Origin of the sequence: Salmonirosea aquatica, from assembly GCF_009296315.1 — a bacterium.
Taxonomy (GTDB): Bacteria; Bacteroidota; Bacteroidia; order Cytophagales; family Spirosomataceae; genus Salmonirosea; species Salmonirosea aquatica.
In genome coordinates this window covers 5954699-6185384 of sequence record NZ_WHLY01000002.1, presented here as the reverse complement: position 1 = coordinate 6185384, position 230686 = coordinate 5954699, and the positions used below count along the sequence as shown (strand labels likewise).

General features: G+C 50.0%; 211 protein-coding genes, 2 tRNA genes and 6 pseudogenes (1 of these 219 only partly in view). 87 read left to right on the top strand and 132 right to left on the bottom strand.

The genetic code is table 11. From position 1 onward, the window contains the following. Positions 1–22: 22 nt before the first annotated feature. Positions 23–952 (bottom strand): hypothetical protein, encoded by a 930-nt coding sequence (locus GBK04_RS26900; RefSeq protein WP_152765124.1) that lies wholly within the window; start codon positions 950–952, stop codon positions 23–25. A gap of 227 nt (positions 953–1179) precedes the next feature. Here GBK04_RS26900 and GBK04_RS26895 point away from each other — a divergent pair, with 227 nt between their 5' ends. Both GBK04_RS26895 and GBK04_RS26890 read left to right on the top strand, forming a co-directional pair. Then, positions 1180–2208, top strand: a complete 1029-nt coding sequence (locus GBK04_RS26895) for a sensor histidine kinase (RefSeq protein WP_152765122.1) — start codon at positions 1180–1182, stop codon at positions 2206–2208. A gap of 156 nt (positions 2209–2364) precedes the next feature. Continuing rightward, positions 2365–2733, top strand: coding sequence for a hypothetical protein (locus tag GBK04_RS26890; protein WP_152765121.1), 369 nt, complete (start codon positions 2365–2367; stop codon positions 2731–2733). Positions 2734–2914: 181 nt separating this feature from the next. Here the strand turns inward: GBK04_RS26890 and GBK04_RS26885 are convergent, their stop codons facing one another. After that, the gene (locus GBK04_RS26885; protein WP_152765119.1) at positions 2915–3967 is read right to left on the bottom strand and encodes a sensor histidine kinase; all 1053 of its coding nucleotides are present in this window, start codon (positions 3965–3967) and stop codon (positions 2915–2917) included. Positions 3968–4187: 220 nt separating this feature from the next. Between GBK04_RS26885 and GBK04_RS26880 the strand changes: the two genes are divergently transcribed. Then, positions 4188–4388, top strand: a complete 201-nt coding sequence (locus GBK04_RS26880) for a hypothetical protein (RefSeq protein ID WP_373331389.1) — start codon at positions 4188–4190, stop codon at positions 4386–4388. Positions 4389–4585: 197 nt separating this feature from the next. Further along, complete coding sequence (locus tag GBK04_RS26875; protein ID WP_152765117.1) at positions 4586–4960, top strand: T9SS type A sorting domain-containing protein; 375 nt, start codon at positions 4586–4588, stop codon at positions 4958–4960. An 85-nt stretch (positions 4961–5045) separates the two neighbouring features. Here the strand turns inward: GBK04_RS26875 and GBK04_RS26870 are convergent, their stop codons facing one another. The 20 genes from GBK04_RS26870 to GBK04_RS26775 all read right to left on the bottom strand — a co-directional run bounded on the left by GBK04_RS26870 (position 5046) and on the right by GBK04_RS26775 (position 28617). Beyond that, positions 5046–5831: a MerR family transcriptional regulator gene (locus GBK04_RS26870; protein ID WP_152765115.1), complete on the bottom strand. Its 786-nt coding sequence runs from the start codon at positions 5829–5831 to the stop codon at positions 5046–5048. 183 nt (positions 5832–6014) lie between these two features. Beyond that, entirely contained in the window at positions 6015–7355 is a 1341-nt protein-coding gene (locus GBK04_RS26865; RefSeq protein WP_152765113.1) for a glycosyltransferase, read from the bottom strand. 163 nt (positions 7356–7518) lie between these two features. Further along, complete coding sequence (locus GBK04_RS26860; protein ID WP_373331388.1) at positions 7519–8574, bottom strand: sensor histidine kinase; 1056 nt, start codon at positions 8572–8574, stop codon at positions 7519–7521. Between the two features lie 59 nt (positions 8575–8633). After that, entirely contained in the window at positions 8634–9782 is a 1149-nt protein-coding gene (locus tag GBK04_RS26855) for an FAD-dependent monooxygenase (protein ID WP_152765111.1), read from the bottom strand. A 128-nt stretch (positions 9783–9910) separates the two neighbouring features. Then, positions 9911–10960 (bottom strand): methyltransferase, encoded by a 1050-nt coding sequence (locus tag GBK04_RS26850; protein ID WP_152765109.1) that lies wholly within the window; start codon positions 10958–10960, stop codon positions 9911–9913. Between the two features lie 266 nt (positions 10961–11226). Further along, complete coding sequence (locus tag GBK04_RS26845) at positions 11227–11943, bottom strand: ACT domain-containing protein (protein ID WP_152765107.1); 717 nt, start codon at positions 11941–11943, stop codon at positions 11227–11229. Positions 11944–12081: 138 nt separating this feature from the next. Further along, a complete protein-coding gene (locus GBK04_RS26840) occupies positions 12082–13209 on the bottom strand; it encodes an NHL repeat-containing protein (protein WP_152765105.1) in 1128 nt (375 codons plus the stop codon). Between the two features lie 119 nt (positions 13210–13328). After that, positions 13329–13916: a cupin domain-containing protein gene (locus GBK04_RS26835; RefSeq protein WP_373331387.1), complete on the bottom strand. Its 588-nt coding sequence runs from the start codon at positions 13914–13916 to the stop codon at positions 13329–13331. Between the two features lie 173 nt (positions 13917–14089). After that, positions 14090–15607 carry a PKD domain-containing protein gene (locus tag GBK04_RS26830; RefSeq protein WP_373331386.1) on the bottom strand — a complete coding sequence of 506 codons (1518 nt, stop codon included), beginning with the start codon at positions 15605–15607 and terminating at the stop codon, positions 14090–14092. A 160-nt stretch (positions 15608–15767) separates the two neighbouring features. Continuing rightward, entirely contained in the window at positions 15768–16766 is a 999-nt protein-coding gene (locus GBK04_RS26825; RefSeq protein WP_152765103.1) for an alpha/beta fold hydrolase, read from the bottom strand. Beyond that, positions 16763–17323 (bottom strand): hypothetical protein, encoded by a 561-nt coding sequence (locus GBK04_RS26820; RefSeq protein ID WP_152765101.1) that lies wholly within the window; start codon positions 17321–17323, stop codon positions 16763–16765. The genes GBK04_RS26825 and GBK04_RS26820 overlap by 4 nt, the downstream gene beginning before the upstream one ends. After that, complete coding sequence (locus tag GBK04_RS26815; protein WP_152765099.1) at positions 17317–17850, bottom strand: hypothetical protein; 534 nt, start codon at positions 17848–17850, stop codon at positions 17317–17319. Before GBK04_RS26815 ends, GBK04_RS26820 begins: the two co-directional genes overlap by 7 nt. 54 nt (positions 17851–17904) lie before the next feature. Continuing rightward, positions 17905–19185, bottom strand: coding sequence for a hypothetical protein (locus GBK04_RS26810; RefSeq protein ID WP_152765097.1), 1281 nt, complete (start codon positions 19183–19185; stop codon positions 17905–17907). 236 nt (positions 19186–19421) lie between these two features. Beyond that, the gene (locus GBK04_RS26805) at positions 19422–20168 is read right to left on the bottom strand and encodes a hypothetical protein (RefSeq protein WP_152765095.1); all 747 of its coding nucleotides are present in this window, start codon (positions 20166–20168) and stop codon (positions 19422–19424) included. Further along, positions 20165–21145 carry a c-type cytochrome gene (locus GBK04_RS26800; RefSeq protein WP_152765093.1) on the bottom strand — a complete coding sequence of 327 codons (981 nt, stop codon included), beginning with the start codon at positions 21143–21145 and terminating at the stop codon, positions 20165–20167. The genes GBK04_RS26805 and GBK04_RS26800 overlap by 4 nt, the downstream gene beginning before the upstream one ends. A gap of 237 nt (positions 21146–21382) precedes the next feature. Continuing rightward, positions 21383–21763 carry a T9SS type A sorting domain-containing protein gene (locus tag GBK04_RS26795; RefSeq protein WP_152765091.1) on the bottom strand — a complete coding sequence of 127 codons (381 nt, stop codon included), beginning with the start codon at positions 21761–21763 and terminating at the stop codon, positions 21383–21385. A gap of 208 nt (positions 21764–21971) precedes the next feature. Next, entirely contained in the window at positions 21972–24461 is a 2490-nt protein-coding gene (locus GBK04_RS26790) for a TonB-dependent receptor domain-containing protein (RefSeq protein WP_152765089.1), read from the bottom strand. A gap of 114 nt (positions 24462–24575) precedes the next feature. Then, positions 24576–25229, bottom strand: a complete 654-nt coding sequence (locus GBK04_RS26785) for a response regulator transcription factor (protein WP_152765087.1) — start codon at positions 25227–25229, stop codon at positions 24576–24578. Between the two features lie 31 nt (positions 25230–25260). Next, a complete protein-coding gene (locus GBK04_RS26780) occupies positions 25261–28293 on the bottom strand; it encodes a ligand-binding sensor domain-containing protein (RefSeq protein WP_152765085.1) in 3033 nt (1010 codons plus the stop codon). Between the two features lie 144 nt (positions 28294–28437). Then, entirely contained in the window at positions 28438–28617 is a 180-nt protein-coding gene (locus GBK04_RS26775; protein WP_152765083.1) for a hypothetical protein, read from the bottom strand. 123 nt (positions 28618–28740) lie between these two features. On the opposite strand from GBK04_RS26775, the gene GBK04_RS26770 reads away from it, so the two are divergent. Next, complete coding sequence (locus tag GBK04_RS26770) at positions 28741–29589, top strand: Cif family virulence factor (protein ID WP_152765081.1); 849 nt, start codon at positions 28741–28743, stop codon at positions 29587–29589. A gap of 51 nt (positions 29590–29640) precedes the next feature. Here GBK04_RS26770 and GBK04_RS26765 read toward each other — a convergent pair whose 3' ends face one another. The 4 genes from GBK04_RS26765 to GBK04_RS26750 all read right to left on the bottom strand — a co-directional run bounded on the left by GBK04_RS26765 (position 29641) and on the right by GBK04_RS26750 (position 33441). Further along, complete coding sequence (locus tag GBK04_RS26765) at positions 29641–30618, bottom strand: c-type cytochrome (RefSeq protein WP_152765079.1); 978 nt, start codon at positions 30616–30618, stop codon at positions 29641–29643. Positions 30619–30735: 117 nt separating this feature from the next. Further along, a complete protein-coding gene (locus tag GBK04_RS26760) occupies positions 30736–32043 on the bottom strand; it encodes a hypothetical protein (RefSeq protein WP_152765077.1) in 1308 nt (435 codons plus the stop codon). Beyond that, positions 32040–32600, bottom strand: a complete 561-nt coding sequence (locus GBK04_RS26755; protein WP_152765075.1) for a hypothetical protein — start codon at positions 32598–32600, stop codon at positions 32040–32042. Before GBK04_RS26755 ends, GBK04_RS26760 begins: the two co-directional genes overlap by 4 nt. Positions 32601–32649: 49 nt before the next feature. Then, entirely contained in the window at positions 32650–33441 is a 792-nt protein-coding gene (locus tag GBK04_RS26750) for a carboxypeptidase-like regulatory domain-containing protein (RefSeq protein WP_152765073.1), read from the bottom strand. A gap of 175 nt (positions 33442–33616) precedes the next feature. Here GBK04_RS26750 and GBK04_RS26745 point away from each other — a divergent pair, with 175 nt between their 5' ends. Then, positions 33617–34747: a sensor histidine kinase gene (locus GBK04_RS26745; RefSeq protein ID WP_373331385.1), complete on the top strand. Its 1131-nt coding sequence runs from the start codon at positions 33617–33619 to the stop codon at positions 34745–34747. A gap of 49 nt (positions 34748–34796) precedes the next feature. Here GBK04_RS26745 and GBK04_RS26740 read toward each other — a convergent pair whose 3' ends face one another. From GBK04_RS26740 to GBK04_RS26720, 5 genes are all read right to left on the bottom strand, one after another. Beyond that, on the bottom strand, positions 34797–35567 hold the full coding sequence (locus GBK04_RS26740) for a carboxypeptidase-like regulatory domain-containing protein (protein ID WP_152765072.1): 771 nt from the start codon (positions 35565–35567) through the stop codon (positions 34797–34799). Between the two features lie 149 nt (positions 35568–35716). Then, complete coding sequence (locus tag GBK04_RS26735) at positions 35717–36493, bottom strand: LytR/AlgR family response regulator transcription factor (protein WP_152765070.1); 777 nt, start codon at positions 36491–36493, stop codon at positions 35717–35719. A gap of 101 nt (positions 36494–36594) precedes the next feature. Further along, positions 36595–37716 carry a sensor histidine kinase gene (locus GBK04_RS26730; RefSeq protein WP_152765068.1) on the bottom strand — a complete coding sequence of 374 codons (1122 nt, stop codon included), beginning with the start codon at positions 37714–37716 and terminating at the stop codon, positions 36595–36597. Continuing rightward, positions 37713–38777, bottom strand: a complete 1065-nt coding sequence (locus GBK04_RS26725) for a sensor histidine kinase (protein WP_152765066.1) — start codon at positions 38775–38777, stop codon at positions 37713–37715. The genes GBK04_RS26730 and GBK04_RS26725 overlap by 4 nt, the downstream gene beginning before the upstream one ends. Positions 38778–38956: 179 nt before the next feature. Continuing rightward, positions 38957–39649, bottom strand: a complete 693-nt coding sequence (locus GBK04_RS26720; protein ID WP_152765064.1) for an outer membrane beta-barrel protein — start codon at positions 39647–39649, stop codon at positions 38957–38959. A gap of 346 nt (positions 39650–39995) precedes the next feature. Between GBK04_RS26720 and GBK04_RS26715 the strand changes: the two genes are divergently transcribed. The 8 genes from GBK04_RS26715 (at position 39996) to GBK04_RS26680 (ending at position 49160) form a co-directional block, all read left to right on the top strand. Then, the gene (locus GBK04_RS26715; RefSeq protein ID WP_152765062.1) at positions 39996–40430 is read left to right on the top strand and encodes a hypothetical protein; all 435 of its coding nucleotides are present in this window, start codon (positions 39996–39998) and stop codon (positions 40428–40430) included. A gap of 77 nt (positions 40431–40507) precedes the next feature. Beyond that, a complete protein-coding gene (locus tag GBK04_RS26710; protein WP_152765060.1) occupies positions 40508–40807 on the top strand; it encodes a hypothetical protein in 300 nt (99 codons plus the stop codon). Between the two features lie 173 nt (positions 40808–40980). After that, the gene (gene folP, locus GBK04_RS26705; RefSeq protein WP_152765058.1) at positions 40981–41832 is read left to right on the top strand and encodes a dihydropteroate synthase; all 852 of its coding nucleotides are present in this window, start codon (positions 40981–40983) and stop codon (positions 41830–41832) included. 38 nt (positions 41833–41870) lie between these two features. Further along, positions 41871–42668 (top strand): diadenylate cyclase CdaA, encoded by a 798-nt coding sequence (cdaA, locus tag GBK04_RS26700; protein ID WP_152765056.1) that lies wholly within the window; start codon positions 41871–41873, stop codon positions 42666–42668. Positions 42669–42794: 126 nt separating this feature from the next. After that, a complete protein-coding gene (gene rpsT / locus GBK04_RS26695) occupies positions 42795–43055 on the top strand; it encodes a 30S ribosomal protein S20 (RefSeq protein ID WP_152765054.1) in 261 nt (86 codons plus the stop codon). 200 nt (positions 43056–43255) lie between these two features. Then, positions 43256–45940 carry a S9 family peptidase gene (locus GBK04_RS26690; protein WP_373331384.1) on the top strand — a complete coding sequence of 895 codons (2685 nt, stop codon included), beginning with the start codon at positions 43256–43258 and terminating at the stop codon, positions 45938–45940. A gap of 148 nt (positions 45941–46088) precedes the next feature. Beyond that, the gene (locus GBK04_RS26685) at positions 46089–47363 is read left to right on the top strand and encodes a beta-propeller fold lactonase family protein (RefSeq protein WP_152765049.1); all 1275 of its coding nucleotides are present in this window, start codon (positions 46089–46091) and stop codon (positions 47361–47363) included. Between the two features lie 168 nt (positions 47364–47531). After that, positions 47532–49160: an ABC-F family ATP-binding cassette domain-containing protein gene (locus GBK04_RS26680; protein ID WP_152765047.1), complete on the top strand. Its 1629-nt coding sequence runs from the start codon at positions 47532–47534 to the stop codon at positions 49158–49160. A 60-nt stretch (positions 49161–49220) separates the two neighbouring features. Here GBK04_RS26680 and GBK04_RS26675 read toward each other — a convergent pair whose 3' ends face one another. The 3 genes from GBK04_RS26675 to GBK04_RS26665 form a co-directional block, all read right to left on the bottom strand. Further along, positions 49221–50651: a T9SS type B sorting domain-containing protein gene (locus GBK04_RS26675; RefSeq protein WP_152765045.1), complete on the bottom strand. Its 1431-nt coding sequence runs from the start codon at positions 50649–50651 to the stop codon at positions 49221–49223. Between the two features lie 100 nt (positions 50652–50751). After that, positions 50752–51381, bottom strand: a complete 630-nt coding sequence (locus GBK04_RS26670) for a gluconate 2-dehydrogenase subunit 3 family protein (protein WP_152765044.1) — start codon at positions 51379–51381, stop codon at positions 50752–50754. 11 nt (positions 51382–51392) lie between these two features. Further along, on the bottom strand, positions 51393–53138 hold the full coding sequence (locus GBK04_RS26665) for a GMC family oxidoreductase (RefSeq protein ID WP_152765042.1): 1746 nt from the start codon (positions 53136–53138) through the stop codon (positions 51393–51395). Positions 53139–53342: 204 nt separating this feature from the next. On the opposite strand from GBK04_RS26665, the gene GBK04_RS26660 reads away from it, so the two are divergent. Beyond that, complete coding sequence (locus GBK04_RS26660) at positions 53343–54299, top strand: L-threonylcarbamoyladenylate synthase (protein ID WP_152765040.1); 957 nt, start codon at positions 53343–53345, stop codon at positions 54297–54299. Between the two features lie 27 nt (positions 54300–54326). Next, complete coding sequence (locus GBK04_RS26655) at positions 54327–55148, top strand: sterol desaturase family protein (RefSeq protein ID WP_152765038.1); 822 nt, start codon at positions 54327–54329, stop codon at positions 55146–55148. Here the strand turns inward: GBK04_RS26655 and GBK04_RS26650 are convergent. Beyond that, positions 55116–56546, bottom strand: a complete 1431-nt coding sequence (locus tag GBK04_RS26650; RefSeq protein WP_152765036.1) for an ATP-dependent DNA helicase — start codon at positions 56544–56546, stop codon at positions 55116–55118. The genes GBK04_RS26655 and GBK04_RS26650 overlap by 33 nt on opposite strands. A gap of 132 nt (positions 56547–56678) precedes the next feature. On the opposite strand from GBK04_RS26650, the gene GBK04_RS26645 reads away from it, so the two are divergent. Genes GBK04_RS26645 through coaD form a run of 4 tightly spaced genes read left to right on the top strand, consistent with a single transcriptional unit; the run spans position 56679 to position 59064 of the window. Next, positions 56679–57116: a CBS domain-containing protein gene (locus GBK04_RS26645; protein ID WP_152765034.1), complete on the top strand. Its 438-nt coding sequence runs from the start codon at positions 56679–56681 to the stop codon at positions 57114–57116. Between the two features lie 59 nt (positions 57117–57175). Then, entirely contained in the window at positions 57176–57664 is a 489-nt protein-coding gene (locus GBK04_RS26640) for an NUDIX domain-containing protein (protein WP_373331383.1), read from the top strand. A gap of 8 nt (positions 57665–57672) precedes the next feature. Further along, complete coding sequence (locus GBK04_RS26635; protein WP_152765032.1) at positions 57673–58578, top strand: DUF3822 family protein; 906 nt, start codon at positions 57673–57675, stop codon at positions 58576–58578. A 24-nt stretch (positions 58579–58602) separates the two neighbouring features. Then, positions 58603–59064 carry a pantetheine-phosphate adenylyltransferase gene (coaD, locus tag GBK04_RS26630; RefSeq protein ID WP_152765030.1) on the top strand — a complete coding sequence of 154 codons (462 nt, stop codon included), beginning with the start codon at positions 58603–58605 and terminating at the stop codon, positions 59062–59064. On the opposite strand, the gene GBK04_RS26625 is transcribed toward coaD, so the two are convergent. The 3 genes from GBK04_RS26625 to GBK04_RS26615 all read right to left on the bottom strand — a co-directional run bounded on the left by GBK04_RS26625 (position 59061) and on the right by GBK04_RS26615 (position 60575). Then, positions 59061–59474 carry a DUF983 domain-containing protein gene (locus tag GBK04_RS26625; protein WP_152765028.1) on the bottom strand — a complete coding sequence of 138 codons (414 nt, stop codon included), beginning with the start codon at positions 59472–59474 and terminating at the stop codon, positions 59061–59063. The genes coaD and GBK04_RS26625 overlap by 4 nt on opposite strands. A 26-nt stretch (positions 59475–59500) precedes the next feature. Beyond that, the gene (trxA, locus tag GBK04_RS26620; protein WP_152765027.1) at positions 59501–59800 is read right to left on the bottom strand and encodes a thioredoxin; all 300 of its coding nucleotides are present in this window, start codon (positions 59798–59800) and stop codon (positions 59501–59503) included. A gap of 85 nt (positions 59801–59885) precedes the next feature. Continuing rightward, positions 59886–60575 carry an NUDIX hydrolase gene (locus tag GBK04_RS26615; RefSeq protein WP_152765025.1) on the bottom strand — a complete coding sequence of 230 codons (690 nt, stop codon included), beginning with the start codon at positions 60573–60575 and terminating at the stop codon, positions 59886–59888. 99 nt (positions 60576–60674) lie between these two features. Here GBK04_RS26615 and GBK04_RS26610 point away from each other — a divergent pair, with 99 nt between their 5' ends. The 3 genes from GBK04_RS26610 (at position 60675) to ppk1 (ending at position 64833) form a co-directional block, all read left to right on the top strand. Beyond that, positions 60675–61976 carry a hemolysin family protein gene (locus GBK04_RS26610; protein WP_152765023.1) on the top strand — a complete coding sequence of 434 codons (1302 nt, stop codon included), beginning with the start codon at positions 60675–60677 and terminating at the stop codon, positions 61974–61976. Beyond that, positions 61976–62623, top strand: a complete 648-nt coding sequence (gene pyrE / locus GBK04_RS26605) for an orotate phosphoribosyltransferase (RefSeq protein ID WP_152765021.1) — start codon at positions 61976–61978, stop codon at positions 62621–62623. Before GBK04_RS26610 ends, pyrE begins: the two co-directional genes overlap by 1 nt. Before the next feature lie 77 nt (positions 62624–62700). Then, on the top strand, positions 62701–64833 hold the full coding sequence (ppk1, locus tag GBK04_RS26600) for a polyphosphate kinase 1 (protein ID WP_152765019.1): 2133 nt from the start codon (positions 62701–62703) through the stop codon (positions 64831–64833). Positions 64834–64872: 39 nt separating this feature from the next. Here the strand turns inward: ppk1 and GBK04_RS26595 are convergent, their stop codons facing one another. Then, entirely contained in the window at positions 64873–65799 is a 927-nt protein-coding gene (locus GBK04_RS26595) for an ROK family protein (RefSeq protein WP_152765017.1), read from the bottom strand. 645 nt (positions 65800–66444) lie between these two features. Here GBK04_RS26595 and GBK04_RS26590 point away from each other — a divergent pair. After that, a complete protein-coding gene (locus tag GBK04_RS26590) occupies positions 66445–67038 on the top strand; it encodes a TetR/AcrR family transcriptional regulator (protein WP_152765015.1) in 594 nt (197 codons plus the stop codon). Between the two features lie 46 nt (positions 67039–67084). Here GBK04_RS26590 and epsC read toward each other — a convergent pair whose 3' ends face one another. Continuing rightward, positions 67085–67909: a serine O-acetyltransferase EpsC gene (gene epsC / locus GBK04_RS26585; protein WP_152765013.1), complete on the bottom strand. Its 825-nt coding sequence runs from the start codon at positions 67907–67909 to the stop codon at positions 67085–67087. 407 nt (positions 67910–68316) lie between these two features. Here epsC and GBK04_RS26580 point away from each other — a divergent pair, with 407 nt between their 5' ends. Further along, on the top strand, positions 68317–69021 hold the full coding sequence (locus tag GBK04_RS26580; RefSeq protein WP_373331382.1) for an alpha/beta fold hydrolase: 705 nt from the start codon (positions 68317–68319) through the stop codon (positions 69019–69021). Positions 69022–69095: 74 nt separating this feature from the next. On the opposite strand, the gene GBK04_RS26575 is transcribed toward GBK04_RS26580, so the two are convergent. From GBK04_RS26575 to GBK04_RS26540, 9 genes are all read right to left on the bottom strand, one after another. Beyond that, positions 69096–71366, bottom strand: a complete 2271-nt coding sequence (locus GBK04_RS26575) for an NADP-dependent malic enzyme (protein WP_152765010.1) — start codon at positions 71364–71366, stop codon at positions 69096–69098. Positions 71367–71472: 106 nt separating this feature from the next. Further along, positions 71473–72681, bottom strand: coding sequence for an MraY family glycosyltransferase (locus GBK04_RS26570; RefSeq protein WP_152765008.1), 1209 nt, complete (start codon positions 72679–72681; stop codon positions 71473–71475). Between the two features lie 174 nt (positions 72682–72855). Then, a complete protein-coding gene (locus tag GBK04_RS26565) occupies positions 72856–73602 on the bottom strand; it encodes a glycosyltransferase family 2 protein (protein WP_373331381.1) in 747 nt (248 codons plus the stop codon). After that, entirely contained in the window at positions 73592–74164 is a 573-nt protein-coding gene (locus GBK04_RS26560) for a WcaF family extracellular polysaccharide biosynthesis acetyltransferase (protein ID WP_152765004.1), read from the bottom strand. Before GBK04_RS26560 ends, GBK04_RS26565 begins: the two co-directional genes overlap by 11 nt. Continuing rightward, on the bottom strand, positions 74121–75047 hold the full coding sequence (locus GBK04_RS26555; RefSeq protein WP_152765001.1) for a glycosyltransferase family 2 protein: 927 nt from the start codon (positions 75045–75047) through the stop codon (positions 74121–74123). The genes GBK04_RS26560 and GBK04_RS26555 overlap by 44 nt, the downstream gene beginning before the upstream one ends. Before the next feature lie 58 nt (positions 75048–75105). Beyond that, entirely contained in the window at positions 75106–76008 is a 903-nt protein-coding gene (locus tag GBK04_RS26550; protein WP_373331489.1) for a glycosyltransferase, read from the bottom strand. Between the two features lie 80 nt (positions 76009–76088). Next, entirely contained in the window at positions 76089–76253 is a 165-nt protein-coding gene (locus tag GBK04_RS31205; protein ID WP_373331380.1) for a hypothetical protein, read from the bottom strand. A gap of 12 nt (positions 76254–76265) precedes the next feature. After that, positions 76266–77414, bottom strand: coding sequence for a glycosyltransferase family 4 protein (locus tag GBK04_RS26545; protein ID WP_152764999.1), 1149 nt, complete (start codon positions 77412–77414; stop codon positions 76266–76268). Then, a complete protein-coding gene (locus GBK04_RS26540; RefSeq protein WP_152764998.1) occupies positions 77414–78373 on the bottom strand; it encodes a hypothetical protein in 960 nt (319 codons plus the stop codon). Before GBK04_RS26540 ends, GBK04_RS26545 begins: the two co-directional genes overlap by 1 nt. An 85-nt stretch (positions 78374–78458) precedes the next feature. Here GBK04_RS26540 and GBK04_RS26535 point away from each other — a divergent pair, with 85 nt between their 5' ends. Together GBK04_RS26535 and GBK04_RS26530 are read left to right on the top strand one after the other, a co-directional pair. Then, a complete protein-coding gene (locus GBK04_RS26535) occupies positions 78459–79424 on the top strand; it encodes a hypothetical protein (RefSeq protein ID WP_373331379.1) in 966 nt (321 codons plus the stop codon). Between the two features lie 32 nt (positions 79425–79456). Next, positions 79457–80155, top strand: coding sequence for a hypothetical protein (locus tag GBK04_RS26530; RefSeq protein WP_152764995.1), 699 nt, complete (start codon positions 79457–79459; stop codon positions 80153–80155). A gap of 20 nt (positions 80156–80175) precedes the next feature. On the opposite strand, the gene GBK04_RS26525 is transcribed toward GBK04_RS26530, so the two are convergent. From GBK04_RS26525 to GBK04_RS26460, 14 genes are read right to left on the bottom strand one after another with little or no spacing between them, the layout of a single operon-like run. After that, on the bottom strand, positions 80176–81501 hold the full coding sequence (locus GBK04_RS26525) for a hypothetical protein (protein WP_152764994.1): 1326 nt from the start codon (positions 81499–81501) through the stop codon (positions 80176–80178). Further along, positions 81498–82385, bottom strand: coding sequence for a glycosyltransferase family 2 protein (locus tag GBK04_RS26520; RefSeq protein WP_152764993.1), 888 nt, complete (start codon positions 82383–82385; stop codon positions 81498–81500). Before GBK04_RS26520 ends, GBK04_RS26525 begins: the two co-directional genes overlap by 4 nt. Before the next feature lie 10 nt (positions 82386–82395). Continuing rightward, positions 82396–83367, bottom strand: a complete 972-nt coding sequence (locus GBK04_RS26515; RefSeq protein ID WP_152764992.1) for a hypothetical protein — start codon at positions 83365–83367, stop codon at positions 82396–82398. Positions 83368–83370: 3 nt separating this feature from the next. Then, the gene (locus GBK04_RS26510) at positions 83371–84120 is read right to left on the bottom strand and encodes a DUF5672 family protein (RefSeq protein ID WP_152764991.1); all 750 of its coding nucleotides are present in this window, start codon (positions 84118–84120) and stop codon (positions 83371–83373) included. Beyond that, positions 84120–85103 (bottom strand): glycosyltransferase family protein, encoded by a 984-nt coding sequence (locus tag GBK04_RS26505; RefSeq protein ID WP_152764990.1) that lies wholly within the window; start codon positions 85101–85103, stop codon positions 84120–84122. The genes GBK04_RS26510 and GBK04_RS26505 overlap by 1 nt, the downstream gene beginning before the upstream one ends. Next, positions 85100–86326 carry a glycosyltransferase family 4 protein gene (locus GBK04_RS26500; RefSeq protein ID WP_152764989.1) on the bottom strand — a complete coding sequence of 409 codons (1227 nt, stop codon included), beginning with the start codon at positions 86324–86326 and terminating at the stop codon, positions 85100–85102. Before GBK04_RS26500 ends, GBK04_RS26505 begins: the two co-directional genes overlap by 4 nt. Positions 86327–86370: 44 nt before the next feature. Then, positions 86371–87030, bottom strand: coding sequence for an acetyltransferase (locus tag GBK04_RS26495; RefSeq protein WP_152764988.1), 660 nt, complete (start codon positions 87028–87030; stop codon positions 86371–86373). A 2-nt stretch (positions 87031–87032) separates the two neighbouring features. Then, complete coding sequence (locus GBK04_RS26490; RefSeq protein ID WP_152764986.1) at positions 87033–87731, bottom strand: WbqC family protein; 699 nt, start codon at positions 87729–87731, stop codon at positions 87033–87035. A gap of 13 nt (positions 87732–87744) precedes the next feature. Continuing rightward, the gene (locus GBK04_RS26485; protein WP_152764985.1) at positions 87745–89775 is read right to left on the bottom strand and encodes an ArnT family glycosyltransferase; all 2031 of its coding nucleotides are present in this window, start codon (positions 89773–89775) and stop codon (positions 87745–87747) included. A gap of 10 nt (positions 89776–89785) precedes the next feature. Beyond that, on the bottom strand, positions 89786–90862 hold the full coding sequence (locus GBK04_RS26480; RefSeq protein ID WP_152764982.1) for a DegT/DnrJ/EryC1/StrS family aminotransferase: 1077 nt from the start codon (positions 90860–90862) through the stop codon (positions 89786–89788). Beyond that, on the bottom strand, positions 90855–92120 hold the full coding sequence (locus GBK04_RS26475; protein ID WP_152764980.1) for an ABC transporter ATP-binding protein: 1266 nt from the start codon (positions 92118–92120) through the stop codon (positions 90855–90857). Before GBK04_RS26475 ends, GBK04_RS26480 begins: the two co-directional genes overlap by 8 nt. A gap of 17 nt (positions 92121–92137) precedes the next feature. After that, entirely contained in the window at positions 92138–92971 is an 834-nt protein-coding gene (locus GBK04_RS26470; protein ID WP_152764978.1) for an ABC transporter permease, read from the bottom strand. A 9-nt stretch (positions 92972–92980) separates the two neighbouring features. Next, on the bottom strand, positions 92981–94060 hold the full coding sequence (locus tag GBK04_RS26465; RefSeq protein ID WP_152764976.1) for a GumC domain-containing protein: 1080 nt from the start codon (positions 94058–94060) through the stop codon (positions 92981–92983). A 15-nt stretch (positions 94061–94075) separates the two neighbouring features. Next, positions 94076–96577 (bottom strand): SLBB domain-containing protein, encoded by a 2502-nt coding sequence (locus tag GBK04_RS26460; RefSeq protein WP_152764974.1) that lies wholly within the window; start codon positions 96575–96577, stop codon positions 94076–94078. Between the two features lie 257 nt (positions 96578–96834). Here GBK04_RS26460 and GBK04_RS26455 point away from each other — a divergent pair, with 257 nt between their 5' ends. After that, complete coding sequence (locus GBK04_RS26455) at positions 96835–98703, top strand: DNA topoisomerase IV subunit B (RefSeq protein WP_152764972.1); 1869 nt, start codon at positions 96835–96837, stop codon at positions 98701–98703. Between the two features lie 74 nt (positions 98704–98777). After that, positions 98778–99851 (top strand): prephenate dehydratase, encoded by a 1074-nt coding sequence (gene pheA / locus GBK04_RS26450; RefSeq protein WP_152764969.1) that lies wholly within the window; start codon positions 98778–98780, stop codon positions 99849–99851. A gap of 24 nt (positions 99852–99875) precedes the next feature. Here pheA and GBK04_RS26445 read toward each other — a convergent pair whose 3' ends face one another. The 8 genes from GBK04_RS26445 to GBK04_RS26410 all read right to left on the bottom strand — a co-directional run bounded on the left by GBK04_RS26445 (position 99876) and on the right by GBK04_RS26410 (position 106026). After that, positions 99876–100808, bottom strand: coding sequence for a bifunctional riboflavin kinase/FAD synthetase (locus GBK04_RS26445; RefSeq protein ID WP_152764967.1), 933 nt, complete (start codon positions 100806–100808; stop codon positions 99876–99878). After that, a complete protein-coding gene (truB, locus tag GBK04_RS26440; protein ID WP_152764965.1) occupies positions 100808–101515 on the bottom strand; it encodes a tRNA pseudouridine(55) synthase TruB in 708 nt (235 codons plus the stop codon). The genes GBK04_RS26445 and truB overlap by 1 nt, the downstream gene beginning before the upstream one ends. 2 nt (positions 101516–101517) lie before the next feature. Beyond that, positions 101518–102297 carry an undecaprenyl-diphosphate phosphatase gene (locus GBK04_RS26435; protein ID WP_152764963.1) on the bottom strand — a complete coding sequence of 260 codons (780 nt, stop codon included), beginning with the start codon at positions 102295–102297 and terminating at the stop codon, positions 101518–101520. Then, positions 102294–102509: a DUF3098 domain-containing protein gene (locus tag GBK04_RS26430; protein ID WP_152764962.1), complete on the bottom strand. Its 216-nt coding sequence runs from the start codon at positions 102507–102509 to the stop codon at positions 102294–102296. The genes GBK04_RS26435 and GBK04_RS26430 overlap by 4 nt, the downstream gene beginning before the upstream one ends. A gap of 42 nt (positions 102510–102551) precedes the next feature. Then, the gene (locus tag GBK04_RS26425) at positions 102552–103430 is read right to left on the bottom strand and encodes a cell division protein FtsX (protein WP_152764960.1); all 879 of its coding nucleotides are present in this window, start codon (positions 103428–103430) and stop codon (positions 102552–102554) included. A 114-nt stretch (positions 103431–103544) separates the two neighbouring features. Beyond that, entirely contained in the window at positions 103545–104144 is a 600-nt protein-coding gene (locus GBK04_RS26420) for a bifunctional nuclease domain-containing protein (protein ID WP_373331378.1), read from the bottom strand. Between the two features lie 148 nt (positions 104145–104292). Beyond that, the gene (locus GBK04_RS26415) at positions 104293–105258 is read right to left on the bottom strand and encodes an electron transfer flavoprotein subunit alpha/FixB family protein (protein ID WP_152764958.1); all 966 of its coding nucleotides are present in this window, start codon (positions 105256–105258) and stop codon (positions 104293–104295) included. 30 nt (positions 105259–105288) lie between these two features. Next, positions 105289–106026, bottom strand: coding sequence for an electron transfer flavoprotein subunit beta/FixA family protein (locus GBK04_RS26410; protein WP_152764956.1), 738 nt, complete (start codon positions 106024–106026; stop codon positions 105289–105291). A gap of 101 nt (positions 106027–106127) precedes the next feature. Here GBK04_RS26410 and GBK04_RS26405 point away from each other — a divergent pair, with 101 nt between their 5' ends. The 3 genes from GBK04_RS26405 (at position 106128) to GBK04_RS26395 (ending at position 107974) form a co-directional block, all read left to right on the top strand. After that, the gene (locus GBK04_RS26405; protein ID WP_152764954.1) at positions 106128–106457 is read left to right on the top strand and encodes a tetratricopeptide repeat protein; all 330 of its coding nucleotides are present in this window, start codon (positions 106128–106130) and stop codon (positions 106455–106457) included. Positions 106458–106512: 55 nt separating this feature from the next. Beyond that, positions 106513–107415, top strand: a complete 903-nt coding sequence (locus GBK04_RS26400) for a YihY/virulence factor BrkB family protein (RefSeq protein WP_152764952.1) — start codon at positions 106513–106515, stop codon at positions 107413–107415. Between the two features lie 175 nt (positions 107416–107590). Continuing rightward, complete coding sequence (locus tag GBK04_RS26395) at positions 107591–107974, top strand: hypothetical protein (RefSeq protein ID WP_373331377.1); 384 nt, start codon at positions 107591–107593, stop codon at positions 107972–107974. Between the two features lie 110 nt (positions 107975–108084). On the opposite strand, the gene GBK04_RS26390 is transcribed toward GBK04_RS26395, so the two are convergent. Continuing rightward, a complete protein-coding gene (locus tag GBK04_RS26390) occupies positions 108085–108906 on the bottom strand; it encodes a purine-nucleoside phosphorylase (protein WP_152764950.1) in 822 nt (273 codons plus the stop codon). After that, positions 108887–110167, bottom strand: a complete 1281-nt coding sequence (locus GBK04_RS26385; protein WP_152764948.1) for a BaiN/RdsA family NAD(P)/FAD-dependent oxidoreductase — start codon at positions 110165–110167, stop codon at positions 108887–108889. Before GBK04_RS26385 ends, GBK04_RS26390 begins: the two co-directional genes overlap by 20 nt. Positions 110168–110336: 169 nt before the next feature. On the opposite strand from GBK04_RS26385, the gene GBK04_RS26380 reads away from it, so the two are divergent. Further along, positions 110337–111347: a DNA/RNA non-specific endonuclease gene (locus tag GBK04_RS26380; protein WP_373331376.1), complete on the top strand. Its 1011-nt coding sequence runs from the start codon at positions 110337–110339 to the stop codon at positions 111345–111347. A 50-nt stretch (positions 111348–111397) separates the two neighbouring features. Here GBK04_RS26380 and GBK04_RS26375 read toward each other — a convergent pair whose 3' ends face one another. Continuing rightward, the gene (locus GBK04_RS26375; RefSeq protein WP_152766394.1) at positions 111398–112660 is read right to left on the bottom strand and encodes an asparagine synthetase B; all 1263 of its coding nucleotides are present in this window, start codon (positions 112658–112660) and stop codon (positions 111398–111400) included. 107 nt (positions 112661–112767) lie between these two features. On the opposite strand from GBK04_RS26375, the pseudogene GBK04_RS26370 reads away from it, so the two are divergent. Together GBK04_RS26370 and GBK04_RS26365 are read left to right on the top strand one after the other, a co-directional pair. Beyond that, positions 112768–114011, top strand: a pseudogene (locus GBK04_RS26370) (ABC transporter permease). A 75-nt stretch (positions 114012–114086) separates the two neighbouring features. Beyond that, positions 114087–114170, top strand: a tRNA-Leu gene (locus GBK04_RS26365). Between the two features lie 165 nt (positions 114171–114335). On the opposite strand, the gene GBK04_RS31200 is transcribed toward GBK04_RS26365, so the two are convergent. The 7 genes from GBK04_RS31200 to GBK04_RS26340 form a co-directional block, all read right to left on the bottom strand. Continuing rightward, a complete protein-coding gene (locus GBK04_RS31200; RefSeq protein ID WP_373331488.1) occupies positions 114336–115169 on the bottom strand; it encodes a sulfatase-like hydrolase/transferase in 834 nt (277 codons plus the stop codon). A 32-nt stretch (positions 115170–115201) separates the two neighbouring features. Next, the gene (locus tag GBK04_RS31195; RefSeq protein WP_373331375.1) at positions 115202–115828 is read right to left on the bottom strand and encodes a sulfatase-like hydrolase/transferase; all 627 of its coding nucleotides are present in this window, start codon (positions 115826–115828) and stop codon (positions 115202–115204) included. A 45-nt stretch (positions 115829–115873) separates the two neighbouring features. Next, entirely contained in the window at positions 115874–116374 is a 501-nt protein-coding gene (locus tag GBK04_RS31190) for a RagB/SusD family nutrient uptake outer membrane protein (RefSeq protein ID WP_373331374.1), read from the bottom strand. Further along, a complete protein-coding gene (locus tag GBK04_RS26355) occupies positions 116365–117327 on the bottom strand; it encodes a RagB/SusD family nutrient uptake outer membrane protein (RefSeq protein ID WP_373331373.1) in 963 nt (320 codons plus the stop codon). The genes GBK04_RS31190 and GBK04_RS26355 overlap by 10 nt, the downstream gene beginning before the upstream one ends. A 19-nt stretch (positions 117328–117346) precedes the next feature. Beyond that, the gene (locus GBK04_RS26350) at positions 117347–120730 is read right to left on the bottom strand and encodes a SusC/RagA family TonB-linked outer membrane protein (RefSeq protein ID WP_152764943.1); all 3384 of its coding nucleotides are present in this window, start codon (positions 120728–120730) and stop codon (positions 117347–117349) included. Positions 120731–120930: 200 nt separating this feature from the next. Continuing rightward, the gene (locus GBK04_RS26345) at positions 120931–122007 is read right to left on the bottom strand and encodes a FecR family protein (protein WP_152764941.1); all 1077 of its coding nucleotides are present in this window, start codon (positions 122005–122007) and stop codon (positions 120931–120933) included. 23 nt (positions 122008–122030) lie between these two features. Then, positions 122031–122660, bottom strand: coding sequence for an RNA polymerase sigma factor (locus GBK04_RS26340; protein WP_152764939.1), 630 nt, complete (start codon positions 122658–122660; stop codon positions 122031–122033). A 137-nt stretch (positions 122661–122797) separates the two neighbouring features. On the opposite strand from GBK04_RS26340, the gene GBK04_RS26335 reads away from it, so the two are divergent. Continuing rightward, positions 122798–123772 (top strand): ABC transporter ATP-binding protein, encoded by a 975-nt coding sequence (locus tag GBK04_RS26335; protein WP_152764937.1) that lies wholly within the window; start codon positions 122798–122800, stop codon positions 123770–123772. Between the two features lie 42 nt (positions 123773–123814). On the opposite strand, the gene GBK04_RS26330 is transcribed toward GBK04_RS26335, so the two are convergent. From GBK04_RS26330 to GBK04_RS26310, 5 genes and pseudogenes are all read right to left on the bottom strand, one after another. After that, positions 123815–124441, bottom strand: a complete 627-nt coding sequence (locus GBK04_RS26330; protein WP_373331372.1) for a SanA/YdcF family protein — start codon at positions 124439–124441, stop codon at positions 123815–123817. Positions 124442–124465: 24 nt separating this feature from the next. Then, positions 124466–127125 (bottom strand): annotated as a pseudogene (locus tag GBK04_RS26325) (DNA gyrase/topoisomerase IV subunit A). A gap of 125 nt (positions 127126–127250) precedes the next feature. Beyond that, a complete protein-coding gene (locus GBK04_RS26320; protein ID WP_152764935.1) occupies positions 127251–127880 on the bottom strand; it encodes an NUDIX hydrolase in 630 nt (209 codons plus the stop codon). A gap of 75 nt (positions 127881–127955) precedes the next feature. Further along, the gene (locus tag GBK04_RS26315; RefSeq protein ID WP_152764933.1) at positions 127956–129530 is read right to left on the bottom strand and encodes an NAD(P)/FAD-dependent oxidoreductase; all 1575 of its coding nucleotides are present in this window, start codon (positions 129528–129530) and stop codon (positions 127956–127958) included. A gap of 49 nt (positions 129531–129579) precedes the next feature. After that, the gene (locus GBK04_RS26310; protein ID WP_152764931.1) at positions 129580–129921 is read right to left on the bottom strand and encodes a DoxX family protein; all 342 of its coding nucleotides are present in this window, start codon (positions 129919–129921) and stop codon (positions 129580–129582) included. A 69-nt stretch (positions 129922–129990) separates the two neighbouring features. On the opposite strand from GBK04_RS26310, the gene GBK04_RS26305 reads away from it, so the two are divergent. Beyond that, entirely contained in the window at positions 129991–131148 is a 1158-nt protein-coding gene (locus tag GBK04_RS26305; protein WP_152764929.1) for an acyl-CoA dehydrogenase family protein, read from the top strand. A 102-nt stretch (positions 131149–131250) separates the two neighbouring features. Beyond that, positions 131251–132168, top strand: a complete 918-nt coding sequence (locus tag GBK04_RS26300; protein WP_152764927.1) for a sterol desaturase family protein — start codon at positions 131251–131253, stop codon at positions 132166–132168. Here the strand turns inward: GBK04_RS26300 and GBK04_RS26295 are convergent. Both GBK04_RS26295 and GBK04_RS26290 read right to left on the bottom strand, forming a co-directional pair. Beyond that, positions 132151–133650: a helix-turn-helix domain-containing protein gene (locus tag GBK04_RS26295; RefSeq protein WP_373331371.1), complete on the bottom strand. Its 1500-nt coding sequence runs from the start codon at positions 133648–133650 to the stop codon at positions 132151–132153. The genes GBK04_RS26300 and GBK04_RS26295 overlap by 18 nt on opposite strands. 115 nt (positions 133651–133765) lie before the next feature. Continuing rightward, positions 133766–134290 carry a collagen-like triple helix repeat-containing protein gene (locus GBK04_RS26290; RefSeq protein WP_152764923.1) on the bottom strand — a complete coding sequence of 175 codons (525 nt, stop codon included), beginning with the start codon at positions 134288–134290 and terminating at the stop codon, positions 133766–133768. Between the two features lie 280 nt (positions 134291–134570). Here GBK04_RS26290 and GBK04_RS26285 point away from each other — a divergent pair, with 280 nt between their 5' ends. Together GBK04_RS26285 and GBK04_RS26280 are read left to right on the top strand one after the other, a co-directional pair. Next, entirely contained in the window at positions 134571–134780 is a 210-nt protein-coding gene (locus GBK04_RS26285) for a hypothetical protein (protein WP_152764921.1), read from the top strand. Positions 134781–134956: 176 nt separating this feature from the next. Further along, positions 134957–136336: a hypothetical protein gene (locus tag GBK04_RS26280; RefSeq protein WP_152764919.1), complete on the top strand. Its 1380-nt coding sequence runs from the start codon at positions 134957–134959 to the stop codon at positions 136334–136336. 194 nt (positions 136337–136530) lie between these two features. Here GBK04_RS26280 and GBK04_RS26275 read toward each other — a convergent pair whose 3' ends face one another. Continuing rightward, positions 136531–136917, bottom strand: a complete 387-nt coding sequence (locus tag GBK04_RS26275; RefSeq protein ID WP_152764917.1) for a hypothetical protein — start codon at positions 136915–136917, stop codon at positions 136531–136533. A 763-nt stretch (positions 136918–137680) separates the two neighbouring features. Here GBK04_RS26275 and GBK04_RS26270 point away from each other — a divergent pair. From GBK04_RS26270 to GBK04_RS26225, 11 genes and pseudogenes are all read left to right on the top strand, one after another. Next, positions 137681–138796 (top strand): annotated as a pseudogene (locus GBK04_RS26270) (IS3 family transposase); the annotation flags it as partial. 920 nt (positions 138797–139716) lie between these two features. After that, positions 139717–143211 (top strand): nSTAND1 domain-containing NTPase, encoded by a 3495-nt coding sequence (locus GBK04_RS26265; RefSeq protein WP_152764915.1) that lies wholly within the window; start codon positions 139717–139719, stop codon positions 143209–143211. A gap of 80 nt (positions 143212–143291) precedes the next feature. Next, positions 143292–144005 (top strand): hypothetical protein, encoded by a 714-nt coding sequence (locus tag GBK04_RS26260; protein WP_152764913.1) that lies wholly within the window; start codon positions 143292–143294, stop codon positions 144003–144005. A 22-nt stretch (positions 144006–144027) separates the two neighbouring features. Beyond that, positions 144028–146604, top strand: coding sequence for a DUF7379 domain-containing protein (locus GBK04_RS26255; protein WP_373331369.1), 2577 nt, complete (start codon positions 144028–144030; stop codon positions 146602–146604). Next, positions 146601–149480: a CHAT domain-containing protein gene (locus GBK04_RS26250; RefSeq protein ID WP_152764909.1), complete on the top strand. Its 2880-nt coding sequence runs from the start codon at positions 146601–146603 to the stop codon at positions 149478–149480. The genes GBK04_RS26255 and GBK04_RS26250 overlap by 4 nt, the downstream gene beginning before the upstream one ends. A gap of 69 nt (positions 149481–149549) precedes the next feature. After that, positions 149550–150734 carry a TIR domain-containing protein gene (locus GBK04_RS26245; RefSeq protein WP_152764907.1) on the top strand — a complete coding sequence of 395 codons (1185 nt, stop codon included), beginning with the start codon at positions 149550–149552 and terminating at the stop codon, positions 150732–150734. Between the two features lie 53 nt (positions 150735–150787). Beyond that, the gene (locus GBK04_RS26240) at positions 150788–151354 is read left to right on the top strand and encodes a hypothetical protein (protein WP_152764905.1); all 567 of its coding nucleotides are present in this window, start codon (positions 150788–150790) and stop codon (positions 151352–151354) included. A gap of 399 nt (positions 151355–151753) precedes the next feature. Beyond that, positions 151754–152149: a TIR domain-containing protein gene (locus GBK04_RS26235; RefSeq protein ID WP_152764903.1), complete on the top strand. Its 396-nt coding sequence runs from the start codon at positions 151754–151756 to the stop codon at positions 152147–152149. Continuing rightward, the gene (locus GBK04_RS26230) at positions 152146–153534 is read left to right on the top strand and encodes a TRAFs-binding domain-containing protein (RefSeq protein ID WP_373331368.1); all 1389 of its coding nucleotides are present in this window, start codon (positions 152146–152148) and stop codon (positions 153532–153534) included. Before GBK04_RS26235 ends, GBK04_RS26230 begins: the two co-directional genes overlap by 4 nt. Positions 153535–153847: 313 nt before the next feature. Further along, on the top strand, positions 153848–153994 hold the full coding sequence (locus GBK04_RS31185; protein WP_373331367.1) for a hypothetical protein: 147 nt from the start codon (positions 153848–153850) through the stop codon (positions 153992–153994). A gap of 137 nt (positions 153995–154131) precedes the next feature. Continuing rightward, on the top strand, positions 154132–154803 hold the full coding sequence (locus tag GBK04_RS26225; RefSeq protein WP_152764901.1) for a toll/interleukin-1 receptor domain-containing protein: 672 nt from the start codon (positions 154132–154134) through the stop codon (positions 154801–154803). 261 nt (positions 154804–155064) lie between these two features. On the opposite strand, the gene GBK04_RS26220 is transcribed toward GBK04_RS26225, so the two are convergent. Both GBK04_RS26220 and GBK04_RS26215 read right to left on the bottom strand, forming a co-directional pair. Beyond that, complete coding sequence (locus GBK04_RS26220; RefSeq protein WP_152764899.1) at positions 155065–155352, bottom strand: HigA family addiction module antitoxin; 288 nt, start codon at positions 155350–155352, stop codon at positions 155065–155067. 50 nt (positions 155353–155402) lie between these two features. After that, the gene (locus tag GBK04_RS26215; RefSeq protein ID WP_152764897.1) at positions 155403–155681 is read right to left on the bottom strand and encodes a type II toxin-antitoxin system RelE/ParE family toxin; all 279 of its coding nucleotides are present in this window, start codon (positions 155679–155681) and stop codon (positions 155403–155405) included. A gap of 117 nt (positions 155682–155798) precedes the next feature. Here GBK04_RS26215 and GBK04_RS26210 point away from each other — a divergent pair, with 117 nt between their 5' ends. The 8 genes from GBK04_RS26210 (at position 155799) to GBK04_RS26175 (ending at position 160866) form a co-directional block, all read left to right on the top strand. Next, positions 155799–156239 (top strand): S24 family peptidase, encoded by a 441-nt coding sequence (locus tag GBK04_RS26210; RefSeq protein ID WP_152764895.1) that lies wholly within the window; start codon positions 155799–155801, stop codon positions 156237–156239. Positions 156240–156646: 407 nt separating this feature from the next. Then, the gene (locus tag GBK04_RS26200; RefSeq protein ID WP_152764891.1) at positions 156647–157186 is read left to right on the top strand and encodes a plasmid pRiA4b ORF-3 family protein; all 540 of its coding nucleotides are present in this window, start codon (positions 156647–156649) and stop codon (positions 157184–157186) included. A 142-nt stretch (positions 157187–157328) separates the two neighbouring features. Next, complete coding sequence (locus GBK04_RS31180) at positions 157329–157478, top strand: hypothetical protein (RefSeq protein ID WP_373331366.1); 150 nt, start codon at positions 157329–157331, stop codon at positions 157476–157478. Between the two features lie 258 nt (positions 157479–157736). Beyond that, positions 157737–158261, top strand: coding sequence for a hypothetical protein (locus tag GBK04_RS26195; RefSeq protein WP_152766663.1), 525 nt, complete (start codon positions 157737–157739; stop codon positions 158259–158261). Next, complete coding sequence (locus GBK04_RS26190; RefSeq protein WP_152764888.1) at positions 158209–158739, top strand: hypothetical protein; 531 nt, start codon at positions 158209–158211, stop codon at positions 158737–158739. Before GBK04_RS26195 ends, GBK04_RS26190 begins: the two co-directional genes overlap by 53 nt. A 169-nt stretch (positions 158740–158908) precedes the next feature. Next, the gene (locus GBK04_RS26185) at positions 158909–159208 is read left to right on the top strand and encodes a hypothetical protein (RefSeq protein ID WP_152764887.1); all 300 of its coding nucleotides are present in this window, start codon (positions 158909–158911) and stop codon (positions 159206–159208) included. Positions 159209–159213: 5 nt separating this feature from the next. After that, positions 159214–159483, top strand: a complete 270-nt coding sequence (locus GBK04_RS26180) for a hypothetical protein (protein WP_152764885.1) — start codon at positions 159214–159216, stop codon at positions 159481–159483. Between the two features lie 483 nt (positions 159484–159966). Further along, positions 159967–160866, top strand: a complete 900-nt coding sequence (locus GBK04_RS26175) for a toll/interleukin-1 receptor domain-containing protein (RefSeq protein WP_152764883.1) — start codon at positions 159967–159969, stop codon at positions 160864–160866. A gap of 75 nt (positions 160867–160941) precedes the next feature. Here GBK04_RS26175 and GBK04_RS31175 read toward each other — a convergent pair whose 3' ends face one another. Then, positions 160942–161076, bottom strand: coding sequence for a hypothetical protein (locus tag GBK04_RS31175; protein WP_373331365.1), 135 nt, complete (start codon positions 161074–161076; stop codon positions 160942–160944). 69 nt (positions 161077–161145) lie between these two features. On the opposite strand from GBK04_RS31175, the gene GBK04_RS26170 reads away from it, so the two are divergent. Beyond that, positions 161146–161346: a hypothetical protein gene (locus tag GBK04_RS26170; protein ID WP_152764881.1), complete on the top strand. Its 201-nt coding sequence runs from the start codon at positions 161146–161148 to the stop codon at positions 161344–161346. Positions 161347–161375: 29 nt separating this feature from the next. On the opposite strand, the gene GBK04_RS26165 is transcribed toward GBK04_RS26170, so the two are convergent. From GBK04_RS26165 to GBK04_RS26155, 3 genes are all read right to left on the bottom strand, one after another. Then, a complete protein-coding gene (locus tag GBK04_RS26165; RefSeq protein ID WP_152764879.1) occupies positions 161376–162467 on the bottom strand; it encodes an acyltransferase family protein in 1092 nt (363 codons plus the stop codon). Between the two features lie 100 nt (positions 162468–162567). Further along, positions 162568–162966: a hypothetical protein gene (locus tag GBK04_RS26160; protein WP_152764877.1), complete on the bottom strand. Its 399-nt coding sequence runs from the start codon at positions 162964–162966 to the stop codon at positions 162568–162570. An 832-nt stretch (positions 162967–163798) separates the two neighbouring features. After that, positions 163799–164035 carry a hypothetical protein gene (locus GBK04_RS26155; protein WP_152764876.1) on the bottom strand — a complete coding sequence of 79 codons (237 nt, stop codon included), beginning with the start codon at positions 164033–164035 and terminating at the stop codon, positions 163799–163801. Positions 164036–164427: 392 nt separating this feature from the next. Here GBK04_RS26155 and GBK04_RS26150 point away from each other — a divergent pair, with 392 nt between their 5' ends. Then, entirely contained in the window at positions 164428–165081 is a 654-nt protein-coding gene (locus GBK04_RS26150; protein ID WP_152764874.1) for a flavin reductase family protein, read from the top strand. 338 nt (positions 165082–165419) lie between these two features. Continuing rightward, positions 165420–165656 carry a hypothetical protein gene (locus tag GBK04_RS26145; RefSeq protein WP_152764872.1) on the top strand — a complete coding sequence of 79 codons (237 nt, stop codon included), beginning with the start codon at positions 165420–165422 and terminating at the stop codon, positions 165654–165656. Positions 165657–165824: 168 nt separating this feature from the next. On the opposite strand, the gene GBK04_RS26140 is transcribed toward GBK04_RS26145, so the two are convergent. Next, positions 165825–169214, bottom strand: a complete 3390-nt coding sequence (locus GBK04_RS26140; protein WP_373331364.1) for a T9SS type A sorting domain-containing protein — start codon at positions 169212–169214, stop codon at positions 165825–165827. Here GBK04_RS26140 and GBK04_RS31170 point away from each other — a divergent pair. After that, positions 169161–169721, top strand: a complete 561-nt coding sequence (locus GBK04_RS31170; RefSeq protein WP_373331363.1) for a hypothetical protein — start codon at positions 169161–169163, stop codon at positions 169719–169721. The genes GBK04_RS26140 and GBK04_RS31170 overlap by 54 nt on opposite strands. Before the next feature lie 152 nt (positions 169722–169873). Here GBK04_RS31170 and GBK04_RS26125 read toward each other — a convergent pair whose 3' ends face one another. After that, entirely contained in the window at positions 169874–170368 is a 495-nt protein-coding gene (locus GBK04_RS26125; protein WP_152764866.1) for a hypothetical protein, read from the bottom strand. Positions 170369–170561: 193 nt separating this feature from the next. After that, entirely contained in the window at positions 170562–170900 is a 339-nt protein-coding gene (locus GBK04_RS26120) for a hypothetical protein (protein ID WP_152764864.1), read from the bottom strand. A gap of 802 nt (positions 170901–171702) precedes the next feature. Between GBK04_RS26120 and GBK04_RS26115 the strand changes: the two genes are divergently transcribed. Beyond that, positions 171703–172539 (top strand): site-specific integrase, encoded by an 837-nt coding sequence (locus GBK04_RS26115; protein WP_152764862.1) that lies wholly within the window; start codon positions 171703–171705, stop codon positions 172537–172539. A gap of 691 nt (positions 172540–173230) precedes the next feature. Next, positions 173231–174526 (top strand): amidohydrolase family protein, encoded by a 1296-nt coding sequence (locus GBK04_RS26110; protein ID WP_152764860.1) that lies wholly within the window; start codon positions 173231–173233, stop codon positions 174524–174526. A gap of 320 nt (positions 174527–174846) precedes the next feature. Here the strand turns inward: GBK04_RS26110 and GBK04_RS26105 are convergent, their stop codons facing one another. Beyond that, the gene (locus tag GBK04_RS26105; protein WP_152764858.1) at positions 174847–175125 is read right to left on the bottom strand and encodes a hypothetical protein; all 279 of its coding nucleotides are present in this window, start codon (positions 175123–175125) and stop codon (positions 174847–174849) included. 70 nt (positions 175126–175195) lie between these two features. On the opposite strand from GBK04_RS26105, the gene GBK04_RS26100 reads away from it, so the two are divergent. From GBK04_RS26100 to GBK04_RS26080, 5 genes are all read left to right on the top strand, one after another. Beyond that, positions 175196–175759, top strand: a complete 564-nt coding sequence (locus GBK04_RS26100) for a carboxymuconolactone decarboxylase family protein (protein WP_152764856.1) — start codon at positions 175196–175198, stop codon at positions 175757–175759. A 300-nt stretch (positions 175760–176059) separates the two neighbouring features. After that, positions 176060–178144, top strand: a complete 2085-nt coding sequence (locus GBK04_RS26095; RefSeq protein ID WP_152764854.1) for a sigma-54 interaction domain-containing protein — start codon at positions 176060–176062, stop codon at positions 178142–178144. A gap of 184 nt (positions 178145–178328) precedes the next feature. Continuing rightward, entirely contained in the window at positions 178329–179069 is a 741-nt protein-coding gene (locus GBK04_RS26090; RefSeq protein ID WP_152764852.1) for an SDR family oxidoreductase, read from the top strand. Between the two features lie 42 nt (positions 179070–179111). Continuing rightward, positions 179112–179867, top strand: coding sequence for an SDR family oxidoreductase (locus GBK04_RS26085; RefSeq protein ID WP_152764850.1), 756 nt, complete (start codon positions 179112–179114; stop codon positions 179865–179867). 80 nt (positions 179868–179947) lie between these two features. After that, positions 179948–180568, top strand: a complete 621-nt coding sequence (locus GBK04_RS26080; protein ID WP_152764848.1) for a hypothetical protein — start codon at positions 179948–179950, stop codon at positions 180566–180568. A 38-nt stretch (positions 180569–180606) separates the two neighbouring features. On the opposite strand, the pseudogene GBK04_RS26075 reads toward GBK04_RS26080, so the two are convergent. Then, positions 180607–181092 (bottom strand): annotated as a pseudogene (locus GBK04_RS26075) (NAD(P)-dependent oxidoreductase); the annotation flags it as partial. A gap of 12 nt (positions 181093–181104) precedes the next feature. Continuing rightward, complete coding sequence (locus GBK04_RS31165; RefSeq protein ID WP_373331362.1) at positions 181105–181239, bottom strand: NAD(P)-dependent oxidoreductase; 135 nt, start codon at positions 181237–181239, stop codon at positions 181105–181107. A gap of 116 nt (positions 181240–181355) precedes the next feature. Here GBK04_RS31165 and GBK04_RS26070 point away from each other — a divergent pair, with 116 nt between their 5' ends. After that, positions 181356–181706 (top strand): winged helix-turn-helix transcriptional regulator, encoded by a 351-nt coding sequence (locus tag GBK04_RS26070; protein ID WP_152764844.1) that lies wholly within the window; start codon positions 181356–181358, stop codon positions 181704–181706. 41 nt (positions 181707–181747) lie between these two features. On the opposite strand, the gene GBK04_RS26065 is transcribed toward GBK04_RS26070, so the two are convergent. The 7 genes from GBK04_RS26065 to GBK04_RS26035 all read right to left on the bottom strand — a co-directional run bounded on the left by GBK04_RS26065 (position 181748) and on the right by GBK04_RS26035 (position 188581). Next, positions 181748–182536: a helix-turn-helix domain-containing protein gene (locus tag GBK04_RS26065; RefSeq protein ID WP_373331361.1), complete on the bottom strand. Its 789-nt coding sequence runs from the start codon at positions 182534–182536 to the stop codon at positions 181748–181750. A 32-nt stretch (positions 182537–182568) separates the two neighbouring features. Further along, positions 182569–183525, bottom strand: a complete 957-nt coding sequence (locus tag GBK04_RS26060) for an SDR family oxidoreductase (RefSeq protein ID WP_152764840.1) — start codon at positions 183523–183525, stop codon at positions 182569–182571. 12 nt (positions 183526–183537) lie between these two features. Further along, positions 183538–184449 carry an oxidoreductase gene (locus GBK04_RS26055; protein ID WP_152764838.1) on the bottom strand — a complete coding sequence of 304 codons (912 nt, stop codon included), beginning with the start codon at positions 184447–184449 and terminating at the stop codon, positions 183538–183540. 289 nt (positions 184450–184738) lie between these two features. Then, complete coding sequence (locus GBK04_RS26050; RefSeq protein ID WP_152764836.1) at positions 184739–185464, bottom strand: DUF3784 domain-containing protein; 726 nt, start codon at positions 185462–185464, stop codon at positions 184739–184741. Positions 185465–185591: 127 nt separating this feature from the next. Beyond that, positions 185592–186071, bottom strand: coding sequence for a recombinase family protein (locus tag GBK04_RS26045; RefSeq protein WP_152764834.1), 480 nt, complete (start codon positions 186069–186071; stop codon positions 185592–185594). Positions 186072–186884: 813 nt separating this feature from the next. Next, entirely contained in the window at positions 186885–187856 is a 972-nt protein-coding gene (locus GBK04_RS26040) for a nucleotidyl transferase AbiEii/AbiGii toxin family protein (protein WP_152764832.1), read from the bottom strand. Beyond that, positions 187853–188581, bottom strand: coding sequence for a DUF6088 family protein (locus GBK04_RS26035; protein ID WP_373331360.1), 729 nt, complete (start codon positions 188579–188581; stop codon positions 187853–187855). Before GBK04_RS26035 ends, GBK04_RS26040 begins: the two co-directional genes overlap by 4 nt. A 579-nt stretch (positions 188582–189160) precedes the next feature. Between GBK04_RS26035 and GBK04_RS26030 the strand changes: the two genes are divergently transcribed. The 4 genes from GBK04_RS26030 to GBK04_RS31160 all read left to right on the top strand — a co-directional run bounded on the left by GBK04_RS26030 (position 189161) and on the right by GBK04_RS31160 (position 193627). After that, the gene (locus GBK04_RS26030; RefSeq protein WP_152764828.1) at positions 189161–191563 is read left to right on the top strand and encodes an ABC transporter permease; all 2403 of its coding nucleotides are present in this window, start codon (positions 189161–189163) and stop codon (positions 191561–191563) included. A gap of 616 nt (positions 191564–192179) precedes the next feature. After that, positions 192180–192344, top strand: a complete 165-nt coding sequence (locus GBK04_RS26020; RefSeq protein ID WP_152764826.1) for a type II toxin-antitoxin system prevent-host-death family antitoxin — start codon at positions 192180–192182, stop codon at positions 192342–192344. A gap of 186 nt (positions 192345–192530) precedes the next feature. Further along, entirely contained in the window at positions 192531–193406 is an 876-nt protein-coding gene (locus tag GBK04_RS26015; RefSeq protein WP_373331359.1) for a serine hydrolase domain-containing protein, read from the top strand. 41 nt (positions 193407–193447) lie between these two features. Continuing rightward, complete coding sequence (locus GBK04_RS31160; protein WP_373331358.1) at positions 193448–193627, top strand: hypothetical protein; 180 nt, start codon at positions 193448–193450, stop codon at positions 193625–193627. A gap of 453 nt (positions 193628–194080) precedes the next feature. Here the strand turns inward: GBK04_RS31160 and GBK04_RS26010 are convergent, their stop codons facing one another. From GBK04_RS26010 to GBK04_RS25990, 6 genes and pseudogenes are all read right to left on the bottom strand, one after another. Then, the gene (locus GBK04_RS26010) at positions 194081–194536 is read right to left on the bottom strand and encodes a ferritin-like domain-containing protein (protein ID WP_152764824.1); all 456 of its coding nucleotides are present in this window, start codon (positions 194534–194536) and stop codon (positions 194081–194083) included. Positions 194537–194755: 219 nt separating this feature from the next. After that, entirely contained in the window at positions 194756–195784 is a 1029-nt protein-coding gene (locus GBK04_RS26005; protein ID WP_152764822.1) for an alkaline phosphatase D family protein, read from the bottom strand. Positions 195785–196371: 587 nt separating this feature from the next. After that, positions 196372–197562: a n-acyl-d-glucosamine 2-epimerase gene (locus GBK04_RS26000; protein ID WP_152764820.1), complete on the bottom strand. Its 1191-nt coding sequence runs from the start codon at positions 197560–197562 to the stop codon at positions 196372–196374. 17 nt (positions 197563–197579) lie between these two features. Continuing rightward, positions 197580–198062 (bottom strand): annotated as a pseudogene (locus GBK04_RS31155) (sialidase family protein); the annotation flags it as partial. A gap of 20 nt (positions 198063–198082) precedes the next feature. Then, complete coding sequence (locus GBK04_RS31150; protein ID WP_373331357.1) at positions 198083–198793, bottom strand: sialidase family protein; 711 nt, start codon at positions 198791–198793, stop codon at positions 198083–198085. A 71-nt stretch (positions 198794–198864) separates the two neighbouring features. Continuing rightward, positions 198865–199572 (bottom strand): FadR/GntR family transcriptional regulator, encoded by a 708-nt coding sequence (locus GBK04_RS25990; RefSeq protein WP_152764818.1) that lies wholly within the window; start codon positions 199570–199572, stop codon positions 198865–198867. Positions 199573–199743: 171 nt separating this feature from the next. On the opposite strand from GBK04_RS25990, the gene GBK04_RS25985 reads away from it, so the two are divergent. The 7 genes and pseudogenes from GBK04_RS25985 to GBK04_RS25960 all read left to right on the top strand — a co-directional run bounded on the left by GBK04_RS25985 (position 199744) and on the right by GBK04_RS25960 (position 211989). After that, positions 199744–202629 carry a SusC/RagA family TonB-linked outer membrane protein gene (locus tag GBK04_RS25985; protein WP_373331356.1) on the top strand — a complete coding sequence of 962 codons (2886 nt, stop codon included), beginning with the start codon at positions 199744–199746 and terminating at the stop codon, positions 202627–202629. Next, positions 202629–203045, top strand: coding sequence for a hypothetical protein (locus GBK04_RS31145; protein ID WP_373331355.1), 417 nt, complete (start codon positions 202629–202631; stop codon positions 203043–203045). Before GBK04_RS25985 ends, GBK04_RS31145 begins: the two co-directional genes overlap by 1 nt. A 107-nt stretch (positions 203046–203152) precedes the next feature. Continuing rightward, a complete protein-coding gene (locus GBK04_RS25980; protein ID WP_152764816.1) occupies positions 203153–204697 on the top strand; it encodes a RagB/SusD family nutrient uptake outer membrane protein in 1545 nt (514 codons plus the stop codon). 31 nt (positions 204698–204728) lie between these two features. Next, positions 204729–207454: pseudogene (locus tag GBK04_RS25975) on the top strand (sodium:solute symporter family protein). After that, positions 207451–209436, top strand: a complete 1986-nt coding sequence (locus GBK04_RS25970) for a family 20 glycosylhydrolase (protein ID WP_152764815.1) — start codon at positions 207451–207453, stop codon at positions 209434–209436. Before GBK04_RS25975 ends, GBK04_RS25970 begins: the two are co-directional and overlap by 4 nt. 8 nt (positions 209437–209444) lie before the next feature. Next, positions 209445–211052: a sialate O-acetylesterase gene (locus GBK04_RS25965; RefSeq protein ID WP_373331354.1), complete on the top strand. Its 1608-nt coding sequence runs from the start codon at positions 209445–209447 to the stop codon at positions 211050–211052. 4 nt (positions 211053–211056) lie between these two features. Next, the gene (locus GBK04_RS25960; protein ID WP_152764811.1) at positions 211057–211989 is read left to right on the top strand and encodes a dihydrodipicolinate synthase family protein; all 933 of its coding nucleotides are present in this window, start codon (positions 211057–211059) and stop codon (positions 211987–211989) included. A gap of 108 nt (positions 211990–212097) precedes the next feature. Here GBK04_RS25960 and GBK04_RS31140 read toward each other — a convergent pair whose 3' ends face one another. From GBK04_RS31140 to GBK04_RS25950, 3 genes are all read right to left on the bottom strand, one after another. Then, positions 212098–212271, bottom strand: a complete 174-nt coding sequence (locus tag GBK04_RS31140) for a hypothetical protein (protein ID WP_373331353.1) — start codon at positions 212269–212271, stop codon at positions 212098–212100. A 137-nt stretch (positions 212272–212408) separates the two neighbouring features. Next, on the bottom strand, positions 212409–212882 hold the full coding sequence (locus GBK04_RS25955) for an RES family NAD+ phosphorylase (RefSeq protein ID WP_152764809.1): 474 nt from the start codon (positions 212880–212882) through the stop codon (positions 212409–212411). Further along, entirely contained in the window at positions 212879–213454 is a 576-nt protein-coding gene (locus GBK04_RS25950) for an antitoxin Xre-like helix-turn-helix domain-containing protein (protein ID WP_373331352.1), read from the bottom strand. Before GBK04_RS25950 ends, GBK04_RS25955 begins: the two co-directional genes overlap by 4 nt. Before the next feature lie 603 nt (positions 213455–214057). Here GBK04_RS25950 and GBK04_RS25945 point away from each other — a divergent pair. Further along, positions 214058–214483: a site-specific integrase gene (locus tag GBK04_RS25945; RefSeq protein ID WP_152764807.1), complete on the top strand. Its 426-nt coding sequence runs from the start codon at positions 214058–214060 to the stop codon at positions 214481–214483. Positions 214484–214562: 79 nt separating this feature from the next. Here GBK04_RS25945 and GBK04_RS25940 read toward each other — a convergent pair whose 3' ends face one another. Next, a complete protein-coding gene (locus tag GBK04_RS25940; protein ID WP_373330942.1) occupies positions 214563–215291 on the bottom strand; it encodes an IS5 family transposase in 729 nt (242 codons plus the stop codon). Between GBK04_RS25940 and GBK04_RS25935 the strand changes: the two genes are divergently transcribed. Beyond that, positions 215275–215886, top strand: coding sequence for a site-specific integrase (locus tag GBK04_RS25935; RefSeq protein ID WP_373331351.1), 612 nt, complete (start codon positions 215275–215277; stop codon positions 215884–215886). The genes GBK04_RS25940 and GBK04_RS25935 overlap by 17 nt on opposite strands. Positions 215887–216345: 459 nt before the next feature. Here the strand turns inward: GBK04_RS25935 and GBK04_RS25930 are convergent, their stop codons facing one another. From GBK04_RS25930 to GBK04_RS25885, 12 genes are all read right to left on the bottom strand, one after another. Next, entirely contained in the window at positions 216346–216747 is a 402-nt protein-coding gene (locus GBK04_RS25930; protein WP_152764806.1) for a hypothetical protein, read from the bottom strand. Between the two features lie 21 nt (positions 216748–216768). Next, entirely contained in the window at positions 216769–217179 is a 411-nt protein-coding gene (locus GBK04_RS25925; protein WP_152764804.1) for a hypothetical protein, read from the bottom strand. 438 nt (positions 217180–217617) lie between these two features. Further along, positions 217618–218559 carry a phage integrase SAM-like domain-containing protein gene (locus GBK04_RS25920; RefSeq protein WP_152764802.1) on the bottom strand — a complete coding sequence of 314 codons (942 nt, stop codon included), beginning with the start codon at positions 218557–218559 and terminating at the stop codon, positions 217618–217620. 30 nt (positions 218560–218589) lie between these two features. Beyond that, a complete protein-coding gene (locus tag GBK04_RS31135; protein ID WP_373331350.1) occupies positions 218590–218745 on the bottom strand; it encodes a hypothetical protein in 156 nt (51 codons plus the stop codon). Between the two features lie 271 nt (positions 218746–219016). After that, a tRNA-Ser gene (locus GBK04_RS25915) sits at positions 219017–219103 on the bottom strand. Between the two features lie 39 nt (positions 219104–219142). Beyond that, the gene (locus GBK04_RS25910) at positions 219143–220222 is read right to left on the bottom strand and encodes an asparaginase (RefSeq protein ID WP_152764801.1); all 1080 of its coding nucleotides are present in this window, start codon (positions 220220–220222) and stop codon (positions 219143–219145) included. A gap of 6 nt (positions 220223–220228) precedes the next feature. Beyond that, positions 220229–221017: a TatD family hydrolase gene (locus GBK04_RS25905; RefSeq protein WP_152766388.1), complete on the bottom strand. Its 789-nt coding sequence runs from the start codon at positions 221015–221017 to the stop codon at positions 220229–220231. Positions 221018–221068: 51 nt separating this feature from the next. After that, positions 221069–222073 carry a glycosyltransferase gene (locus GBK04_RS25900; RefSeq protein ID WP_152764799.1) on the bottom strand — a complete coding sequence of 335 codons (1005 nt, stop codon included), beginning with the start codon at positions 222071–222073 and terminating at the stop codon, positions 221069–221071. A 9-nt stretch (positions 222074–222082) separates the two neighbouring features. Continuing rightward, positions 222083–222706, bottom strand: coding sequence for a polysaccharide deacetylase family protein (locus GBK04_RS25895; protein ID WP_373331349.1), 624 nt, complete (start codon positions 222704–222706; stop codon positions 222083–222085). A gap of 61 nt (positions 222707–222767) precedes the next feature. Then, on the bottom strand, positions 222768–223163 hold the full coding sequence (locus tag GBK04_RS31130; protein WP_373331348.1) for a glycosyltransferase family 2 protein: 396 nt from the start codon (positions 223161–223163) through the stop codon (positions 222768–222770). Beyond that, a complete protein-coding gene (locus GBK04_RS25890; protein WP_373331347.1) occupies positions 223160–223906 on the bottom strand; it encodes a glycosyltransferase in 747 nt (248 codons plus the stop codon). The genes GBK04_RS31130 and GBK04_RS25890 overlap by 4 nt, the downstream gene beginning before the upstream one ends. After that, positions 223899–224837 (bottom strand): lysylphosphatidylglycerol synthase domain-containing protein, encoded by a 939-nt coding sequence (locus GBK04_RS25885; protein WP_373331346.1) that lies wholly within the window; start codon positions 224835–224837, stop codon positions 223899–223901. Before GBK04_RS25885 ends, GBK04_RS25890 begins: the two co-directional genes overlap by 8 nt. Positions 224838–224898: 61 nt before the next feature. Between GBK04_RS25885 and ruvC the strand changes: the two genes are divergently transcribed. Beyond that, the gene (ruvC, locus tag GBK04_RS25880; RefSeq protein WP_373331345.1) at positions 224899–225486 is read left to right on the top strand and encodes a crossover junction endodeoxyribonuclease RuvC; all 588 of its coding nucleotides are present in this window, start codon (positions 224899–224901) and stop codon (positions 225484–225486) included. An 8-nt stretch (positions 225487–225494) separates the two neighbouring features. Here the strand turns inward: ruvC and GBK04_RS25875 are convergent, their stop codons facing one another. Together GBK04_RS25875 and GBK04_RS25870 are read right to left on the bottom strand one after the other, a co-directional pair. Further along, the gene (locus tag GBK04_RS25875) at positions 225495–227504 is read right to left on the bottom strand and encodes a thioredoxin domain-containing protein (protein ID WP_152764795.1); all 2010 of its coding nucleotides are present in this window, start codon (positions 227502–227504) and stop codon (positions 225495–225497) included. A 61-nt stretch (positions 227505–227565) separates the two neighbouring features. Then, on the bottom strand, positions 227566–229230 hold the full coding sequence (locus tag GBK04_RS25870) for a T9SS type A sorting domain-containing protein (protein ID WP_373331344.1): 1665 nt from the start codon (positions 229228–229230) through the stop codon (positions 227566–227568). 88 nt (positions 229231–229318) lie between these two features. Between GBK04_RS25870 and GBK04_RS25865 the strand changes: the two genes are divergently transcribed. Next, entirely contained in the window at positions 229319–229771 is a 453-nt protein-coding gene (locus tag GBK04_RS25865) for a hypothetical protein (protein ID WP_152764791.1), read from the top strand. A gap of 141 nt (positions 229772–229912) precedes the next feature. Continuing rightward, positions 229913–230686 carry the 5' portion of a 3-keto-disaccharide hydrolase gene (locus GBK04_RS25860; protein WP_152764789.1) on the top strand. It continues 15 nt past the right edge of the window, so only the first 774 of its 789 coding nucleotides appear in the window; it begins with the start codon at positions 229913–229915; its stop codon lies beyond the right edge, outside the window.

The following is a 230686-nucleotide window of genomic DNA, read 5'->3' as shown; positions in this document are numbered from 1 at the left end:
GGGGTACCTTGACATATTTCACTTAGTTCAATTCGCTGAGCCAGCCGCGGGCCAGGTCACGGGCTATCAACACGGGTTCGCGACCCAACCGGTAGAGTTGCTTCCACTCTGCCGACTGAAGGCGGTAATCAGCCCGCACAAACTCGGTTTTGTGGCCTTGTAGTATAGTTTCTGCATTAAAGTCTACGGATTCAGCCAGCGTGATAAATGCTGAAAGCCTTTTTTTTATGGCCAGGTTAGGGTCAGCATTGGCTCGGTACATCGCCAGGCGGTGTTGGTAGTCCTCCACTTTTTCCCGGACCTGTACCCGGCGTTCTTCCTCGGCTTCCCTACCTTGCCCCATTTGTTGAGTCAGCGAACGTTTCATGAAAGCGAGGTAGCGGGTTTTGAACTCGGAAGGATTGGCCGTAGCGAGCGGCTGAATGTCCCTCAGTACCAGGATGTCGCGCGTCAGAGCCGCTTTAGTCGGAGCATCCGCCTCACGCATTTGCTGCTGAATGGTCGCCATTTGCTGGGGAAGCATGAGCGACAGCATTTGGGGAGTCATGGTGGAAAATGTTGCCAAGACCTGGGCCAATTGCGCTTCCTGGGCGACTCTGAGCTCATCGGAAGATACCTCTACGGGCGGCATATTTCCCGCGTCGACGTGATACTTACTTCTCATCCAACGATCATAGCGGGTACGGAAGTCATCAGATTGCACGTAAGCCCTGGACACGGTGTACAGGGCCCGAACCGAAGCTACCCGCATACTGGCCGATAATTGCCGGGCGATCTTCCGGCTTTCGGAGGGTAGGCCCAGAACGGGACGCTCAGCGGTCAGTTGATTAAAAACCTGTTCGCCCACTTGTTCTGAACTGAGCTTGAGATCGGTGAGTACATCACCCGGACGGAAGGCGAGCGCACAGGCAAGTAGAGTTACGAGAATAATTTTACCAAATACATTTTTCATGGCTGATAGAATATTTTAAGGTTGTTAACTGGAGCTGGGAATTGCTTGCTACAAAGGTGGATACGGGCAAAAAGAGTTTCAAGGGTAAGGCAGATGAAACGGTAAAAGCCCCTGATGAAGTGAGATAGGTCGGGCTCGGGGAAAAGAAGTAGGGTAGGGCAAAAATGTGTTTTGCGTTCAATAGTCAAATACGTATTTTTGACTAAGATTCCCAGCACCTGCGCATAATGAAACTACCGTCCTATTCCAAGCATGACAAGCTTTTGCAGATTGTCGTTCTTCCTATCGTGATTGGTAGTGTCAACTGGATTCTGATCGGCGAAGCGTACTGGCAACACGCCAACACGTTTTGGCTGGCAACGCTCCTTACGTTAGCCGTTTCGTTTGAGAACTGGCTGGTCAATAATTACATTTCTCTCAAACTCGATCAGCGGTTCCCTGGCCTCGAGTATTATATGCGTCGTGCGGCCTGGCGGTACATTCTGTGCACCATCAGTTCGTGTCTGCATTACCTGGTACTTTTTGCGATTTACCGTTACCTACCCCTTCCCCACTTCGTGGCTGACCCAATTCGACTGGGTTTTACCCTTTTATTTATCGTGCTGATTGTCCTGGTCGTAGTGTTCGTGTATGAGGGCATTCACAACTTCAACCATTGGGCAGAGTCGCGTCAGGAAGTAGATACCCTCAGTAAAGCCCAGCTTCAGGCGCAGTTGGATGCCTTACGGCAGCAAGTGAACCCCCATTTTTTATTTAACAGCCTCAATTCGCTGATTTCTTTGATATCGGAAGATCCGCGACAGGCCGAAATCTTTGCGGAAGAACTCAGTACAGTCTACCGCTACCTGCTGCGGTCTAATGAAGGTCCACTGACACCGCTGATTAACGAACTGGAATTTATCCGATCGTATTATCAACTTCTCAAAACCCGATACGGGGATGCCCTACGGCTGGAAATAAATATCGTTCCGGAGGCTGAAGTACGGCAACTTCCTCCTTTGACGCTACAGCTACTGATCGAGAATGCCGTCAAACACAACATCATTCTGCCCGACCAACCGCTTACCATTTCACTGATGAGCGATGCGCACCATCGTTTGATCATCAGCAATAACCTTCAACGTAAGCCCAGTCGCGCCCTTTCCAATGGCGTGGGACTCAGTAACATTCTGACTAAGTACGAAATGCTTGGCCAACCCGCGCCTAGCGTGGAGGACGATGGGCAGGAGTTTCGGGTCGTGCTATCGCTGGTCTGAGAATCAACTCATTCCGAACTTTTTACGGTTTATAGGTCAATAGAGGCGGTTCGGAAAAAGAGCGTTTCCAAACCTGTGCCGTATCCATCAACTTTGTCCCATCGAATCGCCGAATGTCTCGGCGGGCTTTACCAAAAAACATAAACATCTATTAGCATGAAAACTTTAATGACCTTCGCCCTTGCCTGCGCCCTCGGCCTGGCTCCCAACGCTGACGCCAAGATTCCCTCGGCAGAAAATTCTCCCTACGTCGTCACCAAAAACATGGCCATGTGGATGGGTGACAACGGAAAACTCAAAGTATCCTTCAACCGTCAGGAAGGCCGGGCGACCATTGAGTTGCGCAACGGAAGGAGTACCCTTTACCAGGAAGTGATCGCTCTGCACGGCGGTGCTATGCAGAGCTTCGACCTGTCGCGCCTTCCTTCCGGCACCTACGAAATCCGCGTGATTATCGGTCAGCAGGTGACGAGCAAGACCGTCGAGATCGGATACGTAAAAGAACACACTTTCAAGTTGAACTAATAAGTACTAGCTTCTCGTACGTTACCAGTCGCTCCCGATTCGATTTGAGTCGGGAGCGATTGGTTTTATGTATGTCCAAGCATTTTACCAACTCCTTCCATTAGCCGCTTATCTAATAGCCAAATGCGTCCTCGCCTGTTACAATTGTCTAGGTGAACTATTGAAAATCAGGCGGTTAAACTTAGGTTGAGTGGAGTGAAGGAGGGACGGGTGTGGGCGCAATCAGCGGAATGCCAACCCGGACGATATGTTCGTTCTGCTGTACCAATACGGCCACCTGGCTAAGTAGTCGGTACTTCGCAATAATATTTTGTAGACCCGGTTGGCCCGTGTCCCCGGCCACTGCCTTCGGCTGCCGGTTGCTTTCAACATAAACCATCTGATCCCGTGCATAAAGCTGGATAAGGAGTGGGCTGCCTGCGTCGATGATGTTTTGGCTGATGATCTGCTCGAACAGCATCTGCAAGGTCAGAGGTGAAATCAGATGGTCCTCATAGTCCGGGGCAATGTCTTTTTGCAGTGAAATTCCTTCGCCATAGCGGGTTTTAAGGAGATAAAAATACGCGTCGATAAAGGTCAGTTCATCGGCCAGCGGACACAGATTGCGGTTTTGTTGCTGCAACAGATAGCGATATACGGACGAGAATTCGTCCAGGAATCGTTCGGCCTGCCGGGCATCGCTGTCAATCAGCGCCGACAGCGAGTTGAGGTTATTGAACAGGAAATGAGGATTGATATGGCTTTTAAGTGTATCGAGCTGACTTTGCAGGCTGGCTTTTTTCAACTCCTGAGCCTCGGTGTAAGACACTTTCCAACGCTCGTATAGGTAGATGCCTTCGAACACCGCGGCTATCTGTACGGTACCTACCACCGATACCAGTGCATTGAAAAAGTAAGCCTTGAACGCGAACGTATCTTTATCATGCCATAAGCCAACCAATTGATAGACTACTGTTTGGGCGATTCGGATGAGCGTCGAGAAAATTACAAACCAAACCAGTTGCAGCAGTACCCGTTTCCAGGTCTGCGCTAGTTCGGGGAACTGTCGCCGGGAGAGCAGAATGCCGATGCGATTGGTTTCCCAGACCACGATGGTGCCGAGCACAAAAAACAGCGGTATCCGCCAATCGTTGGGATAAGGTACGTTGGTGTACCCATACATCATGCCCTGACCCAGCAACGCCAGTATCGGAACTCCCAGTAGCCGCATCCAGCGGTCATTTAACCGTTGCATAGTCTGAGCCAAAACTTTTAGGAAAGGAAAGCGTTAAATTAGCAAATTGGCCGCCAGACACAGCAAACGACCCCGACGAAACGTATTGGTTGGCCTACGAACCGGAAAAAGACGGGGGCGAAACGGGAGCCGAGGGATTCGTCAGTGTAAGGTACGAAAGACGTGCCAATCCTACCCGGAAACAGAGCGAGGTAATGGGTATTAAATTGATTTTTCTACCATGTATGCCGTCAAACACAACATCATTCTGCCCGACCAACCGCTTATCATTTCACTGGCCAGTGATGCCCGGCATCGCTTGATTGTCAGCAATAACCTTCAACGCAAGCCCATCCGCGCCCTTTCCAACGGCGTGGGAATCAGCAACGTTCTGACCAAGTACGAGATGCTGGGGAAACCTGAACCTTGCGTGAAACGATAGTCAGGAATTTCGGGTCGTACTTCCGCTGATTTAGAAACCGGCTCACTCAGAACTTCTTACGCTTCATCCGGAATTATCTACATTCCACCCCCTGGGTAATTTCGGGGTAGTACCGAATCCACCAACTTTGTTACACTAAATCGCTCGAATGGATTGGCGGTCTTTGTAAACTACATGTATTAAAACCATCTATTAGCATGAAAACTCTAATCACTTTCGCCCTTGCCTGCGCCCTCGGCCTGGCTCCCGACACTGACGCTAAACCTTTGGCGGCAGGTACCGAAACCTCGACCTATGTAGTGTCGGGTAAAATGGCCCTCTGGCTGACCCAGGATGGGAAACTCAAGCTTGCGTTCGATCGCCAGGAAGGCAATGCGAACATCGAGATTCGGACCCAATCGCAGAAATTGTACCACAATGTGATCGGCCTTAAAAACGGGGCACAGCAAACACTCGACCTCACCGAACTCGGCACGGGTACCTATGAAGTACGCGTAAAGATCGGCAAGCAGGTCACGACCAAGACAGTCGTAATCGGCCAGGTTAATGAACGGGTCTTTCGGCTGAGTTAGTCCGTCATACCCAAAAAGCCAAAAGCCCGGACTCATTCTGAGTCCGGGCTTTTGGCTTTTTGAAATACTACGGATTGGCTGTGCGTTACATAGAAGCCTTTTTCAACTGGGTGTTGGCAAAATGCCGCATAGCTTTCTGCATAAAAAGGGCGTACCCGGGCTGGGGAACACCGTTGACCAACGTGAATCTCTCGTCATTGACGTACAATTCTCCTAATCCTGCGTAGGCTTCCGCCTGTTTGTCCGGTAGATTTGAAGTACCCCAAAACATTCGGATGTTGGCGTAGTGGCGAGCAATCACCCGTTGCACGGCATCACTCTCCGGGTTTTCATTTTGCATGGTGAAAAGCTCGGAAGCAATCTGACCCTGTTCCTTTTTGAGTTTTTCCAAATCTTCCTTAGTCATTTTCATTAACGCTCTTTCCGATTGGTCAACGGCATCTTGGCCGTATTCGTCGATCGCTTCCTGGCGGTAGGTAATTCCTACTTCTTTGGGCAACCCCTCGTAAAGTTGTTCTGGATTTGTCATAATTTCTCCTTTTTTTAAGTTTTGGATGGTTCTGTCGATCGTAACCAATAGGCTGGCGATTCGTTTTTGCCGGTTTTCCAGGGCTGACCTGTGATTTTCCAAGGCCCAGATCAGACTGAAACCCGGATCATCCAGTATTTCACGAACCTGCCGGAGCGAAAATCCGAGTTCCCGGTAGAAAAGAATTTGCTGCAAACGGAGTAGTCGTGCTTCATCATAATACCGATAGCCGGCTTCGGTACGGTGCGATGGCTTCAACAACCCAATAGAATCGTAGTGATGAAGTGTGCGCACACTCACCCCTGAAATTTTGGATACTTTCTTCACGCTAAAACTTTTCATTGCCGTATGGTTTTGAATCCGACGCTGCAAAGAAAGGCTATGACGTAAGGGAAGAGTCAAGCGTTTTTTTAAATATTTGACAAAAATTATTTCAAGGTCTTTTATTTCAAGAATTTATAAACACAAAAAACCGCCACCAGATGTAAAGTAACCTGGTGGCGGTTTGATGGACACTGCTTTACCTTAATCTGTTACTGAAAGCGATCCAGAGTTCGTGAACACTAGTTCAATGGACTTTTCGAACAGTTCCTGAATGTGCTGCGTGGCTAGTTCATTGGCCCGATACGCATCAAATTCCCTGCTAAGTTTTCGCAAATTCTGCCGGTAGGTAATGTCTGATAGCACCCGCTCCACGGCCCGGTGAATCTGGTTGGCTTTGGGGGTTTCGGTTTTCAGATTCACGCCTACCCCACAATAACCGACGCGGGCCGCAATCTCGTTCTTACCCTCATGTACACCCGCCGCCACGATGGGTAGGTTATGCTTTAGCCCCAGCATGACGCCGCCATAGCCGCCGTTGGTGACATATACATGAGCATAGGGCATCACGGAGTTGAAATCAATGAAATCTTCAATGATAAAATGTTCCTGCGGAAAGCGGTCGCGTAATTCCTGCGTTTGTGAACCACCCGTTGTGGCGATTACCAGAGTATCGGGGTCATTCTGAAAAGCTTTGAGGGTAGGGACAAGAATTTTTTCAATATCCTTCTCCACTGTCCCCTGGGTCACCAGTATCACCCGCCGTGCGTCCAACGCTTTGCCGGCATACTCGAAAGATGGTTTTCGGTCTCGTTGGTAAGGTAGCATAGCGCCGACAAAACGGACGTTGGGGCTAATACGCTCACGTGGAAATTCGAAAGAAGGTACCCCACTCTGCAAATAAAGGTCGGCTGAGCGGACGGCATAGTCAAAAAGGAAACCTTTGACGGCGGGAAGGCCATGTTGACGTCGTATCTGGTTGTGCAGATCGTTGCAGGGTTTGAACATAACGTCTTGTACCAGGTAGCGCAACATATGCTGGGCCTGACGTTCGAACCAACCCGAGGCGGGAATTTTTCCCAGTCCGGAGGGAGGCAGGTTTCTATCCGACTCGGCCAGGGGTATCACTCCCACGGCTACGGATTTGATCGGAAGCAACTCCCTGATCAGGGAACCTCCCATGAACGCGACATCATGGACGATCAGGTCGTACGGCCATTCATTATAAATCATAGTCAGGTCTTCAACAAATTCGGGCCCACGCAGCAGAAACACCTGATTGATGTCAAAGCGCAGCCGTGCCACGGTACCCTGTATGTTTTTTCGCTCCGGGAAAAGAACGTCGAGGTTTTCCTGATTGACTGTTTGCGCTTTCACGAACGGATAGTGATGCAGACCAAGTCGGGTTACTTTCTGCCCGTAATGACCGCCGACGTACCAGCGAACTTCATGTCCCAGGTCGCTAAGGTGTTTAGCCAGGGAAGTCAGGGGACTAAAATGCCCATCCATAGGCATAGTGGCAAATAAAATGCGTTGTTTTTTCATGGCTTATTGGTTTGTAAAAAATGGTTTCGAATGAATGAATGACCGTCTTGGTAGGTGTAAAATTGGAATTAGGTAGGCAGGGATTCAAGGGTAGGTTTCCTGAAACGGAAAAAGCCGCTGATGAAGCGGCTTATAGGGATTGGAGAAACGGGTAGGGTCCCTGTTAGGAACGGGCCGGGATCAGAGGCAGGCTGACCACAAACATTCCATCGCATTCCTGAAAATGGGGCAGCGGTTGTCCCAATAGCTGGTACTTGGTCAGGATATTACTTAGTCCGACGCCGTTGGATGCTACGCGTGTCCGTTTTCTTTGCAGGGTGTTTTTGATGAAAAGCTGATTTGCTCCGTCGGTGGATATTTCAATTGTCAGGGGAAGCTCAGGAAGCACAATATTATGCTTGACGGCATTCTCCACCAAAAGTTGAAGCGTTAGCGGAGGCAGCAAATTTGCCCGCGCACCTTCGTCTACGGAAACGATTAGTTCAAGCCCGCTGGCATGACGGGTTTTCAGCAAGTGAAAATACGAATGAATGAAATCGAGTTCCGTATCCAGGTCGGTCAGGTTTTGGTCGGGTCCCTCGGCGCGGTTGGCCCGCAACACGTATCTATAGACCGAACTCAACTCCTCCACAAACAGTCCGGCCTGTTGAGGATCGTCTTCGATTAAAGCGAGTAGCGAGTTGAGGCTGTTGAACAAAAAATGCGGATTCACCTGGTGTTTCAGGATGTCCAATTGCCTTTGCATGTGCAATTGCCGGATTTCGTACTCCCGCCGGACACTGTCTTTCCATTGCCCGTAGGAATAAAAAGATTCTGTGATACCGATGGAAACCAAATTGGATGTCCAGCCGATGAGTATCGTCCAACGGAATATCACGGGGTCATAGCGGTACCCTGGTAGGTTGAACCAATCGTAAAACGCGAAAACAAGAAAGGCCACCCCCAGCGTGGCGGTCATGTAAAAGATCAGGCAATAGACTACCCGGCGTAGCGCCTGGTCAAGCGCTCCAAACCGGTAACGCATGTACTTCATCCAGGCATCCATCAGCCAGGCGGACACTACATACAACGCAGTCATTCCGAGGGTCGCCGGTATGAACACGTCGGTTCTCTCAAAATACGTACTTCCCAAAATGAGGTAGTTGGCCAGGAATATGACTGGCGAACTAACCAGCATTACGATCAGATCGTAGCGGTCAAGGGCAAAGAATTTTTTCACGTACCTACATTAAAAGCATAAAATTAGTAGGTGGAAAGGCAATCTGCGAGGAAAAATTATTAAAAATCAACCGAATAGAGCATCTCAAGTTGCCGCTCATTTGCAGATGCAGGCATATGGCGGAAAAGGTAGTTTCGCATCGTAGCCAGCAGCGGATTACTCCACTGTGCCACTTGCCCGATCCGCCGTGAGTTATTGGTAATGGTGCGAGTACGCGTCAATCGGCGTTTTTCAAATTCCCGGAAGGCCTCTTCCACCGAATCATTTTTCGCCAGGGTATCGGCAAGTACCACTGCATCCTCGATGGCCTGGCAAGCTCCCTGCCCCATGTTAGGGGTAGTGGCGTGGGCGGCATCACCAAGCAGCAAAGTACGGCCAAAGGCAAAACTGGAAAGCGGTTTCAAATCGATGATGTCATTCCAGAGTAGGTTTTCGTCTGGGGTTTGGCTCAATAAACCAGGAATTGGAGCGTGGTATTCTCCGAAAAGTTCGGCCAGCCTGGCAGATGTCATCCGTCGCATCAATGGGCTTTGGGCGGGCGCATTCACGCAGGCAAACCAGTACACGCGATTCTCAGTAAGCGGTACGATGCCGACACGCCCACGGCGCCCCCAGGTTTCGGTGGCTTCGGTCAGGGCGAGGTCGGGCCGGTATACCACCGCCCGCCAGCAACTATAACCCGCGTAGCGCGGTACCGAGCCGGGTACCAGTTGCTGACGAATGGGCGAGTGAATGCCATCTGCTACCAGGAGATAGTCGGAACGATGGGTAGTGCCATCGTCGAAAAAGACAGTGACTCCTCCGGGGAGCTCCTCGATTCGTATGGCCTTCTTGCAAATCGACACCTGAGAGGTAGGTAGTTGGTTCAGTAGTACCTCATGCAATTCGGCCCGGTGAATGGCAAAGTTGTCGATGCCGTAGCGTTCGCTGACCGCCCGACTGTCGGTGCGGCTCACTGTTTTTCCACCCTCGTCCAGAATGGAAAATGTATCGATCTGCCTCCCCTTTTGGATCACGTTATCGGCGATACCGAGGCGTTTGAAGGCTTGCATGGCGTTGGCCGCCAGAGCCAGGCCCGCCCCAAGCGGACGGAGCCGGGGCGATGCTTCAAAAACATGGGTTGACAAGCCGATCCGGCTGAGGGCAATGGCGGCGGTGAGCCCGGCAATGCCACCACCGATGATGGTAAAGGAAGGGTTATTTTTCATGCTGATAGTACGGTTTAGATAACCAGAATGCCCTCTGACTTTCCTGGCATTGATCAGGGAACATTTTGGTGAAAAATGAACTAGAAAGATCCAAAAGATCGAAGCTTTTAGAAAAAAAAATACCGGAATTATTTATAGGCAATCACCGCGCTGGTCGGACCCGCGAGGGGTACTTTGGTGGTCGAATGAAAGCCCGCTTCGGTAGCCCATTCGTTGAAATCAGCATACGTGTAGTCGAATCCACCTTCCGTTTCGATGAGCATATTCAGCGACATCAGCAGTCCAAAAGTATTTTCCCGCCGCTGATCGTCGATAATATTTTCGATTACCACCAGTGCTCCATTTTCAGGCAGGGCCTCATAGGCTTTACGAATCAGCATTTTCTTGGTCTCCAGATTCCAGTCGTGCAGGATATTGCCCATGGTAATCACCTCGGCGGCAGGGAAGGGCTGGGTCAGAAAATCGAGTGCGCCGATTTGTATTTTCCCGGTCAGCCCAGCCTGCTCTACGTTACGGGCGGCAATGGGTGCCACGGGCGGCAAATCGAGTGACAGGCACTGGAGGTGCGGATGGCTCTGGACTAAGCAAATAGAAAGTGTAGCGTTGGCACCACCAATGTCGCAAAGCGAACGGTAAGCCCCGAAGTTGAAGGCATTGGCCAGGGCCATGAAGTTGCCAACCTGGGCACCCGCCATCCCGTTCAGGAATTGTTCCAGCACGTCAGACTGAGCATAAATTGCTTCAAATCCAGACTTACCCGTCTGTTTGATCTCGTTCTGGGGCTGACCCGTACGCAGGCCTTCTTCCAGATTACCCCAGAAGCCATACATCCGGTCGTTGGCCATTTCAAGTATACCGCCTACATATGCTGGAGAAGTCCGAACTAGAAAAATACTGGTTTCGAGCGTATTGCAGTACTTTTCCTCCCAATCTTTGCCGTTTCTATGCAGCAAGCCAAGCGAAACCAAGGCATCAAAGAAGTCGGCGCTACTGCGCGGATGTAGTCCCAGGCTTTGCTGAAGTTCTTCCCGGCTCAGCGAGTCTTCTCCCAGCTTGGTAAAAAGATCCATTTTAACGGCAGTTAGCAGCGTTTTCGATGCCCAGAATCCCATTCCGATTTTCATGATGTGGTCGGGAGAGATGACCTTTTTAGGAGCAATTTCAAGGGTTGTTTCCATTGTTTTTGTGGCTTTTGGCCAATTAGAGTTAAAAAAGTAATGAAAAATTTGCCTATTTACAGGCGGAATGTTTTTGTTGATTCAAAGGTAGTTATCGTTGTTTCAGGCAGCAGGGGTTAGCCCGATGAAACGGAAAAAGCTGCTGATGAAGAGTATTTTGCATTGAAAACCGGTAGTGTGAAAGTGTTAGTGATGAAAGGCCGGGCAAGAAGGCCTTTTTGGCCTTGGTAGCTACCGAAGAACGATAATTAAAATATACAGCGATGTCATTTCACGTTAGGTAGCTGATCGAGGTAAACCTGGGTAGATGGTTGTACCTTTCCGTATTTTTCGACGTCATTTACGGCAACGCTCACAAAAGCCAATTGCTGTCGTTCGGCGTCAGTCGGTTCGGTTGAAAAGTCCTCTTCGTTAATTTTTTTGGTAGCCAGAAATTGCGCCAGCGCTTTGATGCCCGGATGATTGCTCACAATTGGCTGATGCTCGTAGGTATCGCCGGATCGACTGCTGCTACGGTCGACATTTATGCAGTAGGCGTGCAGCCAGATGGTTTCGACGGAGCGGGCCGGTACCAAGACCGTGACCATTTTTATGATGATCCCATTCTGGGGAATATCCTGATAAACTTCATTTCTCTCAGCCACCCAAATCAACCCAGGGGGTAACTCAATCCGCACCGAATAGGCATTCGAGTTGCTGAAAGCCAGGCAAAACCCGACGCCATCTCCCGCGCCTTTCATTTTTTTGTGTTCTTTAGCTTCGCTCCAGCATTCGTCATCGGTGCGGGGCTTCTGCACGAGTATGATGCCCGTTGGGAAGGCAAAAGAGGTACCCTCCGGACGACTTTTGGATGTGCCGAATCCAGGAGCCGACGACTCGGGTGGTGTACCTTCGGTGTCGGGATCGGGCGGAATGTTTTGCTGGTCATGGCTGGTGCAGGCCAGCAAGCTGGTAAACAGGAGGAAATATATGATTCGGTGCATACTGGTTTTTGATTTTAGAAGCAAAGGTGAAATCCTGTGTGCGCAAGGCTGCTTTTGTCGGTAAGTACCTGCCATGAGAATTTACCGAGAGCTTTTTATTGAATAGGTGACCAGTCTATTGTGAATGAGCAGGTTTTTCTACTCCCAGGTGATGGTGTGTTTGCGGATGCAGTGGTTATACTTGTCCAGCGTAAAGATTTCGCCCTTGCTATTGACCGCCAGACTGGCGGTTGTATGGCTGGTACCTGGACTTGTGTCGGCATAATCGCTCGACTGAACGCGGCCCAGGCTATGTACATAGTCATCGGGTGTGACCATCAGCAGGCGTTTACCCGTATCGACCACTATAATCATTCGCTTGTTGGCAGGATCGTATTGTACGCGATAGGGTTCATAGACCCCACTTTTGCTACGGGGCTGGTCGGCGGTGTAGCCGGTAGACAGACCCATATAGGTCGATACGGTACCGTCTGGCGTGACCCTCCGAACACTATGGGTACCCCAGTCAGGCACGTACAGATTACCGGAATCGTCGAAGGTAAGGTCTTCCAGGCTACAGAACTCGGCTGCACTTCCTGTTCCATCCACCAACTTGCAGTTCGACGTATTCTCCAACGGTTTGCCCGCCAACGTCGAGACCATTCCGGTGCTGAGGTCAACCTTACGGATGCAATGGTTCAGCCCGTCACCGATGTAAAGCATACCAGCTTTATCCATCCCGATACTCCAGGGACTATTGAATTTAGCTTTGGCCAGCGGCCCGTCGCGGTAGCCGAAGGAATAGCCACCGTCCGGGTCGGGACCTCCGCTCAGGCGTGTAACTACCCCAGTGCTGCTGATGCGAAAAATGCCATTCTGCACACCAAGAGCGTCTCCACACTCAATGGCATAGAGCGTAACGCCATCGCGGGGATCCACGCAGATATCGGTAATGGAGCCGAGGCCTCTGGCGAATGTGGTAACGTTCCCCGCCGGATCTACTTTGCGAATGACACTGCCGCCATAATAGCTGATGCGCTGGTCGATGACGTAGAGGTTGTCGTACTTATCGAAGGTCATCTGGGCAGGGTACTCAAACTTCGCAGCAGTGCCTTTGCCATCGACGAATCCTTTTTTAGTGTCCGACCCCGCAATGGTCGTGATGGTTACGTACGGAACTTTACCGGCTGAGCCGTCACTGCCAGGAGGTGTAGCAGCATTGGGGTCCGGGGTGGTACAGGCGAGTGATGTGGTTAAAAACAGAAGTAGTAAGAGTGTCTTTTTCATGGATTTGTTGTTTCGTTGAATCAAAGGTATTTGACCCTAAACCGAGGATGAATCACGAATGGGCTGAAACGGAAAAAGCCGCTGATGAAGCGGCTTTTTGATGCAAAGCGTACCGAATGCTAATGCATCACTTCTGCCTTACTGGGAGAATGCACCGGTTCCGGAGCGCCTTCAAAATGTTTGTACTTTCCCAAGAGCCGTCCGATCTGGTAGGTCATTGGAATAATGACTTGACGAACGAATCGGGGAATCCCCATCATGTCGAATTCGTCTGAATAGCGCGTCAGCAAGTAAGCTGCATCGAACGTTTCCGGCTGTGCCTTTCCCGATTTGTTTTGAGCGGCATAGATAGCCGTAAGGTAAAACACGACCGAGTGAGCCGGATTGATCCAGCCCTTGCAATGGAGCGTTTCTGCGCCAGCGTTCCAAAAGCGGTGCGGTATACCTCGCCTGAACAGGACAGTTTCACCTTCTCCGGCAAACTGTTCCGGTTCCCCCTGGATTTGATATCCGATCCTGCCGTTGACTACGGTCAGACATTCGTCCTGCAGCCAGTGTACATGCATAGGTGGGCCACTGCCCGGTGCTACAAAATTTTCTACGATCAACCGGTCGCCCTCTGCCTCGTGGAGGACTTCCAGGAAAGTTAGTTTTTCTCCAATGCAATTCTCAATTGTGTGGGGGTAGGTGATTTTCATATTTTCCATTGTTTTGGTGGTTTATTTTCGTTGATATAAAGGTAGTTATGGTTATTTTAAGAAGTATGGGCTAGGCCGACGAAACGGAAAAAGCCGCTCATGAAGCGGCTTTTTCCTGTCAGGATGGATACGTAGGATATATGGTCGGTGCAGAGACGGCCAGTCCGATGGCCGTACCCCATTTACTTCTCGACGAGCACGTTGTCTTGTGCATTTGATTCGAAGGTATTGGCAGTGGTCAGGTCGGCATTGGCCGAGGAGCCGTAACCTACCATAACCCCGTAGCCGCCGCTACCGCTGATCTGCGTGTTCTTGATGGTCATGGTAGCTTTGGTACCCCAGATCGCAATGTTGGCTTTCTTCGCCGATACAATGATGTTGCCGCCCGCGTTGCGTACCTCGGCGTTTTCCAGGATCGTCTTGGGGTCGGCCGAGTAGCAGATGATGCCGCGCCAGTAAGCCGCCGAGCCGTCGGCGCTGGTGAAAATCACCTTGTCCTTGGTAGTACCTTTGGCGGAAAGGTACCCGCTGGTATTGATGCGAATCACCGCGTCGCGGTTCATTTCCAGGATTACGCCGGGATTGAGTTTCCAACCCGTGTTGACAGTCAATTCGCCGTTGATGCGGTAGGGGGCTTTGTCGGCGAAGCCCGCCCAAGTAATCTCCGTGCCGTTTTTAAGATTGGAAGACGTCACCTCTACCACATTGCGGCCGTTGTTACCTTTGAAGGTCGAGAAATAGTCCAGCTTTTCGACATTCGCAGCGTCGAGCAGAATGCCCGCTTCGGTGTTGTTACGGAAGCCATTCTCGGCGAACTCGCGCAGGATACCACCCTCGTAGACATAGATACCGTAGCCATCATTGTCGGTGAATGCGGTGTTTTTGATTGCCATCTGCGCTTTACTTCCCCCGGAGAAAAACAGGGCCGCTTTGGTCGTACTATACATGGGGCGGCTGCCCGCGTGGCTCACTTCGGCGTATTCCATTACATTGGCGTTACTGCCCGAGTATAGCGCGATACCTACCCAATAGCCCTTGGTTTTCTGCACGCCCACAAATTTAATTTTATTAGTAGCTTCTCCCTTGGCGATCAGCAAACCGCCGTTGTCGTTCACGTTCATGCGGACATCACGCTCGAAGGCAATCACCACGCCGGGATTGATGGTCAGCTCGTGGTTCACGTCGATGTTCTTGGTGACGATGTAGTCGGGCAGGTCGGGGTTGGAAATGCGGTCTACGAGGGTAGTTTTGACCGTGATATTGGCGCTGATAGCCAGGGGTTCGGCTACCGAAGCGGTCACAAGTACCTTGTCGGTGGCTTTGCCATTGGGGCTAGTTGCGGTCAATTCCAGTTCGTACTCGCCTACTTCGTCGGGCTTGAAGGTTGGCTTTGCTGATGTGGCGTCGGAAAGCGTAACGGTACTTTTGGCTGGTTTGCGGAGCAGCGCCCATTGGTACGTAAGGGGCTTGCTCTCGCTGTCGGTCGAGCCCGATCCATCGAGCGTAACCAGCTGTCCTACCTGCACCGTTTGATCGGCACCAGCCTTGGCGGTTACTGCCCCGGAGGGAACGGGATCATCATCTTTCTTACAGCTGGTGAGGAAAAACAGGCCTGCGAGCAGGATCAGCAACCAGCGGCTGGCGGCTGCAGTCAGGAATTGGATACTGAGGTTTTGGGGAGTTTGTTTTTTTGTTTTCATGGCTAAAATAAATTGGTTCGGGATTGACCCGTAGTTTATAGATTGGTTTTAACTTTTTCCAAAAGTATGGGCTTGCATCCGGCGGGTAAGGAGCAAGTTGGGTGAAGCGTTAGAAAGGATATTTGAACTGGGCCAAATCCTGTCTTGACTGTGCGGCTACCTAGCGCACGAAATCCAGCACCGCCCTAGTGAACTTATCGGTTTCGGTAATGAATGGCTCATGCCAGGATTCGGCGAAACGTACTTCGGTCACGGGGGCATTGGTCAGCATTTTCTTGGTCGCCTCACCGACTTCCACAGGTACCACGCCATCCTTTACGCCCCAAAACAGACCGACCGGAATACGGATGTCCTTCAAAAAGGGGCCTTTTTCAAACCGCCGACTCTCGACGTTTCCGTAGTAGCTGTATGCTTTTCCGTGCGTAAATTGGGCCAAAGCCGTATTGGGGGAGTTGAAGGCATAGTTGATCAGGTACTTGCCATCGTCGTAGAGCGATACCGGATTTCCGCCCAGCTTGTACATCCAGCGGTAGATGGGCTCCCACTCAATGGTAGCGGCATTTTCGGGCGTAACCGGATGTGCCTGTAGGTAGGTTTCGGCTTCGGTGTTGCCCTGCTTTTGGGCTTCGCGCAACGCCCATTCCCGCACGGCGGCCAGCCAGTTGGCAAAGGAAAACATGCCGTTGACGACCATCAGCCCCGCCACTTCCTGCTGGTGGGTGCCCGAAGTCAGGTACTGCCACGAAAGCTCCACGCCAAAGCTGTGGGCCAACAGGTATATTTTTGCGCCGGGGTACTGCTTTTTCAAAAGCTTGATGGCGTACCCCATATCCTCGCTGAACTGAGCGTAGCGGAGGGTACCTTCATCCACTTTGCCCGAAGAAGTCCCGGCTACCCGCTGATCCCAGTAGGCTACCATTGCTTCGGTTTCCAGCCCTTTGAGGTGGTAGCGGTAACACATGGCGCAGTCACCCGGCCCACCGTGGACATACAGGATGATTTTGTCAGATGCCCGGTTTCCCTTTACCCAGATGGGCATATCGGCTCCTTTGTTCCGCAGAAAAAGGGTACTTTCCTCGAAGGGTTGCGGGTCGCGGTCGCCGCAGGCCAGCAACATCAGTAAAAGGACGAAAGAGAGTAGTTTAGAGAACGTTTTCATAGCTTTTTTAAAGGTAAAATCAGACCTGCTTCCAAACTGAATCGCATGAGGGCTGAGGTATTGTAAGGCCGTTGCTGCATCACGTTCAGGCGGGTGTACCACGCCAGGGGTACCTGCCGCCGCACCGACAAATCTTTTCCTACCCCTACAAAAACCGTCGGGAGAAAGGCGTTTCCACCCGCCAGACGCACCCGTTGCAGCTCGCCGGACTCGTCGGGGGAGTAAGTAGTTCCTTCCAGAAAATAATGGAAGTATGCAGGGGCCAGCCCAGCCTCGAAGATTCCTCCGCGCCGGCTCGTGCGGCGGTAGGTTAGTTCAGGGAAAAACACGAGTCCAACGTGGTTCTGGGGATGACGGTACACGGCCAGGGCGGGTGCCACTAGTAGCTGCCTGCGGGCCCGGTTGCGTTCTTTTACGAAACTGCGGAGCGACCATTCACGCGCCACCTTCAAGCCGTAGTGGGTGACGGTCTCGCCATAGTATCCTACCCGCAGCGATTGCGCCGGAGCTTTGAAAAAAGTGACCAGCAACAGGACGAAAGTAAGGTACTTTACCATGAGGTAGGCAGAAAAGTACTGATGTTGGAATCGCTCTGATTGAACTTTACCACCAGGTTAGGCTTGCCGTTGGTACCTTTTGTGATTTCGTAGTAGTATGTCTGTACTTTCATTTCTGAAGGCTCCATTTTCCGGTCAAAATTGCGGTTGGGAGCGCAGGAGTAGAAGCCCCGGTACTTTCCATCGGTGGGAGTAAGCGTAAATGAGCCGCTCGTTTCGTTGAATTCTACCCGACCTTTTTCATAGGTGAAGGCTTCAGTACGGCAACTGGAATAATCCCGGGCTGAGGAAACAAAGTACTTCTCGTAGGTACCATTCTGCTTGAAATCGAAGACGACGGCCAGCTCGAAAGGCTTGCCTTGATACGCGCCGTCGTACGACCAGAAGTCGCTCATGGCAAAGCTGCCGTACATCCACTTGCCTACGGCCTCGGGGGCCGTATGACCGCCGGGACCAGCGTCGACATTTTTTTCACAAGCTGTGCTGAGAAGCGCTACACTCAGTAGCGCGAAGAGGATTTTTTTCATGGCTAAAAAAGAGTTATTAAGTTGAAAAGTAAGTAATTGAATAAAATCTGGAATCTATTGTTGACCGATACGTTTCATCCGGAAAACGCCTTTGATGTTGGCCGTACCGATCACATTTGGGGGCGTGGAAGGCCTGACCCATCCGGCGGGTTGCACCGTGAAAGTCCCTACCACCCAGGCTAAATTCGAATTGTCTACTTTCAATGAACCGCCGCTAACCTGTACATTCTTAGTTCCATACAGATGCTGGTAGATCATTGGTCCCTGCAATAGATTGAAGGCTACGTCGGTACTTTTCGTCCAGCGAAACACGCCTTCGGGAGCTCCTTTCCACGATACTGAGGCCGATTCGGCCCCATTTTTTCCCGTCACCACATTCTGGGTACTGTTGAGGTTGGCCCCGCCGGGGTAGGTTTGCCATGCGCCACCGTCTATCTGCACGGAAATACCTTCGGGAGCTACGAAGACATTAGAAACCAGTCGGAGATCACGATACACTCTGCCGTCGATGGTCACTGTTTTATTCAATAAAACACTGACGGCTACGGGGTTCCTGGCCGGGATATGATTGGGAGCCTGATAGGTATTAATGTTGCTGCTCTTCGTGTTTTTCAGCGATCCTTCTGCTGCCACCTGCCAGGAATCAATGTATTTTTCATCGAGCAGGACGGGAATGGGTATTATCAGATCATCCGTGTTATCCGAGGGTGTATCGATATGTCCCCACACTTTAAGATTAACCTGACCACCCGGATCAAGGATGATGCTCCCAGGTTGGTCGTGAGTCAACTTTACATTTTGGAAAAGGCTCCAGTCGCTGAAATGCGTCGTGCTAATGGTCACGTTATGGGCGGTTGTATCGATACTTTTCAGGGAGGGCGATTGCCAGCTTCCTTTCTCGTTTTGGTAGGCTACCCGCAAGAATTCCGGTGCCGATCCCTTCACGTCCTGTTCATCGTATTGGAAAGTAAGCGTAGCAGGCTTGGCGAAAGTGAGGCCGTGGGGCGTAAGCCGGAACGCTTGTCCCGTACCCGAGGGGCATTGGTTGGTCAGCGGCTGCACCGAAATGGTTTTGGTTTCGGTCAATGCCCCGGCGGGAATCGAAATCCTGATTCGCTGGTCGGCCGACTGGATGGAGCCACCCGCCGGACCGATGGTGGCAGTAAGGGGGGTACCTTCGGGGGTACCTACCGGCGTAACGGCTCCGGTGGCTGGGGCTGACGGGGGACCCGAATTGTCGTCGGACGTGGGAGCGACGGAACCTTTGTCAGGATCGCACGCCAGGCACAGGACGGCGAGGGCCGAGCAAAGGAAAAGCTGGAGTTTGTTTTTCATGGCTACTAGATTTTTTGGTTTGATGGTTCAAAATTGGTAGGCCGTCCGCTTTTAGCCAGCGGAGAAATTTTTGAAACGGTACAATCAGCTTGTGAAGCGTAGCGATCCCGCCAACAATTCGGCAATGCATCATTGGTCTGCCACCTCACATTATGGTTCGGTCCAAAACCCGCAAAGCCGCTTCATCAGCGGCTTTGCGGGTTTTGGTAGAATGGATATAATTGGGTAGGATAGAATCAGATGGCCAACTCGGTTCGATGCGTCATAGAGACAGAATGGCGAGACGAAAGCCAGAGCACGACACCTAGCCAAATAGCCCAAATGGGAGCTAGGATCAAGTACCCATTTAGTCCTACTTCAGCGATGGTTTTCAAACCTAACACCTCGCCCAATCCATCGAGTATTGAAAACATTCCCAGCAGCAGAGTGGCCCAGCGGAAAGTCCGCCCAAACTGGGTCAGAAAAAAGCCTGTAAACAACAACCATGCCCCCGCCAATAGGACTTCCAATGTGTTCCAGAGCGCACCGTACACGATTTCAACCACCGCTTTGTAGATCAACTGGACCGTGGCCTTTCCATCGGCAGAAGCAGCGGTGTACTCAGCCAGGAATGTGGGCGTCAGAACGGCCAGTATGATTGCGCCGATGGCTCCGATCAATACATAACTGGTAGCGCAGAATGTTATAAGGGGTGCCCATGGAGTTTGGGCCTTCAGCCATTGGTGCAGCCAGAAAATGACGGGAAGTAACAGCAGGTAGTAGCCCATCAGGTCGGCCAGCATCGACCAGCGTAGCAGTGAGGAGCTGACATTCGGGATGCTCAGAACCTGCACTGGGTCAGCGAAAGCATCCGGGTGATCGGCCAGGGCAATGCCTGAAAGTACCAGGCAAAGCAGAGCCAGTAAGCCGGATACTATCGTTAGAAACCCCACCTGACGGGTGTACCCTGTCGAAGGATTCATTTGTTCGTTTATCGCTTTCATTTTTTTGCAATCTCGAGCTCCGTCGATTTCTGCTTGATATCGTTCTTGATTTTCGGTACCGTTTTCAGATACTCATAGATTGCTCCAACTTCCTGGTCCGATAGAGCAAGCTTGGGAGTCATGGGGTACCTCAGAATGCTGCCGTCGGGCCGGACGCCCATTTTTACGGCCTTGATAAACTGCTCTTTGGAATACTTCCGGGCAATACCCGTTTCTTCGTCGAAGGTAAGGTTCGCCGTAACGACGGGTTTGCCACCTTCTCCTGTCATCTCTATGCCACCCCCATAGTACCCCTTGGTGCGTTCGGTATGTACCTTGTTCTGGTCAACTAAGTCGCCGGAGTGGCAGCTGAAGCAGTCGCCTACGGCATCGGCTGTGTATTTGCCCAAGGCTATGGGATCGGTGCTATCGGGAGGAGCAATCATGTGCTGCGGGTAGGGCAGAGGCTTCATTACCGTATGGGTCAGTAGCTTGGATACAATGCTGAGATCCGATGACTGGGGTTCTTCTGGGACTGCCTGTACGGGAAAGCGATCGGAGCGTAGCCAGGCTACTACTGATTTCAAATCCTCATCCGAAACATTGGGATACTGGGGCATTACGGGCGCATAGGAGCCATCGCGCCGGATACCTGTCCGCAGGAAGTAGATTAACTCCCCATCCGTCCAATTTCCGATCCCTTTTACCTTGTCCTGCGTAATGTTTTTGGAATACAGTTTTCCGAAAATGGCCGGTACTTCACCAAGATACTTGCCCGTCAGTTGATTCTTGTTGTTAGCATGGCATTCCATGCACTGGATGTTGGCGATCACCTCCCCACGGGCCACGCGGGCCGGGGTGATCTCAACCGAAATCTCGGGTATGTTGGGCTTGTCGTAGGTAGGTACCCCTGTGATGGCCACGTAGGCACAGAACAAGCCGATCAGCAAAACGACGCTACCGAGGAAGATTCCAAAAAACTTCAAAACTTTTTTCATGATTTTGTTATTTAAAATGGCTATTAGATTCGGAAGGCCTAGTTTTTACTAAGCCCGATACAAAAGTGGGAAACAGAGCCAGCGCATTCAATGGCTGGACGGATGAAGCGGAAGGAAACGGTAATGGAGTGAATATTTTGCGCTCTGACCCACCCTGCAAAACAGAAAGCAGACCCGTGCCCTAAACCCCGCAATGTGGGTCGTTGGTACATAAGGGCCTGCTTTCGGGTGAGGTACCTAGCTCAATCGGTAAGATTGCTCGGTATGCTGACGGATCACCAGGGTTTTGTCCGTGACCTGTTTTCCAACCGTCACGCGAATCAGGTAGCTTCCATTTTCCAACTCAGAAAGATTGAGGTTTTGATGCGCCCCTTTCCGCAAGTCAATGTGGTTGCGGTAAAGGGTACGTGGGCCGTGCAAAACCTCCACAACGGCATTTCCTTCCATGCGGCCAAACCTGAGTCGCAGTTTGTGATCCGAGCCCAGGTACATGGCCATGTGATCGGTAACGACGTAGCCGGATATCTCGGCCGACGGGTTTTCTGAGTTGAAACAGGGGTGGTCGGGAGCCGCCAGGCCCAGGGCACCGGCCAGGGCAAAAATGATTATAGTTTTCATGCTAATAGATGGAATTGGTAAAAAATTGGTAAAGTCCCCGCTTTGTTGGAGCGAAGTGGGGGATTAAAAATAGAGCGCGGCAAGAAAAAGCAGAAAGGAGATATTCCAAAGCGATACTTTCTATATCCGAATGCCCTTTTTCTTTACGCCAAATTCCGAACAGGTACCTGTTAGGTACCCTATCGCACTACTTATTTTTCATGGGTAGCTATATGCGCCCCTGCTCGTCCTCAACGCCGGTACGGCGTTGCCGGGCGGCTTTCAGGTTGCGGTTGCCAAAGTTGTAGGTGAACGTCAGCCGGGCCACACGGCTCTCGAAGCGCGAAACAAATGACAGATTGGTGTTTCCGTAATTAGTAGTTCCGGCATTGCGCATCGTGTAAAACAAGTCGCTGACATTGAGCCGCAGGGAGGCCGTTTTTTTCATAAGATTTTTTTGCAAGCCTACACTTACCTGCCCCTGGCTGCGGAAAAACATCTGGCCGTACACGCTGGGTGAATTGTAGAAGGCCGAGATTTCCGCCGAAAATCCATGAGGAAGCAGGAAACTCTGGTTCAGGTTGGCATTGGCCGAAAACTGGCGGTAGTTCAGCGGCAGACCCGCATATTGGGCATCGTAAGCATTCCAGAACACATCCACGCTGGGGCGCAGCGTCCACCACTTGACGGGCTGCCAGGGTAGGCTGAGGTTCAGATTGACATTATGGAAAGTAGCCACGTTGACCGTCGTCACCCGGACCTGCTCGCCGATTTGATCATTGACGCCGATCATGGCGTCGGTAGTGTGGTTGTAGCTCAGGCTGATGCTGGTTTCGCCCTTATAGCTGTACCCAACCTGAAAGGCATTGGTGTACTGGGGGCGTAAAAACGGATTCCCTTCGCGGTAGGTATAGGCATCCATCACGTAAATAAACGGGTTGAGCGACTGGTAGCCGGGGCGGTCGATCCGGCGGCTGTACGACGCCCGCCACTGGTGTGACTTGCTGGCGTTGTAGGTCACAAACGCGCTCGGAAATAGATTGAGATAGCGACGATCTACCACTTTTTGCAAAGTCAGCGAATTGCCCACCGAGTAGGTTTGCTCAGCCCGCAGTCCGGCCTGCAGATCCCATTTGCCCCGCTCGCGGCTGGCGTTGAGGTAGGCCGCCGCGATGGTTTCGTCGTACAGAAAGTGGTTGCTACGCTGAGGATCGGGTACATAACTACCGGATTCGGCTCGGGTCTCGAATTGCAGGTCGTTGTCCGAACTGACGTACGACACCTTGGCTCCGGCTTCCAGCTTGGTCCCTTTGCCCAGCGGATGAACATAGTCGGCCTTGGCGGCGCGGATCGTGACGGTCGAGAGTGGAATGTTGCGTTGTAGCAGGGCGGGTCGGATTTCTTCATTCCCCGGCCCGAAGTACCTCGTATCCATATTATCTTCAATCTGAATACCTACTTGAGCTATATCGAAATCCGCCACGATTTCCCGGCCCAGCGTATCGAAAGTATGCTTCAGGTTGGCGTTGGCCGACAGGCGCTGCATATCGCGCGTGGAAGCATTGATCATGGTGACCGTCTGTGTGAGCTGGTCCTGAGCATTATACACCAGGTTGCGGTTGTCGATCCGGGCAGTGTTACCACTCAACATACCATTGACCATCAGTCCTACGGTGGTGTGTTTACCCAAAGCATAATCACCTCCGACCTTAAATGTATGGCTCTGGCTGGTATTGGGCCGATCACCGAGGTTGCGTACCCGCGTCAGGGAGTCGCCCTCACCAAAATATCGCCGGGCGTCCACGTTTCCGAAGCTTTTGCGGTAGTCGTAGTTGTAGTTGGTAAACAGACTTAGTTTACCCGATCGGTGGTTGAGCGAAAAGCCGGGGGAGGACTTAGGGTACCTTCCGTAACCACTGCTGATGGTCAGGCTGCCGTTGGTACCATCAGTGCGGGCTCCGCGTTTGAGCCGGATATTAATGATGCCCGCGTTGCCCGCCGCGTCGTAGCGAGCCGAAGGGTTGGTAATGAGTTCGATGGCCTCGATGCTGTTCGAGGGGGTGTTTCGCAATAAATTAATGACTTCCTGCGCCGAAAGGTAGGTCGGCTTATCGTCGATCATCACTAGGGTACCTTCGCGGCCTTTCAGCACGATGCGCTCATTCTGATTGTCCACAAGCACGCCGGGCGCACGCTCCAGCACTTCCAGCGCATTGCTGCCGCTGGCTACAATACTATTCTCTACATTGATGACCGTCTTGTCGGGTAGTTGCTCAATGAAAGGCTTCTGGGCGGCAATCTTCACTTCTCCCAAAGTCTGGCTTGCTTCACGGGAAACCAATGGAAATACCCGGGCCGTGAGCTGGCCTTCCTTAATTGTGAAAGGTGCCGAAACAACGCGGGTGTACCCGATCATCGTACCCGCCACGGTATAAGTACCGGGCTGAACTCCCTCAAAAAAGTACTGTCCGGTGGTATCGGTGACGGCCCCTTTGGCCATTGTCGAGTCAGGCCGCAGCAGCAGTACGGTGGCAAAGCCGAGCGGCTGGCCGCTGGCGTCGAAAAGTTGGCCCGACACGGTGGCGCGGGCGAGCGACTGGGCGTACATGGCCCCCGAAAATAAACACATGCTTCCCGCTATGATGGCAATCCAGCATAGTTGGGTGAACGATGGAAAATTGGCGGCGTCCATAGTACGAGGAGTTTTTTTATTTTTCATGGCTAACAGAAGTGAAAATTGACTTGGCAAAGTTGGCAGAAAGCCCAGCGCCCGTCAATCGCACGAAAATGTGATTTGCCAGAAAAATAATCGCATGGAAATGCCGCGATCAGCTTACACCAGTCCCTCGCGCATGGCTTTCAGGATGGCCTCGGTTTTGGAGTTGACCTGTAGCTTATCGTAAATGTGGCGGATGTGAGAGCGGACGGTATCGATACTGATGTGCAGGTCGTCGGCGATAAGCTTGTAGCTGTACCCGTTCACCAGTCCTTTCACGATGTCCAGTTCACGCGCCGAAAGGCGGTAATCTTCCCGCTCGGGCTGAGGTACCACTTTTTGCTGCGACTGGAAAAATTGCAGCACGCGCCGGGCAATGTTGGCCGTCATGGGCGAACCGCCCCGGTGAATATCAAAAATGGCCGAGACGATTTCCGAAGGCGGCGTATGCTTGAGCAGATAACCACTGGCCCCATTGCGGATAGCCTGAAAGATCTTCTCATCGTTGTCGAAAACTGTCAGCATAAGTACTTGAGTATCCGGTGAAGCAGCCTTCACAATCGGTACCGCGTCGATGCCGCTCAGGCCGGGCAGGTCGATGTCCATCAGTACCACATCGGGCCGAAGGGTTTGTAATTCCTGGCTCAGGTGCGAACAGTCGCCGAATGCTCCGAGCATTTCCAGGCCCGGTGTGGCCTGCAGCAGGAAGGTAATGCCTTCGCGCAAGTCCCGGTTATCTTCGTAGTAGGTAATTTTGATTGATTCCTGCATGATTATAAGGCTAAGAGCCATAAACTTACGATCAAACCTTCATCCGCAAACTGACTTCCGTACCCTGTCCGGGCTCAGAAGTCAAACTGAATTGTCCCCGGATTTCGGCCGCGCGCTTGCGGAGGTTGGGCAGCCCGTTGCCGGGCCCGGTAGTGGCAATATCAAAGCCGCAGCCATTGTCCTGGATCAGCAGCCGCAGTTCGCGGCCTACGGTCGCCAGTTTGATTTCGATTCGCGAGGCGTTGGCGTATTTGATGGCGTTGTTGATGGTTTCCTTGAAAATCAGGTAGATATTCCGGCGTTGTTCCACGTTCAGTCGCAGGTCGGTAAAGGATTCGCCCACCTGCATCTGAAAATCAACGCCTTTGGCCTCGGCCATCCGCAGCCCAAACTCACGCATCCGGGTAGCCAGGTCAGCCAGGCTATCGTCTTTCGACTGGATCGTCCAGATGATGTCCTGCATGGATTCCGAGAGAGCGGTAGCACTACTGCTGATGCGCTGCAGCACAGGTACCGTTTCGGGCCGCACGTCGGCGATCTGCTGCTGGGCCACATCGCTGAAAATGCGGATACTACTGAGCGTGGAGCCCATGTCGTCGTGCAGGTCGGTGGCGATGCGGTTGCGGATACTTTCCAGATGTTGACGCTGGCGCTCGCGGTAGCGGTACACGGCGTAAAGCAACAGTACCCCCACCAGCACGGCCAACAGCCGAAACCACCAGGTTTGCCAGAAAGCGGGAATTACCCTGAAATACAGTGAGGTACCTGTTTCGTTCCAGAGGCCGTCATTGTTGGCGGCTTTTACCCGGAATGTGTAATGGCCAGGTGCCAGGTTGGTGTAAGTAGCCGTGGCGTCGTTGCTGTACACCCAGTCGGTATTGAAGCCGTCGAGCTTGTAGGCATAGTGGCTCTTTTTGGGCTGACTAAAAGTAAGGGCCGCAAAATCAATGTTCAGCGTGGTTTCACCCGGTTGCAGATCAAGCGGCGTAGCCAGGCTCCGGGCTTGGTTGTCGATGCGCAGGCCGGTGATCGTGACGGGGGGCGGAATCGGGTTGGGACGCAGATTGTCTGGCTGCACATAATTAAATCCGCCCCGAAAGCCGATAAAAAGCTCGCCCTGCGGATCAAGCGTCAGTTCCGTAGGATGAAAAATTCCTTCTTCCAGCAGACCACTGTCCTTACCGTAGTAGGTGAAAGTCTGGCTGTGGGGGTTCAGTTCGTGCAGTTGATCGTCGGAAACCATCCAGATATGCCCCCTCCGGTCTTCTTGAATACCAAATACGTGTTCGGCGCGCAGGCCATTGGCCAGGGTATAGGTACGGGAAATACGTCCCGTGCGGTCGGCAACGGCCACGTAGCCAATGCCCGACATCCAGATCTGATCCTGGCTGTCGAGCGAAAAAGTACTGTGCAGGCGGTCGGTCGGTTCTATCGGTGCACCATGGAGCTTAACAGGACGGGTGGTACCCCGCACCGGATCCAGACAGAATAACCCCGCTCCGGTCAGTACCCATACTTGCCCCTGGCTGTCCTGCTGAATCCGCCGGATAAAGCCCAGTTCGGTCGAAATGGCTAAAGGCCACGGCTCGATTCGATCCCGCTTCGGTTCGTAACGATACAAGCCATTCAGGTTGGAACCCAGCCAGATGCGGCCCTGCCTGTCCCGGAAAGTGACGGTAATGGATTGTTTATGACGGGTAGTTTCGGGCAGAAAACTGTCCAGGAATTCCCGCTTTCCGGTCAGCGGATCGTAGCGGCCTACCCCGCGCTGCAAGCCTACCCATACACGGCCTCTCCCGTCCTGTATCACATTGTGGGCGTCGGCCTTCCCTTTTTCGGAGCCAAAAGTAATGGGTACGAATTCGTCCGAAGTCCGTTTCCAGCACAATAGTCCCGCTCCGCGCACGGCCAGCCAGTACTGTTCCGGTTGCCGGATGTCGGGGCGTACCATGGCTACGAATTTGGTTTGGCCTTCGTTGATGGTTTGCGGTAATAGTTTCCGGCGAAACTTGATAGCATTCGGGTCAATTTTCTCCAGTCCCCGGTCGGTGCCGATCCACATGATTCCTGTTTCAGAATCGCGGTAAAAAGCCATGGCTGCCCCGCCGTTGTGGCTCATTTGGTCGTAGGGATTCTGCTCAAAAACAAAATATTCCCTTGTGGTGGGTACGTAGGCCGCCAGGCCGTTGTCCGCATCCCAGAGCCACCAAAAAGGTACCTTTCCCGCCAGCGTGTCGGCCTGCAACGCATAAATCGGTTTTGAGGGTAGCGCCGAGTCGGCCACGAAGTGATTGTTGGAGTCATCATAGCGCCATAACCCCCGGTTACTCGACGATAGTAAGGCGCTCGATCCGGTTTGCTTAAAATTGCCGAACTGCACCGTAGAATCGGCCTGTCCGTTACGCCAGGCAAAATAGCGCGTAAAACGACCCGAGCGGAAGTCGTGGCGGTAGATTTTTCCGGCATGATTGATCCAAAGCCGCCCCGCGTGGTCGAGGTACGGGTCTGCATACGCATTGTCAGATACCGCCGGTAATACGAACGCCTTTAATCGAAGGGTGTGGGGGTCGATGCGATAGAGTCGGAACTTGGAAGAAAACCAGCCATAACCTGTCCGGTCAAAATGGACGGGTGAGGTATAGTCGTTGTCGGCCTGTCCGTCCCGTTGAGTCGGGAGTGGAATGAGCTTGAACTCTTCCCGTATGGGGTCGAAGCGGTGCAAGCCCTTATTGGTTGCCACCCACAAAAAACCCTTTGTATCTTCGGTCAGCCCCGCGTTGACAACGTAGTTTCCCCGTAAACTGTTATCATTGGGCTGGCGGCGGTAATTTTTGAAATGCTGGCCGTCAAAGCGGCTCAGACCGTTGCTGGTTCCTACCCAAAGAAAACCGCGCCGGTCTTTCAGAATAGCCAGAATGAGGTCGCCCACCAGGCCCTGGTCGGTCGTGAAATGCTCGAATGAAGGCTCGGGCCGCTGGGCTATACTCTCCATCCCCACTAGTAGCCAGAGTAGGGTGAATGTGAAAATTGACGAGCCGCGTTTCCAGGTTTTTGCGTTTTTCATTACTCAAAGATACAGCCAATGCCGTTGCTTCAGCAAGCCCCTGGAATCGCATGAAGATGTTAATTTGGGGACGCCGTGCAACGCGGCTGACAGGGCTAGCACTTAGATTTTTACCCAAGTACTCAATACAGTCAAGCTTACCTGTTAAAAGGGAAAGCCGACCCGTACCCTAAGCCCCGTGATGTGGATCGTTGGTACCTGCGGGTCTGCTTTGGGAAGAGGTACCTGGCTCAATCGGTACGATTGTTCGGTAGGTTGACGGATCACCAGGGTTTTGTCCGTGACCTGTGACGGGAAAGCGGGATGGGAATTTGATCCATTCAAACAAGAAGTATTTCCAACGGAATTCCAGTCGTTTGGACAAAGGCCGGGTGCATTCGGATAATTTGAATCGCAAAAAATGAGCTACCCAGCTTGATTTGAGAAAAAACGCAACTCAACTACACTATGATTCAGCTTTACCAAACATTTTTCTTCCTGAGTTATTTTATCTTATCCAACCACTCAATTACCGTCCAGGACGACTACGAGGCCCTGGTAGCCGCCGAACGAGGTTTTGCCCTACAGGCCGAAAACGAGGGTATCCGGCGAGCCTTCCTGAGTAATCTGGATAGGCATTCGGTGGTATTTGTGAACAATACTTTTGTGAGTGGAACGCAGGTCTATGCACAACAACCCGACGGACCAGGGTACCTTAGCTGGCGGCCTGCCTATGCCGAAATCTCCGCCTCGGGCGAATTTGGATATACGACCGGGCCCTTCGAGTTCCGCCGAAGTAAAAAAGACGGAGTCCCTATTTCTTGCGGACAGTATACCAGTGTCTGGCACAAAACGGATCTGGGCCAGTGGAAAGTGCTGATCGACTTTGGCTGTGAACACGACCAACCCGGCACTCCTGCACCTACCATGATAAACCCCGAATGGTTCGGACTGAAAGATACAGTCGCCGTTGATACGGCACAGGCGAGCCAGGAACTGCTGCTGACCGAGGGTACCTTTTCTCGACTGGTTCGGCAAAGTGGTTTGAGCCACGCCTACCGGGACCTTTTACCTACCTCCGATTCGGTGCGAATACTTCGGAACGGCAGTCTGCCTTTGATGGGCAAGGGAGTAAATGGTATTCTTGAATCGGAAACACAGACCGTAACGTATCAGCCCATTCGGGCAGTCACGTCCCGTGCCGGAGACTTAGGGTACACCTATGGCTTTGCGGTAGTTGGCGAAAAACGGATGGGATACCTTCGGATCTGGCGAAAAAGGGGAGGGGCCTGGCAACTGGCACAGGAAGTTAGATAAGGTGTAAAGTATCAAGGAATTTTCTTTCTGCCCAAAGATAACAGGGTTCGATCAGGATGATTTGCTTGCCCGAGAGTCATGGCTGCTTTTTTCTTTGGGCTGAAAAAGTACCACCCGCTTCCGAACGGACTTTACGGTGCGCAGGTAGTCGTAAATCGCTCCCAAATCGGCTTCGGTCATCCCGGCGTAGAGCGTCCACGGCATCACAGTATTGAAGCCATCACCCACCACGGGTGCCGCAAAATGGGTCGGGTCATATGCTTTGAAGCGGTCCACAAAATCAGCCTTCGTCCAACGGCCAATGCCTGTGAGTGAATCAGGTGTAATGTTGGCCGACCGCAGGGTACCCCCGAACATACTTACCGGCATGCCCCCGGCGAAGGGGGACTTCTTGATAAGTTTCCCAAAAGTACGGTTCGTATGACAATCGGCGCAGCCCGCCATCCGGGTCAGGTACTGGCCGTAAGGTACCCCCAACGAAGCTTCCGAATCGGAAAGCAAGTTAGCCCGGTGGGGCATCAGGCGCATGCCCAGCCGTACGGGTGCGGGGATTCGGTTATTTGGGATGTCGTTCGCCAGGGGCGGCAGGGTACGTAGGTAGGCAATGATGGCCGCCGCATCGGACTGTCTCATGGTGTGGTAGTTGGGATAAGGCATTAGTGGGAACAACGGCTTGCCCGACTTTGTAACGCCGGCCGTGATGGCTGTGAGCAATTCCTGATCCGTCCAATCTTTCAGAGCGGCAGGGGTTAAATTACGCCCGTACACGCGGCCCGGTAACCCGTAGTTTTTCCCATATTCCTGCCCGCCCGCCCCCAGGGTACCCGGCACAATCGGTCCAGTGAGCCGGGTCCAGTCGCGCTGGGAATGGCAGTCCATGCAGGCTGCCACATGATTGGCCAGGTACTCTCCGTGGGCCACGAGGGCAGGGGTACCCTGGACCTGAAAGGTTTCCAACCGCTTTCCATTGGGTTGGCTGACTTTCGGACGAACGCAGTTGACCAGGCCAATCAAAATCAGCAACAGCATCAGCAGAAGAGCTGGCAGTTTTGTATAGTTTATAGGTAGGAAAAACATAATACTTTACCGTAAGCAGGTAGTTTCATCATTGATATAAAAATACGGAACTCGACCTCACATTTCCAATTAATTGCCATAGTCGAATAGTGTAGTCTGGGGCATTACGATGACGGTATCGTAACCCACAAAATTCTGCCAGACAGCATCATTTCGCAGATTCGGTTGCTGGCGGGCGGCCTCCCGTAACGCTGCGTGATTAATCCACACAGGTAGGTTGTTTTGGCGCTGGCTCTGCTGCGCCAGCGCGGCCGATACGTCCGTTAGTTCGTCCAAAATAAGGTAGCGATCAGGCGTAAAACCAGGTACGTCCTTTTTGAACAAATCCACTAACTGGACAAAACTTTCCGTTGCCCTTGTGTAGGCTTCAGGCTGATAGTAGTTTGCTGGAATGGCGTAGGCGAAGTTCGTCACCCGGATGGCGTAGACATTGCCTTTCGTCGGCCCAAACTCATGCGCCAGCCGCCAGCCTTCCCAGCGCAGGGTACCTTCGCCGGGATTCGGATCGTAGATTTTGGTGTGGTCGGCTCCACCCCAGAGTATGGTTTTGTCCGCTTTCAATTTTTTGCCGAAAAAAGCATCGTCCGTCAGGTTCTGAAAAATTCGCTCCGCCCGTATCTGAGCAAAAGCCTCGTATCCCGACTCCTGCATGGCCCGGTTGGCGGCCAGAGAAGCCTTGGTGTTGATCCATACGTTGTTCACAAAAGCCCGGTTCAAAAAGGGTGCATCGGGTACCTTAAAATCCGCCGGAGCGGCTCTCAATACTGAATCCATGAAAGCCTGAATCTGGGGCGTGAGATCCTGGGCCTGAGTAAGCATGGGCCACAGGCGCTGCTCGCCCAATGCCTTGAAATACGGATCGAACACATATTTCAGGCAGTATCCTAATCCTTGTTCGATATCCGAGCAGGCGACGGTGATTTTTTTGTTGGGATGCTCCACGTTCCATGCCCGCAATGTCCGCAACAGTCGCCAACTTTCCTTAGCCTTCATGATGGGCTTAATGGCGGGCACGTACTGTTGGGCAGCGACACTATCCGCATTGAGATAGGCATTGATATAGGCCGTGGCACTGTAAGGTACCTCCAGCACCAGCAGCGGATAGTAGTCGCGGGTATTGGCGTAAAGCACAAGATCAGTCAGCAATTGGTGGATTTCGTGCATCCAGTGACTTTCTCCCAGAAGGAGTACTTTATGGCTGAATAATTCCTGGTCCATCTTGCCGAATTCATACGTTCCATCGGAGTAAAGCAGTGCCTGAGCCGGTAAGTTCAGCGGAGAAAACAGGGAAGGCGCGGGCAAAAAACGCAGATCGGCAGGAGATTGCGCCCAGGAGACCGACGAAAACAGGAGTACCAAACAAAAGACTTTTCTCATGGGGTAGGAAGAATGGAATCAGATTTGTTGCTCGTCAGCACAACCAGAGCTAACAGCGTCCAAGCCAGGGCGGTATGGACATTGGTCAGGTGAAAGCCAAGGGGTACATTACTCCAAACCAGCATGGTAAAGGGTAGCCATAGGCCGCACGCCAGCGGTACGTAGCGTTTCCAGCCCTGCAAGCGCTTGGCCCGGATCACCGCGATGCCTACCCCGATCATCACCAGATTACTGAGGGGCCAGAACAAATCGAGCGCATGATAAAGAAGGGTACCATGATCGGGCAGAATGATTTCGTAAAAATTATAGATATTGGCCAGTACCAACGTGACCAGAATCGTAGGCAAAATGATTCGCCCCAGACGGTCGGTACCCGCCGCGCCAATTTGCTTCAGACCGATTATACTGCATAGCCAGCCCGTAACGTACAACAAATCGAAAAAACCGCTGAGTGGGGTTGTGGTGTACCCACCCGACGCCGAGACATTGAGGTAGGTGTTGAGGCAAAGGAACGGGGCGCCCAGCAGGGCCAGGGTTCCAAGTATTTTGTTGTTCATGGTCTTTTGGGAAGGGGTGATGGGATAAGTTTGGGGTGCCTTAGCGTGGCTACCGGTTCGTGTAGCCGATGCCCAGCATATTGGCGCGGGTGGCCGATTCCCGTCCTACAAAGTCAACGGTCACGGACGATGCGTACTCGCTGCCCTCGAACGCGTCGCTCACTTGCAGCTTTTCACCCGTAGGCTTGTACACAGCCGTTATGGCATAGCGTCCGATGGGTACGTCCCGGAGGAATGAATCATACCGTTTTTTCATACGAAGGGTCAAAGTTTTGCCAGTAGAGCCGTCGATTAGCGGACCGACGGGCGTGAAGGTGAACTCAATATTTTCGTTGTCGTCCAAATCTGTGACATTCGGGTCGCGGAATAGCTCGACGGTGCCGCCGTAGTATAAGTCCAGGCTCAGATCCGGGACGTGTCCGGTGAGTTTCCACTGAAAGTTGCGGACGGGTTTCTCGTTTTCCGAAAATGAATCGGGATTTTCGGGATGGAGGCTGATCTTGTAAATCCGGTCGTTGTACTGTTTCAGAAGGTACCCCTTCGCCACCCACTGGCCCAGGTCTTTGACCAACAGGATCTGGTAAGTACCGTTGGCCGTCGTGCTTACTTCGGCGCCCCGGCCTTTGAAGACGGTGTTGTCGGTATAAACCGTAGCGCGGGACAGGGGATTTCCCTGCGGATCGGTGACGGTTCCGACCAGGTACCCCGCCTTGCCGCTATCAGAAGGCGCATCGCCAGGGCCTGGGTCGGCGGCATCACTTTCGCAAGCGTTCAGCAGGAGGGTACCTGTCAGAAAAAATGGGATAATCAGCAAGTAACGAAGTTTACGCAATGTGTTCATGGCTTGGTTTGAATGATTGGTTTGGAAAATATGTGCAGGTGTGTGGCTGTCTTGATTTCAAAAGTACCGCTGCTCCCTAGGGTAGCGAAACAGACTCTTGCGTGAAATGCGGGTTCGGATGTTCGGGCTGTGATAAATCGCGGATAGACAGTACAAAAATCGTTGGTGTTTTTCTGTGAATCCATTAGTTTTGAAAATGGATTTTACCCGCTTACATACCGTGTTTCAGCTTTTTACCTCGTATATAGAAAGGCACCGTCCGGCATTTCTGTCGCAGCGGGAGTGGTGGTTTCATTTGCTGTCCATGCCGGTGATTTATCCCATTGGGGGGTACATTTTCATGGGTGAGCGTTTCTTTACGGATGCGCCTACGTTTGCCATCGGCATGGCGACGGGCATTGTGCTGCACTGGATGTCGGTATTTAGCTACACATGGGTCGTTAAGCGGGTGATCCGGCAATTTCCCGGGGAGCACCAGGCCACACAGCGGTTGTTGGTCATGTTTCTGGGTGTGAGCCTGTTGATGATCGCCACTGCCTACTTCGACCTGTGGGTGTTCAGCGTCATTCCGGGCACGGGCGTGAGCTTTTCGCCCCAGATACTGCAAGCTTTGCTACTCTTCGGCATTGTATTTAGCATCGTACTGTGCATAATTCTGGGACTTTTCCATAGCTATGGCCAGTGGCAGGAGCGCCAAACGGAAAACGAGCAACTTAAGCGTCAAGCTTTGCAGCAACAGTACGACGCCCTGAAGAGCCAGATCAATCCGCACTTTTTATTCAATAGCCTCAGTTCGATTTCCGGCCTCATTGGCGATCATCCAGATCTGGCTGAGCGTTTTGTTGACGACCTGGCCAAAGTGTATCGGTACATGCTCCAAACGGGCGCACGTACCCTGGTACCACTGTCCGAAGAATTGACGTTTCTTGACACCTACGCCGGGTTGTTGCGGGTCCGGTACGGAAGCTGTCTGCGCATCGAATTGCCTGAGGTACGCGAAAACCTGACAGGACAGGTACCCCCACTGAGTTTACAGGTACTAGTAGATAACGCCCTGAAATACAATAAAATGTCCGTTGAAAGTCCCCTCATGATTCGTCTGGAATTGGTAGGGGATGCCGCCGTGCGGGTGACCAATGTACTTCAGCGTAAGGTGCGCGTTGTGGATACCACCCAGCCGGGCCTCACCAGCCTGACTGCTCAGTACGAACAGTTCAATCACGCACCAATCCGGGTCGAAGAAGTCGACGGAACGTTCAGTGTTACACTGCCGTTGTTGCAATCTGCTTCTCCATCCATCGCGTAAAATTCTGCTTATTGCATTCGGCGGTCGGTTTCTGCGTGCTCGATAAGCTTTAGAGCGTATCGACATAAATCATTAGCTCATACCGGGTGTCGCCTTCAAAGTCAGCTTCGTGAAAAAGCCCTACGGCCGAAGTGGCGTAATTCTGATTCGTCCCGGCCACCATGACCCCGAGTGCTTGCCCCGTTGCCTTGTCGCGGGCGGTGATTCGGTACTGACCCACCGGGATATCACGAATCCGGTAGTCATTCAGGGGCATTTTCGTTACGATTTTCTGACCAGCGCTTCCATCCACCAGGGGCCCGTCGGGTTCGAGCATAAGTTCGAGATTTTCCCACACTACGCGGTCTACCTGGTGGTGTACTTCCAGGGTACCCCCCAGCGGCGTGGCACTGGCATCGTCATCCGCCGTGCGTTTTCCTTTAAGCCGGAATGTGAAATTACGAATGGCACCCTCATAAGCCGAGAATACCCGAGTATCGTCCTGGTAGAGTGCCATTTTGTAATTCTTGTTATGATACCGAAATGTAACGGTACCTTCCACGCTGTACGACCCGGCGGCTACCCCTGTGGGTACCTGAATGCGGTAATTTCCTTTGGCATCGGTGTGCCCCGTCGAGGTTTTGTTATAAAAATCGGTACTGCTGGCCACTATTTCGGCGTTGGCTACGGGCTGGCCCTGCTCGTTCAGGACGCGCCCACTGACGATCCCCGCATGGGGCTTTCCGGCATCGGGTACAATGGCATCACTCGGTTCGGACTGGGTGCAGGCCGCCGTATTCCATAGCAGGGCGGCCAGAAAAAATAAACGATGTGGTTTCATGAAAATAGAGGTTTGATTGTTTGTTCTGACAAAATTGTTCAAAGCTCCTTCTCTGTAAAACCAGGGTTTGCTTAGGTTGGGGTTTTTCGATGGCTGATTGAAAAAAACCAGTGCTGAATTGAAAGACAGGGTACCTTACCTACTACAGCCTATTTCCCCATCCACTTCTTGAAATCCGATACTTTTTCCCGACTGACCAGCGCTTCGCGGTCGAACGAGGGACGCAGGCTGAGGGCCAGGCGATTGCCGAAGTAGGGCTGCATCTGCTCGACGGACCGGTGTGTGACCAGGGCGGCGCGGTTGATCCGAAAGAAATGTATCGGGTCGAGTTCATTGGATAGCTCGTCGAGGGTGTAGTCCACCAGAAATTTCTGATTGGTGTGGGTTACGAAAAAGCTGTACCGCTCTTCGGTGAAGAAATAGGCGATTTCGCCCGTCTCGACGGAAAGCAGGCGCTGCCCCTGCCGCACCAGAAAACGCTTGCGGTAGTCTTTGGGTTGTTGCTGTACCTGCAGATCACGCAGGATTTTGTCCAGATTGAAGGCAACGCTATTAGCAGCAGGCTGACTGGTCCGTAAGTCGGCAAATTTTTTCAAGCTGCGCCGCAGGTCTTCTTTCTGAATAGGTTTCAGCAGGTAGTCGATGCTATTGACCTTGAATGCCTGAAGTGCGTATTCGTCGTAGGAGGTAGTAAAAATGACCGTACTCCGCACGTCCACCCGTTCAAAAATTTCAAAGCTCTGTCCATCGGAAAGCTCGATATCCATAAAAATCAGATCGGGCGTGGGATGATCCGTGAGCCAGTCCACCGAATCTTCGATGCTGCCCGTGACACCCTGCACCTCGAGGCTCGGGTCTACTTCGGCTAGTAATTTGCGAAACTTACGTACCGCCAGTTCTTCGTCTTCAACAATCAATACGTTCATGTAAAAAAGAAGGATGTATGTGCAAAAAGTGAATTACTGAATTTTAGTAAAATTTGAGCTTAAGGTACCCCCCTTAGATAAATCAGGGAAGTACATATGCTTTAAGGCTTCGCCACCTGGTGCAATAGGGGTAGAAGCAGGGTGAAATGCTCACTGGTTTCTTCAATGGTAATGGTACTGTTGGAGTCGGTGGACGCATCCCAATGCCGCTGCGCCAGAAGTTGGTATTTGGCTTTGATATTGCTCAGGCCTACTTGGTTGCTAAGTACCCGGCTGGCTTTGCGCTGTAAATTATTTCGCACCAGCAGGTACCCTCCGGGGGCCGATTTTATTTCAATTCTCAGCGGTTTGCTGGCGTGGGTAATGTTATGCTTCACGGCGTTCTCGACCAGCATCTGTAAAGTCAGAGGCGGGAGCAGACTGTCCCGATCCGCCGCCTCGATGGCCACCTCGAGTTCGATTCCGGCACCGTAGCGGGTCTTGAGCAGGTGAAAATAGGAATGGATGAAGTCCAGCTCGGTATCCAGGGTCGTCAGTTCGCCGTCCTGGGCGGTAGTACTGCGGTTGGTTTGTAAAAGGTAGCGGTACACCTTGGCCAGTTCATCCACAAACTCCTCGGCCCGCTCGGGCTCGTCGGCGATCAGCGATGAAAGGGAGTTGAGCGTATTGAACAGAAAGTGCGGGTTCACCTGGTTTTTCAGACTCTCGTACTGGCTTTGCAGATTGGCCTTCTTGAGTTGCTCTTTTTCAAGCATGTTCTCCCGCCATTTGGTTAGGGAATATATACTCTCGAACACCCCAACCGATACGATATTGGCCACCACATTGAATAGGAAAATACGGAATAAGACCCCCGGCTGGGCTTCATAGCCGAACCAGTGGAAGTAGGAATAGCCTCCCAAAGCTCCCAGAATGAAAATAGGGGTCACGACCATAAAAACCGCCAGCAACAACAGGAGCCGCCTGACGGTCTGATGCAGGCCAGGGTACCGGTCAACCACTTTGCGGGTCAAGCTATCGAGTACCAGTTGGCAGGCCACGGCCAGACTGGCATTGAGCAGGGTAGCCCCCACAAAAATACGCCAGTCGCTAAAATAGGACGACCTCAGCAGCAGGTAGGTAATCAACGGAATGAACCAGGGCAAGACCACCAGGAGCTGCCAGCGGAACTGTCGGGTGGTTTGGAGCCAGGGCCGAATCAGGGGTAGGTGGAGCGTACTCATACAAGGACAGAAATACCTTCCGCCAGGAGCGGAAGCGTGATAGAAAATTCAGTGCCAGTATCGGCTACCTCCACGGCCGGTACCGGCAAGGTAGCGTAGCGGGCGAGCAGGGCCACCAATTCGTCGGTTCCGGTATGGAGTCGCAGCGGGCGGGGCTGGCGGTTGTAGCTCACACGCAGGGTACCTGTGGAGGTAGTTGCCATGCGGATAGTAAGCGGTTTCTGCACACTGACGACGTTATGGCGTACGGCGTAGTCAAGTAGCAGTTGTAACGAAAGCAAAGGCAAGGTAGCTGATCCCTGGTTGGCGTTGATTTCGATATGTACTGAAATGCCGGATTGGTAACGTGTTTTGAGCAAATAGATGTAAGAGTTGACAAATGCAATCTCGGCGTTCAGGGGCGTCAGGGATTGGTTTGAGGTACTGAGCCGATAGCGGTATACTTTGGCGAGATGATCCACAAACAGACCCGCTTGCTGCTGATTCTGCCCGATGAGGGCCGAGAGCGAGGTAAGCGAATTGAACAGAAAGTGAGGGTCGATCTGCTGTTTGAGGGCATCGAAATCGTGCTGTAAGGCGGCCCGCTTCAGCTGCTCGGTCTCGATCTGGTTTTCCTGCCAGCGGCTGTATGTGTACTGAATCCCCAACACAAAGCAAAGCAAGAGATCGAAAATTGCCCCCAGAATGACGATGGCCCGGACCGTACCCCACGAAAAAGGGCGTTCGAAGATCGGGAAAAGACCGTAGGCCCACACATCAAATACCGCCAGGCCGATGGTAAGCGTGGTGACCGCCAGGAGCGCCACTCCGTTGCGTTGCCATACCTGCTGTACGTCGGGAAATTGACGGATGATCATTTTAACCACCAGCGTGAGCAGTATTAGAGAAAAAGCATACAACACGGCTACCAGCAGGGTACCCCACAGAAAAACCGCCGGATCGGTAAAATAGCGTTCGTGCAAAAAAAAGTAATTCCCCGCCGGAAAGAGGATGGGCATCATCAGGCCATGGTACCAGAGTTCAGTACGGGTAAACAGCGGGTTGGGCAATCGAACGTTCATCTCAATCGGTTGCTCACGATTTGGCGACCTGGCATCCGGAGGCTCAGCGTGATTCACAGCATTAAATGTAACGTTTCTGCCGGGTACCTGCTGTGCCAGAGTTACTCAAATTGCGAGATTGACTGTATGAATTGAGCAAAAAAACGCATGAATTGTAAAACTAGGGTACCTATCTGCACTCAGAAACCGAAACCCACGGTGAGCTGCCAGAGCGATGAACGAGGTGAAACGCTGGCGGGCGTGGTGGGTTCAGCCGTAGTAGAAGCGGATTTGCCCAGTCCTCCTTCACGCCGCAAATCAAGCTGCATCCCAGAAAAAGATAAGCCAATGCCCGCCTGATAGCCAAATTGGGCCTGTTGAATTGACTGACGCACGGACTGGCTGGTGTATTCTTTCAAAGCTCCTTTCAGATCGCCATCGAGTACCCGCAGTGAAGCCATCGGACCGGCGTTCAGGCGCAGTGGACCAAGCTTTATCCCCAAAAGCAGAGGTAGGTCGATGGAACCTACTCTGGTATCGAACGAGCGGGTTTCGAGTCCTTGGCGGATGAGGTCCATCTTGCCGCCTTTCACTGAAAAGAGTACTTCCGGTTGGATATACATTTTCCGGCCGATGCGGGCGTAGGCTCCACCCACGAGCCCCGTCGTGTGCGCATCATTTTGCTGGAAAAAATCATACACAACATTCCCTCCCGACATCACGGGCAGTCCATCGGAGCCTAACCTGGGGGTCTGATACGACAGATCGTCAAGCTGCGAGAAGTTAGCTCCTACTTTCAAACCCCAGGTGAATTTTTTGGCGGTTGTTTGCGCCATGCTGCGCGCAGAAAAAAGTACAAGGATCGACAGAAAAAAAAACTGATTTGCTTTCATGGCTTACTCATTGATTTGGTTCGCCACAAAATTGGGGGTACCTTCTTGTATTCCTGTCTTCAGTCGCTTCGGTTGACTGATTTGCTTTTCCAACTGTTATTTCCTGTTGCTGAATTGATTTTCGAAAACTGACTAGCAGGTGGTTTTGGATAAGCACGCCGCGCATTGACCCCTGAGAGTGCGGATTCATCCCTTAAAAAGCACAGTTCAAACATTAGTTATTCCGATTGGTGAATCGGGCCATTCCTGAATCATGCTCCAGCCGCCAACTTTGCATCACCGGACGAACAAACTCCGGCTTTCAAAAAACTTATCCAATCCTTTTTTACCAAAAACACAAGTAGCCATGAAAAGCACCCTGTACATTCGCCGCATCAGCCTGTTGATGCTCCTGATTGCCGCCTCATTGTCGTCCTGCAAAAAAGACAAGGACCCCGTGGCCCCCGACGCCGCCACAACCGTGGCCGGAAACTACACCTACTCCGAACTTACTTTCAACGGACAGACGCTGCCCGCTAGTCAAACCAACCTGAAGGGCAGCATCAGCCTCACCCGCCAGACGGCCACGCAGGTGACGATCGATGTCAATTTGCGGAGTAAAAGCGATAATTCGGAATTCATCGTCGAAAACGTCGATGGGGTCGAAGTAGCTGACTTGGGAAGCGGCACCTACGGACTACGGTATGAGTCTGAAGAATTTGCCCAGGTAAAAGGTAACAAGGTAATCCTCAAAGGCGTGGACGAAGACGGCGTGAACTTCACGATTACAGCTTCAAAATGAGGCTACTACAAAAGCTTTCGGCCTGACACACTAAAAATCAATTTTTAAAAATCGTATCTTTTATACTATAAATAGCCATGAAATCATTCAGAAAATTTACCTTGATGGCTCTTGCTGTCCTGAGCCTAGCAGGTTCTCTCACGAGTTGCGCCACGGTGTTTGGCGGTAAAGTAGCCGAAAGCCAGAAGCGCCGTCCCGCTCCCGGCGAACCACGACGGGAAATTAAAGTAGGGGTTTTGATCGCCGACATCCTGTTGTTTCCGCTGGTGAGTCTGCCCGTCGATTTTGCGACCGGCGCCATCTACAAGCCTAAGGCAACTACTCCCACCGCCCAACCCGCCGCGTCCAGTACGGAGGTTGTAAAATCAAAAAAATAAGTGTGTAAAAGATTCAGAAACCAGCTTGCATTCTGAACGGAACGCCATCAAAGTAGTAAAGGTTAGGTTGGTAGTTAGAATCCCCGGTGTCCATCTGCCGGGGATTTTTTAGTTTTGTCGAAGAAGGTACCCCGGGGACTCCGATGTCCCCACGAAGCAACCCTATCAATCGAATGCTCCCAAGCAACCCAAAGACCCTGAATCTGGGCGGCAAAGTACTGGATCTGTCCACGCCTGCCGTGATGGGAATCCTGAATATCACCCCGGATTCTTTTTATGAGACGAGTCGATTTCGGCCTGACTCAGACGAAATTGTAGATCAGGCAGGCCAGATGCTGAACGACGGGGCCGCGATTATTGACATTGGTGGCTATTCTACCCGCCCCGGCGCGACCGAACTCAGTGAAACTGAAGAATGGGATAGGGTAGGCCCGGTGATCGAAAAACTGGTGCGTCATTTTCCGGATATCTGCATCTCCATCGATACTTTCCGTTCGCGCATAGCCCGGCAGGCGGTGCGGGCGGGGGCTATGCTGATCAACGATGTATCGGGTGGCAACCTCGATGAACAGATGTTCTCCACAGTCGCCGAGATGGGGGTACCCTACGTACTCATGCACATGCGGGGTACCCCGCAGACCATGACCAAGCTGACCCACTATGAGCATCTGGTGACCGATGTGCTGAAAGAATTGCAAGCCAAGCTAATACGATTGAGATCTCTTGGCATCGCTGATGTGGTAGTTGACCCAGGCTTTGGATTTGCCAAAACCGTGGGGCAGAATTTCGAACTTCTGAACGCACTGAATGTTTTCCACAGCCTCGATGCTCCCCTGCTGGTGGGCCTTTCGCGGAAATCGCTCATTTGGCGCACTTTGGGGATTACCGCGACCGAGGCGCTCAATGGTACCACCGTGCTCAATACATTGGCTTTGGAAAAAGGGGCTGCCCTGTTGCGGGTGCACGATGTAAAAGAGGCTACCCAAACGATCAAACTCTGGCAAAGGACTAGGGGAGTAACCTAGAAAAATGGTAATTTCGCCCCAAAAGCTCACGACCCTTTATGCGAATAGGATTCCTGGTCATTAGTTGGACCGACGTGCTCGACATCCTGCTGGTTTCATTCCTGCTGTACCAGATCTACGTCCTGGTCAAGGGAAGTATCGCCAGCCGGGTATTTCTGGGGTACCTGTTCGTGTATGTCTTTTACCTGATTGTCAAGGGACTCCGCCTGGAATTGCTTACGGCCATTCTCCAGTATTTTATGGGGGTGGGGGCCATTGCGCTCATTGTTATCTTCCAGCAGGAAATCCGCCGTTTTCTGCTTATCATCGGAAAATCGACGGCCTTTACCAACAATCGGTTTTTTAATACATTTCTGGGTTCCACGGAGCCGGGCCTGGAATCCGGTAATTTGAAAGCCATCGTGGAGGCGAGCCGTTCCATTGCCTCTGATTTCAACGGAGCGCTGATTGTGATAAAAAAGAAGGATGACCTCGAAAAGTACATCCAGACGGGCGCTCCCCTGGACGCGCTGATTTCCAAACCTTTACTAGTTTCGGTATTCAACCAGTACAGTGCTCTGAACGACGGGGCGGTAATCATTGCTGATGGGCGAGTCAGTGCCTCGCGCTGCATACTACCCGTGGCCGATGGCCGGGAGGTACCTTCCTCGGTGGGATTCCGGCACCGCGCTGCCATGGGCATCAGCGAAGCTACCGATGCGGCCGTAGTCGTCATATCCGAACAGACCGGGCGCATTTCGCTCGCCATCGAGGGTGAACTGTTCAGTAATATACCCGCTTCGGAGCTCGAAATGCGTCTGGCTGAATACCTGAACTCCGATAAGCAACGAGTGTAAGTACCCTGCTACCCAACGGATGCTGACCCGATTGACTAAAATTAATCGGGGAATAGTTGTCGTAGTTATGATTATTTTATACTTTTGCAGACCTTTTCAGGATTAGAAAAACATTATCAGTATCCAATGGCAAATCATAAATCAGCATTAAAGAGAATTCGTGCCAACGAAACCAAGCGTTTGAGAAACCGCTACCAGCACAAAACTACGCGTACCTACATCCGCAAATTGCGCAGCACCACCGATCAGGCCGCTGCGGTTGCCGTTTACAAGACCGTATCATCCATGTTGGATCGTTTAGCCAAGAAAAACGTCATTCATAAGAACAAAGCCAACAATCAGAAATCGAAATTGGCCAAATACGTGAAATCGCTGGCTGCTGCCTAAGAATTTTACTGCAAAATTTTGGAACCCCACTGACGGAAGTTAGTGGGGTTTTTTTATTTTTAGCTTCCAACCAACCCATGAGAGGCCTAATGAGACACATTTTTATAACTTTTTGCATTTTATTAATAAGCCTGCCTCCCGCATGCTCGCAAACTACCAAGCGACCCCTGACGGCGCAGGATTATGATGCATGGAAAAGCGTGCAAAAAACCATTTTGTCGAACGACGGACAATGGGTAGCCTACGAAATCAACCCGCAGGAAGGCGATGGAGAACTTGTGGTGGAAGCACCCGCTACCGGGCGCCGACTGAATTTTTCCCGTGGCTACGGAGCACAATTTTCGGCAGATGGTACGTATCTGATTGCCAAAATCAAACCCGCCCTGGAAGCGATGCGGGTAGCCAAAAAGCAGAAGTTGAAACCCGACAAAATGCCCAAAGATAGTTTGATCGTGGTGAAACTTGCCGATGGACAGCAGCGATCATACGCCAATGTGGCTTCCTTCAAAGTAGGAGAGGATGGCGGCAATTGGCTCGCTTTCCTTACGAAAAAGGAAGAGGCAAAAAAAGATACCACCCAAAAAGCCGCCAAGCCGAAAAAGCCGAAAAAGCTGAAAGGCGACCTGCTCACCGTTCAGAATATGGATGGGACCGAGACATTCCTGTTCGAAAATGTAGGCGACTACGCGATTTCGGACCAGGGGAATCGGATCCTGTTGGCCCGCGAATGGCTACGGGACACTACCATCGTCCGTGGGGTCTATGCCTTTACGGTCCGCACCAAAGCAACTGAAGCACTGGATTCTAGCTCGGTGGTAGAGGTCTATACCAATTTGACCCTCGATAAGCCGGGAGGGCAGGGCGCCTGGATGAGTTCACTGGATAGTGCCAAGGCCGAGGTCAAAAGCTTTTCTCTTTTTCTGCGAGACTTTTCTAAAAAGAACAATGTACTGGTAGCCGATTCGACCACCAAGGCGCTGCCTACGTACTACACGCCATCCGAATACAGGAAACCTCGGTTTTCGGATGACGGAAGTCGCTTGTATTTTGGGGCGGCTCCGTTGGCAAACCCTTCCTTAAAGGATACCACAATGCTTGATGACGAGCTTTCGCGGGTAGATGTATGGACCTGGAACGATAAGCGGCTACAGCCCATGCAGGATAAGCAACGGAAGGAAATGCTGGAAAAAAACTATTGGGCGGTATATGAGGTGAATTCCAAAAAGGTGATCCAACTGGGTAGCGAGATCCTGGATGATGTGGATATAAACTTCAAATTGAATAACACCTACCTGCTGGCGAAATCAAACACTACCTACCAGAAAATGAGTTCGTGGGAGCCAGGACATACGGATCTGTACGTAATCAACGCCCTTACGGGCCAGAATTCCCTGGTCGCGCAGGACGTACTGGGTAGGTCGGAAATGTCGCCGACGGGGAAATATGTGGTGTGGTTCGATGAACGTGATACTCTGTGGAAGGCCTATGACCGTAAAATGACCACGCTGCGAAACCTGACCAAAGAACTCAACGTGGCTTTCTACGACGAAGAACACGATACACCCGACACGCCCAACTCCTATGGACTGGCCGGCTGGACACCGGATGACCGGTACCTTTTGGTATACGACCGCTATGATCTCTGGCGGCTGGACCCGACCGGACAGGATAAGCCCTTGAACGTGACCAACGGCTACGGACGCCGGGAAAAAGTGCAGCTGAGGTACCTGAAGGTACTTGAGGATGCTGATTTCATTGATCCTTCGGCCAGCAATCTGTTGCATGGGCTTTGGGAAAAAGACAAGGAGACAGGAATTCTGAGCTGGAAATCGGGCGCTGACCCAACCGTCATCATAAAGGAAGCCTACAGCTACTTACCCAATTCGGTAGCGAAGGCCAAAAAAGCAGAGGTGTACGTATTTCAAAAAGGTAATTATGCCCATCCCAATGAGCTCTACTACGTAAAAGACTGGAAACAGCCTCAGAAACTGACCAACCTGGCTGCACAAACCGATGGAATCCTGTGGGGTACCTCAGAACTGGTTTCGTGGGTTTCCAGTCAGGGAGTCACGTTGGAAGGTTTACTCTTCAAGCCTGAAAACTTTGACCCGAATAAAAAGTACCCCATGCTGGTGTACTACTACGAGCGAAACGCCAGTTCGCTGCATGCCTTCCGGGCACCGGCACCCAGCCGCTCTACGATTAACATTCCCTACTGTGTTTCCAACGGGTACCTGGTGTTTGTGCCCGATATCGTATACGGCGGGGGTACCCCAGGCAAAAATGCCTACGACTGTATTGTATCGGGCGTGCTCGATCTAGTGGATCGGGGCTTTGTCGATCGGAAAAACATCGGGATTCAGGGCCAGAGCTGGGGAGGCTACCAAACCGCCTACCTGATTACCCAAACCAACCTGTTCAAAGCCGCCATGGCGGGTGCCATCGTGGCCAACATGACCAGCGCCTACGGAGGAATCCGCTGGGGTACCGGGCTAAGCCGGATGTTTCAGTATGAGAAAACCCAAAGCCGGATTGGGGGTACCCTTTGGGAGAAACCCCTATACTACATCGAAAACTCACCGCTCTTCTATGCCGATCGGGTGGAAACTCCGGTGCTGTTGATGCACAACGACGCCGATGGGTCGGTACCCTGGTACCAGGGCATCGAATTTTTTACCGCGTTGCGCCGCCTGAACAAGCCCGTTTGGATGCTGGTCTACAACGATGAAGACCATAATCTGACCAAGCGGCCCAATATGAAAGACCTCAGTATCAGAATGTACCAGTTTTTTGACCACTACCTCAAAAATGCGCCGATGCCTTCCTGGATGAGCGAGGGTAGAACCGTGATCGAGAAACAACGGTGGGATATGAAGTACGATTAACTTTGGCTTTAAAATGAAAAATTGCTAAATTGCAGATAAGAATGTAAACCTTGTGGTCGTTTTTTCGGTCACAAGGTTTCTTTTGGATAGGTTATTACAAAAAAAACTTAACTGAGTACCATTAATCACTAAAACCTTTTACCCTAGAATGAAAAAATTATTTCTGTTTGCCGGACTGGCCACCTTGGGAGCATTTTCTGCCCACGCCCAGACGCCTTCCGTAACGTTTAATGCCCGAGGGATGGTCGCTATTTCCGATGCCGATATGGCGGCTTCCGCCCTGGTGGATGGCAAACTTCTTCGTGACAACACCATTAAAGACAAACTGACTTCCATTAAGTTTCCCCTGGTTCGGGGCGGGAGTAGCGTGGGTGAAATCAGCGTACCGAACTCCACTTTGACCTATACCAAAAGTATGGCGGTTCCCAAAACCGGCGGCCTGGCGTTTGTGCTGGATACCCGCAGTGCCCCCGCCGAAACTGTGAACGAATACCCTGACGTAGTATCAGGATTTCCTGACGGACAGCGACTGTATGTGGTGGACATTGTGAATTTTGCCAATCCAAAGGTGAAGTTTCAATTCCCGGTTGGTAAAAACCCCACCTCGATCGACGTGTACAAGAACGAGTTGATGATCTCCACGAGTGTTCCTGGCAAAGAGCTGGTGTTTTATGAAACGGACGACACGGGTAAACCTACCCGTGCGCTCTACCTGCCCTCTACTCTGGACAGCACCAATCGCATTATTGACCTCACCTGGCATCCTACGGGCAATTACCTGGCGGTCACGCTGGAATCGACCAAAGAACTGGCATTGTACAAAATCATCCGGGAAGGTGGCAAGCTCAAAAACATCGAAATGGTGGGCAAGCCTTTCAAGGTAGGTGACACCCCTACATCGGGCAAGTTCTCGGAGGATGGCAAATACTATTATGTGATGGATACTAAAGGAGCCATGGGCAAAGCTACTGCCAATGGTGACCTGCATGTCGTTGAGTTTTCGCTGGACGGCTCGGGTGAGCATAAAGTCACGGCAACGACTCCCGTGGGTACCAATCCCGGTGCATTCGCCATCAGTCCCGACGGCAGCATGGTAGTGGCCGTCAATGCGGGCAATAGCGCTCAACCCTGGGACAAGGAAGGTGCTGACAAAGGAAGTTCATTGAGCCTGTACACTCTGGCCGGAGGTACCCTCACCAAAGTGGCGGATTATCCCTTCCCCGGAATTCTCCCACAAAGTGTTGCCTTTGATAAGGATGGTTCCAATCTCGCCGTGGCGGTCTATGAGTACCTGGATTACGGACGTCGCACGGGCGGCATCGAGTTCTGGACGGTGACGAAGGGGGCAACTCCATCCCTGACGAAGCAAATGGGTAGAATCAGTGTCGAGCGCGGTGCTCACACGATTCGCGTAGTTCCCTGATTTGTGCAACTTATTTCTAGTTTGAAAAAAGGCCAACTGAGTTGGCCTTTTTTGTGTACATGCTTTTCCTAACCGATCAGCGAGTTGAGAATCAGGGACCAACCGCTTAATTCTCACCAAATTATTTTGTAAATTTGCGTCTCGAAACACAAAAAAATTCAATTTAAGATGCTTACAGTTCAGAACGTATCCCTGCGGTACGGAAAAAGAATATTATTTGACGAAGTAAATATCAAATTTGTTCCTGGCAACTGCTATGGCGTGATTGGCGCCAACGGGGCGGGAAAGTCCACCTTTTTGAAAATCTTATCGGGTGAAATCGAACCCCAGACGGGCAGTGTGAGTTTGAACCCGGGTGAGCGTTTGGCTTTTCTGAGCCAGGATCAATTTGCCTTCGATGATTACACGGTCATGGATACGGTCATTCTGGGCCACAAGCGGTTGTATGAGGTCATGAAGGAACGTGATGCCGTGTATGCCAAGGAGGACTTTACGGATGCCGATGGTGAAAAGGCCGCCGAATTGGAAGCCGAGTTTGCCGACCTGAATGGCTGGGAGGCCGAAGCCGAAGCGGCCCAGTTGCTGAGCGGGTTGTCGCTGCCGGAGGATTTGCATTTTACGATGATGAAGGACCTCAACGGCAACGACAAAGTGCGGGTACTTTTGGCCCAGGCGCTTTTCGGCAATCCCGACGTGCTGCTTCTTGACGAGCCTACCAACAACCTGGATGTGGATACGGTGATGTGGCTGGAGAACTTCCTGGCCAATTTCAAAAACACCGTGATTGTGGTATCCCACGACCGCCACTTCCTCGATCAGGTAACGACCCACGTGGTGGATATTGATTTCAGCAAAATCCAGCTGTATACCGGAAATTATACCTTCTGGTACGAATCCAGCCAGCTTGCCCTGAAACAGCGGCAGGATGCCAACAAGAAGGCAGAGGATAAGCGGAAGGAACTGGAAGAATTTATCCGCCGGTTCAGTGCCAATGCTTCCAAGTCGAAACAAGCAACCTCCCGGCAGAAACTGCTGGAAAAAATTACCATCGACGACATCAAGCCTTCATCACGCAAGTACCCCTACATCGCTTTCAAACCCGAACGGGAGGTAGGTGATCAGATTCTGCGGGTCGAAGGATTATCAAAGCGGGCCGAGGACGGAACACCCCTTTTTGAAGGCGTTAGCTTTGCGGTGAACCGTGACGATAAAATTGCGTTCGTTGGGGGTAATATGCAGGCCATCAGCACGTTGTTCGATATTTTAATGGGCGAAGCTAAGGCGGATTCAGGTACCTTTAGCTGGGGAGTTACCATTACCAAAACCTATTTCCCCAAAGATCCCACCGAATTTTTCGATGTCGACCTGAACCTCGTGGACTGGTTGCGGCAATATTCGGTCGAGAAAGACGAAAGTTTTATTCGTGGTTTTCTAGGACGCATGCTGTTCAGCGGCGAGGAATCGCTGAAAAAAGCGGGGGTACTATCAGGAGGTGAGAAAGTACGGTGTATGTTGTCGAAAATGATGCTTTCGGCTTCTAATGTGCTGATTATGGACGATCCGACCAACCACCTCGATCTGGAATCCATTACCGCCCTGAACAATGGCCTGATTGATTTCAATGGGAACGTCCTGTTTTATTCGCACGATCACCAGTTCATTCAGACGGTCGCTAACCGGATTATTGAAGTTGGTCCAAAAGGTATGCTGGACAAGCTGATGACCTACGATGAGTACATTCAGGATAGCTACATCAAAGCCCAACGGGAAGCCCTATACGAAGGGGTACTTGCCTGATTTTGGTGAGGGTTAAATCGCTAATCCTAAGAAACGCCTCCCATTTTTGGGAGGCGTTTCTTATTTTAATACCAGCACGGAACCTCGTCGCGTGTGCCGTTGCCCCAAGCCGGAACTCTCTACGGTAAGGCTGTAGAGGTAGGTGCCCGGAGCAACCCAGTGGTCCTGGAATTTTCCGTCCCAGGAACTATGCTGCTCGGTGGAGTGGAAAAGTACTGTACCCCAGGGACTGAATATAGATAGCTCGAAGAAAGTAAAGGCATCCCCCTTGATCTCAAAAAAATCATTCATTCCATCGCCATTGGGTGAAAAAGCATCAGGAACAAAAAGCGATAGGGTAGGTCCGCAAAGAGCAGCCGGCGAGCGGCGACAAAGCACCTGGGATGAAAACAAGTACCCAGGGCTGGCAATAGTAAGTTGATAGCAATGGTCCCGACCGCAACTCAAATCTGGATCAATCAGGTCACCCATGGCTCCCAATGCGCTGATATCCTGCCAGTACACCGCATCCTTTAGAATAGTGACCTTAGCCTGTGGGGGTACCTCGAGGGTACGCCAGGATAAGGTATGGGCTTGATCTGAGCTTGTGATTTGTAGGGTGGCCGAGCATACTGCATCGGACTGCTGACTTACCACCAGGCAGGTGTCGGTGGGTTGCAGCCGGAAACACAGCAGGCTTAGTGAGTCCATAGGTACCTGGAGGGTTTCCTGTATCTGCGTTACGATGCGTCCCGTGCTTTCCCAAATTCCCATTTCCCGCTTTTTTAGCAAAACCAGTTCACTTTTGGAGGGATTATCAATCACTAATTCGGTGGTGGATGCATCCGGGGGGGTGAAGGATTTGATGGAAGGCGGCGGCAGGTTCTGAGCGGGATCGAATACGAGCAGCTGGTCCCGGCTCCGGCATAGACCCGGATTTACGGTACCCCAGACCGTAATCGTATGCGGCGGAGGGGTATCATAGGTGTGGTTAGCGGACTTGGCATAGGTGGAAATCTCCTGAACGTTTCCATCGCCCCACGCAATCCAGTGTGAATCATACCGGGGGAGACTCTCGAAAATTAATTTGACCCGGGCGTCCCCGCAAGGTACCATACGAACAGCGGGTGGCAGAGTGTCGTACACATACACGTCGGGACAGGCAATCAGCTGACGGCCGTCTTTTTCTGAAAATTGCACAATGGTGTACTTCCCCGGACGAGTGTAGGTATGCAGTGTATCGGTTTTCAGGCTATCGGCACTGATCGGACCGCCGCGGTAATCAAATAGGGTACGTACATGGGTCGATCCAGGCAGGGTATTGGCTACATTGACAGTATAAGGTAGGCAGGTGCTACCTACCTGCTTCACCGAGTAAGAGCCCGTGCCGTATTCTGATACATTGGGAATGGTATTGGGACATTGGGCCTGGACAACCGTGGTCCAAATGCAGTTCCAACCAATCAATACGCTCAAACCGACAAACCTATACAACGCCTGGCGCCCTTTCATACGGAATAATACTGGGTATTTTACAAAAGAAGCAAAAAAGCGAGGACTTTAAGGCCCTCGCTTTCAGATTATTTTCCAATGCTTACACGATGATCCGGCCCTAGCTAAAGCCGTACTTTTTTAATACATCGGCGGGCACACCATCCCAAACATTAGGACGATTTCCCATGTAACCTATATCTTTAATTCCCATTTCGCTGGAAAAAAAGCCGGTCGCTGTAAAATTGCGCATGGTATTGAAAAAAGCCACTCCCTGACTCATTTCGGGTTTGGCGAGTTCGGGATAAGCGATGTCGTCTACGATTTTTAGTCGTTGATCAGCTGTGATGGCCGTGAAAATCTTCCCAAATCGCTTCCGCGATTCCTGATCCAGCCAGGCCAATCCACCCCGGAAGGGAGTCTGCCAGTTGGGCTGGTCTTTGACCATGAACTCAATGAATTGAGGTACCCCCGACTGGGAGGCGCTTCCCGAGTTCTTATCGGCCGGAATGATGATATCAGACAATACCGCCAGGGTAGCCAGTTCGGCGTCGGTGAAGTACTTTTCCTTCATCAGCCGGGCATCGTAGGCGGCCTCTTCTTCCGTGCGGCCAAAACCGACGACTTTAGGGTCTTCGGCGGCCATGGCCAGTTCCATTTCGCGCCGTTCGGCGAGAAGTTCCTGGGGATTGACGGCAGCAATGCCGAAAGAACTTAAGGTGATCGCTTTGAGCGTGTCTCTGCGTTTCATAAGATGGGATGTTAAAGATTTTTTTGCTTGACCTGATCGATGATGTAATCCGAGGCGCGCCACGAGAGAGCCAAAATGGTCCAGGTAGGGTTCTTGTCGGCCTGGGAAACAAAAGCTCCTCCATCCACCACGAACACATTTTTGGCATCATGGGCCTGCGAATATTTGTTCAGGGCCGAGGTTTTTGGGTCGTTACCCATCCGCACGGTACCTACCTCGTGGATGATCCGTCCGGGTGCGGCCAATCCATAATTGCTATCAGCACCAGGTTTGGTACCATTCGGGATACCGCCCAGGGCATGAATGATTTCTTCAAAGGTATCCTGCATGTGCTTGGCTTGCTTGATCTCATAATCCGACCACTTGTAGTTGAATCGCAGTACGGGGATACCGAATTTATCAACTGCCCTGGGGTCGATCTCGCAATAATTATCTTCCGAAGCAACGGCCTCACCGCGGCCCGACATGCCAATATTGGCACCATAAAAACGGCGGTAATCGTCTTTCAGGGAAGCCCCATAGCCACCGGCCGGTTTCATTTTGCCGTCGGGTCCGGGATATTTTCCATTGGTATTTTCCATTCCCCAGCCAAAGCCGTACCCTGGCATACCCATACCTCCGCCGTACTCGATATGGTACCCCCGTGGGAAATCCAGTTTTTTGTTATCGAGCCACCAGGGCGAGTAAATGTGCGCGCCACCTACGCCGTCTTCATTATACCGTTTACGATCCATAAGGCTAGGCATAAAAGCACTGCGGGAAGCTCCGGTTGAATCGTGCAGATATTTTCCAACCACTCCACTGGAATTAGCCAGGCCATTCTGAAAACGATTCGATTTGGAATTCAAAAGCAAACGTGCGGATTCGCAGGCACTGGCGGCCAACACGACAATTTTGGCCTTGATGGTATGTTCGGTCAGTTTTTGCCGGTCTACGTAGGATACTCCGGTGGCCAGGCCAGTACCCGGATCGGTAAGTACCTCACGGGCCATTGCGTCGGTAATCAGGGTGACATTGCCGGTTTTAACGGCAGGAATTACCAGTACCGATGAGGCCGAAAAGTCAGCATAGGCCTGACATCCCCGGTTGCACTGGCTGCAATAGAAACAGGAGCCACGCTCGTCGTTGACGGGTTTTGTGAGAATAGAAAGCCGGGAGGGAATGACAGGTACCCCGACACTCGTACCTGCTTTCTTAATCATATGCTCGTGAAGACGTAGTTTGGGAGCAGGCAGGAAAATGCTATCGGGGTCGTTGGGTAGATTTGCTTTTTCGCCAAAGACGCCAATGAGTTTGTCCACCTTATCGTAATAAGGGCTTACGGTATTATAGTCAATCGGCCAGTCTTCGCCAAGACCATCAATGCTTTTACGGCGAAAATCGTTGGGGCCAAATCGTAGGGAAATCCGCCCCCAGTGGTTGGTGCGGCCGCCCAGCATCCGGGACCTGAACCAGTCGAATTCGGTACCCCGGTTGCGGGTGTACGGTTCTCCTGCAATTTCCCATCCACCCCAGGCCGCATCGAAATCGCCAAAGTTACGGAACTGGGTACTAGCACCTCGGCGAGGCGACTCGTAGGGCCATTTGAGCTGAGTGATATACTTTGGATCGGCTGGATCAAAGTACCCTCCTGCTTCCAAAAGGGCTACCTTAGCACCCGCTTTGGCCAGCTGGTAAGCGGCCATGCCACCGCCCGCACCCGATCCGATAATGCATACATCGAATTCGGTAGGTGCTTTTTTGATTTGAAAACTCATAAGCTTGAGAGTTGAATACTGGATTTGTTGTGATCAACGAATATAAGGCAGGCCCGGGAGTTTCCTACTAATGCAGGCGGGATTAAATAAAATAAATTAAGAAATCATCCGGGATAGGAAGTGAAAATGACCTACGTACCCGGCACTTGCGGATTACATGTCGGTTCCAACGTGTACCTTTGTAAAAAAATCTTTAAGAGACGCATGAGCTTGATCGGTAGGAACGTTCAAAAAGCGGCGGAATTGCTTCGTCGAGGGCAGTTGGTAGCAATTCCAACCGAAACGGTCTATGGGTTGGGAGCCAATGCACTGGATAACAGAGCAGTGCTTTCCATTTTTGAAACTAAAAATCGCCCTACTTTTGATCCCCTCATCGTGCATGCCGATTCACTGGAATCTTTGGCGCCCTACATTCTCAACCTACCCTGGCAAGCCCGGAGTCTGGCCGAGGCATTCTGGCCCGGACCACTCACCCTGGTACTACCCAAAGGTCCGTTAATTGCTGATCTGGTGACGTCAGGTCTTCCTTCGGTAGCCGTCCGTGTTCCAAATCATCCTCTGACCCTGGAATTATTAAAAGTGCTAGGCTTCCCTTTGGCGGCACCAAGCGCCAATCCATTTGGGTACATCAGTCCGACTACCGCCACCCACGTGGCTGCACAACTAGGCAAAGCCATTCCCTATATTCTGGATGGCGGAGAATGTCAGGTGGGTATTGAATCAACCATTGTGAGTTTTGAGGGTGGTAAACCTACCGTTTTACGGTTGGGGGGACTACCCCTAGAAGCGATCGAATCGGTGGTGGGGGAGGTTTCTACCACCCTGCATTCCAGTTCAAATCCCCAGGCGCCGGGTATGCTCAAAAGTCACTATGCACCACGCAAGCCCCTCTATCTGGGGTCGCGTGAGCAGGTACTTGCCCAGCTGGCTTTTCCTGACAGGGGAGGGCTATTCTTCCAGGATTCCCCTGAGTTGGACGGACTTTCCAACAGCCTGGTGCTTTCGCCAAGCGGCGATCTTCGGGAGGCGGCTCACCATCTTTTTGGGTACCTCAGACAGTTGGATGCATTGCCGATCCGATCGATCTGGGCCGAGAAATTACCGGAGCGGGATTTGGGCCGGGCCATCAACGACCGACTGTTTAGGGCATCGGTTCGCTAACTGGAGGTACTAGTTTTATTTGATTTTATGGAAACGATTGACTTCACCGACCTACCTACCTTCTTGCTCACCAGTCTGTTCATTTTTCTGGGAATTTTCGGACGCTACGTCGGTACAGCCCTGCTGTTTGATGTTTTGGTAAACCGTTTTTTTAAGGAGCATTTTGTAAGCCGCGAGGTACAGCTTCGTCCCCGGCGAGCCCGACAAAACTGGGTGGAAATCGGCTGGTCGCTGATCACATCGCTGCTTTTTGCGCTGGCAGGTACCTTACTGCTGGTGGCCTGGCAAAAAGGCTACACCCGGGTGTACCTGGACTGGAATGCCTATCCCAGGCTTTGGTTTTTTGTGAGTATTGGACTGATGCTATTCCTCCACGAAACGTATTATTACTGGCTCCACCGCTGGATGCACAAGCCTGGAATCTACAAGGCGATCCACAAGGTACATCACGATAGCATAACGACATCGGCCTGGACTTCCTTTTCATTTCATCCGCTTGAGAGTGTGTTACAGGCGGCTTTTATACCCCTGATGACTTTCATCGTGCCCCTGCACATATACGCCCTGGCGGCCATCCTGACGTTGATGACCATTACCAGTGCCATTAACCACCTCAATACTGAACTCTATCCCCGCGATTTCAATCGCCATTGGCTTGGCCGCTGGTGGATCGGGGCCACGCACCACAGCCTGCACCACGCCCAGTTTCGCTATAACTACGGCCTGTATTTTACCTTCTGGGACCAGTGGATGCGCACCGAAAGCCCCGACTACATGGCGCTGTTCGATAAAAAAACGCAGGTACCTGTGGCCAAATCAGCCGAAGAAATGGGGGTGAAAATTCATTAGGAATACTTCATCAGTAGCCCGGGTAATAGCGGTGTAAAGCCACCGGATGAATTCACTGTTGACCTGGTCCTCAGGTAGGTACCCTTGGTCGATAAAGACTGCACTCCACTGGCCGCCCTGGGACTTGTGGCAGGTAAGTGCGTAGGCGAATTTGATTTGTAGGGCATTCAGGTAAGGGTCCTTCCGCAGAGCCTCCGTCCGTTCTTTTTTGGATTTAATGAAAAAATAATCCTCCATCACGCTTTCGTAAAGGCGCTTGTTTTCATCCTGTGTGAGCGACGGCGCCGAAGAGTGCAGGGTATCCAGCATAATTTTTGCCTCGAATTCGGGTTGGTCTTCGTAATCGGTGAGACGCAGGACGGCGTCGGCAAACCGGAGCCCGTGGATTTCCTCGGTTCGTTTCAGTTTTAGGAGTTCCACAAAATCGCCATTGGCAATAAAGTTTACGGGCGAATCCTCATCCAGGACGGTGTAGTTGTTACGAACTACCATAAGCCGGTCGCCGGCATCGAGTTCATCTTCACTGAAATTGATCGTCCGCCGGATATATTGATTGTACTGCACAGCCGCCTTGTTAGATCGGGTAATGATAATCGTATTTTCGACCCCGTGTTTATCATAGGCATAGCGCAGTCCGTCCTCCAATTTTTCCCCGGTCATCCGGAAAATATCCGGGAAGGTACGGGTGTTAATTTGAATGGCCGGTGTTTGGTCACTCAGTTGTTTTCGTAGTTCGGTGGCGTTAGAGAGGATTCCCGACTGTTCATCCTGGCGCATGACTTCCGTCAGCTCTTCGTCCATTACCGATATCTGGTACTTCTTCTCGAGGTATTCCTTGTCCAGCGCCGGACTGATTTCCCTTCCGACGGGAGGAAGCTGTGCCGTATCGCCGACCAACAGAAGTTTGTTGCCCGGATTCTCGTAGACGTACTCGATCAGGTCCGCGAGCAGGCTTCGATTGCCAAAGTCGGCTTCGTCGCTAATCATGGAGGCTTCGTCGACAATAAATAAGGTCTCCTCATGATAATTGCTCTGGCGCTCAAATACAAAGGCACCCGAGTAGGCATCGGAGGTCTGCTTGTAGATTTTCTTGTGGATAGTAAGGGCTACTTTTTTGGAGTAAGTGGCCATGACTTTGGCAGCTCGCCCGGTTGGAGCCAATAGCACCGATTTGTAGCCATACTTACGAATCACTTTAATCAATGTGCTGATTAGGGTGGTCTTTCCCGTTCCGGCGTAGCCTTTCAGGACGAATGCATCCCGGTATCGTTCAAGTCCTTCTTCTTCTACCAGGAAGTCATTCATTTTTTCAAAAAAACGGGCCTGACTTTCGGTGGGTTTAAAGGGAAAACGCTTCGTCAACCCGATGGAAGGTAACGGTTGATCAAGATTGGGCATTAGTATTCGGTCGTCTAGCGGAATAAAAAAATGGAATATTATTGTAAATTAACGGCTTAATGCCGATAAACTGGATTTAGTTAATTCTAAACCCTATCTTGGAATAAAAATAACTCCTAAACCCTGCCACGTATGCAAGTACATCAAATCCTTTCAGGAAAAGAAATTGACACCATCTGGTCAGTAGCGCCGGATGACACGGTATTTGAGGCCCTTGAAATTATGGAACAAAAAAATATCGGTGCCGTGCTGGTCCTTGAAGCCGGGGAATTGGTCGGTATATTTTCGGAGCGTGACTACGCCCGGAAGGGTATTTTGCGGGGACGGGCCTCACGGGACACACTGATCAAGGATGTGATGACCAGTAAGGTCATTACCGTTGAAACGGAGCAAAAGCTACAGGAATGTATGGAAATTATGTCGGAAAGGCATATTCGCCACCTGCCTGTGACCAAAGCCGGGAAGCTGGTGGGAATCATCTCGATTAATGATATCGTGAATGCCATTATCCGAGAGCAGCGTGTGCATATTAAATCGCTGGAAAGCTACATTTCGGGCAGTCCTTACTGAGGTTGCCGGGACTATCTACGCGGGTTTCCTATATTTGCAGTCCAAAAACAGCTACACTTGTGGACAAAGCCCGAGAAGAAGTACTCCGACTTTATGGAAATCGCCTAAGGACCCGCGTATGCGGGATATGCGTCATGGACGACCGACTATTGATGGTCAGGCACCGGGGAATCGGAGTTACCGATACCTTCTGGTGCCCGCCGGGTGGGGGTATTCAATTTGCAGAGACGGCGCATACGGCATTGGAGCGGGAGTTTCTGGAAGAAACCGGCCTGCATATCAAAGCAGGTAGCCTCTTATTTGTTAATGAGTTCATGCATCCTCCACTGCATGCCATGGAACTGTTTTTTACCACTCAAATCGTAGGGGGAGAAGTCAAGGTGGGCATCGATCCCGAAATGTCCGAGCACAATCAGATCATCACGGAAGTGCAGCTCATGTCGATGGAGCAGATCAAGGCTTATCCTGCTGATGAAGTGCACCGGATGTTTCAATACTGCGAGACGCTGGACGATGTTTTTTTATTGAATGGCTACTTGCATACCTGAATAGGCCTATGAATCTGTCAAATCCGGCCCTGAGCGAAAGCCAATTGAGCCCAACCGTAAAAGTATCGCAAGAAGATTTCGATGCGTCGCGTATCGCGCAATGTACCCTGTGCATTGAGATTGATGAAACGCGGTTTCGATTTTGTTTTGTCGAGGAAAAGCCGAGGCGTTACATATGGCTGGAAGATTATGCTTTCGATACGTTCTTAAACGAGGAGGGGTACCTTGAGAAACTCAAAGCCCTGGTGTCGGACCATCCCTACCTTCCTTCCGATCAGTGGAAAGATATCCGTGTGGCAGTTAATACGAATGCTTTTACTTTAATTCCGACTCCTCTGTTTAGAAAAGAATACACGGCCGATTACCTTCAGCTGGCTACGGGGGTACCTGTCTATTCTGACAGCCGGGTACTCTACCACCATCTGACTGCAGTGGATGCCTATACACTGTTTTCCATGCCGGGGACGTGGTCAGATTGGCTGCTGGGTCAGTACCCGCTGCAAACGATCGAGTTTTACCATTTTACCTGCCCGCTTATTATCGGAGCAATTGCGAGTCAGGCCGAATATGACTTCAAGCGCCTGGTAACAATTCATTTCGAAGCAAGCCACTTCATTCTGATTTATACCGACGGCCGTGCCCTTAAATTCTGTAATCGTTTTACGTATCAGAATCCGATGGAAATGAGCTATCTGGTGCTGTTCAGCCTGAATCAATTGCAGATACTCCCCGATGAGGTGAAGGTACTGCTCTATGGGGAGGTGACCCCTTATTCAGAACTTTATACTGAGTTGGCCCGGTTTATCCCGAAATTACATTTTGGACAAAATCCCCGGTTGATGCAGTACATCGACGAGTTTGAAGATATACCCGAGCATCGCTACTTTGGACTTCTAAATACCCTGATGGTATAATCCTTACCCAACCGACCCTTCCAGATGAAGCGAATAGCCTTGTTTCCGGGTTCATTTGACCCCTTTACCAAAGGCCACCAGGATATTGTTCTGCGTGGTCTAAACCTGTTCGACGAAGTGGTGATCGGCATCGGAAACAATGCCAATAAGCAGCGGTATTTCCCCCTCAACCGAATGAAGTACCTTATCGAAGATTGTTTTCAGTATGAGAAGAACGTGAAGGTGATCACGTATGATGACCTCACCGCGCGGATCGCCCGCGAGTTGGGAGCTCGATTTTTGTTAAGAGGGCTGCGCAACACCACGGACTTCGAATATGAAAACGGTATTTCCCAAGTCAACCGCTACGTATATGAAGAAATTGAAACCGTGTTCCTGATCACATCGCCGCATTTCGCTCCCATCAGCTCCAGCATTATTCGTGACCTGCACCGCTATGGCCAGAATGTTGATGAATTTCTTCCTTATTCATTGACGGAAGCTTAGGACGGTTCGGAAGCCAATTTCTGGTGCCGGGCAAGTTTGGCTTTTTCAGGGTCGTATTTGACAAAAATGTTAAGCCAGATGATGCGGGCAGTTCGGAAAAGTATGGGTAAAAGTACAATGATCGCCAGGATCAGACCAGCGAGTACGTATTCAATGTCAAGCCCAAAAATAATTACGAACCCGACGAAGGCGGTTACCACCAAAGCTACTGATAAGGCATAGCTGATGTACATGGCCCCGATGTAGAAGCCGGGTTCACGCTGGAAGGACTCTCCACAGTAACTGCAAACGGGATTGATCTTATCAAATTGCTTCAGATCGTACGGATTGGCAGTTTTAAAAAACGGGCCTTCCTGGCATCGTGGACAGGTGTTGGTCGCTATGCTGTACAATTTTGTTCCTTTAAACATGGGAGGGGTGTCAATATAAAAAAGAATTAATTAACGAATTTTTCCAGCACACTGCTTAGCTGCTTGGCGTCCACATAGCCCGACTGCCGCCACTTGATCTGGCCGGCCTGAAAAAGTATAAGGGTAGGTACCCCCTGAATTTTGTATTGCGCTGCCGCCTTGGGGTTTTTGTCGACATCCACTTTTAGAATTCGGGCCTTGCCTTCCATGGTGCGGGCCACATTCTCCAATACAGGCTTCATCTTTTTACACGGACCACACCATTCGGCGAAAAAGTCGACTAGTACGGGTTGCTCTGATTTTATGATTTCTTTGAAGTTTGCCATGGTAATTTGTTTTTTTTCTTTAACTGAATAACAAAGTTATGCCAGCAAAGATGCCCGGAATTCTACGGATTAAGTGTGACATTTGTCACATCGAGCGGGCTTGGGTTTGCATTCGGTGCAGACGATCGGCCACGTACCTTATCGAGCTGAACGAATTGATAAGTACCTGTTGCACCTGCGGATAAGCCATCCATTCCAATTTCTCGATATCCTCCTCGGTTTGTGGGGCCATGTTGCTGTCATTCACACATTCGAGTACATACCATTTTGTCCGTTTCAGAATTCGACTGTTTTGGAAAGTATAGGTATGCCAGGTGGTACATATTTTGGCTTTGATGCGGGCTTTGACGCCGGTTTCTTCCTCAATTTCGCGCACCGCCGCTTTCCTCGAGCGTTCATCCCGATCCAGTTTTCCTTTGGGGAAATCCCAGGCTTTTCGTCGGTACATGACAAGCCATTGGTTGTTTTTCAGCACTACGCCCCCCGCCGCTTTGATGACTTTGTACATGCTTTTTATTTTGGCGGTAATCTCTTTGGGAGTAGTACTGACCAATGTCAGGGAAAGCAGGTCCTCGGGATGATTATCCAGCAATTCGATGATCTGCGCGGCCAGGGAGGGCGTAACATTAAGCAGCACGACATGGCCCGAAAACCGGATCTCTCTAAGCCTGGATAGCCTTAAATCGAGAACAGAATCATATTGGTCGGTTTCGGCCGAATCGAAATCACTCAGTCGGATGATCTTGACCGGACGATCATTTAAAAATAGAATCATGGGCAGCAGGATGGTGTATTTGCCAAAATTAAGTAAAGACTTTATCTAAGTGGGCAGGTATTATTGATAAATTTGTGCCACCAATCAACAAGAACCTACTTGGAACTCCTCATAATTCTGTTATTAGTGCTGCTCAACGGCGTTTTCTCCATGTCAGAAATAGCACTGGTTTCATCCCGTAAGTCGCGTTTGGAGGCCTTTGCCCGTAACGGCGACAAACAAGCCAAGGCAGCCCTCGAGCTGGCTAACTCCCCCAATCGTTTTTTATCTACTGTCCAAATCGGTATTACCCTCATTGGCATATTAACCGGGGTATACAGTGGCGACAAGATCACCAGCGATTTGGAGGCAATGCTGGGAACACTCCCGTTCATCAGTCCGTACAAGCACAGTCTGGCGGTAGGCCTTGTAGTACTTCTCATCACATTCCTGTCTCTGGTTCTGGGAGAATTAGTACCCAAGCGGATCGGTCTATCCAATCCCGAAGGCATTGCGAAGTTTGTGGCCAAGCCCATGAATGTGCTTTCGCGGATCACGTCGCCTTTTATAGCCTTGCTCAGCCTTGCCAGTGATTTGCTCATCAGGATACTGAACATCAAACCCAATGAAAGTTCCGTGACGGAAGAAGAGATCAAAAGTTTGATTCAGGAAGGTACCACGGGCGGAGTTTTTGAGGAAATCGAGCAGGAAATCGTTCATAATGTGTTCCAACTGGGCGACCGTCGTGTTACTTCCCTGATGACGAACCGGCAGGAAATCGTATGGCTGGACATCGAAGATTCGGTGGAGGAAAACAAAGCCAAGGTATTTGAAACCAAGCATGCGGTGTATCCCCTCTGTCGGGCCACGGTGGACAATGTGCTGGGACTGATCTATATCAAAGATCTGATTGGAGAGGATGTGGACGAGCGAATGGCATCACTTCAGGCTTTGAAACGAGAACCGGTCTATTTGCCAGAAAGCAACCGCGCCTACCAAGCACTGGAAAAATTTAAGGAACACCGGGTGTTTTTTGGTATCATCGTGGATGAATACGGTGGTCTGATGGGCGTGGTGACGATGCATGATATCATGGATGCGCTGGTAGGGGATATCTCGGAAGAAGATGAGCACGAAACCGAAATTATCAAACGCGATGACGGGACCTACCTGATTGATGCGCAGCTACCCTTTGACGATTTTATACATTATTTCGATGTAAATGTTCATGAATCGGAACGGAAGGAATTGGTAGGTTTCAATACTCTTGGGGGCTTTGCCCTCCATATTTTAGAGGATATTCCCGAAACGGGCGAAATCTTTAGGTGGAAACATTTTGATTTCGAGATCATTGACATGGACAAAAGCCGGATTGATAAAATCCTGGTAAAAAAGCATGAAACAACCGAACCCAAAGACTGATGCACTACTCTTCACCTGAAACCACTGCCCGACGCGTTGCTACTCTTTTGCTGGAAGCAAAAGCCATCAAATTGAGTCCTCAGAAACCATTTCAGTGGAGTTCGGGCTGGCTTTCGCCCATTTATTGTGACAATCGGATTGCCCTTTCCTACCCGACAGCCCGTACTTTCATCAAGAATGAGTTGGCACAACTCGTGCGCGAGCATTTTGCTTCGGCCGAAGCCATAGCCGGGGTAGCCACTGCGGGCATCGCTCAGGGAGCGCTCGTCGCGGACCTCCTGGAACTGCCTTTTGCATATGTACGCCCCGAACCCAAGAAGCATGGTATGGGAAACCAAATAGAAGGAAGGCTGGAAAGTGGACAGAAAGTGGTGTTGGTAGAAGATCTGATTTCTACCGGGGGGAGCTCGCTGAAAGTAGCGGAAGCTTTGCGAAGTGCAAATATTGACGTGGTAGGGATGGTGGCCATTTTTTCGTATGGTTTTGAGGTAGCGGATACGAATTTTGCTGAAAAGCAGGTCGAACTTGCCACATTGAGCAATTACTCTTATCTGATCGAGGAAGCACTCGGTCAGGGACAAATTGGCCCCCACGAAGTAGCTACCTTAACTGACTGGCGAAAATCTCCGGAAACCTGGGGTCGGTAAAAGCTTCCGGGAAGGCTATTGCCGATCCCTGATTTTGTGGCTACCTTGGGCATCCAATTCCTGACCCCGCCTCTGGTATGATCGATGTATCCCATCCTTTTTTTGACAATAACCTTAGCTGGCTTTCCTACAATTACCGATTGCTGCAGGAGGCTACGGATGAAACGGTCCCGGTTAAAGAGCGGCTCTGTTTTCTAGCCCGGTATACGCATCAGATCGATGAATTTTTCCGGGTACGGATACCGATGCTTACCGCCATGCGGGAAGTGAGCGGGGATATTTTGGAAAAACTGAATCTTTACCCCGAGCCGCTCGTAGAACATATACTCGAAACTGTCGAGAATCAGCTTACCAATTTTGATGATCTGCTGGCCAGTCAGCTCATTCCTGCATTGCGCGAGGCGGGGGTTCATCTCTACTTCAAAGAACCAATCAAGCCTGAACACCGGGAATTTGTCAGAAAGTACTTTCTTGATAAAGTATTCCGGCACATTCAGCCCGTGTTCCTGGATGGGCGCCGCAACTCCAAGCTGACATTTTTTCAGCCAAACCAGCTCTACTTTATCCTGCGGCTGATTCGGCGGGGCGAATCCGGTGAGATCGCCTATGCCTATGTCAATATTCCGGTGCAGCAGGTAGGCCGTTTTGTGGAACTACCCGAGCTATACGGTATAAAGTATGTGACATTTCTGGATAAAATCGTACGATTTAACCTCGCGGTACTTTTTCCGGGATTTGAGGTGATGGACTGCTTTGGAATTTCATCTGAGCAACAAACCGAGTTGGCGCTCGATGATGAATACCCTTTGTCACTAGTGCAACGCATTGGCCGACAGCTGGAGAAAAAGAATTTCATACAGTCCCATCAGTATTTCTGCGAGATGGGTATGCCGCTCGAAATGCGCGAATATCTTTCGGTACGGCTGGGAATACTGATGTCGGAGTTTCACGAGCGGGGTAGGTACCTGCGTTACCAGGATTTTGAGTCATTCCCGACGGTGCAAAAAAAAATGGAATACCCGCCACATCGGCCGATCGGGCATGTGGAGTTGATCGAAGGGGATTCCATTTTTGAGGCCCTCAACCGGGGCGACCAGCTTTTACACCTGCCTTACCATTCCATCGACCCCGTAGTCCGGTTTTTCAATGAAGCCGCTGTCGATCCTTTTGTGCGGGAAATTTACGTGTCACTTTATAAAATCAGTGCGAATTCGTTCCTGGTCAATTCGCTGATCAGTGCTGCCCGAAACGGCAAACGCGTGACGACTTTTGTCGAACTGAACGCTAAGCTCGATATACAGGAGAATTTACAATGGGCACGAAAAATGAAAGAAGCAGGCGTGCGCATCATTTTTAGTTTGCCTGGGCTGAAAGTTCATGCCAAAATAGCGCTGATCAAAAGAAAAGGTAAGAAGGGATGGGATAGATATGCCTACTTGGGAACGGGAGGTTTTCACCGTTTGACCTCTCGTGAGATTGTGGATCACGCGCTTTTAACCAGTCAGCGCGAACTCACGAATGATCTGGAACTCCTGTTTGGGTACCTGATCACGCGAGAAGAACCCAAAAAATACAAGTACCTTCCATTCAATTATTTAATGGCTTCTCAGTTCAATATGAATAAAAAACTCATTGAATTGATCGATCGTGAGATCAGCCATTGTAAGGCAGGTATGAAAGGGCTGATTCTGATAAAAATCAATCAATTGCAGGACCAATCCCTGATTACCAAACTGTATCAGGCAGGACGGGTAGGGGTGGAGGTGAAAATAATTGTGGGCGACAGCTGCTGCCTGATACCTGATTTGCCCACGATCAGTGATAATATTACGGTGATTCGGCTGGTAGATCGATATATCGAAAATTCCCGTATTTTTTATTTTCAAAACCGTGGGAAGTCTGAAGTGTTTTTGTCGTCGGGCGATTGGACTTACCGCAATTTTCATCGGCGTATCGATGTTTGCTATCCAATTCTGGACGATTATTTAAGATCACAACTTATTCAGGTACTTAAAAATTACCTGGCTGACAACCAGAAAGCCGTCCGGTTGGATACCTACCAGAATAATATCAAGATTCCGGAGAATGGCCCCAAAATGCGCGCTCAGGAAGCAAACTACCGCTTGACCGAGCGAATTGAACACCGTACCCCCACCTTATTTGCCATTTCAGAAACTCCCAAACCTGAATTAAAAACAAATGAAGAATGATTTCCAGTACGCGGGCACAAATGTGTACAAATGCCTGGGCTAGTTAAAGGTTAGCATGGCGGCTCCAAAAACACCAGCTGAGTCGCCAAGCTTAGGGCGAAGAATCGGGGTGTGAAAACCGGTATTAAATACATACCGGCTTGCTCTCGCAGGACCCTGTTGGTATAGTAAATCGATATTACCCACTCCGCCACCAATTACGATGGCATCAGGGTCCAGTACATTCACAAGCGTGGTGATAGCCTGACCGAATTTGTCAAGCATCCGTTCTACCGTTGCCACGGCATGCGGATCGGTTCCCTGATGATAGCGCTCCAAAATGACAGGGAGCGTACGGAATACACCACTCTGATCCTGATAGTACTGTTGCAAAGCTGGCCCGGAAAGTACCTGTTCGACGCATCCTGACTTGCCACAATAGCAAGGATAGCCATTTTCTTCCAATATGTTATGTCCCCATTCACCCCCGATGCCCTGAAGACCATTGAGCACAAACGCCTGTCCATCGTTGCCCCGGATCACGACTCCACCCCCGACCCCCGTGCCCATGATGACCCCGAATACAAGGCGATAATCGGGTACCACATCTTGTACAATTCCCATTTGGGCTTCGGCCAGGGCAAAGCAGTTCGCATCGTTTGCCAAGACTACAGGTACCCCTAGCGCTTTCTCCAGATCGGTTGGCAGAGGTTTGCCATTCAGACAGGTGGTATTGCAGTTTTTCATCAACCCCGTTTGCGGATCAACCGTACCGGGGGTACCTATCCCCACCGCAATGGGTACATAACCGGTATGATCGCGCATGTGAGCGACCAATTCTGTGATTCGACTGAGGATATGGTCGTAGCCCCGGGCTGACTCTGTGTCGATCCGGTGACGGTATATGACCGATTCGGGGGAAGGTTTCGAAAGAATAACGCCTTCGATTTTGGTGCCTCCTAAATCAATTCCCCAGTAGGTGCGCATGGTCCAGTAAGTTAATTTAAAGTAAAAGAGGGTTGAAATTCACTGACTATAAAGGTAAAATATTCGCGTACCCTTGTGTCCACAAACATACCTAATAAATCGTAAACCGTGCAAATCCATGGAATGGTAAAGGAAGAATGGAAATAGATTAGTTAAGTCCGGAAATAAGAGATTCCTTAGGTTACAAAGATTCTGGAATGTAGGATTTGTGCTGTGGGTGAATATTTGTCTCATTCCTGGGTACCTAATGAAAGATTGGGCTGTACTTTCAATCCATCAATTTGCTGACCCGACTGATCAGCTTTTATCCTGCATCATCTTGGACTTCCAAAATATAGGCTGGGAACTAAAATTGGATAGAATTTAACCCGATTCTTAACAAAAAAGGTACCTGTAGGCTCCTAGGGTGAGATACCTTGCCCGTAGGGCAGGTCTTCAAAATTTCAAATATTTATTTGAAATTTTGAAGACCTTGAAAACTAAGTAGATAGATAATTTGATAGGGATTTTTATGCCGTCAGGAACTAAAATAATAGGCCTCATACCTCCTTTTTGTTTTTCTAACACTGTTTGGAAAGCATGTAAAATTACTTACATTTGGTAGGAGGAATGCACTTTATTCATAAAACCAACAACTGAGTCCGTATGGGAATAGTAGAAAGACGAGAACGACTCAAAAAACAAGTTCGCCAGGATATTATCAAAACAGCCCGCGAAATTGCCAAAGAAGAAGGATGGCAGGCGGTATCCATTCGGAAAATCGCCGATGTCATTGAATATAGCCCTCCCATTTTGTATGAATACTTTGATAGTAAAGACAAGTTACTGGAAGTAATCAGATCCGGGGGATTCGCCACATTGAAAGATGAATTTGATCGTATAAAGAATCTGTACCGTAATCCGGAAAAGCAATTAGTTGAAGTTGCCCAAAGTACCTGGAACTTTTCAGTAGAACAACCCGAAGTCTTCCAATTAATGTTCAACCTTGAAGGGGCTTATTGCCAATCGAAACAGGTTTACGGACAGGAAATGAGTATTCGGGGAAATGCGGTATGGGAGATGATAGCTGCACTGCGCCCTAAAGCGGCGGACATGGTTTCGAAAACCTACTACGAATGGTGGTGTCTGACCTATGGATTTATATCCATTACCATGATTACCCAGCCTCGTCTTGAGGTGGCGAAAGCCGAACCTATTTATATGGAAGGGGTAAGGCGCTTTATCCGAAGTGTGATGTGACCAGGACCAACTGCTTATATGCTGGTCAGGTACCCTTTTCTCGAAATTAGGCCATTTGTTGTTTGATCTCGACCTTGCTCTGGTGATAAACCTGCGAGTAGGCAGGTACACTATGCGTGACCCAGGCATTGCCCCCAATCACTGAACCTTCGCCAATTCGGGTATTCCCCCCTAAAATGGTGGCATTGGCATAAATCACCACTCGGTCCTCAATAGTGGGATGCCGCTTGACCGAAGCCAATGACTTGGCAACATGCGATGCCCCGAGCGTTACACCCTGATAGATCATAACGTGGTCTCCAATGTGAGCAGTTTCACCAATCACAACACCCGTACCATGATCGATGAAAAAAGAATGACCAATGACGGCATTCGGGTGAATATCGATCCCGGTAGCCCCGTGCGCATATTCTGTGATCATTCGGGGAAGCAGAGGTACCTTACATTGAGCCAGCAAATGAGCGATTCGGTAAGCACAAATGGCCATGAAGCCCGGGTAAACGGCAATAACTTCTTCGATACCAACCGCAGCCGGATCGTTCTCTGCGATGGCTTTTGCATCGGAAAGGAATAATTCGAATATTCCGGGAAGTTGTGTAAAAAAATCCTCAGTCACTTGTTTTCTTGTAGAAGGAAGCTTATCTTCCAAAGGGATGAGGAGGTTGTCGAGCTGAACTTGTATTTCATCAAAGCGGGCAGATTGATTTTCCATTTTACCAAAATCTGGACAATCCTGACTGAGTGGGAAAAGAAAGTCCAGTAGGTTATGTAAGAAACGCCCTGTTTCATGCCTACACGGCAAACGGAAGCGATATGTATTATTTTGTTCCGAAATTCTCTGAAGGAAAGTAGTCTTTTGCTCGTGATTCATACAACAAGTCGTGTTCAGAATGATATGTCAAATGTAGGGCCTATTTTGCACTAACACTTTTTTTATATAAAAGATTGTGCGCATTAAAGAAGTTAGTGGCCAAGAGCTGGAATAGTTATTGCACTAATTTAAGTATTGACGGGATAATTCATTTGGCTCTCGCTTTGGCCTTAATCCGGCTTCCCTTCAAAACTTATCTGACTTTATACTTTTGATTAACAATGCCTAAATCCATACTATACATAATTTGCAGCATGTTTTTATTGACATCCTGCTTTTCAAAATACCGCACCACAGCACGGGAGGTACGCAAACATTATGCCCATCTTCCCAAGCCCACACTACAATGCATTAAGAACGATACCCTGTGTATTCAAGTTGCAAGTACTGGTTCCGACACCTTGCCGATGCTCCTGCTTATCCATGGGGCTCCAGGCGCCTGGTGGGGGTACATGAATATGTTGGATGATACCGTCCTGCAAAAAAAATTCCATATCGTATCCGTAGACCGCTTGGGGTATGGTAATTCATGGCTCAAACGCAGAAGGCCAATTAGCTCTATCGAAACCCAAGCCAGGTGCTTACTCAGTGTGTTTGAACTGAACCATTCTTCGGAGCCAGCCATAGTACTGGGCCGTTCGTATGGGGCCCCAATCGCCGCTGCCATGGCAGCTATGCAGCCCGAGGCTGTAAAACAACTGATCATGATTTCGCCAGTCATTGACCCGGAGAAGGAGAAATTCTATTGGTTCTCTAAATACGGCCGAAATCGGTTGATTCAGCTTTTCCTACCCAGAGAGTTCAATACGGCCACGGCCGAAAAATATAAGCATTCAGAGGAATTACGTAAAATGTTACCCATTTGGGAGAAGCTTACGATGCCCGTAGTCGTGATCCAGGGAGGGAACGATTGGATTGGCGATCCGGTCAATATAGAATTTGCAAAAAGTAAAATACCCAGTCTTCGATCTCAGTACATTACTATACCCAAAGCGGGCCATATGTTGACATTTTCGCACCTCGATATGATCAGACAGATTATTCTGACCACCAATAAGCACCGGCAGAAAAACATTTCCATTGACTTAGCTGCGGGTGGGGTTGCCCGATAGATGGGTACCCAACAAACAGAAGTGCCGGCAAAGAATGCCGGCACTTCTGTTTGTTGGGTATTTGCCTGCCAAGGTTAACCTTTCATTTGGGCTTCTACCACGGCAATGGCCACCATATTCACAATTTCCCTTACCGAACTTCCCAATTGAAGTACGTGTACAGGTTTTTTCAGGCCAAGCAGAATTGGCCCAATCGTTTCGAGTTGAGCAGCTTCCTTTAACAGGTTATAGGCAATATTGCTGGCGGAAAGATTGGGGAAAATAAGTGTATTGGCGCCTCCATCGATCAAATCACTGAACGGGTGGTTCTTTTTGAGTAGCTCAGTATCAAAAGCCAGGTGCGCCTGTAGCTCTCCATCCACAATCATGTCAGGATGTTTTTTCTTCAGTATCGATACAGCAGTACTCATCTTATCGGCATCTTTCCCCTGGGCACTACCAAAATTAGAATAAGTGACCATAGCAATGCGAGGTTTAATATTAAATCGCTCAATTGCCTGTGCAGTCAGCTCCGTAATTTCCACTAGTTCTTCTACGGTAGGGTCTAAATTTACGGTAGTGTCTGAAAAAAAGAGTGGTCCTCGGGGAGTGAGCAGTATATACATCCCCGCTACACGATCCACTCCCTCCTCTTTACCAATTACGTGTAATGCAGGACGAATGGTATCGGGGTAGTTGCGGGTAAGGCCTGAAATGAAAGCGTCGGCTTCTCCGTTTTCCACCATCATGGCCCCATAATAGTTGCGATAATAAATTGTGCGTCGGGCCTCAGTAGGAGTCATGCCCTTTCTCTGGCGTTTCTTATAGAGCATTTCGGCATATTGATCCACCGTGGCTTCATTTTCAACTGCCCGGGGATCAACCACCCGCACATCTCCCAGATCTAGCTTATGTTCCTCAATCAGACCATGTATGGTTTTCAAATCACCCAAAAGGATCGGAATGGCAATTCCTTCATCTCTGACCTGCTGAGCGGCTTTAAGTACCTGAATATTTTCAGCATCGGCAAATACCACCCGTTTGCGGTCGGTTTTGGCCTTGTTGAGGATCACGCGTGACAGGCGTTCATACCTACCTAGGCGGCTTGCCAACTGCTGCTCATAAGCTTCCCAGTCGGTAATAGGGTAGCGGGCTACCCCTGTATCCATGGCGGCCTTAGCAACGGCCGGCGCAACTGACGTAAGAAGACGAGGATCAACCGGTTTTGGAATAATGTAGGTACGGCTGAAGGTCAGGTTTGCTTCGTTATATGCCAGATTGACAATGTCAGGAACTGACTTCTTTGCCAGGTCAGCCAGGGCATGCACCGCCGCCAGCTTCATGGCTTCGTTTATTTCCGTTGCCCGTACATCAAGGGCGCCTCGAAAAATATAGGGAAAGCCCAGTACATTATTGACTTGATTGGGGTAATCCGAGCGTCCGGTCGCCATAATAATATCCTGACGGGCATCAACCGCATCGGGGTACGAAATTTCGGGGTCTGGATTAGCCATGGCAAATACGATAGGGTCGTTTGCCATCGAACGTACCATGTCTTTAGAAACAACGTTGGCTACTGAAAGACCTAGAAACACATCAGCGCCTACCATGGCGCTTTCGAGAGAATCGTACTTGCGGATAGAAGCGAATTGCTGTTTCATTTCATCCAGATCGTCGCGGCTGGTATTGATATGCCCGGTGCGATCGAACATGGCGATATTGGAAAGAGAGGCCCCTAAAGAAACGTACAGTTTGGTACAGGAAATGGCGGAAGCACCCGCACCGGAAACCACTATTTTTACTTCTTCGATTTTCTTTCCAACCAATTCCAGGGCGTTAAGCAGCGCAGCACCACTGATGATGGCGGTACCATGCTGATCATCGTGCATGACCGGAATATTCAATTCTTTTTTAAGCCGGGTTTCGATTTCAAAACATTCCGGAGATTTAATGTCTTCCAGGTTTACACCGCCAAAAGTTGGCTCCATAATCCGGACGGTATTTACAAACTCATCGACGTCTTTGGTATTCAGCTCGATATCAAAAACGTCGATATCGGCATAAATTTTAAAGAGAAGTCCTTTCCCTTCCATTACGGGTTTAGAGGCTTCAGGGCCAATGTCACCCAAACCAAGTACCGCCGTACCATTACTGATCACCGCCACTAGATTTCCTTTGGCGGTATAGGCATACACATTTTCGACGTTTGCCGCAATTTCCAGACAAGGATCGGCCACTCCCGGCGAGTAGGCCAGCGAAAGGTCACGCTGCGTATTGGTTTCTTTGGTGGGAATTACCTGAATTTTGCCGGGGCGTCCTTTGGCATGGTAATGGAGCGAGTCTTCTTTTCTGATTTTTTGGTTCATAGAGCATAGGAGATGGTACTTCCCCACGAAGGTACGAACAAACTAAACAGTAAATAAAAACCGGGCAGGATCGAAAAGAGGTATGTGAAAGCTGTTACCTCATATATTAGAGGTCTTCAAGGAATTTCTTAGTCCAAGATTGGGAGTCATGTGACAATGCGGCCTCCTTGCGAAGGCCTTTACGCTTTTTTACAAAATTCGCCCTCTTTTTCAGAAAATATGCAGCAATCAAATAAAGTACGAACATGCATACATAAATTGTCAGAGAAGTGGTGTTGGATACACCGCCGTGGAAAGCGAAAAAAAGCGAGGTGTTTATGATCGTAACCGACCAGAGAATCAAAGAAACACCCAAATGACTGAAGCCATTATCGAGCAGGATGTGGTGTACATGGTTCCGATCGGCTACAAAAGGAGATTTTCCATTGAGTATCCGCACGATGAACACTCGCAGGGTATCGAAAATCGGGACAATGAGTACAATCATTACAATGATTGGGGCATTGAAAAAAGCATTGGGATCATTTCGGAAACTTACGTTCAAACGCAGAAACTCAATCGTGAAAAAAGACAGCAGGAACCCGGCAATCAGCGAACCTGTATCACCCATGAATATCTTGCTGGTTTTAGAAAAATTGAACCGCAGAAAGCCCAATAATGCACCTGAGAGTGAGAAAGCAAGGCAGGCAAATGTAAAATGTTGGTTCAGCAGAAACCAAAACCCAAACCACATGCACGCTATGAGACTTATTCCACCGGCAAGTCCATCGATACCATCAATGAGGTTGATGGCGTTGATTAAAGAAATAAAGATGAAAAGCGTCAGTGGGATGCTCCAGATATCTGAAATATAATACCACCCGAAAATCCCGTAGAGATAATCCACCTTGAAGTCTCCCATGACCACGAGAGTGAGGGTAGCTATAATTTGGATAATCAGCTTCTTGGCCGAATCGAGGGCCAGAATATCGTCTTTTAGTCCCAGGAAGAATAGGATGGTCAGACCTACCATGGAAAGACTGGTGAGGTTTGAATCAGTAGCTTCCTGGGAGTGCGGCCAGAGAAAAAAGGCAATAAGCGTGGCGGCAAACAAGGCTATCCCCCCCAAAGTGGGAGTGTCGGTATCGTGCGAACTTCTGAAACCCGGTTTTGCGGTCAGGTTCAGAAGATTGGACAAGTTGATAATAATGGGAATAGAGATGATGGATAAAAAACAAGCCACCAGTAATGAAAGCGCACACTGATACACTTCCCGATCGGCAAGTCCTTTAAAGTACCCGCCCGCAACTATTTCGTTCAGTACAGTTTGTTCCATAACACTAGTGGAAGATGGTCACTAATCTGAATTACGAATAATTCAATCAACTCACTCATAAAGGGTTCTGTACTCAAATATGAAATTTTTATTTGGAAGAACCTTCACTCATTACGTTAACGGATCGTAAAACTTAGTAAATGGTTGGAATTGTGTGGTTATTTGGGAGGCAAGTTAAGGAAAAAATTGTAAAATTTTGCGAATAGGCTTTAACAGTACCGTAATTACATAGGGTTTTAGTCCATTAACTTTCCAGGCTTTCTGGTCATTCCTATTGGCAATCAGCCTGTTTTTGAAGGTTGAATTGCTGGCTCCTCCTACCCGCATTCGCACAAGTGTTTTTTGGATATAACTCAGTTTTACTTCATTTTTATGAATCATGCGAAGCATCAATTCATAGTCCGCCGCAGAACCCATGTCAAGGCGAAAATCTCCATATTTCTGGTAGCAATTCCTTTTTAAAAAAAATGTTGGATGGGGTGGCATCCAACCCCACAAAAAATCGCCCGGGGCGTAAGCACCTGCTTTCCAGGTTCGCGTGACTTTTTCAGGGTCATTGGCCGCTACATACAAAAGATCACCATACACGGCATCTGCGTGGTTTTCGACAATTCTGCGAGCTACCTCGGCCAGTACATCGGACGAAGCATAGACGTCATCGGCGTTCAATAATCCAACCACTTCTCCTGTAGCAATTTTAATGCCTTTATTCATCGCATCATAAATGCCCTTATCAGGTTCTGATAATACGGTATGAATTCTTTCTCCATAATTCTTGATAATTTCAAGTGTGGAATCCTTCGAATTTCCGTCGATTATAATATACTCCACGTCCGGATGGGTCTGGGCCAACACCGATTCTATTGTATCACGAATGGTCCTTTCTCCGTTATAAACAACCGTAATTATACTAATTTTCACAGTCGAATTCCCGGTTTCTGATCCATTGGGCAGGATTCCCCCCATAAATTGTATACGCATCAAGATTTTTTGAAGCCACTGAATTGACCGCAAGTACGGCATGAGATTGGCAAATTACACCCGGGCCAACAATAGCCCTAGCACCAATCCAAACTCCGGCTTCCAAAATAATGGGAGAGACACTCAGGTCAAAGCGGGTACTTTTGTAGTTATGATTGCCGGTAAGGAGTAGTGCTCCCTGCGATAGACAACAGTTAGGGCCGATGTTAACCTGAGCAAGATTATCAATCCACACGTTTTCTCCGATCCAGGTGTTTTCGCCAATGCTTAAAAACCAGGGGTACTTAATATTGACCTTAGGTTTAATCATAACATTCTTACCTATTTTTGCCCCAAAAGCCCGTAATAGCATTCGCTTAAATCCCACGGGTAGAGGTAGGTAGGTATGAATGAAAAGACGGCCCAATAAGAACCAGGCATACCGCCTGACCAACCCACCAGGCTTATACCAGGAATTGTCATACGCTGACAGGTCGGTTTGGGGACCCGAGGTTTTTTCCATACGTTTTCAGGAAATGATCCATAATGTCTTTTTTGTCAGTACCCACTGTTTGGTACAATTCGTACAGTTTCGCATCCACCAGGAAACGGTACCAAAAGCCCTGTAAGGTGTGCCATATCAAACCTTTGGTACCGTCAAGAAATCCCAGTTTTATAAAATAGCGATAAATGAAATATATAAAGGGTCTGGTGAAAAGGGGCAGGCTGGCATATCTGATCTTTAAATAGCGGGTACGCTGCTCCTGGGTACCCCAGAACGAGGGCGTAACGGTTTCTTTATCATCGAAGTTGTAGGTAATATTCAGCAAGTCAATGACTTCCCGAATTGCGTAATTATTATGCTTTTGGGTCCACCAGGTCAGATTATTTAGATTATGATCCACTATATCGTAGGTTAGCCGACTGATAGTACCTCCTTTTACCTTAATGTGTTCGTCCATCCAAAGTTCCTCGCAGAAGCCCTGTCCGTGCCGCCAAAGCCGTAATAACCAGATGGGGTAGTATCCGCCATTCTTGATCCACTTATTTAAAAAAAATACCCGGCGTTTGAGGTACAGCCCCGCTATCCCGGTAGCCATACCCGGCAGAACTTCGTTTATTTCAGTGGCCAGCTCAGGGGTAATATATTCGTCAGCATCCAGGCGCATAACCCAGGCCGTGGAGAAGGGATTATGCGAAATTCCATAATTGAGCTGAAAGGCATAGGACACCCAGGGGTTTTGCACTACTTCGGCTCCCAATCCACGGGCCAGCGCTACGGTATTGTCGGTAGAATAGGAGTCTATGATAAATATCTTATCTGTAACCATTTTGACACTGCGCAGGCATCGCTCGATGTGCAGGGCTTCATTGTGGGTAAGTATGATAACAGATAAGTCAGTCATGTTACAAAGGCAGCGTAGGTCCGCAAAAGTAAGCAAAATGGTCACAGGCTTTACGTCCTTAGGTTTTTAGTACCGAACCGTAAGCCTCAAGCATTTGCCGGGCAACTTCGTGAATTTCGAAATTTTCCTTCAACATGCGAAAGGCGTTTTGTTTAGTGCGCTTACGCAAGATTTCATCCTGCAACATCGAAACCAGCCCGGCAAGCACATCTTTCGTGTTCAACCCAGCCAGATATGCGGCCGCGTACCTTTCAATATAATCACCAAAACCAACCCGGCTAGAGACCAACGTAGGTACCCCCGCGGCCATCGCCTCAAGCACCGCGATTGAAAATCCTTCCGAGTAGGAAGGAAGTACGAAAAGATCCGCATCAGCCAGGGCGGATTTTTTTACTTCATCCGTGAGCAGACCTACCAAAAGAATACGGGACTTCAATTCGTGTGCCTCAATGAAAGCCTCTGTTTCTTCCTGGTAGCCATCGTCTGGCCCCGCCAACACAAGTACGGCGTCAGGATATTGTGAGTAGTATTCTGCAAAAGCAGGCAGGAGCAGGTCAAGCCCTTTTTTGATATTCAGGCGCCCCATAAAAAGCACCATGTTGATTTCTTCCGTAATACCGTGCTCCTTACGAAAAAAACCTTTCTTCGGGAGGTGAGCAAATTCTTCCATCCGCATGCCATTGGGAATTATGACCAGATTTTTAGGCTCAAATCCCAGGTATCGGGCAACGTCCTCCTGCTCATCCAGATTATTCACCTGCACCAAGTCGGCCTTGGCTAATACTTTTTTCTGGTACAGGAAGCTGACAATTTGCTTTTTCCATTGGTGGTGCCGGATGGCCCATCGGTCCAGTAAGCCGTGGATGGTGATCACCTTGGGTACCTGGTTGGCAATCATAAAAGGAGCAAGGCTTCCAAAATGCCAGATGCCGTGAATATGGATAATGTCATACTCCTGAATATGCTTTTTCAGGTAGGAGTACAGATCAAGCGAAAACTCACGGTATATATAACTGATGGGGGTAGTGCGGCGGCAGGGAATCAGAATGGCACCCGGGGTACCTCATACATTTTTTCTCCGGGCGTCATCGGGCTCAGGATAGTAACGCTATGCCCACGCTTGAGGGCTTCGGTCGTATGATCGTAGATAATCCGGGCCGGGCCGCCGATCGCCCAGGTGTACGCACATATATTCAGGATTCGCATTGTGTCATCAACTTATTGAACCAAAACCCGGTATTGCTGCACCATTTCACGGGCTACATTTCCGGGAGAGAAGGGTGCGATTATTTTTTTAGAAGAGGTACCATGCCGCTCGATCGCTCCGGGATTGTCCCGATAATATTGCAAAGCCCTGACCAAACCTACCTTATCCGTGGGATCAAAGACAAATCCATTTTGATTGGGACTAACCAAATCCTCCGCGCACCCGCACTTCTCGGAAACGATTACGGGCATACCACAAACCAGTGCTTCGTTTACCACGAGCCCCCAGGGTTCGGAAAGACTGGGCAATACCAATACGCTGGCTTGGGCCAGGTAATCAGGTACCTCAGCCCAGGGTATCCCCCCTGTGAACTGTACCTGGGATAGTCCGTTTCGAACGGCGTATTCGCGAAACACTTCGAGTAGGGGACCGTCACCAACCACAATCAGTCCCCAATTCGGACTTTTGTCCGACTGGATGCAATCCTGGTAGGCCTCCAAAAGCATTTTTACATTTTTTTCGGGCGCCAGGCGGCCTACGTAGATAAAATTTCGATTCCCTGACTCGGTTTTTTTTGAACGTTGGTTTGCATTTTCAAAGCGCGCCTGAACCCGATCATTGTCCACTACCGCGCCACGGCGCACTGCTATTTTGCTCTCAGGTACCCCAAGCGCCCGCAAATAAGATACGGTTGACTGCCCAAAACAAAAGAATGCGTCGGTACATTTAAAAATCATTTTCTTTAAGAATTCCTTGGCTGTAGAGCGTGTCCGGTCGGCCATGGAAGATTCGCTGGAGATCACGACTTTGAGCCCCCTTGTTTTTGCATAAAACAAGAGCAGTACCTGTGCCCAATCGTAATACCCGGTAATATTCAGCACATCGGGTCGAAACGAATGGAACACCCGGAAAAGTCCCTGGATCCGTTCCGAAAGGGTAACGGTATCCAGGCTTCTTTCGAAAAGTACCCGATAGGGATAGGCAAAATCAGGTTCTGACCCCTGAGCCACCATGCTTGCCCGGGTAGACTCATAAAGGGCGATTTGGGCCACCAGGAATTCGCTATCCGGGTACTTCGAACGAAGCTCACGGTGGATTTCCTCAAAAAGGATCGATTTGTAATGTGCCCACAATTGGTTATGAATCACCAAAATCCTCATTAGGGCTGTCGTGAGGTTAGATATTCGAGGAAAATGGGATACAGCTTATTGGTCAGGAATAGCTGGCCTTCCGAATTGTAATGGATCGTATCGTGCTTACGATAGTAGGCAGTCGAAATTCCCAAATCCAATTCCTTAATCAGCCTGATACTATCGCGTTGCGCAAACTGAATGATTTGCCTACCCTCGCCATCGTAGTTTCCAAACTCTACCTCCGAAATTTCGGGATGCAGGAGAATGAAAAAAGGAATCCCTGCCTGCTTGGCCATCGTAGCCAACTCTCCGAAGCCCGGATTGAAGCCTACTCCGTTCTTATGGATGGTGGTTGGTCCCTGGGCGGGCGCGGCGCGGGGAGCAAACGATGCATGGCTTTCAAGGTGTTCTCTAAGAAAGATAGGGTAGATGTACTTGACCCAAAGTTCTTGCAGCGCCCAGTCGTACTGCTTATCGGGAAGGTTGAGGTCTTTACCTACTACGTCGGCATGGGTCATGATATCGTGGACATCGTGGCTACTGGCCACAAGACAGATCAGATCAGCGTTAAAGAGGCCGAACTTTTTCAGGTAAGCCGCCACATTGTCGGGGCCCCAGGAACCTGCCGCAATATTCAAAACCCGTACCCGGCGGTTTAGGGTTCGGAACAGGCGTTTTTCCAGCAACGTAGAGGCCAGACTGTCATTGTCGGTAAGGCTGCCGCCCAAGACTACGGAGTCGCCTACCAGCAAAATAACGGTCGTATCCGTAGGTAGGATGGGATCGTTGCGCATCGAGAATTCGTTGGTCTGGATTCGGTTCCCAAAGCGATACACCTCCTGGTTGGGGGCGTAGATATACTCGAAGTCCGGATCAGAAATATAGAGGGGAGCGTTAAGAAAACCGTATTTGTAGCGCAGAAAGACTTCCGCTGCCCCGAGTATCAAAACAAGGAAAATAAAAATCTTCAAAAAGGTTTTCAGCATGAATCTTTCCTAAATTTGTAGGTCAAAGGTCTGCAAATTTAAAATTACTTTCCATTAAGACTTCACTTTTCCCAAAATGACTGTTTTGAAAAGTGCCAAATCGTCGCCCAACAGCGCCTTTTTGGTACTCACACTGATTTGGGTTTATACCTTTTACGTCAGTATTTTAACTCCCCCCTTTTTTGGCTACTTCACTGTCGATGAAAATTTTATTGCCGATTCGGGCATTTTCCTGTGGTACGGAAATACACCCCGCTGCCTCGACTGGCCTGCTACTCCCAGCCTGTTAACTTTCTTTTTGATGTTTGGACTGGCGGTAGCTGGAAGCATCGTGACGAACCGCGGTCAAATCCACGGATTATTGGATGTCTTCGAACAGTTTGATTTGCAAGCGTACCAATATTTTACAAACCGTGAAAGCTTCCTGGTGGTCGGCCGTACCGTACAACTGCTGGAAGTAGGCATCGTACTCGTGATACTGATACGATTTCTTTACCGACAGAACCACACTTTACTAACCGAGTTAAGTAGGCCTGCCCTGACTTTTATTATCATAACTTCCTACGTTGTTTGGTTCAATGCACCCGTACTTCGGCCAGAGGCCCTGTCGGGCAGCCTGTTTTTTTATATTTTGGCCAGGTTGCTTTTTACCGATCGACTGAGCAACCAGCAGATTTATTGGCTTGCGGTGCTCTTCGGGATAGTGCTGGCCGAGCGGCTTCTTTTTGTATTTGTGGTACCCATGTTGCTTGGAGGGGTATTCTATCGGTCCGAGAGAAACCACTGGAGGATGATCTTTCGATTTATTCTGCTCACACTGGCGGTCTTCGTCGTATGTTGCCCATTCATACTTACAGACCCGCTCGTGGTTCTTAAATCGTTTATTGGGGGAATCATGGCCAAGATGAACGACAAACCCATGGCCACACTGTTCAATTATGAGTTTATTGGTCTGTACCTTCAAAATCCGGTTAATTATCTGGTCCTTTTTCTGAGTGTTCTGGGGGATGGGTATTGCTTAGGCAGAGGTCAGGGTTTTATTATATCCTGATCGGCAACTGGATCTTTTTTCTTTTCCTGGTCTTGCGATCGGCTAAGATTTATGACACCCACGTTTTACCTGCCGGTATTATTACACTTTTTACAGTAGGCCTGGGCGTAGCATTTCTGGCCGAAAAGGCAGGTAACCGTCGTGACTGGGTGGTAGCGGGATTGTCCTTTGTGGTGATAATTTCCAATTTGTATGAGTACGTACAATTCCAGAGACGTAGCCATACGCCCTCCACGATCGAGTCCGCTTACTATTGGATCCAAACTCTTCCGGCAAATTCTCGCCTGTTGGTGCACCCTGCTTTGCAATTCTACCTTCCCAAGACGAAAGAGAATCTAGAAAAGGCTTTGGCTATTAATCAGGACCCGAAGCTTATGATTCGAAAGCTCAATTTTCTGTTGGGAAACAAGAGCGGTCCTACCACCGCGGATGGGGTACCGCTGGTGACCCGGTCGTTTGCATTCGAAGATGAGCGCCTCAACGAAATTCAATACCAGTTATTGATCAAATATAATGACCGAACGGCCACAAAGAAATTCAACTATGATGTGTATCTGGACGATGTAGTGCTTGCAAGCCACAGCGTAAAAACGGAGGATGCTTTAGCCGACTTCCGAGCCGGATTGTACGACTACCTGGTTACCGAAATTCGCCTGGATGATCGGCAACCCATCAAGACCTTTGCAAATAATCTGCACGAGCCCATTTATTGCTACAAATCCGAAAAATAAATCGAACTGAGGGGGTACCTTTAAGCCAGTTGGGCCATGGGTTCAGGCCTAACTTCTTTTTCAGCATCCAGGTATTTGATGCCCAGAAAGCGGATCATCACGGCATAAGGAAACCAGAAGGATACGTCATAAGGACGGCCATTTGAAATGAGCAGAACCAGAAAGTAAACGAAGAAGTAGGCAAGGAATAGGGTCAGCGGATTGGTAGGTTTGCGTAGTTCCCTGACAGTGCACATGAATAGGTGGTAGTTGAAGCCGAAGAAGAAAATAAAGCCAAAAATGCCGTGGTTAATGATTGACTCAAGAATGGGAACATCCATAAAAACGTTCTTATAGCCGGCCCCAATGATAAGCAGAGCCGGATTACCAAAGGAATTCATAAAGTATGTGATGCTTGTTACTCGTCCCATGGCTGAGGCATCCACAACAGCAGTACTGGAAACCTTTACGCCGGAAGCCGTGAAAATCACATCCATGAGCTTGGTTTGAAAACCGAACCAATAACCGTACAGTAGACTGTAAAGATCACTATATCGGCTTAGAAAAACATTAAGTCCCACGATCAGGAGCGCCAGAATAACAATATTCCTTACCCGGAAAATACTCCGACCGATTTTTGCTATATTGGAAAATCGGGCATTGAAAAATAGAAAAAAGCAGACCATTAGCCCGATGGCCAGCAGGCTCGATTTTACCTGAGCCAGGATTATTACGGCAAGACTAAAAATGATGGATACAATCAGGAAAAGCTTGATTAGTAGATGGTTATACCGCCAAGCTAAAACAGCACCGGTCAGCATACAGACCAGGCCATTCCGGGCGGCAATATGAGGATTTCCTCCTTCCTGAGCCCCGGCATTCTCAAACGTCACCGCCGCCCGCATCCCTATTTTCCAGTTCGGATCGGTAAGCAGGGAGTAAATCAGCGTGAGGTTGGAGAAAAAAGCAAACAGAAATAGGATAGGTACCAGCGTGTCTTTTACTTCATTGGGTACATGAATGAGTAAAAAGAGGAAAGCAAAAGTAAACGCGAAATTCCCGATTTCAACGAACCAGTCGAAGCCCGAGTTGTTGAAAACAAAGAAATGGTAAAGTGCAATTGCCAGGAAAAGCACCGCGTACTTAAGTAGCGTGAAATTAGGTTTGTAGAGGCGGGTAAAAAGATGCGTTGGGAACATGAGAATCAGCGCCAATCCGAAAAAATAGGCGGTAAATACATTAGAGGCAGGTCCGATGTGCAGGGTATCCCGGATAAAAAATACCAGAGGAAATCCATTAAACATCATAGCGATACCCGCCGAGTAACGCAGGAAGTGGAATAGCCTAATTAGGGATTTGGTACTCATGTCTTTCGTAAACTCTTTCTGTGGGCGATGTAATTCCAATCGTTTTGACCGAACAAATACGCCAATTTTCGTAGTCGGCAGTAAAGGTACTGCATTTTCTCAGGCAAAAAGGAAGTATTGTATTTTCCGAAGGCGATTTGTATTTGCTCGTGTTCCTGTCGACCTATCTGCGCGATGGTTGAAGATTTGGCTTCGTCATGAATCCGTAGGGCACCGGCCAATCCGTTTATTCGTTTAGCCCGCACGCCCGATTGGGTAGTAAAGCGGGTTATGAATTCATAATCAAAGGCAAATCGATACTCTGGGTCAAATGAGCCATACTGATCAAGCAGGCTTTTTTTGAAAAACAAAGACTGGTTATGAATCTGCATCCCTTCAATCAGTTGGCAAGTCAGGCTATAGGGTAAGGTCTTAAGTAGTTCCGTGACCCGGTCGTCGGGGGTTATCATAAATAGGTCTCCATATAACAAATCTACGTTCGCGCTCCGACGTGCCTCAATGCCAAAACGATCAAATGTACCGGGGAAATATACATCATCAGAATTCTGAAACCCGATCCAGTCGCCAGTGGCTTTAATAAAACCCTTATTCAGGGCATCTACCTGGCCTTTATCGGGTTCACTCACCCAATAGGCCAGGTATTTTTCATATTTCTTGATTACGTCCAGACTTTCATCCGTCGAACCGCCGTCGATGATGATATACTCCAGATTGGGGTACTGCTGGTTCAGTACACTAAGGATGGTCCGTTCAAGGTATTTTCCCTGATTAAAAGAAGGTGTTATTATCGATAGTTTCGGGTAGGTACTGTCCTGCTTAACCAAACCAGCAGGTTTCTGTAAGAAGGACTGTAGTTCGGAGGCGTACGTTTCCAGTGATTTCATGGGCAATAGCTCAATTATGGGTAAGATCGTACGTTTCAATTCGGTTTACCAGGGTTTCCAGCAGGCCAATCACTTGTTTCCTTTGCTTCCGAAAAGGTTTGATGATCGATGCCCGTCCGTACGGATTGCTTCCCGATTCGAATGAATGTACCTTTTGCGCAATGACCCTTTCTTGGTAGAGACGGCAGATTTCTTGCCAAGGCGCCTTCCTAGAAATCAGGTTTGCATGATCAGTCCAGATAGGATGGTAGACTTCGATCCCTGCAAAATCTATGGAGATCAGCGAATGCTGCTTTACCCAAAAGGTACCTTCCTTATCCTGCTCAAGGTTTTGATCAACTTGGGCATGAAGGCCAAAATGCCAACTAGGGCGACGCACCGCCTGCACGTTACTGTACAGCAGGGGTAGGTAATTCATCCATAACTGATCCATGCACATGCCCTCGCACAGGTTGAAATAGGCACGATCCATTGTACGTTCGCACCACCAATCCAGCAATTTATTTTCCTGACCATCTGGATGTAGAACCCAGCTTCCGGCATGGTACATTCCGATGTTCAAAATAGCCTTGTCATCCAGGTGGCTGCCGGGGACTATTGGATGCAGACGGTGTGGCGTGATTTGCAGGAAGTACTTTGAATTAAGAACCGATTCCAGCGAATCCAGCACCCAGATCGAGGGAGCCAGGTACATCAATCGGGTACAACGGGGATAAATCTCGAGTATTTTCCGGGCAAAAAAAGGTTTGCAGGCAGCGTTTAATTCAAAATCGTAGTACCGAAGACACATGGCTTTCGCATCAGGTACCTCTAGCTCATGGAATCGAATCACGCGCACCCATTCAGGTAAATTAACTAACGGAGCTTCATCCATCCAGCCGATTACAAATAAATAGTCGGGATTATGAAGAAGTAACGATTCGCCCAGAGTCAGGGCTTGGCGGAGTTGGTGTCGATTGCAAACGGTAAAGACAATTTTCATGGTTTAGTAACGATCCCAAAGGGGGAAATCATCGAAGTCAGTGATACTGAAAGGTATTAGATTTGGCGCAGGTACCCTATTGAATGAGGCCTGATTTTGGGCAAAATGACGGCGGGCCAGCGCATTGGGCGTTATGAGTTCAGGGCGCCACCGATTGACAAAATATTCCCAAAATAACGAATCATTCTGCGGATCCGGGTAATCCGTCAGAAAACGATTCATAGAACGTTTTTTTCGCCTCACCAGCTTCTGAAATGATTTTACCCGCCGTAAAGATATCCCCGCGCTCCGTTCAAAAGTTTGCCTTTCGTAGGATTGTGGAGCAAGATGAGCCGTAGGGCTAAATCGCCGTACCATCGACCGAACCGGAGAAACCTTCTCATCGAATGTAGGGAACGCCTGAATTAAATCATATCCCTGGCGACACCAGTAGGCCAGTTCATTTTTGGTAACCACAGTGTTCAATTCCAGAATCAAAAGGTACCTGCTCCAGCTAAACTGTTCGTACAAATTTTCGCCAAGCAACAGCTTCGTGTACCCGGTGCGGTTGGCAAGGTACCTCGGGTCGAAAGAAACAGAATCGGCCGTGGGACAAATGGACCGGACTTCATCCGACAGTGTGAGGGAATCACTTTTTAGAAAGGTAATCGGAAAGTCACCCAAGTGCCTCTGACATGTTTGAAGCGAATAGGTTTCGAGAGGAGTAAGGGGCAATCCGAAAAGCGGGACAAGGACGGTGACTAATTCGGTCATTAGTGGGAATCGATGAGCCGCATCAAAGTACGGAGGGGGGTTGTCAGTCCTTTACGGATTCGGCTATACTTATAAATTTTTTCGGGCTTGATGTACACGCAGGTAAAATTTCGGTAGTAGGAATTGCCGTGGGCCATTAGCCGTTCACGGTACAGTTCGAAAAGCTCGGTCAAGTCGGGTCGTTGGTGGAAGTCATAACGGTTCTGGTACTTGGAAACTACGTCCGGTCGGGCGGGATCATAACCACTGAAATGGAAAAACTGGAGCGGATACCCCTCATTTACCATGAAGGTACCCTTCTGCTTTGTGAACGTGCGTTCATGTAGATTCCAATAAGCCGCATTGTAGCCAGGATTGCTTTCAATACAAGTATTTTCCACAAAAAGAGGTAGGAAATTCATCCAGTTCTGATCCACGAACAAACCGTCACACAGGGCTATGAGGCATTCGTAGCGTAGTTTTTCGGCCCACCAGGCCAGGAACTTCCGGGTAGATTCGCTTCTTCGGAACCCACAGAAACCCAGGTTATACAAGCCCGTGTTGAGATGATCCAGCTCACTGGGTTTTTTCGTATCGGCAATGGGTACGGTAAGGTGGGGAGTCAGAACCGCCTCGTGGGTATCGAGGGTAGCAAGCAGAGCGGTCAGAGGCTGGAAAACGATGATGTCGGGATCCAGGTACAAGATTTTGTCCGCCCCGGGATATGTTTCATAAAAATACTGAAAATAGAAAGGCTTGACCGCGGTGTTGAGTTCGGTGATATTGTATCGCTCGCACAAATCATCGAAAGCCTCGATGCCGATGGTATGAACTTCTACCAGCGTGCAATCGGGCTCGTAACCAGGTGCAAACGTTATATTTTCCAACCGATCCACCAACCCCACGAAATAGGTGATATCTGGATTAGTCCTGCGCAGAGACTCGCCCAAAGTACGGGCTTGCGCCAGGTAATTGATGGAACAGATTGTGAAAGCGATGGTCATGCCAGAGGTACGTTTTCGGAAACCGGAACAGGCATGAGATCATGGATAATCGTCAGGATTTTTTGAATACTTTGTTCGGTGTTATGACGCTCAAGTACCTTGTGGTGAGCAGCTTTGCCCTTTTTTTTACGTAACACCGGATCATTGATCAGGGTAATGATAGCTTGGGAGGCGGCAGCAACATCAAGATACCCCACGACCTCACCGGCATCCTGCTCGACCAGTTCAGGCGCACCACCCGCTTTCTCAAAACAGATGATCGGTTTCTGAAGTAGAGCTGCTTCCAGAACAACCAACGGGTAGGGGTCTTCCCGCGAACTCAATAAAAAAAGGTCGAACCGATTCATAATATTCAACGCTTCCGGCGTAGGGGGGATTAGAATGATTTGCCGGGAAAGGCCGAAACGTTCGATGTCGAACTTTATTTGTTCGTAGAAGGCATGCATAGGACCGGCACCTACCCACACAAAGTAGATGGGACGCGTCGGCATGGTTTCGATCACCTGGCGGGCAATGAGATTAAAAATATCGTTTCCTTTGCGCCATTCGGCATTCCCGCAGCCCCCGATTATAATAGCATCGGCCTCGGTAGGAAGGGCAGGGTGAGTGTAGTGTGGATCCAGGGAAGCAAGGTTATTCAGTATTTCCCCTGAATTGATTAACGTAAATGTACTCACGCGGGACGTAGGATACCCATAGTCACGTATGTAGAAATCAGCCACGGCCTTCGAGACGGCAATCAGGTGATCGCACTTTTGGAGCAGGAACCGAAGGGACTCGGGTGCCGTGTAGGTAGCCACGGACATTTCGAGTTCGTGGGCAAAAAGGACTACCGGAAGCGCATGCAGGAAAACGAGGTTCTGCTGGTAAAAAGCGGCATTGGCCACTGAATTGACAAATACCAGCCCAATATTCAGCTGCGACAATTCGGTTTCAAGACGGAGGTGTACCTTTGCATTGGTGCCAGCCGAGGGAAGGCGAAGAAAAGGTATCTTCTCAACCCCTTTTTTGATTTTACTCAGCAACGGAGATGATGGAGGGGATTCGAGGAGGGTACAGGAGGTAACCGCTTTGAAGTCCTCCACCAGATCGCCCCCATCGCAGAGCAGCAAATGGGAGGAAATGCCCTGAGCCTTTAACAGCTTGATGAGTTGGAGTAGCAACAGCTGGCTGCCCGCCCGGTTGGCGTCGTGGGAAATAAATAAAACCCGCTTAGAGTGCATCAATCGTTTTTTGCTAAGAAACCTCCCGACAAAGGTAGGTATGTTCAATAAGCTTCAAAACTTTTCTTGCCTGGAACCTTCTTGGCCGGGTTTCCGATGTAGATACCCCATTCCTCGGTTTCTTTGGTAATCGCCGAAGCCATTCCCACCAGGGTACCCTGGGCGATGCGGGTGTAATCGCGGATGGTGGCGTTGACACCGAAAAACGAATACGACTCTACCTGGCAGTGGCCTGACAGTACCACGTGGGAGGTAAAGAAAACATGATCGTGAATCTGTCCGTGGTGACCGATGTGGTTGCCACTCCAGAGTACGACATTGTTGCCGATGGTGGTGAAGGGCTGAATAGTATTGTCTTCCAAAATGAAACAGTTCTCCCCGATCAATCCCCGATTCAAGAGCGTGGCTTTTGAACTGATATATGAAATGAATGAATACCCTTTGGCTTTGGCTTCCTGATACACTTTCTCACGGTTTCGGTTCATATTACGAGCCGTCAGTGGGGCAAAAAAAGCATATTCCTGGGGAGGAAACAGAGTTTCCACATCTTCGAAGGCCACCAGGGGTAAACCGCGGAACGACTCTTCTTTCAGATATTCCCGGTTTACGGTAAAAGCCACGACCTCATGCTCCGAATCATGTTCCAGATAAAAATGAGCTAATTCTGCCGTATCTAAAACTCCAAAAAGTACCACTTTTGCCATAATCAAACGAGTTCAAAGTCAAGTAAAAGCTCCTGAGTGTTGGTCATGTCATTGAACATCAACACGTCCAGGATGGACAGCCAAGGTACGAAAGCATTTTTAAATTGCGGGTAGGGGTGAGGATTGCTTTTAATAAAATTCAGTTGGATCCCCTGTGCTTCAAAATGCGCTCGACCGTATAACTCCTGTCCTCCAATGGGATTGATATACTGGGTTGCACCCTCTTTATTACAAATGTCCAGAATGCGCGCCTGTCCTTTAAGCGACGAGTTTTCATAGATGCGAGACGATCTCACGAGTTCGGTTTCGATGCCCATGTACCCCTTCAGAATTAGCAACGACCGATAAACCAGGTCAGCAATATCCGTGGCTTCAAGATGTAGTATTTCTTCAAAGATGGGGAAAACGGTCGGGAAGTAGGGCGCTTTCTGGTAGGCCTGCTGTACGGTTTTGATAAGCTTTTTCCGCCAGGAGGCCTCGCCCGTCATCTTTACTTCATGGATTAGTTTATTCTGACTGGCGTTGTCCAGGGGTACAGTGAACAAATGTGGTTTTCCACCAAGCAAAATACTATTACGGTTCACCCAACCCCGATTGATAAAATTCACATCGTCGTACAATACGAATTTGTCCACCGTATTCAGCAATTGAAAATAGCCGATGTAGGGTAGAAAATAAGGCTGCATGATCGCAACAGTCATCTCGTGAAGAAGGTTATTTTAGTTTTCGCAGGTAGTAATCTTCCCCTTTTACCATAAGGCCTTGCATGGTAGTATCGGTACCAAGGCGCAGGTCGCCGGGCTGGGGATTCAGTACGCTGCGATCAAAAAATAGATAATCGGCCTCGGGAGGTATAGGTTGCAACCCCTTCTCGAACGGATTTATGGAAATAAGCCGCCGGCTAAGGTTCTTCCCATACAGGGGGTACTCGAAATCGTCATTGATGGTCCCTAGTGCCACTGTAGCGTCTTGGGGTACGATAGAATCGAACCGTTGGTAGGCTGGGTAAGTGTCAGGGCGGGCAAAAGTTTGAAATTTAATCCGATCGGCGGTGAAGGCCGATTCGTATCCGTAGGCCGGCAAGGGTAGGGCACGGATGTTCAGATAAACCGACATGATGGCTGATACACAACCCAGCAGCACGACCATTCCCACATACATTTTCCAGACCCAGCGGCGGGGTTTGAGAATAGATAGCCGGTGGTTGGAAAACAGCATGAGTAAGAACAGGGAGCCCAGTAGACCCGTTTCGATAAAATACCGGCCCTTGAAAGTATCATACGGAGCCGAATAAGCGATTGCAATAAAATGGAGGCTAATGGCTGCCGCAAGAAACCAATGCGGACGGGATCGGAAAATGCGCAACAGGGTAAGGAGAACCAGCGGTAATACCATCGCAAATCCGAAAATACCCCAATACGGATTGGCATTGTATGATTCAAAGCGCCCCTGAAAAGTAAAAGGTACTATGGAGAAATCGGTTTCTTCGTCAAGCCTCATGTGAAGCTTATCTTCCATGAACACGAGGGGCTTACGAATCCATTGATTCAAATCATAGCCCCATTGGGCGTTTCTCAGGCCATCCAGATTAAAAAAATCGTAGCTATACCGGACCAGATTGCGGCTACCCTGTTCGGCCAGATTCCTTAACCCACCCGCCCTTTCGACCGACTGATGTCGTAACGCTGTCGGAGGACCAATGGGATGCCCGAAGACCTGAATATTTTTCACATAACCGGTGGGTAGGGTGTAAATCAGAATCGCCAGGATGATAGCGATACCCAGTCGAAGCATCCGTTCCAGAGTGATTCGGAAAGAGGAAGCAATGAAAACTGTGTACAGCATGATGACGAAAACCGAAGGCAAAAGCAGGACGAAAGTCACCTTATGACCAAGTACAATGCCAAAGACAAGCCCCGAAAGATATAGGTATTTATTGAGCCGGGTGGCATGGTAAGTATACAGGAAATAGAGCAGACAACTCAAATAGGCAGTCAGAACGATGTCTGTTTCGGTGGTGATGGCCTGCATTAGGAAATCCAGAAACAGGCTAAAGGCCAGGGCGCAGAAAAAACTTGCCGACAAATTGCGGCCGATCCGTTGCGAAATTCCAAAAACGGCAACCAGAGTGATCCAGTAGGCGCTATGATGAATAAGTTTGAAAGCATTCTCGGTTTTCCCGAAAATCAGGTAGCTGTAAATCTGGATGGCCGTAACACTCTTGGGGTAGGTGTCCATATTCCAGTTGGTACCCCCGAAATGCTCCATAGTACCTCGCTGAATGTATCGTATGGCCCGGTTCAGATGTCCCGTCATGCTATCCCATTCATTGGGTACCGTGAATAGTACCAACAGCAGATTGGTGATACCGATGATCAGCAGGGTACCCATCATCAAGCTGAAAAGAACTTTGAGATAAGGGGAAAGTTCCAGAAACCATTCACGAAAGGTACCTGCTCTGTTTTGGAGTAACTTCCGCACTGAGAAGGGGGAAGCAGAAGGAACCAAACGGCGCCATATCAAGAAATGAGCCCCGAGTATCAGGAAAGTACCCACTATCCAGGCCAGTGCGCTGGCGGTCAAATCCAGTGCTGAAAGAATAAAGCCCGTGGGTATGACGCTACCGACAAAAAGGACGAACGTACACAGAATCCACTCGACCAGAGAGGGCTGGCTAATGACCTTCGCGACCAGGCCCACCGCCGCAATGAATGCAAAAAAGAAGAATCCAAACATTAGCTCCATGACGTAAAGGTCATAGGTTTTTATTAATGATTTGGCTGATACGTTCTATTTCTTTGGATTCGAGGCCTACATAAAGGGGCAGACTCAACACGCGCAGAGCAATATCTTCTGAAACCGGGCAGGAATAAGTGCGAGGCATAAAAGGTAGGGTGTTAAGGGAAGGATAAAAATAACGGCGGGGAGCAATTTCATTTTGCAGTAAAGCCGCCTGAACCCGGCGCATGGTAGCTTCCGACTCAAATACTACGGGGTAGTAGGCGTAGTTGTATTCAATGGTGGGGTTGATATAGGGCTTCCGCAGGCGTTCCCAGTCCAGTATTGCATCATAGACGTCGAATACCTCTTTCCGGGCCGCAATAATGGCGGGTACCTGTGGTAAATTACATAGCCCCATAGCAGCATGGAATTCCGAGTTTTTGCCGTTAATGCCGGCAAACTTGTACTCTTCATCACCCCGATGGCCAAATGCCCGCAACAGCTGCAACTTTTCGTGCAGTTCTGGATGATTGGATATTATCGCACCACCCTCTATGGTATGAAAAACCTTAGTAGCATGAAAACTACAGGTACTTAAATCACCGTAAGAGAGAAGGGATCGACCGTTGAGCGTTACACCAAAACCATGGGCGCTATCATATATAACCCGGAGTGAATATTGACGAGCAATCTTTTCGATTTCTTCCACCGCGCAGGGATTCCCGTATACGTGAGTGGCCATGATGGCTTCCGTATCCGGAGTAATGGCTGCCTCGATTAGATCAGGATTGATATTGAAGGTATCGGGATCAATGTCCACAAACACAGGAGTACAGTTCTCCCACAAAATAGAATTGGTAGTGGCGCAATAGGAAAAAGGCGTTGTGATAACTTCCTTTTTGATTTCCAGTGCCTTAAGGGCAATCTGTAGAACAATGGTACCATTGCCACAGAAGTACAGCTGATCCACTCCCAAGTAGGCTTTTAACTGTTCTTCTAGTGTCTGTAGAAGTGGGCCGTTGTTGGTAAGCTGGACATTATCCCATATTTGGTGGATATAGCGGATATATTCTTCCCGGTCAGGAAGAAATGCTTTTGTTACGTTAATCATTCACTACGGATTCGGTTTGGCACAAGGTGAAATTTAACTGGGGGCGGATATAACCCGGCCACTTGCCATACCATGTGACGTTCTCGCGGTAGTCCTCAATATCGAAAGAAAGGGCCTCCTCCATATTGTATATGACGCTACTTGTATCCTTAACCACCATGATGGAAATCATGTATGAACCATCATTGAGGAAATGACCTGGAATTTCGAGTGTTCCAACCATAATACCCTTTCCGTAGGGTTGCGAGGGGGTACCTACATTAAAAATGCACTCGCCCGTATATGAATACAAGTGAAGACTCAGGTTGAGTTGGGCATCCTCCACCATATTCCAGAATTCAAACTGCACCTGCATAGGGGTCCTGACGTCGATGTGAGTCAGGTTATTTAGATATTCGGGGACAAGTCGGAAACTTTTGACACGGATCTCATCATTTCCTGGGGCTGAGTTGGGATTTTCCCACGAACGTTCCAATTGTTTCTGAGAAACGCGACTCAGGTAGGTAGTTACAATGTGGGAAGTTTCACCCTGATCGATCAAACGTCCCTTTTCGAAATAAAATGATTTGTTGCAAAGTGCCTGAATCGCCGTGAGGTTATGACTGACAAAAAGCAAGGTACGTCCGCTTTCCGATACGTCACGCATCTTGCCCAGGCACTTCTTCTGGAACTCAGCGTCACCTACGGCCAAAACCTCATCGATGATCATGATTTCAGGCTCGAGGTGAGCGGCGATGGCAAAACCCAGGCGTACATACATCCCTGAAGAATAGCGCTTCACGGGTGTATCAAGGAATTTCTCCACTCCGGCGAAATCCACGATGGCATCGAATGATTTCTTGATTTCACCTTTATCCATACCCAGAATTGCTCCATTCAGAAAAATATTCTCTCGACCAGTCAACTCAGGATGAAAACCGGTACCTACCTCTAGCAGGCTAGCCACCCGGCCGTTGATGCTTACCTGGCCGGTAGTAGGATCGGTAATACGGCTCAGGATTTTAAGAAGGGTGGATTTGCCAGCCCCGTTATGGCCCACAATGCCAATGCGATCGCCCTGGTCGATGGTAAAGCTCACATCTTTTAAGGCCCAGAATTCCTCCTTTTCTTTTTCCTGAGGGAATTTTTCTTTCTTTTTCCGGGAAAACAAACCGTCCATGGTGTCGGATACCACATCGCGCAGTGTGGACGATTTCCGAATGCCCTGGTGATTGATTATATATTTCTTACTTATATTTTCGGCTGATATTACATGCATGGGCAGGTACTCTGCTATCAGATATGATCTACGAATGTATTTTCCTTCTTACGAAAGTACAGAACAGACAGGAACAAAGCTATTGATGAAACAATTAATGTAGAATAAAGACTTTGGGGATCAAAGTAGGAATTATCACCCAATAGACACCATTTGAAGCCGTCGATAATGCCAACTACGGGGTTCATAATGTAATATTTATATAATGTAGGGTGATCCTGCAGCACAAGTCGGGTACTGTAGGCAATCGGACAGATGTACATGCCGATTTGAACGATGAACGGAATAAGCTGACCTATATCCCGAAAACGTACATTGACTACCGCAAAAAATAGTCCAAATCCCAAGGAACAAAGAAAAGTAAGGATTACGAATAAGGGCAGAAACACGATATTGATACTCGGTGGCTGACCATAGTATACACTGAGCCCCATAAAGAGAACCAGGGAGATCAGAAAGTCAATAAATCCTACCGATACCGCACTGAGAGGCATAAGAAGTCTAGGAAAATAGACCTTCGATACCAAATTGGAATTCAGAACAATACTGTTGCTGATCTGCGTAAAAGAACCGGCAAAAAAAGTCCAGATGGTGAGCGCACCCAAAATCATGTGGGGGTACTTGATGCCGGGATCAGGCGGTAGTTTAGCGATCAAGCTAAATACGACAGCCATAATGATCATCGTCATCATGGGACGTATTACGCTCCACGCTATTCCAAGCAACGTTTGTTTGTAGCGGACCGAAATGTCGCGTTTGGATAAAATCCACAGCAACTGCCGATTCATCCACAGATCGCGCCAGTAATCTTTTTCTGATCCTCCCGCTTTGATTGTAATCCTGTGTGCCATTGAAAATATTTATACGCGGGTATCCTCCATGATCGTAGAATAAACACCCTTAAAATATACAAATACAAAAGCAAGCGCCAGGCCAATTAACAAACCAATTTGCGCTCTTTTTGCATCGTCGGCTTTGCGGTCAATGGGCTTTTTCACGGGTTCGATTATCGTAAAAAGGGGTGCCTCGCGCACGAGAGAAACCTTCATAGCTTCGACGTTTCGCATGGCCTCAACATAAAGCTGTTGAACAAACTCGGAACTTCTTTGGAGCTTATTGACCTGGACTTTTCCCATGGGATCGGTAATAATGGAACTGTAGTCCACCTGACGTGCCAACCGATTTTCAGTCCCTCCCAGTATTCTCGAAAGCGAATCAGCCCGGTTCTTAAGCAGAGTGAGGGTTTTACGGGTTTTGGAGGTCAGGTTTTCGGTGTATACTTCTTCCACAGTTTCCAGTAGGGTATTAGCCCAAAGCTCGGCCAACAAGGGGTCTTCCATACCTACCTGAATCATAATAAAAGAAGATTTGCGATCAGGTTGGTACACATCCGTTGCTATCCTCATGCCATCCACCACATCGTTCAGGGCCATTTGCTCCTGAGGGGTGAATTTTTCTGGGTCTTTTTTGGTAAAATGGAATTTCTGATATTTGGGTACGTTTTCCCATTCGCGTTCCAGTATTCCACTTGAATCAATATAAAAATTGGCAAGAAGCATTTTTTTATTATTGACCTCGACTTCTTTCATCAAGGCCCTTTGCACAACTGGTCGGGATTCAACGAAATGGAAAAAGTTCTCACCTGTAAAAATGTTAGCATCAGGGGTACTGTTAAGACCCAATAAACCAGCAACATCGCCAAATCCCTGTGGGGAGGAGCTACCACCAGCACCCAAATTGAACAGAATGGTAGCCTGGAATTGATCGGGCTTCTTTAGATATATGTCAAGTGCATAACCTATCCCATAGCCGATGAGGGAGAAGAGTACAATTAGCTTCCAGTTTCTAAAAATGGCGTCTTTGGCGGACGCCATTTTTAGTATCACCACCTTAGGTGAAATCTGATCTTCGGGCAGGTTTTCATTTACTATCTGTGCCATAATGGAGATGGATTATTACCGGATTGTGCGGAATGCCAATACGGATAGAATAAGGGTGAACAACGTAGAAGTAATCGAAATACCCTGTTGCAAAATCTGCTGGGTAGTAAGTTCATTTCCAACTTTCGAAGGTACGTATATTTCCGAACCCGGCTCTACCTTTGGGTATACGTTGAATACCAGGAACTTCCTAGTGCGATCAACCGAGCCATTGGGATATTTAACAAAAGAACTTCGTTTAAGGGATTGCCGTGTGAATCCTCCTGATTGCGAAATAAAATCAAGAAAAGACATTGATTCATCATACTTCACGGTAGTAGGATACAAAAGCTCCCCTTTTACCTGAACCGTTTCGAGCCGCTTGGGTACGCGCAAAATATCACCTTGCTGAACGATGATATTGTCGTTGGAATTCGGGTTTTTCAAAATTTTGTCCAACCGAATGTTAATGTATTCCTGCCGCACACCGGCTTCCGCGTTTGTCGTAACGGCTCCCTTTTTAAGGTCGTTTTGAATTTGGTTCAGGGCCGTAGCGGTTTGCTGGGTCTCAAAATCTGAAACCGGAGTTCTACGGATTAGGGTGGCTCCCTTTACATAGGCCAAGTTGGTGAGCCCACCCGAGCGGTCAATAAGGTCCGTAATTTTCTCATTTTTACTTTCGATCCCATATTCTCCGGGATTAAGAAATTCACCATCTAGTGTGATGAACTGCTGCTCCTGATAATTTGGGGATTTACGGACAATGATTTCATCAAAAGGCATCAACGGAAATCCGCTATCTTTTCCGTTTAAACTCAGATCCCGATTGACATCAAAGCGAAACGTTTGGGAAATACTTGCGTCCGAGGCCTGGGGATCAGAGTTGCGTACCCGACGCACCACTTCAACCTGGGAGGCCTTGGCCGATTCCTTGAAACCACCCGCCATCAATATGACGTCTTCAAGAGTCATATTAGTCATGTAGGCGAAATTTCCTCCGTTATCTCCAATTTTAGGATTATTCACTTCTCCCTGAATATGTACTGAAGATTGCTCAGCAAGGTCGAACCGGGATGGAATGGTGACTTTATCAAGACGGGTAAGGAGCAAATCTTCTGCGGTACCATTGATGATATCCGCCAGATTCAAGGGGATGTTTTCTACCGACTGGTCAGCCCGAGTGCGCGAAACATAGATACGTCCCGTAAAAGCATCTTCCCGTAGTCCCTGCGCGTGCTCAATCAGAACTTTCAGTGAGGGATTATTATCGATGGAATATTCGCCGGGTCGCATGACTGCACCTTCAATCGTAACAATATTTTCAAACCGGTCCAGAACTGTTTCAACCTCAATTTCATCCCCGGTTTCCAAAACGAACTTGTCAAACTGATCGCTGTAAACATCTAATATGCGGCGTTCACGCGGCGTTATCCGATAGACTTTTACTTGACCCCGATACGCAATGTCTGTGAATCCTCCGGCGTAGCCGATGATATCGCTAAGCACTTCACCTTCCTTGGGTTCATACAGACCCGGTCTTTTGACATTACCGATGAGCTCAACACGCTTTTTGTAATAACCTACCGTAATTCGGTCATTATCCTGTACCCGGATTGCGCCTTCCAGAGTACCAGAGGTAAGGAAAGGATAAATGTCAAAAGTGGAAACCACTTTATTATTCCGGATTACTTTGACTTCCCGAAAGGTACCTATTTCGTTGGGGCCGCCTGACTGGTACAGCGCGTCGAAGGCTGATGAGAGCGAGGTGAGCGAATAACTACCCGGGTTGATAACCTCACCAGTCACGAAAACATTTACTTCACGCGTCTGGCTAAGAGTAAGGGTAAGTTTGGTAGGGGCCGAATTCCCCCCCGAACCTAGTAGACTGGGAATGTATTTGGAATAACGGCTCAGCAGGATTTTCTGAGCTTCTTCGATGGACTTGCCTCCCACATTCACATTGCCGACCCGTATCAATGAGATAAAGCCGTCTCGGTTTACGATCAAATCCTGCGTCGGCAATTCGGCATAGCCGTTAATATAAAGTGTTAAGGCGTCACCTGGACCTATGGTATAGTCAGAGGGTGTGGCTATACTTTTCCCGGAAATAGGCTCGTACTGTTTATTGGCGAATACATCAAAGCCAAATATTTTATCGCGAAGCTCCTGTTTCTTCTGGTCAACGACCGAAGCTGCATTTTTTTCGTTTTCTGTTTTTTCCTGGTCAGCGGCTTTCAAAGCTGCCTCGGCTTGAGACTTGGCATCCTGGGGATTTACATCCGTCTGAGCATTAGCGGTCGTTTGAGGCGTATTGGCGGACGTTTGGGGTGCATTGGGATTCGTGGGAGTATTCGTATTACTTTGACTAGAGGCGTTTCCAGGCCTACTGGTAGTGCTGGCCCCTGTGCCCGATGTGGAAGGAGCACCGGTAGGAGCAGGAGTAGTTACTTGGGAAAAAACGGGTGAAAGAGCAATGCAGAAAACCACAAGTGCGAGCAGAAGGTTTTTCTGATAAATTGCAGGACTATTCAGGATCATTAGTTGGCTGGCTATGAATTGTTCGTTGGGAATGTTGACGTTTTATCGAAACGAAACGTTAAGAAATAAAGAAGTGTGTCTTTTAAAAGTGCAAATCTTGTTCAAATATTTGAAAGGGCAAAGTAAAGCAGATTTTTCCTATTTTTAAAGAATTCCTATTTATCGGAAATTTACAGCTGCATTTCCATAAGGTAACGTTATTTGAATTATCATACGTATCTGTTCTTATTTTATTAATATCATAACTTAGTAGTGCAATGGCAGAAACTAATCCAGTACAATATGATGAAAGCAGTATCCGATCACTTGACTGGAAAGAACATATCCGGCTAAGACCGGGGATGTATATCGGGAAACTAGGGGATGGAGCATCCGTGGACGACGGAATATACGTGCTGGTGAAGGAAATAGTCGATAACTCTATCGATGAGCACATGATGGGAAACGGTAAAACCATCGAAATAAAAATTTCCGAACACAGGGTTGAAGTGCGGGACTATGGACGGGGCATACCCCTGGGGAAAGTGATAGATTGCGTCTCCAAGATCAATACGGGAGGAAAATACGATTCCGGGGCCTTTCAGAAGTCCGTGGGTCTAAACGGTGTGGGTACCAAAGCCGTCAATGCACTTTCTAATTATTTCAGGGTCCAGTCGTTTCGGGATGGAAAGACCAAATGGGCCGAATTTGAACAAGGGGAACTGACAAATGAATCGGGCGAAGAACCATCGAGCCAACGAAACGGGACATTCATAGCTTTCGAGCCTGACAACCTTATCTTTAAAAACTTCAAATATATTCCGCAGTATCTGGATTCCATGATTCGGAACTACTGCTACCTGAATGCAGGCCTTACGATCAACTTCAATGGGCAGAAATATTTCTCCCAGAATGGCTTGCTGGACCTTTTACGTGACAAAACGGACGAAGATTCGCTTCGATATCCGATTATCCATTTGAAAGGAGAGGATATTGAGTTGGCCATGACCCACAATAACCAGTACGGTGAAGAATATTATTCGTTTGTAAACGGCCAGTACACTACGCAGGGAGGTACCCACCTGACGGCATTTCGGGAATCGATTGTAAAGGTTATACGTGAACACTTTAACAAGGAATACGCCACCGAAGATGTGCGAAGTTCCATTGTGGCCGCCATTGCAATTCGGGTACAAGAGCCCATTTTTGAGTCCCAAACGAAGACTAAGCTTGGCTCAAACACGCTTTCACCTGATCCGAACAGCCAGTCGGTACGCTCGTTTATGAACGATTTCGTCAAGGAGCGCATTGACAATTACCTGCACATGCATCCCGAAACCAGGGATGCCATTAAGAAAAGGATCGAACAGTCCGAGAAGGAGCGAAAGGAATTGGCAGGAATTAAGAAACTCGCCAACGAGCGGGCCAAAAAAGCAAACCTCCACAATAAGAAGCTTCGCGATTGCCGTCAGCACCTGACCGATGCCAAATTGGAAGAACGATTCAATACCACACTTTTCATAACAGAGGGTGACTCCGCCAGTGGATCCATTACAAAATCACGTAACGTGCAGACCCAGGCGGTGTTCAGTCTGCGGGGTAAGCCACTCAATTGCTTTGGGCTTACCAAAAAAATCGTGTATGAAAATGAGGAGTTTAACCTTCTTCAGCATGCTCTCGATATTGAAAATGGGATCGAAAACCTGCGCTTCAACCGGATCGTGATTGCTACGGATGCGGATGTGGACGGTATGCACATCCGATTGCTAATTATGACATTTTTTCTGCAATTTTTCCCGGATTTGGTACGGAATGGCCATCTTTACATTTTGGAAACCCCCCTTTTCCGGGTTCGTAATAAAAAAGAAACCGTGTATTGCTACTCGGAAGAAGAAAAGCAGCAGGCCGTGCAACGCCTGGGCAACAAACCTGAAATAACGCGTTTTAAGGGCTTGGGTGAGATCTCGCCGGAAGAGTTTGGTACCTTTATTGGCGAGGAGATGCATCTTGAACCCATAATCCTGCAAAAAGAAACCTCTATCCAGAAGTTATTGACCTACTTCATGGGGAAAAACTCGCCGGATCGTCAGAAATTTATCATTGATAATTTGAAAGTGGAAAAAAATATTGAAGAATTAGCAGCTTAAATTAATTCCGAAAGAACCGGGGTAGCTTAGTGCCCGCTCCCCGGTTCTTTCATTCATTCTACGCATACCCTCTCTTGGATTTATCAGAACTCAGACAACGGATTGATGCCCTGGATGACCAACTCCTGCTTTTACTCAATGAGCGCATGGAGCATGTCAAAGCCGTAGGCGAGGTAAAACGAGCCCAAAAAGCAATCATATATCGCCCCGAGCGCGAGAAACAGATACTGGATCGGCTCACCAGACAAAATAATGGCTTGCTGTCGCGGTCGGCCATTGAGGCCATTTTTTTGGAAATATTTGCCGTGTCGCGCAATCTTGAATTGCCCGAACGCATTGCCTACCTCGGACCAGAGGGTAGCTTTACCCATCAGGCGGCAGAAAGCCGTTTTGGTGGTATGAGCGAATATCTGGTGCTCCCTACCATACATTCAATTTTTGACAGTGTGGAAACAGGGCGTGCGCGCTTTGGCGTAGTACCGATCGAGAATAATCAGGAAGGTATGGTGGGTGAGACGGTAGATTTACTCCGTGAAAAAGAGCTCCATATTGCTGCCGAAGCCTACCTTTCCATACATTTTGCCTTCGCTTCCCAATTTGATTCATTGACCCAAATCCGTCGAATCTATTCTAAGGATATCGCTTTCCGGCAGTGTAGCAAGTTTTTGAGAGAGTACTTCGAAGATAATCGCATTGAACTAATCCCTGTGGAATCGACGTCAAAAGCCGCCAAACTGGCTTTCAACGAGCCCGACTCGGCGGCGATCTGCTCGCATATTGCCGCAAGGCTTTACGGAGTGCCGGTGCTATTCGACAACATTGGTGACAGTGACCAGAACCGAACCCGGTTTTTGATCATCTCTAAGAACTTCACCAATCAGAAAAGTCAGGCGGATAAGACCACAATCATTGCCAACCTACCCAATACCCATAAACCAGGGGTACTTTTCGATTTTTTAAAGGATTTCTATGATCGGGGAATTAATCTGACCAAAATAGAAAGCCGCCCTCTTCGCCAGGGATCATCGTTTCGTTACTGGTTTCTGGTTGAATTCGAGGGACACTACGAGGATGAGGCGATCCGGGAAATTCTGGCCAAGTACGGTAATAATCTCAAAGTGCTGGGAAGCTATGTGCGGACCGCCTAGCCCGACAGGACAGGTATGAAGACACTAATGAACTGGTAAATATTGAAGTGCAGATTCCTTATCCAGGTGTAGTTGTTGTACCAGAGCTTGGATACTTTCAAATTTCAATTCGGGTCGGAGGTAGTGCCTGATCTGGATTTCTAGATGTTCACCGTAGATATCCTCTTTGAAGTTGAAGAGGTGTACTTCAATGGTACGCGTACTGCCATCTACGGTAGGCCTTACACCAATGTTCAGCATACCGCTGAGCAGTTGTTCTCCCTTCCGGACATGCACGGCGTACACCCCGTTGGCCGGTATCAATTTATAGGTTTCCCGCACCTCGATGTTTGCCGTAGGGTACCCCAGGGTGCGACCCAGTTGCTGGCCTTTCACCACGGTACCTGAAAAGGCATAAGGCCTTCCTAACAACTCATTTGCCGTGGATACTTCACCCCGCGAAAGGGCATTTCTAATACGAGTGGAGCTTACAGCCAGAGCGTCAATGTCCTGTCGGGGGATTTCCTCAACTTCAAAACCATAGGACGGAGCCTTTTCCTGTAAATATTCAAAACTTCCTTCTCGATTCCGGCCAAAGCGATGGTCGTAGCCTATCACGAATTTCTTAGTACCGATGCGATCTACCAGAACCTGTTGAATGAATTCTTCGGAAGAGAGTTCAGAAAATGCCCTTGTGAAAGGAGTAATGATAAGATGGTCGATCCCCAGCTGACTGAACAATGCGACTTTCTCCTCGATAGTAGATAGAAGTTGCAAGTTCTGGCTGTCGTTTGAAACGATCATTCGAGGATGTGGCCAAAAGGTGAGCACTACGGATTCACCCTGAAGTTGGATACTTAGCTCCCGCAAACGGCTCAGAATCTTTTGGTGCCCCCGATGGACCCCATCGAAGGTACCGCTCGTAACGACGGCGTAAAGACGTTTTTGAAATGATTCGAGACTATGGTAAACGTTCATCAATCGTTGGTAAGATTCAATTCAGTCCGTTTGTCATTGATATATCGCTCCATCGGTACTGAATCAGAAACCGAAAAATCACCAATTCGGGTTCGCCGTAAAGCTGATAAATAGGCACCACTTTCCAGTATTTGTCCAAAATCACGTACCAGGCTGCGGATGTAGGTACCTTTGCTGCATACAATCCGGAAATGAACAGTAGGGAAGTCTTGGGAATCTATTTCAAAGGTATGGACTGTAACTTCCCGCGGTTTGATTTCGACGGTCTCGCCCCGCCTGGCCTTTTTATAGAGTCGTTCACCATTCAAACGCACGGCCGAGTAAATGGGAGGAAGCTGCTGAAGCGTACCCGAGAGTTGCAGAGCCGTTCTTTCCAGGGCTTCCTGGGTTATATGATCGACTGGAAAATCCCTATCGAATTCAGTTTCCAGATCCACAGATGGGGTCGTCTTTCCTAATACCAGGGTACCCTCGTACTCTTTTTCCTGAGCCTGGTAGGAATCGATTTGTTTGGTCTTTTTTCCGGTACACAAAATAAGCAATCCGGTAGCCAGAGGATCGAGGGTACCTGCATGCCCTATTTTTTTGAATTTACAGGCCCACTTCAATTTTTTCACTACATCGAATGAAGTCCAGGTTAATGGCTTGTCGATTAGAATCAACTCGCCTTCATCGGGTGCATGATCAGGCTGGGGTACCTCACTCATTTTCAAACAATATCCAGTTCATAGCCCATTGCCAATAGAGCCAGCAATATGATACCCAGTATGATACGGTAGTAACCAAATACCTTGAAGCCGTAGCGGGTAAGAAAATTAATAAAAAAACGGATAGCCAGCATGGCCACTATAAAGGCGATGGCATTTCCAAAGAGAAGGATTTTGATGTCGGCTGCCTGAATGCTTTCATACGTCTTCAGGAACTTGTAGCCGGCCGCTGCAGCCATGGTAGGTACTGCCAGAAAAAACGAAAATTCGGCAGACTGCCGACGGGTAAGTCCCTGAAACATTCCCCCAATAATAGTGGCAGCCGAACGAGATACCCCCGGAATCATGGCGATACATTGGTAGAACCCAATTTTTAGTGCTTCAGGATAGGTAATTTCCCGATCTTTAGGATGTTCCTGAGCAATGCGGTCGATGAATACCAGAATAATCCCCCCCACCAGTAGGGAAATGGCAACGACCACCACATTTTCGAGCAGGGCATCGATGTAATCATTTAATAAAAATCCAATGACCGCTGCGGGTAGGAAAGCAACAAAAAGCTTGTAGTAAAAATCGGTGGTTTGAAGAAATCGCCGGGTGTAGAGTACCAGCACGGATATTATGGCTCCGAACTGGATATTGACCGTGTACATTTTCGTGAACTCATCATGGCTGATTCCCATAAAGGAAGAGGCAATGATCATGTGGCCCGTGGAGGAAACCGGCAGAAACTCAGTGATTCCCTCGATAATCGCAAGAAGAAGCGCTTGCCAAATGGTCATGAATGGGAGGGTTTGCGCAGAATGGCCCAAAACTCAACCACAAAGCCAGCCACCGTAACCAGTGGCCCAACGGTAAGGCCCAGAACTCCAAAACCGAATTCAGCGGTATCCAGGCTCATAATGATAAAGCCCAGCAGGATAACTCCCAGGCCAATAAGCATCAGTCGGTAGTTGGGAGCGTGAAAAGGAAGATGGTTTTTATTGGCGTCCATAGAAGGCTTGAGAAAAAGTTATGAAAAAATAAGTTTAGGCGGTCAGTAAAGATCGTCAAGCGACATTTTGAGATATCGGGAAAGTGACTGGGTAGTACTAACGATCCCAATTAGGATACCCAAAATCAACAGCAAAGCGAGCAAAAAAACCAATTTCTGAGGTTCCTGAAGTTGTGAAAGTCCCTCAACGTTACGTATGGCCACTTGCTGTAAAATAACCAGAAAGAAACCGGCGATCAAAGCACTGATCAATCCCTGCGTAATGCCCCGCATCAGGAAGGGTCTCTGAATGAAGCCATTGGTAGCTCCCACCAGTTGCATGCTGCGTATCAGAAAACGCTGTGAATAAATGGCAAGTTTTATGGTATTGTTGATGAGCAACACGATGATCACCAGCATGATGAGGGCGAAAGAGGCCAGTACGATGTATAGTTTGGTAATATTCTTATTTATGGCATCGGCCAGGTTTTCCTGATACACTACTTCGTAGACTCCGGGCAGCTGTTCCAAATCTGACTTGATCGCTTTTAACTTGGCTTCTTCAAAGTAGTCTTCCTGAACTTTCACCCGATAGCTGTTCCGCAAGGGATTTTCGCCCAGAAAAGCCGTAAAATCCTCTTTGGTACCTTCCATAAATTCTTCGGCGGCTTGTTCTTTCGACACATAAAGAATCGAAAGGCTATCACCGGCAGTCTGCACGTAAGGTTTTTGCTGAAGTTTGACCAAAAGTGAGTCCTGGCCGGCTGAGGTGGTACCTTTGTCAATAAATACTCGAACCTCGATATTCTGGCGTATGATCGACACCAGCTTTTTGGACTGGACCACCAGGATTCCACAAAAGCCGATCAGAAAAAGGGCAGCCGTCAGGCTGATTACAATCATAGTGTTGGGGTAGCTCCCGATCTTTTTCTTTTGGGCCATGTATACAATTCAAAGTACTTATAAGATGCAATAATAGGCATTAATAGCCAATTCTGAGGGGTAGGTAGAGTGACTTAACGATTTTTAACTAAAACCTACCGAACGGGAGGGTACCTAATTTCTTTTTTCGAGCTCGTCCCTAATCTTTGCCGCTTTTTCGTATTCCTCTTTGGTAAGTGCTTCGTCCAGCATTTTTTGCAATTCGTCATTACCCATTTCCCGCAGTTGCTCGCTGAACGATCCCCGGGTGCGCAAGGGTTCGCGAACGCGTTCCTGGTCGCCTTCGTCAAAGTCTTCGGTGAGGTCGCTTGACACGATACCCGCCTCCGATAAAATAGATTCATAGGTATAAATAGGAGCACCGAACCGTATGCCGATCGCAATGGCATCGGAAGGGCGCGAGTCGATTTCTACCTGCCGCATATCGTCACCACACACGATTTTGGCATAGAATATTCCTTCACTGAGTTCCGAAATGATGATTTCTTTCAAAGAGTAGTTGAGCGAGTCGGCAAAAGACTTGAACAAGTCATGGGTCATAGGACGATTCGGAACAATGTTTTCAATTTGTACGGCAATAGCCTGGGCTTCAAAAACACCGATGATGATGGGAAGCCGACGGTTGCCCATTTCCTCTCCCAAAATGAGGGCAAAGGAGCCGGACTGGGCTTGGCTGGGAGAAAGTCCCAAAATTTCTAATTTTATCTTTTTCACTGGATACGCTACCTGTTACAGTTGAGATACGGCTGGTTTAGTTGGATTTGATCAAAATTTATTTTCCTGCGAAGAGAAATAAAAACGCAAAAATAGAAAACCCGTCGGGCATTAAAAAATGCCCGACGGGTCAAACCAGCTCTTTTGTTTATTTGGATGCCTCTACAGCTTGAGTCAGACGAGGTAAAATATCAAAAACATCCCCCACAATTCCGTAATCCGCCGCTTTAAAGAAAGGGGCTTCGGGGTCTTTGTTTATCACCACGATGCACTTGGAGCCATTGACGCCCGCTAAATGCTGAATGGCTCCCGAAATACCACAGGCAATATAAAGGTTGGGAGCAACCTTGATGCCCGTTTGGCCAATGTGTTCATGGTGGGGGCGCCAGTCCAGATCGGAAACCGGTTTGGAGCATCCCGTAGCGGCTCCCAGCGCATGGGCAAGTTCGAGGAGGGGATCCCAGTTTTCAGGTCCTTTCATTCCACGTCCTCCCGATACAATAATGTCGGCTTCATTAAGGGAAAGCTCGGAGGAAGCTTTTTCCGTATTCGTAACTGTAGCGGCAAAATCAGAATCGCGCAGGGTAGGAGCAAAGGATTCTACCAAAGCTATTTGGTCGGTTTCAACTACTTCCAGGGCATTTTTCTTTATGGCAAGAATCTTTATATCAGATTTTATGTCGACTATGGCAAAGGCTTTTCCGGTGTAAATACTGCGCTCCACCTTAAATCCATTGGAGAGATCAGGCAAGCTGGTGACTCCTGAAACCACGCTGGCTTTGAGTTTGGCTGCTGCGCGAGCAGCAACGGCGTCGCCCAGCCCCGATTTGGCCATTACGATTACAGTACTTCCTTCCTGTTGGACAGCCTGCACAAGTGTATCCGCATAGGCTAGGCTATTTTCATGACTAAGTTTGGATTCCGTGACATGGAGAACCTTTTGTGCTCCGAAATGTCCGGCTACCTGTAAGTTTATCTCGTCGGCGTTGCCAATGGCTAAAACCGTAGCTCCGGTATTTAACGATTCGGCAACTTTGCCGCCATAGTATATGGCTTCCTGGGAGGTTTTCTTGATCGATCCCTGATCCAGTTCTACAAAAATCAATACGGACATATTTTCAACGGATATTATAATACAAAATCATTAAAGTACTTTAGCCTCTGTTTTCAGCAGCGTAATAAGCTGCTCTGCCTCATCAGCAGGAATCATTTTACAGGCTCCCTTAGGGGCAGGTTGAATATATTTTTCAAGAGTGACCATTGTGTCCACATCGACGGGCTCTACGACCGTGAGTGGCTTGGTTCGGGCGGTCATTATTCCCCGCATATTGGGAATTTTCCATTCAGCAATGGGCTCTTGGCAACCCAAAACCAAGGGGAGGCTGGCCACTAGGTGTTCTTTTCCTCCGTCAATTTCGCGGGCAAATTCTGCTTTACCTTCCGTTACATCCAGTTGCATTACGGGGGAGTAAGAAGGAATTCCCAGCATTTCTCCTACCAGTCCATGTACCACGCCACTGTTGAAGTCAAGTGATTCACGGCCCATGAGAATTAAATCATACTTATTTTGGCTAGCAATGTGGGCGATCTGCGATGCTACAAAATAAGAGTCTGTGGGCTCTGCATTAACCCGAATGGCCTCGTCGGCCCCAATGGCCAGTGCCTTTCTAATTTGAGGTTCACTGTCGCTTTCGCCCACATTAAGTACCGTAAGGCTACCCCCGCTAGCTTCCCTCAGCTCAACACCTCGGGCCAAGGCGTAGTCGTCGTAGGGGCCGATGATGTATTGCACACCATTTTTATTGAACCTGGTATCGTTATCTGTAAAGGATATTTTGGCCGTAGTATCGGGCACATTGGTAATACACACGAGTATCTTCATAGGGTACTAAAAGGATAAAGGAAAATAACTTTTCTGCTTCTAGGCTTGTTGTTGCGAATATACGGAATTAAAATAATAGTATGCAAGCATAATATTTTTGGATGAAAACAACCCTGCTGGAAAAATTGTTGGTTTTTTACGAGGAGGATCCAAGAGACCCTTTCAATCTGTACGCTCTTGCCCTCGAGTATCAAAAACATGATGCCAGCGTGGCCTCCGAGCATTTTGAGCGTTTGTTAAGCGATTTCCCTGATTATCTGCCTACCTACTATCACGCGGCACAATTTTTTATCCTTATTGGAGAGATCGACAAAGCACGCATAATATTCGAAAAGGGGATACAAATCGCTGCCGAACAGAAAAACACCAAGGCACAGCAGGAGTTACTACGGGCATATCGGGCTTTCGAAGACGATCAATTGGATGAATAAGTATCTAATCCGTCTTGCCGCACCACATTTTTCTATTTTGATTTAATCATGAACCATGAAAATTTCTGAATATTTTACCATTCTCAAAACGGCCGCCACTGATTTCATGAACGATCAGGGTATGAAATTAAGTGCGGCTCTATCTTACTATACCATTTTTTCCCTAGCTCCCATGCTACTGGTTATGATTACGGTGCTAAGCGTCTTTTTTGGAAGAGACGCCATCCAGGGCCAGGTATTCGAACAAATCAGTGGGTTGGTAGGTAACGAAGCGGCCACCCAGCTGCAGGATATCCTCAAAAACGCGGAGCTATCCAACAAATCGGGCGTAGCGGCAGCGATTGGGGTAGGTACCTTGTTAATCGGAGCGACCGGAGTATTTGCCGAAATCCAGAGCTCTATCAATTATATCTGGTCTATCGAAGCCCGGCCTGAAAAAGGATGGCTTAAATACCTCAAAACCAGGTTGATTTCGTTCTCGCTGATTTTAACATTGGGATTTCTGCTCATCGTTACGCTTGGGGTGAATGCATTGGTGGATCTGCTCAGTGCCCGTCTTGAAAAATATTTTTCCGAGGCTTCAATCATATTCTTCTACATATTGAATACGGCCATAGCACTGGGTATTATTACACTTTTGTTTGCTGTGATTTTCAAGGTACTTCCCGATGGAAAAATTCGCTGGAAGGAGTGCTTTGTGGGAGCAGGATTCACCGCGGTACTATTTGCGCTGGGTAAGTTTCTAATCAGTTTCTACATCGGGCAGTCTGACTTGGGCGCCACTTATGGAGCTTCTGCTTCCATCATTATTCTGCTTTCGTGGGTCTACTATTCTTCAATCATACTGTATTTTGGTGCTGAGTTCACCAAGGTTTATGCCAATTCCGATGGTACCCATATCATGCCTTCTCCACATGCTGTAAAAATCATAAAAATGGTGGCTGAAAAGGAAAAATAAGCAATTGGTTGTTGACCGGAAGTAGAGAAAAAAGGCTAATAAATTGGAATTCAGAGATATTCTTCGTAAATTGCAGAATATCTGAATAATTTGATCTGATATTTCAGGACGGATCAACTTTCAACTCATTCATTTCCTCCGATTCAAATCATCATTTAACCACTTTCCTGCAAGAATGGAAGGTACAAATATTCGCGTGTTTATGGAAAAAGACGGATTCATTGAAAATGTTGTCAAGTGGGCTCAATCTCACGGATTTAAAGAAATTAGGGCTAACATCGAAGGCTACGAAACTCCCAAATCCTATGAGCGTACCCAAGACAATCAAGTGTTTACACCCGATGTTACGGGGGTGAATATGTTTAATAAGCACTATTTGGAAGTATCCATGAAAACCGACAAGTTGATGAAGGATATTTCCAAGTGGAAACTGCTAAGCGAGCTAGCCAGCATGAAAGGTGGCAAACTTTACTTGATGGCTCCGCGTGGTCATGTACGGTACACCCGTGATATCGTGAGCCAGCATAATATTCCCGCTGAAGTAGTCAAAATCAGCTGAGGTACCCTATACTATCCAACCTATATCTGACAGGTAGAGAAAATTTCTCTACCTGTCTTTTTTGCGTTGAGTGTATTCAATCCTCTCACCAACACCAGCCCAAGGATTCCCTACAACCGGGCGATCATTTCCCGGATCAGGAGGGTCATGTTTGGCTCAGCGGCTTCGGCAGCCTGAATAATCTTAGCAATGTCCGTTTTCTCGAGGGTTTCGGGAATTCCCAAATCAGTGATTACTGATAGCCCAAAACAGCGTAGGTTCATCTGGCGGGCGGCAATGATCTCAGGTACAGTACTCATGCCTACCGCATCGGCTCCCAGCATCCGGAGTAATCGGTATTCAGCCCGTGTCTCGAGGTGAGGGCCCGGTACGCTTACATATACTCCGGCATGAGCTTTGATTTCCTGTTCCCGGGCGATACCAAGGGCCATGGCCACGAGGGCCGGATCGTAGGGATCGCACATGTCGGGAAAACGATCTCCCAACTCGTCGATATTCTTACCAATCAGGGGATTGTTGGGTAAAAAAAGACTAATGTGATCCCTGATGATCATCAGGTCACTGAGTTTGTAAAGGGAGTTCAGCCCGCCAGCGGCATTGGATACCAGAAGAGTATGTACCCCCAATACTTTCATAACCCTCACTGGAAAAACGACTTGTGGCATGCTATACCCCTCATAGTAGTGGAATCTTCCCTGCATGCAAATCACTTTTTTTCCGGAGAGCGTACCGAAAAACAATTTCCCGGAATGGAACTCAACGGTGGCAACTGGAAAGTGGGGGATGTCGGAATAATCTATCGCATATTCCACCTCGATGTCACCAACCAGTGAACCCAAACCCGTTCCCAGAATGATGCCGATTTCGGGTTTGAAACCCTGGGTAGCCTGGGAAAGGTAGGTGGCGGTTTCTTCAATCTGTTGTAGAGTCATCTGTCGAGTTTCGCGTAAGAATGGGGTCTTGGGATGTGCCTATCATTTTTCCTGCAATATAGCCCGTAGTCCAGGCATTCTGAAAATTAAATCCTCCCGTTATTCCATCTACATCCAGAATTTCCCCGGCAAAATAAAGTCCAGGTACCCTTACGCTTTCCAATGTCATAGGATTTACCTCTGACAGACTCACTCCTCCTGCCGTAACGAATTCTTCTTTGTAAGTACTTTTTCCCTGAATGTTGAACTGACTATTGGTCAACAAATCGACCAATCTATTGATACCTTTATTCGAGACATCGAGCCAACGGAGCGTTGGCTCGATGTCCGCTTTCTCTAGCAGGGCTTTCCACAGACGGTGCGGGACTCCGAAGCGGGCCTGGGTAGCTGCCATTTGTTTCGGTGAGGTACCCTTTTGGGCCAGAAGTTCCTGACGTATCTCCTGTTGCGTGAGCGCAGGCAACCAGTTGATGCGAAGTACAAAGTCGTAATTCCTGGCAGCAAGTTCGCGCGCGCCCCAGGCCGAAAGTTTCAGAACTGCCGGTCCGCTGAAACCCCAATGTGTGATGAGCAAGGGGCCACGCCATTCTAATGGGGTACCCATGATTTTCAATGCGGTATCCTGCATTGAAACGCCCGACAAAGGTTTTAAATAATTTTGGGGCACATTGAATGTAAACAAAGAAGGAAGAGGTGTTTCGATCCGGTGCCCGTGCTCCGCTACCCAGTCAAATCCTTTGCGTTGGGGGTGTCCCCCGGTAGCGATCAGCAAACGATCGGCGGTTATTGTCTCTCCGTTTTGGAGAAGTAGATTGAACGTATTTTCCGTTTCTTCCTGAAAAGAATATGTGAATGATTGAACTCCTGTGCTGGTGCGAACCTGAATATGGTGTGTAGCGGCTTGAGCGAGGAGGCAAGTGATGATTGTTTCCGATGAATTGCTTTCGGGAAACATACGACCATCGGACTCTACTTTAAGAGGTACCCCTTTGGATTCGAACCAGAAAATCGTGGATCGAACGTCAAAAAGCGGTAGAAGTTTTCGAAGTAGTGATTCGCCCCGCGGATACTGGGATGCCAGGGCGCGATGATCGTAACAGGCATGGGTGACATTGCAACGTCCACCGCCCGAAATCCGGACTTTATTGAGTACCGTCCGGTTCTTTTCAAGAATTGTTATTTGGGCCTCGGGATTGGTTTGTGCTGCCGTAACGGCCGCCATGAAACCAGCCGCCCCTCCACCAATGATTACTAAGCGCATGGATTGATAACTTACTGCCATTCGCGACAAAGATAGACTACCCAGGCTTAGGCCGGGCGGTCTTCGTGGTAAATTGCATTACATTTGTAGGTGAATTTGTCCCTAATTTCATTCAACCCCTATACTCAATATCAGTAGGATGGCCAGCTACAAGCGTCGTGGTTTTCGAATGCCGAACAATACCCTTTTACTACTTATCCTGTTTTTCACAGTAGGCTTGTTCTTGCATTATGGAGGGAAATCGCAACCGGTGGTAAAGTTTTGGGAAACGATTAAGTCGGCTTTCACCACCGATGAGCATTCTCCTGAAAATCCCTACAAGGTACCTGAACCCTCGAGCAAAACTACTTTACCGGATACCCTGGCCGTAGATCGGCAGATACCTGCATCACCAAGTGCATCTGCTCAAAAGCCGACCCCTGGGATCAAGGAAAAATCTAAAACTCAGGAGCTACCTGTCTCGGACGCGGAATTGAACCGGATTGTTAACCAACGCGATTTTTTTCTCCCAGCCATTAGTTCCAACGATCAATTGGTAAGGCGGGTAGGGTATACTCTTCGGTATGTAGAACAATACGAGCAAGCCGCCTGGGTGGCCTATGTCTTGCAGGCCGATCAGATTCAGGGGGGAGAGGAGCGTGACAACCAATTCATGCCCGATCCGGTGGTTCAAAGTGGTACTGCGGTCACAGCTGACTACACCCGCAGTGGGTACGACCGTGGCCATCTGGCTCCTGCCGCCGATTTTAAAAATTCCTATCAGGTAATGAAGGAAACCTTTTATATGAGCAATATTAGTCCACAGGAACCGCAATTCAACCGGGGAATCTGGCTGGAACTAGAAAAAATGGTGCGTGTCTGGGCCGTTAAATATCAGCGGATCTATGTAGTGACGGGTCCGGTTCTCAAACCGGGACTCCCAACCATTGGGCGTCTGAATAAGGTTTCCGTACCACAACAATTTTATAAAGTGATTCTCTATGTAAATCCTCCCTACGTGAAAGGAATTGGATTTTTACTCAATAACGAGCCCTCCAAAGCCCCTTTGAGCAGCTTCGTAGTACCCATAGATTCTATCGAAAAAATAACTGGAATCGACTTTTTTCCAAGGCTTCCCGACTCGATCGAACGGAATGTAGAGTCCAAAAGCAATGCGCGCGAGTGGTACCGGCTTGAATAATGTGGAGGGTACCCTGCCTTTATTTTATAGAATATAAGAAGCTTGGGCTATTAGGTTTTTAGTTTTTTCTTCTTGGCGGCCGGGAACAGAATGTTGTTCAAGATAAGGCGGTACCCTGCTGAGTTGGGGTGCAGATTAAGATCGGTAGGTTCTTCGCCAATGCGATGTTGGTAGTCTTCGGGGTCATGGCCTCCGTAAAATGTAAAGAATCCCTTTCCGTAGGTACCATGAATGTAGCGAGCTTCTCCGGCTTGTTTGGTTTCGGCCATAATCACCACATCGGGCTTGATGTACTGATTTTTGAAGGCGGTAGTTTGCCCCAAAAAACCTTTGATCAAAGTCTGGTGGTTCTGCGTCAACATCGTTGGGATGGGATCCCATTTGGCTGAAAACTGGAAGAGCGTAAAATAGTCGTTATCTTCACTCATTTCACGCTCCTGCGGTTGGTTATCGATGGTCGAGAATTCGATGATATAAGGATCGGTGTAGGTTTTGAAATCCTTAAATGCAAAAGTGTTCTCGAAATTGAGCTTGTTATTGGCGGCTGGGTCCGCCGGATCACCATCATAGGGTGTCTCCACAATGTCAACTCCTGCAGCCGCAATGGCCAGATCGAATGTGTCGGTAGCGTTGCACATCGCGAACATAAATCCACCGCCTGCAACGAATTCCTGGATTTTTTTCACAACGGCCAGCTTCATTAGCGAAACTTTAGAAAAATTAAATTTTTCGGCAATCTGCTCTGCTTCCCGTTTTTGCTCGCGGTACCAGGGGTAATCTTTAAAGGTGTAAAATTTGCCGTATTGGCCCGTAAAATCCTCGTGGTGGAGGTGCAGCCAATCGTACTCGGGCAATTTGCCTTTCAGTACTTCCTCATCAAACACCACGTCGTAAGGAATTTCGGCATAGGTAAGTACCATGGTAACGGCATCGTCCCAGGGTTGTTTCGACTTGGGCGAGTATACCGCAATGCGGGGGGCTTTTTGAAGTTTAACGGCGTCCATGTTGGCGTCGGGCGCAGAAATTTCGCTCAAAATCTGACTGGCCTGACCTTCTGAAATCACGTCAAAACTAACGCCACGGATAGTCATTTCGGTAGCAAATTTCTGGGTGTAGGTCACCATAAAACTACCTCCGCGGTAGTTGAGCAGCCAGTCAAGTTCAGTATTATAGGCTTTTAAAATCCAGAAGGCAACTCCATACGCTTTCAAATGGTTTTTTTGGGTAGCATCCATCGGAATCAGCAACCGATTGGCCATGGAATGGGCAGATATGCCTAAAAAAATGATAAGCGGAACAAACAGCCGTACCATCGGTTTGAATCTTTGTCGCATCCTGTGCAGCTTTACCTTATTAAACTTTTTGATATCTTCCATAACGAAATTTATACAAATATTGTGCAAAATGCACGGTTTGGCCCATGAATATACGAGAAAACATTAGTGAGAGTCTGCGCTCTATTCAATCCAACATGCTTAGGACAGTACTGACAGCACTGATCATCGCCATCGGTATTACTTCTCTGGTAGGAATCCTGACGGCCATTGATGGGATTCAGAGTTCGGTCAACAGTAGTTTTGCCGATCTGGGGGCTAATACATTCAGCGTTTCCAATTACTCTCAGGATCAGAGGCGGTCTGGTGGACGGCGAAGGAAGCAGTTTGAAGATATCAATTACCATGAAGCAACGCAGTTTGCTAACCATTTCCGACAGGATTTCGATGCCAATGTTTCCCTGGCTACCAATGTAGGCGGGGCCGTCCAGGTCAAGTACCTTTCAAAGAAAACAAATCCCAATGTGCGCATTATTGGGGCAGACCAGGACTATCTTGCCATCAAAGGGTATTCAGTCAGTAAGGGAAGAAATTTCAATAAATCGGACTTAGAGAATTCATTGAACGTAGCGATCGTAGGCCAGGAGGTAGTCAACAGTTTATTTGATCGCGAGGAGCCTTTGAATAAAGAAATCAGTTTTATGGGTGGACAATTTAAGATTATTGCAGTCCTTGCAAAAAAGGGATCGCTTGGTGGGGGTACCGACGCCGATCGACTCATCATTGTTCCCTTGGAAACGGGAAGAGCGCTGGCCGCTAACCGAGCCTTGACCTTTGAGATCACTGCCTCAGCCCCCAAATCCAACGACGGCGAGTACATTATTGAGGAGGCCCGCGGCCTCATGCGAAGAGTAAGAGGTGATCAATTGGGAAAACAGGATTCGTTTGAAATTCAGCGTGCCGATGCCTTGGCCAAAGATTTTGAAAATATTACTGGTTATCTCCGTATGGGTGGTTTCGGGATCGGAATTATTACTTTGTTAGGAGCGTCTATCGCGTTGATGAACATCATGATGGTTTCAGTTACCGAACGCACGCGCGAAATTGGCATCAGGAAATCATTGGGGGCTACCCCCGGGTAATCCGACTCCAGTTCCTGATCGAAGCCATCGTTATCTGTATTTTAGGTGGTTTGGCGGGATTGCTGCTGGGCATTGGGATTGGCAATATCATTTCTACCTCCATAAGCACCGATAGTCAATTCATTGTCCCGTGGTTTTGGATGTTCCTGGGAATTCTGGTATGTGTTTTTGTAGGGGTTATTTCCGGAATTTATCCCGCCATTAAGGCCTCTCGATTGGACCCCATCGAGGCACTTCGGTACGAATAACAAAATAATTTCTCAAAGGATATTGGGAAATAGCCCAATCTGGCTAATTTTGCAATCCCAAAGCAGAAACAAGATGCCCGGATGGCGGAATTGGTAGACGCGTTGGTCTCAAACACCAATGAGGTTACACTCGTGCCGGTTCGACTCCGGCTCCGGGTACTGGGACGAATCCCCAAGCAATTTGCTTGGGGATTTTTTGTGTCGTGATGAGGATTGTTGCTTCAATGCAACAGGTAAAGGCGAATAGAATCCGTTTAGAATACTGTCAGTTTACAACCTCGCGCGTACTTTTAAACCTTAATATTTGAAAAGAATTAAGGTACTTCATTTACCCGCTTTGGCCGCCATAGGATTACGACTGGGCATTTGAGCGTCTACTTCCTGACGCCATTTTTTTAGCATTTCATGCAGTACTCGAGTTTTTTCAGGATTTTTAGCCGCCAGGTTAATGTGTTCGCCAATGTCGTTTTTAAGGTTGTAAAGCTCTAAACCACGCTCTTTCTCAAACCATTCGATCAGTTTCCAGTCGCCATCCCGTACGGCCGAACCCGGAGACCCACCCTGATTGCCGTAGTGGGGATAATGCCAATAAATCGGACCTCGCTTCATGGTTTTTCCTTTCAGGAGGGGTACCATGCTCATGCCATCGACGTGTTGCTTGGGCAAAGTGGGCAATCCGGCCATTTCCAAAAGTGAAGGGTAAAAATCAGTACTAATGACCGGCATATCGCTTCTCGATCCTGATTTTGTCACGCCCGGCCAGTAGACTACCATGGGTTCACGAATGCCTCCTTCATATAGCCACCCTTTACCAGCCCGAAGGGGTAGGTTGGTGGTAGGCTGGCCTTCTGCTGTTGATAATCCGCCGTTATCCGACATGAATATGACGATTGTATTTCGGTCCAGCCCATTTTTTTTCAGGGATGTCAGCACTTTACCCACCGCACGATCCATGTTTTCCACCAGGGCCGCGTAGACGGGTAAACTCTGGTTCAGCCGGACTTTGCTTTCCCCTTCCTTTCCATATTGGTCATTCAGCCCCATCCGTTTCCTTTTTTCGGTGTATTTGTCCACCAGTTCCTTCGGTGCCCCTAGTGGATTATGTACCGCATAAAAAGATAGGTAGGCCAAGAAGGGTTCGGATTTGTGTTGCTCGATGTAAGAAACTGTTTCGTCGGCCAGGCGTAGGGTTAGATTTTCACCCGGGGGCCATCGGTAAGCCGGGGATTGTCATAAGGGGTAAAGTAGTGGTTGCCACGTGGTGAGCCAGCCCAATAGCCTCCTTTATTGATATCGAATCCCTGCTGTTCCGGCCAGAATTCCGGAGATTCGCCCAAGTGCCACTTTCCGGCGAAAAAGGTACCGTATCCGTTGTTTTTCAGAGCTTCGGCCAGGGTTGTTTCGGTTAAGGGGAGATTCTCAAGGTACTCTGCCGGCAAAAGCGGTTTATCCCTGGTCCAATGCTTGCTGACTGTAGTTGGTTGAGGGGCTCCGAACCAATCCGTCGTATTCAGGCGCGCGGGGTACTTGCCCGTCATGATGCTGGCTCGGGTCGGCGAGCATACCGGACAAGCCGCATAGGCATTGGTGAATTTCATGCCTTTTTGGGTCAGCGCATCGATATTGGGCGTTTCGTAAAAAGTACTACCAAAGGCCCCGATATCTGTCCAACCCAGATCATCCACCAGAATGAATAGAATGTTGGGTTTGGCAGGGGGCACCCGGGATTTATCATTGGAAAATCCCAGAACCCCCACGACACAACAAGCCAAAACGAAACCAAAAACACCTGCTTTTTTATCAACTAGTAAACCCATGCATATTGAATTTAAGACTATTTTTTCCCAAGATACTGTAGAAGTTTAGTACCCCTCGTTTTGCTTGAGGTTAGGGTTAGCTTCAATTTCGGACTGGGGTAGGGGGTAGAGGACATGAAAAGGTTGGGCATTCTTACCACGGGCTACGGCATTACTGATGAAGGTACCCATCCGAATCATATCTTCACGTCGTTTGCCCTCGGTGAAAAATTCCCAGCCCCGCTCTTTCAACAAATGGTCCCGAAGTTGTTCTTTGGTAGAAAAGTCCGCCAGCGAGAGAGCTGGAACGGCGGCCCGGGTACGTACCTGATTGATGAGGTCAATGGATTCCTGGGTCGGACCTGACAGTTCATTCAAAGCCTCGGCACGACTTAAAAGAATATCGGCATAGCGGATCTCGGGAATATCATTGCCATTGTTCTGAGAAATCGCATTGGGATCGGGTGTGTACTTAAAGCTTCGGGCGTTGTCGAGGGGTTTGCCATTGGCATCTTCCAGTAATTTCTGTTTGACACCTTTGGTGTCGGTATACTCGGTCACGAACATCCGCAGGCGACGGTCAGCGGGGTCGAAAGTCTTATAAAAACTTGTATATGTTCTGAACTGCGCTCCGTAATTGATCCAATTGCTCTGAATGGGGTAATTGGGGGGAAAGCGTGAGGCATGTATAGATTGCCCGGCCCCTGAGCCAAACAGGGATAGATGTAAATGAACTCATCGTTTATCTCATTCTGGACGGCAAACAGATTTTCAATCTCGGGATACAGCTTGTATTTTTTCAAATCCATAAGTTCTTTGGCTGCATCGGCCGCTTTCTGCCACTGTTTGGTGTTGAGATAAAACTTAGTCAGCACGGCCAGGGCGGTACCTTTGTCGGCTTTGCCCCGCAAGTCTTGCGTCACGGGAAGGTTTTGAGCGGACTGGGTCAATTCGCTGGCCACGAAGGCGATGAAATCTTCGTTGGTAGGTCGGGCCGGCTGGAGGTCGTCCGTACTGGTGGTCAAAACCAAGGGTACAGGACCGAAATAGCGATGTAGATGGGCAAATGCTTCGGCCCGGATGAACTGACCTTCCGCCTTGTACTGCGCCAGCTTGGCTGGAGGTATGGAAGTGATCTGGTCGATGTTTTCCAACAACACATTCGCATCACGTACCGCCGTGTACATCTGCACCCAGATTGAGCGTAAAAAGGCAGAAGAGGCATCCCATTGAAAATTAATAAAGGGTAGAGCGTCTTTCTCAAACTGCCCGCCACTTTCCAGCGTCATGTCGGTCGGAAATTCGGACAGAGTCCACTGATCTTCGCGCATGCCGTTGTTTACTTGAAGACGGCTGTACGCTCCATAGAGTACCTTTTTGATACCGTCTTCATTCTTGAGGAAATCCTGTGGAGAATACTGGGTGTATACTTCCTCGGCCAAAAATTCCTGACAACCCGTTGGAATCAAACAAATGGCTATCAACGCCAGTGATAAAATCTTATGTTGTATTTTTTTCATAATAAAGTCTTTTTAAGAATTAAAAGCCCACATTGATCCCAAAACGAACCGTGCGATTGAGCGGATAACTGTTGTAGCTAGCCCGTTCGACGCCGTTACCCGAGGCATTGGCATCGGGATCGAAGCCCAGAAATTTGGTAATAGTGAGCAGGTTGTCTGCTGCCACATACACCGAAGCGGAGCGTACTTTTTTGCCCGCCAGGGGAATGGCGTACGAGAGTGAAGCTGTTTTGAGACGAATAAAGGAAGCATCACTGATGGTAAGGGAATTGACCGCCAGCGCCCCCCCGTAGGTACTGGGGTTTACGCCCGAGGGGTACCTTGCTCCCGGATTTTCGGGCGTCCAGCGATCGAGGTAATGTTCTGCGATCCGGTTTCGTTCAAAATTGATCGGGTAAAGCGATTCCACAATATTATTGTCCAGCGAGCTCACACCCTGTACCGCAGTAAACAGAACATTCAAATCGAATCCTTTGTAGGAGAAACCATTAGTCAGCCCCACGATGAGCTTGGGAAATGGACTGCCCAAAATCACCCGGTCGTCCGGACTGATTTTCCCATCGCCATTCTGATCCACAAAGCGGGGATGTCCGGGCTGGGCGTTAGGTTGGGCCGAAGCGGCAACCTCTTCTTTCGACTGCAGGATACCATCGATCGCATAGCCATAGTACGACCGCATGGACGAGCCCTCCTGCACCAGGGCGTAATTGCTGGTAAAGCCCACCCCGCCCGTCAGAATCTGCGAGATGAAGTCAGGCAGGTCAACCACGGTGTTCTTCAGGGTCGAGAGGGTAAGGTTAGTATTCCATTTGAAATCACCCACCAGGTTTCGGCTCTCCAGCATCAGATCGAGGCCTTTGTTTTGTACTTCGCCAAAATTCACGAGGATGTTCTGAAATCCCGAAGTTGTGGGCAGGGGTTTGTTGAAAAGTTGATCACGGGTAGTCTTGCTGTAGTATTCCAGCGAGCCACTGAGCCGCCCCTTGATCAAGCCAAAATCAACTCCGATGTCAAATTCTTCGGTGGTTTCCCAACGGAGATCGGGGTTGGGAATCCGGGCGGGTTCTACCCCCTGCACTAGTCCGCCTCCCAGCACTGCCTTGCCACCCGCGATGAAAGTCTGTAAAGTCTGAAAGTTGCCAATGGCCTGGTTGCCGCTCTGCCCGTAGCTCAGCCGTAGTTTCAGATCGCTAAAAACGTTATTCTGCTGCATGAAAGGTTCTTCCGAAATCCGCCATCCCAACGCAAAGGAGGGGAAAACAGCGTACTTGTTTTTGTCCGAAAAGCGGGAGGTACCATCCGTCCGAATGGAGGCGGTCAATAGGTACTTGTCTTTCAAAGTATAGTTGACCCGTCCCAGGTAGGAGTTAAGCTGGTTCGATAAGCGACCGCTGCTGACGTTGTCGCCCCGATCACCGTCGCCACTTTGGAGGAGGTTTGTAAGGCTGGCATCGGATAGGAAGCCGATGGATGAGGCGCCGAGATCGTTGCTATCGTATCGTTCCAGGGTAGCTCCACCCAGAATGGAAAGCTGATGGATGCCGTTGAAGGTATGGTTGTACGTGGTAAACAATTCAGAAATCCAGTGCGTATCTTCCCCAGTGCCCACACTTCCGATCCCACCCGAAGACAAACCCTTTTGTGTAATGGTACTATTATAATTGTCGTTGCGCTCATTGGCGATATCGCCACCCAGGCGTAGGGTTGTCGTCCAGCCTTTCAGGATTTCATAATCAGCAGACAGGGTACCGAAGGTTCGGTTCACGACCTTTTTTTGATCTACCCCGTATAGCAATGCTAGCGGATTTTCAAGTGAAATTACGGGATTGAACGGGTAGTTGCCCGAAGCGTCTTTCCCGGCGGCAATTGTAGGGTCGAATTGAAGGGCAGTATTGATCGGCCCGGCGTTTTCGTTGCCTGAATTTGTCGTGAGGATATTGTCCGTCAACGTCCGGTTGGTATTCAGGTTCAGGGTGACCTTAAACTTGTCGGAAGGCGAAACTTGGTAATTAAGCCGCACATTATACTTTTTTAAGCCCGACCTCAGTACTACTCCGTCCTGATCCAGATAATTGATACCCAGGTAGTAATTGCTATTGTCTGAGCCGCCCGAAAATGATAGCTGATGGTTTTGGGCCAATGCCGTGCGGAATATCTGATCCTGCCAATCGGTGCCGTTGCCAATGGCACTAATCTGATCCGGGGTAAATTTGGGCGCACCGCCCTGATCGGCGGACAGATCGTTCAGGACTTTGATGTACTGTGGGGTAGTCAGATACTCCATGCGTTTGGCTACGGTCTGTACACCCAGGTAGGCACTGTAATTGACCTGAGGTTTTCCCTTGGTACCTTTCTTGGTAGTGATAAGCACCACCCCATTGGCCGCGCGTGAGCCGTAAATGGCGGCCGCGGACGCATCTTTCAGAATCTGAATAGAGGCAATATCCTCAGGGCTTATGGAAGTGGTCGTAGCACCAGGCAGACCGTCGATCACGATGAGAGGCTCGTTGCTACTATTGATGGAACCCGCTCCCCGGATACGAATCGCAATGCCACCCCCCGGCGCCGAACTGGACTGGCTGATTTGAACCCCTGATGCTTTGCCATTCAGCAGTTGCAGGGCGGAGTTGTTGACACCCTGGGTAAAATCTTTTTCACTAACGGAGGCCACCGAACCGGTCAGATCGCTTTTGCGCTGGGAACCATAGCCTACCACGACGACTTCTTCCAGCGATTTGGTGTCCGTGGCGAGTGTTACATCGATCGTCGATTGATTGGAAACCGGGATTTCCTGCGAAAGGTACCCTACAAAGGAGAAGATTAGCGTAACGGGCCCGCCATTCGGAGCTTGTTCAGGCACCGACAGACTATAGGTACCCTGCTCGTTGGTGACCGTACCGCGCTGGGTACCCTTTACGACAATGCTCACGCCCGGTAAGCGTTCTCCGGTTTCATCACTCACTTTTCCGGTAATGGTTCGGTCAATCAAATCGAGTTGTTCGAGATTTCTATCGATGCCTACTCCCGTCATTCGTTCGGTGGGCGAATTGCTAAGAACAATTTTTTTTCCTACCAGCCGGTAGTGCAGGTTCAGGGGTTCAAATAAGGTAGTGAGTACTTCACCAAGGGGTTTTTCCGTAGCATTGACAGAAGTGATCCGGTCAGCCCGGGTAGCCCGGGGGCTATACATGAAGCTGGCTTCGGCCTGGGATTCGATGCTGGAAAGAATCGTTTTCAGGGATTTGTTTTCCAGACGCAAACTGATTTTCTTTTCGAGAATCTCCTGACCGGAAACACTCGTTGCATACGATACGCTTACAAAAAGGCCTGCCAACAAAAGTTGTGCGATGGATAGTCTCATGAATGTGATAAACCGGCCTTGCGGTTCTAAAGGTTTTTCCATAGTTTTGATAGGCTGCCTGGCAGCAGTTTTTGGGTTAATACGTGACGCGTGTTAGACAAAAATTAATCACTTCTGACCAGTCTGGCCATGCAGTGTACCGGGCAAAGCAGGTCGGGCGTGTTCGCAGCACGGCCGGCCTTTTTTATTGAATTCAGAGTTCTGTTTGTTGCTAAAAATCCTTTAAGGGTACCCATTGGCCGTTAGTGGCAACCCCGGCTATCCACCACGATCTGACCGTCCACGATCTCATAGCGGGCTTGTATGGTTTCACAAATCAGCGTCAACTTCTCAAAAAGGGGCTCGTTGGTCATGCGGGCGGTCAGGTTGCAATGCTTTAATTGCTGTTCATCGAAAATGATTTTTACTCCATAAGCGTCCTCAAGCTCGCTAAGTACCTGGGGGATTGGAGCCTCGTTGTACACGAAATTTCGAAACTGCATAGGTTCGTGCAGCTTAACGGGGTTTTCAACAATTGTTTTCACCAATTTCCGGTCGGCTTTTACATAAACCGCCTGCTGATTAGGCATGAGTATGATATTTTCGGAGAGGGTACTTACTGGAGTCGACTTATTTTTGAATACCGTTACCTTGCCGGTTTTTACCGAAACCGAAACATCCTTTTCCTGCGTAAAATCCCTGATTTCAAAGCTGGTACCCAGTACCCGAGTCACCAGATTCTCAGTGTATACCAGGAAAGGTTTTTGCGGATCTTTGGCCACCTCGAAAAGTGCCTCCCCTGTGAGGTAAACCACCCGGGAAGTTTTATCGAAATCCTCGGCAATGCGGAGGGTACTGTTGGCTTTCAGGGTGATTTTTGATCCATCATGCAAGGTTATGTTCTGGATCTGGGCTTCCGAATTCGCTGTGGAAGTGATTTTAAGGGTATCTGATTCGTGGGGTTGGGCGGTGGTAATGACGTCAGTAGCCGACCTATTCCACCTGCTTGCTATCCAGAATGTGAAACCCAGCCCGACCAGCAGACAGGCTGCTACTCGAAACCACACCCGGCCGTACAAAGGAACGGGAGACCCAGATTCTGTAAAAAGCATGATGGCCTCTACCGACTGCTTTACTTCATCCGCATCGACTGGAACATCCTCACATTGAAAGGCCAGTACCAGCGCTTTGGCTTCCTCGATGATCTCCCGCTGTTCGGGATGAGCAACGTACCAGGCGGTCCAGAAATGATCCGTGGTAGGCAGGGAATCCAAAACCCATTTTCGGAAATACAAATCCTGAAAAAAATCATCTACCTTATAATTTAAGTAGTTTTTCATGAAAATAGCATGTTCGGGATGATTCAGGAGAAGAAGGTACAGGTAGTCAGAAGGGCAAGGAACCAGTTTTTCCGTAGTAGCTTCATTCCTTCGTACATCAGATTCACCACCGAGTGGTAGTTTATTCCCAGCGAATCAGCGATTTCATCGTAATCCATCTCCTGATAAAAACGCAAATAGATTACCTCCCGCTGTCGTTTGGTGAGTTTCTCCAGACTATTTTTAAGCCGCAAAAGCGATTCGTGCTGTACCTCATTATTGATCAGGTACGCCTCTATCGTGAACTGGACCTCAAACGTGTAGTCTTCCGTAACTTCCCCGGCTTCCCTGAACCAACGTAGTTTATGGGATTCTTTCAGGACTTTCCGGCGGAACGAAACCAGGAGGTAGGATTTAAGGTTCCGGATTTCCTCCAGCTGCTCCCTTCGGTTCCACAAATCCACAAACAAATCATGCAGGCAATCTTTTACAAACTCTTTGTCATTGCAAATCCTAATTCCGTATTTGAGCAGTAATGTATAGTGGCTTTCCAGAATGTGTTCAAACGCGGTACGGTCACCTTTTCGGAAGCTTTGCCACAGCGTTGTGTCATCCCACACTCGGCTGGGTACAGTGGAAACGGTACTTCGGACTACCCCGCTCGATTTGCCCATTATACTCAAAGCGCTTGATTGGTATTAAAAACTTAGATAGCTGGATCGTATACCCAAAGGAGACGCTTCTTGGCAGTATATCCTGAAAAAAAATCACATTTATTATAAAATTGCTCTACCTTCTCCCCAAAAGCCGCATGTCTCTACTCCAACTGTCAGCCATATCCAAGCAATTTGATGATAAAATGGTGCTTACAGACCTTTCCCTGACCGTCCAGCCGGGCGAATGGGTAGGGATTGTTGGAGAGAGCGGATCGGGGAAAAGTACCCTTCTGAAAATCATCGGTCGTTTTATCGACGCGGACCAGGGCTCGGTCAATCTCAAAGGTACCCCTTTGCAGCCCGTTCGGGATCAACTAATCAAAGGCCACAAAGCCATAAAATTGGTACAGCAGGACTACGAGCTGTTTCCCAATCAGACTGCGCGCGAAAACATTTCGTATGCCTTGCGTTTCTACGAACGGGACTATCGGGAACGAAAAGTCGATGAATTGGTTGAATTGACCCGACTTTCGGTCGTTCAGCACCAAAAGGCCAAGTTGCTGTCGGGTGGTGAAAAGCAGCGCACTGCGCTGGCGCAGGCCGTGGCCGAGGTACCTGAGTTGCTGCTACTCGACGAACCTTTTGCCCACTTGGATTTGCGTAATAAACAAAACCTGGCCGAAGCCATTGAGGACTTGAAAAGCTCACACCAATTGACCTGCCTCTTCGTCACCCACGATGCCGGGGAGGCGCTGGCCTGGGCGGATCGGTTGATTATATTAAAAGAAGGAAAAATCGTTCAGGAAGGTACCCCCAGGGAAATTTACGAACAACCCGTCAGTGTGTACGTGGCAGAGCTTACGGGACAAGTCAATCTGATTCCGGGCTCTATTCCGGGGAAATGGCAGATGATTCGGCCGAATTTTCTAAGGTTGGTCACAGAGGAAGGAAAAGCCCGATGGAAGGCTGCAATCACAAAAATCCATTTTAAAGGGGGGCATTATGAGTATGTATGTAAAACTACGGAGGGACAAAATTTAATTTTTTACCGAAACCGGAGGGATAAAAAGGTTGGTGACGAAGTACTCCTCAACCATGCCATGAAATATCTGAGAGATATGCCCCGCTAATACAGGATGAACGACTAAACTGCTGTTTATTAGGAATACCACCTACCGCATTTTGTTGTGGGGCAGGGTAGGTGGTCGATAAAAGTGTACATCAAGTACTGCCTTAGGCCGCGCCAGGTATTCCCGCACCAGCGTACGGACTGAGTAGCCCGCTGGCACATCCTGCGCCGCAAAGGCTACGGCATTAATGCCCTCATTTTTGGCAATGTAAAGGGCCCGGGCATTCTGAAAATCCTGGGAGACTATCGTGATGTTGTCCTCATTGAAAATTCCCTTACACCGAATTACCGAATCGAAGGTACGGTACCCGGCATAGTCCAGTTGCATGGCGCTGCGAGGTACCCCTAAAGCCATGATTGCCTTCTGCATATCCAGGGGCTCGTTGTAATATTTTGAGTCGTTATTGCCACTCAAAATCAGGTACTTGACTTTTCCTTCATTAAATAGCCGAGCCGCAGCCTCCATACGGTACTTGAAAAACAGGTTCTCCTTGCCATCGGAGGTGGCTTTGCTGGTACCCAGTACGAGACCTACCTCATTGGTGGGCAGTTTTTTAACTGAGAAATAGCTCTGCGAACGGGTGGTCATAACCACCCACATATTGCAGAGAAGCACGAACACGATACTTCCGAAGGATACACCGACAAATATTTTTACAAGGCGTTTCACGAGGAGGGTACTTTACAGCTACTTCTATTCAAATAATCCCAATTGATTCTTTTTAGCTTCGGCCAAATCTATTTGACGGACATTAGGAATCAATTCGGCTTCGGTTGATTCAGTATCCGGTTCAATTTCTAGTTCGGATGATTGCTCGGCCAATTCGGATTCTTCGTCAGTGGGAGCTTCTTCCGTTGGCAGCGGATCGAGCCAATGCACCTCCTTTACCCGATCGGCCGTTAGTTTGTTGCCAAGCGCTTTCCAACCCCGGACGTCCACGGCCTCTTCGGCGACGATTTCTTCGGCCTCTACGGGTGATTTTGGCGTTTTCTGTACAGACAGCAGCAGGCGGGGACGTTTCTCTAAGGACGATAGAAGTAGTTTGCTTCCCTTCGCATCACTGATGAACAGAAATTTCTTATCGGCGGTGGTGGTTTCAATCAGGAAACGCTTAATGTAATGAATTTTTTGTCCGTTGTCGAAATATACGGCTGTGATGACCCGGGTGGGGTCGAACTTCGTAAGTAGCAAAATCTCTGTTGGCTCGAAGTGGTTGGTCAGATCGAAATTGGTGAGCTCGTAAGAACCCTCCTTATAAATAACCAGAATGGAATCTTTAGCGTCGAAGTTACCCAGGTACACCCCTCTTTCATCACGGTTGAGGCGGCCGATGGTGGTATCGTACCAGATATCCACCCCACCGAGGGTGGAAACACCGGCTTGTTTCAGCATTATTTTACGGATGGGGTACTTGGTCAGGATATTGCCGTTGGCATTTCGGTTTTTGATGAGCAGATCGGCAAAATTAAAGTCAAACTGCTTGACTTTAGCTTTGCACTGGGCGGTGAGGTTGACGGTAATCACCTCCGCTTCGCCATTGTCGTTGGCCGTAAAGTAGGTGACTTTTGAGCGGGGGGTACCTTGTGTCAGATCATATTCCCGGTCGCGGGTCACGGCCGTAATCTGGAATCGCTTGATGTAGGATACCCCCGACTTACCTTCCAGATAAACCATGTTGTACACCTTCCGCTCGTCGTTTTTAACAAACACGGAACAATGGATGATGTCCTTCCCGACAAAAATCTTATCCTGAATCTTGGTAACCAGGCAGCGGCCGTCGCGCCGGAAAACGATGATGTCGTCAATGTCCGAGCAATCCATTACGTATTCGTCCTTTTTCAGACCGTAGCCGATGAACCCGTCGGCCCGGTTCACGTAGAGTTTCTGGTTATTGGCCGCAACGATGGTAGCCGAAATCTGATTGAAAGTCCGGAGGATCGTTTTGCGCTCGCGGCCTTTGCCATACTTCTTCAGCATATCCTTGAAGTAGTCGATGGCAAAGCGTGTGATATTGGCCAGATTGTCCTCCGTTTCGGCCAGATCTTGCTCCCAACGGCGCATTTGCTCTTCGGCTTTGAACCCGTCGTACTTCGAAATACGCTTGATCCGAATCTCGGTCAGGGTAAGAATGTCTTCTTCGGTAATAGTCCGATAAAATTGTGATTTATAGGGTTCTAGACCTTTATCGATGGTTTTGAGTACGGCCTCAAATGTTTCGCATTCTTCAATATCCCGATAGATTCGGTTCTCGATGAAGATTTTCTCAAGAGAACCATAGAGAATTTTTTCCAGCAGATTGGCCTTTCTGATTTCCAGTTCCTGACGAAGCAAGTCAACGGTTTTCTCGGTATTGTACCGAAGAATACTGGTAACCCCAGAAAATGAGGCTTATCTCCCATGATCACGCAGGCATTGGGCGAAATCGAAACCTCACACTCCGTGAAAGCATAGAGCGCATCCATCGTAATGTCGGGCGAGACTCCGGGTGCCAAGTGGATCTGGATTTCTACGTCTGCCGCGGTGTTGTCCACCACTTTCTTTACTTTGATTTTACCACTGTCGTTGGCTTTGATGATGGAATCAATGATGGAAGTGGTGGTGGTGCCATAGGGAATATCCTTGACAACCAGCATTTTCTTATCCTCTTCCTCGATTCGAGCCCGCACCCGTACCTTACCGCCCCGGTGGCCATCGTTATAGTTCGAAACATCCACATAGCCACCCGTCTGGAAGTCGGGGTAAATCTCCACCTTTTTCCCTTTCAGAATATCAATAGAAGCTTCGATCAGCTCACAGAAATTATGCGGAAGGATTTTGGTGGATAGCCCTACGGCAATTCCTTCGACACCCTGAGCCAGCAGCAAGGGAAATTTGACCGGCAGGGTGACGGGTTCACGCTTGCGCCCATCGTAAGAGAGTTGCCAGTCCGTGGTGTCGCCATTAAAAACGACTTCCCGGCCAAACTTCGACAAGCGGACTTCGATGTACCGCGGGGCGGCTGCACTATCGCCCGTTCTTACATCGCCCCAGTTGCCCTGGGTATCAAGTAGGAGTTCTTTTTGACCGATATTGACAATGGCATCGTTGATGGAAGCATCGCCGTGGGGGTGGTACTGCATGGTGGAGCCAATCACATTGGCTACCTTGTTGAAGCGCCCATCATCCATTTCGTTCAGGGCGTGCATGATGCGCCGCTGAACGGGCTTCAGGCCATCTTCGATAGCGGGTACCGCGCGTTCCAGAATTACATAGGAAGCATATTCCAGAAACCAGTTTTCGTATAAACCCGAGATGGGGAGTTTTTCGTGCAATTCTCCGTCTTCCAGGGGGACATTGGTACTATTTTCTTCCATAAAGGAATTAGGGTCGTAGGGTTTTAGTAATCAGTAAAAATACAAATTTTTTAAGACAATTCACTGCCTGTTGAAAGGAAAAGGTACAGGTATGTAATTATTTTTATAGTCCTTTTCGCAACAATTCAGGATTCCAGCAAGGTGAGCAGTTCACTGATCATCATGGCGGTGGCGCCCCATACCTTGTAGGTCTGAATGAGGTAATGGGGAGCCTGTATCAATTTGCCCCGCACTTCGATTTCGCTCTGGCCAATGATCGATTTGTCCTTGATTTCCCGGTAGGGTACCTCAAGGACTTTTTCCACCTCGCGGGGATCTGGAAAAAACTCGGGGCGGTAGGGTAGGTAGGCCACTACGGGCAGGACAAAAAAATTACTGGGAGGAATGAACAACTCGCTCAGGACTCCCAAAACCCGCACATCGTTGAGCCGCAGGCCGATTTCTTCCTGAGCTTCACGCTTGGCGGTTCGAATCAAGTCTTCATCGGTGGGTTCAAAACGTCCTCCCGGAAATGCCATTTGCCCCGAATGTACACCATCGTAGGCAGGGCGCAGGATCAGGGGTAGATACACCTCCCCCTGATAGGGATAAAAGAGAATCAGAACGGCGCTCTTACGGGTGCGGGCATTGGGCCGGGCATTCATCCGGAGGGGCGAGTTGGCCAGCATACTGGCATGAGCCCGCTCGCCCGGTAGGGGGGACTGGAATTTTTGCGTTACCTCACCAATAAAGGATTCAAAAAAAGGGTGCGACATGAGTGTGGTAAAAAGGACACCAAGTCCAGATCGCCAATTTTACTAAAATTAGAGGATACTTTCAATGTCAAAGGCTTATTTCCGATAACGCGCCACCAATTGTTCGGCGCAGCGTTCCCCATCCATCGCAGCCGACATGATGCCCCCCGCGTAGCCGGCTCCCTCTCCGCACGGAAAAAGGCGTTTGAGCGAAGGGTGTTCGCAAAGGTGCGGGTCACGCGGGATTCTGACGGGCGATGAGGTACGGCTTTCCACCCCGATCAGTTGGGCTTCCTGTGTAGTGTACCCTTTCATTTTTTGGCCGAATTCCTGCAGGCCCTTTTGCAGCGGGTGAACAATGGTTTCGGGCAGAACCGAAAAAAAGTCAGCCGCCAGCAAGCCGGGCTGGTAGGACGTATCGTTTAAGGACGACGAAATTTTCTTGGAAAGAAAATCATTTACTCGCTGGGCGGGGGCAGTTTGGGTATTGCCCGCCATTTGGCAGGCCCGTTGCTCCACTTCCCGCTGAAAATGCAGGCCTGCCAAGGGGCCGAACTCCCGGTACTGCTTAGTATCGGCCGGTTGCGTTGCTACCACGATGCCCGAATTAGCAAAGCGCGAATCCCGGCGTGAGGGCGACATACCGTTGACTACCAACTCGCCGGGGGATGTGGCCGAGGGTACTATAAATCCACCAGGACACATGCAAAAAGAAAATACCCCCCGCTGAAGACCTTTGTAGCGGGTTTGTGCCACCAGGCTGTACGAGGCCGCAGGTAGGTAGGGTCCCCGGTCGGTGCCACAGTGGTACTGAATCCGATCGATCGTTTGTTGCGGATGTTCAATCCGTACGCCCATCGCAAAGGGTTTCTCTTCGATCGTCACGTTTCGGGTATGCAGTAAGTCGAATATATCACGGGCGGAATGTCCGGTCGCCAGAATCACCCCCAACCCTGTATGTTCATTTCCATCTCTGGTTACTACCCCTTTTATTTCATTTTGCTCGATCAGCAAATCGACCACCCGGCTGTCGAAATGAATTTCTCCTCCTGCGCTTTCGATGGTTTCGCGCATTTCGGCCACAATTTTGGGTAGTTTATTGGTGCCGATATGCGGATGAGCCTCGATGAGAATGTCTTCGCTGGCTCCATGGGCAACAAAGATTTCCAGAATACGCCGGATATTTCCCCGCTTGTTCGACCGGGTGTACAGTTTTCCATCCGAGTAGGTACCTGCGCCCCCTTCGCCGAAACAATAATTTGAGTCAGGATTTACCGTATGATGCCGATTAATGGCCGCCAGGTCGCGGCGACGGGACCGTACATCTTTCCCGCGTTCCAGGATGATGGGTTTTAGGCCGGCCTCGATGAGGCGCAGGGCGGCGAAGGTACCCGCCGGACCGCAGCCTACAATGATCACCGCATCGCTTTGGCTGACATCGACCAAGGGTTTGCGGTAATCGATTACTTCGGTAGGTACTTCATCTATAAATACATCCGCCTGCACGTTAACTTTCACCTGCCTGCCTCGGGCATCGATGGATTGCCGTACCTTACGAATCAGGACGCTGGAAGGCTCCTTGATGCGGAGATCGGACAGAACGTAGGTACGGAAAGCATTTTCCTCCAATGCGATTTCGGGAGGAAGAATGTACTGCTTGGTTAAGGGCATTTGAAAGGGATTTATCCTTTAAAAAGAACAAATTTACGCAAAAACCATGCTACTTTGTATACTGATAGGCCCACCAGATCAGCACCAACTGTAAGGGCAAACGACCCCACCTCAGCCAGGCGGACAAAGCCTGAAACGGTGCGCCATAGGCCATGTAGAGATTGGCGGGAAATACCGCAATAAGTAATATGATAATACCCCAAGCTGCCCAGGGACGGATGGTAGGGAAGAAGAGCAGGGTACCCAGTACTATTTCGGCTATTCCTGAAAGCAAAACCAACACATCGGGGAAGGGTAGGTACGGCGGTACTATTTTGAGAAAGAAGCGGGGGCTTACCAAGTGGGCGATGCCGGCCGTCATGTAAAGCAATCCCATTAGGTACACTATCATACGACGGGTGGATGAAGGTCGTTTAGAAATAAAAAGTTAAGCTCTGTAATGTAGCGAAAAAAATAAACTATGACTGATTTTTATGACATCTCGGATTTGCTGACTGATGAAAACCGCCAAGTTCAAAAAACAGTAGCCGACTTCACTGACGCCGAAATCAAACCGATCATAGAGCAGTACGCGCAGAAAGCCGAATTCCCCGGACATTTGATGAGGCGGTTTGGGGAGTTAGGACTATTTGGTACCACGCTGCCCGTTGAATACGGCGGGGCGGGTGCTGATTCCATAAGCTACGGGCTGGTGTGCCAGGAGATCGAGCGCGGTGATTCGGGGATGCGCTCCACTATTTCGGTGCAGAGCTCGTTGGTGATGGGGCCGATTTTTCAATATGGTACCGAAGCTCAGAAACGCCGGTACCTGCCTAAACTGGCCAGTGGCGAGTACCTGGGTTGCTTTGGACTAACCGAACCAGATTTTGGTTCCAATCCTGCCGGTATGGCTTCCCGTTTGGTTGCAGTGGGTGATCACTACATCCTGAATGGATCGAAAACCTGGATTTCGAATGCTCCATTGGCCGATGTGGCGGTGGTGTGGGCTCGTAATCAGGAGGGTAGAGTACAGGGATTGATTCTGGAAAGGGGTATGGAAGGTTTCTCGACTCCTGAAATCAAGAACAAATGGTCGCTACGGACGAGTGCTACGGGCGAATTGGTGTTTGATCAGGTGAAGGTACCCCACGAAAACCTTTTGCCCGGTGCCGTGGGGGTAGGAGCCGCCCTGGGATGTCTTGACAACGCCCGCTACGGAATTGCCTGGGGAGCCGCGGGAGCGGCTATCGATTGTTACGAAACTGCTTTGCAGTACGCTTTGGAACGCATTCAGTTTGACAAACCGATTGCAGCTTTTCAGCTCACCCAAAAAAAACTGGCCGAAATGCTGACCGAAATAACCAAGGCCCAGCTGGTTGCCTGGCGGCTGGGTACCCTAAAAAATGCCGGCAAAGCTACCTCGGCGCAGATTTCGCTGGCTAAGCGGAACAATGTGGCTATGGCCCTGCAGGTAGCCCGCGAAGCCCGCCAAATACTGGGAGGGATGGGCATTACAGGACAGTACCCGATTATGCGGCATCTGATGAATTTAGAATCGGTGGTCACCTATGAAGGTACCCATGACATTCACCTGCTGATACTCGGGGCGGATATAACCGGACTACCTGCTTTTAAATGAAAATTGTGGATAAAAACGCCCGTTTCAGGAACCAACACGTGAGCATTTTGATTAATTTTGAGGTACCCTGCTCTACCGAAATATTCATATAGCCGCTATTAAATGGAGATCATTTTTGAGGAACTGATCATTCAATTTTCCACCCCCCTTTATCTACTTCTGATCGGAGCAGAAGTATTTCTCAGTCACGCCCAGCATCGCGTATATTATAGTTGGCGAGATACATTCATGAATGCTCTGCTGATGATGTTGAATGCAGGTATTGATCTGTCATTCAGGATTTTATATATTGGTATTCTGGCATGGTTTTTCGACATACGATTTCTCGAGCCGCTTGAAAACCCTTATCTTTACTGGTTCGCACTCTTTCTGGCGGAGGATTTTATTTTTTACATCCTTCACTATGTGGATCATAAAAGCCGACTGTTCTGGGCTATCCATGTCACCCATCATTCATCCGAATATTTCAATTTGACGACTGGATTTCGTTCGTCGGTTTTTCAACCTCTGTACCGTTTTGTTTATTTCGTGCCGCTGGTTGTGTTGGGTTTTCGACCCGCTGACATTGTACTGATGTATTCGATTACTCAGATCTATGGCATTCTGGTCCATACCAAGTACATAGATAGGCTCGGTTGGTTGGAAAAAGTACTGGTTACGCCGTCGCATCACCGGGTTCACCATGCCTCCAACATCGAGTATCTTGATCGGAATATGGGTATGTGCCTGATCATCTGGGATAAGCTTTTTGGTACTTTCCAGGAAGAACTGGACGAAGTGGAGTTGCGGTTTGGATTGACCAAATCGCTGGATGATACCTCGGTTGAAAATACCGTTTTTCACGAATGGAAGGAGATTGTGCAGGATGTCAAACAGCAGACCACCTGGAAACTACGATTGGGCTACCTGCTGAAACCCCCGGGCTGGTCGCATGACGGTAGCCGCTTGACGGCTGAACAACTGCGTGAAGCGTATTTGTCCCAAAAAAAGGGTAGTTCAGAATCAGGAGGTCTGTTGTAACAGGGTCTTGATTGTTTTCTGAAGTTCTTCGTGTTGGTGTTTCCGGTTAAGGACCAATGGGGCGGCCATGCGCTCTTTGCAGTCGAAAAGTGAGCATCGTTCGCAAGTTTCATTTACCAGCCGTCGCCTGATCGCGGGATCATCCAGAAACGCGATGACTTTTCTCGATTCTTCATTCACAAAAATCCCCATCGAAACACTGACGTTCTGGTTCTGGGAGGAAGCGGTTTGCTGGGCAAAGCTAATCATGAGGTACTGCTCACTGGTGCCTACATAGCTGGAGAGCTGCGCCTGGCAGATGGTTTTTCCACTCTCGCCCCTTTTCATTTTTTCCGCCAGGTCCAGCAGAATGGTTAGAGAAACCCAGCGGCGGCAGTAGTATTCGTCTTTGACCGTATGGGGAATGTGCTTGCGAGCAATATGCATCTCTTTGGTGAGCTCGAATTGGTTACGACCAGCGAAGTTGTTGAAGCGAAGAAAAAATAACTGGTTGATACCGAAGTGTTTGGGTAGGATATTGCTCAATCGGTAACAAAAGGATTCGGGCGTTGTGTTAAAGGTATCAATCATTTCCAGCAGTTCGCCCGGTTGCCAGGTTTTTTGCGAAAAGAAGGCCTTCAACCGGGGCACGAGCAGCGAACGCCGAATGATGATAGCGCTCGAAAAATAGGAGGCCTTGTAGTTATTGAGCAGTTGCTCGAAGGATTCGACTTCTACCAGAGAAGTTGTGAAGAGCCGGTTCTTCAATTTCATAAACTGATAGCCAATTTCCCGGCCGTACACAAAGGATTTCTGCACACTGGTGAGATTGACGTTCATCAGCAGAATGTTTCCCTCAGGGTGGGGTACCAGTAGTGATCGTACGCTTTTCAGCTCAGGGTTTTTGGTAGCATTGATGGATTTGATGGTGTATTGATAATCCTGCGTCAGAATTTCCTCGAGGTACTTTTCGTCCGGAACCCGGTCGTCGGATATTCCCTTTTGGGCCAGGTAGGCTTCGGCGGCATGTTCTATTTCCTCAAAATAATTATCGTTCATCTCTTGATAAGTGCGCAGGGCCGACAAATAAAACTGCTCAACCGACATGTTATAATTGCGGGCGATCTCGATGAGGGTACCTATGAAGGCACTCACCCGCGTGGGCGCGTCCGAAAGCATTTCGAGTAGTGTGGATTGATCGATTCCGAAGAGATCCAGGGGTAGTTCGGAAAGGACGTTGGAGCTGAGGAGCTCCGAAATGGGTTCGAGGCGTTTGCTCAGTTTCAGCGAAACCAGTGCATCGTATTCCACTCCCAAGGCCGCAGCCAGGGCAATGATCTTGTCGGACTTGGGATATTTCTTGCCTTTTTCAATTTCATTGATGTAGGAAATTGACAGCCCCGATTTCTGCGATACTTCGCTAAGCGACAACCCCTGATCGAGCCGTAACTGTTTTAGTTTCAGACCAAAAACTATTTTTACATTTTCAGTGCTCAGCGTCACGGATTTAGGGTAGGTTAGTGAGAAATAAAGGTAAGGAATAATATGGGGTGACAAGCAAAAGACCGGAACTGGAACCGGTCTTTTGCTGCTTCATAACGATGTATGTACCTTAGGGTCAGGGAGCCAGGTTGAAGGCTTTTCTGACTTCTTCGTAATTCTTATAATCAATGTTTCCGTTGAGTCGGGCATTTTGGGCAGGCACGACTACGATCCGGATGTTATTGAAAAATCGCTTTTTGGGCGTTTCATCCAGTTGGAACATGAGAAAATTGAGGTCGAGGTTTTCTACCCCATACGCATAGGTAAAGTTGGAGATTTCAGTGCCAAAGGGTACTATGCCTGGTAGCGGGAACCAATAACCGGAGCTTTTGGCATACACCAATACCACGCCATTTTCAACACTGCTGGCGACATCCTGCGTAAGTGTAAGGCCGAAGCTCAGTGAACCGTTGGCATCTGTCGAGATCGTATCGGTCGAAAACTGCACGGCCCCAGCAGGGTCGCCCGGTTCACCGGGATCGCCTTTGGGGCCGATTTCGCCCTGTGGGCCGATTTCTCCTTGATCCCCTTTGAGTTTATCACAGGACGTTAAAAAAGGAAGTGCCCCAACCAGGCACAGGAAAAGTAGTTTGCGAATCATAACACACAGATTTTGATGAATGGAAAAAACATATAAAATTTCCACCAATATAGGGAAATCCCACGGAGTCAGTACTGATCTAGTCTAGGAATTTCAAATAAAGCTGTGTTTGAAGGGTACCCCTGCCTAGAGTACCTCAAGCCCTCCGTAAAGTACATTTTACCGCAGCATGCGCTTTATATAAGAACGGCAGGCATGGTTAAAATTGATAAAAAGAAAACCCTGTTTCCAAGGATGGAAACAGGGTAGTTGTAGATTTATTATACCAAACTTTTGCCCTATGCCTACAATAACCAATAGTGTTCAGGAAATTAACGACCTGATTAAAAGGATGTCTGGCAAAGAACAAGATGCCCTGCTCGCTGACTTGAAAAAGTGGTCGATTTTAAAGAAAGCAAGACGGCTCGATTCATCCGTTCTTGATAACTCCCTTACCAGGCAGGATGCCGTCAATGAGGTTCGGATGGTAAGGCGTGAGCGCTGCAAGTAGCAGGGGTGTACATCGGCAGCAAAAGTTTGAGTTCCTTGTCGCCCTCCAGCACCGAGCCAGATACCTGGTGACCTGCAACCGGAAATTGCAAGGGGGGGGCGTTGGGAAGCATCAATCTGGGCTCCCGCTATTCACACACTAGAAACCATTCTCATACGTAACTTAAAATTGCGTCCATGAAATATTCCGTCAATTCTCTTGCCTGGGCCGCACTAATCGCCTTTGTGGTGGCTTGCCAGCCCAAAACGCCCGATCCCGATCAGAACCTGCAAATACTCTCCCTTTATTTCCGTGAGATTCCGGCGGAAGACGTGGCCATCGACCAGGAGAAGAAATTGATTACGGTGAGGGCTCCCGAATATCTGCCCTCGGGCGAAATAATCCCTTACGTGGAATTGAGTGGGCAAGCCGAGCTGAAACCCGTAAACTGGCGGGGCCTGTTTTACGGAGACTGCCCCGAGTGCAGGAAGCTGGAATTGTTCGATAAGAATGCTGCATCCAACATCCCAGCTTCGAGCGGTACACCGCAAAGTACATACACCGTGACGCTGCTTCCGGCGGGACCGCTTACCATCGATGCGACTGCCCTCGCCGCCGACTTCGACCCCCGTGATTACCAGTTAAAACCGACCGAGTACGGCCCCAATTTTTTCTTTTTGCCATTTCGGAATCTTCACGGCAATGACCTGCCGACTCAGGCCAAATTCACCAATCTCGATAACAAGGAAGTTTTCATCGTAAAGGACTCAGACAGTCCCAACGGACCAAGTTCTTCCTTCTTCTTTCAGGGGGCCTCGGCCCGTATCAATCAGTTGGGCATCGAAATCCAATCCATGGAAGAAAAGCTGACGCCCGGTCGCTACCAGGTGGAGCTGACCATGAAGAATGGCGAGGGACTGACCACGCCCGAATTCGTAACCCTCAAACCAGGCCGGCTCCGGGTGAACAACTGGCAACCGGACTACGAGGGGTCCCGGGTGCGGCCGGGAGGCACCTTCCTGCTCACAGGGGGGAATTTGTCCGCAGATAATCTTAAAGTAGAGCTGGCGGATTCCCTAGGACAAGTCACAAAACTAACGGTAGCGGATGCCAGCAAGTACGGCGAAACGGCACGAATCAAACTCCCCGCTTCCCTGGAATACGAACATTACGTCCTGCGGATCAGCGATGCCACCGCCCGATTCGAGTTTTGCCACCAGGTTCACAATAGGCCCGGCACACTCGCCGCGAACGAAATCTATTATATGGGCGACTACCTGTCGTCGTGTTCCATCCAGGAGCCGCTCTTTTTTCCAAGGGACCAGGAGAATTATGTGAGCGTCAACAGCGTGGCCCCCAGAACCCGCCTGAAACTGGTTGGGTTTCAGGATTCGACCAAAACTTATTTTGCCGAATCCGAACTCCGTCACGTGACGCAGGTTGGGGAGTCGGCCTTCGTGCGCTTTCCGGTAGACATCCCCGCTGGCAGATACCGCGTATCGCTGCAAGTGCTGGACGAAGCCGGTAAAGTGAATCAGGAAGGCCCTCCTTACTGGCGAGTGATTGAACTCAAATAAAAAAACTACCTGCCAGGTAAATACCACTGAAAAAAAGGATAAATTTAAATTTCGCGGGTACCACAGAGCTTCTTTCAAATTTGCACTTTCCTGGGAAGTTTTTAATAACTAACTTTATGTAAAGAGATTATAACAAGAATGAGAGCTAATATTTTTTGTCACTTAAAAGAGAATTAGTACAAAATTTCTCTTGCTTATTCCTTGATATTTATTATTCTTTCTGGCGAATCCCGCCAAGCTTGCTTTAGAACATAATTCGTCAGTTCATGGTCGGGGTAATGCCCATCAAATGACCAGATTTCTAAATAATCAATAATACCATTTGTTAAAAAAACGGCAGCGTCAGCACCAACTTTTAGCTCTGGTGAATCAATAGTCACACCATTGAGAACAAGATTTTCTTGAGTAAGTCTATATTCAATTATTTCTGCTGAATGTGAGAAGCTTATAAAAACACCCCCACCCTCAGTATACTCATAATTTGTGTCGCTCAAGAAGGGTATTTGTGATTTAGCTGCTTTTCCCTCATCACCATCTAGGAGTAATTCTAATACATCTGAAATGTACCTTGACTTAATCATACATTCTGTTGTATAAGTGGCATTATGCTAGGTAATGCTTTTCGATAGGAAATTTAAGGGGTACATAATACATCTCCCGAAATGACCGATCACTGACTATTTTCAAGATTCTATCTTGAAGCCTACGGCGGTGTAAAATCTGGCTATCACGATATTCGATTAGACCGGTTTGAGTCTGATCAGTGTTCCAAAAAAATATGCATTGTAGTTGATTAGGCGATAAGATGTCACTCCAGACTTTGAAGTGCCAGATTGACCCATCCTTTCCAGTATAAGTTTTATTAAAAGCCTCATCAGACCACCACATATTAAGTCAAAAACTGTTCTATAATCTCAATATGTCAAGCTACTATCGTTTTTTGCCAGTAATATATCGCAAAAGCCAATCACCACAAAATTTTTTGTCCGATTATTATCAGCTCTAAATTAGGACCAAAAATCTATCAATGAGCTTTATAAAGTGGTTCCTTGAACCAGCCAATCCTGGTCCAATAGGCAAGTTAGGACTAAATTCTCCCGAGTCGGATGACGATGATGACAAGCCACCTAGAAAATGGCTTATTTGGTTAGCGGTTGTAGTCGGTTTGATTCTATTTGGTGTTGGTCTCTTTTGGGCGTTTCAAGATCTGTCTCATAGAGCGGCCCTGCCAATAATTTCCAGACTATGTTATTTAGCCCTTTACATACATTATAATGCTCCCCAAAAACTGGACAGGTAGGATAACTTAAAAAGTTTTACCTTGGACCTACAAAATGTCCAAAAATGGCCAAGTCACCTCGCCGCGTCCACGACGCAAGCTTCAAGACCAAAGTGGTCCTCGAAGCGCTCAAAGGAGTCAAAACGCTTGCTCAACTCAGCAGCGAATTCGGCATCCACGCACAACAGATTACCGATTGGAAGCGACAGACGCTCGAAGGCATTCCCTCTATCTTCGAGTCGGGATCTACCAAGCCAACGCTTACCGTCGAGCAACGGGAGCAGCGGGGTGGCCCGTGCCATAGAATCGCCTCTTTTTCAGCAGATCGGCCAACTGAAGGTCGAGAACGACTGGCTGAAAAAAAAATTACGGACGAACTGACCATTGACCCTCGTAAGCTGGTCGACCCTACCGACCAACAGTTTTCCATCAACCAGCAGTGTGGAGTGCTGGGCCTTTCACGGTCGAGCTACTACTACCAGCCCGTGGGTGAATCAGCTCAGAATCTAGCGTTGATGGAGCGAATGGACAGACTTTTCACCGCTCGCCCTGAAATGGGTGTCCGCCGTATGCACCAGGAATTGACAACATTAAATGCCCCTGTCAACATTAAGAAGATACGTCGGCCCATGCGCTTGATGGGTCTGGAAGCGGTAGGGCCCAAGCCCAGGCTCTCCAAGCCGCAACCAGGCCATACGATTTATCCGTACCTACTAAAAGGCGTAGCCATTGAGCGACCTAACCAGGTATGGTCAACTGACATTACCTACGTGCCGATGAAAAATGGATTTTTGTACTTGTGCGCCATCATTGATTGGTTCAGCCGCTTTATTCTGAGCTGGCGGCTAAGCAACACCTTGCTGACCGATTTCTGCATTGATGCACTGGAAGAGGCTTCGAGTAAATGGGGGAAGCCTCAGATTTTCAATACAGATCAAGGCAGTCAATTCACTAGTCATGCCTTTTTGAATCCTCTGATTTCCAATGATATAAGGGTAAGTATGGATTCAAAAGGACGGGCTTTGGATAATATTTTTATCGAGCGTTTTTGGCGTACGGTGAAATATGAACATATTTACCTTAGAGCTTATGAAGACGGTCTGGGCCTGCATCAGGGGCTGAGTGAATATTTTCGCTTCTACAATTGGGAGAGAAAGCATCAGTCCCTGGGCTACCAGACACCTGCCCAATGGTATGAGAGTAGGTGGGAAAGGTAGGAAAAAATCCAATTTTTCCCTACTAATGATTCAAGCTTGAATTGACCTCAAACCTGTCCAACAAATGGGGAGCACCATACATCCAGACATCTACTACCGGCTTGTCAGACTTACATAAATAAAAAAAGGCCGTCTAATAGGGGAGGTATTCCGGGTACATGAATAAATCTAAAGGATAATAATAAAAAAAACCGGTCCAGAAAGCCATACCTTTCTGAACCCCTGTCAAGTGACGGCATTCGCTTTGAAAACTTCCCTAAAAATAGGGGCCAACAAGTAGGTCCAGCTCAAAAAGATAGGGCGCCTTTCTTAACATGACTTATTGACCTTTTTCATGTAATATATACATACGGCCCATTAGCCAGAACTTTAGCTATGCCGGCTGGTACTGTCGTGAAAGTCAAGCATATTTACTGTGCCGGTAAACTAAATTATCTAAAAGGCTTAAAATTCGAGAGAGTCCAGCAAGTCATCAATCCTAAAAACGAACGGTCAGTGAGACTGTTCTGGCATGGTACCTTAAACTATCAGATCTAAGAAGATACACTTCCAGATTTTGAGAAAGCTGAATGCTATTGGGAGAATTGTTTAAGAGGTTTTTTGATGAAGTATAACAGGTAATAGTCCTGAACACAAAACTTTGCCTTTTTTAAATTTAAAAATTAACACCATGTATGAGCCTGATTTTTTGGAGAAGAGTGCTGAGCGATCCAAAAATGTATACCGTTTGATAAATTTTCGGCCACTCCTATCATTAAATCACCAGCAGGTTAGTACTTTGATGGTAGTTATTCATGCCATCGCGCCGGATACCGGAATTAGCAGCCTTTGAGTAAGGGGGATAAGGAAAGGAACAGGTAAGCTGACTCTTCAAATAAGGCCACATGGAACTCGTTTTCCTTTTTGTCGCAACCTACTTTTTTCAAAACCGGCGGATGAAGGTTTTCCTTTCCTACAATTCAAAGAATCGGGCATTTGCCGAGGCAATCGCCGCTAATCTGACGCGCGACGGCTTCGCGCTGTTTTTTGATAAGGAAAGTATTGTCGCCGGGGACGATTGGTCCAATACCATTAGGGAGGGAATAGAGCATAGTACTGCCGCCCTGATCTTAATCGGGGAGGAAGGCATTGGACCCTGGCAGGCCAAAGAAGTACTTACCGTTGCCAGCAAGCAAACGTCCACACCGGAAGTCCCTTATCACATTATTCCGGTGGCGCTGCCCTCCATCAGCAAAAAAACCGCCTATACCCCGGATTGGGTGTTGGTTAACTACCAGTGGGTGCAGTATGCCGATCCGAACGACCAGCACGCCTACACCCAAATTGTCAAAGGCCTGCGGGCTTCTACCGACAAGAATGGAAGTAGCCAGAGGGGCGAAAACCCTTATAAGGGTCTGCAAAGCTTTCAGGTGGACGATGACTCCCGCTTCTTTGGCCGAACCTACGAGCTTAACCAGGTCTTTCACGACAAACTCCGCTTTCATGTTTCTATCAAAAACCACAATTTTCTGGCCGTCGTAGCCGAGTCCGGCTCGGGGAAATCTTCCTTTATGCAGGCGGGTATCCTAGCGGCGCTCAAGAAGGGTCAGTTTCAGGGCAGCGGGCAGTGGAGGCGGGTTACGCTGAAGCCCGGTTCCGATCCGCTGCTGGAATTATCGACTACAGTAAGAAGGGAAGGGCTTATTTCTGATTCCCTCGCCTTTGAGGAAAGGGTACTCCGGGACCCGGATGCATTGCTGCGCACGATAAAAGAGCAGAACGCTACCTGGGTGATGTACGTGGATCAGTTCGAAGAGGTGCTCACCCAGCATCCCAAAACGGATGACAAAACCCAAAAAGAGAAATACGAAAAGCGCCGCACGGCTTTTCTGGCCAATCTGACCCAGGCCATCGAGACCGAAAAAGCCGTGGTGCTGCTCTCTCTGCGGAGCGACTACTACACCCACTTTGGGGCGTATCCGGGCTTTAAATCCTTGCTCGAGAGCCAAAACTTTACTCTGCCGCCCATCCGCCTTGAGGAAGGAGAGGACTGGAAAAACAACCAGGTTCTCAAAGACATCATCTCCAAATCAGCCCTGAACGCCGGCGTGCTAGTAGACCCCGATCTGGAAAAACAGCTTATCCACGCGCTGCGGGGAGTACACGGCAAACTCCCGATTTTGCAGCTTACGCTGGATATGCTCTGGAAGCAAATAGCACCGGACGCCCGCCAGATAACCTTAACGGATTTTGCCCAAATCTCCAAAAACCAGGATTTGGCTGGTATCATTCAGACACACGCGGACCAAGTAGTGGATAATCTGACCACCAACCGAACCGATTCCCGCAAACTCGACCTGATCCGGCGGATATTCGTACCGCATCTAGTTGAGATTAGTGACGGAAGAGAAGATGTGCGGCGCACCGCCGGTAAAGAAGAACTGCTTGCGATTAGTGGTTTTGACTCCAATGAAGTAGAAGCTATTCTTGGTGATTTAAGCGGCGAAAAAGCCCGGCTCATTACGGTGGATGGCAATAAGGTGGATGTGTTGCATGAGGCAATTATCCGAGAATGGCCTTTGCTTAAGGGCTGGATTGACGCCCGGCGAGAGGCATTCGCTTACCTGGACAAACTCCGGGATAAAGCAGCAGAGTTTGAAAAAGGAAATGAGCCGACGCTGGGCTGGGGGCAGCTAAAAAAAGCGAAGGCCTGGCGCAGCAGCAATCCTGATCTTACGAATGGGGACATCGATGTCTTTATCCAAAAAAGCAGAACTCGGTACCGTAGGGATGCTGGAATTGCACTAGCTATGTTTCTAGTAATATTACTTGGCACTTGGGTGGGGTACCCTATTTATCAAAGAAATCAACTTATTAAAGTTTTCAAATCTCCGCCTCTGGACTCACTATGGGAAGCTTCCGGAGGGCATTTAGACTCAATCCACATTCTTTACATAAACAAGAGTAACATTCATTTGCTTCAAACTAAATTACACTATTTACACCATTTACATTATGTGCGTGTACAAGGCACGAGCGAGCAGAATCTGTCATTCTTAGAAGATTTAACCTCGCTTGACTCGCTGATGATCGATGGTAACCTTTCCCTGAGTGGGCTGGAGAAGCTGGCGGGCCTGCAATCGCTGAGGATTTTAGATAACGACTCCCTGCGCAGCTTAAGCGTTTTAAAGAAGCTCAAGGGCCTGAAATATCTGACAGTTTCAAATAGCGTTTCCCTGAGCGGCTTGGAGAAACTGACGGGCCTGAAATCGTTGACAGTTTATGGTAACAATTCCCTACTCAGCAGGAGCGGTCTGGAGAGGTTGACAGGCCTGAAATCTTTGACGGTTTATGGTAACAATTCCCTGAGCGGTCTGGAGAAGTTGACGAGCCTGCAATCGCTGACGGTTTCAGGTAACGAATCCCTACTTAGCCTGAGCGGCCAGGAAGTGCTGACAGTTTCAAATAGCGTTTCCCTGAGCGGCTTGGAGAAACTGACGGGCCTGAAATCGTTGACAGTTTATGGTGACAATTCCCTACTCAGCAGGAGCGGTCTGGAGAGGTTGACAGGCCTGAAATCTTTGACGGTTTATGGTAACAATTCCCTGAGCGGCTTGGAGAAGTTGACGAGCCTGCAATCGCTGATGGTTTCAGGTAACGAATCCCTACTTAGCCTGAGCGGCCTGGAAAAGCTGACGGGATTGCAATCGTTAACTGTTGGTCTTAACTATTCCCTACGCAGCCTGAGCGGACTGGGGAAGTTGACGGGCCTGAAATCGTTGAAAGTTTATGGTAACAATTCCCTACGCAGCCTGAACGGATTAGAGAAGTTGACGGGCTTGAAATCACTGGCAGTTTCAGGTAACGAGTCCCTACTCAGCCAGAGCGGTCTGGAAAAGCTGATGGACTTGAAATCTTTGGCGGTTTATGGTAACATTTCCCTGAGCGGACTGGATAAGCTGACGGGCTTGAAATCGCTGACAATTTCAGGTAACAATTCCTTGAGCGGCCTGGAGAAGTTGACGAGCCTGCAATCGCTGACGGTTTTTCATAAAGATTCCCTGCGCAGCTTGCGCATTCCAGAGAATCTGAAAAGTCTAAAATCGCTAACGGTTTCATTTAACGATTCCCTGCGCAGCCTGAAAGGATTGGATAAGCTGACGCGCCTGAAATCGCTTTCAGTTTATGATAACGATTTCCTGAGTAGCTTAAGCGGCCTGGAGAGAATACAAAGTCCTAAAGTACTGGAACTAGGATCAAAGGAATTCAATCTTTTAAAAGATCAAATATATAAATTTAAAAACCTGGAAGAGCTGATTGTACCATCAGATGTAAAAGTGGACTATGAAAAACTCAGTAAAAACAATCCAGGAATTAAATTAATTAGAGAAAACTTTTAAACTTATCTCTTTGCTGGTCAGCAATTTTTCTTCCAAAAAAACCCTAAATCCAAAACTCACCAATCCAACCAACCAAGACCATGGGACTACCTAACCAATTCAACGACCTTATCCAGAACCAGCTCAACGTATATGCTGCCTGGTTACCCGTTACGAACAATTTCAAACTGGGCGATTACGGGATTTTTTCTGATGGGGTTTTCATCAAGATGGGCAATATCGCTGAGTTCGATGTCGCCTTCGAGCGCGCTACCGGGCCCGATGCCAGCCTCGATTTTACCTCGGCTGATACACTGGTGTCCAAGTTTGCCGGTGGAGCCGAGGTAGATGTCATACCAGCTGGAGCAATATATGCCAAGATTGCCTTCAAATTTCAGAAAGAAAGATCATTCCTGATAAAAGCACCCACCATACGGGTCAACGAAATCCAGAACACGCAGCAGGTAGCCAACCGTTTGAAGGACACCGATGGATGGGAAAAAAAATGGAAGGTGGTGTTTCAAACCTTCGAGGCCGTTGACCCGCTCATCATTTCCACCCTATCGGCCGGTACGGAAATTACCTTCGGGGGGAATGCGCAGGCCCTCAAAGAATTGAAGCTGGGAAACGCTGAGGTAGAGGTTGGTACCACCAAAGAACTGGGATTGAAGGTGCAGGGAAAATCGGGGGTTATCGCGCTGGGACTCTTCAAGCTGAAACTATTCGGTGGCGGAGTCAACGTACTGACCCGGGACCTGACGGCACCGGGCGATGCTGAGTTCGAAATACCTGCCACGCCCGATACGGATCTTTAATCACCTTTTTCCCTCCCTTCCCATGGCTACTTCCCGGATATTAGTTCCTGCAATTGAATCAAAAAAAGAAAATCTCCTCTCCACGCTCGGGGAAGAACACCTGGAGCTAAAAAAAGAATTCAGCTTTCAGGAAGTCAAACGCGGGGAAGACCTTAAACCAGTACCAGTTGATTTGGAGGTAGGGGATGTGCTACAGTTCGAGTTTGACGACGACACGGTCTGGCTCTGCACGAAGGGTGATCTGGGGGAGTTGTTTGATGAAGTGGCACTGCAGGAAAAGCGCGACCTAACGGTCGATGGCGTGGAGAATGCCCCCGTTCTGATTCCGACCGAACTGGTGCTAGTTGATCAGCAGCGCGGCCTGAAAAAGGTCCTGGTGAAATTCCTGAAAATATTCGGGAGGAAAAATGTCGAGAACCTGCCGACCGAACTGGATGAGATCATTCGTAAGCTTGCCACCGATTTTGAAGAAAAAGCCCTCGACAAGCAACGCGGGTTGCTGGGGTTGAAGCGTGACTTCACCCTGCATAAAAAAGAAGTGAAAGAGGACGGCACGTACTTTCTTTTTCTGCACGGCACCGCCGCCTCCACCCGCCAAACTTTTGCGGCGCTTAATCCCGAAGGCAAACCCACCGACCTCTGGAATACGATATTTGAGACTTACGGAGAAACCAATGTCCTCGCCTTCGAACACGAAAGCCTGACCAAGAGTCCGCTCCAAAACGTCCTCGAACTGGTCAGGCAACTTCCCGCCAGGGCCACGCTGCACCTTCTCAGCCAGTCGAGAGGCGGGATGGTCGGCGATATCCTCTGCCGTTTCTGCATCGAGAATTCCGGGGGCCGCGGATTTTCGGACAAAGAAACCACCTACCTCAACCGGGTCGGCAGGGCGGCGGACGTGAAGCTGATCGAAGAAATCAGGGAAGTGATGCGGGCCAAGACCATCACCATCGGAAAGTTCGTGCGGGTGGCCTGCCCGGCCAACGGAGCCATCCTGGCCTCCAAACGGCTGGATGTATTCCTGAACGTGGTGTTCAACCTCATTGGCCTGGCCCTGAAAAAAGAGGGGGAAGTCCATACGGCGTTCAGAAATTTGCTGGCGGCGGCGGTGGAAATCAAGAACAATCCGAACGTGCTGCCCGGATTGGAAGTCCAGAACCCTGACTCCCCCTTTATCCAGGTTCTTAACAATCCGACCCCCGACCTGGAAATCACGACCCCTCTGCTGGTGGTTTCAGGCAACAACAAGGTGACGTTTCGTTGGTCGGCCATTGTCTCCATCCTTACCAAGCTGTTCAATATGGGGCCCAACGACCTGATCGTGAACACCCGGTCGATGTTCAACGGGGCCAAACGAGGCACGGACAGGTCGCAATACTACCTGGACGAAGGGCCGCAGGTGATACATTTCAACTACTTTGCCAACAAACCGACCCGGGACGCGATCCGGGAGGCAATCCAAAGTGAGGGGGTAAATCCGGTTCCGGGCTTCATATCCCTGACAGACCGGGATTACACTGCGACCGAAATACGAAACATCAGCCTCACCAATCCCAAGGGAAGACTGTTCCCGGTACCCGTATCGGGCAAAAAGCCGATCGTGATTCTATTGCCGGGCATTATGGGTAGCAACCTGACCTTTCAGGACCAACAGGTTTGGGTCAATTACCTGAGCATTCTGCGGGGTGACCTCACCTCTTTGGAACACAGCGATGAAAACAACCGCAACATCATGGCTCCTTCGGTGGTGGAAGCATCCTACAAAAAACTAACCGATTTCTTGAGTCCGGACTATGATGTGGTCGTGTTCCCCTACGACTGGCGGCTGAGCATACCGCAAAGTGGCGAGGCTTTGAACAGCAAAGTGGTGGAGCTGCTGCAATACAAGCAACCCATCAAGCTGATCGGCCACTCGATGGGCGGCCTGGTGATCCGGGATTTCATGGTCAACAGCAAATACCAGGACACCTGGTCGAAGCTGAATGCATATGCTGATTTCCGGCTACTTTTTTTGGGTTCTCCGCTGGGCGGCTCGTTCAGGATCCCCTACATCCTGTTTGGCGAGGATTCGATCATCCACACCGTGAGCACGCTTGACCTGGCCAATTCCAAGCGAAGTCTGGTAAGGATCTTTACCCGGTTTCCGGGCATTCTGAGTCTGCTGCCGCTGAATGAGGCCAGGGGCGAGAAAGATAAAGAGAATGACTTCGCCCTGGCCAAAACCTGGCAGCGCATGGCCGAAGCCTTCGGCGATGAGGAGTGGCCGCTTCCTGACGCCACCGTACTGGCCGAGTTCAGCACCTACCGCAGTGAGGTGCTGAAAAGTACCCCCGATTATGCCAAAGCCATCTACATCGCGGGTCTGGCCGGAAAAAAAGACCAGACCATCAGCGGCTACCGCATCAGAAAGCGGGAGACTTTCTTCGGCCCCCGCGAAACACTCGAATTCCTCGCCACCCGGGAGGGAGACGGCAGTGTCACCTGGGCCAGCGGCATCCCGAAAGCAATAGCAGACGAAAGGAATGTGTATTTCTCGGAAGTGACACACGGTGAGCTCGCCAATGATTCAGTCCTGTTTGGGGCATCGCCGATCTGTTGAAAACGGGAAGAACCAGTCAGCTGCCACAAACTCAGCCCAGTTTCCGTGGACTGGATACCGAAACGGTCGCAAAGACCGATGCCACCTTCGACCTGTCGCCCGACAGCGTAGAGAAAGTGCTGCTGGGGCTGCGCACTTCACCCGATAGTTTCGTCCCGGGCCAGTCGCCCATCATCGTTTCGGTCAGCAACGGTCACCTCAAATACGCCCGGTACCCGCTCCTGATCGGGCATTTCGACCGGGACGGCATCCTATCGGCCGAAAAAGCCGTTGAGCAGTCCCTTAACGGGGAGTTGAGCAGACGCATACAACTCGGGCTGTACCCAGGGCCGATCGGCAGCAACACCTATTTGGAAACCAAGAATCTGGGCGGGCTCAAAGGGGTGATTGTGGTAGGTCTGGGCCGACAGGGTGGGCTCAATGAATTCCTGCTGATGAACACCATAGAGCTGGGCGTATCCAACTACCTGGTAAATCTGATTGGCAAATCTTCCGGTACAACGACTGAACCGGCAATGAAACCGAAAACGATCGGCATTTCGGCGCTACTGGTGGGCTCCGGGTACGGAGGGCTGAGCATCGAGGGGGCGGTACGCGCCATCCTGCAGGCGATTCAGAACGCCAATCAGAAAGTGCTCGCCACCTACCGGGAAACTGGAAGGGTGATCGAGGCCGTCGAATTCATCGAGCTCTACACGGACCGGGCCCTGGCCTGCGTGAAGGCCGTGAGCGTACTCGAAAAAGAGGAGAACAAGGTCTTGAGCATAAAACGGACCGGAAACAGTATCAGGTTACTGCCCGGCCGTCGCGGACGGCTTCCGGTGGAAGATACCCAGGACTGGTGGACGCGAATCAATGTCCAGCCCTACGATGATCCCGAAAATCTGGACAGAAGACGGCAGGGTTTGAAATTTGCAGTTGCCACTGATGCCGCCCGCATAGAAGAGGCCAGCCTCACCACCGACAGCCGCGATCTGTTCAGGATACTGGATGCCGTCTCGGTCAAGGATGAATGGACGCCCAGGCTAGCCAAGGTCATTTTCGAGATGCTCATTCCCAACGACTTCAAGCAGCAGGTAAAAAGACAAAACAACATAAGCTGGCAACTGGACTCCTTGACTGCGGCCTTTCCCTGGGAGCTCCTGCAGGACAGCACCACCAATGCAAAACCATTGAGTGTGAACGCCGGGATGATCCGCCAACTGGCCACACCCAACTTCCGCCGGGTTATCAACTCGGTCATTGACAAAAGCGCCCTGGTTATTGCCGACCCCAACCTGGAGGGCTATTTCGGACAACTGCCCGGAGCCCGGAGCGAGGGAGGGAAAATTGCGGCGCGTCTGAAGGCGGATGGGTACGACCTGGTCCACTCGTCCCATCAGAAATCAGCGGAGATACGGATAGAACTTCTGGGCCAGGACTACAAAATCATCCACCTGGCCGGTCACGGGGCCTTTGAATTTGGGCCGGACAAAAAAACCGGCATGCTCATCGGCAGGGACTCCTTCCTGACGCCGGACGACATCAGGCAAATGAGCGGGGTGCCCGAACTGGTATTTGTCAACTGCTGCTACCTGGGACAAATGGCTGCCATTTCGAATGAGGACCAACCGAAACCTTACCGGCTAGCCGCTAACATCGGTACCCGGCTGATCGAAATCGGGGTAAAGGCGGTGGTGGTGGCCGGCTGGGCGGTCAGCGACGCGACGGCCCTGGAATTTGCCGAAAAATTTTATGACTGCCTGTTCTCCGGAGATACTTTCGGCGAGTCGGTCAAAAGAGCCCGTCAGGCCATTTTTGACAACCATGGCACCCGCAACAACACCTGGGGGGCCTACCAGTGCTACGGCGATCCGTTTTACAGATTGACAAGCCAGGCCCATATTCAGAGCTATGAGTACACCTTCATTATTCCCGAAGAAGCTGAAATCGAACTGGGCAATATGCTGAATCAACTGGATACGGGCAGCTATGAGGTGGAGGTTTTTCAAAAGAAGATGAAAGGCATCGCCCTGGGCATGGAACGGACCAAGATCAGCAGTGGCAAAATCACCGAGCTGCAGGCGTTGCTTTACTCGGGGATGGGGATGTACCAGGAGGCCATCGGGATGTTCGGGAAACTGGGTACTCTCGAAAACCCTGTTTTCTCTTTCTCCGCCTGGGAAAAGTATTGCAGCGTTCGCGCCAAGTTTGCCGTACAAAAATTCAAGCAAGACCCGGGACAACGGGACAAGTGCCTGGAGGAAATCCAGCTGGCGGCGGAAGAGATCAATGCCTTGAACCGATTGGGCTGTACCAATGAGCGTCTAAATTTGCTGGGTAGCACCTATAAGCGCCTGGGCCTAATCAGCAACAGCACTGAAAAAACGAAAGCCTACGAAACCTCGGCCGGGTATTACCGGCAAGCCACCGACAAACCGGACAATGGCAACCGCTATTACTCGCTGTCCAACTGGCTGGCCATCGAGAATGCCCTGGTACAGGCAGGTCCCCGAAAATGGGGGGAGGCCATCGAATCGTTTTCAACCCTCAACAATCTCCCAAAAAGGGCCAAGGCCGCAATCGCTCAGGTTAAACAAGAGCTTGAACAGCAGTTGAAAAAAGAGCGGGAGGAGGCCAGTTTTTGGGATTGCATCGCCGAAGCCAATCTCCGGCTGGTCCTCATGCTGTTGGGTGACATAGAAACCCCGTACAGCGCGGTCAAGGAAACCTACGAGGAGGTCTGGAAATTCACAGGCCACAAGGGCAATCGGCTGGGAGAGCTGGAACACCTGGATTTTCTGATCGACTTGTATGGACTGATAGAAGGGGAAAAGGGAAAGAAGGTGCTGGATTTGGTTGTGCGGCTGAGGCGTGAACTGGAGGCGATTGGGTGAGGTCATTGACAATTTGTCTTGTTACAAGCTATTAGAATACAGTTTATTGACAAAAAAAAGTGATATGACATGGGATTTTTGGAAACAGGAGCTAAGCTTGAAAAAGAGGAAAAGTATGTGGTTAATAAGTATGCTCTGCTTATTGGCACCGAAACATTCAATGATCCGGCAATTAGTAATTTAGGGGGAGTCCTAAAGGATGTTGAAAAATTCAGCACAATACTCAGAGATTCAGAATTAAGCAGTTTTGAGGTGACCTCTTTGACCAACCCATTACTGATTGATGCCAGGCGTGCAATCTCTGATGTTTGTATAAAGGCAATGAAAGATGATATCGTTTTCTTCTATTATTCCGGGAAGGGGGTATTGGGCGCGGATAAATCATTTTATCTACTGTTTACTGATTCCGAGTATAAGTTTCAGGATGCCACCTGTATGGAATCAGAATTTGTCCTTTCCCAGTTCAGGAAATCCGAATGCGAAACTTTCATCATCGTTATCGATACTTGCCATAGCGGGGCTTTCTTCAATAATAACAGAGGGTTACCCAAAAGCCTTGTGGCGCTCACGGCGGGTGACGAAAATCAGATGGCGATGGAAACTGAGGAAGGTGGGGTATTCACTAATACTATAATAAAAGGCTTGAAAAGTGACTACATCGATGCAAATAGGGATGGCAAAATAACCTTCTCCGAGCTTTTTGATTATATAACCCAACAGCAGAGTAAAAGTACGGAATCATCGTACGAGGGTTCGCCAAAAAAATGGGAGTGGAATGTCGATAAAGACCTTGTCCTTTTTGACTCACCACGATCAGTATTCATCAGCTACCAGCGACAGCAAAGCGATTTGGTTGAGAAAATATCTCAATCACTTATTAAAAGTGGTATTAGTACGTTTGTTGACACAAAAAAAATTAGGACAGGTGATATCTGGAAAGAATTATTGGAGAGAAGCATAAAAAATGCGAGGGCATTTATAATAGTCTTGGATAAGGAAATTTTGAATTCTGAAGTAGCCGACTGGGAACTGGAAACGGCGCATAAGCACGGGGTTCCGATTTTGCCCTTAGCAGTAGAAAAGGTCACGATCCCGGCCCTTTTTCAGAAAATGTATGGCCATTACAATCGGATGGATTTTGATATTGACAAGTACGAATACAGTATCACTACGGTCATCGAGCATATAAAGGCTTTGCGAGTGAGGCAGCCGGAAGAGGTAGCAGAAGACAAAATTGCCGACGGGACAAGATAAAAGACCTGTATCGAATGAATGAAAAAACGCATTTCCTCTTATTTACAGGACACATGATCGATAAACAAGGAAGGGTCGATCAGGATGGTAAACCTAATCCCCGCTTCCCGCCCGAGAAAGAGGAAAGCGCCCGACGAGCAATTTACCGGGCGGTGCTAAAGGAAAAGAACATCAGGGCCAGCTCGCTGATTGGTTTGGCCGGGGGAGCCTGTGGGGGCGATATTCTTTTCCATGAGGTATGCAGTGAACTCGATATACCTACTCAGCTTTACCTGGCACTTCCCCGTGATCAATTTTTAGAGGAATCGGTTCAGTTTGCCGGTCCCAGGTGGGTGGAGCGTTTTGATAAACTATGCCAAAAACTACCGACCGAAGTGCTTTCCGAAAGCAAAGACCTCCCGGCCTGGCTTAGTAAAAAAACGAATGATTCCATTTGGGAGCGAGCCAACCTTTGGATGCTACACAAGGCATTGGCGAAAGGTGGTGAATGTATGACATTGATTGCTTTGTGGGATGGAAAGGCAGGGGACGCCGGTGGAGGCACCGAGCATATGGTTGCCCAAGCTCAGGCGCGGGGCGCGAAGTCCGTGATAATAGATGTGTATGAATTGCCGGCGTGAAAGGCTGGTTAGAAACAGTAGTGGCTGGGACGAAAAGTGCCTGCGCTTGATTTCCAGTAGCCTGCTTCCTTGATTTAATCAAGGTATTTTAATCATGGGCTTCACTGGATCGGTGTCGGGTATATAGTGTGCTGAAATTAAACAAATAAACACTTGGTTATTTATAGCTGCTGAGTTAAATCCAACTCATGGCAAAGCAAGAAAAGGTTTCAATCATGGATTAGCAAGGTAGGGCTAGATTTGCAGAAGTTAGCGATATTGCCAGCCAGGGTCTTTTACAGCACTGCTTATAGCATTAAATATAGTTTATTAGTATATTTCAAAAATGGAGAAAATAGGTTTAATCCAACAAGAGGCAAATTACTATCATTGAAAATTTACCTAAAACATATCAGACTCATGCCAAAAAAAACATTTATTTCCTTCAAAAGTGAAGACATACTTAAAGTTTGGGCTCTCAGAGGTTTATCTCATTTTCAGAATGTTGCCTTTGAAATGGATGACGTTTCTTTGAGAGAGTCAGTTGATAGTAAAGAGGAAGCTTACATTAAAAGTGTAATTCGTCCAAAAATTAAATCATGTGACGTTTGTTTGTGCCTAATCGGAGAAAATACTTTTCGAAGTAGAAAGTGGGTACCTTGGGAAGTTCGATTAGCCTCAGAAGAAGGCAAAACAATTTTGGCCATGAGGCTAAAAGACATGAACACCGCTATAACTCCGGCAGTTCTGAGCAATCTGGGTATTATTCCCTTTGATTGGGATATTGAAAAGCTTTTTGTACAAATTGGTAGATGAAGCAGATATTAATGAACGAACCACTATGCTTTGTTTTGATGCCATTCGGTAATAAAACAGACAGTTCAGGCAATACCTTTAATTTTGATAAAATATATAAGATATTGATTGAGCCGGCCATTGAAAAGGCAGGCTTTGATTCTATACGTGCAGATGAAGAAATGGGTGGTGGCATAATTCATAAACCCATGCTCGAACGGTTGATTCTATGTGAATTTGCTATCGCTGATTTAACAACTGCCAATGCAAATGTTTTTTATGAACTTGGGTTGCGGCATGCTGTACGTCCTTGGAGTACGATACTCTTATATGCCGAAGGGGCACGGTTACCCTTTGACGTAGCCCCTTTAAGAGCCTATCCATACAAAGTCGATTCCAGTGGACGGCCGTCAAACGTTGATGGAGATATAGACCAAATTGTAAAATTGCTTATATATGCAAAAAAAGAATCGAAGAATCATGAGAATGTGAAATTTACTGATAGCCCCTTATATCAATTGGTGGAAGACTATCCCAATATAGACCATACGAAGACCGACGTATTTAGGGAGAAGGTAACCTATTCAAAAGAAAAGAAAAAGCAATTGTTTGATGCCCGTAATTTGGAATCTGTCAGTGGAACTGAAAAAACGCAGATAATAAAAGAAATAGAAAATGAAGCAGGTAGCATTGAGGATTTAGAAGCGGGTGTTGTAATTGATCTATTGCTATCGTACAGGGCAGTAAAAGCTTGGCGTGAAATGATACGCCTGGTATTAATTATGCCAAGACCCTTGGTCGACACGGTATTAGTGCAAGAGCAGTATGCTTTTGCATTGAATAGAAATAGTCAGAGTAAAGATGCTGAAAGAGTTTTACTGGCACTAATTGAACGACGCGGTCCAAGCAGTGAAACACTTGGCCTTCTGGGAAGAGTTTATAAAGATAGATGGCAGCAAGCAGCAGAAGCAGGAGATGATATACTCGCGGAAGGATTACTGGACAAAGCTGTCGATGCCTATGCCAAGGGTTTTGAAACAGATTGGCGAGATGCGTATCCTGGTGTAAATGCTGTTACTTTAATGAGTTTAAAGAAATTTCCAGATGATAAGTTGCAAAAGATACTACCCATTGTACAGTATTCAGTGGAAAGACGTATCGAAAGTGGTAAGCCAGATTATTGGGACTATGCTACTTTGGTTGAACTCGCAGTTTTAAATAATGATGAGTACCAAGCTGGGGTTTATTTAGGTAAAGCATTAGCATCGATTAGAGAAATCTGGGAGCCGGAAACGACAGCTCGGAACTTGAGATTAATTATAACTGGTAAGCAAAAAAAGGGTGTTGATACCGGTTGGATTGAAAAAATAGAAACAGTTCTTCTCAAACATTCAATTACTAAATAGCAATTGTTGAAAACTTTGAACCCAAAAAATATGGTCGCTTAAATTACCGAGTTTGTTTGCCGATTACAGAACCCGATTCAGTTTATGAAATAGCAAATGATTTTATAAGAAAGCCCTGATTAAATACCCATATTAGCAATATACTCTATTTTGATCAATAATCATTTTTGCTGGAATAGTTGGTTACTGCCCGCTTCAATTCTTCTATGTTGGTTATACGTTTGTAAAATATGGTAAACATCTTAATGAAAAGAGTTTTCATGTAGTAATAATTCAATGTATATTTGGATTTATAATAAAAAGGATAATTCATATGGACAAGAAAATTGTTTTTATTGCTTTTGCAATCGAGGACGAAACTTCTCGTAATTTATTCACTGGGCAAAGAGTTAATCCTGATACCCCTTTTGCATTTGTAGATATGTCAGTAAAAGAAGCCTATGAAGATCTTTTCGCATAATTTCATGCAAAAAGGCTTATTAATCTGGTGCAAATACAGAAAAAAACCTTAATACAAAAGATAGTACAACGGCGGCGCAAATCCATTTAAAAGCTAGTTTTCTGCTAATAAAATTTCCTGTATAATACTCGATAGATATGGAAACTTTACGCTTTATCCTATTTTTAATATGTATGTGTGTATGTGTACTATCAATAGGAGCCTTTATTGCTTGTATGATACAAATACCAAAATCTATGAATAAAGTAGAAAGAGAATGGAAAGAAAAAAGAAAAAATGCTCCAACTAATATTGTATTCATAGCTTATAGGGAAATTGATATAGAACTTGCTTTAAATGTTGAAAGAACACTCAAAGAGTTTGAATTTAGTGTTTTTATGTGGAATCCATTTGATCCTTTCCAGGATCCTATCGACTCTATTTATGATTTTATTGATGCATCTTTTGCCATGATACAAATAAATCCTGATAATGAAAGTGACTGGATTAAACAAGAAAAGGAATTAGCAAGAAGTCATCGAAAGAAAGTAATTCAAATTGATTCAAGTAGCGATCTGGCTGTTTTAATTCATCAGCTTCAAGATTTAAGAAATGTTACACAACCTTTTCATATACCACCAGCGTTTCGCCACGACCTCACTTTAGAGTTAAAGGATAACCTAGAAAAGGCTGGTTATAAATATAGTACTGCTACTCGAAATATGGAAGATGCAGTCTATGAATCTAATAGTGGATATTCTATCATTGTAATAATGTTCCTTGGAGGAATTGCTTTTTATTCAGGTTTGTTTGCTTACCTTCTATATTAGCTTATATATGATATGCATGATTACTTATGTTATGCCCAAATGTGTCAGCTACGGTGGCTGATAAGCCGAGATCTAGAGGAACAAACCGGCTGCTATTTTGGTGGGGCGGGGAAAGCTCTGCTTGGCGAAAATAGTAGTTGGTGGCGAGAATGGGCCGGGCAAGACAACGGCCAGACCTTGATCCCCGTAAAGGAATAACATGACGCTTTTACGGCTCAAAAGAAAAATCTGCAAAGCCCGGATTAGGAAAAAGTCATACTCTTAGGCAGGCTGTAACGCTTTGGGCTTCCAAAAGTGCTTAATGTCAGACTTATTGATCTTCTTTTCGGCCTTCCACAGTTCATAATCGACCTGCAACTTTAACCAGAAATCAGGCCGTGAGCCGAACGCTTCCGCTAGGCGTATAGCCATTTCAGAACTGATGCCTTGGTGTTCATTCAGGATATTCGACAGGGTTTTAGGGGTCACGCCCAAGCCTTCGGCAATTTCCCGGTTTGTGATCGTCTGTCCTGTTTCCTCGCGTAAGCCCTCAATAATGTCCCGGATCATAGAACCAGGATGGGGGGGCGCATACCTCTCTTAATCATAGCTTCCTCCTGTTAGTGATAGTCCAAATAATCAACGTCATAAGCGTTTCCGTCTTCAAAACGGAATATGATTCGCCAGTTTCCATTTACTTTGACTGACCAAAACCCTTTGTAATTTCCACTCAAAGGGTGTAAGCCCCAGCCAACTACATTCAAATCATCAATCGTTTCGGCTTCATCGAGGCGGTATAAAATCCGCCGTATCTTCTCAACGTGGTGCGCTTGCAGCTTTGACGGATTATCATCCTCAAAGAAAAGCCTTAGCCCCTTATGCCGAAAACTTTCAATCATGCTTACAATGATAACACATAACGTTACGTGTTACAAGATTTATTTTCCTTAAAGATCATAGGAATATAATACAAGTAAAATATAATTTCTAGGAATTAATTGCTATTGTCGAAAAATATGACACAATTCGCATATAATATTCACTCCAAAGGCAATTTTATGAGCGTTCATCCTTACCACTTTGACGAGATCATTTTTTACGGTATCACCCATTCCGCACCCGTCCGGCTGCCCAAATTCGCTATCAATGTGGAATGTGGCAATAGCACCACGGGCTTTGCCAGCCCTGCGGATGACTATATAGAAACCCGCCTCGATCTGAATGAATATCACCAGATACGCAAACACGCCTGTTTTCTGGTGGAAGCGGTCGGTGACTCCTTGATTGACGCGGGTATCTCTGAAAATGACTTGTTGATCGTGGATACAAGCCTAAACTATCGGGAAAACGATGTTGTCGTTTGCTGCCTCAATGGGTCCGTACAAGGCCAAGATGATAAAGCGGGAAGGGAAACGGCTCTTTCTCGTGTCCCGGAATCCACTCTTTGCACTTATTGAAATACAAGAATATGATGATTTGCGCGTGTTCGGGGTCGTCAAAGGATTTAGCCGCAATTTTCGGCGCGACTGATGCAATGGTTTGGCCTGCTCGACTGCAATAATTTTTACTGTTCCTGTGAACGGATTTTTGCGAGTGCATCAAAAAGTGTGGAGCAATTGATTCTTTGGTAACTTGATAAGGATTCAAACCCTTGCAGCCCCACCTTGTCATGATTGTCATGACCTTGTCATGCAAGCAAAAGATGTCATCCAGCCAGTTGCCGTTGATCCTCGAACTGCCATATATCATTTTAAGGTACACATCCTGAATATATCGCCGATGATCTACCGGCGCTTTATCATTGTCGGCAATACCCACCTAGCTGAGCTGCATCATTTAATACAACCGCGATGGCGGACCGTTGATGATGGGCTGGGAAAATCAGCATTTACACGTTTTTCATATCTGGGGATTGGATTATGGAATTGCCTATGAAGGAGGCACCTATTATCGTGATGACCCCAGTGAGATTTTTATTAAAGATTTAGGTCTGAGGGCTGGCGATAAATTCTCCTATGTGTATGATTTCGGCGATTACTGGCAACACGAGGTTCGGGTGGAGAAGGTTGAGAACGCCAGGCCAGGGTACCACCACCCAATTTGCACAGCTGGGCGGAGGGCCTGCCCTCCGGAAGACGTCGGTGGCCCCTACGCCTACCAGGATGCTTTGATCGGCCAGTTCAGCTGGATCCAGGAAACGTTATCGAATGTAATGGAGAGCATTGACAGGGGGGAGGTTCCAGACCTCGAACTGGATAACGCGCCCTGGTGGTATCTAAAGCATCGAAGCGAAGTGTTCGATAAGAAGAAAATGAACAGGGCTTTGGCAAAACTGTATCAAAAAAAGGGTGACGATAAATTTTGGATAACACTGGGTGGATACGATGAATATTTCGACGACTGAGAGGTCCACTTTCTGTATCAATATCTACGTTTAGGTATCAGTGGGCGTAAAACGGCGTGGCCGACCAGGCCAAAAATTGTGATACCTTCATCAATACGGTGCGTAAAGTCAAAGATTACATTTCCTGATAACCTTGATGATCATGAAATTCAAACTCCAACTGGTGTGTGAGGCCGGGGAAAACGAAACCGCTTGCACCGACGAAATTTTCACCTTTGATAAGTCCTTCGATACTTTTGAAAGCATCGGGATGACCATTGGCGAATCAAAGCAGCTATTGAAGAACATGTAGCAGTCCATCGTCGAAAAGCAACTGGGCGCTTTTATCAAAAGCAAGGGCCTGCAAGGGCTTCGGAAAAATGGGAACTATACGGTCAAGCTCAAGACCCTATTCGGCGATATCGCCTTTGAGAGTCCCAGGTATTATGGCGAAGACAAAAAGACGTTCAGTCCGTTGAATGAATTGCTCCCGAACCATACCACCCCTGAGCTCTTGTTTCTTGAAACCAAATGGGCGTGTTTGATCCCTTTTGAGAAGACGGCGAACTTGTTGAAAGAGGTCCTGCCGGTTGCGGAAACGATTAACGCCACAACGATCCAGAACCACCTGTACGGGTTGGCCCTGGCCCAGGAGCAAGAAGTTGGGGAAGAGCAGTGGATGTACGATTGCGGCAGCATAAACCAGCGGCAGGCGCTGCCAAGGCCGGAAAGAACCATGGTTGTGGGTATTGACGGCGGCTATGTCAGGGACTGGAATGACAAAAAGAGTGTGTTTGAAGTAATAGTAGGCAAGTCTCTCCCCGCTGAGAAACCGGCCAAATGCTTCGCGTTCGTCGGATCTTATGACCTGAAGTCCAAGCGAAGATTTTATAACCATCTGACGTCACAGGGGATGCAGCCCCACCAACAGATTGAATTCTTTTCGGATGGGGATGATAACTTACGGAATCTGCAAACCTACCTTAATGCGGAATCCACCCACATCCTGGATTGCCGGGCCGCCGGTGCGGTTTCACATCACCATGAAACTGACAGTCCTGCACCAGTGTGCATTGGGATTGATCAAAGTGGATGAAAATAGGGGGAGAGCCTCTCAACTTTTGTTGACCCGGATCAAATGGAATTTGTGGCACGGTAATGCTGTAAGGGCCATTGAGCACTGTGATGACCTTGACTTATACCTTACTGATCACCTGGAAGACAAGGCGCAGAAAAAAAAATACGACAAGATTAGGCCCTTTCAAACATACGTTGCCGATTTTGAGAAATACATCGCCAACAACCAGAGCTTTATCGTCAACTACGCCGAACGCTACCACTACGGTGAAGTTGTTTCAACGGGTTTTGTGGAGTCCACGGTCAATTATGTGATTGCCAAACGGCTTTCTAAAAAACAATCCATGCAGTGGACCAGAAAGGGTGCACACCTACTGCTTCAGGTCAGGACCAAGGTTTTGAACAATGAGTGGGAGGAGGTCTTTCGAAAGAGGTATCCCGATTTCAGGCCAATCAAATCCGTAAGCGAACCTATGGCCATCCAGGAAGCGGCATGAATCTCCCACACTTTTTGATGCTCTCCTGGATGCTCCGGACGGGCTTCTGCGTCGGGGATCGGGTCACGGTCACAGTCGATCAGGGTTTGATTCTCATCACCTACTAAGTTTCTCATCAGCCGGGGCGTCAGTCTCCGGCTTTTTTTATCATTTCTTATCTCTATAAACGATGGAAACGATTTCATTTGAATCAGTCAATAGACGCTTCAGGGCACAATGTGAAGTACTGGCCGTCAGCGATTTTTGGATCGTAGGGGAGGGCTGGGGCGAAGCCGCTCCCCCGGGCACCGTGGAGCAGCAGGTATGTGAGGCGGCACGGCAAGGTGCCACGGCGGTCAATCTTAACGTAAGGATGCAGCAGCGGGAGGCTTTCGCAGATTATCCGATCCAGTCGCTCTACCGCTATGAAAAGCAGCCACTTAGCCAGGGGCGTTCGCCCCTGGCTTTTTTCTTTTCATTCAAATTCTGACTGCTATGAAAACCTACGATTTCGGCCCCGTGCTGCCCATTAGCTTCAAAGAAGTCAAACGCCTGTACGGCCAGGCCTGTCAGATAATAACCATCCACGGCTACTGGATCTCGGGCCAGGGCTGGATCGAAGCCGATTTCCCCGAAGCCGTCGAAGCACAAATCCTGCGGGTGATCCTGATGGGCGCTACGGTGGTCAATCTCGAAATTCATCACCACGACCAGGTAACCTATGCGGATTACCTGATCCGGGAGATGCAAGAGAAAACCGAATAATCATTCGCCGGGCGGGCCTGACGGCCCGCCTTTTTGGCCTATCGGCCACCGGACCACCTCCGGCTCCGGCCCCACCCACCGCTTTGGCGAAAGCCGACGCCAAAGAAAATTCCGAAAACAAAAAAAAGGGCAGCCTACCGGCTGCCTGTTTTTGTACCGCTTGATATGTTTTTCGATAATTATTATCGGATTTCGTTAATTTAAAATACATTGTCAAATCGATCAAAAGCTTACCTAGGCCTCATACAGGCAGGATGTCTCCTGAGCATTGACACTACCTTGCTTAGTTGGATCGAAAACCAGGTTCGACGGCCAACCTAGAAGCAGTTGATGAAACAGGCGGAATCTATGAAGCTTTTAGCATGGACGTTTTTGGGAGTAAGGTTAGTTGCGTTTATACATCTGTCCGAAGGTATAGACGAACCTAGTTACGTTTATACAGATGTTGGGGGCAATTAAGAAAAAATAAAAATCAAATAAGATATGTCGAAATTTAAAAATGGTATTTTCATAAGTTATAGCCATAGAGATAAAGAATGGCTTAATAAATTAATGATTCACCTAAAACCATTGATAAGAAATGAGAAAATCAGAGTTTGGGATGATACACAAATCCAACCAGGGGCAAATTGGAGAGAAGAAATAACGAATGCAATTGAAGAATCAAGAATTGCTTTGTTGTTAGTTTCTCCAAATTTTCTTGCTTCTGATTTTATAATGGAAAATGAACTTCCACAAATCTTGAAAGATGCTTATGAAGGAAATACCATTATTTATTGGGTTGCTGTTAGCTACTCAGCTTATGACTTTACTAAACTTAAAGAGATACAAAGTGTAAATAGCCCAAACAAACCACTTGACAGTTTACCTCTATCTGAGCAGAATAAAGAACTTGTGGAAATTGCGAAAAGGATAGCTAATGGTGTTGAGGTAAATGTTGTTTCAAACTTCTTGCATGTAATTGATGAATTTGTTCCACAGCAGAAAGCCTTTTTAGATAAAGCTCCTGTTGATGAGCGAGAAAGAAAATACTCTATACAAGCTCATCAAAGTGGAGATAAAATTGAGCTGATAAGCGGTGAATATACCGTTGAAACAATTCGAGCAGAAGATTTTGATAGATTAGACCAAAGTTCTAAGCAACTAATAAGAAGCTATGAAAGGACAATGAAGGATTTGTTTGATAGATGGACAGAATTACAACCAAAGAGTTATTCCAGAGATGAATATTTAAAAGTCGAAGCAAGAAAAGAAATGGGCAATATAAGAACTGACTTATGTAGGCAGTTAAATGCAATTTTAGACTACTTGAACTATCTGGGAAAGAATTTAGAAGACCATTATCATCACGTAAGATATTTGTGTTCTCAAAGTGAAAAATAGAATGAGAACTGCCACCAACAAAGCATACCTGCCCATAGCCAGCAAAAGCTGGCTATGGGCAGGTATGCGGGACGTTCACGCAACTCCAAAACCAATAACACGGCGGACATTTTCTTCAATAATAGGAAGCATTTCTAATAGAAGTTTTTCCTTTGGAAATTCTGTTCCCCCCTTGATAATGTTATTTTTTGGTTTGTTTACCATTTTCAAAGGATTAGAATTGATTTTAATCTAAAAACTGGACAAGGTGCCATTTTTCAAGTCGGTGCTTTTGCAAGGATGGCTGGAAATCCCAATGCTTTTAAAATTAAAATTGTTAAGAATATAAATAAATTTCAATCGAAATTTACATATGGAACTCACATAATTGCCAAGTCTTTATGGTTTGATAATCTAAAAGGAGCAGTCGATAATTTCTATCCATTTATCGCAGCACTCCAATCAGAAATGGGGCTAAATCAAATACGTGTAGAAGGGTGAAGTGTTGATTCTACCATAACAGTCTGCAGCTAACAAGCAGCTTTGCACAAGCGGGGCAGACCCGGATCTATTTGCCAGCTTCTCAGTAGCAAGGATAGCACGACCAATACAAACGGATGCAGAATGTAGACGGAAAATGCGCAGCGTGACATTTCACTCATAAGGCCTGAGTGCCTGTTCAGGCTTTTTTTTCCATAGGCTAGCAACGCAGCCATTATGGAAATGCCAATAATTTGCTCCCAGAATGCATAGAGGAATGCGGCCATGTGCCATCCCCCAACAAACCATTCCAATGGTTGTCCGAAGACCATTTTAAGGGAATAAATAAGTGGAAAGCCTATGACGATCATGCAAAGGATGAAAATGTTTAGTTTCCGGTAATGTTGCTGATCAATCTGCCGGATCCATTTGTTTTCTGCAGCAATCAACCCAAAGGCGAACACGGCAATGTATTGCGGGAAATGCCCTAACTGAAAACCCAGCGGCTCTAGAACCATGCCCACCGCAAAAACAGTCCTGGTCAAAAAAGTCATGAGTGCAAGCCCAGCGGCAAAAAGCATAATCTGTTTAAGGGTTGGTAACTGCCAGTCTTTAAAATCAGAATTGGCGGTCTTTGTCCAAGCGACATAACATAGGGTGAACAACAACAAGGCCAGCACAAACCAAAGCACACCTACATTAATCCAGCCGTCATAACCCGACAGAAACTGCATAAAAGTAATATCATGCTTTCCCCCATAGCGGTAAACAAGGAAATTCATGACCGTTGCCTGGATCAGGGAATAATATACCAAAGGAATCCCTAATCTGAAAAACCGGTCCTTGATGAAAACCGCAGCCCCTTTACGTGTCAGGGACCCAGGAATAAAGAGTGCAGAAAGAAAAAAGAAAAAGCCCATAAAAAAGGACTGGTCGACGCATACGGCCATTGTCATGGGAATCACTGCGCCCCTCAATTCGGTTTTCTCAAAATAATACCAGCCGCCGGGCGCGCCGTAAGTTACTAAGGCATGATGTATGATTACAAGGGCCGTTAGTAACACTTTCAAATGGTCAATGTAAATAATTTTGCTTTCAGAATGCTGAGGGGGCAGGGATGAGTCAGTAAAGCGAGGCGGCATTTATTTCAGGGTTATGGCTAATTGCGCAAATTACAAAACGCCCGCCAATACTGGATATCTCCCCGGCGTCACATAAAGATTTATCAGGGTGGACTTTACATTAGTTGCACCAGCGTCTGACGCGCGCCTGTTTGACCCCAAGCTTTTTATTCTCTCCCACCTTGACAAACCGGCCGGACTGGATGGCCAGAGTTTCCTGGGCCTGTTGCAAAACCATCCGGTCCAAAAGTCCGAGGGGTTGGCTTTCAGTTATTTGAAAAGTGGCAACACTGTCAGGAACGACTGCTACAGGTACACCAGGTAATTCCGAAAGGGGAAGCCCAGCATTGAACTTTAGGACCATCAGTCCGACCCTTTTGAAAAGGACAACATTGCCGGAGCAAACCCAACAATAACCGCTGCGATGGATAAGTTGTGGCTCAAGGGTAACACCGGCATCTTCAGTGATGCAAAGTGAAAAGCCGACAGGCTGCTGTTGCAGCACTATGTTTTTTTCCAAAAGTGAACCGCCCGGGAATTGGCCTGCTGCGACAGATCGTATTTGATTATCAACCAGGTTAACCTATTTGATGAAACGTTTTCCCGGCATGTTGACAGCCACCCCCTCCTCAATCGTTCAGCAAGATACTCAAAGCAAAAACCGAACAGAGCCCGGTCATTTCCTGGGAAGAGGGAGAAAGGAATACCCGGCAGATGCCAGCCAGCCCAGGTAGCACCGACCTTCTCCGCAAAGGCATCAACCGTGGCCCATGGCGAATCGTATTTTATTTGACTGTCAACGGCCGACCATGCAGTCCGCCTATGCCTATACGCTTCCAGCCTGCGGACGAAGATGGCGGCTGTCAGCGGTCGGACGTAATAAAATTAATCGCCAGGACTGTCTCTTTTCCAGAGCCGTACGATGGTTATCATTTCCAAAGGGAGGCCCCGTGGTTTTTAAGTCTTGGAAATCGGTATTGGAGATTGACCAAGTCAAGCCCATGAGCATCTTCCGCTTCGAGTGTATGTTGTATGGCAGGCTCATTCTAATACTGGTTAACAACAAGTTGCAATCTGAATTCAAGTCTTACCCAGTAGAAGTGGAGGATTTCGAACTCAGTGAGTTTAAGGCGGTCAAAACACTAAAAAAAAGATAACGGCACTAATAAGAACTCTGGTAAGCGAGGCGGGTAAAGTCAAAGTATGGTTGGTGGAATTATTTTGCGATTGGACTAGGTATGCGCGGAAGGATTATAGGAAAAAGAATAAAAAACTATTGAAACCAACGCCAATTCAGCTCATAAACATAGTAGCCTGACGGCTAAGGTGTCCCCACAGACCTGAGCCCCCCGCTACTCCACTTTCAGGTGCGGGCATTGTTTCAGCACCTGGTCGAGATCCTTCTGGCGCTTTTTCTCCGAGTCATAGTACCAGGTGCGGACCAACTGGTCGTTTTCACCGTAGAAACACAGTACCCACAGGTTGGGCTTTTGGTCAAAGGGCGAGTTGAGCTTGACTTTTGACACGTTCGAGGGTTCGACCGCCAGATTGGCGATTCCGCCCTTGTACATGCTTTTCAATAGGGTCATGGCAGGGGATTTCAAGGGTGGTGGATGTAGGCTCGTATACCTGGGAAGGTCGGAAAATGGCGCTATCCTTCCTTTCCCACAGCCTGAATACCCCATTCAGGGCCGACACAGGCTTACTGAATAAAGTACGATCATAGATCGGTTTTGGATTTTTGGAAGTTGCCCCCTTCTTTTTTCCAAAAAAAGCCCGGAGTCAGAGCGGGAATGCTTCTCCGGGCCTAGTCAAACCAATCTTTCGACCAATCCGACCGCTGCAAATGTAGTTACAATTCCCGTAACGGCGGACCATCCCACTTTTTAATGGACCCGTTAATAGCAAGAATCGGATTGTGCCTACCACTGTCCGGGGGTACTTTCGGTGAACAAAGTTTACTGGATAATCAAAAGAAGCCATGCACAAGACTTGCAAACCCGCCATGCTCTATTTTGGCACACCCGTTGTTCTCATAAGTACCACAAACGAAAATGGTACAATCAATCTGGCCCCTATGTCTTCCATCTTTTGGCTCGGTTGGCGATGTGTCATAGGGCTTGGGAGAGGGTCGAAAACAACGGACAATCTAATCAGAACAAAAGAATGTGTATTAAATCTTCCCTCCGTCGACCAGGTGAACGCGGTTGACAAATTGGCTTTGACCACTGGGTCGGAGATAGTTCCGGCAGGAAAAATTAGAAGAGGATACACCTACGTACCAAACAAGTTTGAAATTGCCGGGGTATCACCGGTTGTTTCAGAAGTTGTATCAACCCCCGGTGTCCGGGAATGCCCGGTATGCCTTAAAGCCCTAGTACGGAAAATCCATCCTGTTGGTGAGGACGACGAGGTGATAAAGGGTCGAATTGTCAATATCGAACTGGAAATTGTTAATGTAAGGTTGCATAGCGAAATCCTTCAAGACGGGCAATCCAACAGGATCGACCCAAACAAATGGAGGCCATTGATCATGAGTTTCCAACATTTTTACGGGCTGGGAGATCAAATACACCCTTCTAGGATGGCCGAAATTCCAGAAGGACTCTATAAAATGGACCAAAATAGACCCTAATCCCCAGTTATGCGTAGCCTTCCGAAGGGAGTCATGTAGATTTATGCCCTATGATAAGCCTTGACATTGGGCTTATCGGGGAAGGGGGACTTAGTTCGATTTTCTAAACCATGGACACTTCGATTCCTGGTCTGTGGAGCTTATTCGAAACCTAATCCGGGCTCTTTGTCCCCACAGAAGTTCTTCCGGGCCTGCTCTTACATCACGCCGTTGATCGATGCCCGGACGCCTTTCGTCGGTGCCCGTGCGCCCTCTAACGATTACGGCTAGTGCGTTTCGGGTAGCTCACCGTCTTATTTATACAAGCACACTACCACCCTCTACGTGAAGATATAGCCATGGCCCTGTTGAAAAGTAAATTCAGTATCGGACTGCACAACCTGACGGTTGAAGAGGCCGAACTTGCCACCATCAGACTCAGTCCGCCCTACCCGGCCAAACCCAACGTGTGGGTCCTCTCTTTTTATGGGACAGACGGCCAGGTGGTGCGCACCTGGTACTACGATAGCGAGAAAAAGCGGAAGCTGGACCTCGAGCAGGTGCTGAAACACTGCCCACGCCTGAAAGTGGAGTAGGTTTACCCTATGATCGGATAGCCTGGATTCGAAAGAATGTGATTACTTGATTTAGTAATCGACAAAGAGGGGAGCCCATGGCTCCCCTCTTTGTGCCAAAAATGGATTTCCTGGAATTCAAAGACAGGGGAAATCCGTAACCCTTTTGGCCATCAGGTGAGTAAAACCCTACTGCTTCTGCACGCGCACCACGGCCTGGCCACCGAGCGCATCACGGCAGCGGATCAGGTAGACGCCCTCGGCTGCCTGGCCACCCAGGTCCATTTCGATCTCATTCAAGCCCTCACTGAGCTGCTCGGTGCGCTGCTGCACCGCGCGGCCCACCAGATCCAGCACATCGAGCCGGGCCGGGCCGGCCACCGGGCTGCTGACCTGCAGGGTCAACCGGCCGCTGGTGGGGTTGGGGTAGGCCTTCACGCTCAGGGCAAGGGAGGGCGGTGTGGCCTCCTGCGGCCCGTAGCCGATGCGGGAGGGCACATTGTTACTGCACCCGCCCAGCGTGTAGCCGAAGCGCAGGTAAGTGGGCACCAGGTACTGGGCGATGCACTGCTCGCGGCCGCCCAGGCATACCTTCACCCCGCCGTAGCCGCAGCGCACGTCGTTGACCGTGACGGTGATCTGCTTCTGGACCGAGCAGCCTGCCGCGTCGGTGGCCGTCACGGTGTAGGTCGTCGTCTGCGCACCCGGGCAAACCTGAGTGCTGGTGCCCGTGGCGCCGGTGCTCCAGGCCAGGCCGATGGCGCCCGTTCCTCCCGAAGCGCTGGCCGTCAGGGTGGTGCAGTTGCTGCCGTAGCCGTAAGTGACCGTCGTATTGCCCGAGGTGTTCAGGGTGATGGCCGGCCGGACCGTCACGTTCTGGCTGCTGGCATTCGAGCAGCCGTCGACGCTCACCGAGTAGGTGACCGAGAAGGTGCCGCTGCCGGCCTGGGCCGGATCGAAGGTGCTGCCGCTCACACCCTGCCCGCTGAACGTGCCGCCCGGAGTGGTGGGCGTCAGGGTGACGGCCGAAGCATCGGCGCAGTAGGTGGAAGACAGCCCCGTAAAGCTGGCGTCGGGCAGCGGGTTGACCGTCACGCTCTGCTGGCTGGAGCTGGTGCAGCCGTTGACCGTAATGGAGTAGGTGATATTGCCGCCTGAGCCGGCTTGGGCCGGCGTGAAGATGTTGCCCGACACGCCCGGTCCGGAGAAGGTGCCGCCCGGCATACTAGGTATCAAAGTCACCGCCGAAGCATCGGCGCAGTAGGTTGCCGCCAGTCCGGTGAAGCTGGCGTCGGGGGCGGGGTTGACCGTCACGCTCTGGCTGCTTGAATTCGAGCAGCCGTTGACCGTAATGGAGTAGGTGATGCTGCCGCCTGAGCCGGCTTGGGCCGGCGTGAAGATGCTGCCTGACACGCCCGGTCCGCCAAAGGTGCCGCCCGGAGTGGTCGGCGTCAGGGTGACGGCCGAAGCATCGGCGCAGTAGGTGGAAAACAGCCCCGAGAAGCTGGCGTCGGGGGCGGGGTTGACCGTCACGCTCTGGCTGCTTGAATTCGAGCAGCCGTTGACCGTAATGGAGTAGGTGATACTGCCGCCTGAGCCGGCCTGGGCCGGCGTGAAGGTGCTGCCCGACACGCCCGGTCCGCTGAAAGTACCGCCCGGTACATTTGCCGTTAAAGTCACGGCCGAAGCATCGGCGCAGTAGGTGGAAGACAGCCCCGAGAAGCTGGCGTCGGGCAGCGGGTTGACCGTCACGCTCTGCTGGCTGGAGCTGGTGCAGCCGTTGACGGTGACACTATAGGTGATGCTGCCGCCGCTGCCCGCATTGGCGGGGGTGAAGGTGCTGCCCGACACGCCCGGTCCGGAGAAGGTGCCGCCCGGCGTACTAGGTATCAAAGTCACCGCCGAAGCATCGGCGCAGTAGGTTGCGGACAGGCCCGAGAAGCTGGCGTCGGGGGCGGGGTTGACCGTCACGCTCTGGCTGGTGGCATTGGTGCAGCCGTTGACCGTAATGGAGTAGGTGATGCTGCCGCCTGAGCCGGCCTGGGCCGGCGTGAAGGTGCTGCCTGACACGCCCGGTCCGGAGAAGGTACCGCCCGGAGTGGTGGGCGTCAGGGTGACGGCCGAAGCATCGGCGCAGTAGGTGGAAGTCAGGCCGGTGAAGCTGGCGTCGGGGGCGGGGTTGACCGTCACGCTCTGGCTGCTTGAATTCGAGCAGCCGTTGACCGTAATGGAGTAGGTGATGCTGCCGCCGGAGCCCGCCTGGGCCGGGGTGAAGGTGCTGCCCGACACGCCCGGTCCGCTGAACGTACCGCCCGGAGTGGTCGGCGTGAGCGTCACAGGACTTGCATCGGCGCAGTAGGTTGCGGCCAGGCCGGTGAAACTGGCGTCAGGCAGCGGGTTGACCGTCACGCTCTGCTGGCTGGAGCTGGTGCAGCCGTTGACCGTAATGGAGTAGGTGATACTGCCGCCGGAGCCGGCCTGGGCCGGCGTGAAGGTGCTGCCCGACACGCCCGGTCCGCTGAACGTACCGCCCGGAGTGGTCGGCGTGAGCGTCACAGGACTTGCGTCGGCGCAGTAGGTGGAAAACAGCCCCGAGAAGCTGGCGTCGGGGGCGGGGTTGACCGTCACGCTCTGGCTGCTTGAATTCGAGCAGCCGTTGACCGTAATGGAGTAGGTGATGCTGCCGCCGGAGCCCGCCTGGGCCGGTGTGAAGGTGCTGCCCGACACGCCCGGTCCGCTGAAAGTACCGCCCGGTACATTTGCCGTTAAAGTCACGGCCGAAGCATCGGCGCAGTAGGTGGAAGACAGCCCCGAGAAGCTGGCGTCGGGCAGCGGGTTGACCGTCACGCTCTGCTGGCTGGAGCTGGTGCAGCCGTTGACGGTGACACTATAGGTGATGCTGCCGCCGCTGCCCGCATTGGCGGGGGTGAAGGTGCTGCCCGACACGCCCGGTCCGGAGAAGGTGCCGCCCGGCGTACTAGGTATCAAAGTCACCGCCGAAGCATCGGCGCAGTAGGTTGCCGCCAGTCCGGTGAAGCTGGCGTCGGGGGCGGGGTTGACCGTCACGCTCTGGCTGGTGGCATTGGTGCAGCCGTTGACCGTAATGGAGTAGGTGATGCTGCCGCCTGAGCCGGCTTGGGCCGGCGTGAAGATGCTGCCTGACACGCCCGGTCCGCCAAAGGTGCCGCCCGGAGTGGTCGGCGTCAGGGTGACGGCCGAAGCATCGGCGCAGTAGGTTCCGGCCAGGCCGGTGAAACTGGCGTCAGGCAGCGGGTTGACCGTCACGCTCTGCTGGCTGGAGCTGGTGCAGCCGTTGACCGTAATGGAGTAGGTGATACTGCCGCCTGAGCCGGCCTGGGCCGGCGTGAAGGTGCTGCCCGACACGCCCGGTCCGCTGAAAGTACCGCCCGGTACATTTGCCGTTAAAGTCACGGCCGAAGCATCGGCGCAGTAGGTGGAAGACAGCCCCGAGAAGCTGGCGTCGGGCAGCGGGTTGACCGTGACCGTGGAGGTAGCCGATAAATTTTGCGAGCAGTTGTCATTGGCCACACTAACCAGCGTCAGGGTAACGTTGGCCATGGCGTTACTGGCAGTGATGGTCTGGCTGCTTCCGTTAAGCGCCAGGGTCTGGTTGCCGCTGAGGCCCGTAAGCGTGTAGGTCAAAGTGGCCCCGCTGGTGCCGCTCACGGTGAAAGTGGCGTTGCCGCCCGCACATATGGGCCCGTTATTGCCGGCAATGCTGGCCTCGGGCTGTGTACACTCTCCGTAGGTAATCGTGACCAACCCATTGCCCGAGTTAGCTCCGGCTGTGTTCGTTTGGTTGGTACCGCCATTGTACGAGCCTCCTCCCCCGCCCACGCCGCCAAGTTGCCCCCCACCACCGCCAGCGCCACCACCGCCCGAATAGCCGCCCCCACCACCGCCGAGGAAATAGGTGGTGCCATTTCCACCACCGCCAAACCCTCCTATACCATACTGGGTACCGCCCCCTGCGCCCCCGTTGACAAATGCTTGCCCCCCGTGAAATACAATCCCTCCACCAGCGCCATCGGCACCGTCCGAAAGCAATCCGCCACCCGATCCTGATACAAAATTCCCGGTACCATTACCACCACCGCCATTGCCACTGTTGCCGCCACTGCTTCCCAGGTTTGCTCCATTCCCTCCACCGGTGCCTGTTTGCCCTTCTTTATCGGGCGAATCGGTTTGGTCACCACTTCCACCCCCACCACCTGCAATCACGAGGGGTTGTTATTATTATCCGTCACAAAAGTCCCTCCACCACCGCCATTCCCACCTATTCCTTGCTGACCCACAAGTATTTTTAGCTGGGAGCCGGGTGTCACGGCAACCGTACCCGTGATGCTGGCTCCCTTGCCCGGCCTGAAATCAGAATTAGGGTAGTTGCCACCTTCGGCTCCCCGCGCTTCGATGGTAAGTGAAGTAACGCCGGCGGGTACCGTCCAGAAAACGATAGCCCCCGAATAGTTGAAGGTCTCGGTCGTAACAGCGCTAATGCGGGCCCCCGCACCCGCCTTGTGAATACTATGGGCCGGGGCCAGCGGCTGGGCGGGCCGAGCCGCTGGTTTAAGCCCGTCAGGCAGTTGCCTATTCGTATTAGGTGCGGAGGGGTCGATCGGCTCCGGGCGACCTCTGCCTGTCTGGGCCAGAAGTGGCAGGCTTACCAGCAGCAGGGCCACCCAGGACATGCCGAGACGTAAATTTGCTTTCATAACAGTTGGAATCTAGGGGTAAAGGATAAAAAAGTGAGTAAACAGGAAATATACCAGATTAAATATGACTGGATCCGAAAAAACAACCGCATAATGCCGTACCAGGGTAAAAAACGGCCCACATGGACACTACCCGGCTGAAAGCAGCGGTAGAGCATATGAGAATATATGAGAATAATAGTATAAAAGATTGTTAGGCAGTAGCCAGCCCCGACGGGTTGGCTACTATTTGCTGACGCTCACAACGGTTGGCCGAGGCTTTCGCGGAAATGGCCCAATTCATTCCCTTTACGACCGGATGCTTCTGCCCGTCGGGCTTGATGAGCAGAATTCGGCTATCGATGTTTCCGGTGCCTGATTCCGACACAAAAATACGGCCGATGGGGGCTGTCTCGACGCCGATGGGGGCCACCAGTCCCGTGGCCAGGGTAGTCACGCTTAGGGGAAGGGTAGGTTCGAGTCGGTGGTCTTCACAACCACTAAGGGCGGCAGCGGCCAGCAACAGACAGGGTAGGTACAGTTTGTGCAGCATGGGGATGTAAGGGAATTGGTTTGGAGGTGGACAACGCGTTGGTCAACCTTGCGCCTGCGCTGTTGCTGAAAACTTTTACTGCAAACTTAAGCGATTGTACCTTGCCCGTGTTAACTCCTATGTTACATCTTTTGCTCCTATGTTGCAACAGGACAATTTTCTTTTGCTCCTATGTTCCAAACGTTTTGCTCCTATGTTTCAGAATTTTGTTAAGTTACTGAAAATGAGAGAGCTAATTGGCATAAGGCTAAGTGGCTCGTCCAAAAGGAAAAAAATAAGATGGAAAAAGGGATCGGTTAATCGTTGCCTGCCCACTCGGAGGAAGGAACACCCATCAGTTCCTGAAAGGATTTCGAGAATTAGGACAGGCTCTCAAAACCCGTCTGATAGGCTGTTTCCGAGACAGTAAACCTACCCGTACTGAGCAGTTCGGCTGAGCTGCCCGGCGGGCGTGATCTGTTCAGGAATCTGGAAGAACAGAAAGAATATGGTACCCTGCAAGCTACCTCGCCCGGCTTACCGACCTACGCTACGGCCTGGTACCCCGAAACGGAGTTCTGCTATATGAAAGCAGGTGATAGGTTTTTTGCGGATAAAGGCGGTTTCAACGCTGAGAGTCACGATCATAATTAAAGCTTATCAGAAGTAATATTTTTGCTATATTGGGCCTGAACTAATCGTTCGTGATGGAGCTATCGGATGGAAAAGAAGGTGCGCTAATCCGGTTCGCCGACAAGGTGGGCCGGTACGTGCAGGCCGGCCTGGAGGGGCCCCCAACACCCGGCGGGCCTACCGGGCCGACCTGCGCCACTACGCCGGCTGGTGCCAGCAGCAGGGGCTGGCCGCCCTGCCGGCCGAGGCGGACATCCTCTCGGCCTACCTGGCCCACCTGGCCGACGGCTGCAAGTGGGCCACCATCCAGCGGCGCATGGCGGCCCTGCGCAAATGGCACGAGCTCAAGGACGAGCCGTTTGTCTCCGGGCACAAGCAGGTGCGGGCCGTACTCGAGGGCATCCGGCGGAGGAAGGGAGTACGTCAGAAACAGGCCCCGGCCTTCGAGCTGGACGAGTTCCGTGCCCTGGTCCAGTCCCTGGATCCCGACAACCCGACCGAACTGCGGGACAAGCTGGTGCTGCTGCTGGGCTTCACCGGAGCCTTCCGGCGCTCCGAGCTGGTGGCCCTCGACATCGGGGACCTGGCCTTCTCGCGGCAGGGACTCATCATCACCCTGACCCGCAGCAAGACCAACCAGTACGGGGAGGTGGAGCAGAAGGCGTTCTTCTTCCACCCCGACCCCCTGCTGTGCCCCATCCGGACGCTTGAGGCGTGGCTGGCCCAGCGGCCCCCGGGCGGGCCGCTGCTGGTCCGGTTCCGCAAGGGCCGCCGGCACGGCGAGGTCCGCCTGACCGAGGAGCGGCTGTCGGACAAGAGCGTGGACAACATCGTCAAGCACTACCTGGGCGTGGAGTACTCGGCCCACTCGCTGCGGGCCTCGTTCGTGACGGCCGCCAAGCCGAACGGGGCCGATGACCTGGAGGTCATGCAGCAGACCAAGCACCGGACCTCGGCCATGATCCAGCGCTACACCCGCACCGATGACATCCGCAGGTACAATGCCGGCAAGAAGCTGGGGCTGTAAAGCGTCACTTGTTCGTGATGTTCCAACTAAAATAGTCTACACTGATAGCTAACACCATATGATGCAGCGTTCGTAAAATGTAAAATATTTCATCTAGCTATATTTCTGTAAGATTTATAGGTTTATAATAAACTTATATTACTAGAACTTTATCCTTTTTATAAGAAATAAATAATTATTAATAATCATTATTTATTTAATTATATTTCACTTTTTTATCATTTTAGTTAAATACAGGCTTTTTTATGGTCTCCGACTGAGTGCCGATTATGAGCGGTCAGTCAAGGCCTCTGAGGCCATGATTCAGCTGGGCATGATCCGCATAATGATTCGAAGATTATAAAATTTAGATAGCTTCTTAGGGGGTTGAGAAGATAGAATCAAGGTGAATCGCGGACCTGCATGTATTGGGTTTTGATCCAGGTGAAACAATCCTTGTTTCGAAACCTGACAGGAGGGTTTCTTTTGTTCGGGTTACGAGGGTATAAAAGTGCGGTTTTGAGCTTAACGGTAGGGGGATATTATTCCTTGCGGCCCGCGGCCTACTGTGCCGCCCTCGTGCAATCTTTAAATTTAATCCATTCAGACCTCTATCCAAACTGTTGGGAGCCATGAAACGGTGAGACAAAGCCATTATCTCAGTGCCCTGACTAATTCATTTCGGTCATTCTGCCATCCAATCAAAATTCTGATGCTTAGCAATCTATACACCCGATTCGTTACAATTTGTGTCATCTCTTTCTTATTTTTAAAAACGGCCTTTGCCCAACCCTCTGAAAAATACTATTTGATTAAAGCGGGGCGGTTGTACGATTCCGAAAAGAATGAATTCCAGCAGAATAAACAAATACTGGTCAAAGGGAGTACCATTCTGAGAGTGGGTGATAAACTTGATGTCCCCTTGGGTGCTACTGTTTTGGACTATGGGGATGCTACCGTCACGCCCGGATTGATTGACGCCCATTCCCATTTGCTTTTCAGGCAGGGACCGGCCGAAAACCTCGCTCACGACGGCATGATGAACTCACCGGAAACCCGGGTGTTACGGGCTGTGGGATATGCGAGGAGCTATTTGAGAGCCGGCTTTACTTCGATCCGTGATCTGGGAAATTCCGAACAATATTTGGATCTGGAAGTCCGGAACGCGATCGAGAGGGGTGATTTCCCCGGCCCCAGAATGGTGATTTCGGGCCCGATCATAAGTGCCATGGACGGACAGTTGTACGGGATGCCGGTGAAGGATTTTGACAAATATTCCAGCAAGGAGTATTCGATGGTCAGTGGGGTCGAGGAAGCCAGGAAGGCCGTCAAGGAGCATATTGCTCGGGGGGTGGACGTCATCAAGATAACGGCGATTGGCAACCGCCTGGTCCTGACTCTCGAAGAAATGAAGGCAATCGTGCAGGCGGCTCATAGCGAAAGGGTAAAAGTGACGGCACACTGCGACCGCGACTGGGCGGTGCACGCTGCCATCGAAGCGGGCGTTGACGGGCTTGAACACGGCTATGGCTTCCGGCAGTCGACCCTTGACACTATCGCCAGGAAGGGAATATATCTTGTTCCCACAGACGGCTCCGTGGACCTTCGGGCGATATATCTGAAACGGCAGAATATGGCATTTGAGGAGCAGGCGGTCAGGTCGAATTTCAAACCCCTTCAGGACAGGATACAGGCTGCGCATAAGGCCGGCGTCATGATCGTTGCCGGTTCGGATGCGTATGTCGACTTTGACATGCCCAGGGGAGAGGTGGCCAAATACACCATTTCCGGCTATTATGATGCAGGCTTGTCGGCGGCTGACGTGTTGAAGACAGCGACATACAATGCCTCGGTTGCTCTGGGAATGGAAGGTCAGATCGGCGTTTTGAAGCAGGCTGCCATGGCAGACCTGTGTGTTTTCAATGGAGATCTGCAGAAGGATTTCAAGAAGGGGCTCTTTGAAGTCAGGATGGTGATGAAAAACGGCGTGGTGGAGTATCAGAATTAATGTCCCCTTGTAAGATACATAGCTGGGCTTGTCAAAAAGTGTATTGGTGTCTACACAATAGTATGCATCAGTATTGGCCGGTAAGGATAAGCTAATCCTGTTTCCGAAAGTCAGATCGCCTGGCCTGAAATATTGTTGATTGGACCTTTCGCGGAGATAACGGTGAAAGTGTCGACTGTTCAGGCTGGCCAGCGTCGGTATACGGGTGCTCGGTGGTCTCGTCTGGCAGCTTCCGGATTTTCCTCAGCACCGACCTGTTGCAGGACTGTTTCAGTTCTTCTATCCCTTGCAGCGCCTGGTCGGTAAAGCAATGTGATAACTCATAATCCCAGGAGTCGGTCGAAGTCTGCTTCATGCACTAGGTTGGTTTTACCGGCCTGGTATTGGGCGATGCCTTCCTGGATCTCGGCCCTCACATAACTGGAATGGTCCTGATTATCGGGAGTGTGCCGCCAATTCAAACCATCCCAGACTTCCAATATGAAATGACATAAGCCAGCTGATGCTCCGCTTACGCGACATTCCAATACAAAAAGAATGTTGACAGCATCGATCTCCCCTGAAGGTATCTGGAACGGAATAACCGATTTGAGGCGCATTGAAAATATTTACCAGTCCTTTGTCACAAAACCTGGCTTTTCCGGTCTTAGCTGTAAAACGCTCGACAAAATGGATACCCCCTTCCTTGCCCCCGTTGAAAAGCCGAAAAGCTTCTCCTGGAAATTGCTCTACTACTTTACGCGGAAACGTTTCGGCCAAGTAATCACTCCCCTGAAGGTGATGTCGGTCCGAATGCCGGTTGCTTTCGGCTCTTTTTCCGGGAAAATAAGCCAGCTTGACAAAAAGCTGAAACTGCCGGCGGAAACGGTGATGCTGGTGCGCCAGCGGGTGGCCCAGCTGAACGTGTGCCTTTTCTGCATCGACATCGGACGGGCGTACTCGATTAGGGCCCGCATGGACCAGGCCAAATTCGATACCTTGTCCGATTACGCCAACAGCCCGCTTTTCTCGGAAAGAGAGAGGGCACTGCTCGATTTTGTCACCCGGCTGACACGGGACCGCAAGATGGATACCCCCCTCTTCCAAAGGCTTGCCCACTATTTCGATGAACGCGAAATCTGTGAGATAAACTGGATCATCGCCACCGAGTTTTACTACAATATGGGTAATATTGGGCTTAACATTCACTCCGACAGGCTCTGCGATATCGCTAAAAAGAGTCGGTCGAATTGACCCGAACCTGGCCTTATGGTGGAAAACACCCATCGGCCTGACTTCAACCGCTTATGGTAATCACCGATTAAAGTGCGCCAGTAGCGATGGAACGATCCCTTCCGGCGTTGTTGCGGGCGGATATTTTTCTGCGATTGCATTAGTCGTGTTTTCGGTTGAATCAATACTTTGCTGTTTCATAACTTTGGTTGATTTTGTTTTGTTGATGCAAAACAAGCTTGCGCGCAGATTTGAATTGTCCTACAAATCCTCACAAAAGGTGGACAAATCAACTTAAAATTTAAAAAGACCCTGTTAAAGATGAAGCATTCTTCCGATCCTGATTTCAAGAATCAAGAGATACTTCAAAAGGAAAGCGAGAAGTCATTCCTGCTCGATTTCAGCAATGATATGACAGCTGTCCGAAGCCGGGAAGATCTGGCTTTGGTCGTTAACAGGGCATTTAGGAAGCTTAATCCGGATGGCGGTTATGTGATCAGAAAGGTCAATGCGGATGGGACAACGATGTCTGCCTACCTGCATGATACCGGCGCTTCCACATTCGACACAGCTTTGTTAGAACGGGTACTCGCCGAAGAATACCCGATCGATGATGGTATCCAAAACCGCATTATAAATAGCCCCATTCCCCTTCTTTTTAACGTCCGGCAAGAATTGCAACGGGGCTACCAGATTTCGTATCTGAACCTTTGGGAAAATATGGGTTTTAAAACAATGGTCGGCATAGCATTGCGTAATGGCGATGCGAATGTAGGCTTGCTGCTTCTGAGCATTGATGAAATCAATATTCCGATCTTGCAGGGCATCTGCTCGCAAATCGCAATCGCGATGGGTAACATTATGGCTAACGAGGAGATACTCCGGCGCCAGGCAGAGCAGCAGCTCATGCTCGCGTTTTCAAACGATATCACAGGTGTCAAAACCAAATCGGATCTGGATCATGTAATTTCCAGCGTCTTGCAGGGCCTGTTTCAAACCCGGATCGCTGTTTTATACCTGCTGGCGGAAGACCAGGTCACGCTGCTGCCATATCTTTTTGACAGGCAGTTTTTTCAGGAAAATGAAGTTGCCCAGCACGAAGAATTCTATTCTTTGAATATCCACGAGGAGCATGTGAAACTGGTCTTTGAAAACAACCAGCCGGTCTTGCTGGAAATCGATGAAAATCTGGAAGCAAAGTGCCTGAAACTGTCTATCCAGCGTGAACAGCGCGGGCTCAACAGTGTTTACGCATCAGCACTGAGATTGGGTGACCAGAAGCTGGGCATGGTCTGGATGCTGGGTGAACAGATCAGCGCGCCGCTTTTGCAAGGAATTTGTGCACAGATTTCGACTGCCGTCTCCAATGTACTGGCTAGTGAGCAGATCCTGCGTTTGAAAAAGCAGCTTGAAGATGAGAATGACTACCTCAAACAACAACTTAACACCAATTTTGAAGAAATCGTGGGCAATAGCCAGGCCATGCAGCAGGTATACCGGCTCATTTCCCTGGTTGCTGAGAGTAATGCGACGGTTCTGCTGCTGGGCGAGACAGGTACCGGGAAAGAGCTGATCGCCAGGGCTATACACCATGCATCGGCGCGGAACGCGAAGCTGATGATTAAGGTGAATTGCGCTGCAATGCCGGCCAGCCTGATTGAAAGTGAGTTGTTTGGTCATGAGCGGGGCGCATTTACCGGGGCTGTTGAGCGGCGCATCGGCAAGTTTGAACTAGCCAATGATAGCACGCTGTTTCTGGATGAGGTTGGTGAAATGCCGATGGAAACGCAGGTGAAGTTATTGCGCGTTTTGCAAGAAAGAGAGATAGAGCGTGTGGGCGGAAAAACGACGATTAAGTTGAACGTCCGGATCATTGCGGCGACCAATCGGGACCTGGAAGCAGAAGTGAAAGCAGGACGGTTCCGTTCGGATTTGTACTACCGTTTGAATGTATTCCCCATCAAGCTGCCACCACTCCGCGACCGACAAGAAGATATCGAAAGCCTTGCAGGATTTTTCTTGTCAAAATTCAGCAAAGGCATAGGCAAGAAAACCGTAAAGCTTTCAGCCAATGCGTTACGGCAATTGCATGCCTATCTGTGGCCCGGCAATGTGCGCGAGCTCGAACACCTCATTGAGCGATCGGTGATACTGGCCACAGGCCCCATGGTCCGCGAATTTTTCCTGCCACAGGCGACGGCGACAAATATCGATGCTCAGATCATGCAATCCGGTTTACCATTGGAAGAGGTCGAGCGCACGCATATCATCCAGGTACTGCGCCGGTGCAACGGCAAGATTTCGGGCGTGGGAGGTGCGGCAGAAATACTGGGCATCCCCGGTAACACCCTGCATTCCAAGATTCGCAAACTCGGCATTTCAAAAGCGGACTACTTCTCGCATTAACCCGGCTTCACGGCATTCATACTCATCAAATAAAATGGTGCCTTTCATGTTTTCACTAAATAAAGTGAAAATGAAATGATCTATTTTTATTCAAACAACTAACATTCAATCAGTTAGCTATTTGGCATTGAAATGGCAAGCTTAGAATCATCTACACGATTTTAAACTTAAATATTTCAGAATCATGAAAATTGTAATTATTGGCGGTACGGGGTTGATCGGATCGAATGTGAGTGAAAAACTTCGGCTGCTGAGGCATGAGGTTATAGTCGCTTCTCCATCAACGGGTATCAATGCAGTGACTGGCGAAGGCCTTGCGGACGCCATGGAGAATGCAGAGGTAGTCGTTGACCTTTCCAATTCCGCTTCTCCCGAAGAAGAGACTGCGATCAATTTTTTCCGCGCGGCAGGCAAGAACCTGGCTTCGGCGGAAAAAGCGGCAGGCGTGAAACATCACCTAATTCTCTCCATCGTAGGAATAGACCGCGCCCAGTACATTGGCTACCTGCGCGCCAAAAAGGAGCAGGAGGATATCATTAAAGAGTCCGGCATCCCGTTCACGATCATCCGCGCCACGCAGTTCCACGAGCATATCACAACCATTATCGCGGTGCAATCCGATGACGAAGCCATCCACGTATCTAACGTGGATTACCAGCCGATTGCGGCGGAAGACGTGGCCGTATTAGTGACCCGCCTCGCATTGGAAGCTCCCAAAAATACAACGGTCGAGATCGCAGGCCCTGACCGCGCGCCTATGCCCAAGTTTGTAAGCCGGTATTTGTCTGTCAAAGGCAATGAAAATCCCTTGAAAGCCAACGATGATAATAAGTATATGTTCCTCGAAATCCCTAAAAACATGCTGGTGCCAGAGGGCGAATTTTACCCTGGCGCGATCCGGTTCGATGACTGGGTGAATGGCTAATCGGGCGATTATTTTTTTAACCATTTCACAAAACCAAAAATTATGAAAATAGTAATTATAGGCGGTACAGGCCTGATCGGCTCCAATGTTACCAAAAAACTTCGCCAGCTTGGCCATACCGTTATAGCCGGTTCACCTTCAACGGGCATCAATGCACTCACCGGCGACGGGCTTTCGGATGCATTGGAAAATGCGGATGTAGTCGTTGATCTTTCCAATTCACCTTCATTCGATGAAGATCCGGCCATTCAGTTTTTTCAAACAGTAGGCCGCAATATTTTGTCTGCGGAATTAAACGTAGGTATCAAACACCATGTAGTCCTTTCCATTGTAGGTACACACCTGATGGAAGGCATGGGTTATATGCGGGCGAAAAAGATTCAGGAAGATCTTGTAAAAAACTCCGGTATACCTTATACGATAGTCCGCAGCACCCAGTTCCAGGAGTTTGTGCCGACGATCGCCGCAGGAGGGACACAAGGCAACGAAGTTCAAGTTTCTAAGATCGATTTCCAGCCCATTGCGGCCGAAGAAGTGGCATTGTTCATAGCGCGGTTTGCGATATCAGAGCCAGCGAACGGAATTGTCGAAATTGCTGGCCCTGTCCGTGGACCGATGAGTGAATTTGTCGAGCAGTATGTCAAAGCAACGGATGCAGGTAAATCTGTGATCGCTAATTACAACAATGAATACTTCGGGCTCGCAGTTTCGCCCTCGACATTGGTCCCGGAAGGAAATGCATATTTGGGTGAAACGCGCTTTAAGGACTTTATTGCTTCGATTGCGACGAAAGCCTGATTGCTCCACACTCATTCAGCAGTGGTTCCGGTAGCTTCAAACTATCGGAACCTATACCTAACTTCTACTACCGTACCATCATGGACATCCCTCACGATAAAAGGGCAGTGATTCGATCGCTGCATTACATTTCAGGCATTACACTATCTGTTTTTATCGCATTCCACTTGCTAAACCATCTTTTCGCACTGAACGGGCCCGAACAGCACATCCAGATCATGGAAAAATTCAGGCTCGTATACCGGCATCCGGTAGTAGAAACTTTGTTATTGCTGGTAGTCTTTTTTCAAATCGGCACAGGCATCAGACTGGTTTACAAGAGAGACGCAAAAATTCCTGCTGAAAAGATCCAGGAATATTCTGGGCTTTATCTTTCCTTTTTTCTGCTGGCGCATGTAGGCGCGGTGCTGTCGGGCAGGTATGTAGAAAGCCAGGACACTAACTTCTACTATGCCGCCGCCGGGCTTAACTACCAGCCCGCTACCCTTATTTTTATTCCTTATTACTTCCTGGCTGTCGCCTCGATCAGCCTTCACGTTGCAGCCATTCACTACCTGAAAACGCGGTCGACAAAAATGGCTGTCGCAATTGCAATCATTGGGGTCATCACTTCATTCGTAATCATCTTTGGTTTCACCGATTACTTCCGCTGGCGGGATATGCCTTTGCAATATGAAGAGTTTATCAGGAAATTGGTTTGAGTTGTCTGTCGCCGGCTGCTTTTCTTTACAACCTTGCGTTAAGCATTACTCAATGCAGGTGCCTTTTTTATATAGGCTTGATCGTTGATCTGATCTGAAAAGAAGTCCGCCATATCCTCCCGGCTATGTTTCAAGCTTTGTTTTTGGCCGAAGTAACCCACATGGAGCTTGCCGGTAGCAGGCGCGTCCGTCAGCCAGGGTACCCGAACAATGGTCCAGTCCAACTTCGAATGCTGTATGTGTTTCCCCATATTGATTACTTCTTGATAAGTACCTTTTGCAAGCAGCTTCAACAATGTAACCATGATAAAGAATCTAAGGTCCGGCCCATCTTCCGCGACTTCAATGTTTCGTGTGCCCAAAGCGACAAGCCTGTTCACGTGGTGTTTCTCCATCGCCTGTACAATGCGCAGGACGCCATCGCTCAGTGTGGTATCTGATACCTTACCCTTTGGTCCAAGAAAACTAAGAACGGCACCTGCCCCCTGAACTGCCGTTTCAATTGCCAATTCATTGCGCAGGTCTCCTTCGACAACTTATAATCGATCGTGGACTATACCCAGCTTTGAGATGTCCCTTGCGTAGGCGGTAACCTGGAAGCCTTTTTCCAGGGCTTTAATGGTCGCGATCCTGCCGGTTTTACCCGTCGAACCAAATATGGTAATGTTCATGAACTTAAAAATTTGATACGCTGCAAACCTACCCACATTTGACGGCTGCTTAGAGAAGCTTTCGTTGAGGAAAGCACTAACTCGCCAGAAAGTAGATCATAATCGGAAATACCAAAATGACGACACCCGACCCAACACTTCAACAAGAATGTAGTGCCGCACTTCTTCCGGTCAGAGATGCCCTGGAAGTGCTCGGTGGCAACTGGAAATTGCCGATCCTGATTATTTTATCGGACCGTCCGAAGCGTTTTGGACAAATATCCAGGGAGTTGGCTGGGATCAGCGATGAAATGCTCTCGAAAGAATTAAAAGACCTTGAAACGAACAAATTGGTAATCCGCACCGTGCATGAGGCTTTTCCGCCGAAGGTAGAATACAAACTAACCGAGTATTGCCATTCACTCGCAAGTGTGCTCAGCGCTCTCAAAAATTGGGGTTCGAACCACAGGGAGATAATCATGAATTAATGGTTAGTGGCAGGATGAGAGCCTATTTGTCCCTGCTTGCATTATTGCTGCAACACTTCCGACGGAGACCGGCCGAATTCCTTTTTGAAAACAAAAGAGAAATGCGACAAATCTTCGAAGCCGACTTCGAGGTAAACATCGCTTGGCTTTTGTCCTTGCTGGCTGATCTGAAAATAAGCTTCCTCCAGCCGCTTCTTTTTTAACCAGCTTCCCGGGTTGCTGCCGAAAGCATTCTGAAAATCCCGCTTAAAAGATGACAAGCTTCGGCCCGTCAGAAAAGCAAAGCGTTCCAGACTGATGTTAAAGCGAAAATTCCGGTTCATGTAGGCTTGCAGGTCGATCTTGGCTGGTGCACCGAAATTGAAGAAAACACCAGCCAGGCCAGGGTCAGATTTTAAGATAATCATCAGCAGCTCCTCACGCTTGATGTCGGCGAAATTTTCGTCTAACACCAGATCTCCCGTATAGTAGGGTTCCAGTGAATGGATGTAATTCTTGATCAGCCTACTTTCCTTGATAAACAGGAATGAGTCGCTTTTGTCAAAAGCGTTTACGTCAAAGGGGTGACGGTCCAGGAACGTTCTTAGAAATGGCTCGTCCAGGGTGATGATAATTTTTTCAAAAGCGCCATTGTCTTTGTACTTCGTATAGCGGACCAGATGGTTTTTCCTGGCGATACAGTAATCGCCAGGTACCATCTGATAATGCTTGTTACCATCGAACACCTTCATTGAACCCGTCAGCAGGTAGAGAAAAAAATGTTCAGAAATGAATTGCTCCGGCGATATTTCCGGGCCCAGATGGCAGGATTGTATGTTGTTGACTTTCAAATTTAATGGCTGCTGTTTTAACCCAAAGGTAATCATTTGAAAAGACTATCGATACTGGCCAAAAGCGCAGTCTGTTTGTCTACCGGCTTCCAGTTAAGCATTTGAAATGCTTTCTGATTGGATAATTTTATATAATATTTTTTGTCCGTAGGGGTCATATCCGAAATGTTGACTGCCAAATGCGGCCGCTCTGCTTTGATGAGCTGCGCCACATCGTAAAAACTCATCACACCCTCAGATGTCGCCAAAAAACGTTGCCCACTTGCTGACGGGTGTAGCATTGCCTTGACATGGATATCGGCCACGTCGCGAACATCGACGACCCCGAAGGTAAAATCAGGGCTTTCTGTCACCACTCCGCCAATGATCCCTTTAACGATTGTGTCCAGTGAAGCCGACGAAATACCGCCAATTGTCGGCCCGAATATGCCTACTGGATTTATCACCGTGAGTTCCATAGCACCTCCCTCGTTTTCAATAAACTGCCAGGCTGCTTTTTCTGCCAGTGTTTTTGATTTGATGTATGCGGCAAGTGGCGCCTGTTCATCGCTCCAGTCCTCCTCGGTAAAGACATGGTTTTGCAGGCCTCTCCCATAGCCGATCGCTGCAAAAGACGAGGTAAGCATCACCCTTTTGACATCTGAGTCGCGGGCAGCCCTTAATACATGCAAAGCGCCCTCCCTGGCGGGAATAATCAGTTCATTCTCATCCTCGGGGTCCTTGGCGGGAAAGGGCGAAGCGATGTGCAATACATATTCGCAGTCTTTGACAGCGTCACCCCAGCCATCGTCGGCCGTCAATTCGGCCTGGTGGAACGACAGCTGATCAAATTCAGTAATCCCGGCAGTTCGCAAGGCGTGGATTACTTTGTCCTTTTTCGACAGGGTGCGCAGCGTTGTCCTGACTTGGTAACCTTGTTGCAGCAATTGCAGAATCGTGTGAATGGCGACAAATCCGGTGCCGCCCGTAACTAATACTTTGCTATTCATGATTGTGATTGTTTAAAATTGAAATTTGAGCCCGGTCGCCGACTGTGCATATTCCCAAAGCTGCGTTGCCAGTTCAGGATTTTTCATCGCGGGTGTCGAATGCTTGGACAATACAGGATATCTTGCGTATTCTTGCTCGCCATCAGGGCCGTAAAATTCCCCGCCCATTACCGCGGGGGCGGTTGCCGCAAACAGGCTGGGCAATGCGCCTTGCCAGGGCTCCATGACGGTCTTGTAGTGGTTGAAAAGGCCAGTCAAAATTTCACCCGGGATGTGTCTTTGCAGGTCAGTGCGGGCCACTCCGGGGTGCGCTGCGAGGGACAAAATCGGGCAATCGGCTGCTTTAAGCCTCCTGTCCAGCTCGTAAGTAAAAATGATGTCCGCTAGTTTGCTGGTGGCGTACTCCCGCCATTCATCATAAGGCTTTTCCAGCCTCAGATTGTCAAAATCAATTCCTGTCACCAGTGTCGCAGCCCCGCTGGTCAGCGTAACGACCCTTCCCGCAGGGGCCGCCAGCAATAGCGGCAGCAAATGCGCGGTAAGTGCAAAATGTCCTATGAAGTTGACCCCAAACTGCATTTCAAAGCCGTCATCGGTTAAAGATGGTGGAGGGATCATCACACCTGCATTGTTGACAAGGATGTCCAGTTGCTTGTAAGTAGCTTTGAATTGCTCTGCAAATGTTTCGATCTGGTCCAGGCTGGCAAGATCAAGTATGGCTATGTCCAGCCTGCCGCCGTCGCCGGACTCCTGCCTGATTTTTTGTGCCGCTGCTGCGGCCTTCCGTTCATTTCTCGCAGCGATTGTTACATCGGCCCCTTTTTCATACAATGCCTTGGCGGTCTCGTAGCCAATGCCTGTATTGGCACCGGTTACAACGGCAATTTTGCCAGTAAGGTCGGGGATGTTGTCTCTTGTCCACATGTCTTATTCGTTTTTTAGGCAAATTTCGACACTGCGGTAGAAGAAGGCTTTGTTGTGAGGGCCAACTTTATTTTGTTGTAGAGTCCAAGTTTCAACAAGCCGTTGTGGTAAGAGCTACGTCTTCTGATAACCGAATGTTACAAGATTGCATTACTGTCCATACAGCGATGAGCCAGTTTGCGCCATCAAATAATGGACATTTCTATGAAGAGTCAGAAGTGGCGAGTTGCTCAAAGTTCCATAACAGTCGGTCCGGGCAGCGAAGTCAAGTTGCGGCATGGCAAAACTTTTATCGTGTTGCGCCAAGCCAGTTCCTTAGTTGCTCACGGAATGTGCTCGGTCTGGTTTTATCGTGATTGTAGTAAATTTCACCTTTTGAACTTTTGATTAGTAAATAGGGACTTACATTTTTATTTACATACAACCAAATGAACTTTCCGTTTTTGGTCTTGAATTTTCCTTTTGCATAGTCACCCGCAGCAAAACCACCTGTTTTATAGGCGATTTCAGGAAGCTTGTCCACTAGTTCGTACCCAATTACTTCGGCCTTATTTAAGGTTACGCCGAAAGAACCCCGGATTTCCAGCATGTCTGGTCCAAGTACGAGTTCACTGCTTTTGTAATCCGTAAAGCTTTCAAACATTAAAACCAGAATAATTATCGAAAGCACCCCTCCAGCGATGTAAGTACCTTGCTTTTGCTTAGTGGTAGTATGATAATGCGCACTCGTGCTGATCAGAAAGTACAGATAGGCACAAAGCGGGAATTCTATCATGAATATGCTTGCCCAATTATTGTTGATTAAGCTGAGCAACAAAACACCGCCCAGCAGCGCCCCCGCCAAAATCAGATGAAACTTTTTGAAGTAGGCCAGGTAAGAAGTAATGTCAAACTGTTGCCGGTCTTGTTCCGACATTGTATTGTACCCGGACAGAATGTACCGCGCATTATTTTTGGTCACCACAAAACCAATTGAGCCAAAAACCAGCGATAAGATAAAGGCGATAAAAATCATAATTGTAAGGGTTGTGAATTCAGCTGCAACACTGTATTAATCAAGCAATTTCTGCCGAAGTAATGTGATGTAAAAGCCATAAAAACAGAGCAATCGTTATTATGAACGTAAGCGTGAAGACGGCCTTTCAGCGAAGAATGCTATTATTCAATTGTTTTCTATACCGCTTCACGCTGGAAATACTAATACCTGTCAGACTCACAATCTCTGAGACAGAAAGTCCCTTTTCGAATCCGCGCTTCACCTTTAAGAAGTTTCCCTCATTTACCCCACCCGGTCTGCCAATATGCTTTCCCTTAGCTTTTGCCAATAGTTGTCCAGCTTTTGTTTTCTCGAGAATCATTTCTCTGTCGTATTCTGCGAGAGATGCAAAAATCCCGATCACCATCTTCCCTGCCGGAGTAGAAAAATCAATGCCTAAATCCAGCGCCTTGAAGATAATCCCCTTTTTGGCAAAATCTCCGACCAAGTTGATAAGATGATCCCTGCTCCTACCTAATCGGAAGAATCTCGATACGACTACTGTGGAGAGCATCAAAAAGTGTGGGGCAGTTAAGCGGCTGTCTGGATAAGCTGCTCCGCAACTTGGCGAAAACCCGGATGCCATTGATAGCTTGCATCAGTTGCCCCACACTTTTTGATACGCTCCTATGGTGTATAGATAGGACGGTGGGTTCGTTGAAAAGCACTATTCCTAATCGTTCAATTTGGCACTGACCTAGATAGAACAGGTCTGAGCGTCGATCGATGGGGTGGGGAAAGAGCAGAGCCACCGCGTAGGATTGCCTTTTTATATACTAGATGAACCGAGACGCACAAGCCAAAATAAAGAAAACCACCAGTCATCCCGGATCGTGGTTGATGACCGGATAAGTGCTGAAAAGAACAGCCTTAATGCGGTAGAGTGGCGTCAGCGCGAGTCGACACCATTCTTCCACACGGGCTTATCTTTTGGAAACAGAGTGGGTTCCCGTCCCCTGCGGGTCCAACTTTTCCATTAATCTCTCCCATCACCGGAAGCCTCACCTCGATGAACACCAAGGCGTTCCGAGCAATCCGTACGACCTCCGGGGTTTGGGCCCCTCGGCGTAAAATCCCACCCAGCGGGCAAGGACCGCAACCTTGTAGATCCAAACCCCTTACGATCACCTGACTGCGGACGAGGACTTCCCTTGTCAGGCGGCTTCGGCGCCGTATCATAAAGGATTCAAATCGCATATGAACCGCTGTTTCAACCCAGGCCCCACTAAACGCAGGCCTGGGAAACACGTACGGAGAGACCAATGGGTGTGAGCATACCCTTGGGCAACCGGTATTCAGTTAATACATATGTTAATATGCCGGTGGGGCGGGTCGTGATGCTGGTACACTACGATCTGGTAGAAGCACAGAGGGGAGCTTTGTAGTGATGGCTGCCCAATCACACCTTCCATTCAATCTTCTGCAACCTCTCTCCTATTTTGGATAGGCTTCCCCATATCAGCTGCTCATCCGGCAAGTCCCCATAAACCAGGCTTTTGAACCGCCCATTGTACGTGGCCCTGAGCTGCGGCCATATTTTTTCCAAATCCGCAAAGACAAGGGCATGTGCCGGATGATGGTAAAGCCATTCCTTGTTGTTCCTGAAACTCACTTCATCATCCTGGGCGACCTTGTGCAGCATCTGGTCAAACGCCGCTGACTGGAAGAAAAGGGCCATGTCCTGCTGCTGCAGGAGTTGGTGCAAATCGTAGACGTGCCGGATTTTGTTCCGTAAATCGCTGACCGGTTCGGGGGTATGGGAAAACCGGACCAGGCTCATGATTTTTTCGCACAGGGTTCGGGTTGGTGCCAGGATGGAAACACCAAAAGGCGTCAGACCGTATTCTTCGGCCAAGGCGTCCTGCCTCTTCGCCACCATCATGTCATAAACCAAGGAACTGACTTTGCTTCTTTCCGTAGGTTCCGGTGAGCCGAGCCAGCTCGATTCCAGGATAATCATGTCCCTCACCTGGCCGAATTCGCCCGCAAAAACCTGCGAGTACGAATGGGCGGTCTTACGGATCATCCCCTTCTTGTTGGTGATCCCTTCTCTTTCAATTTCCGGTAGCACCTCCGCAACGGCATTGCTGATGGCCTTCAGGCGTTGTTTCAACTGGTTGGCGGTCAGAGCCGGGTCCTTGACCACCACCAGGTCGACATCCTCGGAAAAACGCTTGATGAAAGCATGGCACTTGGCCAAAGCGGTGCCGCCCTTGAATACGACAAATTCAGCCAGGGGGCTGGTGAAGATACGGTGGAGGGCCAGGGTGACCCAGTAATCTTTCTCCACGTATATTTCGGGCAATCTCATAGATTCCGCTGTCAGGGAAACAGCATCTTTGAAAATATCCGGTTCCTCATGCAGTTTCATATGATATTCCAGTTGGAGGCGCTTTTGAGCAAAGTGCCGTCAATCCCCAGGGCATAGTTGGTCAAGGGGTTTAGGCTCTCCTTCAATTCTGTGGCATCCCGGGGATAGGAAAGCTCTTCAAGGATAGCCCCCAGTAATGCCCTGACACGCGGCGGATAGGATAGGGCATAAGTAACGAAGTCCCGCCGTTCTTTCTGGCTCAACTCCCTGATCCGGTTCTTAAACAGCGTAAGGGCGGCTTTCATATCAACGTCGGGTATCTGTTTCAAATCCTTCATGGCATCCAGGAAACCCAGCATCCGGTAGTTCCGCTCTGTGACATCGACATAGCTTTTCACTCCCTTGATTTCCAAGCCGCCCACTTTGCTCAGGTTGCGTCGTTCCCGGCTGGCGATCTGAATGGTGGAAGGCACCTGGGTCGTCAGTCCCAACTGATTGTAGAGCGTCAGCCCGGTGATATAGGCGGTGCGCTTGCCCTTGTTGAATAGGTAAGGTTTAAGCAGTTGGCTCTCATCAGGCCGCTTCTCCCCGAAGACGGTTTTCCTGGGACGGTAAAACCGCCCCCTCGCTATGCGTTTGATGACCCCTTTCTTCTGCAGGCGCTCCAAAGCCTTGGCCGTAGAAAAGAACTCATCGGGCCCGATGCGCAGCTGTGCGTAGCCGAAAGTTGTGTCTTCGGGTATGGTTTTCACCTGCCGGGCTATGGTCTCTGAAATGCTCATCATGTAAAGATAGCATGTTGCGAATGGGTTGTCAAGTTTTGTGTATAATATACTTGACAAACAAGGTACAGTGAATTGGTATGCTTTGTTTTAGGGTAGTTAGCACATTTCGGACGGTCCCGCGACGGCGTACCGTGCCGTTGCCGTAAATCCGGTTTACTTATCGGACGTAGAAAGTCAAAGTCAGAGTCCACTCCATTTAACTGCTGGGCGGGTGTCCTCCCCTTTATACACATGGCGCTGAGAATGCCGTACAAGGATCCTGCACGGTCTTTCAGGCTACACGAAATTCTCATCGCGATAGGATTAGGCCTTTGGCCTGCATGGCCCATACATCGTTGAGGATCGGGGGCCACCCTTGTCCATGGACCGAAACCACAGCTTGACGCGCTTACGTCAGGCTCACCCAAGGGCGTAGTCAGTTACCACGGGACCGACTGCCGGGCCGGGTCCGGTGAGGCGGTACCCTGTAGTCATTGGGGTAGAAACAGAAAATTGTATATAGAATTTTATTATATATGATATATCTATATATAATTGCATGTGTAATATGAATGCCTAGACGCAATCCTTCATCTGCCCATGCTGGCCCATTACCTCACCCTGTCCCTGCGGCGCCTGTGGCGCCAACGCCAGGCCAACCTGATCCGCCTGGCGAGCCTGTCGCTGGGGCTGGCCAGCGGCCTGGTGATCTTCCTGGTGGTCGACTACATGTTCAGCTTCGACCGCCACCACCCCCACATGGACCGCTCCTTCTGGGTGGTCACCGACATCAAGCGGGAGAGCACCCTGCAGACCGATGCCGCCCCGCGCCCGCTGGCCGAAGTGCTGCGCCAGGACTACCCCTTTGTGGCGAGTGCCACCCGGCTCGAAACGGTCTTCGGGCGCACCCTCAGCGTCCCCGGCGGAAAGCGGGGCTGGATGAAGAAATTTAACGAGGCCCGCAACGTCTGTTTCGCCGAACCCCAGTATTTCGACCACTTCCGGGTCGAATGGGTCACGGGCGACCCCGGCACGGCCCTGGCCTCCCCCAATACGGTGGTGCTCAGTGAACGCTACGCCCGCAAGTACTTCGAGGGGGCCGATCCGATCGGGCGCACCCTGCGGCTGGACAACCGCGTGGAGCTCACCGTGACCGGCCTCATCCGCAACCCGCCCCCCAACACCCAGCTGCGCTACGACGCGCTGATCTCCTACGCGACGCTGCCGGGTCTGGAGCCGGAAGGGGCGATGCGGGACTGGGAGGGCCTGCAGAGCATGTGCTTCGTGCTGCTGCGCGAGGGGGCCAGCCCCCGGCAGCTGACGGGCGCCCTGGACGCGGTCCGCAAAAAGCACCTGCCCCCCGGCAAAGCCGCGCAGTTCGCCTACCACCTGCTGCCCCTGGGGGAGCTCAACCATGAACGCAGCGGGATGGCACCCCGCCCCGTGCTGTACGCCCTGATCGCCGTCGGGCTGCTGCTGGTGCTGGCCGCCTGCGTCAACTACATCAACCTGGCCACCTCCCAGGCCCTGCAGCGCGCCCGGGAGGTGGGGGTGCGCAAGGCGGTCGGCAGCAGCCGGACCCAGCTGATCGGGCAACTCCTCCTCGAAACCGCCCTGCTGACCGTCCTGGCGGTCGCCGTGGCGCTGATTCTGGCCCAGCTGTCGCTGCCGCTGGTCAACCGGACGCTGGCCGCCCAGGTCGAGGCGCTGCATCCGGCCATCTCCACGGCGGACCTGCTGCGGCCCCAAAGCCTGGGCTGGTTCCTGGGCCTGGCGGCCGGCGTCGTGCTGGCGGCCGGCCTATATCCGGCGTGGGTGCTGTCGCGGTTCAAGCCGGCCCAAGTCCTGACCGGCCTGCCGGCCCCCCGGGCTGCCGGCGGCTTCACCCTGCGCAGGACGCTGATCGCCGGCCAGTTCGTCCTGTCCCAACTATTCCTGACGGCGGTGCTGGTCATCAACGCCCAGCTCGGCCACATGCAGCACGTGGACTGGGGCTTCCGCCACGAACGGATGCTGACCGTCTGGCTGTCGCCGCCCGAGCCCGTCCCGTACGAACAACTGCGCCAGGAATGGCTGCAGCTGCCCGGCGTGCAGAGCGTGACGTTCGGCAGCGATCCGCCCGCTTCGCCCTACAACCGGCCCACGCCCTTCAGCTACCACACCGCCACCGAGGCGGAACCCTTCGAGACGCGCCTGCGGGCCGCGGACGAACACTACCTGCCGGCGTTCGGACTGTCCCTGGTGGCCGGGCGCAACTTCCGCTCCACCGACACCACGGCGCAGGAGGTGCTGGTCACCGAAACGCTCGTGCGGCAGCTGGGCGTTTCGCCGCTCGGGGCCGTGGTCGGCCGGCGGATGCGGGTCAAGGACGCCGACCGGGTCATCGTGGGGGTGGTGGGGGATTTCCGCAGCGGCAGGCTGAACCAGCCCGTCCTGCCCGTCACCCTGGTCCACGACCTGGGGCACACGGCCCTGGCCGTGCTCACCCTGTCGGCGGCGTGCCCGCCCACCACCCCGGCGGCCATCCGGCGGGTGTGGGACAAGGCCCTGCCGGACCGCGTCTACAAGGCCGACCGCCTGGATGAGCTGCTGGAGTCGTTCCTGGGGATGGAGCGGCTGCTGGCGGGCTTCGTGCGAACCTTTGCCCTGCTGGCCATGGCCATGAGCTGCGTGGGGCTCTACGGGCTGGTGACGTTCATGGCCGAAAGCCGGGCCAAGGAAATCGGCGTGCGGCGGGTGCTGGGTGCGCGCACGGCGCAGCTGCTGTGGCTGTTCGGCCGGGAATTCGGCCGGCTGATCATATTGGGCTTCCTGGTGGCCGCGCCGCTGGGCTGGTGGCTGACCGAAAGCTGGCTGCAGCAGTACGCCTACCGCATCACGCTGGGAGTCTGGCTACCCGCCGCCACGCTGGGCCTGACGGTGCTGGTGACCGCCCTGACCGTGCTGGGGCACGCACTGCGGGCGGCAGTGGCCAACCCCGTCGAATACCTCAGGGTGCAGTGACCCGCCTCATGACTCATCCTACGTGCACTGCGGGCAAAAGAATACTGTCCCGCCAAATCCTTTCGGCAGTAATTGTAGGAATGCGTGAATGCCTGGAATGGCGATTCGAGCGATCGGACGAAACCCACCGTATGGATTCTCGATACAGGATAGACTGCCGGAGTTGCATCCGGATGAATTGCAGGAATCGGCCAGACCCCAAGCTTTGTTATGCTCTTATGAGCCCAGCAATTATAATAATCATAGATATGGGGTATCTTGTATAAATGGTACAAGAGTTTCAGATAACTGGACATAGACCCATTTGGGTATTATGAGCCTTTGCTCGATGGTCTCCAAGTAGCGGATAAATATTACCAGTGACTGAACATGACGGCGCAGACTGGTGATGCCTTGACGAAAGAACGACACGGCCATTGATGAGCTACCGTAACGGTACACCTTTTGTTTTAGCGAGCCACTCTCAAATGCCTCACGTAAGGACAGAACATAGGCCATTACCGCCCGGCGGCCCGGAACAACCGCAATGAGCAGTGTGATTTTGCCAACGTTCTTAAAATAGAGCCGGGCCGCCGGGCGGTCTACCAACGAAATCAGCAGCTTGACCGCACAGTAGATGCGCGAACAGCTCCCGGACCTGCTTAACCGGGCGGCCTACCTGCACGAGCCCACCCTGGTCACCCGGCAGGGCAAGGCTGTCGCCGTCCTGGTAGCGGTCCGGGACTGGGGACAGCATCTCCGAATGGAAGCTTCATCGCCAACATGCGAGACAGAGGGGTAGACCAAACGGCAGGGAACAGGCAGGAGGATGCGGGTCCCGGAAATGGAAGGGAATGAAAAGTCATGACTGTGGATGATCGGCCCATCTGCTGCTCCTTCCATCCATTTAAGATATAATTATATATGCTTGTTAATTATATATGAGCTTTATATTTTTGGCTCTCCCCATAAGCGATTTTCCAAAAATATGAAGAAACTACTGTTCCTGTTCTGGGTAAGCGCTTGGCTGGCCACCCCTGTCCTGGCCCAAAGCAGGCCCGCCCGGCTGGACAGCCTGTTCTCGAAGCTGCACCGGCAGGGGAATTTCAATGGCAATGTGCTCATTGCCGAAAAAGGCACGCCCGTTTTTGAGAAAAGCTACGGCATAGCCGACGAGCAGTCCCACCGGATGCTGGATCCCGGGTCCGTCTTCGAGCTGGCCTCCCTCTCCAAGCAATTCACGGCCATGGCCATCGTGCTCCTGCAGAAGCAGGGCAAGCTGGCCTACGACGACCCCATGGCCAGCTACCTGCCCGAACTGGCTCACTACGACCGGATCACCATCCGCCACCTGCTCCACCACACCAGCGGCCTGCCCAACTACGCGGATTACTTCATCGCCCATTGGGACAAGAGCCGGTTCGCCACCAACCAGGACGTGATCGAGGCATTCGGCCGGGTGCAGCCCCCTGTCCTTTTCCAGCCCGATGAAAAATTCAATTACAGCAATACGGGCTATGTGCTGCTGGGCAGCATCATCGAGCGGGTCTCCGGCCAACCGTACGCCGGGTTTCTCGATCAGAAGATTTTCAAACCTCTGGGCATGAACCATTCTTTGGTGTATCAGGGTAAATACAAACCACGAAAGGTCGAGAACTACGCCCAGGGGTACCTCCTGGACAGCCTGGGCAACAAAGTGACACCCGACAGCTACGGCAAGGGGTTCTTCACCTACTTCCTCGACGGCATGGTGGGGGACCGCGGGGTGAGCTCGACGGCGCGGGACCTGCTCACATGGGACCAGGCCCTGTACACCGACCGGTTGATCGGCCCCAGGACCGAGAGCAGATTTTCAAAAACGTGAAGACCCAGGACGGCCGTAACACGGACTACGGCTTCGGATGGATGCTGAGACAAGATGAAAAGTATGGCAAGCTGGCCGGCCACTCCGGCAGCTGGGCGGGCTACATCCACTACTTCGACCGGCATTTGGATAGCGGCAGAACCATCATCATCCTTCAGAACATGGACACCTTCAAAAACCGGGTGGCCATCGATCAGGTGCGGGAGATCCTCCACCCCTAGACGCTCTCAGATTGGTTGTGCCCAAGGGTGCGTACTAAAACATACCGCCGCTTCGGCGGGCCGGGGCAAGACCGTAAAACGCATGACCATGACCCATCCGGAATATGCAGAACATGCAGTGGCAGTTTGCTTTGTAACCGCCGCAGATTGGCTGCGCCATCGGACAAAAATACGCCTCTTTCGTCACCTGGTGAATCTTTTTTAGTCCCATGATCACGTTCGATTGGCTTCTGGCCGGCCTACCTGGGAAAGTGAGACACGCTTGGACAGTCGGCCCGATGCCCTATGCTGTTTAACAAAATGCCCTGCGGGCTTACGACAGCCTTTGGACCGTGTGGTACCATGCAGATCTGGACAAACAATCGGAGGCGATCGGGCGTGGATGGCCGGAAGTTGACCCAAAAAAGCCGCCTCCGAAGGAGGCGGCTTCCAGCTTGTTCCATTTCGATCGGATCAAGCCTTCGCGGCATCACGCAAGGCCTTGACCTCGTCATGGGCGGCATTGATCTTTTCGGCCTGGCTGGTCACTGTGCCCAGGGCGCCCGCAGGAAGATCGCCGCTGGCCAGCGCATCGCGGTAGGCCTTTTTGATGGCGTCCTCTCCGCGCTCGGCTTCCGAGAGGATGCTGGCCCGGTCGCTGCCGCCAAACAGGGATTTCACGTCGATCCAGGCGCGGTGCAGCGTACCGCTCACGCTCTCACCCGTTTCCACCTGTTGAGGATCATCGACGAGCGCGGCCAGCTCAAGCGCGTTCTGCCGGCTTTGCCGGGCATAACCCTGGAAAACCGCCTTCAGGTCGAGGTTCTCTTCCTCGATATCCTCCAGGGCTTTTTCAAAACCCGCGACGCGGTCGTTGTTGATTTCTATCAGATCGTTGATTAGCGCTGTTGCCTTTTCCGTAGTTGCCATGATGGTTTATTTTTAGTTTGGATTACCGCAGTGCAAAATACCATGCCAAGGCCTGCGATCCACCCCGTTTCAAAGACACGGGCCGCCAACTGCAGAACAGCCATAAGCCCCGACACCTTCGGCCGGATTTGGTCAAGGACCGTTTCCCATCGGCTACCGCAGAAGTACGCACGTGGCGGGAAGGGGGCGCACCGGCAACCGGCTGAGTCCCGTGGAAGCTCAGCGTGAGAATGAAACGGCCTGCTCAAGATAGGTGGCCCGGTTGTCACCGTTGATTTGCACCGAAACCTGCGCGGGCTTCTTGCTCCAGTCGATCAGGATCAGCCCGTAGTTCAGCGCCGTCACCATGGTCCCGGCCCTGTAACGGTTGGGCTCTTCGTGGGGCTTGGAGACGTGGGTCAATCCGCTGCTGGTAATGTCATACAGTTCGTAGTCCAGCCCGGCAACGGACGTTTTCGAAATTTCGGCCATGTGCCTGTCGCCGCTGATGAGTATTGCGCCCTTCGGTTTGGTTTTACCCAAAAGGGTTAGCAGCCGTTTTCTTGCAGTCGGGAAATTGGCCCACTTCTCGTACGGATGCTCCTCGGAAAGAAACTGGATTCCGCAGCCGATGATGTGCAAATCCGCATCGGAGCCCGTCAGCTCCGCTTCCAGCCACTGCCATTGTGCCTCGCCCAGGATATCTCCATTCGGATCAGGGGCATTCACTTTATTTACTTTTTTAAGCGGATCCCGAAAGTAACGTCCGTCGAGCAGGATAACCTTTACTTTCTGTCCCAGTGGACCATAGGTCCAGCTCGAATACCCACCTTCCCGGCTCCTCAGCGGGCTGGCTCTGGGCACGTCCAAAAAGTCCAGCATCAGCTGCTGGCTTTGCCTTCTCATCGGGTATTCCCTGCCGCCGTCGTTTACGCCATAGTCGTGATCATCCCAGACGCCGATTATGGAGGCGGATTTCCGTAATTGCGCATACCCCGGGTTTGATTTCTGAAGGTCGTACTTGGCTTTCAGCGTATCCATCGATTCCGAGTCGCCATAGATATTGTCACCGAGCCAGATCCAGACGTCGGGCTGCTGGGCGACAATGTCGTCCCAGAGCGGTTGCGGGCGTTTCTGGTCACTGCACGAGCCGAAGGCAATTCGGGTGACCGGCTTGTCCTGCGACGGGCTGGCGGCACTTGGGCGGGCGGTCCGGCAACTGGCAACTCCGAGCAGAAGCAGGATGGATAGGGATATCTTTTGGATCATGGGATAGCGGTTCAAAAGCTTGTGACCCGTAATTTAAGCGATTACTCAGCGAGCAATCCGTTAAATAATCATTAACATTGGCCTGGGGACCGGGCACCCCCACCTGTCAACTGTGGCTGTCTGGCGCATCAAAAATTTGGAGGGCAAGCTGTTGGGGCATATTTTAAATACCTGGGCTGATGGGCAGGTTGGCCATCGTTTCGGGTACAGGGGAATAAAGTGGTCCATGCGGTCAACTATCCCGCTTTGGAAAATCTTCAATTGGAGCAAAATGCCGTGCTCGCTCCCACTGAACACTAACTCCAAACCCTATCAAAATATAGTACACTTTTATTTTTTTGCGCAATATCGTTTCAATTCCGGAGAACCCTCACAAAGATGCTTACATCTGCAAGTGCCACCAGCTCAATAGTTACTTAAATAATCCCCCACTGCAGTGTCGCAATTAATAAAGTAAATTAAAGCGCCTCTCAGGTAGTGTTAACATAACTATGGATTATGTTTAAAACCGATAATCTCAGACCATTCCGATGCTGGAAAAATGGCCTTGTCCACATGAATAAGGATGATTTGTAAAGAGTATAAAATTATGGTTGCAACATAGCCAAAGTATGCCAGCATTGGTATAGTCCCCGGGGCACATGAAAGCAGCCTTTCCACTTGCCGCCTTTGAGCGGCAGCAGCACCTCCCCCCGGCGGTCTAGATAGCCATACCATTCTCCCTTTTCAGGATCGGCAAAATGCGCCCAGGTGTAACCGTGAACTTTCTCGAACCACTGCCAGCAATCCTGGTTTCCGGTAAGCTGATACCCTTTCAACAGGGCCACGAGAGTTTCCAGATGCACCCACCAAAGTTTATGGTTCCATTCCAACTGCTGCAGTGGGGCGCCTTTGCGGTCGAGGAAATAGTAGATGCCGCCGAATTTCCAATCCCAACCGTATTCCAGCGTGTCGAGGGTGATTTTCACGGCCCGTTCGATCAGGGCTGGATCATTCCGCCTTACGGCCAGTTCCATCACGAACCACATGGCTTCGATGGCGTGGCCGGGGTTGATCAACCTCCCTTCGAAACTATCCGAAAGCTGTCCTTCGGGCGTGACGTTTTCCAGAATCAATCCCGACTCAGGGTTGTAGAAAACCTCCATGACTTCGTACAGGCATTCGGCGATGGTTCCCTCTACCAGAGATTTATCCAGCAAATGCTCGATTTCCAGCGATAGGTTACACAGAATCATCGGCAGGGCGAAGTTTTTCAGCGGGCGGGTGCCCGGGACTGCCTTGCTCCATGCGCCCTTGGGATTGTGGCGGCGAGCCAGAATCTGATCGAAGGTGCCTTTGGCCAAATCGGAATGTTCCGGGTTTTGCGTAGCCCGCGACAGTTGTCCGAAGGCCATCGTGGCGAAGCAGTCGGAGAAAATATTATAGGGCTGCACTAGCGGCTGCCCCGAGCGGGTGGTCGAAAAGTACCAGCTGCCATCGGCGGCACGACCGTGCTTCAAAAGGAAACCGGCTCCCAACTCAGCCATCTCGAGCCAGTCGGCCCGCGCTTCCCAACGGTTGTACAACATGGCAAACGTCCAAACCTGCCGCGCCTGCAACCAGATGAATTTATCGGTATCGAACACCTTCCCTTCCCGATCCAGGCAGGTAAGGTACCCGCCGCATTCCCAATCAGGGGAGTGTTTCATCCAAAAAGGCAGCACATCGTTGAGCAGCGCGTCGCGGTACTGGACGGCGTAGTTTTCAATGACAGGGGTAGGGGGCTTAATAGCATTCATAACTCACCATTTATCATTTAATCCCATAGCCATTTATAGCCAAACTGTGCGTAGCTAATCCGCTTGTAGCCATCCTTTTCGTAGAGGACGCCGATGTCGCCATCCTTTTGGATCACCAGATCAGAATAGCCCGCCGCGCCGGAGTAAATGACTTTCCCCGCCGACCAGGTTTGGCCGTCGTCTGTGCTGGTGCGGACGGTGAGGTTCTCTCGCTTGGTCTGGCTATTGGCGTTGGAAAAAAGGAGGACGTGCTGGCCTTTTTTAGGCGTAAAGCTGATGAGGCTACCCTGACAAACCGGGTCGGGCAGGTCTTTCATCACGCGTACCTCGTCCCAGCTTTCGCCCGCATTCTTGGTGAAGCCCTGCAAGCGGTACTTTGCATCACCCGATTGGTTACGGAAGTTGAAAAGTAAGCTGCCGTCGGAAGTTTCGGCGGCGGTGGCTTCATTGCCGCCTGCATAGTCGAGATTGGGGCTGAGCTTGAAGGTTTTGCCATGATCGTCGGAGTAAAAAGCGTGAGCTACGTAGTCGCGGAAATGCTCCTGCGGGGGCCGGCGGAGTGGTTGGCGGCCAAGAAGATCCGCCCTTTGTACCGGCCGTTCCGGATTTGCAGCGCGTGACCGGGCGTGTTGGCGTAAGAGCGCCAGTCTTCTTTAAAAGTATAAGCCGGATTGGTGGCTGGGGCATTGGGGCGCGAGGTCTGTAACGTGATGTTCACGGCGTCGCTCCAACTCTGACCGTTGTCTGTGCTGGTGCGGTACCACACCTCCCGCACGGCCTGGCCCTTGCGGACGTCCGCTTCGTGGGCCGTTCCGGTATTGTAAAACAAAAAAAGCCGGCCCTTTGGAAAAGCCGGGTCGGTGAGGTCGAAGACGGGAGCGGGGTTGCCCGCCTGGTTATCCCCAAAGTCGACGGCCCGTTCGAGCTTGCCCCAGCTTTTGCCATGATCGGTGCTACGCTTAAGTACCAGATCCACATCACCGAAGTCGCCGCAATTGTTGCGCCGGGCCTCGGCAAAGGCCAGCAGGTCACCGTTGGGGGCTTTCACGATAGCCGGAATGCGGTAGCACTGGTAGCCGTCCTGGCCGTTCTCGTAGACAGTAGTTTCGCTAATGCCTTCGCCGTCACCGGAGCCGGTGCCCATGGTACGGGGCGACTGCATGTTTTTGTTACAGGCCGCCAGGCAAAGGCTCAGCGACAGGATAGCTGGTAAATTTTGGGATCGGAACATGGAAAATTGGTTTTCAAGATCGAATGCCGGACATCGTACATCTCCGGACTCCAGCATTCGAAATCCGGGGTTTACTTGAATATTCGTTGGAAATGGTTCTCAAAGTGATTCCGCATGGCATTGCGGAAGGTTTCGGGCGAGCCGTGCTGGATCACGTCCACCAGGCCCCGGTGCGATACGAAGCGTTTGTTGGTGATGGGCCGCCGCAGGATGGCGCTCTCATGGACATATTCAAACACGGGCAGGAGCATCTGCTGGAAGCGTTCCAGGGTTTCGTTGCCCGTGATCTGGTACAGCTTCCCGTGGAATTTTACTTCCTGATTCACATCGAACAGAGTTTCTTCAGCATTGGCCGGTTCGTTTTCGACAATGGCGTAGAGTTCGTCGATATCGTTCTGGGTGACCCGTTCGAATATCAGGTCGCCCATGCCGATTTCCAGCACCATCCGCAGTTCAAAAATATTGCGCAGCGTGGCGTCATCCAGGATGCCGGGGTAGAGATTTTTCTCCAGCAACCCCATCACATCGGGATTCGTGATGACCGTGCCGCGCTTGCGGCGCGTTTCCAGCAGGCCCCGCATCCGCAGCCGCGACACTGCCTCGCGTACCACCGTCCGGCTCACTCCCAGCTGGGCGGCCAGTTCCATCTCCTTCGGAATTACATCCCCCACTTTGTACTGTTGCGCGCTGAATAAATCCAGAATGCTGTTTTCGGCCTTATCCACCAGCGACTGACTGTCTGACTCCAACAGGTCACCTTGGATATTCGAGTAGTTCATATTTCTTTATTAAATAATATCTAATACAAATTGAAAATGCAAAGAAAGGCTATGTAATTAGAATAAGCAAAGTTTGAAGCCTAAAAATAAAATAAATACGGTATTTTTTGTTATTATGTATAATTTAATACCTTTGTCAAATCATACATAATAATCAAACCCAGCTAGCTTATGTATAAATCTATTATCACAAGTATTAAAAAGAGGCATTATGTCCTACTTATTGCCTTCACGCTGGCTATGTCGGCTGCCTTGGCTCAAAACAGCGTCCAGGGGACGGTGATGGCCGATGGTGAACCACTCCCCGGCGTGAGCGTGGTAGTAAAAGGTACCACTCAGGGTACCACCACCGACGTCGAGGGAAAATTCACCCTGACCGCCCCAACTGCCCCCACATTGGTATTCAGCTACGTGGGCTACCAGTCGCAGGAAATCGCGGTGGGCAACCAAAGTGTCCTGACCGTGAACTTGCTGCCAGACAACCAATTGCTCGACGAGGTGATCGTGATCGGCTACGGTGAGCAGAGCCGCCGCGACGTGACAGGTTCGGTTTCAAGCGTCAACGAGCAGGTCATGAAATCGGTACCGCGTACCAACGCCGCCACGCTGCTCCAGGGTACCGCCGCTGGCGTACGGGTGCAACAGAACACCTGGCAGCCGGGGGCCACCCCCACGGTGATCCTGCGCGGAGGCACCAACTTCAACGGCACGGGCTCGCCGCTCTTCGTTGTGGACGGAGTGATCGTCCCCAGCCTGTACGGCATCAATCCTTCCGATATCGAGTCGATGGATGTACTGAAAGACGCCGCATCGCTGGCCATTTACGGCGCGCGGGCGGGCAATGGTGTGGTACTGGTGACGACTAAAAAGGGCAAGCAGGGGCGTACGCAGGTGACCTATACTTACCGCAACGCCACAAACTACGTGCGTCGCAACGGACTGCAATATTTGAGCGCCGAGGACTACATCCGCTGGAACCGCATCGGGCTAAAAAACCGCTTCCTGCTGGCCCAGGCCGACAACAATACCAGCGAGATGAACAACACCCGCAACCAACTCAACGGTTCGTGGGGATTTGCGGCCAATTCCAGTTTCACCCGTTCCAATGGGCTGTATTCCACCCAGAGCGTAACCAACGCCAACCGGCAACTCATCGGCGATCCGATGTGGAATCTGCTGGTGGATCAGAATCCCTTCAACCCAAATCAGACCGATAGCCTGCTGTACCGTGCTACCTCGCAGCGCGCGTTGGAAGACCTGATTTTGCAACAAAGCAATTTGCAGGAGCATTACGTCAACTTTTCCGGCGGCAACGAGCAGGGTACTTTCGCCCTGGGGCTCGGCGGAATCAAGGATGTGGGCATTCTGATCGGTTCGGACCTGAGGCGCTTTAATATGAACTTCAATGGCGGACTGAACGTAGGCAAAAATCTCAAAATCACCACGAACCTCGCCGCGTATAGCACTAACGGTCACCCGTCCTACCTTGCGGGCGACGAGGGAATCATTCAGCGCTTTGCGGGTATCGCCCCCACCGTCCGCTTGACCGATGATCTTACGGGTGAGATTCTGCCCGGCGTGGACGGCGGCAGCCTGGGCAATCCGCAGTACCTGAACGGTAAGTTTATCCGCAACACCCAGGAACAGCGCTTTTCCGGCGCAATCAATCTGACCTATTCCCTCACCGAGCACCTCAAGGTACTGGCCTCGGGTTCGGGCTTCCTACGGTACACCAACGCCGAGAATTTTAACAAACTCTACCAGAACGGTACCTTCGGGGCCGTGAACGCGGCGCGGGCCTCCAGCTTTGCCAACAACCGGGCCGGACAGTATTCTTACAATGGCTTCCTGCAGTACACCCGCAATGTTGGCAAACATGCCTTTGATGTGCTGGCCGGGGGGGAATATTTCAATTTCAAATCGTTCAACCAATCCGGTTCGGGTATCGGCAGCGCGTCGGACGAGCTGCCCTACTTGACGAATGCCATTTACATCGAAACCCGGGCTTCGTCGGGCGTGGATTCCTGGAACCGCTTCGCCTCAGCCATTGGCCGGGTGAACTATAACTACGACAATAGGTACCTCGTCAATCTCAATCTGCGTTACGACGGTACCTCTCAACTTACCAATCCGGACGCCCGCTACACACTGTTCCCCGGCCTTTCGTTCGGCTGGAATCTCCATAACGAGGATTTCTTCCGCAATTCCACGATCAGCGACTTCGTTTCCACCATCAAGACGCGCCTAAGCTGGGGCCAGAACGGCACGCTGGCATCGGGCGACTTCGGCACCGTGCAGCAGTACAACAACCTGGGATTGTACAATGGCATCGGAGCCTATGGACAAACCAACTTCGTGAATCCGCGCCTGAACTGGGAGAAAACCACGACCCTGAACTTCGGCGTGGATGTGGGTCTGCTGCGCAACCGCCTGACGCTCATCGCCGATTATTTCGTGCGCGATGTGTACGACAAATTGCAGAGCATCGCCATCCCTGGCTGGACGGGTTTCAGCTCGTACCAGACCAACCTTGCCACCCTGCAAAACCGGGGCTTCGAGCTGGAATTGCGCGGGAATGTGCTGCGCCCGCAGGACGAAAACGGACTGAGCCTGGACGTTTCGGCCAACTTCTCGCACGTCAGGACGTTTGCCAAAAAACTTCTCGACAACGGCCTGGAACGCAACCGGCAAGGTGCTGTTCGTGTTTTTGATCCCGCCACCAATTCCTACCAGTGGGTAGGTGGGCTGCAGGAAGGCTACCGCGTGGGCACCGACGAAATCTACGCCCCGATTTTTGATGGGGTGTACAAAACGCAGGGCGACCTGGACGCGCGTGCCAACCTGGCCAACCTCTTCCTGCCCACCACCAACAAGCGCATCAAGCAGCTGGGCGATGCCCGCTGGCGCGACCTGGACGCCAACGACACGCTGGACACCCGCGATTTTGTGTACGTGGGCCGCAGTACCCCCACCTTCGTGGGGGGGGCTCCACGGCGCTGGGCTGGAAAGGCTTCTCGCTCTTCGGGCAATTCGACTACGCCCTGGGGCATATGGTGATGAACCAAATTCGGATGCGGGGCCTGAGCCAGGTGCAAGGTTCGCAGAATAGTCCCATAGACGTGAAAAACACCTGGACGCCGGAGAATCCTGACGCCGACCTTCCCCGTTATATCTGGGCCAACTACGGCCGCAACTACGAAACCGGGGCGGGTTCGGGGAGTCCGGCGGCCAATTTCTGGGAGAAGGGCGATTACCTGATGATGCGCGAAGTGACGCTCAGCTACGAAGTACCGGGCAAGGCCCTGAGCTCCATCCTGAAAAATCGCATCAAGGGGTTAAAAGTGTATATGTCGGGTTCCAATCTGCTGTATATCACCAGGTACTCGGGCACCTTCCCCGAGGTAGGCGGCTACGACAATGGCAAGTACCCCCTGCCCCGGACGATGACCCTGGGGGTCAGCGCTACTTTGTAATGGATAGTTGATAATGCTTTTTCTTCGATTTTTTGTTGAGTCAGCTTTCTTTTAACCGAAGAAAAACGCTCCTTTTCACCATTCTCCCCTTTTCCAAAAAAATCAAAATGAAACCAATCAAAAATATCATCTTCTTCGCTACTGCTCTGCTTATGGGATTAGCGGCTTGCAAGGACAAGTTGACTGAGGTACGGCCCGAAACGAGCCTCGATCCTAATGTAATTCTGGCGGATGCTTCGTCGGCCTACGCCTTGTACAATGGCGTGTACGCCAGTCTGCGCGGATACCAGGGTACCCTCTTCTTGCTGGGTGAAATGCGCTCGGAAATCTGGGCCAACGGCATCTTTACCGAATCCGAGGACGGTACCTTCCGGCAATTCTGGGCGCAGGATTTCAGCGAGGCCAACGCCCCGTTGAGCAACTGGGGTGGATTTTACGGCTTGCTCAATCGGGTGAATACAGTGATTACCCTATTTCCCAAGGCACCCCTCGACGCCGCCACCCGCGACCGTTACCGGGGCGAAATGTTCGGTCTCCGCGCCTACGTGTACTACAACATGCTGCGAACCTGGGGCGGGGTACCCCTCACGACGGAGCCGCTCAAAGAAATTGGTGATTTGTCGTCGCTGTACAAGGAGCGTGCTACCCCCGAACTGATCATGCAGCAAATTAAGGCCGACATCGACTCGTCGCTGGCGCTGATCGGTTCTACGGTTTCCTACGCTACGCCTTCCAACCCCGCCAACAACAAGCGCGTGTACTGGAACCGCGCCGCCACGCTGACGCTCAAGGGCGATGTGTACCTGTGGTCGGGTACCCACCAGGGCGGCGGAAATACCGACTTCGCCACCGCCAAAATCGCCCTGGAAGAAGTGGGGGATAATCCGTTGTTCGCCTTGCTGCCCAACTATGCCGACATTTTCGATCCCTTAAAGGAAAATGGCAATAAGGAAATTATTTTCGCCCTGAACTATGAGAAAGACCAGGCCAATCTGAGTAGCTACGGCAATTTTCTGGTGAATACGACCCAACGTTCGACCCTTATTTTCAATCCCGAAAATCCGGTGAGCGTCGTGTCGGCCTACCCCTATGTGGGCGGTGCCAATCGCGTAGGACTTTCGCCCGCTTTGATTACCCAATTGACTAGCTCGACGCCGTCCGACAGTCGGGTCGCGGCTACGTTCCGTACCTTGCACAACAACAGCGCACCTTACGCGCTGCGGGGAGTAATCCTGACCAAATTCCTGGGGCGCGCCGACCCGATCAGCTCGTCGCAAATTTATGATACGGATTTTCCGATCTACCGATACGCCGATGTGTTGCTGCTGTTGGCCGAGGCCAAAGCCAAGTTAGGCGAAAGTCCCAAGGCCGAGATCGACGCCATCCGCAAGCGGGCCTACGGTCCGGATTTCAAGCCGTTTACGATGGCTTCTATCACGGAAAATTTGAATGCTATTCTGGATGAATACCAGCGCGAATTCATCGGGGAAGGCCGCTACTGGTGGGCGGAGCGCCGCGCGGGCGATGCCTACGTCTACAACCGCATCGATCCCAAGTACCTGATGCCCGCCCAGGCGTACAAACTGCTGTTGCCCATTTCGGTATCCATGCTCAACAGCGATCCGAAGTTGAAGCAGACGCCGGGGTATTGAATTTGAGAGTAAAGGTTCAAGGGTCAACGGCATGAAGGGAAAAAGTGCCAAAGTTTCTCCTAATCGCAAGAGCAGGGACAAAGCAAGGCGAAATTTGCCTCTGTTAACCCTTGATCAACTCAACCAACGTTTCCAAAATACGCCCATGAAAAAAGCCCTATTCGTTCTGATCGCCCTGTTAGCTTTCCCCGCTTTGTCTCAGCAAGCCGAGGAGCAGATTGTCTGGCAAAAAGCCGGGCAACTACCCGACGTGGGCGGGAAAGCGAACCCTGGTGTGGCGGGCGCTTTCGTAGGAGTCGATAACGAGGTGCTGATTGTGGCGGGGGGAGCCAATTTCCCGGATAAGGTACCCTGGTCGGGAGGCAAGAAGGTTTTTCAGCATGATATTTTTGTATTTAGAAAATCGGGTGATTCCCTGCAAGCCATTCCCGTATCTATTCAGTTGCCACAAGCCGTAGCGTACGGGGCCAGCGTGTCCACACCCGGCGGACTGGTGTGCGTAGGCGGCGAGAACGAGGGAAGTACCTTGAAATCCGTTTTCCGGCTCAACTGGAATCCGGAGAAAAAGACCATCGAAATCCAATCCCTGCCTGACCTGCCCCAACCTGTGAGCAACGCGCTGCTGGCTTTCGCCAACGGTCGGCTTTACCTGGCGGGTGGCGAACGGGATGGCCAGACCGTAGCCGATTTTCTGACGCTGGATCTGAACAACCTTACGGCGGGCTGGCAAAAACTGCCCGACCTGCCCGTGGCGGTGTCGCACGCGATGGGCGGCATTCAGTCCAACGGCGACGGAGATTCTTTTTTTATTTTTGGGGGAAGAAGCCGCAATGCCGACGCGCCCAGTACCTTTTATACCAAAGGTTTTGCCTACGATATCAAGAAACAAACCTGGCAGCTGCGCCAGCCGTTGCCGGGTGCGGGCCTTTCGGCGGGAACGGGGCTGGCGGTAGGCTCGACCTACCTGTTGGTTGTGAGCGGCGATGACGGGAGTACCTTCCGGCGGGTGGAGGCACTCAACCGCCGACTGGCCGCTTCGCCTGATTCCGGCACGCTACTGGCGCGAAGAAGCCGCTTATTGAATAACCATCCGGGCTTTGGGCGATCCGTTTTATTTTACAATACCATCACCGACCGCTGGACGCATTTGGATGATTTTCCAGGTGCCGGTCAGGTGACTACCACGGCGGTTCGGTGGGGAAATGAGATCTACCTGCCCAGCGGCGAGATCAAAGCGGGCGTACGAACCCCAAAAATCTGGCGGGGTACCTTGTTGCAAAAAACCTACTTTTCCTGGCTCGATTATGCGGTGCTGGTCATTTATTTCCTGCTGATGATTTTTATCGGCTGGTGGACCTCGCGGCACCAGCATTCGACCGACGACTTTTTTCGGGGCGGTGAGAAGATTCCCGGCTGGGCTACGGGCCTGAGTATTTTCGGGGCCAAGCTCAGCGCCATCACGTTCATCGGCATCCCGGCCAAGACTTACGCCAAGGACTGGACCTACTTTTTCCTGCTGATGACGATCGTGATGGTCATGCCGTTCGTCATCCGGTACTTCATCCCCTTTTACCGCCGCATCAACGCGACCTCGGCCTACGAGTACCTGGAAAAACGCTTCAACTACCCCACCCGCTTTTTGGGCGCGGTGCTGTACATCTTGCTGCAACTGGGCCGGATGGGCATCGTGCTGCTGCTGCCGAGCATCGCGCTGTCGGTTGTAACGGGCATTGACGTGGTGACGGGCATCGTCATTATGAGCGCCGTGAGTATTTTTTATACGGTCCTTGGGGGATCGAGGCGGTCATCTGGACGGAGGTGGTACAGGTCATCATTCTGCTGGGTGGGGCGATTTTGACGCTAATTTTGATTCCTTTTTTGCTGGAAGGCGACTGGCAGACGCACTACCAAACGCTGAAAAACTACGACAAACTCACCGTCTTCGATTTCAGTTTCGATTGGCAGAGTTCCACCTTCTGGGTGGTACTGATCGGCGGCTTTTCGCTCAACCTGATCCAGTACGGGGCCGACCAGACCGTCGTGCAGCGCTACCTGACGACCAAAGACCAGAAGTCCGCTGAGGACAGCCTGCGGCTAGGCGCCTGGCTCACCGTGCCTTCGACGATCATCTTTTTCAGCATCGGTACCCTCCTTTACCTTTACTACCAGCAGCAGCCCAATATGGTTAACATTGCCCTCGACAGCCAGGATACCATTTACCCCTGGTTCATCGTCAATGAACTGCCCGTCGGTATCGCGGGACTGGTCATCACGGCCATTTTCGCGGCAGCGATGGGGGCGCTCAACGGTAGCGTCAACTGCGTGGCAACGGTATTCACCAATGACCTGTTCCGCCCCTTTGCCCCCGGGCTACCCGAGAAAACCTATCTCCGCACCGCCCGCTGGGTGACTTTTACGGTCGGGGTCTTCGGCATGGTCGTGGCGCTGCTGATGGCGCAGTGGAAGGCTTATTCGCTCTGGGATCAGTTCAATGTCATTCTGGGGTTGTTCACGGGTAGCATCGGGGGCGTGTTCATGCTGGGCATTTTTACCACCCGCGCCAATGGCCCCGGCGTGGTCGCCGGCCTGGTGCTGAGCAGCGCTTTCCAATTCTGGATCAGCCAGTACACCAGTCTGAACCTGCTGATGTATGCCTTTACCGGGCTAGTATCAAGTCTGTTGTTTGGGTACCTGTTCAGCTTGATTTTTAGTTCGCCGAAGAAACCGCTGGCGGGATTAACGATTCATGAGGTATGAAAAAGGAAGTCATAAAACCTCTGGCAGGCATGTTGTTGCTTCTTTTATGGTCGATACGCTACCCGAATGCCCAGGCCCAGCCCGCCCTCATCCCCCAGCCTCAGCAAATCGAGTGGACGAAGGAATCCTTCCAGATTCACGCCGGATACTCCATCCGTCTGGATCCTGAGCTGAACCAATTGGCAGAGCAGGCTAAGGCTTTTTTACAGGAAAAGGGGGGGACATTTTCTCCCAAAAGTACCCGCCAAATTACGGTTAAACTGGGCAAGGTCGAAGCCCCATTGTATCCTGAAGAAGCTTACCGCCTTCTGGTGGATTCCGAGCGCATCGAGCTAGTAGCCAACACTCCCCACGGAATTTTTAACGGTTTGCAAACCCTTCGACAACTAGTGCGCGAAAGCGAGGCGGTTCCCGGCTGCCGCATCACCGACTACCCGGCCTTCGCCTGGCGCGGGCTGATGCACGATGTGGGCCGCAATTTTCAGTCGTTGCCTTTTCTGAAAAAGCAGATCGAGTTCATGGCACTATACAAACTGAACATTTTCCACCTACACCTGACCGAGGACGTAGCCTGGCGGCTGGAAAGCAAACGCCACCCCGAACTGACCCGTCCCGAAACCATGACCCGCGACGCCGGACAGTACTACACCCAACTAGAGCTGCAGGAGTTGATCGACTTTTGCCGGGCGCGGTACATCACCTTGGTGCCGGAACTCGATATGCCCGGCCACAGCGCGGCCTTTCGGCGGGCTACGGGCGTGGAGATGCAATCAGTGGAAGGGATGAAAATCGTGAAGGGGGTTTTGGAGGAATTCTGCCAAACCTTCGACCTGAAGTACCTGCACCTGGGCGGGGACGAGGTCAAAATTACCAACACCGCATTTTTGCCTGAGATGGCGGCATTGGTGGAGAAACACGGCAAGAAAGTCATCGGTTGGTATCCCGGCGGAAATTTGCCCAAAACCGCCATCCGTCAGCTTTGGATGGGTTCGGCCCGGCCTACCAAAGGTATTCCCAGTGTGGATTCCAGGTACCTGTACCTCAACCATCATGATCCGTTTGAGAGTGTGGTCGAAATCTTCAATCACAAAACCTGTAGCGTAAGCACGGGGGACGCGGACCACCTCGGCGGCATCATCTGCGTGTGGAATGATCGCCGAGTCGCCTCGCAAGAAGCCATTCTGCGGCAGAACCCCGTTTATCCGGCGCTGCTCGCCTGGTCGGAGCGCGCCTGGCGCGGCGGCGGACAAGTCCGCGAAACGACGCGCATCGGTACTTCCGGTAGCGAGGAATTCGGGAATTTTCAGGAATTCGAGCACCGCCTGCTCGACCATAAGAAACTGTATTTTCAGGACAAGCCCTTTCCCTACGTCCGACAGTCGAACATCCGATGGCGGATCACTGAACCCTATGACAACGGCGGCGATTTGGCTAGAACCTTCACCCCCGAACTAACGGACGACTGGTCGGAAATCAGGACTTCGGAAGTGGTCGGCGCGACGGTATATCTGCGGCACTGGTGGTTTCCGGAACCTACGGGCTGGCTGGAAAAACCCGTCGCAAACAGCACGGTCTATGCCCGCGCCCGGGTTTGGTCCGACGCGGAGCGCGACGCCGGGCTGTGGGTCGGTTTCAATAACCTTTCCCGCTCCCCCGCCACCGACTCGCCACCGCCGGGCGCTTGGGACAACCGCATGAGCAAAGTCTGGCTCAACGGTACCTTAATCGAACCGCCCCGTTGGGCTCGGGCGGGACAGAAAGGTCACGCCGAAATTCCGCTCGTAGACGAAGGTTACGAATACCGCGCGCCGATCCGCGTCCGTCTCCAAAGGGGCTGGGGCTGGAACCGGATCCTGGTCAAAGCTCCGGTAGGAGGTTTCAGGAGTGACTGGCAAAATCCCGTCAAGTGGATGTTCACGGCGGTGCTGGTGGAGGAGGATGGAGAGAATATGAAAGCGATGGAAGTGAAATACGAAGAGTGATTATGCTTATGAAGCAAGTTATCAGTGTACTGATTTTCTGGGCCTTTCGGGTCATAACCCCTGTTCAGGCAAATGCGCAAACGCCGCTGAAATTAGCGGACGTGTTCGGTTCGGGCATGGTGTTGCAGCGCGACCAGCCCCTAAGGATTTATGGTAAAGCCGCACCGGGTGCGGCCGTATCCATACGGCTGTTCAATCCCACTGATTCGGGACGAAAGGGACAGAAAAGGAACAAAAGCCAAACCCGTGTTGCCGCCGATTCCACTTGGCAGATAACGCTGACAGCGCAGGGAGCCAACGCCAAACCGCAAATTTTGCGCATTATTTCCCAGGGTGACACGCTGACACTGACCAATGTACTTATCGGCGATGTCTGGGTGTGCGCCGGGCAATCCAACATGGCTTTTATGCTGAAAGACGACCGTTTCGCGGCAGCCGCCTTAAAAAGTGCTGCCAACGCAAACCTGGGACTGCTTAATTGGCAGCCGAGCGTGTCGGTGTACAACGTGCCTTATAAAGTCGAAGAAATTCCGAACCTGCGACCCGAAAACTTTTATCGACCAAGTGGGTGGGAAGCCGCTGATTCGACCAGCGCGCGCAATTTCTCGGCGGTGGGGTTTTACTTCGGGCAAATGGTTCAGCGTGAAACGGGTGTACCGGTCGGCCTCATTACCGTCGCGGTGGGCGGCTCACCCGCCGAAGCCTGGCTGCGCCCGGAAGCCGTCGTATCGGGCCAGGCGGAACTTAAACCCATTTTCCGGGGCAACTGGTTTGCCAACGAGAGCCTGGAACCCTGGTGCCGTGAGCGCGGCCATCAGAATCTGGACAGTTTACTGGTGGGCGGCTCCACACTCCCCGGCGATTCACTGGGCATCAACCATCCATTCAAACCCGGATTTTTGTACCGGGCGGGCATTGAGTCACTGCTTGGGTTGCCCATTCGCGGCGTCCTCTGGTACCAGGGCGAAAGCAACGCGTTAAGTCTGCGGCGGACGCAGCAGCACGAGCAACTTTTTCCGGCGTTAGTACGTGATTGGCGGGCGCAATGGGGACAAGGCGCTTTCCCCTTTTACTTTTGCCAACTTTCCTCCATCGGTACCGAAAAAGGCTATCGCTCGGAGTATTGGCCGGAGTTTCGGGATAGCCAGCGGCGCATGGCTGAGAGGATTCCGAACGTGGCCATGGCCGTCACCAGCGACGTCGGCCACCCATCGGACGTCCACCCGACCGACAAAAAGACCGTGGGGAAGCGGCTGGCCCGCGTGGCGCTGGCTGGAACCTACAGAAAAAAAGTTGCCGCCCGCGGGCCTTCTCTCCAAAAGATTCAGCAGCAGGGCAACCGTTTGGTGCTGACCTTCAAGGATGCCGCCAAAGGACTGAGGACCCAAAACGACCAACCCCTGGCCGGCTTCGAATTAGAAGATGCAGCGGGCGTTCGTCATCCGGCAGAAGCGATTATCTCGGGGAAAAATGTTTTCATTACAAACCCGCAAAGCGGCCATTGGCAGCGGGTTCTCTACGGCTGGCAGCCTTTCAGCGGAGGAAATCTGCAAAATGCCGCAGGGCTTCCCGCCTCTACCTTTCAAATGAAAATCGACCAATCAATCAAACACTAATATCATGATCCAAAAAATCGAAGGCCTCGTGGCCGCCCCCTTCACCCCTATGCACGCCGACGGCAGCCTAAACCTCTCCATTGTGCCGCGATACGCTAAAATGCTGGCCCATAATGGGATCAAAGGTGCTTTTGTGGTGGGTTCGACGGGCGAGGGCGTGTCGCTGACCTACGAGGAAAAGCGGGCCGTCATCGAAGCCTGGGGCTGCACTTCGGAAAAAGACCTGCTGAAGATTGCGATGGTGGGCGGCAACTCGGTGGCCGAAATGCAGCAGCTGGCGCAGCTGGCGGCGGAGTGCGGCTACCACGCCGTGGCGATCCTTGCCCCGCATTATTTTAAAATAAACAGTGCCGAAACCCTCGCCCAAATCTGCCGTGAAGTAGGTCAGGCCATACCCAATACTGCCGTGTATTTCTACCACATTCCCGTCCTGACGGGCGTGAATGTGTCCATGGTGCAGCTTTTGGAGAACCTGGACGGTCAGATGTCCAACTTCGCGGGCATCAAGTACACCCACCACGATATGATGGAATACAACCAATGCCTCAACTACGGCGGGGGTACCTACGATATCCTCTGGGGCTGGGACGAGGTGTTCCTGGGCGGCATGGCGATGGGCGCACGCGGCGGCGTGGGCAGTACCTTCAACTACGCCGCGCCGCTTTACCACCATCTGATAGCCGCTTTCGACGCGGGTGACCTGACGGAAGCCCGAAGATGGCAGGAAAAATCCATCGCCATCGTGAACCTACTGGGCAAGTATGGAGGCATTTCGGTGGGTAAAGCCTACATGAAGGCGATGGGCCTGGACTGCGGGTCGTTCCGCCTGCCCGTTCGCACTATGAGCGAGGGGCAGTACCGTGAGTTTCTGCGGGATTTAGAGGCGATTGAATTCTTTTCCTATGCTTCGGAAATGCCGGAGGTTTATTCCGAATAAAGATTTTTCTACCTTAATAATTTGTGGAAATATTCAGTGCCTACCTGTTTTTCATTTTGATTAGCTGCCCGTGTACCGCAACCATTCAGGTACAGATCGTCCGCTCCCTTATTCCTCAACTTTTTGCCATGAAGGCTGACCCGGCTCATTTTTCCCTGACACCGAATTTAATAATAAGCCGTTCCTCACCGATGCAGTCCGACTTTGATCGGAGGAGATGTTTGGAAATCCCTTAGCAATAAACTTCTTTTCTGGATTTAACTGGTTCTTCAGTTCGGTCATTACCATATCCGGGCTGAGAAAAAACGGGCGCCGACTATCTCCCCGCCTGCATTTACCCATGGTGCGTCAATGATTTTGTTCATTGTTCTTGATTAAAATGTTTCCTCCCCACACTCCATCATTCAACTTTTCACTCATTACTTGGAAATATTCCACAGGCGCTGATCCAGAATGAGATCCTGCTGCCCAATCACCTCAATCTTCGGATACAGCGCGTGCCGGGGATGCAGCAAAACGTTGTAGGAGATGTCGACCACAGCCGAGGGAACGCCCAGTCCCAGGTCCAGGGGCTCATGCAGCCACTCGCTGAAAATACGCTGGGTAAGTGGCAGCGCAGTCGGTTCGGCCCACTCGTCGGGCAGCAGTTCGGGATAGATCCACCGGATTTCACCCTCTGGTATTTCAAGGGTGAATACCCGCAGACGGGGCAGCTGATCGTAGGGTACATGGGGAAAATGTACCAGCGTTTCCAGAAGCGCCAATTCGGGTGAGCTTGCCGTGTAGAGAATACCCTGGCCCGGCGGGTTCCAGCGGCCCCCGGCAATTTCAGCCCCCACCACCGAAAGCGGGTCATGCCAGTAAGGTTCTTTGAGAATACGGTAAAGTTTCATCTAACTGAACACACCCGCTTCCATCCGAATGAAAACATTATCGACCAGCTTATAGCCGGTGATGGTGTCCAACAGGGACAGGGGGTGGGATAGGACGGCGGTTGGGTAGCCGCAGCTGGTCGCTGTTGCAGGCGGGTGCGACGGGCGGCAGCCGCCTTAGTCAAATCAGGGGGGGATTCCTTAGTGCCCATTTCCTGAATGGGTGGGCTACTGTACAGAGTTGAGGGAGCCGCAAAGCCCACTTCGGGCGTAGCTAACTCGGCCAGGGGTGCGCGCAGCCACTGGAAGAAAGCCTCCCGCCGGCCATCGAAAACGGCCAGTCCATGCTGAAACAGCTTCTCCAGGAGCAGCAGTCGTTCGGAGAGGGGCACCGACAAATCACCCTGGTGCTGGTTGTACAGGTTACGTTCGGTGACGCCCAGGATACGGGCCATCTCCTTCTTGGTCAGTCCCCCCAGAATTGCGATCCGGTCGACCTGATTGCGGGGAAGCTTACGGCGGGCCTGCAGAATAAGGTCGTGGGTGGGGAATCCCCAACCCGACGCGGAGATAATGTCGAGTGATGAAGCCATAGTTGAAGAAGTTTTGCACGAATATACCTGAAATATTTCATATTCATGTGAATCTTTGCAATAGGGATTTATCGGGCAAATTAGTAGGGCGAAGCATCGCTGAACGTTTGCCAGGAAATAGGTTAAGTTCGGGATTCAGACATTTGCCTAAGGTTTTTTGTTATTTAAATCACTACTCGTCAGTAGTACCAAAAAATCGCACGTGAAGTATGCAGCAAAATGAGACTACCTCACCAAAGTCGGCAGCTTTGTTGTTTAGTTACATTAGAACTCATACGTGTCCGGCTTCTCGATTCTATCCTGGCAAACATTTTCCGACGGACGTTCTATTTTCACACAAATTGCCTTATTTCTCCCTACCCTCTTCGCACTATATTTTTGATTTTACACCAATATCGCTTCACGGCTTTGGTTATTTCCCGAGCCAATCCCGGATTGGCTGAGATTTGTGTACACTGGTTCAGCCCCAACAAATTTTTGTACAGCGAAATCTCAGCCCCAACCCATCGATAAACTAAAATCGGGAACTATTGATTATTACGTCCGATAATGTGTACTTATCGGACATTATCTATTTTTCCCTATCTTGCTTTTTTTTGTCTTATGGCATCGATTTCCCGATTCACCGGTTTAACCCTGGCCACCCGCGAACAGCTCGCGAGCCAAACGGCCGCTTTCTTCGCCCGCGGGCTCGAGGGCGCTTTGAATACCCAGCGAGCCTACCGATCGGACCTGCACCAGCTGCGCCAGTGGCTGGCCGCGCGCGGGCTAGACGAGCTGCCGCTGGCCTCCGCCACACTGGCGGCCTACCTGGCCGACGAGGCCACCCGCCACGCCTGGGCCACGCTCTCCCGCCGGATGGCCGCCATCCGCAAGTGGCACAAGCTCAACCAGCATCCCGACCCGGCCCTGGACGATACAGTGCAGACCGTGCTGGAGGGCATCAAGCGCACCCTGGGCACCGAGCCCGGCCAGGCCCCCGCCTTTGAGATCGAAGAATTCAAGCACAAGATCCGGTTGATTCCTTAAGAGCGTGTTTGGGAATTAAATTTGGTTTGCTACCTCGATTCGTTGCAACATGATCTGGATATTGGCTAGCATCAACCAACTAACCGAAGAAGATACTGTGTGCTCGTAATCCTTGACGATTCGACGGAAGAACGGGGTCGCCCGTGCGATTTGTCCACCCTATGCTCCGTTCCACGACCCACCGCTCGGCTACCGGCACGAAGCCCTGACTAGATTCGGGCCGGGAGGCTCGCTCGAAATCGACGCCCCACTTAGACAATTCGCACGCGAAAACGCCCCCGTAGGCTTGGTCGCCGAAGACCTTTTCAATCCGGTCGCCATACCACAAAATGCCGCTTACCAAAGGCAATGAGGCAGGGCCGTCAGCTTGGTTGGCCGAATGCACATCGGCGGCCCACAGCCGCCCGCCTGTGTCGACAAGCAACTGTCTTTTGCGGCCGTTGACCTTCTTGTGAGCGTCAAGGCCAGGGTCTGCACAGATCATAGGAGCCAGTTTAACACTCTGGCTGTCAATACAAAACACCGAGGGGTAGGCCTGGCGCCCCTGCCGTTTTCGGTCCAACTGGTTCAGCTCGCGGTTGATCCGCTCAAGCGTTCCATCGGCCTTCCAGCGGTCGAAATAGTAGTACACAGTTTGCCAGTGCGGATATTCCCCAGACAGATTTCGCCACTGACAGCCAGTACGCAAGAGCCACAGAATGGCGTTTATGACTTCGCGCAAGTCGCTTCTTCGTCTGCGATTGAGTGGTAAAAAGGGCGATATTGCAGCCCATTGAGAGTCGGTCAGTCTTTTGAACTGTTTGGTCATGTCTTTGCATTTTGGTCGATACAAAGATGACACGGCTCTCATTACTTCTCAATTCCCAAACACGTTCTTAACGCCCGCCGGTTTGCGCGACCGCGCCTTGCTGCTGGTGGGTTTCGTGGGCGCCTTCCGCCGCTCGGAGCTGGTGGCCCTGGATATGGAGGGCATCCAGTTCACCCGCGAGGGGGCCGTGCTTTCCTACCGGGGCAGCAAGACCAACCAGTACGGCCGCACTGAGCAGAAGGCGCTGTTCTTCAGTCCCGATCCCGAGACCTGCCCCGTGCGGGCTTTGCAGGACTACCTGGCCCTGCTGGGCCGACAGGCCGGGCCGCTGTTCGTGCGCATCCGCAAGGGGGATCAGGTTACAGAAGACCGCCTGTCGGACAAGCAGGTGGCCCGCACCACCAAGGCTTACTTGGGCCAGGAGTACTCGGCCCACTCGCTGCGGGCTTCCTTCGTGACGATCGCCAAGCTCAACGGGGCCGACGACTCGCAGATCATGCAGCAGACCAAGCACCGCACCCGCACGATGATCGACCGCTACACCCGTGTCCAGCAGGTTGTACGGCACAATGCCGCCATGAAGCTGGGATTGTGAAGCAAAATTTCCGTGGGTTCAAAAGTGTGCCGCTAAATTAGACCACCCCGCCCAGCTGTCTGGTATGAAAGGGGAATAAAAGGGAAAGAAAAAGTATAATTTTGGGGCTTTGGCCAACAAGCCCGAAAATACAGAAATCCTGTCCGACTATTGGGGAGCACCATACTATTAAGCCATCTAATTACTGCTAAGCCTGATTATACCAACGTTGGATGGGTGGGAGGTTTGATTGATAACCCATTCCGTATATCCGACGATTACAATCGATGGTTAGTATTCATAAAAGCTATTTTACTGCCAGGTAAGCTGATAGCCTACAGTCTAATAATGAGTTGGCATCTAAGCAAACATCTCTATAATAAGCTCAACAAGTAGCCCTATAATCGTGATTCTGTTCGAGACTCTTCCAGAAGCGAAGTGAAAAGCAGATAATTCAGATTCCTAGAATTTGTATAAAAATCAGTAGCGGCAAGGGCCTAGATCAGGATGAATACGATCACTCAATGAATCAGCATATAAAATCCCTTTCTTCGCGGCTACCAAGTCCTCTAAAACGGCTCGATCGACATTCACCCAGACGCAACAAGGCCCGCTGTAGACATCATTCTCAACGCCTAAGCGACCTGACTTCTTATCGTACCAAATTGCATTCCTTAACTCCCTCTCCTTTTCGGGAAACTGATAAAGTAGTTTATAGTCCCCGCCGTAAAGGTCGTCATACTCACTTAGCAGATGCTCCAGCATTTTTTGTTCAGCTGTAAGACGATCCGGAAATTCACCCATCGAATGATAACCACCCAAATAACAACTGGAGGTGAATAATACCAGTAGTAATAGGCTAAAATAACGAGTGGGTAGCATATTTTATAAGTGAGCATTATGTTAAGGTAGTATAGCAATATGTGCTAAGTCTGATAAGATACACGAAACCAGACGGTTATTATTGACGAGCGAGAGAATATACCTGTATTCGTCGGATTTTAGACCATAGGCCAAGTTCAAGTTCTTTCTTTTCTCCTGCATAAACGAACTAAACTCTTTTGCAGGCACATAAAACCCGTTTGTCTCAGCAAGTAAATTTTTAAGTTCAGCTATTTCAATATAACAAGTTCGAAATGCATCACTACTGGAGTGGTTAGGCACATCAATAGTAAACCACTTTGACCTGATAGCAAACGACACTGTAGCATCAGTCTCGCTCAACTCAAGCGTCAGCATAAGTTGGTCTCCTTGATACTGCCAAGCTAATAAAGTTGAATCGCCACTTAGCCGGATAAGGTCTTCTATCGTCATTTATTCTTGTTCTATAATCTGACATTATGTTGTGTAAGACAAAATTAAGCAAATGTCTTACATGCCCGAAAATTCACTAACTATAGGCCTTACATCATGTAAGACCTCCTATGAAAGTACAAAGAGCCCCTCCAAGCGATGCAACGGGTAAAACCTGTGAAAGTAGTAACGTTGACTACTTCATGCATTTTGTTCATAAATTAACCTGGAATTTAAAAAACAAAAAAGCCGATGCCCCCCGGCATCGGCCACCACCTAAATACCCTGGTGAATCCCTTCACGGCAGGTATATGTAGGCGGTAAACATTGTGAAAAGTAAACCCCTCATTTAATTGGGGGGAGCCTATTCGTCGTTTTTTTCTTTTGGCACGGGCTTGAAATGCCGCAGCAGCGCCCGGTGATCCACTTTCCGGTACTTCCGCAGGTACTTGCTGCTTTTCAGCCCAGCATCGCGCACAGCGCGGGATCGTTGATGGGGGCTTCGTTGGAATGGTAATCGGAAAACGTGGTCCGTCCCATCTTGGATGTTCCGTTCTTGTTGATTCCCGCCGCTGCAAAAAGTAGCTTGAGGTAATCGTTGTAGCGCTGCAAGGCCATCTTGGGCAGGTTGTCCACGCCACCGTACTTCTCGAAGACCCCCATGAGCCGCACAGATACCAGGTTGTAGATGTCGGCCTTGGTTTTCTTGCGTTGGGCGTGGTACACCCACACCCCCTCGACCTGTTGGATCATGTCACTCGACAGGCGCAGGTAGTCGCCGTAGTGGAACGCCAGTTCCCGCGTGACGATGTAAATGTCCCGCACCCGGTCCAGGCGGTCGGAAATCTGGGCCAGACCGGGTACCTGGGAAAAGTCTAGGTTCAGCAGCCGGGCTTCTTCTTCCACCGTCAGGCAGACTGGCTCCTTGTCCTCGGGCTTTCCAATCTTATAGGGTTTGATCGAGCTGAACGGGATCACCTTTTTCAATACCGCAAAATCCACGACCGCCTTCGCATAGACCAGCATTTTCAGGGCCGTGCTTTCGGCATAGTTGGACAGGAAATACTTTTTCAGGGTATCCATCATGTCGGCGTCCATGTCCGCGACCGACAGGTTTTCATGCCCAAGGCATATCAATGCCTTCTTGATGTTTTTTTCGTAGCGTTGTAGCACCTGGTAGCTACTTCCCTCAATCTCTCCCTTTTTGCTCTTCACATACCGGGTGTACATCTTGAGGAACGTGATTGGCTTGACTGGCTCCTTTTTCGGCTCCTGAGGGGGTTGGGCGGGTTTGATGAATTCTCCGCGCAGGGAATGCACCGAGTAGGGCTTGCCTTCCAGTTCGTAGCGCAGGTGCAGGTCGTTGAGCCGGTTCTGGATGAGCATCAGCTTGGTATCCATGAGCGGATCTCCCGTCGATTTGGATTTTTGTCAGCTGGCCACTTTGGCCTTGACGCCCGTGGAGAAAGGCGTCGCTTTTTGGCCGGCCAGTGTGATCTGGCAGTAGACGGTGGCCATGGGGTGGTCGGGATTTTTTTTGTTGTAACGGAGGTAAAAAAGCACACTCAGCATTCTTGGACGTAACATTATTTAACTTTAGGTTGGTAAAACTGCGCAAAAGTATTGGTGTAAAAATGATAGTTGTCAAGACAAATATGTAACAAAGTAGCTCTCAGGTACTTGTTAAAATAATATCAAATATGTGTTGAATACAATAAAAAATTAAATAGTTAGAGGTGTTTGCGAGGGATCGGGTGGTGTTTGCGAATGGTGTTTGCGAGGATAGGGGCGGTGAGGGCACAAAAAAAGCCCGCTGGTGAAAAACCAACGGGCCACGGGCCAAATAAATACCTAAATGCAGAGAGGAAGAGATTCGAACTCTCGATACCGTTACCGATATACACGCTTTCCAGGCGTGCCCCTTCAACCACTCGGGCACCTCTCTGTATGGGGAAGCGGGTGCAAAGATAGTCGAATGCTTCTTTTATTCAAATGTGCTACTCATTTCTCCACGTAAGGGGGTAACGAGCAGATTGCGACAAAGATCTGGATCATCGGATTGGCCCAGCACAAACATCATCTTGGTAATAGCCGCTTCGGCCGTACAGTCTGTTCCGCTCAGGACGCCTAATTGTGCCAAAGCAGTACTGGTTTTGTATTGTCCCTGCGTCACGCGGCCGCCGTCGCATTGGGAAACGTTGAAAATTAGGAGTCCCCGCTGAATGGCTTGTTTGATTTCTTCCAAGAACCAGGCTGCCGTTGGCGCATTGCCCGCGCCGAAGGTTTCGAGTACGACACCTTTTAATCCGGAAATATTGAATAGGGAATGTACCACCTCTGGCGTAATCCCCGGAAAAATTTTCAGAAAAGTGACCTGCGAGAAAAGGCGGGTGTGAAGAAAAAGTTTATTCTCCTGAATGTAAGGAGCCAAGTATGGGAAATTGTACTCGATACGCACACCAGCATTGGCCAGAACAGGGTAGTTTTCGGATTGAAAGGCGTTAAAATCCGAACTTTCCTTTTTCTTGCTCCGGTTCCCGCGCAGCAGCAGGGAATTAAAATAAATGCAGACTTCTGAAATGATAGGGTACCCTTGTGCATTAGTGGCCGCAGCAATTTCCAGTGCGGTGAGGAAATTTTCGCGGGCATCGGACCGGGCAATGCCGATGGGCAACTGGGCCCCCGTCAGGATAACGGGTTTATTCAAGCCCTCCAAAAGAAAACTTAGCGCAGAGGCCGTATAGGCCATGGTATCTGTACCGTGCAGAATAACAAAACTGCCGTAGTCGAAATATTGGTCAAAGATAATCTGCCCAAGAGTCACCCACAGTTCAGGGGTCATGTTGGAGGAGTCGATCGGTTCGGGCAAGGTCAGGAACGTGATCTCTATATCCAGTCGCCGCACTTCGGGCACACGATCGATGAGGTGTTCGAACTCAAAAGGTACCAGTTGCCGACCTTTGTTTTCGTACACCATGCCCAGGGTACCCCCAGTGTAAATCACAAGTACCGAAGCACGGGGCGGGTGGGGCGAGATGGGGTTGATGCGAACGGTTTTGTACATAAAAGGCTATAAGAATTTAATGGACCCGGCCTTGTGCCGTGTCAACAGGGACTGGGCAGTACGGGTAGTCTGGGTGATTATCTCTACTTTCGGCCGATGCATCAGATCGCCCACCCGCTGGGCCACAAGTTCCAGGTAGGAGGGCTCGTTGCGTTTGCCCCGGTAAGGTACGGGGGCGAGATAGGGGCTGTCGGTTTCAAGCACAATATGCTGAAGATCAAGGTGCGGGAGTACCTTATCCAATCCACCATTCTTGAAGGTAGCGACGCCGCCGATCCCAAGTTTGAATCCCAGTTCTATGGCTTTATTGGCTTCGTCGAGATTTCCAACAAAACAATGGAATATGCCCTTTAGCTTCGGGTTAGCTATTTCTTCAATCAAATGCACTGTTTCCCAGAAAGCATTGCGGCTGTGGATATCAATCCAGAGGTTATGTTTCAGAGCCAGCTGGCATTGAATCCGGAAAGCTTCCTCCTGTTGGTCCCGGAAAGTTTTGTCCCAATACAGATCCATACCAATTTCGCCAATCGCGATGAAAGATTTTCGGTTGAGCCATTCTTCCACGATCCTGAGTTCCTGTTCAAATCCCGCATGTACATAACAGGGATGCAAGCCCATCATGGGAAAACAAAAATCGGGGTACTTTTCAGCCAGCTGCATCATGCCGGGAATCGTATGCTGGTCGCAGTTTGGCATCCAAATCTCCTGGATGCCCCCGCTTCGGGCACGTTGCAATATGGCGTCGCGGTCCTCGGCAAATTGTTCGTCGTAAATATGGGCGTGGGTTTCGATCATAGGTACCTTCACACTAGTTTGAGTTATTGATTAAAAAAGTGCCCTGCGGGGTTAATAGTTCCGGCCTTTCCATACGGTAGGGGTAGGAAGCAGGTAATTGATCAGCATCACGGTATTGTTCAGGGAAAAGTAAAGCCAGAACAGGGGTACATAACGAATAAGGTCGGATTGCTTAAGAATTCGAAGACCCGCAAGACAGACCGCTCCGACCAGCAAAAAATGAAGTGCTGCCAATCCGATGCACCAGCCAGGAGCCAACAAACCCAAAACGAGTAAAATGGGTAGAAAAAAAGCGGAGGCGAAAAAGCTGAGTTTTATGGGCCAGGGTGCTTGCATGGCGCCTTTTACCCAACGTTTCCGCTGGCGGAGAAGGTGGGATATCCGGTGCACCGGCAGTGAAAGGGAGACCAGTCCTGACTGAAAACCTTGAACAAAGGTAAAGCCCCGATCCAGAATGGCTACGAATAACGCGAAGTCTTCCACAATCGAAAAGCCGATTTTCTCGTAGCCGCCCACCGCCCAATACGCGGTCCGGCTTACGGCCATATTGTTACCCATACCCGTAAAAGGTATTTCCCAAAGCGAAAAAAAACGCATCGCCGTAATTGAAAACAGCCATTCCAGCGATTGCATGGCGGAAAAACTGCCTTCGGGTACCATACGAGTCACACCTACCACCACTCCTACTTTGGCTTTGAAAAGGGGTAGCATGGTTTCGATCCAGGTGGGAGCCACGGCGATATCGGCGTCGCAATAAAAAAAGTAATCTCCCGTGGCCTGATGGGCAAGCTGCGCCAGTACATTGGCTTTTCCTCGCAAGCCCTCCGTCTGCCCCTGGATGCTATGGTACCTGAAATGGGATTTATCCTGAATGAAATCCAACACGATCTGTTCGGTATCATCCGTGGAATCGTCGTTTCCGATCAGGATTTCGAGCTGGGCTTTGGGAAAATTCAATTGTTCCAGGGCCTGCAGGCATCGGAGTATGGAGTCTTCCTCATTGCGGGCGGCCAGCAGCACACTTACTTTTTTTGAAACCCATGTATTTTCTACCATACCGGCGGCTCAAATGGTGGGAAGTACCTCAAACCGGTAATCCAGATTACTGAAATGATCCAGCACCCTCGGCACGGTATAATCCATATTGCGGCGGGCTTTCAGGCTGTCGTGAAACAGTAGAATGGAACCCGGGCGGGTGTATTGAATGGTTTTGCGCAGGCAAGTTTCAGGCGAGATGTCCTGAGAAAAATCGCCGCTCAACACATCCCACATCACAATGGTATTGTTTTTCATGATTTCCCGGGCTTGGGAGCGTCTGACCCGACCGTAAGGTGGGCGAAATAATTTCGTTTTAACCGGAAGTAGTTCGCCGCATTGCCGGATATTGGCCAAGTAGTCGAAATCGGCGGTTTTCCAGCCATTTAGGTGATTGTAGGTATGATTCCCAACCAAATGCCCCTTTGCGAGTACTTTTTTAAACAGTTCGGGATGCTTGCGCACGTTATCGCCAATGCAGAAAAATGTAGCTTTTGCCCGGAAATCTCGTAAGGTTTCCAACACGGTTTCGGTTACTTCGGGAATGGGCCCATCGTCAAATGTCAGGTACAACTTCTTTTCCGAAGTAGGTACCCGCCACCGATAGGAGGGGTACAGTGCCTTTAGCCAGAAGGGGGAGTAATGCAGGAACACGTCGTTATTCTTGAAAAATTATTTAGGGAACTGCCAATGAAATAGAACAGTTACCTCTTGGTTAGCGCAATTTACGGCCTTTCCACACATAGGTAGGTTGCTGTACGACAAGCCCAAAAAAAGTAACATAGACTGGGTATATTAATTGAACCAGAGGTATATAAAACAAGGATTTGGGTTTTTCCAGAAACAGAAGCACCATTCCGATGAACAACCACTCGGGAAGACATTTGGTCAATACAATGACAATAAACTCGTTCCACGATAAAAAGCCAGACAAACCCAGCACGATACCCAGTAAGAGAGCTGCATTGCAACTGAATACATAAAGCGCCAAAAAAATGCTGACGGGATTCTGGTAATGCTTCCACTTGCTGGCCCAGCGCTTACGCTGCTGATAAAAGCCCCGCCAGGTAGCGTGAGAAGTCGTACGGACTGTGGCTCGGGGATCTTTCACAAACATGCCCCCCCCGGAAATCGGGCGGCAATTTTATGCATAAGGAATTCATCATCGCCCGAAGCAAGATGCTCGTTTCCGGCAAACCCACCGACTTCCTCAAATGCCTTTTTCTCGTAAGCCAGATTGGCACCATTGCATAAGGTAGGTGTACCGGCGGCTATGGCGGCGGCCCCACTGCCGATCAGGCTGGAAAACTCCACGGTTTGTAAATGATCCGCCAGAGTGCGTTCGGATGTAAAAGTCACCGGGCCACTCAGCAACTTGGCCTGTCCAGACTGGTACGAATAAGCCAGAGTGGCCAGCCAATCGGGGCCAACCCGGCAATCGCCGTCCGTAGTGACTATTAAATCACCGGTTGCCCGAGAAATGGCTGCCTGAATGGCTCGTTTTTTCGGAGAAGAGGGCAGCGTAGACGCCGGAGCAGTAATGAGCTGCAGTCGGATCAAAGAATTTTTAGCAAAGGTTTCTACGATGTAGGCAGTCTTGTCGGAAGACTCATCGTCCACCACCCACACTTCGAAAAGATTGGGATCGTACGATTGGTGGTTCAAGTCTTTTAACAAGGTACCTATATGGCTGGCTTCATTACGCACGGGAATGATCACCGAAATCCTGGGAAGTGGCTTAGTGCCTCGGACGCACGGGGAGTGGATTTTCTGCCATAACAGACAAAGCACCAAGGTGAAAAGGGCGTAGGTAGCTTCCAGGAATTCAAGGATATAAAAAACCTTATCATTCATAGCGGGCGTTCCATTGGTGCTTCCAAATCAAAAAGACGCCTACAAGTAACGGCCCTAGAATGTTTATCAGCCATATTAAAAAAGTGGCGGCAATGATTTTTTCGCTGGCCAGGCCGTAGGGTTCAAATACCAGCAAGGCCGTAAATTCACGAAGCCCCAGATCGCCCAGCACATTGATGGCGGGTAGCAGGGTTTTGGCCAAGAGGATCAGGCTTACACAACGAATTAAATTGAGGAAGGGGATAGGAAGGTCGAACAGGGAAAGGGCCAGAGCGAATTGTGCGACAAATACGGCATACCGCAGAGCTCCCAATCCCAGGGCAAGGGTAAGATCTCTGCCGGTATATAGGTTGATCACCTGTATATTTTCTTTAAACTTTATTGCCCATTGCCTTTTGGCGGGCCAACCGGTAATTTTTCGACGAAATATACCGACCCCGATACCGCCTAGCACAATAAGTACCAGCAGGAATTCCATCATCACATCGTAAGGTGGGGAAAAGGGCAGAGTAGAAGCCAGCAACCAGCCTAAGGTACCCCCCAGCACCGAAATGTAAAATTGAATGCCATTGGAAACCAGCGCGGCACCCAGTGTTTTGAGCCGTTTGTCCGAACGCAGTGAGGTGATTCGGCCCAGCGTATCCCCCAATTGGGCGGGGACTGCCACCCCCACGGCCAGGCCGGCCAGGGTACTCCGGAAAGCTTCCCGGAAATCGAGCGAGACCGCTTTTTGAGCCAGAAATTTCCATTTCAGACTTTCCAGCATCCAGTTGATGGGAACTAAAAAGAAGAGTATGCCCAGAACAAAGCGATTCGGAAGAATAAAAATGGAGTGAAGCACGACACCAATGTCCCTGACTCCCTTTTGTTCTTTCTGGAAAGTGGCGTAGATATAGCTCAGGATGAGTAACGTGACGATCCACTTCGCCAAAAGCCAAGCATTTGATTGAATGCTTTTTTCTTTTGGTGGTAGCAGTTGTCTATCTTGCAGCATGATGAGCCAAGGGAAGCCGAAGAGTAGCGAAAAAATAATAATTGGGGTAGATCCAGGTACCCAGGTAATGGGTTACGGGGTGATTCTTATCAAAAACGTACAAATCGAACTGGTACAATACGGGGTCATTAAGTTGAACAAATATACGACCCATGAATTGAAATTGAAGAAAATATTCGAACGCATCACCCAACTCATTGAGGAGTACCTTCCAGACGAAATGGCTATCGAGGACCCCTTCTACGGTAAGAATGCCCAATCCATGCTGAAACTGGGGCGGGCTCAGGGGGTTGCCATGGCCGCTGCTCTGGCTCGGGATATACCGATTGTGGAGTACTCGCCCAAAAAAGTGAAGCAATCGGTGACCGGAAACGGAAATGCATCCAAAGAGCAGGTGGCTTACATGCTGGAGAATATTCTCAAAATGGAACTCAACCGGGAGTTTCTGGATGCCACCGACGGTATAGCGATTGCGATTTGTCATCATTACCACGCCAATTCTCCTGCTTCCTCCACCTCCACCAAAAAAGATAAGAAAGGGGGATGGGGGGCCTTCGTCAGTGAGAATCCCGACCGCTTGAAGTAGCCAGGTTCCTAGGACAGCAAGGCCAAGGCTTCCTCAACCGTTTTGACGGGTAATTGGCAGGTTTTATTGAAGCAGATGTAAATAAAAGTTTGCATATCTAACGGTGTTCGACCTTCGAGCAACGGTAGGTTGGAAGTTTCCGCGGACCCCGCTACTATTTTATTGGGGACAAAATATCGATCAAAATCTTTTCTAATTGCCTCACCCTCAGGACCAGTAATTACGACTTCTGCTGTTGGGTTTACGCGTTGGGAGTAAAGAGCAGCCCAGTTGGTGGCCACTTGAATGTCTGATTCCAGAATCTTATCCAGGGTACCTAACATTTTATCGACCATGTCGATAAAGTCGGTGCGATCGAGCAAAAGTCCGGCTTGATACAAAGCTTGCGCCAGCAGAGAATTGGAACTGGGGATTACATTATCGAAGATTTCTTTTTTGCGGGCAATCAGTGCTTCGGCCTTGGCGTCGGTGAAAAAGAACAAACCGTCCGATGGGTCATAGAAATTTTCGATTGTTTGATCGAGCAGGTTCTCGGCCAGGCGGAGCCATGTTTCGTCGAAAGTGATCTGGTACAAACCCAATAGGCCATCGCTCACCGCGGCATAATCTTCCAGAAAACCATTGATTTTTCTCTTGCCTTCCTTATAGCTATGCCATAGGGTACCCTCTTCAATGAACTTATCCCGCAGAAATTCACCCAGGTAGAGGGCAGTATCGCGGATGGCTTCGTCGCCTAAAGCCCGGTAGGCATCCGTAAGGCCTTTTAATAGGAGCCCGTTCCAGGAAGCCAGGATTTTGTCATCGAGTCCGGGCCGGACGCGTTCGGAGCGGCGAATCGCCAGTTTTTGCAGAACCGCCGCGTAGTCTTTCTCAAAATTTTCGGTAAAAATGCCTTTCAAACGCGCGGCGATGTTCGCGTCTTGGGTCAAGTGCAGATGATTGAGGCCGTGTTCCCAGTTTCCATTTTCACTCAGGTCATAGAGTTTGGCGAACCAGGCGTGGTCATCACCCAGTACCTCCCGCAGTTCTTCCGCCGTCCACAGGTAGTATTTGCCCTCTACGCCTTCGCTGTCGGCATCCAGGGCAGAATAAAAACCACCTTCCGGGCTCTGCATCTCGGAAGTGAGCCAAAGCAGGGTGTGCCGAATCCGATCGGAGTAGAGCGGATTTTTTGTCAGCGAATAGGCCTCGGAATACAGGCTAATCAGCTGGGCATTGTCGTACAGCATCTTCTCAAAATGCGGAATAAACCATTCTCCATCCACCGAGTACCGTGCCCAACCGCCTCCTACATGGTCATAAATCCCACCGAGAGCCATTCGGTTTAGGGTGAGTTCTACCTGAGCCAGGGCTTCGGGATTCTGCGTGGTATCGAAGTACCGAAGCAAAAATTTATAAATAGAGGGCATCGGAAACTTGGGTGCCCGGTTGGTACCCCCATTCACGGTATCGAATTGCCGCTTCAGTCCCTCGAACATGCGATCAAGGAAATCTTCAGAATAGGCCGACCGCTCAGGTGAAAGTCCGTATTTTTCAATTTCGCCGGTTTGTAGGCTATGGGCAAAGCTTTCCGCGGAGGCGGTCAATTCGGCACGATGGTTCGTAAAAGCATTCTGAATGCTGCGGACCAACTGCACCCAATTTTGCGGAGGTAGGTAGGTGACTCCATAAAAAGGCTTGGCGTCGGGCATCAGAAAAACATTCAGGGGCCAACCGCCCCGAACCCCCATTAAATGTACGGCATCCATGTAGATAGCATCTACATCGGGCCGTTCTTCGCGGTCAACTTTTATGCATACCAGATGCTCGTTCATTACGGCGGCTACCCCCGGATCTTCGAAGCACTCCCGCTCCATCACATGGCACCAGTGGCAGGCCGAATAGCCAATACTTACCAGAATAGGTTTATCCTGAGATTTGGCTTTTTCCAGAGCTGCTTCACCCCACGGGTACCATTCGACTGGATTGTGAGCGTGTTGAAGCAGGTAAGGGCTGGTTTCGGTGGCTAGTTGGTTCATGGTGAAAGGGGTTGAGGAAATGAATAAAGAATCCGGTTATTGAGCCTGGGAACTCTTACATTCATTCTATAAAAATATGCCTGGTGATGGAAGAACTTTCAGAACTGACCCTTAGCAGGTAGGTACCTCTGGGTACTACTGGTAAATCAAACCGATAGCGGGAATCTCCTACCGAGGTGTTTGATGTAAGGGTCTTCAACACAGTACCTTTTAAGTCTATCAATTCAAAGAGTATCTCGCTTTGGGTACTGCGGCTCGTCAGATTTACAAAGATCGTTCGCTGGGTTGGATTGGGGAAAACCGATGTCAGGGCCAGTGAAGAATCCAGAGAGGAAACCACATCGGAGAGGTCAAATTGACACAGAAGCACTTCGTGGCCATTGAGGTTTATCGTTTTGGTCCACTGCTTGTAGGTAAGCGTCAGTGATGTTTGCTGAGACTCAGTGGCGTAGGTGTTTTGGGCGGCAATCAGTATTTTTCCATCCTTTACTACCCCCCTCCAAATCGGATTACGCTGTTCCATGTGGTCACGGGCCGACTGAGGGATGACTAGTTCGTAATCTCCCTGAAACATATCGGCATACCGCGACAGGCGGTAAAGACCGTAGATGAAATGTTCGTAGGTGGCGTAGTTTTGCTGTTCATTGTTCTCATAGAAATTGTTTTCCCAAAGCCATAATCCTTTGGCTCCCGAGAAAAAAGGAAAAATAGCCGTGGCTTCGGCCATAAATGCCGGAATCATCGGCGATCCGGGGCTAAAACTGTTATGGTACCTAAGCCAGACAAAGGGGATGATATCCTTGCTGCTCCAGGCCCGGTTGACTTCAATTTGGAACAAAAGGTAAGCCAGGTACTCCTTGCCCAGCGGGTTCTCATAGGGATAAAAATAGTAGGCCGAGGGAGTAAGGAAATCCATCTGCTCGTAAAAGGTACCCCCAATGTTTCCCGCTTCGTTTTGCATCAGGTAGTGGGTACGCTGTGGATTTGTGGTCCAGTCCTGCCAACTGTTGCTGGGAATATTGAGCCAGGTACCTCGCACGGGTACGTCGCTATAACTCGTTAGTTTGGTAGACGAGGGCAAACCCAGATTCCGTAGGTAGCGCGCCGATTCCGTGTACCACCAGCGGATGTCCGCCTGGTAGGTTTTCAGGAAAGTGTTATCAGCCAGGTTACGGTACCCCTGGGGAATACGGTCATTGTTTTTTAGCGCCAGGATATCGCGGTCTAGTTCGTGCATGCGTTCGACATCCAGGCAAATTATATCGGCGCGAGGAATGCCGCTGGTACGGGAATCATCAAAGCTGTTGGCCAATAGGCCCAGATACTGTGCCCAATGATTGCGGTACAGAGTAGTATCGTTCCCCCAGGGGCTTTCCAGGCCAATCACTGACCAGGGCTGGTCGGAACCATCGATACTGGCGACACTATTCCACAGAAGTGCTCTTTTACTTACCGGAAGAGTGCTCGGTTCCGAACCACTGAAATTGGCCAGGTGACTAAAACCGTGTTTCAAGGGGCGGGACGCATCGTCACCAAAGCGGGGACCGTTGTAGATAATCGTAAAGGGTAGAGAGAATTCGGGGAATTTGTCCCATTCGATCGTATTGTTACTCCCGACGGGGCTTAGGATAAACTCTGGCGTGCACGTTTGGGTAAAGCCCGGTTTTGGGCTGATGGTGAGGATACTAATGAGAAAAATTAAACCACGGTTCAAAATTAAACGCATAAACGCGGGCATTTTTTGTACTTGTAAATTCGTTACTTTTGCAAAGAACAGCACCAAAACTGTTATTAACTAATCCGTCGACTCAACCATGAAAGAACCCAAACTGTATATTATTTATGTCCTGCTGTTGGTATTTGCGACCGCCTGCGACAAAAATACTACGACTGATCCGCAGGTGACTGATAAAGGCAAAGTGCTGATAAACAATCCCTGGCGCCTGACCAGCGTTACGGACGCCAACGGAAAAGCGATTCCATCGAATCAGCTCAATATCGAAACCCAGGCCATCTATCTATTCGATATTCAGTTCTTTGATAATAACGTCACCAAAGCACTCGACCGTACTTCCAAGCAGGTAGTCAACGGGGGTACCTGGTATTTGATTGACGACAACCAGGTGCTGGACATCGAAGTCAGCCAGTTCAAGGGTAAGTTTCCCATAAAAGAATTGAGCCGTTCTAAAATGTCCCTGGTCAACAGCGTGCCCGTCAATGGAGTCACTCAGGAGGCTCGTTTGGTTTTTGAGCCGGTGATACAATAACATCTTTCATTCACGAGTTGGAGCGGCGGAGAAATCTGTCGCTCTATTTGTATGAATTTAAGTTAAAATATTGTGTTTTTAGCCAGATTTGAGCTATTTGCACAGTTGAATCGATCAAGTTAACTTATAAACATCAGGACAATGAATTCTAGAAGAATTATACTGGGAGCCGCAGTCGCATCTGCCATGGTGATGCAGGTACAGGCCCAGGAAGTACCCAAACCCGGCAAGATGACCCCCGATATGACTGAGTTTTGGGAGCCAGAGGTAAAAAGCGTGGCTGCTCCCGTAAATGCCCCCCCTGCCGATGCCATTGTACTTTTCGATGGTAAGAATCTGGATCAGTGGGTTTCGGTAAACGACCCCTCCAAACCCGCCGGATGGACCGTAGGGGATGGGGTGTTTACAGTCAAAAAGGGTACGGGAAACATTCAAACCAAGCAATCTTTTGAGGATTACCAGCTTCATATCGAATGGAAGGTACCTGCCGGTATTACGGGTAAGGGGCAGGCGCGTGGAAATAGCGGCTTGTTTCTGGCGTCAATCGGTAAAGGCGATGCCGGGTATGAACTTCAAATCCTGGATTCTTACGAAAACCGTACGTATGCTAACGGGCAAGCCGGTAGCATTTACAAGCAGTCGCCTCCTTTGCGGAATGTCACCCGCAAGCCCGGTGAATGGAATGTGTATGACGTGATTTTTACCGCGCCCCGTTTCAAAGAAGATGGCAGTCTTTTCTCACCCGCCCGGGTGACCGTGATGCACAATGGGGTAGTAGTTCAGAATAACACGGAGCTTCGGGGACCTACCCAGTACATAGGCCTTCCTTCGTATAATACACCCCACGGCAAATCGCCGATAAAATTACAGGACCATGGCGATCCCAGCGAAGCCATTAGCTTCCGTAACATCTGG

Coding starts and splice junctions, on each gene's coding strand:
- GBK04_RS26900 (WP_152765124.1), bottom strand. CDS start 952: ATGAAAAATGTATTTGGTAAAATTATTCTCGTAACTCTACTTGCCTGT.
- GBK04_RS26895 (WP_152765122.1), top strand. CDS start 1,180: ATGAAACTACCGTCCTATTCCAAGCATGACAAGCTTTTGCAGATTGTC.
- GBK04_RS26890 (WP_152765121.1), top strand. CDS start 2,365: ATGAAAACTTTAATGACCTTCGCCCTTGCCTGCGCCCTCGGCCTGGCT.
- GBK04_RS26885 (WP_152765119.1), bottom strand. CDS start 3,967: ATGCAACGGTTAAATGACCGCTGGATGCGGCTACTGGGAGTTCCGATA.
- GBK04_RS26880 (WP_373331389.1), top strand. CDS start 4,188: ATGTATGCCGTCAAACACAACATCATTCTGCCCGACCAACCGCTTATC.
- GBK04_RS26875 (WP_152765117.1), top strand. CDS start 4,586: ATGAAAACTCTAATCACTTTCGCCCTTGCCTGCGCCCTCGGCCTGGCT.
- GBK04_RS26870 (WP_152765115.1), bottom strand. CDS start 5,831: ATGAAAAGTTTTAGCGTGAAGAAAGTATCCAAAATTTCAGGGGTGAGT.
- GBK04_RS26865 (WP_152765113.1), bottom strand. CDS start 7,355: ATGAAAAAACAACGCATTTTATTTGCCACTATGCCTATGGATGGGCAT.
- GBK04_RS26855 (WP_152765111.1), bottom strand. CDS start 9,782: ATGAAAAATAACCCTTCCTTTACCATCATCGGTGGTGGCATTGCCGGG.
- GBK04_RS26850 (WP_152765109.1), bottom strand. CDS start 10,960: ATGGAAACAACCCTTGAAATTGCTCCTAAAAAGGTCATCTCTCCCGAC.
- GBK04_RS26845 (WP_152765107.1), bottom strand. CDS start 11,943: ATGCACCGAATCATATATTTCCTCCTGTTTACCAGCTTGCTGGCCTGC.
- GBK04_RS26840 (WP_152765105.1), bottom strand. CDS start 13,209: ATGAAAAAGACACTCTTACTACTTCTGTTTTTAACCACATCACTCGCC.
- GBK04_RS26835 (WP_373331387.1), bottom strand. CDS start 13,916: ATGGAAAATATGAAAATCACCTACCCCCACACAATTGAGAATTGCATT.
- GBK04_RS26830 (WP_373331386.1), bottom strand. CDS start 15,607: ATGAAAACAAAAAAACAAACTCCCCAAAACCTCAGTATCCAATTCCTG.
- GBK04_RS26825 (WP_152765103.1), bottom strand. CDS start 16,766: ATGAAAACGTTCTCTAAACTACTCTCTTTCGTCCTTTTACTGATGTTG.
- GBK04_RS26820 (WP_152765101.1), bottom strand. CDS start 17,323: ATGGTAAAGTACCTTACTTTCGTCCTGTTGCTGGTCACTTTTTTCAAA.
- GBK04_RS26815 (WP_152765099.1), bottom strand. CDS start 17,850: ATGAAAAAAATCCTCTTCGCGCTACTGAGTGTAGCGCTTCTCAGCACA.
- GBK04_RS26810 (WP_152765097.1), bottom strand. CDS start 19,185: ATGAAAAACAAACTCCAGCTTTTCCTTTGCTCGGCCCTCGCCGTCCTG.
- GBK04_RS26805 (WP_152765095.1), bottom strand. CDS start 20,168: ATGAAAGCGATAAACGAACAAATGAATCCTTCGACAGGGTACACCCGT.
- GBK04_RS26800 (WP_152765093.1), bottom strand. CDS start 21,145: ATGAAAAAAGTTTTGAAGTTTTTTGGAATCTTCCTCGGTAGCGTCGTT.
- GBK04_RS26795 (WP_152765091.1), bottom strand. CDS start 21,763: ATGAAAACTATAATCATTTTTGCCCTGGCCGGTGCCCTGGGCCTGGCG.
- GBK04_RS26790 (WP_152765089.1), bottom strand. CDS start 24,461: ATGAAAAATAAAAAAACTCCTCGTACTATGGACGCCGCCAATTTTCCA.
- GBK04_RS26785 (WP_152765087.1), bottom strand. CDS start 25,229: ATGCAGGAATCAATCAAAATTACCTACTACGAAGATAACCGGGACTTG.
- GBK04_RS26780 (WP_152765085.1), bottom strand. CDS start 28,293: ATGAAAAACGCAAAAACCTGGAAACGCGGCTCGTCAATTTTCACATTC.
- GBK04_RS26770 (WP_152765081.1), top strand. CDS start 28,741: ATGATTCAGCTTTACCAAACATTTTTCTTCCTGAGTTATTTTATCTTA.
- GBK04_RS26765 (WP_152765079.1), bottom strand. CDS start 30,618: ATGCTGTTGCTGATTTTGATTGGCCTGGTCAACTGCGTTCGTCCGAAA.
- GBK04_RS26760 (WP_152765077.1), bottom strand. CDS start 32,043: ATGAGAAAAGTCTTTTGTTTGGTACTCCTGTTTTCGTCGGTCTCCTGG.
- GBK04_RS26755 (WP_152765075.1), bottom strand. CDS start 32,600: ATGAACAACAAAATACTTGGAACCCTGGCCCTGCTGGGCGCCCCGTTC.
- GBK04_RS26750 (WP_152765073.1), bottom strand. CDS start 33,441: ATGAACACATTGCGTAAACTTCGTTACTTGCTGATTATCCCATTTTTT.
- GBK04_RS26740 (WP_152765072.1), bottom strand. CDS start 35,567: ATGAAACCACATCGTTTATTTTTTCTGGCCGCCCTGCTATGGAATACG.
- GBK04_RS26735 (WP_152765070.1), bottom strand. CDS start 36,493: ATGAACGTATTGATTGTTGAAGACGAAGAACTGGCGGTACGTAAGTTT.
- GBK04_RS26730 (WP_152765068.1), bottom strand. CDS start 37,716: ATGAGTACGCTCCACCTACCCCTGATTCGGCCCTGGCTCCAAACCACC.
- GBK04_RS26725 (WP_152765066.1), bottom strand. CDS start 38,777: ATGAACGTTCGATTGCCCAACCCGCTGTTTACCCGTACTGAACTCTGG.
- GBK04_RS26720 (WP_152765064.1), bottom strand. CDS start 39,649: ATGAAAGCAAATCAGTTTTTTTTTCTGTCGATCCTTGTACTTTTTTCT.
- GBK04_RS26715 (WP_152765062.1), top strand. CDS start 39,996: ATGAAAAGCACCCTGTACATTCGCCGCATCAGCCTGTTGATGCTCCTG.
- GBK04_RS26710 (WP_152765060.1), top strand. CDS start 40,508: ATGAAATCATTCAGAAAATTTACCTTGATGGCTCTTGCTGTCCTGAGC.
- folP (WP_152765058.1), top strand. CDS start 40,981: ATGCTCCCAAGCAACCCAAAGACCCTGAATCTGGGCGGCAAAGTACTG.
- cdaA (WP_152765056.1), top strand. CDS start 41,871: ATGCGAATAGGATTCCTGGTCATTAGTTGGACCGACGTGCTCGACATC.
- rpsT (WP_152765054.1), top strand. CDS start 42,795: ATGGCAAATCATAAATCAGCATTAAAGAGAATTCGTGCCAACGAAACC.
- GBK04_RS26685 (WP_152765049.1), top strand. CDS start 46,089: ATGAAAAAATTATTTCTGTTTGCCGGACTGGCCACCTTGGGAGCATTT.
- GBK04_RS26680 (WP_152765047.1), top strand. CDS start 47,532: ATGCTTACAGTTCAGAACGTATCCCTGCGGTACGGAAAAAGAATATTA.
- GBK04_RS26675 (WP_152765045.1), bottom strand. CDS start 50,651: ATGAAAGGGCGCCAGGCGTTGTATAGGTTTGTCGGTTTGAGCGTATTG.
- GBK04_RS26670 (WP_152765044.1), bottom strand. CDS start 51,381: ATGAAACGCAGAGACACGCTCAAAGCGATCACCTTAAGTTCTTTCGGC.
- GBK04_RS26665 (WP_152765042.1), bottom strand. CDS start 53,138: ATGAGTTTTCAAATCAAAAAAGCACCTACCGAATTCGATGTATGCATT.
- GBK04_RS26660 (WP_152765040.1), top strand. CDS start 53,343: ATGAGCTTGATCGGTAGGAACGTTCAAAAAGCGGCGGAATTGCTTCGT.
- GBK04_RS26655 (WP_152765038.1), top strand. CDS start 54,327: ATGGAAACGATTGACTTCACCGACCTACCTACCTTCTTGCTCACCAGT.
- GBK04_RS26650 (WP_152765036.1), bottom strand. CDS start 56,546: ATGCCCAATCTTGATCAACCGTTACCTTCCATCGGGTTGACGAAGCGT.
- GBK04_RS26645 (WP_152765034.1), top strand. CDS start 56,679: ATGCAAGTACATCAAATCCTTTCAGGAAAAGAAATTGACACCATCTGG.
- GBK04_RS26635 (WP_152765032.1), top strand. CDS start 57,673: ATGAATCTGTCAAATCCGGCCCTGAGCGAAAGCCAATTGAGCCCAACC.
- coaD (WP_152765030.1), top strand. CDS start 58,603: ATGAAGCGAATAGCCTTGTTTCCGGGTTCATTTGACCCCTTTACCAAA.
- GBK04_RS26625 (WP_152765028.1), bottom strand. CDS start 59,474: ATGTTTAAAGGAACAAAATTGTACAGCATAGCGACCAACACCTGTCCA.
- trxA (WP_152765027.1), bottom strand. CDS start 59,800: ATGGCAAACTTCAAAGAAATCATAAAATCAGAGCAACCCGTACTAGTC.
- GBK04_RS26615 (WP_152765025.1), bottom strand. CDS start 60,575: ATGATTCTATTTTTAAATGATCGTCCGGTCAAGATCATCCGACTGAGT.
- pyrE (WP_152765021.1), top strand. CDS start 61,976: ATGCACTACTCTTCACCTGAAACCACTGCCCGACGCGTTGCTACTCTT.
- ppk1 (WP_152765019.1), top strand. CDS start 62,701: ATGATCGATGTATCCCATCCTTTTTTTGACAATAACCTTAGCTGGCTT.
- GBK04_RS26595 (WP_152765017.1), bottom strand. CDS start 65,799: ATGCGCACCTACTGGGGAATTGATTTAGGAGGCACCAAAATCGAAGGC.
- GBK04_RS26590 (WP_152765015.1), top strand. CDS start 66,445: ATGGGAATAGTAGAAAGACGAGAACGACTCAAAAAACAAGTTCGCCAG.
- epsC (WP_152765013.1), bottom strand. CDS start 67,909: ATGAATCACGAGCAAAAGACTACTTTCCTTCAGAGAATTTCGGAACAA.
- GBK04_RS26580 (WP_373331382.1), top strand. CDS start 68,317: ATGCTCCTGCTTATCCATGGGGCTCCAGGCGCCTGGTGGGGGTACATG.
- GBK04_RS26575 (WP_152765010.1), bottom strand. CDS start 71,366: ATGAACCAAAAAATCAGAAAAGAAGACTCGCTCCATTACCATGCCAAA.
- GBK04_RS26570 (WP_152765008.1), bottom strand. CDS start 72,681: ATGGAACAAACTGTACTGAACGAAATAGTTGCGGGCGGGTACTTTAAA.
- GBK04_RS26560 (WP_152765004.1), bottom strand. CDS start 74,164: ATGGAAAAAACCTCGGGTCCCCAAACCGACCTGTCAGCGTATGACAAT.
- GBK04_RS26555 (WP_152765001.1), bottom strand. CDS start 75,047: ATGACTGACTTATCTGTTATCATACTTACCCACAATGAAGCCCTGCAC.
- GBK04_RS31205 (WP_373331380.1), bottom strand. CDS start 76,253: ATGCGAATCCTGAATATATGTGCGTACACCTGGGCGATCGGCGGCCCG.
- GBK04_RS26545 (WP_152764999.1), bottom strand. CDS start 77,414: ATGAGGATTTTGGTGATTCATAACCAATTGTGGGCACATTACAAATCG.
- GBK04_RS26540 (WP_152764998.1), bottom strand. CDS start 78,373: ATGCTGAAAACCTTTTTGAAGATTTTTATTTTCCTTGTTTTGATACTC.
- GBK04_RS26525 (WP_152764994.1), bottom strand. CDS start 81,501: ATGAGTACCAAATCCCTAATTAGGCTATTCCACTTCCTGCGTTACTCG.
- GBK04_RS26520 (WP_152764993.1), bottom strand. CDS start 82,385: ATGAAATCACTGGAAACGTACGCCTCCGAACTACAGTCCTTCTTACAG.
- GBK04_RS26515 (WP_152764992.1), bottom strand. CDS start 83,367: ATGAAAATTGTCTTTACCGTTTGCAATCGACACCAACTCCGCCAAGCC.
- GBK04_RS26510 (WP_152764991.1), bottom strand. CDS start 84,120: ATGACCGAATTAGTCACCGTCCTTGTCCCGCTTTTCGGATTGCCCCTT.
- GBK04_RS26505 (WP_152764990.1), bottom strand. CDS start 85,103: ATGACCATCGCTTTCACAATCTGTTCCATCAATTACCTGGCGCAAGCC.
- GBK04_RS26500 (WP_152764989.1), bottom strand. CDS start 86,326: ATGCACTCTAAGCGGGTTTTATTTATTTCCCACGACGCCAACCGGGCG.
- GBK04_RS26495 (WP_152764988.1), bottom strand. CDS start 87,030: ATGGCAAAAGTGGTACTTTTTGGAGTTTTAGATACGGCAGAATTAGCT.
- GBK04_RS26490 (WP_152764986.1), bottom strand. CDS start 87,731: ATGACTGTTGCGATCATGCAGCCTTATTTTCTACCCTACATCGGCTAT.
- GBK04_RS26485 (WP_152764985.1), bottom strand. CDS start 89,775: ATGGAGCTAATGTTTGGATTCTTCTTTTTTGCATTCATTGCGGCGGTG.
- GBK04_RS26480 (WP_152764982.1), bottom strand. CDS start 90,862: ATGATTAACGTAACAAAAGCATTTCTTCCTGACCGGGAAGAATATATC.
- GBK04_RS26475 (WP_152764980.1), bottom strand. CDS start 92,120: ATGCATGTAATATCAGCCGAAAATATAAGTAAGAAATATATAATCAAT.
- GBK04_RS26470 (WP_152764978.1), bottom strand. CDS start 92,971: ATGGCACACAGGATTACAATCAAAGCGGGAGGATCAGAAAAAGATTAC.
- GBK04_RS26465 (WP_152764976.1), bottom strand. CDS start 94,060: ATGGCACAGATAGTAAATGAAAACCTGCCCGAAGATCAGATTTCACCT.
- GBK04_RS26460 (WP_152764974.1), bottom strand. CDS start 96,577: ATGATCCTGAATAGTCCTGCAATTTATCAGAAAAACCTTCTGCTCGCA.
- GBK04_RS26455 (WP_152764972.1), top strand. CDS start 96,835: ATGGCAGAAACTAATCCAGTACAATATGATGAAAGCAGTATCCGATCA.
- GBK04_RS26445 (WP_152764967.1), bottom strand. CDS start 100,808: ATGAACGTTTACCATAGTCTCGAATCATTTCAAAAACGTCTTTACGCC.
- truB (WP_152764965.1), bottom strand. CDS start 101,515: ATGAGTGAGGTACCCCAGCCTGATCATGCACCCGATGAAGGCGAGTTG.
- GBK04_RS26435 (WP_152764963.1), bottom strand. CDS start 102,297: ATGACCATTTGGCAAGCGCTTCTTCTTGCGATTATCGAGGGAATCACT.
- GBK04_RS26430 (WP_152764962.1), bottom strand. CDS start 102,509: ATGGACGCCAATAAAAACCATCTTCCTTTTCACGCTCCCAACTACCGA.
- GBK04_RS26425 (WP_152764960.1), bottom strand. CDS start 103,430: ATGGCCCAAAAGAAAAAGATCGGGAGCTACCCCAACACTATGATTGTA.
- GBK04_RS26415 (WP_152764958.1), bottom strand. CDS start 105,258: ATGTCCGTATTGATTTTTGTAGAACTGGATCAGGGATCGATCAAGAAA.
- GBK04_RS26410 (WP_152764956.1), bottom strand. CDS start 106,026: ATGAAGATACTCGTGTGTATTACCAATGTGCCCGATACTACGGCCAAA.
- GBK04_RS26405 (WP_152764954.1), top strand. CDS start 106,128: ATGAAAACAACCCTGCTGGAAAAATTGTTGGTTTTTTACGAGGAGGAT.
- GBK04_RS26400 (WP_152764952.1), top strand. CDS start 106,513: ATGAAAATTTCTGAATATTTTACCATTCTCAAAACGGCCGCCACTGAT.
- GBK04_RS26395 (WP_373331377.1), top strand. CDS start 107,591: ATGGAAGGTACAAATATTCGCGTGTTTATGGAAAAAGACGGATTCATT.
- GBK04_RS26390 (WP_152764950.1), bottom strand. CDS start 108,906: ATGACTCTACAACAGATTGAAGAAACCGCCACCTACCTTTCCCAGGCT.
- GBK04_RS26385 (WP_152764948.1), bottom strand. CDS start 110,167: ATGCGCTTAGTAATCATTGGTGGAGGGGCGGCTGGTTTCATGGCGGCC.
- GBK04_RS26380 (WP_373331376.1), top strand. CDS start 110,337: ATGCCGAACAATACCCTTTTACTACTTATCCTGTTTTTCACAGTAGGC.
- GBK04_RS26375 (WP_152766394.1), bottom strand. CDS start 112,660: ATGGTACGGCTGTTTGTTCCGCTTATCATTTTTTTAGGCATATCTGCC.
- GBK04_RS31195 (WP_373331375.1), bottom strand. CDS start 115,828: ATGGGTTTACTAGTTGATAAAAAAGCAGGTGTTTTTGGTTTCGTTTTG.
- GBK04_RS31190 (WP_373331374.1), bottom strand. CDS start 116,374: ATGTTCGTGACCGAGTATACCGACACCAAAGGTGTCAAACAGAAATTA.
- GBK04_RS26355 (WP_373331373.1), bottom strand. CDS start 117,327: ATGAAAAAAATACAACATAAGATTTTATCACTGGCGTTGATAGCCATT.
- GBK04_RS26350 (WP_152764943.1), bottom strand. CDS start 120,730: ATGGAAAAACCTTTAGAACCGCAAGGCCGGTTTATCACATTCATGAGA.
- GBK04_RS26345 (WP_152764941.1), bottom strand. CDS start 122,007: ATGAAAAACTACTTAAATTATAAGGTAGATGATTTTTTTCAGGATTTG.
- GBK04_RS26340 (WP_152764939.1), bottom strand. CDS start 122,660: ATGGGCAAATCGAGCGGGGTAGTCCGAAGTACCGTTTCCACTGTACCC.
- GBK04_RS26335 (WP_152764937.1), top strand. CDS start 122,798: ATGTCTCTACTCCAACTGTCAGCCATATCCAAGCAATTTGATGATAAA.
- GBK04_RS26320 (WP_152764935.1), bottom strand. CDS start 127,880: ATGTCGCACCCTTTTTTTGAATCCTTTATTGGTGAGGTAACGCAAAAA.
- GBK04_RS26315 (WP_152764933.1), bottom strand. CDS start 129,530: ATGCCCTTAACCAAGCAGTACATTCTTCCTCCCGAAATCGCATTGGAG.
- GBK04_RS26310 (WP_152764931.1), bottom strand. CDS start 129,921: ATGATAGTGTACCTAATGGGATTGCTTTACATGACGGCCGGCATCGCC.
- GBK04_RS26305 (WP_152764929.1), top strand. CDS start 129,991: ATGACTGATTTTTATGACATCTCGGATTTGCTGACTGATGAAAACCGC.
- GBK04_RS26300 (WP_152764927.1), top strand. CDS start 131,251: ATGGAGATCATTTTTGAGGAACTGATCATTCAATTTTCCACCCCCCTT.
- GBK04_RS26290 (WP_152764923.1), bottom strand. CDS start 134,290: ATGATTCGCAAACTACTTTTCCTGTGCCTGGTTGGGGCACTTCCTTTT.
- GBK04_RS26285 (WP_152764921.1), top strand. CDS start 134,571: ATGCCTACAATAACCAATAGTGTTCAGGAAATTAACGACCTGATTAAA.
- GBK04_RS26280 (WP_152764919.1), top strand. CDS start 134,957: ATGAAATATTCCGTCAATTCTCTTGCCTGGGCCGCACTAATCGCCTTT.
- GBK04_RS26275 (WP_152764917.1), bottom strand. CDS start 136,917: ATGATTAAGTCAAGGTACATTTCAGATGTATTAGAATTACTCCTAGAT.
- GBK04_RS26265 (WP_152764915.1), top strand. CDS start 139,717: ATGGAACTCGTTTTCCTTTTTGTCGCAACCTACTTTTTTCAAAACCGG.
- GBK04_RS26260 (WP_152764913.1), top strand. CDS start 143,292: ATGGGACTACCTAACCAATTCAACGACCTTATCCAGAACCAGCTCAAC.
- GBK04_RS26255 (WP_373331369.1), top strand. CDS start 144,028: ATGGCTACTTCCCGGATATTAGTTCCTGCAATTGAATCAAAAAAAGAA.
- GBK04_RS26245 (WP_152764907.1), top strand. CDS start 149,550: ATGGGATTTTTGGAAACAGGAGCTAAGCTTGAAAAAGAGGAAAAGTAT.
- GBK04_RS26240 (WP_152764905.1), top strand. CDS start 150,788: ATGATCGATAAACAAGGAAGGGTCGATCAGGATGGTAAACCTAATCCC.
- GBK04_RS26235 (WP_152764903.1), top strand. CDS start 151,754: ATGCCAAAAAAAACATTTATTTCCTTCAAAAGTGAAGACATACTTAAA.
- GBK04_RS26230 (WP_373331368.1), top strand. CDS start 152,146: ATGAAGCAGATATTAATGAACGAACCACTATGCTTTGTTTTGATGCCA.
- GBK04_RS31185 (WP_373331367.1), top strand. CDS start 153,848: ATGGACAAGAAAATTGTTTTTATTGCTTTTGCAATCGAGGACGAAACT.
- GBK04_RS26225 (WP_152764901.1), top strand. CDS start 154,132: ATGGAAACTTTACGCTTTATCCTATTTTTAATATGTATGTGTGTATGT.
- GBK04_RS26220 (WP_152764899.1), bottom strand. CDS start 155,352: ATGATCCGGGACATTATTGAGGGCTTACGCGAGGAAACAGGACAGACG.
- GBK04_RS26215 (WP_152764897.1), bottom strand. CDS start 155,681: ATGATTGAAAGTTTTCGGCATAAGGGGCTAAGGCTTTTCTTTGAGGAT.
- GBK04_RS26210 (WP_152764895.1), top strand. CDS start 155,799: ATGACACAATTCGCATATAATATTCACTCCAAAGGCAATTTTATGAGC.
- GBK04_RS26200 (WP_152764891.1), top strand. CDS start 156,647: ATGATGGGCTGGGAAAATCAGCATTTACACGTTTTTCATATCTGGGGA.
- GBK04_RS31180 (WP_373331366.1), top strand. CDS start 157,329: ATGAAATTCAAACTCCAACTGGTGTGTGAGGCCGGGGAAAACGAAACC.
- GBK04_RS26190 (WP_152764888.1), top strand. CDS start 158,209: ATGAAACTGACAGTCCTGCACCAGTGTGCATTGGGATTGATCAAAGTG.
- GBK04_RS26185 (WP_152764887.1), top strand. CDS start 158,909: ATGGAAACGATTTCATTTGAATCAGTCAATAGACGCTTCAGGGCACAA.
- GBK04_RS26180 (WP_152764885.1), top strand. CDS start 159,214: ATGAAAACCTACGATTTCGGCCCCGTGCTGCCCATTAGCTTCAAAGAA.
- GBK04_RS26175 (WP_152764883.1), top strand. CDS start 159,967: ATGTCGAAATTTAAAAATGGTATTTTCATAAGTTATAGCCATAGAGAT.
- GBK04_RS26170 (WP_152764881.1), top strand. CDS start 161,146: ATGGCTGGAAATCCCAATGCTTTTAAAATTAAAATTGTTAAGAATATA.
- GBK04_RS26165 (WP_152764879.1), bottom strand. CDS start 162,467: ATGCCGCCTCGCTTTACTGACTCATCCCTGCCCCCTCAGCATTCTGAA.
- GBK04_RS26155 (WP_152764876.1), bottom strand. CDS start 164,035: ATGACCCTATTGAAAAGCATGTACAAGGGCGGAATCGCCAATCTGGCG.
- GBK04_RS26150 (WP_152764874.1), top strand. CDS start 164,428: ATGCACAAGACTTGCAAACCCGCCATGCTCTATTTTGGCACACCCGTT.
- GBK04_RS26145 (WP_152764872.1), top strand. CDS start 165,420: ATGGCCCTGTTGAAAAGTAAATTCAGTATCGGACTGCACAACCTGACG.
- GBK04_RS26140 (WP_373331364.1), bottom strand. CDS start 169,214: ATGGCCAACGTTACCCTGACGCTGGTTAGTGTGGCCAATGACAACTGC.
- GBK04_RS26125 (WP_152764866.1), bottom strand. CDS start 170,368: ATGAAAGCAAATTTACGTCTCGGCATGTCCTGGGTGGCCCTGCTGCTG.
- GBK04_RS26120 (WP_152764864.1), bottom strand. CDS start 170,900: ATGCTGCACAAACTGTACCTACCCTGTCTGTTGCTGGCCGCTGCCGCC.
- GBK04_RS26110 (WP_152764860.1), top strand. CDS start 173,231: ATGCTTAGCAATCTATACACCCGATTCGTTACAATTTGTGTCATCTCT.
- GBK04_RS26105 (WP_152764858.1), bottom strand. CDS start 175,125: ATGCGCCTCAAATCGGTTATTCCGTTCCAGATACCTTCAGGGGAGATC.
- GBK04_RS26100 (WP_152764856.1), top strand. CDS start 175,196: ATGGATACCCCCTTCCTTGCCCCCGTTGAAAAGCCGAAAAGCTTCTCC.
- GBK04_RS26095 (WP_152764854.1), top strand. CDS start 176,060: ATGAAGCATTCTTCCGATCCTGATTTCAAGAATCAAGAGATACTTCAA.
- GBK04_RS26090 (WP_152764852.1), top strand. CDS start 178,329: ATGAAAATTGTAATTATTGGCGGTACGGGGTTGATCGGATCGAATGTG.
- GBK04_RS26085 (WP_152764850.1), top strand. CDS start 179,112: ATGAAAATAGTAATTATAGGCGGTACAGGCCTGATCGGCTCCAATGTT.
- GBK04_RS26080 (WP_152764848.1), top strand. CDS start 179,948: ATGGACATCCCTCACGATAAAAGGGCAGTGATTCGATCGCTGCATTAC.
- GBK04_RS31165 (WP_373331362.1), bottom strand. CDS start 181,239: ATGAACATTACCATATTTGGTTCGACGGGTAAAACCGGCAGGATCGCG.
- GBK04_RS26070 (WP_152764844.1), top strand. CDS start 181,356: ATGACGACACCCGACCCAACACTTCAACAAGAATGTAGTGCCGCACTT.
- GBK04_RS26060 (WP_152764840.1), bottom strand. CDS start 183,525: ATGAATAGCAAAGTATTAGTTACGGGCGGCACCGGATTTGTCGCCATT.
- GBK04_RS26055 (WP_152764838.1), bottom strand. CDS start 184,449: ATGTGGACAAGAGACAACATCCCCGACCTTACTGGCAAAATTGCCGTT.
- GBK04_RS26050 (WP_152764836.1), bottom strand. CDS start 185,464: ATGATTTTTATCGCCTTTATCTTATCGCTGGTTTTTGGCTCAATTGGT.
- GBK04_RS26045 (WP_152764834.1), bottom strand. CDS start 186,071: ATGGCATCCGGGTTTTCGCCAAGTTGCGGAGCAGCTTATCCAGACAGC.
- GBK04_RS26040 (WP_152764832.1), bottom strand. CDS start 187,856: ATGAAACTGCATGAGGAACCGGATATTTTCAAAGATGCTGTTTCCCTG.
- GBK04_RS26035 (WP_373331360.1), bottom strand. CDS start 188,581: ATGATGAGCATTTCAGAGACCATAGCCCGGCAGGTGAAAACCATACCC.
- GBK04_RS26030 (WP_152764828.1), top strand. CDS start 189,161: ATGCTGGCCCATTACCTCACCCTGTCCCTGCGGCGCCTGTGGCGCCAA.
- GBK04_RS26020 (WP_152764826.1), top strand. CDS start 192,180: ATGCGCGAACAGCTCCCGGACCTGCTTAACCGGGCGGCCTACCTGCAC.
- GBK04_RS26015 (WP_373331359.1), top strand. CDS start 192,531: ATGAAGAAACTACTGTTCCTGTTCTGGGTAAGCGCTTGGCTGGCCACC.
- GBK04_RS31160 (WP_373331358.1), top strand. CDS start 193,448: ATGCTGAGACAAGATGAAAAGTATGGCAAGCTGGCCGGCCACTCCGGC.
- GBK04_RS26010 (WP_152764824.1), bottom strand. CDS start 194,536: ATGGCAACTACGGAAAAGGCAACAGCGCTAATCAACGATCTGATAGAA.
- GBK04_RS26005 (WP_152764822.1), bottom strand. CDS start 195,784: ATGATCCAAAAGATATCCCTATCCATCCTGCTTCTGCTCGGAGTTGCC.
- GBK04_RS26000 (WP_152764820.1), bottom strand. CDS start 197,562: ATGAATGCTATTAAGCCCCCTACCCCTGTCATTGAAAACTACGCCGTC.
- GBK04_RS31150 (WP_373331357.1), bottom strand. CDS start 198,793: ATGTTCCGATCCCAAAATTTACCAGCTATCCTGTCGCTGAGCCTTTGC.
- GBK04_RS25990 (WP_152764818.1), bottom strand. CDS start 199,572: ATGAACTACTCGAATATCCAAGGTGACCTGTTGGAGTCAGACAGTCAG.
- GBK04_RS25985 (WP_373331356.1), top strand. CDS start 199,744: ATGTATAAATCTATTATCACAAGTATTAAAAAGAGGCATTATGTCCTA.
- GBK04_RS31145 (WP_373331355.1), top strand. CDS start 202,629: ATGAACCAAATTCGGATGCGGGGCCTGAGCCAGGTGCAAGGTTCGCAG.
- GBK04_RS25980 (WP_152764816.1), top strand. CDS start 203,153: ATGAAACCAATCAAAAATATCATCTTCTTCGCTACTGCTCTGCTTATG.
- GBK04_RS25970 (WP_152764815.1), top strand. CDS start 207,451: ATGAAAAAGGAAGTCATAAAACCTCTGGCAGGCATGTTGTTGCTTCTT.
- GBK04_RS25965 (WP_373331354.1), top strand. CDS start 209,445: ATGAAGCAAGTTATCAGTGTACTGATTTTCTGGGCCTTTCGGGTCATA.
- GBK04_RS25960 (WP_152764811.1), top strand. CDS start 211,057: ATGATCCAAAAAATCGAAGGCCTCGTGGCCGCCCCCTTCACCCCTATG.
- GBK04_RS31140 (WP_373331353.1), bottom strand. CDS start 212,271: ATGACCGAACTGAAGAACCAGTTAAATCCAGAAAAGAAGTTTATTGCT.
- GBK04_RS25955 (WP_152764809.1), bottom strand. CDS start 212,882: ATGAAACTTTACCGTATTCTCAAAGAACCTTACTGGCATGACCCGCTT.
- GBK04_RS25950 (WP_373331352.1), bottom strand. CDS start 213,454: ATGGCTTCATCACTCGACATTATCTCCGCGTCGGGTTGGGGATTCCCC.
- GBK04_RS25945 (WP_152764807.1), top strand. CDS start 214,058: ATGGCATCGATTTCCCGATTCACCGGTTTAACCCTGGCCACCCGCGAA.
- GBK04_RS25940 (WP_373330942.1), bottom strand. CDS start 215,291: ATGACCAAACAGTTCAAAAGACTGACCGACTCTCAATGGGCTGCAATA.
- GBK04_RS25930 (WP_152764806.1), bottom strand. CDS start 216,747: ATGCTACCCACTCGTTATTTTAGCCTATTACTACTGGTATTATTCACC.
- GBK04_RS25925 (WP_152764804.1), bottom strand. CDS start 217,179: ATGACGATAGAAGACCTTATCCGGCTAAGTGGCGATTCAACTTTATTA.
- GBK04_RS25920 (WP_152764802.1), bottom strand. CDS start 218,559: ATGGATACCAAGCTGATGCTCATCCAGAACCGGCTCAACGACCTGCAC.
- GBK04_RS31135 (WP_373331350.1), bottom strand. CDS start 218,745: ATGTTACGTCCAAGAATGCTGAGTGTGCTTTTTTACCTCCGTTACAAC.
- GBK04_RS25910 (WP_152764801.1), bottom strand. CDS start 220,222: ATGTACAAAACCGTTCGCATCAACCCCATCTCGCCCCACCCGCCCCGT.
- GBK04_RS25905 (WP_152766388.1), bottom strand. CDS start 221,017: ATGATCGAAACCCACGCCCATATTTACGACGAACAATTTGCCGAGGAC.
- GBK04_RS25900 (WP_152764799.1), bottom strand. CDS start 222,073: ATGGTAGAAAATACATGGGTTTCAAAAAAAGTAAGTGTGCTGCTGGCC.
- GBK04_RS25890 (WP_373331347.1), bottom strand. CDS start 223,906: ATGAATGATAAGGTTTTTTATATCCTTGAATTCCTGGAAGCTACCTAC.
- ruvC (WP_373331345.1), top strand. CDS start 224,899: ATGATGAGCCAAGGGAAGCCGAAGAGTAGCGAAAAAATAATAATTGGG.
- GBK04_RS25875 (WP_152764795.1), bottom strand. CDS start 227,504: ATGAACCAACTAGCCACCGAAACCAGCCCTTACCTGCTTCAACACGCT.
- GBK04_RS25870 (WP_373331344.1), bottom strand. CDS start 229,230: ATGCGTTTAATTTTGAACCGTGGTTTAATTTTTCTCATTAGTATCCTC.
- GBK04_RS25865 (WP_152764791.1), top strand. CDS start 229,319: ATGAAAGAACCCAAACTGTATATTATTTATGTCCTGCTGTTGGTATTT.